Raw genomic sequence first — 222,738 nt, 5'->3', positions numbered from 1 at the left:
GCTTCGGCCAGGCTGTCCCAGGCATTGGACGAGTCCGGGAAGAACACAGTGTTCAGTTCGAACACGCGTAGCGCAGGTTCGACGCCAAGGTTCTCCCGGATGGCGTAGCCGGTCGCGTTGACGGTGCGCTCCAGGTCGGCATCGCTAAGACCGCGATTCGCGCGTATCGATCCAGCCTGCGCCGATGCATCGCCTTTCGCAGGCGCCTGCAACGCGTAGCCAACCAAGGCTTCAAACAATGTTTCCACCGGGAATCGATCGGGCGCCGCCACGGCCATAGCGCTGCCCACCAGCACGCGCGACCAGACGTTCTTGGCGCTGCCGTTGGTCAGGTAGGCGAATACGTAAACATCGCCGTCCAGCGAGCCCTGAAACAGCACGCGCACCCGCACGCGCGTGCCGCCGTCGTGTCCGACCTGTCGATAGGTGCCGCTCTCGCCGTACTCCCACCCGGCCGCGAACCCGCCGAGTCGCCCGTTGGCCAGCGTGCGCGGCTGCCAGAGCCGGCGCAGCGTGGCTTTGCCCACCAGTTCGCCCGAGGTCACCGCTTTCAAGAACCGGCCAAGATCGTCCAACGTGAGGTACAGCCCGGCGTGGCCGTGGGCATAGTCCGGCCAGTCGATATCCTGCTCCGGTACCAGGCGCCCATCCTTGCCGACGTAGCTGCGCACCACGCCTTGCTTGGGCAGCGTAGCCGGGCCCAGCCAGGTATGCCCCAGCTGCAGCTTGCGCACGATGCGCTCATCGGCGATCTGCGCGTACGGCTTACCGTAATGGGCCTCCAGCAGCGCGGTCAGCACCAGAAAGTTGCTCTGCGTGTAGCGCGTGTCGGTGCCGGTGGCGAACTGCAGGGGCGTATCGGCCAGCGACGCGAACACCGCCGGCAAATCTTTGGGAAACGCCATGGCAGTTGAGGCCGCCCCGTCCTGCCGTTGAGCGAAGTACTCCGGTACGCCAGAGGTGTGGTCCAGAAACTCGCGCACGCGAATGGTCTGCCAAGCTTTCGGCAGGCCGGGTACGTAGGCGCTGGCGGGCCTGTCCAAGTCCACCTGGCCCTGCTCGACCAACTGCATGATCAAAATGCTGACGAACAACTTGCTCAGCGAGTAGGCGGCGAACACGTGATCGGCCGTGACCCGCTCATGGCGCGCCGCATCGGCCTCGCCATCCGCTCCGCGGAACAACACTTCCCCATTGTGCGCGACCAGCAGGGCCTGCCCGGCGATGCCGTAGCGCTGTCGATTGACCTCCATCTGCCGGGTCAGCGCGGCGGACAACGCCTCGTCCGCGAAGGCCGCGCCCGGCAACAGCAAGGCCAGCGCGAGCAGCATCGTCAGGGTGCGCCTGAAGGTCATCCTATCTCCCATAGTGGTGAAGCGTCCCGGCGATCGTGGCGGCATCGCTGCGCGCGCCACCTGGACACCATCGCGACCATTAGCTTGCCCGATAGACGAAGAGTTTCCTTGCTTGAAGCCCACCGGTTCAGCGCATTGTCCCCAAGGCGGAGCGGCGGAATCGCTTGCCCGGTCGCGGAGGTAGGTCCGACAATCGTCCGACGGCTATCCAAGGGGGACGGATGCGTATCCACAGCGTCGAGATCTATTTCGGCTGGGCCGACCGCGCGAACATGCGCCGTCCAGACCGCCAGGCCCTGGCATGCCTGTTGTTTCGCGACAGCTTAGGAGATGGCCGATGACCGCAAATCTGACCGCATGCCGACGTCCGTTGCCAGATCCCGGTCGACCCCAGTCATGCAGGGTGGCGATAGCGATACTGGCGATGGGGCTGGCATCGTGCGCTTCCACGCCGCGGCTCAACGACCCCGCGATGTGCGAGCAACTGGACGCCTGGGCAAGCGCCGTCGCCGCGAACAGCGTCAGTACCGTCAGGCTAAGCCGCGGCGGCACCTGGATGGTCGACCATTACAAGACTTGCGAACACAGCGACGACGATGCCGCGCGAAGATTCTGCAGTTGGGCGATGGAGTATGCGTCCACCGAGTTTATGGAGGTAAACATCAATAGGGCCCTAAGTTGCCTGCAGGGCCAACGAATCGCGGGTCCCGTCGGAAACACGGGTGTTGAGTCCTGGTCGGGCAAGACTTCGTTCTACAGTCCCCAGTTGGCAGCCGACAACCTCTCCGTCGATATGGAGTACTTCATGGACAATTCCAAGGATGACCGGGTGGACTTCCTCCAGATCACCCTTAGGGTCAAGTAGCTGGCCCAACCTTGGAGAGCCGATGAAGTACCCGAAAGCTGTGTGGGTGCTGTCGCTGGCGAGCATGTGCAGCATCGCGGCGTTTGCGGCGCGGCCGACGATGCTGAAACAGCTGCTGGCCATGGGCGCCTTCCTTGTGGCCGGTCTTCTGTTCTTGATCTGTCTGGGATGGGCACTGACGCGCGAGAAGGGTCGGCGCCTGAGGGCAGCCATCGTTCCGGCGGCGGTGCTGGCGGTTGTACCGATCGGCATCGAACTCGGGCATGCGATCCGCGACTGGCAATTCCAGCGCGACTTGCCGCGCTACCAGGCTGCGGCCGCCTGGGCCTCGACTTTGGCGGTGCCTGGCGAGACGGTGACCGTGCTGCCTCCCCCAGCAGCGTATGCGGACCTGACCTACGGGGTGCACATTACTCAGAACGAGACCTGCGGCTTAGTGGTGGACTTCTTCTGGGGCGGCGGCTTTCCGGTCAAACACACGGTCCGTCGCTACATTGCCGACCCTACGTCGATGCAGCGTAAGCCGTGCAGGGAAGGGTGGAGGCGGGGTCGGCAGCGGGCGGAAGGGTGGTTCGAGCTTGCGGATTGATCCGATGCCTAGTGCAATCAGTAAATCCGATCCGTCTAACCGGTCATTCGAGTCGATGCAGCTTCGCGCCTCGGTCAATTCATGTTCCAGGAGGCGATAGTGAAGTACGCGATCGGTCTGCTGGCTTTGTGCCTTTCCGGCTGTCTCCACACCGAGAGTGCGTCGATTCTCGTGGAGCCGGCCTCGGCTATGTTGGTGGAGGGCAAGATCCTCCGAGAGTCCGTGGGCGTCGAGACGCTCGGCGGAGTATTTACGCCGTTGCTGACCAAGGGCTGCGAGATTCCCTGCTCGCGATCCGAAACCTTCAGCACGGCGGAGGATGGCCAGAGCCAGATCCTCGTGCGCCTCTATCGTGGCAATACCCGTATGGTCAAAACAGCTCGATCTTTGGGGGAATTTCAGATTACGGGCTTTGCACCAGCGCGACGTGGAGAGCCTGCAATCGCCGTGAAGTTCGAGGTCGATGCCGGCGGGTTCACGCTCTCGGCAACGGATATCAAGGATAGCTCCCGGCTGTCCATTACTCGGATCGAGTAGGGTCAATCAGTCGTCGAACCCCTTGGGCAGCGCCAACCCCGAGGATCCGGCCACCACCTTGCGCAGGCTGGACACGGCCGCCGACGACAACGAGCGTTCCGCCAGCATCGCCGGAACCCTGCCGCCGAAGTCAGTCAGCGACACGTAGGTCAGGCGCGTCCCCGCGCCCGTGGGCGTCATGACCCACTCGCCACGCGAGCGCAGCGCGATGCAGTCGGCCGATGGCTTCTTGCCTACGTAGTCCAGGGATACGAACTTCACCCGGATCTCGCCATTGCCCGGCGCGTGCCGTTCGAAACGCATGGAGTAGCAGCGTTCGCTGGTGACCGGCGTGCTCAGCACGTCCGACCACACGGTCACGTCCCGCCCGCGCTGGACGAAGCTGCGGCGGATGTTCTTGTTCTTCTCGTCCAGGTACTTCCCGAACAGGTAGTCCGCGATGGCCTCCGGCGACGCCTTCAACAAGGTGCTGATACGCAGCTCTTCGAAGCGTGCCCCCGGAATACGCCGGCTCTCTATGCGGATGCCGTCCTTCTCCTTGGTCAGCTGCCATTGCTGTGCCCGCGCCTCGCCGGCCAACCAGCTCACGCCGGGCAGTAAGAGCAGGCACGCAAGGCTCCGGGCCATCCCACGAGGCGCTTTCGGTGCCCGTCGCGCGATTCGAATGCGGAATGAATCCATGGCGGTCTCGCGGCGCTTGAGCGGTTCCGGCGATTCGATGCCAATCCCATGACAGGGGCAAGACAGTCGATGGCTCCCGCCCGGGGCGCGGAGGACAATGACGCCGCCCCCCGTTCCGGCTACCTTTCGCTCATGGGCTTTGGGCAGGCACCCCCTGCCGCCGACCAACCGTCGTGGAGTCAACGCATGAGCAACGACAACCCCGCCTTCTGCGCCATCTACCGTTGGCGCCTGCACCCCGGGACCGAGCAGACCTTCGTCGAGGCCTGGTCGCGGGTGACGCAACTGCTGCGGGCCGAACGCGGCTCGCTCGGTTCGCGCCTGCATCGCGGGCCGGACGATCTTTGGTACAGCTACACGCAGTGGCCGTCGGCGGCGGCGAGGGCCGAAGGGCTGGCGCGTGAATCGGTGGATGTGGAGGCCTGGGCGCGGATGCGCGCGTGCATCGCCGAGAGTCTGCCCGAGGTGATCCTGGAACCGGTGGCGGATTTCCTGGCGCCGCTGCGTAAGGGCGATGCCTAGCGGCACGCGGCCGCGATGGGCAGTCGCCGCTGGGCGTCAGATCCCGTACTCCGGCAATGCAAACTCATCGTGGAAGTAGCGCCCCATCAGGATCTTCGGGAAGACCGGGAGGCGCATCAGCAGCGTGGCGTAGTCGCGAGCGCGCACGCCCAGTGCCGTTCTGGGGACGAACGAGGCTGCCAGGCTTTCCGCGAGCTTCTGCTTGCGCGCGACGACCGCCATCAGGCGCGCCTGGTACTGCGCGATGGCCGCAGCGGTGTCGCCGCTGTGCCGATGCAGGTCGCCCGCCAACACGTAGGCCTGCGCCAGCGCGAAGCCTGCCCCCTCGCCCGCGATCAGGGACGGGCAGGCCGCGGCGTCGCCGATCAAGGCCACCCGGCCTTCGGCCCAGGCGTCCATGCGGATCTGGCTGATGCTGTCGAAGTAGACGTCGTCCGCTCGCTCCAGCGCCGTGACGATGGCATCCGATTCCCAGCCGATGCCGGTGAGCGCACCGGTCAACGCCGCCTTGCGCTCGACAGCGTTGGTCGGAGCACGCCCCGGCAAGTGCTCGTCCCGCAGCAATACGAAGAACAGCATGCGATCGTCGCGCAGCGGGAACCGGGCCACGTACCGGCCGGGCGCGGTGTACGCCACGTAGGTGTTCCCGCTGCGGGGTCGGTAGCCGGCGACCTCGAACGAAGCGACATGGCAGCCCATCGGGTACTCGAACCTGTCGTCAGGCCCGAAGACCAGCTGGCGCACGCGCGAGTGCAGACCGTCCGCGCCTATCACCAGATCGACCTCCCGCGGCGCCGCCTGCTCGAACCCGACACGCACCCGCGCCCCGTCATCGTCGACAGCGGTCACGCTGTCGCCGAACAGCATCTCCACCCGGCCCTCCAGCGCACCATAGATGGTCGCGGCAATGTCGTATCGGGCCAACGTGGCCATGCGCCCCTTGGCGAGCTTCAACAACACGCTGGAGAGATAGCCGCCCCGCGTGCGCCCCGACCGGTCCACCATGCGCAGCTCGTCGGAGTGGTGCTGCAACTCCAGTAACGTCGGCAGCAGGCCCATCTTTTCCAGCGCGTCGTAGCCGATGCCCCACAGGTTGACCACGAACCCGCCGGTGCGCAGCGCAGGCGCCCGCTCGACCAGCAACACCTCGTGGCCCAGCTTACTCAGCCAGTAGGCGAGCGCCGTACCGGCAATGCCGGCGCCGTTGATGGCGATTTTCATCGATGCGGGATCTCTGTGGGCCGGGTGGAAGCGAGCGCAGACGTATAACCGAACCTGGTTGCGAACTAAAGGAGGGGCACGGCGAGTTCTCGCGGAGTGTCCTGGAAAAGTGCACTCTGGCCATTATCTCGGACCCCTGTTTTGGAGAGCCTGCAGTGACCAAGAAGCACATCGCCGCCGAAAAGATTCGCTACGTGAAGCTGGGGAAAGGCGGAGAATGGGAGAGCGATTGTGCGGCGCGTGGCATCCTGCGCATGGGTTTCGAGACGGCAGACCCGTACTCGATGGAGCTGGCGCTCGCAGGCCGGTGGGAGGAGTTTTCCGCTGCATGGGCCAAGGATCGAAAGTCCGGCGTGGCTACCCGCTATGCGGGTGAAGTACGCGAGTACTTTGAGGACGACGGCACGACGTTGTGGGTGACCTTCATCGACGACAGGCTGCATTGGGGATTTCTTGCGCCAGGCAATCCGCAGGTTAATGACCCCGACAACCCAGAAGACTCAAGTACGTTCCGTAAGGTCAGGGGTGGCTGGCGTGACGCAGACATCAACGGCAGGGTGCTGGCCAAGTCGTCCTTGCCAGGCACCATTTCAAGCCTGTCCAGCTATCGAGGCACGTCGTGCTGGGTCCATGACGAGCGCCGACTCCTGGCTCGAATCAACGCAGTGCAGACTCCGGAGGTGACGCGTGCCGAGGCCGCACACAGAGAGCTGATTGCGGCTGCGGTTCCGCTGATTCAGAAGTTGCAGCCAGCTGAATTCGAGACGCTCATCGACATGCTGTTCAATGCTGGAGGCTGGCGAAGGATTGGAGCCATTGGTGGGCAGATCAAGACCAAAGATCTGGATCTTGAGCATCCGATCCATAAGGAGCGCGCCTTCGTCCAAGTGAAGTCCGAAGCAAAGCAGAAGGTCTTCGATGAGTACATGGCCAAGCTGAAGAGCATGACCCACTACGACCGCATGTACTTCGTCTATCACACCAGTGGAAAACCACTGATCTGCGATGATCCCAAGGTGACGTTGCTAGGGGCGGGTGATGTAGCGCAGTTCACCATTGATCAAGGCTTCATGGGTTGGCTGATTGAGATGAATCTGTAGTTTGACCAGCTTAAGGCTATTCCGACTAGAGATGGTCGGGGAAGGCAAGGGCAGGTCAGAGTGAACTTCCGATAAGCGTCTTGGAAAAGTGCACTCTGACCCCTGTTTCAGGTGCGAGTGCGGCCATACGTGGTCATCTGTATCTGGTGAGGCCGCTGCGATGTACAGCCAGAGCGCCATCAAATAGTTCGTGCAGTGAGAGGCGCTTTACGGTCAGTCTGCGTTGAGGGTTTTCGTTCACAATGAAAATTGCTCATGTGATCGAGTTCGTTCGCCTCGAGTCCGAGTCTCTATCTGATATAGAGACCGTGCTGATAGGTTCTGTCTTTCACGTCACAAAGCGAGAGAACTTGGCGGCTATCGAGGCATCTGGGGCTCTCCTCCCAAATTCAGATAATTCATTCTTGACCACCTTTGGATCATCTGAAAACTCGTTCTTTCGCAATCGAGGCTGCATCAGCGTATTCGACTATCGTGCTCCATCTGCTGGCACCTGGGAGCGAAGGACAGACTGCTATCCGTTCCAGCCAGCATCTCCAGGCAATGAAGGTGTCGCGATTTTTGTGCTAAACCGAGTCATCTATGGACGCCTCCAGCCCTGGACGCTTTGGGGTGAGGAAAAGGCTTATAACGAGAAGATTGCTCCATACTTCGAAGCTGGCCACGAAGGTCCAATCTCACTGAGCCTCGTGGATCGGCTGATTCTTCTAAAGATCATGGAAGATCCGTTGTCTCTTGCAGCGATGGTCAGAAAATCCTTCAATCCGCTGCGCGAATAAGTCGACGAAATCTAAGATGTGGCTCTCGCAACCGGGTCACGATATGGGGCATGTTACGCCGGTGACCCTCGCGATCAGCGTGGTTGCAGAAAGTGAGGCATGCTCAAAAGGCCTTCGGAACAATGTTGCATGAAATAAATGCTAGCGAGCTTCCGCTCAGGACTATGGATTCGGCGTAAGCGTGAGCGCCAGCAATTAGTGGGAGACGGAGGTGCAGATGTGCATAGCTCTCATGACCTGGTTGCTCCAAGCTGCCTTGACAATTCGAGAAAGAAGTCATCGGATAACTCGAACAGGTAGTCCGCCGGCTCAGTGCAGCCAGAATGGCGGGTCAGAGTGGGCTTTCACGGTGTGTCCTGGAGAAGGCCACTCTGTCTCTTGTTTTCCGTGAGCGAAATTTCAAGCGTGACGTCTAGCGGCCGTGAACGAAATGGCACAAGCGCTTTTCGTTAGCGGAGATCGTCTCGACTCTGGTTAAAGCGGGAGGGGACTTGTCGAAAGCGTTCTTGTGGCGCTTGTATGCACGGCAGTAAAAGTTTCTAACAATAAAGGACATGAAAGCAGATGGGCCCATTGGGCCTGAGACCGGAATGCGACATCCTTCGTACTGTCCGAGGGTTAGATGGGATGCTGGATGAACTGAGTCGACGCAATCTTCTGGTGCATAGTCAAAGCGTATAGGAAATCGAACAAGTCTTCTGGCAATAATATCTCCATAGAGTTCATCTTCTTCGTATAGACCTGGTGCCTCATCTAGCGTCGGAAGTACTGGGTTTGGAAAGTATGCTAGTCGGTGACGGAGCAGTCTTTCGTCCGCATCAAATCTGTACTGAAAAATTAGAAGCCCTCCGTCAATCAGCTTGACGTCGTAGGCGTCATTTGTATCGATATCTCGATAGACATCTTCATAGCTCACATCACGTAGCGCTATTGCACTACTTGTGGGACGTCCTATCCGTATGGCTCCTCCCGGGCCTGGCTTTACAGTCGTGTGAAATTGTTTGACAGAAAGACTCGTCTTTATCAATCGACTGACCACATCCTCGACCTGGGCGCGGACCGTGCTCGGCGTCATTTTTGCTTCCCTGTCTTCTTCAGCGCCTCCAACTCCAAGATAAGCTGGTCAGCATCGACCTCTCCACGCTGAACCGCCTGCAGTAATTGCTCCCTTTGCTGCTTAACGGTGGTGCGTCGCGTTTTTGCCTTTCCTCCAGCAACTTTGTTGATGATGCGTAGCTCTTTCTTTTCAGCCATTGTCGGATAAGTGAACTTCAACTTGTAGTCGTTCTCATGAAGCGCCCGCCACTCGTTGGTCAGAACATCCATATTTGGGCCAAGTCCAAGTACTCGCACCCATGCTTTCGAACGAGAGATTGCGGTAAAAAGTCGGTTGCGTCCAAGAGCAGTTGCAGTTTTGTCCCAGCCTGAGGCGCAGTCCTGAGCGTTCATGATGTAAACCATGCCAGCCTCATTACCCTTCGCCCGGAATACTCCAGTGAATGTGACCGCGCCAGCCTTGCTGAACACGTCAGCGGCCGTGCTCACGCCGGCTAGCTCGCTATTGATGCCCGAAGAGAAGAGCATCTCTCGTGGAAGCGCCACTTCGCGCTTCGTCGTAATCGGATTGGGATTGATTACCACGATATCCTCGGGCCTCAACTCTTGCTCTAGGATGTCATTCCGAATTGATTGGACGAGCCATTTCGCTTGGTCAGCGGCACTGTCGAACTTTTGGAACAGAATCAAATCCTCTACAGGAGAGTGGTTCTGGAGAAATTCTGGTGATGTTTGGGTGGTGCGCGCAAGGGTGACCGCAGTGGCTGGCTCAAGCGCTCCTTCCTCTACTACGTAGCCGACATCAGTCCATAGGTTGTCGTCATCGAAGATTTGAACCAGCCCCTTCTCACGATAAATGCCAAATCCAAGTGCATGAGCAGTGGCTAGCAATGGCCCAGAATTTCGATAGCACTTTTCGAGAATTATGTCCTGTCTAGGGCCGCCATCCTCCTGATTTAGGCGGACTAATGGCTTTCCATCTGCGGAGGTCCCAAACAGTTCCTCGGCCGGCGGCATCGACGATCCGGTCAGAGATTGAAGTTCATCGTATGCATAAACCAGGCGATGCGGTGGTGGCAAAGATACGAAGCACAATCTCAGGAACTCCACCGGAAGATCTTGAGCTTCATCGATCAAGATCATGTCATAGAGATCTGTTGGCTCCTTGGCTGCTGCCAACGCTTCAGCGCACGCACCTTGAAATTCCTTTCCTTCACCAAACTTGCCTTTAGCCATTCCGAAGTCGAGATATGGAATCTGATTGGCTCGGCAGAACTTGTGATAGATCCCGTCACGTTCCTTGTCACCTGGTCCGCCCCAGGCGTTGATGATGTCGATGCAGTCCCAATCAGGCTCGGCGCCGGTTTGCTCAATAGTGAAGCTATTGATGAGGCGGCGAAATTGCTCCTTTAGTGACCTTGTGTTGAAAGTCACACCAATCCGCCATGTTGGATTTTGTGCGTGGAGATATGCAACCTTTAGCGCAAGAACAATTGTCTTGCCAGATCCCGCGAGCCCTCTGATTCGTTGCACGCCCTCAACGGTCTCGATGACGGCTTGAGATTGGTGCTGGTCGAGATTTGCGATGGAGTCCTCAACTCGCTTCAGCTTTGCACCGCGCGAATCCTCTTTTTTGGGTTCGCGCTTCTGTTTGCCAGCGCGAATTGATGTCACAACTTGGATTGCTCCAACGAGAGTCTTGTATACGGAAGCCGACTCGGTCCAGGTGAACTGGTTGATCAGTCCGAGGAGCTCAGGTCGTGAAGCGATGAAATACGGATCGTTGGACTCGGGATGTGTCGGTTTCGCAGGGCAATAAGTGACGACATGAATGTCAAACTTAAGCTGACGACCATTCTTCAAGCCGGGATGAGGCTTGAGACGCACCTCCAACATGGAGGCGATTTCGTCTTGACGAGATTGAAAGTCACCGATCTCGTTCGCCTCAACCAAATCGAAAGCTATAAGGCCCAACTGAGGGGACGCCAAGAGTCCGTCTAGCTTGAGCGGCCCAGTGGGTGTGCCGATGACTGGGTACCCCAAATAAAGGTATCCGTCGAGCGCGGCGTCCTTTGCAAGGTCTTCGGCGAGCAGCCGCGATGATATCGGCTTCTCTTGCGACGTTCCCCAAATGACCTCAATCATGCGACGTTCCTTCTATTTTTGGACAAAGCGTATAACAGGAATTCCGGTGTATCTGCCTTGAAGAACTGGAGACGCTCATTCGATTTCTGAGCGAGATGGTTAGGCGATGCTATGAGTCCGTGTTCCTGAGTCCGCAGTATCTACTTTTCCGATATCCAAACCATAGCGATATAAGAGTGTCCGGAGTGTGCGTCCGGACCTCGCTGGGATAGCTGCCTGGACGAACGCCTCCGACCCCTTCATAGGCAAGGACCGCAGCCATGACCCTCCCCGAACAGCTCACCCTCCCGCCCGACCTGCTGCTGCAGCTCTGGCCCGCCCAGGACGACCCGACCACCGACGCCGTCGCGCTGGCCGCGCTAGGACCCGAACGGCTGGACCGCTTGTGCCTGCATGCCACCGATCGGACACAACGGGCGATGGAGGACGCGCGCGGTTTGTTGGAAGTCGCGCTTGAAACGTTGGAGTTGCAGTTGTCGGCCGATCATCAGCGCCGTCTGCTGGAGCGGGCGGACGACGAGCTGGCCACGGCCCTGCGCTGGGGCACCTTGGCGGCCAATGCGCGTTTTTGCCGGGAGCAGCCGGAGCTGGCGCGGCAGCTGGGCGGCGCCACGGCGGACGGGGCGCGCTCGGGTCGCACGGGCAAACGCCAGCGGGGCGCGGCATAGGGTGCGGCGCGCCGGGGCGAATCCGCCGCCGCTGTAGCGCAGCGGCGGAGTGTCGCTAACGAAGGCTTGGGGTCAGAGCTCCGGTTCCGGGTCGCCGCCCCAGAACGGACAGCGGATGATCTCGACCGTCACATGGGCCGAGGTCACGCCCCGGTCCAGAAACGGCGGCGATCCGGGCGGGCAGTTTTCGTAAGCCCTGAGGCCCACCACCTCGGTCTTGGCTGCGGTCGAGAAGTAGGTGGCCAACGTGGTGTAGCCATAGGCCGGGTAGGGCAAGGCCCACGCGGCCAGCGAGACCAACATGCCCAACGTCGCTGCGGCGCCGAGCATCCATAGCCGGCGGTGGCCGGTTCGCTTCTGCATCTTCATGCGCTCTCTTCTCCTTGAGATGTACGGCTTGGGGAGCCGGCCGTACTTCGGCCGTGCGTGCCTGCCGGGTTCCGGCGCGATCCGCGCTTGGCCAGTATCGGCCGCTTCCGATCCGCTATTCAATTTGCGGCAATGCCTCAGATGAGTGTTGCCTTGCGACCGAAGATAGATAGCGGCGATATCGTGTGCGAAACGTTAGAGTTGCAGTTGCTGGCCGATGACCTCGGTTGCTGTCACTACTACGGCTGTATCCGCGCACCGCAATGGGCGCTTGACCGGATATTCGTTGCTGGAGTTCAAGGAATGAATGAGCTGATCGCCACGCTAGGGTCGAAGCCGGAGGCACCCGAGACGGCGTTTACCTTGGCGCCCTATTCATTGACGGCGCATACGCAGGCGCCGTTGGAAGCAGGCATGGCGGCGGTTCGCTATCTGAGTGCGATAGCGCACGGCATTCAGTTGCAGCTGGATGCGCGCGGCACGATTCAAACCATCTTTCTGCACGGTGCCGGCAAGGACGATTTCAGTCAGTACGGCGGCGCGCTCGGGCACGGCCTTACGTTCGCGTCGTCGCGTGCTGAAGTGGAAGCGGTGCTGGGTGCGCCGGATCGCGGGGCTTCGCCGGGGCGGACTTTGCTGGGCGCGCACGGCGGTTGGTTGCGCTACGACCACCCGACGCATTCCGTACACTTCAGTTTCGATGCGGCGGGTGGGCTGGCGTTGGTGACGATCCTGACGGCGGAGGCGCGGCCGAAATGACGCCGGAGAAGAAAGTTCATCCGTCCAGACGGGTGCAGATGCAAACGCGGTCGGGCTTGGGTGTTCGGCGCTCATGACGACATCTCGTGAGATCGAGTGCAGAGAGTTCGACTGGTTCGCGTTCGATCGCGACGGAAGTTTCGCGCTGTTCGCCACCGGGGGCTGCGGCGTGGTGCCGGATTCGGTGCGCGCCTCGGTGGGATCGCACGATGCGATCAGCGAGGCCGTGGAGGTGACGGGCTGGGGAAGCTCGGCGGTCTGGCAGAGCTATGCCCGGGTCGGCTTGTACGCCTACGACTGGTCGGATGCGGAGGGGCGCTATGTCCGGGTAGCGGAGCCGACCGCGCCGCTGTCTCCGGCGTTGGCGACGCGCCTGGCGGCCTGCCCGGACTTGCTTGAATTGGATTTGCGTTTTGCGCAAGCAGCCGGGATAGAGTGGGTAGAGGTCGGATCGCCCATTGCTCTGGCCGAACTGCCTGCGCCGCGTGTGGGGGGCGAGGGCCATAAGTCGGTCGCGGGCGCGGAGGCGTCCATGAGTCGCCTTACGATCTGGTTCTCGATTGCCCTGGTGGTGCTGGCCGCTGCGCTGGTATACGTGCAGTCGTGGCCCGTCGATCCGATGGGTCCGGTGGGCGCGGCTGGACCGGGGCGCTGCTGATGGGCAACATCCGGTTCCGGCACGCCATCCTCGGCGTACCGCCTTCTTGGAGCCGTTGCTTGGGTCTGGTTCGTTCTCAACGCCAAGGAAACACGTCCAGGTCTCCGCGAGGCGATCGATGACTCAGCTATCGGCAGCCGCGGTGATGTTCGTGGACAACGTCGACAGGATCTCCGCGTTCTACAGAGGCGTTGCGGCCATGACGGTCGTGCATGCGGACGATGAACACGTGGTCTTGGAGGCGGCGGGTTTCCAGCTGATCGTCCACGCCATTCGGTATTCCGATGCCGGCGAGACGACCACTTATCCGCTCCGCGAAGACGGCTGCATCAAGCTGTGCTTGCCGGTTTCCGACATCGATACCGCACGTTCGATGGCCGTCGGGCTGGGGGGCGAGCTATGGCCGCCAGAACGCGAATGGCAGGCGCGCGGCGTGCGGGTGTGCGACGGGCGGGACCCCGAGGGCAATGTGTTCCAGCTGCGGCAGAGCGTGTCCTAGCGTTTCGCTTAAGCACCATCCCATGCGCGGCTCGGTCGCGCCCGAACTAAGGCCGGTCCCAATGCTGCATCACCTATCCATCGCCGTTTCCGACCTGCGCAAGGCCGGCGCCTTCTACGACGCCGCGCTCGGCGCCTTAGGCTATCGACGCGTGTTCGAGGACGACACCGCCATCGGCTACGGGCTGGTGGATGGCGAGGATCAGCTGTGTCTGAAGCTGCGGCCCGGTTCGGCGGCGCCGGGTCCGGGGTTTCATGTGGCGTTCGCGGCGCCGTCGCGTGCGGCGGTGGATCGGTTTCATGCGCAGGCCTTGGCGGTCGCGGGGACCGATAACGGCAAGCCCGGTCTGCGTCCGGACTATGGGCCTCACTACTACGCGGCGTTTCTGATCGATCCGGATGGGCACGCTATCGAGGCGGTCATCAACCACGCGTAATCGGCACCGATACGCTACCGCGTGAGCCCTGGAAAGCAGCATGAGCGATGCTCATCGCCGCGGAAGACTGGCATGATGGCTGAAACTAGCGCGTGCGCCGTCTAGTGGCGTGCCTCAGCACCTGTGGTCGGTGACATGGTCAATCTCACGACGAACCAGCGCAAGAACTTGGTCATTGCCGCTGCCACTGTGCTGGTTATTGGATTCAGCACCTGGATCAGCTTGGACTCAAAACAGTACTTCTTCTACGACGATGAAGACAGGGCGCAATGGGAGCATCCGACCGGCCATTTCCTGATCTTTTGCGGCTTCTATTTGCTTGAAGCCCTTTTCTTGGCGAAGGTCATAAAGCTTGGGGCCCGCCTGTGGCCTCGTATCTTGCTCGCGGCGGTGCTGTTCTTACCTTGGGCTGCGTTCTCGTCGTTTTTCGCCCTACACGCGCCGGGGTACATGATGGTCCATATCCTGTGGACATGGCTGATTTCGGCAGTGCTGGTGCTCATCTTTGTCGGGTCGGCGGTGCGGCACTTGTTCAATAGCTTTCGAGGCAGCCAGGGCGGCGTTTAGCGAAGATGTCCTAGCTAGGTTCTGGTCGAGACTTCTTCAGTACTACAGGGGATCGCAATGCTTGTCAGAGGCTGCTTGCTCGTGGTGCTAGTGGGGATGAGCGCTTCATCGGCGATCGCTCGCGGGAAGGCTTTCCCTGCCCTCGACCCTGCCAGTTGGGAAGGAGATCTCTCCCGCTTTGTCCAGCCCACGCCGGAGTGCAAGGGCGGTACGGTCGAGCAACTCGGAAAGCGTATGGAAGTCTCTGAGCCGTACCTGGCGGAGGCGTTCGAAAAGGCGCACGCCACGACGATCCCTTTCAAACGCGAACTCGCGCCTATGGATCGGATTCATTCCTTCAGTTTTCGATCCGAACAAGCCGGGGCGCCCTATTGGGGCTTCGACGGCTATCTGGTGGCACGTGGCGGATGTGTTATCCACGCCGAGATCACGAACTACGACAACTAAGGTGGAAGCACCTTGGCGCAAGCGCAGCGAGCCGCATCGCGGCCCGCTGCGCCCTATCGCTTATCGCCCCGACGGCGCCGGATACGCACGCGGCAAACCGTTCTCCGGACGCAGGTAGCGGTCGCGCAGTTCGGTCTGGCGGCTGCGCATTTCGATGGCGCGGCCGTTCATCCATACCTGCAGGGCGACGCTGCTGACTTCCAGCGGGTCGCCGCTCCACAGCACCAGGTCGGCGCGATGGCCGGGGGCGATGCTGCCGAGTTCGGCGGACACGCCCAAGGCTTCGGCCGGTACGCGGGTGAGGCCGGCCAGGCCGTCGGCCCAGGGCAGGCCGGCGGCGACGGCGTTGCCGGCGAGCTGGCGGACCTTGCGCGCGTTGTGCGAGGCGTCGCCGCTTTGGCTGAAGCCGACGGCGACACCCGCGGCGCGCAGGCGCGCGGCGTTTTCCATGCTCGCGCCGATCTGGTCGAAGTCGCCTGGCAGATTGGCCAGCGGGTCGACGAACACCGGCACCTTGGCCGCGGCCAATTGCGGTGCCAGCTTCCACGCCTCGGCGCCGCCGGCGATGGCGATGCGCACGCCGTGGCGCGACGACCAGCGCAGCAGTTGGCGGATGTCGGCGGCGCGGTCCACGCCCACCATCACGCGGCCGCCGCCGTCGAGGTAGCGCGCCAGGGTGGCGCGCCCGGCGGGCGTGAGCAGGGCGGCGTTGGCGTCGGGGCCGATGCGGCCGCGCGCTTCGGCGATCAGCTGATCGAGGATCATCCACTGCGCCGCGCGCGAGTTGCCGCTGAGGCCGGAGGCGTCGCCGCCCAGCTTCACGAACAGCACGCGCGCGCCGGTCGGGTCGGGCCCGCCGTCCAGGCGCATCACGCCGCCCTGGCCGGCCACGATCGAGCCGCCGGTGGCGGTGCCCGCGCCCAGCAGGGTCCAGCCGATGCCTTCGATGCGGGTGACCGGGATCAGCACCGACTCCGGGTTGTAGGCCAGGGTTACGTCGAACTCCGGGCGCACCGTCATCTGCTTGGTGTCGGCGCCCAGGGCCAGGGTTTCGTCGACGGTGGATTTCTCGCCGGAGACTTCCTCCAGGCCGATCTCGGTGATGCCGCCGAACAGCGTGGGCGTGAGCGGGCGGCCCTCGGCCTCGATCACCTGCGCGCCGGCCGGCGCCTTCAGGCCCTTGCCGATCGCGCGCACCTGGCCGTTGCCGATCAGCACGTCGGCGCCCTGCAGGCTGCCCTGCGCGGTGGCGGTGTGGACGGTGGCGTTGCGGATCAATACGTCTTGCGCGAACGCGGCGCCGTGCAGGGCGAAGCCGCAGGCGAGGAACAGCGTGGCGCAGCGGCGCAGCAGGCCACGGCGCGGGGAGGTAGCGCGGCTCACGGCGCACCTCCGGCGGCGCGTGCGCCCTGGCCGAGCAGGAAGTCCGAGGTCGGCTGGCGGTTGCGGTCGTTGCGGTCGTAGATGCGCGCGCCGTCCACGTAGACCTGTTCGGCCTTGGCGTAGACGCTGAAGGGGTTGCCGTTCCACACCACCACGTCGGCCATCTTGCCGGTCTCCAGGGTGCCGGTCTTGTCGAGCACGCCCAGCGACTTGGCGGCGTTCTGGGTCAGCCAGCGGATCGCGCGCTCGGGCGGGATGTCGATGCCGGCCAGCTTGGCGTGCGCCATCACCTTGGCCGCTTCCTGGTTCAAGCGCTGGATGCCTTCCTGCGAATCCGAATGCACGATCGCGCAACTGTTCTGCGGGCGGTCGACCAGGGCGATGTTCTCCTGGATGCCGTCGAAGGCTTCCATCTTGAAGCCCCACCAGTCGGCCCAGAGCGCGCCGCACACGCCTTCGGCGGCCAGGCGGTCGGCGATCTTGTAAGCCTCCACGCCATGGTGGAAGGCGCTGACCTTGAAGCCGAACTCCTTGGCCAGGTCCAGCATGGTCGCCATCTCGTCGGCGCGGTAGCAGTGGATGTGGACCAGGATGTCGCCCTTGATGGCGCCGGCCAGGGTGTCGAGCTTGAGGTCGCGCTTGCCGCCGGCGTCCTTGTCGCTGTCGGCGGCGGCGCCGTTGCCGTTGGACGAGCTCTGCCACCAGCTGCGCTTCTTCTTGGGCTGCTCGGCCTTGGGCGTGTTCTTGCGCACGTACTCGCTGGCGTCGATGAAGGCGGCGCGGTAGCCGGCGACGTTGCCCATGCGCGTGCCCGGCGAGGTGTTGCGGCCGCCGTAGACGCGCTTGGGGTTCTCGCCGCAGGCCATCTTCAGGCCCCAGGGCGCGCCCGGGAATTTCATCGCCTGGTAGGTCGTGGCGGGCACGTTCTTGAGGGTCACGCCGCGGCCGCCGATCAGGTTGGCCGAGCCGGGCAGCACCTGCAGGGTGGTGATGCCGCCGGCCATGGCGGCGGCGAAGCCCGGGTCCTGCGGCCAGACCGAGTGCTCGGCCCAGACGTTGGGGGTGACCGGGCTGGTCATCTCGTTGCCATCGCTATGGGCGCTGACGCCGGGGCTGGAGTACACGCCCAGGTGCGAGTGCACGTCGATCAGGCCGGGGGTGATCCACTTGCCGGTGGCGTCGACGCGGGTGGCATCGGCGGGCGCGTCCAGGCCGGTGCCGACCGCGACCACTTTGCCGTCCCGCATCAGCACGTCGGCGTCGTCCAGGCGCTGGCCGGTGCCGGTCAATACGGTCGCGTGCTGCAGCAGGACCGGGCCGGAGGCGACCGGGCGGTAGGTGCTGGGATACGGGTCCTGGGTGAAGCGCGAGCCGGCGGCGGGCGCGGGCGGGGCCGCGTGCGCGGCGCCGACCAGCAGGGCCAGGCCGCAGCCTGCCAGCAAAGGTCGAAGCATGGTGGTTTCCCCAAAGTGACGGCAAGGTCAGCCCCGAACCGTAGCGGCCGCCTCGGGCGCCGCCAACCCTGACGATAGTCATGGGCGGTGCGACAATGGGGGTACAACAACTAGAAAAAGAGGCGGGCGACCGTGAAAGACAAAGAACAAATCGTCGAAAACTGGCTGCCGCGCTACACCGGCGTGCCCCTGGACCAGTTCGGCCAGCACGTGCTGCTGACCAACTTCGGCGGCTACCTGCACACCTTCGCCCGCCTGACCGGCGCCGAAGTGGTCGGCCTGGACCGGCCGATGCCCAGCGCCACGGCCGACGGCATCACCATGATCAACTTCGGCATGGGCAGCCCGAACGCGGCGACCATGATGGATCTGCTGTCGGCGATCATGCCGCAGGCGGTGTTGTTCCTGGGCAAGTGCGGCGGCCTCAAGCGCAAGAACGAACTCGGCGATCTGGTGCTGCCGATCGCGGCGATCCGCGGCGAAGGCACGTCCAACGACTACCTGCTGCCGGAGGTGCCGGCGCTGCCCGCGTTCGCGCTGCAGCGCGCGGTCTCGACCATGATTCGCGACCTCGGCCACGACTACTGGACCGGCACGGTCTACACGACCAACCGCCGGGTCTGGGAACACGACCAAGCCTTCAAGGAGCGCCTGCGCGCGATGCGCTGCATGGCGATCGATATGGAAACTGCGACCATCTTCGCCGCCGGCTTCGCCAACCGCATCCCCTGCGGCGCGCTGCTGCTGGTGTCGGACCAGCCGATGATTCCGGAAGGCGTGAAGACCGAGGCCTCCGACGCCAAGGTCAGCGCTGAGTATGTGGACAACCACATCAACGTCGGCATCGAAGCCTTGAAGCTGATCCGCCGCCACGGCAAGTCGGTGCGGCATCTGCGCTTCGACGAGTAGTCGCTAAGCCGGCATCTTCGCGACGCCGTAGGGTGCGGTGAGCTGTAGGCGAACCGCACCGTTGCGAGGTAGCGGGCGCTTGCGGGGAAAGCAAATCCCCCTCAATCCCCCTTTTTCAAAGGGGGAGGGCGGAGATGTGCGAATGCGGTGGCGGCTGTAGGGGGCGGTGAGCTGTAGGCGAGCCGCGCCGTTGCGACGTAACGGGCGCTTGCGGGAAAAGCAAATCCCCCTCGGTCCCCCTTTTTCAAAGGGGGAGGTAAGTGTGTTTGGGGCAGAGGCTTGCGGCTGTGCTCCCTCCTTTGACAAAGGAGGGTTGGGGAGGATTTGCTTTGGCTCGCACGCTCCGGCCATGCCTCCACGATCCGCCCGCCCGGCCCCAGGCGTTTCAGCGGCGCCACCGCCACCCCTGAAAAATCAGCGTTCAGCAACCTGATCTGCGACCGCAAGCACGCGACATCGCACCCCCTGAGACCCCTGTCGCGCACACTGGCGTCCAGCATCGGGACACCACCATGGAACAGGTCATTTACCTACTTATCGGCGCCGTACTCACCTGGTCGTTTTATTTCGTCCAACGTCGGGTCGAGCGCCGCAACACCGTCGACGCCATCGAGCGCGGGCAGAAGCTGCTGGCGCTGAAGCAGGGGCTGGACGGTAGCAACACCAGCCTCGACGATCTGCGTCGTTTCGAAACGCGCCTGATCGGCAAGGCCGAGACCGCCGCGCGCCTGGCCGACAACTATTTCAGCAAGGCCGAGGAAGTCGCGCGCCAAAGCGACGACGACGGCGTCAGCCAGGACGACATGAACCGCCAGGCGATCGTCGAGTTCGAGCAGGTCGATGCGCGGCTGCGCGGGCTGGTCGAGCACCTGCGTCGCCAGCTCGATGGCGACGGTCGCGCCACCTTCGAGGAGGCGCATCGCGCCTGGCTGTCGTTTCGCGAGCGCTATGCGCGCTTCATTTCGCAGTCCTACTCGACCGGGCCGATCCGGCCGCTGATCCACGCGGTCACGCTGGAGAGCATCACCACGGCCTGGATCACCGAGTTGGAAACCCAGCTGGGCGACGACAGCCTGTAGGCGCGGAACGCTGCGTTGTGGGGTTTCGTGCGCGGCGTAAGCGGGGGCTGCTAACGTGCGCAGCCTGACCCTAATGCGAGATCTTCCGTGACCGAACCCACCGCTCAGGACGTCGTCGATTTCTGGCGTCAAGCCGGCTACCAGCGCTGGTTCGATCGCAGCGATCATTTCGACGCGCAGTGCCGCGCGGGCTTCCTCGAAGCGCATTTCCGCGCCGCCAGCCGCCAGCACGACGATTGGATGCAGCAGGGCGAAGTCGGCGCGCTGGCGCTACTGATCCTGCTCGACCAGATTCCGCGCAACGTGTTCCGCGACAGCGCGCATGCCTACGCGACCGATCCGCTGGCGCGCATGTACGCGAGCCAGGCGGTGGCGCGCGGCGACGACCGGCGTATCGAGGCCAGGCTGCGCGCGTTCTTCTATCTGCCGTTCGAGCATTCCGAGGCTATGGACGATCAGCGGCGCTCGGTCGATCTGCACCGCGGCCTGCCGGTGACCGAGGACATGCCGGATCCCAGCCAATGGGCGGTGCAGCATCTGCAGATCATCGAGCGCTTCAGCCGCTTCCCGCATCGCAATCAGGCCTTGGGGCGGGAGAGCACGGCGGAAGAGCGGGCCTATCTCGATAACGGCGGGTTCAAGGGCTGAGCGTCGCTGTAGCAGCGATGTCAATCGCCAGCGCTGTCTGTGGCAGCGGCGCAAGCCGCGATTTCGTCCTAGTCGGAGCGATGCGATCGCGGCTCACGCCGCTCCCACAGAGAGCGGATCGCGTCTAGTCGAGCCTGGCTTTGGGGTAGGAGCGGCGTAAGCCGCGACCGCAACCTTCGGCCGCCTGCGCAGGTCGCGGCTCACGCCGCTCCTACCCCAAGGCAGGGCCCCAAGCCTTTTGTGGGAGCGGCGTAAGCCGCGATTGCGTCACTTCGGCCGCCTGCGCAGGTCGCGGCTCACGCCGCTCCTACCCCAAGGCTGGACCTCAAGCCTTCTGTGGGAGCGGCGTAAGCCGCGATTGCGTCGCTTCGGCCGCCTACGTTGGTCGCGGCTTGCGCTGCTCCTGCAAGGCGTCGTGCGCGTTTAGCCTGATCGGGTCGAGCCGCCCAAACGAAAACGGCCGCGGAATCCGCGGCCGTTTTCGTATTCATGCCATACCGATCAGTAACGCGGAATCGTCGCGTCCACGTCGGCCCAGGCCTCGATGCCGCCTTCGACGTTGTAGATCTCGCGGAAACCGCGCTGACGGAAATGCTCCGCCGCCTGCGCGCTGCGGCCGCCGTGGTGGCACAGGAACGCCAGCGGCGCATCCTTGGGCAGGCCTTCCAGCGCTTCCACGCCGGCATCGAAACTGTCGTAGGCCACGTTGACCGAAGCCAGCGCGCGCTCGTCGGCGGGGCGTACGTCGATCAGGCGCAGCGCGCCGTCGCGCACGCGCGCCTGGGCGTCGGCGGGCGAGATTGCGCGCACGGTCGGCGGCGCGTTCGGGTTGGTGATCACCAGGCCGCGGCCGCGTTCGTCGTCGGCCCAGTCGATGCTGACGCCGTCGGCGCGACGGGCGTTTACCCAATCGGTCTGCACGCGCACGCCGTCGGTTTCCACCGCGACCGCGTTGCTGTCGATCGGCGCCAGCTGCAGGCGCACGTTGTGGCGCGCGTCCACTTCCAGCTGCACCGCGTAGCCGTCGCCGGCGTTGGCGACCGCGTCGCGCAGCATCTGCGCGGCGGCCGGGCTGATGCTCAGCTTCGGCGGGCTGCGGTCCGGCGCGGGCAGGCCGAGCACGCCGTGCAGCTCGCCGCTGCCGGCCATCTGCTCGATGATGTCGCTGCCGCCGACCAGCTGGCCGTCGATGTACAGCTGCGGGATCGTCGGCCACTCGCCGTACTGCTTGATGCCTTCGCGGATCTCCGGATCGGACAGCACGTCGACGTGGGTATAGCCCTGCGGCAGCAGCGCGTTGAGCGCGCCGGAGGCCTTGGCCGAGAAGCCGCATTGCGGCGCGTTCGGGGCGCCCTTCATGAACAGCACGACGCGATTGGACTGGAGCAGGGTTTCGATGCGCGTACGCAGCGCGGGGTCGAGGGACATGATGGGACGCCGGACGTGAGGTTCCGGCGACATGGGGGCGGGCGGTCCGCGCCGCAAGGCCCGGGCGGCGCTCCGCTAAGATGCCGCTCATGAGCATGACCGCCCCCCACCGAATCCCGCGCCGGCCCTGGGCCGCGGTCTGGGCGTTCGGCGCGTCGCAGCTGGCGGTGATTGGGGTGTGGTGGGTCTGGGGTTGGCAGGCGGGGTTGGCGGCGATGCTACTCAGCCACGGCCTGATGTTCTGGGCCACGCTGCGCCCGCAGTCGCGCCTGTTCAGCCCGGTGCTGTCGCGGTTGGAGACGGATCGCCGCGAAGTCTGGCTGACCATCGACGACGGCCCTTCGGCCGAGACGCCGGCGATGCTGGATCTGCTGGACGCGCACGGGGCCAAGGCGACGTTTTTCCTGGTCGGACAGCGCGCGCAGGCGCGGCCGGAGCTGGTGGCCGAGATCGCGCGACGCGGGCACGGGATCGGCAATCACAGCCATTCGCATCCGTCTGCCTGGTTCTGGGCGCTGCCGCCACGGCGGATGGCGGCCGAGATCGCCGAGGCGCAGGCCAGTCTGAGCGCGCTGTCGGGGCACCCGCCGCGCTGGTTCCGCGCGGTGGTCGGCATGGCCAATCCCTTCGTCGCTGCGGCCTTGCGCCGTCACGGTCTGGCACGCGTGGCCTGGTCGGCGCGCGGTTTCGATGCGGTGGCCGCTGACCCGCACAGCGTGCTGGCGCGAATCGAACGCGATCTGGCGCCGGGCGCGATCGTGCTGATGCACGAGGGCGCGGGGCACGGGCGCAATGTCGAGACCATGCGTTTGTTGCTGCAGCGGCTGCGCGAGCTTGGCTATCGCTGCACGCTGCCCGAACCGGTCTAAGGCCTTGCGCTAGCCCTTGTAGGAGCGGCGTGAGCCGCGACCGCGCAGGTGGCCGAGAGACGCGGTTGCGATTTGCGTCGCTCCTGCCCAAGGCGGTGCGTTTGCCCCCACTCCAAGACCATGCGCTTGATTTCTGTGGGAGCGGCGTGAGCCGCGATTTCGATGTGGCCGAAGTTGCGCGATCGCGGCTTACGCCGCTCCCACAGGAAACACGGAAAGCACAGGAAGCACGGGGTGGAACATAGCCGCCGCCAAACTACTCCGGCTTCGCCGCCACGATCCGCCAGTTGTTGAACGGTGTCTTGCCGAACAGCGGCGTGAACTCCACCGCCAGGCCGGCCTCGCGCAAGCGCGCGCGCAGCTCGTCGCCGTTGGGGTAATAGCGCGGCATCGCGTTCATCCAGCCGACCACGCGCGAGAACACGTCGGTGATGCGGGTGACGCGGGCGCGGCCGGTGCCGTCGTCCAGGCCGGTGCGGATCACCAGCCGTGCACCCGGGGTCAGCATCGCGATCATGGCGTCGATCGCGCGCGCTTGCGCGGCGGGCGGGATGAACTGCAGCACGTCCAGCATCACCACGCTGCCGCGATGCTCAGGCACTTCGCGCGCCAGGTCGACGGTGTCGAAGCGCGCCTCGTGCAGGCCCGCGCGCGCGGCGGCGCGGGTGGCGCGACGGATCTTGCCGGCGTCGCTGTCGACGCCGCGGTAGGGCAGCTGGATGCCGTCGGCGTACAAGGTGTGGGCGAGCAAGCCGAGCCCACAGCCCAGGTCCAGCAAGGGCGCGCGGCTGCCGCGCAGGGCCGCGCTCACACCGGGGTAGAGCGGGTCGCTGCCGAGCTTGGCGCGGCTGTAGTAGTAGTCCCAACGGTTGCCGAGCGGATGCTCGGGCAGGAAGGCGCGCGCGATCCGCAGCGCCTGTCCGTTGGCCATCGCTTGTGCCGCTTCGTTCATCGCTTCCTGCTGGCTCCGCTGGCGGTGGTTCCGCGGACGCAGTGTGGCATTGCCGTCGGCCGCGATGGAAATCGCGTGTCGCGCAGGCTCAGCGACCGCCGTCCGCCAGCAGGCGCCGCGCCACCGGCAGCGCGCGTTGCGTCCAATGCGTGTACATCGCCGCCGACGGGTGCAGGCCGTCCTCGGCCAGCATCGCCGCCTGCGCGCCGAGCTCGCGCGAGACCGGGGTGATGTCGATCCAGGCCACGCCGTGACGCTCGCAGAGCGCGCGCGCGGCCTCGTTGTAGGCGTCGATCTCGGCGCCGATGGTGGCGCTGCCGCGCGCGTCGCGCTGGCCGAACGCGGTCACGCCCCAGTCCGGGATCGACATCGCCAGCACGCGCTGCGGGCGATCGCCGGCATAGCGGATCGCGCGTTGCAGCAGGGCGCGGTACTCGCCGACGTAGTCGGCCACGCTGCGCGCGCGGTACTGGTTGTTGACGCCGATCAGCAGGCTGACCAGCTCCCAGCGCCCCAGCGGCTCGGCCGCGTCCAGGGCCGTGCTCAGCTCGTCGGTGGTCCAGCCGGTGGTGGCGATGATGCGCGGCCAGGCCAGGGTTGCGCCTTCGTCGCGCAGGGCGCGCGCCAGCTGCACCGGCCAACGCCCCGCTTCCTCGACCGCTTCGCCGATGGTGTAGCTGTCGCCCAGCGCGAGGTAGGGCTGCAAGGGCAGCGGCACGGCCACGGCGCGACTCAGGCCACGGCGGCGCGGCTGGCCTCGGCCGCGCGCTCGGCGTGGCGGTCGAGCACGCGCTCGATGCGGTGGAAGACTTCGCGCAAATCCTCCGGCTGCGGCAGCAGGGTCACGCGGAAGTGATTGCGGTAGGGCACGTTGAAGCTGGAGCCCGGCACCACCAGCACGTCTTCGGTTTCCAGCAGTTCCAAGGCGAACTTGTGGTCGTCGAAGCCCTGCGCGGCCGGACCGACCACGGACGGGAACGCGTACAGCGCGCCGGCCGGCGCGACCAGCTCCAGGTGCTTGCTGGCGTCCACGGCTTCGATCACCGCGCGGCGCGCTTCGTACAGGCGGCCGCCCGGCGCGCACAACGGCGCGATGGTGTCCTCGCCGTGCAATGCGGCTTCGATCGCGAACTGGCCCGGCACGTTGGCGCACAGGCGCAGCGCGCCCAGCAGGTCCATGGCGTGGTGGAAATCGCCGCTGGCGACCGGGTCGCCGGACAGCACCGCCCAGCCCACGCGCCAGCCGCAGGCGCGGTGGACCTTGGACAGGCCGCCGAAGCTCAGGCAGGGCAGGTCGCCGGCGATCGGCGCGACCGGGGTGAACTGGGCGCCGTCGTACAGGATGGAGTCGTAGATCTCGTCGCACATCAGCAGCAGCTTGTGGCGCGCGGCGATGGCGACGATCTTCTCGATCAGCGCGCGCGGATAGGCGGCGCCGGTCGGGTTGTTGGGGTTGATCAGCACGATCGCGCGGGTGCGGCTGGAGATCAGTTGCTCGATCTCGTCCGGGTCGGGCAGGAAGCCGTTCTCGGGCTGGCAGCGGTAATAGACCGGGCGGCCGTCGTTGAGGATGGTCGCGGCCGACCACAGCGGGTAGTCGGGCGAGGGCAGCAGCACTTCGTCGCCGGGATTGAGCAGCGCGCGCAGGCTGAGGTCGATCAGCTCGCTCACGCCGTTGCCGACGAACACGCGCTCGGGCGAGGCATTGGGCGTGCCGCGCTGCTTATGGAAAGCGGCGATGGCTTCGCGCGCGACCGGCAGGCCTTGCTGATGGGTGTAAGGGTCGGTGTCGGCGATGCGTTCGGCGATCGCGCGTTGCAGGTGCTCCGGGGCGCGGAAACCGAAGGCGCCGGGGTTGCCGATGTTGAGCTTGATCTGCTTGCGGCCCTGGGCCTCGAGTTCGCGTGCACGCCGGGCGAGCTCGCCGCGGATTTCGTAACGGACTTCGGACAGGCGTTCGCGGGTCTTCAAAGGGGGCAGGGACATTGCGGGGCGGTGTTTTGAGCGGAATACCCGCCAGACTAGCCGAATCGGCGCGCCGAAACAGCCGTCACCGCGCGCCGCCCGGGGCCGCGTTTGTGCGCGGCGTTGCGGTCCGGACACGCGATCGGGCGACCCGCGGTGCGGCGGGCCGCGCCGGCCTATGTAGAATCCCGCCATGCACAGCCCGCCCACCCCGTTTTGACCCCCGAGCTCGCCGCGCTGCTGGCGATCGGTTGGCCCCTGCCAACCGGCGAGTCCTTGCCGACCGAACCCAGCTGGCGCGAGGCGCTGGCGGCCCATCCCGAGGCCCGTCCGGTGCGGGTGGTCGAACAGCACCGCAGCGGTTATGTGGTCGCCGATGGGCCGGAAACCGGTTTCCCGGTCGAATCCCTGCCCGAATGGCAGCGTCCGCGCTTCCCGCCCGAGCAGCGCCCCGGCGTCGGCGACTGGGTCCTGATCGAGGGCCCCGCCGGCGGTAACCAGAAGATCGTCGCCCTGCTGCCGCGGCGCACCGCGATCAAGCGCGGCGCGGCCGGCGAGCACTACAAGCAGCAACTGATCGCGGCCAACGTCGATACCGTCTTCATCGTCTGCGGCCTGGACGCCGACTTCAATCCGCGCCGGATCGAGCGCTACCTGCTGCTGGTCGGCGGCGGCGCCGAGCCGGTGATCGTGCTGACCAAGTCCGACCTGGCCGATGCCGCCGACCCGGATACCCTGCCCGAGGCGATGGCCACCCTGGTCGAGCTGGCCGCGCAGAACATCGCCGTGCGCCCGGTCAACGCCAAGGATCCGGACTCGGTGGCCGCGCTCAACCCCTGGCTGTTGCCTGGCCGCACCGCGGTGCTGGTGGGCTCCTCCGGGGCCGGCAAGTCCACGCTGACCAACACCCTGCTGGGCGTGGAGCGCATGAAGACCGGCGAGGTGCGTGCCAGCGACGACCGCGGCAGGCACACCACCACCCACCGCGCGCTGATCCCCTTGCCCTCGGGCGCATGCCTGATCGATACCCCCGGCATGCGCGAGCTCAAGCCCACCGGTGAGGAAAACGTCGCCGAGAACTTCGCCGACATCGAAGCCCTGACCGAGCAGTGCAAGTTCCGCGACTGCTCGCACGCGCGCGAGCCTGGCTGCGCGGTGCGCGCGGCGATCGAGGCCGGCAAGCTCGACCCGCAGCGTTTCGCCAATTATCTGAAGCTGCGCGACGAGGTCGCCGGTGCCGCCAACAAGCTGGCCACTCGGCGCGTGCAGAAGTCGCAGGAGAAAGTCCTGGGCAAGGCTTTGAACAAGCGTTTGGACGATAAGTACGGGAAGCATTAGATGGCGTGCGCCGCTCGGCTGTGGAGCAAATCCCCCCAGCCCCCCTTTTCCAAAGGGGGGTATCCGACGCGGGTTGCTCGTGACGTCGTCGACCCGCTTGTCTCCCCCCTTTGGAAAAGGGGGGCTGGGGGGGATTTGCTGTTGCCCTGGCTCCGGCCGACCGCATGAGCGCCCACCCCTTCGAACTGCCGCCCGACATCCAGCACCACGCGCTGCTGGACGCGCGCATGGTGCGCGCCGCGCGCGAGGTCAAGCTGCTGACCCTGGCGAGCTGGCCGGCCGGGCTGGAGACGCAGTTCCTGGCCGACTACGCGCGCGGCACCGCGACCCTGCCGCAGATCGCCTATCCCAAACTCGACTTCAGCGAAGTCCGCCGCGAGCTCGCCGCGGTCGCCGCCGAGGCCGACCCCGACCATCCGCTGGGCCAGTACCTCAGCGAGTCCGCGCACAGCTGGGGCATCGCCGCCGAGCTGCTGGAAGCCTTGGGCAGCCCGCGCGTGACCGCGTTGTCGATCCAACTGTTCGGTAAGCCCGACGAAGCCCTGCCCGGCCACGGTCCCAGCACGCGCGAGGCCGCGCGCCATTTCATCTCCATCGCCGACGAACTCGACCACGAGCTGATGTCGCCGGCCGAGACCGTGAAGATCTCGGCCACCGCCCTGCATCTGCAATTGCAGCGCGATCTGGACGACTACTTCGACGGCCGCGTGATCGAAGTGATGCTGGACCCGGACCTGATCGCCAAGGCCGCCGCCGGCGCCACCCGCATCCGCCTGCGCAGCGGCGCGGCCTTCAGCGATTACGACCGCGACCAGTTGCTGCAGCACGAAGCCTTCGTGCACTCGCTGACCGCGCTCAACGGCCGCGAGCAGCACGTGCTGCCTAGCCTGGCGCTGTCTTCGCCACGCGGCACCGCGACCCAGGAAGGCCTGGCGACCTTCGCCGAGCAGATCACCGGCAGCATCGACATCGGCCGCATGAAGCGGCTGAGCCTGCGCATCGAAGCGGTGGCGATGGCGCTGGACGGCGCCGACTTCATCCAGGTATTCCGCTATTTCCTGGATGCAGGGCAGTCGCAGGAAGACAGCTTCGCCTCGGCCCAGCGCGTGTTCCGTGGCGTGCCCACGAACGGCGGCGCGGCCTTCACCAAGGACACCGTCTACCTGCGCGGCCTGGTCGGCGTGCACACCTTCTTCCGCTGGGCGCTGCGCAGCCGCAAGCTGCATCTGTGCCGCTGGCTGTTCGCCGGCAAGATGACCCTGGCCGACGTGCAACGCTTCGAGCCGCTGTTCCAGGCGGGTGTGATCAAACCGCCGCGCTGGATGCCGCCGTGGATTCAGCGCGCCAACGGCCTGGCCGGCATGCTCGCGTTCTCGCTGTTCGCCAACCGCATCCGTCTGGACAGCATCGCCGATACGGGTGGGGCGCCGGACGTGTAGCGGTGGCCCACGCGTTTTGTGAGAGCGCCGCCGCAGGGAGATTCGTCAAGCCGACGCTCGCTTTCTGTAGCAGCGGCGGTCCGCAGGGATTTCCTCCGCTCACACGCCGCGATTTCGAGGTAGCCGGAGCGACGCGATCGCGGCTCACGCCGCTCCCACAGAAGACGTCGTGCTTACGTCGCGCCTGGCCTTGGGGTAGGAGCGGCGTAAGCCGCGACCACGCAGTTTCGGCTGCCTGCGCGGGTCGCGGCTCGCGCCGCTTCTACAGGCAGTACTCGGGTCATCCGAGTAACAGGTCCAGACGAGAAGAAGCGCTTGCTTCCTGTGGGAGCGGCGTAAGCCGCGATTTCGTCGTAGCCGGAGCGGCGCGATCGCGGCTTACGCCACTCCCACAGAAAGCGTCGCCTGACGTAGCGATCGATCGCTGCGAACGCTCAGCGCAGCGGCTTAAGCGACCCGTCGCGCTGGATCTCGTAATCCGCGGCTTCGTCCGCCGCGACCAGCTTGACCCGGTCGCCGATATCGACGCCGGCGTAGCTGGGAATGTCGTGCGAGAGTCGCTCGTAGATCCACGCCTGCCCGATATCGGCCAGCTTCAGCCGCACGCCCGCGTTCGGCATCTGCGCCACGGCGCGCGCCAAGGCCGGCGAATACACCGACTGGATGCGCCCGACCTCGTGCATGCGCCGCATCACGTTGACGCCGTGCCACACGCTCAACAGCGCCGCGACGATCAGCACCACCCGACCCCAGCGCCGCATGTGCGGCCAAGCCGCTGCGCACACCGCCGCGGTCGCGGCCGCGTAGCCGTAACCGTATTGATTGGCCGACTCGGCCAGGATCATCACCGGCCCCAGCGCCGCGGTGCCGGCCAGCAGCCAACCCATGCACCAGCGCGCACCGACCCGCCACAGCGCGGCCGCGGTCGCCAGCCACACCAGGATCGCCAACCAGACCCGTCCATCGCCCAAGCCGCGCGAAAGTGTGCCGGCGATCGCCATTTTGGTCGCGATCGGCGGATACAGCTGATACTCCACCCAGCGTTCGGGAATGAAGGCCAGGCTCCAACCGTAGTTGGCGGCCTCGCGCGGCGAGAACAGCAGCACGCCGATGCGCAGGGCCAGATAGATCGCCACCGGCAGGCCCGCGACCACGGCCGCGATCAGCCATTCGCGGCGCCGGCCCAGAAACAGCCAGGCCAGTCCCAGCAGGGCCGGGATCACGATGCCGGCTTCCTTGGCCAGCAGCGCCAGCGAGGTGAGCACGAACACCGCGACCCAGCTTACGAAACCGGGCCGTTCGCGTTGCGCCAGCAGGGCCACCAGCAGGGCGCAGCCGACCCAGATCAGATCGGCCAGGGTGCCGACCCAACCGTGGGTCAGGGCCGCGAACGGGCCCAGCGCGAACACCAGCGCGCCGGCGCCGGCCGGACCGGTGGCCACGCCGAAGCGGCGCAGCAGCACCGCCAGCATCGCCGCGTTGAGCCCGCCCAGGCTCACCATCAGGCCGTGGAACAGCATCGGCCGCGCAAACAGGTGCTCGGACAGCCACAGCCATAAGGAGAAGGTCAGCGGCCGGTACTGAAACGACTGCACGTCCGTCCACAGATAGCCGCGGAAGTGCCAACCCGGGTGCTGGCCGGCGAAAGCGGCCCATTGCAGCTCGTCGTGGCTGTAGTAGCCCGGATTGAACACCAGCAACGACTGCGCCAGCAGCACGCCGGCCAACACCAGGATCGGCAAGGTCCAATGCGGCCAGGACCGCGAGGGGGGCGAGTTCATGACGGTTCCGGCCTGGGAGACGCGCATTGTGTGGCCTGCCCGCAGGCAAGGCCATACGCCACCGTCGGCTGCCGCACGCCCGCAGCTCGGGTAGGGGCTAACGCCAAAGTACTAATGAACGGCACCGAAGGCGCGTGCGAATACCGCGTGGCTATCCATTAGACTGCTAGTCCATTCACCTTCCGGCCCCGCCACGGCAGCCCACCCGCGATGTCCGACAACGATCTGAAAAACGCCGCGCTCGACTATCACCGCCTCAGCCCGCCCGGCAAGATCAAGGTCACCGCGACCAAGCCCATGGTCACTCAGCGCGACCTCGCCCTGGCCTACTCGCCGGGTGTGGCCTACGCCTGCGAGGCGATCGTCGAAGACCCCAACGCCGCCAGCGAGCTCACCGCGCGCGGCAACCTGGTCGCCGTGATCAGCAACGGCACCGCCGTGCTCGGCCTGGGCGACATCGGCCCGCTCGCCGGCAAGCCGGTGATGGAAGGCAAGGGCGTGCTGTTCCAGAAGTTCGCCGGCATCGATGTGTTCGACATCGAGATCGACGAACGAGATCCCGACAAGCTGGTCGACATCATCGCGTCCTTGGAGCCGACCTTCGGCGGCATCAACCTCGAAGACATCAAGGCCCCGGAGTGCTTCATCGTCGAGCGCAAGCTGCGCGAGCGCATGAAGATCCCGGTGTTCCACGACGACCAGCACGGCACCGCGATCATCGTCGGCAGCGCCGTGCTCAACGCGCTGGAGATCGTCGGCAAGGACATCGCCGAAGTGAAGCTGGCCACCAGCGGCGCCGGCGCGGCCGGCATCGCCTGCCTGGACATGCTGGTCGCGCTGGGCATGAAGCCGGAGAACATCCTGGCGGTGGACCGCGACGGCGTGCTCTACACCGGCCGCGGCAAGATGGACCCGGACAAGGAGCGCTACGCGCGCGACACCGACAAGCGCACCCTGGCCGACATCGTCGCCGGCGCCGACGTGTTCCTGGGTCTGTCCGCCGGCGGCGTGCTCAAGGCCGAGATGGTCGCCACCATGGCGCCCAAGCCGATCATCCTGGCACTAGCCAACCCGTATCCGGAAATCCTGCCGGAAGACGCCAAGGCCGTGCGTCCGGACTGCATCATCGCCACCGGCCGTTCGGACTACCCGAACCAGGTCAACAACGCGCTGTGCTTCCCCTATATCTTCCGCGGCGCGCTGGATGTCGGCGCCACGGTCATCAACGAAGAAATGAAGCTGGCCTGCGTGCGCGCGATCGCCGCGCTGGCGCGCATGGAATCGTCCGACCTGGGCGGCGCCTACGGCGGCGAAGTGCCGACCTTCGGCTCCGAGTACCTGATCCCGCGTCCGTTCGACCCGCGCCTGCTGGTGATGCTGGCGCCGGCGGTGGCCAAGGCCGCGATGGACTCCGGCGTGGCCGCGCGTCCGATCACGGACATGGGCGCCTACGAGGAAAAGCTCAGCCAGTACATCTACCGCACCGGCCTGCTGATGAAGCCGGTCTACGACCGCGCGCGCGCCGACCGCAAGCGCGTGGTCTACGCCGAGGGTGAGGAAGAGACCGTGCTGCGCGCGGTGCAGACGGTGATCGACGAAGAGCTGGCCACGCCGATCCTGATCGGCCGCCCGGACGTGATCCAGACCCGCATCGAACGCCTGGGCCTGCGCATGCGCGAGGGCGTGGATTTCGAGTTGACCAACATCAACGACGATCCGCGCTTCAACGACTACTGGCAGCAGTACCACGCCCTGACCGAGCGTCGCGGCGTCAGCCCGGCCGCGGCCAAGAACCTGCTGCGCTCGCGCCCCACCCTGATCGCGGCACTGATGGTCGAGCGCGGCGAAGCCGACGCCATGATCTCGGGCCTGGTCGGCCGCTTCCACAAGAAGCTGGGCTACATGCGCAGCATCTTCGACTTCGACCCGGGCGTGCAGGGCACCTCGGCCATGACCGGCGTGATCAACGATCAGGGCGCGTGGTTCTTCCTCGACACCCATGTCCAGGTCGATCCCACCGCCGAGCAGATCGCCGAAGCCACGCTGCAGGCGACCTACCGCCTCAAGCTGTTCGGCATCGAGCCCAAGGTCGCGCTGCTGTCGCACTCCAACTACGGCAGCCACGACAACCCGTCGGCGGCCAAGATGCGCAAGGTCCGCCAGATCATCCGCCAGCGCATGCCCAAGCTGGAGATGGACGGCGAGATGCAGGCCGACACCGCTTGGGACGATCTGCTGCGCAAGCGCATCTTCCCCAACGCCACCTTGCACGGTCGCGCCAACCTGTTCGTGCTGCCCAACCTGGATGCCGCCAACATCACCTACAACATGGTGCGTGTGATGACCGACGGCGTGGCCATCGGCCCGATCCTGATGGGCCTGGACAAGCCGGCGCACATCCTGACTCCGGCCTCGACCCCGCGCCGCGTGGTCAACATGACCGCGATCGCCGCCGTCGACGCGCAGATCCGCGCCGCGCGGACCACCGGTCCATAGCGTCGCCGCCGCATGGGCGAGGGGGGCGCCTGCATCCCAACGCTGACCGCGTCGAGACCCGCGGTCAGCGTGCTGTTGTTGTGCTACCGCGACGCCGCCTACATCCGCGCCGCGCTGGCAGGCGCCTTCGCCCAGACCGTGCCTTGCGAGATCATCGTCTCCAACGATAGTTCGGACGACGGCACTTACGAGATAGCCCGTGAGGTCGTCGCCGCCTATCGCGGCATCCACGACGTCAGCGTGCGCCGCACCCCGCGCAACCTGGGCGTGGCCGCGCATTTCAACGACGCCATGGCGCTGGCGCGCGGCGAGATCGTGGTGATGATGGCCGGCGACGACATCGCCTATCCCGAGCGCGTGGCGACCATCCTGCGCGCGTTCGAGGAAGCGCCCGAGGCGATGGTGCTGGGCAGCGACTTCGACTGCATCGACGCCGACGGCGCGCGCATCGACATCCGCTTCCGTCGCCGTCCCGAGCGTTACCAGATCGATTACTACGTGCGCATCGGCCGCCTGATCGGCCTGCTCGGCGCCACGCTCGCGTTCCGGCGCGAGGTCTACGACCGCTTCGGCCCGTTGCTGGGCCCGATCGAAGACAACGCCCTGAGCCTGCGCGGCGCGCTGCTCGGGCAGTCGCTGTGCCTGCGCCAACCGCTGCTGCAGTACCGCCGCCACCCCGGCAGCGTCAGCGGCTGCGTGTTCGCGCGCGACGAAGCGCCCGAGGTCGCGGTGCGCCGCCGCTACGAGCGCACCGTGCGCTTCTACCGCGGCACCGCCGACGACCTGGAGCATTGCATGGGCCAGATGCCCGAGCTGCGCGGCCGCGCCCTGCGCGACGCCCGCAACGTGCTGGCCATGTACCGCATCGAAGCCGACGCGCGCGAAGCCATCCTGCGAGAAAAGCGTCGCCACTGGCTGGGCCCCGTCCTGCGCGGCCTGCTGCAGCCCGGCCTGCGCCGCAAAAGCGCCGAGCGCGCGCTGAAGCTGCTGATGCCGAGGCGCTGGTTCGGTTTGCATCACGCCTGAAGCGCACTGCTTTGGGGTAGGAGCGGCGTAAGCCGCGACCGAGCCACCGGGGCCCCCGCGCGGGTCGATTCGCGTCGTACCCATCCCAAGACTGTCCACCGCTTTCTGTGGGAGCGGCGTAAGCCGCGATCTCGTCGCAGCCGAAGCAGCGCGATCGCGGCTTACGCCGCTCCCACAGAAAGCAGCGCCTCTGCCGTCGCCATGGCGCGCTGCCTACGCAAATTCCCGCGCCATCCAATCCACCGCGAACTCCCTCAGCAGCCGCACCTTCGCCGAGCGCCGTAAATCCGGATGCGTGGCGAACCACAGTTCCGTGCGCACATCCGGCAGGGCGTCCGACAAGCGCTTCAGGCCCTTGGCCTCGTCGGCGTAGTAGCACGGCAGCAGGGCCCGGCCCAGACCGGCCTGACACGCCGCCAGCGCCGCCGGCAGCGAATTCACCCGCATCGCGATGCGCGCGGCCGGCACCTGCTGCTGCAGCCAGCGCGCCGACGACAGATGCGCCAGCGCCTCGTCGAAACCGACCCAATCGCCGCCCGGGATCGGGCTGCGATCGCCCGCGCCGCGCGCCGCGTAGACAGCGGTCGCGATCGTCGCCAGGCGCTTGGCCGACAAACCTTCCGGCGGCGCCGCGCTCGCGCGCAGGGCCACATCAGCATCGCGCTGCTGCAGAGTGGAAAACGCATTGGCCACGATCAGATCGCAACTCAAGGCCGGATGCGCGCGCCGGAAATCCGCGCACAGCCGGGCCGCGACCGTGGCCAGGGTGTCGGGGATGGTGATGCGGATGCGCCCCTCGGCGCGTTCGTCCTGGCCCGCGAGCTGGCGCGCCAGATGCTCGGCGTCCGACAGCATGCGCTGCGCGGCCACGATCACCAGCTCGCCGGCCTCGGTCGGCGTGTAGCCGCGCCGGCTGCGCCGGAACAGCGCCGCGCCCGCGCGCGCCTCAATCGCGGCCAGGCGCCGGAACGCGCTGGAGTGGTCCACCTCCAGCAGCCGCACCGCGCCGCTGAGGCTGCCGCTGGCGCCGATCGCGCGCACCAGTTCCAGGTCCTCCAGGGACAGCCGATCGTGTCGCATCTGCAAGCAATCCTTGTCGTGGCGCCGGTACTCGCGGCGCGGGTCTGCGCGCAGGGTAACGGCTCCCGTTCCCACTTCGCATCGGACCCCCGCCATGAAGCTCTACTACACCCCCGGCACCTGCTCCTTCGCCGCCCATTTGGTCATCCGCGAGCTCGGCCTGCCGGTTGAACTGCAGCGCGTGCGCATCGGCCCCAACCCGGTCGTGGTTGGCGATGGCCGCGACTATCGCCAGCTCAGCCCGCTGGGCTACGTGCCGCTGCTGGAGCTCGATGACGGTCGGCTGCTGCGCGAGGGCGTCGCCATCCTCAGCCACCTCGGCAGCCTGGACCCGAGCGGCCGGATCGCGCCCGAGGCGCGCCGCATCGAGCTGTTGAGCTGGCTGACCTACATCGCCACCGAGCTGCACAAGACCTACAGCCCCTGGCTGTTCCACCCCGAGTACGGCGATCAGCCCGGCCAGGTCGCGCGCGAACGCCTGGCGCCGCGCCTGGCCCTTGTCGATCGCCACTTGGCCGAGCGCCCGTTCCTGCTGGGCGAGGACTTCAGCATCGCCGACGCTTACCTGTTCACCATCGCCGACTGGTCGCGCGCACTGAAGCTGTCGCTGGACGCCACGCCGCACCTGGCCGCCTACCTGGAACGCATCCGCGCCCGCCCCAGCGTGGCCGAGGCGCTGCAGGCCGAACGCGCGCCGCAGGCGCAGGCCGCCGCGTGAGCGCCCTAGTCGTTCCAGCGGCGCGAGCGCAGGGTCGCGCTCGTCGCGCGTGCGCGCATCGGACCAGCGATGCGAGCGGCGAGCGCGCGCGTTTCGCGCCGGGCCGATTCCACAGCCCGGTCATCCGGGCTGTGGAATCGGAGCGAATCGCATGAAACCCGCCACCGCCTGGCTGCTGTTGATCGCGGCCGGCCTTATCGACGTCGCCTGGGCGGCGTCGATGAAGCTATCGCAGGGCTACACGCGTCCCGGCTGGACGGTGGTGTCGCTGATGGCCCTGGCCGCCTTCGTCTACCTGCTGGGCCGCGCCCTGACCGCGCTGCCGGTAGGCAGCGCTTACGCCGTCTGGACCGGCATCGGCGCCGCCGGCACGGTGTTGCTGGGCGCCGCGGTGTTCGGCGAAAGCCTAAACCCCCTGCGCCTCGGCGGCGTGGCCCTGATCGTCGCCGGCATCGTGTTGCTGCATCGCGCACCGGTGTGAGCGCGCCTGGTGAGGAGCAAATCCCCCTCAATCCCCCTTTTCCAAAGGGGGAGGCCAAACCCACCGCGACTGAGTTCCCCCCTTTGAAAAAGGGGGGCTAGGGGGGATTTGCTTTCCCCGCCACCCGAATACACCCCCACCCTAATCAAAACGTACTATCCCACCCCTTTCACCACCCAAAGCAAGCCGATCCCAGCCCCCCATTTGTTAGACTCGGGACTCTAATCCGCCCCCACTTCCGAGGCGCGGCCACGGGGCCGCGAGATCGATGAACCAGCCGCTTGCCAGCTCCCTGCACGACCTGCTGCAGAACGACCCCGATCCCACCGAAACCCAGGAATGGGTCGAGTCCGTCCAGGCCGTCATCGCCCGCGACGGCGCCGAGCGCGCCCACCAGCTGCTCGAAGGCATGGTCGAAGTCACGCGCCGCGCCGGCGCGCACCTGCCGTTCCAGCCCACCACCGAATACATCAACACCATCCCGCCGCACCTGGAGGCCAAAAGCCCCGGCGACGCCGCGATGGAATGGCGGATCCGCTCGCTGATCCGCTGGAACGCCATGGCCATGGTCGTGCGCGCCAACCGCAAGCCCGGCGACCTCGGCGGCCACATCGCCAGCTTCGCCTCGGCGGCCACCCTGTACGACGTCGGCTTCAACCACTTCTGGCGCGCCCCCTCGGCCGACCACCCCGGCGACGTCATCGGCATCCAGGGCCACAGCTCGCCCGGTATCTACGCGCGCTCCTTCCTGGAAGGCCGCCTGAGCGAATCGCACCTGGACAACTTCCGCATGGAAGTCGACGGCCGCGGCATCAGCTCCTACCCGCACCCGTGGCTGATGCCGGATTACTGGCAGGTCCCGACCGTGTCGATGGGCCTGGGCCCGATCAGCGCCATCTACCAGGCGCGCAACTGGAAGTACCTGGAAGGCCGCGGCCTGATGCCCAAGTCCGACCGCAAGGTCTGGGCCTTCCTGGGCGACGGCGAAACCGACGAACCCGAATCCCTGGGCGCCATCTCCGTCGCCGGCCGCGAAGGCCTCGACAACCTGGTGTTCGTCATCAACTGCAACCTGCAGCGCCTCGACGGCCCGGTGCGCGGCAATGGCAAGATCATCCAGGAACTCGAAGGCCAGTTCCGCGGCGCCGGCTGGAACGTCATCAAGACCGTCTGGGGCAGCTACTGGGATCCGCTGCTCGCGCGCGACACCACCGGCAAGCTGCGTCAGCTGATGATGGAAACCGTCGACGGCGAGTACCAGAACTGCAAGGCCTTCGGCGGCAAGTACACCCGCGACAACTTCTTCGGCAAGTACCCGGAAACCGCCGCCCTGGTCGCCAACCTGTCCGACGACGACATCTGGCGCCTCAACCGCGGCGGCCACGACCCGCACAAGGTCTACGCCGCCTACCACGAGGCCGTGAACACCAAGGGCATGCCCACCGTGATCCTGGCCAAGACGGTCAAGGGCTACGGCATGGGCGCGTCGGGCGAATCGCTCAACCCGACCCACGGCACCAAGAAGATGGACGACGAAGCCGTCCGCCTGTTCCGCGACCGCTTCAACATCCCGGTTACCGACGAACAGCTCAAAGACGGCGCGGTGCCGTTCTACCACCCCGGCGAGAAGTCGCCGGAAATCGAATACATGCTCGAGCGCCGCAAGTCGCTCGGCGGTTTCCTGCCGCAGCGCCGCCGCAAGGCCAGCACCTCGCTGGAAGTGCCCAAGCTGGAAGCCTTCGACCGCCTGCTCAAGACCACCGGCGAGCGTGAAATCAGCACCACCATGTCCTTCGTGCAGGCCCTCAACATCGCCCTGCGCGACAAGCAGGTCGGCCCGCGCCTGGTGCCCATCGTCGCCGACGAGGCGCGCACCTTCGGCATGGAAGGCCTGTTCCGCCAGCTCGGCATCTACGCCCCGCACGGCCAGAAGTACAAGCCGGTCGATCGCGACCAGCTGATGTACTACCGCGAAGACACCACCGGCCAGGTGCTGGAAGAAGGCATCACCGAAGCCGGCGCGTTCTCGTCCTGGCTGGCGGCGGCCACCAGCTACAGCACCAACGACCTGCAGATGCTGCCGCTGTACATCTACTACTCGATGTTCGGCTTCCAGCGCATCGGCGACAGCGCCTGGCAGGCCGCCGACATGCGCGCGCGCGGCTTCCTGCTGGGCGCCACCGCCGGCCGCACCACCCTCAACGGCGAGGGCCTGCAGCACGAAGACGGCCACAGCATGGTCCAGGCCGGCCTGATCCCGAACTGCCGCAGCTACGACCCCACCTTCAGCTACGAAGTCGTGACCCTGCTGCAACACGGCATGCAGCGCATGCTGACCGAGCAGCACGACGAGTACTGGTACCTCACCCTGATGAACGAGAACTACACCCATCCCGACATGCCGGAAGGCAGCGCGGACGGGATCATCAAGGGCATGTACCTGTTGACCGACGCCGGCAAGCCCAAGAAGGGCGAACTGCGCGTGCAGCTGCTGGGCAGCGGCACCATCCTGCGCGAAGCCATCGCCGCGGCCGAACTGCTGGACAAGGACTTCGGCGTCACCGCCGACATCTGGTCCTGCCCCAGCTTCAACGAACTCGCCCGCGACGCTACGGATGTCGAACGCTGGAACCGCCTCAACCCCGAAGCCAAGACCCCGCGCAAGCCGTACATCACGCAGTTGCTGGAAGGCCGCCAGGGCCCGGCCATCGCCGCCACCGACTACATCCGCATGTACCCGGAACAAGTCCGCGCCTTCGTCCCGATGCGCTACACCGTGCTGGGCACCGACGGCTTCGGCCGCAGCGACACCCGCGCCAACCTGCGCCGGCACTTCGAGGTCGACCGCTACTACATCGCGCATGCCGGGGTCGCGGCGCTAGCGGCGGAGGGGAAGATGACGGGTAAGGATGTGGCTCGGGCGATCAAGCAGTACAAGATTGATGTGGAGAAGCCGAACCCCCTGGGGGTTTGAACCTTGCAATGAGCAAGAAGGCGGCCCTTAGGTCGCCTTCTTGCTTTACGGGCAACGAAGAAGCTCTTGCTACGCAGTCATACATGTGGCCATAGGCACTTGAACAGCAGGGCCTCCTTGCCTCAATCGCGCTAACAAATCACCATTGCCGTAGCCAACGGCTGAGCCAAAGCACAGTGTCTCAAAGGGTGAGATTCCAATAACCTAACTTCCGCCCGGCTGACAGGTGTCAATCTCCCATTCGTTAGATGAAGCAATTTACGTGTAGGAAGAGCCAATAGATGTCGCTTCGAAAAATCAACGTCATCGATCTTTTTGCTGGCGCGGGTGGGCTCAGCGTAGGGGCTCACCAGGCTGGTGCTAATGTCGTCGCGAGTCTTGAATACGATTCAACAGCTTGTGACACCCTCAGATCCAATCCGAAGTATCACGGACAGGTGATTGAAGGGGATGTTTGCGATTTCAGCGGCGAGCATCTGCGAAAAATGGCTGGGCTGAAGAAAAGAGAGCCATTGGTTGTTGTTGGTGGCCCCCCCTGCCAGCCGTTTTCCAAGGCCGCTTATTGGACGGAAGACGGAGACGATGCCGCATACCGACGAGCAAGAGCGAAGGGGATGGTGGCTCGCAAGCCTCCAGCCAAAACAGCTATAAAGAAAGATGCGCGCCGTGATCTTGTTCATGAGTTCTGGCGTTTGGTGTCAGATTCTAATGCTGACGGCTTTGTTTTTGAGAACGTTCCAAGTATTAGACACCCAAGGAATAGACCCATTTACGATGCATTAGTAAGTAGGGCCAAAGCTGATGGTTACTATGTAACGGAGATGGTCGCAAACGCCTCCGAGTATGGAGTTGCTCAGGCTCGAGAGCGGGTTATAGTTTTGGGATCGCGCAAACGGCCACCAGTGCAGCCAGAGCGAACAAATTCAAATGATCCCGACTGTAAGCTCCCAATGCCGGTGACCGCTGGAGAAGTACTTAAGAGATTTGGATCTAAGCGGTTCTTTGAGCCAGAAGAAGTTGTGACCGGCAGGTGGGCGAAGCACCTTGAGGAGGTTCCGCCGGGCTGGAATTACAAGGCGCATACGGCATGGGCTGGACATCCCAATCCCACCTTTGTAACGGAAACAAGGTTTTGGAATTTTCTATTGAAGCTTGCGCCAGATCGCCCCTCGTGGACTCTAGCTGCGAGTCCTGGACCATGGACAGGACCTTTTCATTGGCACAATCGTCGCCTGAGAACTCCGGAGCTTGCTGCACTACAAGGCTTTCCGGAGGAATATTTAGTCGTTGGTAGCAGGCGTGAGCGCGTGCGCCAAATGGGTAATGCAGTGCCGGTCCCGTTGGCAACAGCAATGATCAAAAGTGTTCTTGATTCTTTGGAGTAGTGAGTGGGAATGCCTTTAAATAAAGATCCTCGTCCGACATGTATCAGCTTGTTCTCCGGCTGTGGCGGCATGGATCTTGGGGTCGAGTCCGCAGGGTTTCGGGTCGCAGTTGCTACTGATGCAGATGCTGCTTGCGCGCAGACATATCAAACGAATTTTCCAGGTGTTCCTTTCGTCCTGGGGCGCATTGGTGAGGTCACTACAGCGGAACTATTGAAAGCTGCGGGATTGCGTGCAAATCAAGTTGATCTGCTTGTAGGAGGGCCTCCGTGTCCAGCTTTCTCAAAAAGCCGTTTTTACCGTACAGATAAACCAAGGGCTTTAGAAGACCCCGTGGCTGCTGAAACCGTTGGTGGTTATCTGCGTGTCTTGAAAGAAGTCCGGCCCAAGGCCTTCTTGCTCGAGAACGTAAAGGGGCTTGCTTATGGAATTCATCGGCAAGCGTTAGATCACATTCTTACAACCGCGGAAGAGTTGGGTTATGACGTCTCGTGGCAAGTAGTGAATGCTGCGGATTTCGGTGTCCCGCAAATTCGCGAGCGTTGCCTGGTGATGGGATCTCGGCGAGGTGAGATTGAGATGCCTCAACCAACCCATGCAAAAGTGGTTGGGGCAGAAGGGGTTAAGCCTCATCCGTGGGTGTCGGCGGGCGAGGTATTGCATGATTTGGATACGGAAAAGAACGCTTCTGATGAGGGGCATTTCGCTGGAGGGCAGCACCATGAGTTGCTTCGTGGGATCCCTCCGGGAGAGAACTATCTGTATTACACCGCGGAGAGAGGGCACCCGGAACCAAAGTTCAAATGGCGATCACGCTATTGGTCTTTCTTGCTCAAATTAAGCCCGAATCTGCCGTCTTGGACAATTCAAGCAAGGCGTTCAAATAATATGGGGCCATTTCATTGGCGTAATCGAATTCTGAGGATTGACGAGATAAAGAGGTTGCAGACATTCCCTGATAATTTTGATCTAAAGGGAACCATCGAAAAGCAGTGGCGGCAGGTTGGTAATGCAGTGCCTCCGATGTTGGCGAGGCGCTTCGCTGACAATATATTCAACCATATCGCCGGAATGGGGCGGTCTCGCTCCGTAGCTTGAAGCAAACATCCACACTCGAAAATATATTGACTGGGAGATGACGTGAGACTGAATAACTATCAGTTGCTTAGCCTTCTTGTCGAATCCATAGAGAGTGCTGGCTGGAACGTTCTTGTAGTTGACTCCAATAAGCCATTCAGGTTCAGGGTTTATAGGGATGGTCTTCGTGGACTGAATCTCTGTGTTTTTATATGGAACTGCACTCATGGTGGCGGCGCTGCGAGGGCCGCTGATGAGTACAGAATTCAGATCACGGGTGTTGTCCCGCATGAAGACAGAGATGCGACGACGCTCTTGCTTGGTTGGCATGGCGAATATGAGGTTTTCGGAGCTTGGGATATTCGCAGGCACGAAGGACAAGACTCGTCTTCACCTTCTGCACAGATAAGAGAAGACGTGCTGTTGCGTGCTCACAGTCATCGTTTTTCTATTGGGTCACGGGCGACAGGCGAAATGGTTGTGGCATTTCGGCCTGAATTTTTGATTGACTATGCGATTAGCTCGGGCGCACTCCATCGCCAAACCAATCATGAAGACTTTGATCTTCTTAATGATGTCGACGCTATTACAGACACCCAAATTGACAGCATTGAGAGTGAACAGCGTCGAAAAGTTGTTGCAACTATCGTAAGACGCTACAGGGCGGCTGATTTTCGGAGGCGCGTGCTTGGCGCGTACGGTAATAGATGCGCAATGTGTGGTGTGCAACTAAATCTTATTGATGCGGCGCATATCGTCCCGGTGGCTTCCGACGATAGTTCTGATGCGACTTCGAATGGTATTGCATTGTGCAAGCTGCACCACGCGGCGTTTGATAGAAATTTAGTTTCATTTGATGCGGAATATAGAATCGAGGTTAGCAATTCAGAACTCGTAAAATTGGAATCCAAGCGGCGACATGAAGGTTCTGAGAATTTCGTCGCAAATCTTAAAGCTGCGATTTTGTTGCCTAATGATCGAAGGGATTATCCGGGGAAAAGGTTTATTGAATTATCTCGGCAGATCAGAAGTTGGCGCGTGTAGTGCGATAGCTGGCGTCAATTACGATAATCGTAATTGACGTTTCTTCATTTGGTTACGATCCTTCTCGCGCATGAACTTTGTATGCGAGGGAAGGATCCGACATGAATAAGCGGGCGACGCCCCGTGCTTTGGAAGGTAATTTCGAGCGAAGCCAAGTACTTCATAGCGACGAGTCGTTCGACAAGTATTAGTATGCGAAAGCGAGGGGTCTACCGCTCGCCTACTTCTACACCGAGACCCAGGTGATGGCCGAAGCTATCGTGGTATCCTGGCTGTTGAACCAGACCGGCCAGCGTAAAGTGCTGGCGGATTTGAAGACGCGGGTGTTCATCGAGCCGATGAAGCCCGCAACGGGCTAGGTGGCCGCCTGCGGCGCTCGGCGCAGGCATGCGTAGGGGCGTATCGGTCGGATAGCGCAGGGGGGATGGCCTGCGGTTACGGGGCGAGCCACTCGGAAACCCGTTGCCAGCGGTTCAACGCTACAAGCGAGCGGGCCAAAGACGGACGCGATCGGATCGGAACTTGTCCTTCTCGGCTTAAGGCCGCTCGCCGCGGTTTTGAACTGGTCGCTTCCAGCTAATAGGCGGTCGCGTGCGGTTCCGGGCCGCTCGGCTGTGGCTAAAGACTGAACGCATCCGGTTTTGACCTGCTCGTTTACAGCTAAATAGCTGGTCCCGCTCGGTTTGGACCTGGTCGCTTTCAGCTAACAACTGATCGAATGCGGTTGGCAACTGAAACATGGGGTCAGAGTCGACTTTCTAAGCTGGTGATTGCCACCGAAAGTTTCGTGGTCATTCGCGAGATGGAGGTTAGCTTTGCCCCGCGCGGTCGCCCATAGCCGCGGCGGCTCAGATAGGGGGCTCTCTTGTATTGCCCCTGGCCTCGGCACAACATGCTGAAGGGCTAACCCATTGGATCGGGGCCCAGATCCGCAGGCTTCGCCCTGCTCCGCGATCTGTATGCATAAGGACATCGCATGAATCTGAAGCTAGTGCTCTGCGCTTTCGTGGTGGGCGCGCTGCTCCCCATCGCCTCCAGCCACTCGCAACCCACGCCCATCGTGTCCGGCTGGTCGGTGGGGGGGTGGAACTTCCAGACCATCTCCACCGTGGCAACGGACGTGACCAACAATGGCCACAACGCCACCGCGGTCGGCGCCAACACCACCTCCTGGGGCTGGGCCAACCGTGGCGCCAGCTTGGCCGGGGCCAAGTACTACACCGTGCCGTACTCGCCGGCGCTGAGTTTCGCCAGCGGCGACTTCAGCTTCGGCGCCTACGTGCGCGTGGGCGACACCATCACTACCCGCACCATCCTGGACAACCGCGGCGTCAACGGCGGCTACGTGTTCGGCATTTCAACCAGTCGGCGGGTGACGCTGCGGCTGAGCGGCTCGTCGCGCAAGGCGGCTTACGCGTCCTTGACCGAGATGGCGCTGACGCCCAACCGCTGGCACCACGTCGCCGTGGCGGTGGCGCGCAGCACCGGCACGGTGCAGTTCTACATCGACGGCAACGAGGCCGGCGCCTGGCCGCTGCAGACCGAGATCCTCAGCAACACCGACGCGCCGCTGTTGATCGGCGCCGCGGTCGACGGCACTGCGTACTTCAACGATCGCCTGGACGAGGTGCACCTGTACAACCGCGCGCTGTCCTTCGACGAGATCGCCACGGTGATGGCGCCGGGTTACCCGATGTACGAGCCCAGTTCGTGGAACGGCGGCTCCATAACCATGAACAATTGCTACAACTACGCCAACAACAAGCGCACCAACACCTTCGCGCAGCCGGGCCGCGCGTCGGGGCAGACGGCCATAGGCATGAGCTGCGCCGTGGTCCACGCCGCCGCCGTGCGCGACGGCTTGGAGCCCATCGCCGATCCCTACGACCCGAGCTACAAGACCGCCGTGGCCCTGGTGGTCGCGCCCGGCGAGGATTACCACTGGTACCGCCGTGATGCGTACGGCACCTGGAGCCACAAGCCCGGACAGACGGCTGCGACCAACCTGGACAACTCGGGCTCGCCGATCAACGACCCGCAGTACGCCGACCGCGGCCCCTACACAGACTTCTGCGGCTACTTCCGTCTGTGGTCGGACAGTGTGCAGGCCGGCGGCCACGAGGAAATCCGATGAACCGCGTTCACTCCTTCCTATCGAGACGTCCGATGAAAGCCTGGGCCATTTGCGTACTGCTGCTGTCGCTGTTCGGCGGCCCCGCGGCCTGGGCGCAGAACGCCCCCGCCGCCCCCTCCGCGCTGCACGTGACTTACCTGGTCTATTCGGGGCGGCCCAATCCCACGCTGACGATCACCGACGCCAAGACCATTCGCTCGCTGCAGGCGCAGCTGTCCGGCGCCTTGGCTACCGGCGCGGGCGTGGGCTCGACCGAGCTGCAGCCCGTGCTGGGTTACAACGGCATCCGTGTCGAAGTGGTAGGCGCGGATGCCGAGCCCGAGTACACCGTGAAGGGCCGCTTCCTGCGCTCCGAGCATCGATTGGGCGCCGCTAAGGCAGGCACTCCCGCCGTCATCGCCCGTTCCTCGACCTCCGCGTCGCAGATCGAGGCGCAGCTGTTGAAGCTGGCCGAGCAGCAAGGCGTGTTGAGTGCTTCGACGCTGTCGGTTGCGCGTAAGGGGGCGGGGAAGTAAGCGGCGTGCCGGGCAACGGCCTGGGCAGCGTGGGCCGTGTCTCGCCCAGCGGCGCTACCGCGACCCAGGCGCCGGGCATCCGCGTGATCGTGGCGGCGTGACCGATCTCGATCGCACTCGCACTTGCCGATAGACGCGGCCGTTCGCAAGGCGCGGAGTCGCTGCAAAGTCTGCAGCCCGTGGACCGAACGCAGGCGCAGCCGTCAGCGCAAACCTAAGTGGCTCAGCAAGACGCGGCGGTCCCGGTCAGGAACCGCAGCGTCGTGGTCCGTCGGTGTGAAAGCGGCGCGTGGGTCATGGGCGATCGGCGATCGATAGCCCATAGCCCATAGCCACCAGGACGCAATGCCTACCGAGGATCTATCACGCGGTTAGAGGCGGATTCGCCTGGGTCACCCTTCGCACGGCACCTGTACGCAGTACATGCGCCCGTTCTCGGAGACGCAGAGCCAGCAGGTGGGTTCGGCGCTGAGCTGAGAGGCGCTCAGGGTGAGGGCCGCGAAAACACACAGGATCGCAATACGCTTGATACGCATAACACTCCTCCTTAAGTGATTGACGCGGCTCGCGTTTATGCCTGGTTGTCGGCGGTGTCAAGGTTCATCGCAGCAAACCCGGGTTGGCGCCCGCTATGGCGGCAAAAACCGGCGGAGTCTCATCGATGGGGTGGAGGTTTTGCGCCGCATGCGCGAAGGAAAAGTGCTCAATTTTGATGCCTTCCTGATGTCCAGTGTTTGACGCTGAGGGATGGGGCTGAACGGGCGTGATGTTCAGGGCGACGCGCCCAGACTCGCAAACAACCACGCCCGCCTTTACCCTAGCCCTGCCTATCGCAAAGGACGCGGCATGGAACCGAAACTGAGCTACGCGGCAGCAGCCGTGGTCGCAGGGATGTTGTGCATGGCCTGCACCGCCTCGCCCGCCAAGGGCAAGCCGCCCGCCGTCGCCTACCCGGCGGTACTGCAAGGCGTGTGGATCGGCGACAGCCCGGACGCCTGCAAGCAACCCAACGCCACCGACAACGATTCGCGCATGCAGATCGCCGCGCGCAAGCTCACCGCTTACGAGGATTGGCGCGAGCCGGTCAGCGTGACGCAGATCTCCAAGACGCCGCAGGCCTGGAAGATCGTTTCGCAGTTGCATATCAATGAAGACACGATCCGGTTGGAGGAAGTCCTGCTGCTCAGCGGCGAGGACCACGGCGAGCTGACCGTGGTCAACTATCGCCAATCCAACACCTATTACCGCTGCCGCTGAGCGCGGCCGGCCGCACACGAAAGGAATCGCCGCCATGGCCAACGAGAACGAGCAAGACCCGCAAGCCGCCGCTCCGGCCGACCCCAGGCCTTATCGCGTGATCCAGAAGGGCCGCAGCGCCAATATTCCGGTCACCGATTACGAAAGCCTGGTCACCCATCACCCGGGCGGTAACGCGGATGCGCGCGTGGTCAATGGCGTGGTCACCGGCGGACAGGCCGGGCGCCGGCACGGCGTGATCGACGGCGAGATCCAGGAGATCGAGGTGCGCACCGCGCGCCGCGATTACGGCCTGACCGAGAACCAGGTGCTGGAGAAGCGCGACTTCATTCTGGAAGATCCGCGTCTGGCCACGGGGCCGGGCTCGCGCAGCGTCGATGTGCCTTCGCCGCTGGTCGGCTACGTGGGCCGCGTCAGTCCGAAGGAAGGTCTGGTCGACATCTACGACCGCGAAGGCGGCGAGGTGATCGCGCGCGTGCGCCACATGAGCAATATCGCGGTGACCGAGGGCGACACCATCCAGTACGGCCAGGCGCTGGGCACGCAGAGCAATGTCGACACGGTGCCGATCCACGTGCATATGGAAGTGGACACGCGCTACCACCAGCAATTCGACAACTACGTCGACGACCTCGGCAGCGGACGCTTGGCGCTGGATCCGCCGCGGCGCGGGCATGGCATCGAGGCGCGTCCGGTGGTGGACGACGGCATCATCCGCATCGGCGAGTCCGACGATCGCGTGCGCGCCGCTGCGCGCAACCTCAACGCGGCGGGCATTCGCGGCGCCGATGGCCAGCCGTTGGCCGAGGACGGCGTGTACCGGCTGTCCATGCAGGCCGCGGTGATCAACTACCAGAACGCGCAGGGCCTGCCGCCCACCGGCAATCTCGACCCGGCCACGCTGCAGCGGCTGGTGCCGCCCACTCAGAATCAGGATGCCCCCGCGCCGAACGCGCCCGCGCCCGGCACGCAACCCGCCGCGCCGCAGGGCGCGCAGCCCGCGCCGCCGCCCGGCAACCGCGGTCCTGCGTCCGGTCCATTGGGCAGCAACGATCCGCTACTGCCGCAGGCCGAGGCCGCCACCCGCCGCCTCGACGCCAGCCTGGGTCGCGAGTACGACGGCAACAGCGCCTGCATGGCCGCCAGCGCGGCGTGCCTGGCGCGCAAGCAGGGCCTGACCGAGATCAATCACATCGTGCTCAGCGCCGCCAACGCAAACGGCGTGGCCGCCGGTCAGAACATGATCGTGGTGCAGGGCGACTTGCAGAACCCCGGCCGTCAATTGGCCAGCATGCGCACCGACGATGCGGTGCGTACGCCGGTGGCCGATTCGATCGCCCAGCTCAACCGTCTCAACGAGGCCAACCCGTCCGCGCCATCGCCCGATGCGCAGGCGCAGTCGCGTGGGCGCAGCGCGTAGGGGGCTAGTGCGCGACGCGGCCCGCAACGGCCGCATCGCGCATCAATTGCGAAGGGCTGGTTCCCAGTAGGCGTTGCAGGCAGCGGGCCATATGGCTGGCGTGCGAGAAGCCCGTCGCCAACGCGATATCGCCGATGCGTTGCTCACCTTGCAGCAACAACAGGCGCGCGCGTTCGACCCGGCGCTGCAGCACGTAACGGTGCACCGGCACGCCCGTGGCCTGTTTGAACAGCGCCTTGAAATGCGAGGCGCTGTAGCCCGCCACCGCGGCCAGTTCCAGCAGCGACAAAGGTTCGTCCAGGTGCGCTTCCACGTACTCCTGTACGCGACGCAGGCGCCAGCCCGGTAGCGCGCGGCCTTTGGTGTCGGCGACCGGCGAGCGGCGCGATTGCAACGTCAGCAACCGCGTCGCCAGCGCCGAGGCCAGGCTATCGGCGAACAAGCGACCGCCCGGATACGCGTCGTGATCTTCGGCCTGCATCATCCAGCCGATGCGCTCGACCTGCGGATCGCGCACGTGGATCGCCGGCGCCAGCAGCGCGCCGTCGCTGCCCAGACCCATCGCTTGCGAGGTGTCGCCCAGCAGCGAGGGCGTGAGGCGCAGCAGCAGCGAGCGTGCGGGCCGCGACACCACCCAGCGCGTGCTCGCGCCCGCCGGCACCACGCAGTACTGCCCATGCAGGCGCACGCCTTGGCGTTGGTGGCCGTCCATGCGGTAGGACACCGGCACCGGCTCGCCCAGGTGCAGGCACAGCACGTGGCGCCCATCCACCGGCGAGTCGAATACGCCCTGCGGCACCGGCGAAGTCAGCACGTCCAGCAGCGGCGCGCGATCAGCAGCGGTGCCCAGTGTCGACCTCGACGGCGGCGGGGGATAGCAGGCGGGGCGGTCGCTCATGGCCCGATCCTCGGCCCGCGCGGCGGCGGCCGACAGTGCCGAAAATCATCCCTGCGTGTCCGTCGTCGTCCGTTTGTGCGCGCCCGCACGCCGCGCGTTCGCCAGCATGGGCCGGTCTCCCCGCACAGGACCGCCTTCATGCATCGCCGCCAATTCATTACCTTCGCCGCCGCCAGCCTGGCTGCCGGTGTCGCCGGCAGTTACCTGCCGCTGGCCTCGGCCCGCCGCCGCGCTGCCCACGCCGGCGCCGAGGCGCCCCTGGACGCCGCCGCCTATCGCGCCACCCGTCGCTACGCCGCCTTGCCGTTCGGCAGGATCGCCTATATCGAACGCGGGCACGGTCGCGCCGCCTTGTTCCTGCATGGCGCTCCGCTCAACGGCTACCAATGGCGAGGCGCGATCGATCGCTTGTCGCCGTACCGGCGCTGCATCGCGCCGGACTTCATGGGGCTGGGTTACTCGGAGGTGCCGGCCGCTCAATCGCTGGCCGCCGGCGATCAGGCCGCCATGCTGGCCGCGCTGTTGGACTCGTTGCGCGTGGATCAGGTCGACATCGTCGCCAGCGACAGCGGCGGTGCGGTGGCCCAGCTGTTTCTGCTGCGCCATCCCAAGCGCGTGCGCAGCCTGCTGCTGACCAACTGCGACGTGGAACCCGACAGCCCGCCCCCGAAGATCCAGCCCGTGCTCGACATGGCTCGCAACGGCACTCTGGCCGACGCGACCGCCGAATGGCTGACCGACAAGCCCAAGGCCCGCGCCACGTTCGGTGCCGCCGTGTTCGCCGACCCCAGCGGTTTCGCCGACGAGACCATCGAGTACTACGTCACCCCGCTGGTCAGCACGCCGCTGCGGCGCGCGCAGTACCACGCCTTCCATCTGGCCCTGACGCCGAATCCGTTGGCGGGCATCGAAGCGCAGCTCAAGCGCAGCCAGGTTCCCGTGCGCATCGTGTGGGGCGCGGCGGACGACATCTTCGATCAGGGCGACGCGGAGTATCTGGACCGCACCTTCCCGAACTCCCAAGGCATCCGCCGCGTTCCGCGCGCGAAGCTGTTCTTTCAGGAGGAGTTTCCGGAGGTGATCGCGGAGGAGGCGCGGAGGTTGTGGGGCGTGTGACGGCTTTCGTAGCATCGCTCCTGGCGCAAATCTCGATCGCCAGACGATAGCTCTCTATGGGAGCGGCGTAAGCCGCGATAGCGAAACTACGGAGCGTTGCGCAACTGGCCCACGATCGCGGTTCGCGCCGCGCATGCATGCGGCATGCAGGAACGCTGCATCACCTTAGGATGGCAGCGACGCGAGTCGCGACCGTGTCGCTTCCGAAGTTGCGCTATCGCGGCTTACGCCGCTCCCACAGGAAGCGTCGCCAACGGGATGACGCGGCTAGCGCGACGCCGAGCAGCGCTCCAGCAGCGGGGCGATCGCGTTCATGGCCTGTATGGAGCCCAGGCTCTGGAAGGAGGTCGCATCGAACAACTTGGTCTGTACCGGAGACCTGATGATAGGCAGAACTTCCTCCAGCTCGGCATCGCTGGCCGGATTTCTCTTGTCGCCCCAGCGACGGTAGATCGCGAGCAGGCGCAAGCCTTCGGGGCTAGCGTAGAAGCGCTCCATCTCGGCCTGCTCGTCTGCGCTTAAGGACTGCGCGATGACTTCCTGCATCGCGTCGGCCACCGCGGTGGCGGGAATGCGCTCGATGCACGCGACTTCGTCGGGATTGGCGTCGGGCGTGCTGCGCACCATGTCCTTGAAGTCGTCCACATAGGCCGTGGCCATGGCCTTGGCGGTCGCGGAGACGGGTGGCGGGCTCGCCGCCCATGCGGTGGTGCTTAGCGCGATCGAGAGCAGCAGCGGGACCATGCGTGACATGAATTTTCCTATCAGCGTGCGTATGGTGTGAGGGCGTCATTGCGGGCGCTAGGTTGGCGCTGTCGGGCGGGGTTTGCGCGCCCGCCGCGACGCCCGGTTGATGCGCTTGATCCAGGCAACGCCTACTCGAACCGCCACCGTGAGCGTTTCCATGCGAATTAGGCAAGAAAAGGCGACCCAGGCTGCGATGGCAGTGAAGAATCCGTAGATCCATCCAAACGCTGTGCTGGGGCCGTAGTGGGCTGTTGCGTAAGCGGTAACCACCGCAGTCAAAGCAAAGCTGAAGTAGCCTATGACTACCAGGGCCAGCGCAAGCTTTCGCCTCCTCAGTGTCGCATGATGTCGATGAAACCAGCGCACCGTTTGCGTATCGCTGTCGTAGTGAAACAGATCCCACAATTCCGACAAGTCAACCAGTGCTTGGCTGCTGTCGGGCCGCGTCAGGCCCAAGCGGATCACTGGGGCAGGCAAATGTGTTCCATACGCGTGGCGTACGGCCACTTGCAGCCATAACGCATCGCGTGGGCGGCCATCCGCCCAAAGCTCCAGAAACTCCCGCCGGTGCTGGCCTCTGCGGCCTTGCAAGCCGTGCAGGCCGCGCACCGCATACAGCCCAATAGCGAACACCACGCCAAAGATGAGAAATGATGTTCCGCCCGCTTTGATGATGTCTTGAAGCATGTGACCTCCTGTCTCGCTCTAGAGCATCTTTTACCGTCATGCGGCCTCAGGCAAGAGCGGTACACGGTGGCGAAATCAATGTGCCGGCGAGGCCAAAGGTTTTGACCTGGTGTCAGCAATAGCAAGGCCAGCAGTTGCAGCAAGGAGGCTGCGGCCTAGTCCCCAGAGGTCGAACCACTCTTGGATCGAATCCCCGAAGATGAGCACCGAAACCCCGATGTCTATCAACTGCACCAGCAGGAAGACAGCGGCAACGTGAAGCGCGCGCCGACCGGAAATGGCTGCAGCGAACCGCCAATAGAGGAAAGCGCCCACCAAGCCGTAGGCGATGCGACGAACAAGGCGCGCACGCTCAATGGCTTCCTCAATGGTCGCGCCGTAGAGATCCCACCGCCCCATGGTCAATCCACTCAGGAAGCCCACGACCATCGCTGCTGCATAGATCAGAAGAGCCCAGGCGATCGTGCGCCGCCACCTGAATGCGTCTCCAACTGGCGGAGGCGGGGTATGCGCGGGAGGTTGGTATGGATTCGTCATTCGTGCCTACTGCGTTTGGGCTGCGAGCTCACGTTATATGGAGTGGGGATGGGAAGCCGGCTTGACCGGCTTCATAGATGGGCCAAAGTCGCGCTCAAAACACCTTGTCCGGGTCTTTGATATACGTCCCCGAAAACTCCAACCGAATATTCGCGATCGCCGTCTTCAGCTTGCCCAGGTCCAGCGTCTCGGTGTCGCCCGCTTCCACCTTCGGCGAGGACAGGATCCAATCGGTGTATAGCGTCGGTTCGGGATACGAGGTGCGGAATTCCTCGGCGATGGCGGCGCGTACGCGGATGCAGTCGAGGGCGGGATCGGTGGGGACGTTGGCCAGGTCGTAACGGAAGGTCAGGTTGACCGGCGCGCCGTGGAAGTGGAAGTCCTGGACCTGGCCGGCGACCAGCTTGCGGTCGTCGTAGGCGCCGCTGGTGCGCACGGTGAATTCGATCTCGCCCTTGCTGGGGCGTTGTCCTTCGACCCATTCCACCCAGACGAAGATTTCACCGACGCGCACGCGGCTGACGCGGCCCCAGGTCGACAGCGGACCGCGGCTGGGGGTGAAGCGCAGTTCCACGCGCTGACCGCCAAGCAAGGCCTCGCGCGCGCTGGCGGGCAAGGCGTACTTGTTGCGGGTGTAGGGCTGCGGCATAGGGCGGAAGCTGTCCAAGGCGCGCGCCTGCATCTTTTTCAGATCGGCGATGGCGACCAGATCGCCGGCCAGGTCGGCGATGCCGCGGTGGTTGTCGCGCGGTGGCAGGGGATCGCTCAGCGCCCAGTAGCGGTAGGCCGCATCGAACTGGCCCAAGGCGACCAGCATCGAGCGCTGTACGGCGCGGTAGTTGCCCCACAGCACGATCATGGCCTGGCCGGACAGCACCTCTTCCTTCTTCAGGCCTTCGATCTCGCGGGCGACGGCGTCGTACTGGCGACGCGCGATCTCCGACTGCAGCTTGGCGCGCGCGATTTCCTGCACCAGCGGCGGCAGCGCGGCCTGCGCGGTGGTCAGGGCGCGGCCGTAGATCACCAGGATCTTGAGTTCCTTCAGGTATTCCTCGGCGCCGCCGATGCCTTCCTTGATCGCCGGGGCCAGTTGGGTCTCGACTTCCAGCCACAGCTGGTCCCAATAGGCGCCCGCGGACGGCGCGCCCTTGGCGTCGTCGGACAGGGATTCGCGGGTCAGCGCCGACAGGTCGTCGGCGAATTTCTTGGCGTTGTCGATCTTGTCGACCGCGGCGACGATGGCCAGGCACATGGTGACGACCTTCTCGATCGCCTTACCGACCTTGACCAGGGTCTTCATGATCTCGGCCAGCTTGGCGGCGGTGCTGGCCACGTCGGCGGCCGCCTTGGCGGCGCCGGCCGCGCCGGCGGCGTTGCCGCCGAACATCGAGGCCACGCCGGACACGAACGAGAACACCGCGCCGACGATCGCGAACGCGGCTTCGCGTTCCTTGGCGGCCTTCCAGTCGTCCATGCCGCGCTTGAACTCGGCTTCGGCGCGACGCACGTTGGCGCTTTGCGGTTCGATCGAGTCCTGCGCGCGTTTGACGTTGGCGGTGGCCAGGCGCAGGTTCTCGGCCAGCTGCTGGCTCACCAGCTTCTGGAACGAACCGGCATCGTCCTTTTCGCCCAACACCAGTTTGGCGGCCTTCTTGCGCGCGTCCAGGTCGTAGCTGCGGTCGCTGAGGCGGGCGAAGGTGCCGGCGTAGGCCTGCAAAGCGGGCACGTGATCCTTGGCGATCTCGCCGTAGAACGAGGCGCTCAGATACGGCACCTGTTCGGGATCGAAACGCACCGGGCGCAGCAGCTCCTGGGTGGAGCGACAGCCCAGCGACACGGTGTCCCAGCCGCTCTGGTTCGGCACCAGCGCCATCAGCCCCTCCATCCGCGACAGCAGCTCCAGCGCGAGCTCGCCCTTGCCTTCCATGCCCAGCGCCTGCGCGGCGAACAGCATGCGGTCCAGCATCGCGCTGCAGGCCGGCAGCGGCAGCGCGGTCAGGTTGATCGCTTCTTCGGTGAACGGCAGCGGTTTGGTTTCGTCCAGGGGATAGGTACTGACCACGACCTGGCGGGGCGTGAGCGGACTGGGCAGGTCGCGCTTGCCGCGGACCTCGTGCTGGCCCCAGCTGGAGTCGTTCCACTTCATCCAGCGCTCCACGCTGATCTTCTGAGTCGCCGGGCTCAGGCTGCCCACGTAGAAGCCCAGACGGAAGGTGATCTCCCAGCCGCGTTTCTCCAGCAGCAGCTGCGCGCCGGCTTCCAGGCGCCGTGCCATCACCACGATGTGCTCGAACTCGCGACACAGGATCGGCGCGTCGGCCGCGTGCTGCGCGGTGATGGTGTCGGCGAAGATCAGCAGTCGGTCTTCGTTGTCGCGCTCGCTCTTGACCGCGGCCACGCGATGCAGCGCGTCGTCCAGGCCCAGCCGCATGCCCACCACCAGCCACCAGTTGCCGGCGCGGCTGACCCGCACCAGCGGACCGGCGTGGTAGGGGTTGTCGATGATCGCGTCCCAATCGGGTTCGTCCGCACCCACGGCGGGGTCGGCTAGTAGCGTAGACATGCAGCCTCCAGTGATATCCGCAAGAAACATCCGTGTTGCGGCGGGGGAGGCCAGGCCACGAAGTTCCGAGACGTGGGCCGCAAGTGGGGCGAGTATAAGCGTCGGCGCGGCCGGCGCCAGGGCGGCACCATCCGCACCGGGGACGATTCGAAGGTGTGTTGAGCGTCCGCTTGCCGCGATGGCGCCATGCACCGCGTACGAAAAAGCGCGATAAGCCTAGCGCGTCAGAAACCCCAGCACCGCCGCCACGAACTCGTCGTGAAACTCCACGTTCGACAGATGCACGGCCGGGAGCGTCAGCAGCTTCGCGCCCGGCACCGTCGCGGCGATCAGTTCGCCATGGCTGGCTGCGGTGACCGGGTCGTACTGGCCGGCGATCACCAGGGTGGGGTTGGGGATCACGGCGATCGGGCGGCGCAGGTCGGCGTCGCGCACGGCGGCGTAGGCGCCGGCCAGGCCTTGGCGGTCGGTGTTCAACAGCATGGTGCGGAACCGGTCGACGACGGGATCGTTCGCATCGAGCAGGTGGCGCGGGAACCAGTTGGCCAGGAAGGTCTCGGCGGTGTCGCGCATGTCCGGTGCCTCCAGCACGGCGGCGATGCGCTGGTCCCATTGCGGGGCCGGTCCCAGGTAAGACGAGGTGTTGGCCAGGATCAGCCGGTCGATGCGCTCCGGTGCGTGCACGCCCAGCCATTGGCCGACGTAGCCGCCCAGCGACAAGCCGAGGAAATGCGCGCGTTCGATTGCCAGCGCATCCATCAGCTCCAGCACGTCGCGGCCCAGGCGATCCAGCGAGTAGGCGCCGACCGGAACGCCGGAACCGCCGTGGCCGCGCAGGTCGTAGCGCAGCACGCGGAAGCACTGGGATAACGCTGGCACTTCGGCGTCCCACATGTGCAGGGTCGTGCCGATGGAGTTCGACAGCACCAGCACGGGCAGGGCGGGATCGCCGTCATAGCGGTAGGCGATGCGGGCGCCGTCGCCGGCGTCGAGGTATTCGGTGTGGCTCATGGTCTTGCTCTCCGGGTGGTGGCGAGGGCGCGGCTGCGAACCTGACGGTTTGCGTTGGGAGCGACGCTGGCCTTGGAGAGCAGGCTAGTTGCGTGGGCTTCGTCTTGATATTACAAAGTAAGCACAGTCTTTGTAAGAAAATCAAACATGGCCGAATTCACCCTGCACGACCTGCAATGCTTCGACGCGGTGGTTCGCGCGGGTGGTTTCCAGGCCGCGGCGGCAGAGCTGCATCGCTCGCATCCGGCCGTGTTCGCGGCGGTCGCCAAGCTGGAGCGCCAGTTGGGCCTGAGCCTGCTGGACCGCAGCGGTTATCGCGTGCGCCCGACCGAGGCCGGGCTGTCTTTCCATCGGCGCGCGCAGGCGCTGCTGGGCGAGCTAGACGTCCTGCGCACGCACGCGGCGCAGTTGGCCATGGGCGAGGAGAGCGAGCTGCACGTGGTGATCGGCGACCTGTGCCCGCGCCCGCAGGCCTTGGGTCTGCTGGGGCGTTTCTTCGCGCAGTGCCCGGCCACGCGCCTGCATCTGCATTTCGAGGCGGTCACCGGCCCTTGGGAACGCCTGTTCGATGGCGAGGCCGACCTGATCCTGCACCGCGTCGACAAGAGCGACCCGCGTCTGGAATGGCTGGATCTGGGCAAGGTGCCGATGGTGCCGGTGGTCGGCGCCGGGCTGCTGCCCGCGCCGCCCACGCGTGCGCTCACGCCCGAGCGCATGCGCGAGTACACCCAGTGCGTGATGCGCGACACCGCGCGTCATTCACCCTCGCGCGATTACTTCGTGATCGAGGGCGCGCCGCAGTGCACGGTCGGCGATCAGTTGATGAAGAAGGAGATCATCCTGCAGAACCTGGGCTGGGGGCATATGCCGCGCTTCCTGGTCGAGGAAGAACTGCGCGACGGCCGTCTGCTGTCGATCGCCGGCCGGCATTTCCCGGGCCGGGTCGAGGAGTTGGTGGCGGCACGGCGGCGCGATCGTCCGCAGGGACCGGTTGCGCAGCGGCTGTGGGCGTACTTGCAGGCGCAGGCGTCGGCGCTGCGCGGTGCGCTCGACGTGGGTGCGTCCAAAACCTCCGCCAAGCGGACGGTGAGGCGGCGTGGTGCCTAATCGCTGGGAGGGCGGCGTGTACACATTCTTTACGCCGATAGACACAGCTCCACCCATCCGCACTACCGTCCGGCGGAGATCGTTCCACATTTGGCGCTCGTGAATTTCAGCGGTGATCGCTAAATTCACGCGCAATGCGTTGACGCTCGTTCGAAAGCCCGGAAGACTGCGCACACACTAGCGACTATCCGGAGCGTGTGCGATGGATTGGCAGACGGTGGTAATCGGTGTTCTGGTGCTGATCAATCTGATCGCCACCTTGGCTGCGATGCGCAGCGGGACACTGTCGGGCGGGCAGCGGTTGGTCCAAGTGGCTTTGATATGGCTGCTGCCCTTGATCGGTGCGGTGATCTGCCTGGCTTTCGTATCGACCGAAACGCGCGCAGTGCGCGATTCGATGTCGTCGCACCAGGCGGACCTGCATGCCGCGGATGGCGGGGCGACGATAGCGGGGAGTTACTCGAGCGATTGCTTCGGCGGCGGCGATGCCTGCGGCGGTGGCGACGGAGGAGGCGGCGGAGGAGGCGGCGGAGGCGGCGATTGAGGTTCGGTCGGACGCTGCGCCGGCCTTCCGGCGGGCGATCGTTCCCGTAAGCTTCGCGCATGCCTACCTACATCGCCCTGCTCCGCGCCGTGAACGTCGGCGGCACCGGAAAACTGCCCATGGCCGAGCTGCGCGAGATGTGCGCCGCAGCCGGATTTCAGGACGTGCGCACCTATATCGCCAGCGGCAATGTGGTGTTCCGCGCCGCCAAGCAAGCGGCCCAGGTCAAGCAGGCCTTGGAGACGCGGTTGGCCGAGTACGCGGGCAAGCCGGTCGGGGTGGTGGTGCGTACCGGCGCGGACCTGGCGCGGGTGCTGGCCGGCAATCCGTACGCGCACGCGGCACCCAACCGGGTGGTGGCGATCTTCCTCGATGATCCGCCACCGGCCGACGCGCTGGACGCGGTGCGGCACCGTCGCGACGAGCAAATCGCCTTGGGCGAGCGCGAGATCTATGTGCACTACGGCGACGGCATGGCCGATTCCAAGCTGGTGATCCCGGCCGCGCGCATAGGCACGGCGCGCAACATGAACACCGTCGCCAAGTTGATCGACATGGCAGGCGCGGACTGACGCTGGAATGCGGCGTGCCGATTGCGAATTCGTGCACTTGACCTCAAGCAGGGTTGAGGTCGTAGGGTGATCGCCTGACGAGAATCAGGTCCTGCCCATGTCGCAAGCATTGCAATATCTAGACCTGTACCTGCAACGCCTCGGCTACGACGCCCCGCCCGCACCCACGCTGGATACGCTGCGGGAATTGCAGCGTCGCCACACCGCCACGTTCGCGTTCGAGACGCTGGCGACGTTCCTGGGCGAGCCGGTGCCGATCGATCTGGCGTCACTCCAGCGCAAGGTCCTGCACGAGGGCCGCGGCGGCTACTGCTACGAACTCAATCGCCTGTTCCTGGCCCTGTTGCAAGACCTGGGTTTTGTGGCACGCGGCCTGACCGCACGGGTGGTGATGGGCGGGCCGGAGGAGGCGCCGACGGCGCGCACCCATATGTTCGTGCTGGCGACGCTGGACGGCTTGGAGTACCTGGCCGACGTGGGCTTCGGCGGCATGGTGCCGACGGCGCCGCTGCGCCTGGATACGCAGGCGCCGCAGTCGACCCCGCACGAGGACTACCGCCTGGCGCGGATCGACGGCGGCTACGCGCTGCGAGCGAAGGTGGGCGAGGAGTGGCGCCCGATGTACGTCTTCGACCTGACACCCGCGCAGGAGGTCGACTACGTGGTGGGCAATTGGTACGTGTCCACGCATCCGGAGTCGCCGTTCCAAGGGCGCATGTTCGCCGCGCGCACCGGCGACGGCATCCGCAAGACCTTGAGCGACGGTAGCTACGCGGTCCATCGCCTGGGCCAACCCAGCCAGCGCCGCGAACTGGCGGACGCCGATGAGGTGATGGCGGTGCTGCGAGATGAGTTGGGAATCCGTATCGCCGACGCAGCGACCTTGCGCGCGGCGATCGTGAAGCGCCTGGCGGAGCGGGAGACATCCTGACCTGGAGTAGCGCGTCGTAGCTGAGGCGTCGCGGTCGCGACTTGCGGCGCTCCTACAGGAAGCGCTTGGCTGCACGGTGGGGAGCGGATCCCGCCGCGAGATCGCAAACCATGTACATCGAGCGCGACGCGCCTGACATGGGGCTACCGTTCGTCGGCGTTGGCGCGTGCGGTGTCGATCGCCGGCGCGCGAGTTCGACGCTCGGGTAACACCCCAACGGAGTTCGCATCATGCGCAAGATCATCGCGGCCCTGCAGATGTCGCTGGATGGACGCATCGAAGGCCCACAGGGCGAACTGGATTGGGTGGACGCCTGGGACGACCGCTACGGCCTCACCGACCGCATCGACGCCTGTCTGCTTGGCGGCGGCATGTATCCGGGCTACGAAGGCTATTGGAGCGCGGTCCAGAACGACCCCGCCGGCGTGCTCGCCTTCAGCGGGCGCGCGCCGACACCGAACGAGGTGGAGTACGCTCGCTTCGCCGCGTCGACCGAACACATCGTGCTGTCGCGCACGTTGAGGCAGGCGACGTGGCCGCATACCCGCATCGTTCGCGATATCGCCGATATCCGCGCGCTCAAATCCCGGCCCGGCCGCGATCTTAATGCGGTCGGTGGCGCCAGCTTCGTTTCCAGCCTGATGAACGCCGACCTGGTCGATGAGCTGTGCCTGGTCGTAAGCCCGATCGTGCTGGGCCCGGGCAAGCCGCTGTTCGGTGGGGTGAGCGGCCGCCATCGTTTGCGGCTGCTGGAAGCCCAGCCGATCGGCGACGACCTGCTGCGCCTGAGTTATGCGGTGACGTCGTAGCGTCGGCCATCCGATGGCGGCGCCGTCATCCCCCACGGGCGGACAGATGGCGCAGTTGTAGTCGCTGTCCGCTCCGTCGCGATCCGGCGCCCGGGCGATGGTTCTGCGGATGTAAGCCTGGCGTTCGCGCATCAAGGCATCGCGCGGCGCGCCGTATTCCACGGCCAGTTCGTACAGGGCGCTCGCGTTCTCCAAGGGGCCGCCGGCGAGGTTCAGGGTTGCCCAGTCGGACAGCAGGTTGGCGACCACGGCATCCGGTGCGGGCACGAACTGGGTGCGTTCGTGTAGCTGGTAGTTCAGCGCGGTTTCGAGCTCCCAGGGTTTGATCGGCTTGCCGTCGTTGCCGGCGGGCAGGGCGGTCGGAAGCGCAGGCACGGTCTTGGCTTCGAATCGGACACCGGCGATGGAGCGACGGTTGAGGTAGCCCGGCTCGCGCGCCGCGGCGATCTTGGCCTCGAGGATGCGCGCGTGCAGCCATTCGGTGCGCAGGTGCTCGTCGGCGTTGCGCTGGATGCCCAGGCGAATCCAGCGCAACGCGACGCGGTCCTGTCCCGCCAGTTCGAGCGCGGTGCCCAGGTTGGCGGCGGTTTCATGGTGGCCCGGGTAAAGGCGCTCGACGGCGATGAAGTGGCGAATCGCCAAGGGATACTGCCCCTGGTAGATCAACAGCACGCCCAGGTTGGTCAGCGACTGGAAGCTGGGCTGCTTGCGCGCCTCGGCGATGGTCCGCTTCGCACGCTCCAGCGCGTGCTCGCGAACGGAACGCTCGCGCATCGACTGGGTCATGTCGTCGCCCAGGTACCACAGGGCCGCGAAGCGCCGGCCGTCGCGGTCGGTGCCGACTTCGTTGATGCAGGCGTGCGCGCTCGAAGCGAGCAGCAGCAGGGCGGTCGCGAGCAGGACTTTCATCGGCGAGATTCCCCAGGAGCGACGCGCAGGGCCGCGTGTCGGGAGCATAAGGCGGCCAAGCGATCGCAGGTGCCACGGCTATTTTCGTCGCTGGCCCAAACGCACGCCTGCGTCGTCATACGCCGATTCGCGAGGGCATCGACGGGCCAGGGTCGCCATAGCCTGCGCGGGAACTCGAATGCATCGCTTACATCGCCTTGAGCTTGTCCGTACTCGCCAATGCGTCGTCGATCATCTTGCGTTGGCGGCGGCTGATCTCCTCTTCCTGCGCGGCTTCGCGGTCGAAGTCGGCCAGCAGGCGGCGGTAGGTATCCAGGTCGCTCTGGCTGCGGAACAGCAGTTCCTTGCCGTCCAGCGAGATGCGGCCGAGGCGCGCATGTGCGAAAGCGAGCAGGGCCTGGGTCGCGGCGACCGCGCGGCGCTGGTTGGCGATCTGTTCGTTATCCAGGGTCACGCGTTGGCGCTTGGACTGCTCGTAGCCGGCGATGAACTGGGCGTTCCTTGCGACGCCGCCCGCCAGGGCGTAGACGCGGCGGTCGAGTTCGGCGGTGTCGGCCCGGGCGATGGCGTTGGAGGCCTCGACCAGAGTCAGGTAGCGACGCATGGTGGATTGGCCGCTCGCGATGCCTCGAGCGTCGACCAGGTTTTGCGGCGCCAGCACGGCGTCCAATTTCAGGGTGGCGACTTCGGCCTGCAATTGCGCCCGCGTATGCGCGCTGCGCTGCCCCATATCGCTAACGATCCGGTTCATGCCGCGCAGCAGCTCGGCGGTGTTGGTGGCGGGCGCCGGAAGAGCGGTGTCGCTGTTGGCGGCCGGCTGGGGTTGGGAACCGACGCGTGTGCGGCCGGCCTCGATGTCGTCGAGGCGCGCTTTTTCCGCCAGCAGCAGCTCGCGGCCGGTCTTGGCCAAGGCGTCGGCCTCCTGGCGTACGTCCGCGCGCCGGTCGATTTCGCTCAGCAGCGAGCTGCAGCGCCCCAACAGAGTCAGACAGCCCAATACGATCACCGCGCTGATCGCCACATTGCGCCAGGTGTGGTCGCCGGAATTGCGCGCGCGCGCGGCCGCCCGGCGTGGGTCCGGCATGAAGTTGGCGAGCATCGGCGCGCCGCAGGCCGGGCAGTTGCGCGCGCCGGCGGCGGTTTCGGTCTTGCAGTTCTCACAGGCGTTGACGGTCATCGTGCCTCCCCCTAAGGCGTGATGAGCGATGCGCGCGTCGGCGCGCCCCTGCGAGGTTAGTAGCATCCGAGCGGATGCGCGTCCATATCCGGTCGAGGCCGGCGGCGGAGACTCGGGTCGAAGGATGGGGGCCAAAAACGAAGAATCCCGCCGCAGCGGGATTCCTCGTGGGGCTGGCGAGCGGCGCGAGGCGCCGGTCGGGCCTCAATGATGCAGCAGGACGTCGGCGATGATGCCGGTGGCGACCGCGATCAGGATCATGCGGCCGTCGTCCATGCGCACCCAGCGGTGGCCGCGCGGCGGCGGTGCCAGGTGGTAACGCGGGTAGTCGTCGATGTAGTAGCGCGGCTGCATGTAGACCACGTCGATGCGCTGACCGCGGCGGTAATCCTTGTGCCAACCGTTGTGGCGGCCCGGCGGATGGTTGCGGCCGTCGTAGCTGTAGTAATAGCGGCTGTCGTAACGGTCGTAGCCGCGGCCACCGCGGTCGCGACGGTCGTAGCGATCGTCGTCGTCGCGGTCGTGCCTATCGTGACGGTCGTCGCGATCCTGGTGCTTGTCGTGACCGCGGCCATGGCCGTTGCCCTTGCCGCGGCCGTCGGCCATCGCCGGCGATGCGAGGACGGCCAGAGTGATCGCGGTGGCCAGCAATATGCGTTTCATGCGGATTCTCCCGGTGTTCGGATGGCGTTCGTTGCCATGCGTTGTAATCGCATTGGGGCGTCGATGCAGCTGCATCATGTGCCAAACGCGACCGGCGTCGAGAGTTGCGCGCATTCGTGTTTAAGGTTCCTTTAACCCTGTCCGGTACGTCGGCGCCTCCTGCGTCGACGTAACCGGTTACAGGGGCGGGATGGCTTAACCGCTCCCTACTTAAAGAAACATGCCGCCGGAGGCTTCGATGCGCTGCGCATTGATCCAGCGGTTGTCCGGCGACAGCAAGGAAGCGAACACGCCGCCGATGTCGTCCGGCTGACCGACCCGGCCCAGCGCGGTCTGCGCGGCGATGTAGGCGTTGATATCGGCGTTGTCGCGCACGGTGCCGCCGCCGAAGTCGGTTTCGATCGCGCCGGGCGCGATCACGTTGACGGCGATGCCGCGCGGACCGAGTTCCTTGGCCAGGTATTTGGTCAGCACTTCGATCGCTCCCTTCATCGATGCGTAGGCGCCGTAGCCGGGCAGGGCGAAGCGGGTCAGGCCGGTGGAGACGTTGACGATGCGGCCGCCGTCGGCGATCAGCGGCAGCAGCGTCTGGGTGAGGAAGAACACGCCCTTGAAATGGATGTTCATCAGTTCGTCGAACTGCGCCTCGGTGGTTTCGGCCAGCGCGGCATACGTGCCGATGCCGGCGTTGTTGATGAGGTAATCGAAACGTTCGCGCTGCCAATGCGTGGCCAGGGCATCGCGGACCTGGGCGGCGAAGGCTTCGAAGCTGCGGCTGTCGCCGACGTCGAGTTGCAGGGCGAGGGCGCGGCGGCCTTCGGCGCGGATCGCGGCGACGATGGCGTCGGCTTCGGCGCGGTTGCTGCGGTAGGTCAGGATCACGTCGCTGCCCTGGGAGGCGAGCTTGAGGGCGGCGTTGCGGCCGAGGCCGCGGCTGCCGCCGGTGATCAGGGCGATGCTGGAGGGGGTCATGGCAGGACTCCTGAGGGTGGGATGTGGACGCCACTCTATTGGCGCGACTTATGGCGATAAATCTGCATAATTCGATTTATCTGTTCGTAAATTACGAACAATTGCGCCGCCCGGAGCCCCGATGAACCAGCTCGACGCCATGCAGGTCTTCGTCCGGGTCGCCGAGCTGGCCAGCTTCACCCGCGCCGCCGACAGCCTGGGCCTGCCCAAGGCCAGCGCCTCCACCGCGGTGCAGCAGCTGGAAAACCTGCTGGGCACGCGCCTGCTGCACCGGACCACGCGCAAGGTCCAGACCACCCAGGACGGGCAGGCTTTCTACGAACGCTGCAAGGACCTGTTGGCCGATGTGGACGAACTGCGCGGCATGTTCCAGCAGGCGCCGCAGGCGCTACGCGGCCGCCTGCGCGTGGACATGCCCAGCGGCATGGCGCACGCGCTGGTGATCCCGCGGTTGCCGGAGTTCCTGGCCCTGCACCCGCAGTTGGAGCTGGAACTGAGCAGCGCCGACCGCCGCGTCGACCTGGTGCGCGAAGGCTTCGACTGCGTGGTCCGGATCGGCACCCTGGCCGACAGCAGTCTGATCGCGCGCCCCCTGGGCCAGTTCCGCGTGGCCAACTGCGCCAGCCCCGCCTACCTGCAGCGCTACGGCACGCCGCGACGCCTGCAGGATCTGGCCGGCCATCGCCTGGTCCACTACGCGGCCAGCCTGGGCGGACGACCCGACGGCTGGGAGTACTGGGACGGCGTGGCCTACCGCAGCCTGCCCATGGCCGGCGTGCTCACCGTCAACAACGTCGAGGCCTACCGCACCGCCTGCCTGGTCGGCCTAGGCCTGATCCAGGCCCCGTTGATCGGGCTGGAGCCCTACCTGGCGCGCGGCGAACTGGTCGAAGTGCTGCCGGAACTGAGCGCCGAGCCCATGCCGGTGTCGCTGCTGTACGCCCACCGGCGCAATCTGCCCCAGCGCGCGCAGGTCTTCATGCAATGGATGGCCGAGCTGCTGCAGCCTTATCTGGACCCGCCGGGCTGACGCCGGGCCAGGCGAAAAATATTTCGCGGGCCGTGTCGATCACGCGCCCCTTGGTTCGTCGTCAAGTAGAGCAGGCCGGATCGATCCCGTACTGGGCCCGCCAACTACCCTCCACCCTCAAGGATTCGTCATGGCTACCAAGATCTTCGTCAACCTCCCCGTCCAGGACCTGGACCGTTCGGTCGCCTTCTACACCCAGCTGGGCTATTCGTTCAACGCCAAGTTCACCGACGAGAACGCCACCTGCATGATCGTCTCCGACGACATCTACGTGATGCTGCTGGTCAAGCCGTTCTTCCAGAGTTTCGTGAGCAAGCCGGTCGGCGACGCCAGCCAGAATGTGCTGGCCATCCTCAGCATCAATGCCGAAGACCGCGCCGGCGTCGACGCGCTGGTCGAAAAGGCGATCGCGGCCGGCGCCAAGTCGCCCGAGGCCAAGGATTACGGCTTCATGTACCAGCGCGGTTACGAAGATCCGGACGGCCACCAGTGGGAAGTGTTCTACATGGATCCGGACGCCGATCCGAGCGCCGCGCAGGCGGGCTGATTCGATCGCTGACTCGTTCGCGAACCTTCCCCGTGCGAGCGGGGGAGGTTCGTGCTCGCGTACTTATTTGGAAATGGCCGCGGCGCGCCCGGGGCCGAAGTCCACTCGGCGGCGTTCTTGGATGCGGTCCGCATCGACGCGGCCTTCGACCAGTTCGTAGCCGAGCAGGGCGAACACGCGATCGCCGACGAAGATGGGGCGCGCGTTGCCGTACCAGTCCACGCAGCTGACCTGGCAACCGTCGTCGGTGGCGGGCGAGGTGCGCGCGTCGAGTTGGCCCATGCGGCTCAGGTGCAGGGCGCGGTTGCGCAGGTAGACGACGCTGGCTTGGCCGGGGGCTGCATAGTCGTCGGCGGCCGCCCGCAGGATGGGCAGGCCGGCGATGCCTTGCTGGTCCGCGGTCGGACGATAGAAGAAGCCGTGGGTGCGTTGATCGCCCTCCGCCACGCCGGGGTAGACGAAACGTCCCGCGTGCGCGGCGTTGTCGCCCAGGCGAATCCCGCTGAAATGCAGATCGTTGCCGCTGGATCCGACCAGCAAGGCGTCGCGTCCCAGTGCTTCGATGCGGCTCACCGCGTGCGGCAGGGCCAAGGCCTGCACCGGCCTCTGGCTGGCGTAGCGCAGGGCGAGAACGGTGCTCGCCGCACCGCGGTCGTCGTGCTGGTACGGCGCTGCGCCCACCAGCAACCAATCGCCGACATAGCGATTCTGCATGGCGCCGTAGCCGGCGATCAGGGCGGGGAGCGGACGGTAGTGCTCGGCTCGGGTGCTGGCGCTGGCGTCGCCGAATTCGTCCAGCTTGACGCGCAGCAGGGCCAGTTCGCCGGTTTTGGCGTCGTCGCGCCACATCGCATGGCCGTCGTAGTCGCTGCCGACCAGCACGTTGAGATAGCCGTCGCGTTGCAGGAACGACATCTGGTCGATGGGGCTGCCGCTGGTGCGCAGTGCCGAGGGCGCGCCGCCATCCAGCGGCATGCGGAACACCGACGAAGACGGCACCCCGGCCTTGCCCGTTTCCGAACTGATCCAGACATAGACCGCGTCCTGCGCGACATAGAACTCGCGCGAGCGGTCGCCGAGCACGGCGGTGGCGCGGCACTCCAGTTCGGCCCTGCCCAGGTCGCACACGCTCACCGTGTGCAGCACGACGGAGTAGTTGTCGCTGGTCGGGTCCAGCGCGTCGTAGATGCGGCTGGCGGGCAGGATGCGTTTGAAGTCGGCGACCTGGGCGCCGGATCGCCAGTGGCGCAATGCCGGCAGATGCGACTCGGGCTCGTTCAAGTACACCGGCACGGGCGCGTAGAAGATCAGCTGACGTCCGATCAGGCGGCTGGCGTAGTTGCGTTGCGAATAGTAGTCGCTGCTGCGCAGTTGGTAGGTATCGCGATGACGCAGGCCGCCGTCGTCGCCCAGCGCGAACAGGCCGATCTCGGTGCCGCCGCGTTCGTAGCTGTAGCCGATCACGATCACGTCCCGGCCCGACACCAGCATCTCGTCGTACCAGGTGCCGTTGGGGCTGGAGCCCGGCGCGTAGGCGTCGATGGTGGCGACCGGTTGCAGACCGTCGCCGCCGACGCGGATGGAGAACAGGCGGCCGCGGCGCAGCACGATCAGGTAGTCGCCGGCGTTCTTGACGATGTCGCCTTCGTCCACGCCCAGGGTCTGGACGTTGGTGATCGATTCGGGTGCGGCGGCAGCGGCGTCGGCGCTGGCCTGGGCCGGCGCATCTACCGCCGAGGACTCGGCGAAGCTCATGGGGGCGGGGGGCGGTGAGGGCGGAGGGGGAGGGGCCATCGCGTACTCCTTGGCGGCCTCCTGTCGCCGCCGCTTCATGGTCTGCTGCAAGTTCGTCAGCGCACGCTGGAATGCGGCTTCGTCCTCGAACGATTGCAGTGTGCTCGACGGCTTGGACACCGGCGGCGTGGCGGGCTTGGCGCAGGCCGCCAGCAGCACGGCGCCCAGCGCGATGGACACGACGATCTTCCTGTTCATGCGGTTCCCCAGGGCGGAGGCGGCCGCTCCCGGCGAGCGGCCGACCAGGGCCGCCGCGGCGACCCCGAGACTTCCAACGCATGGGATCCGAAACGGGGTCGAACCCTCACTACCGGCACAGTCCTACCCCGGCCCGCGCTGCGATGATCGCCGCTAGCTCTTTCCTCTCTCTTGCGAGTCCGGCGCCATGAAGACGAATTCCAGTCCCCGACGCTGCGTGCGTACGCTGATATTGACTGGCTCGCTCCTGCTGTTCGGTGCACTGGCGAACGGTCCGGTCGCCGCCGCAGGCTACGTCGCCGGCTCGGTGCCGGCTGCCGACGGCACACGCATTCACTACGTCGACAACGGCCGGACCGGCGCGGCGCCGGTGCTGGTGTTCGTGCCTGGCTGGGGCATGGATCACACGATCTGGGACGCGCAGCTGGCGGCGTTCGGCGAGGGGCATCGGGTGGTGGCGATGGACCCGCGTTCGCAGGGTGCTTCGCAGCTTAGCGGCGGCGGCAATACGCCGGAGGTGCGCGCCAGCGATATCGAGGCCCTGCTGACGGCGCGCAAACTCGATCGGGTGGTGCTGATTGGTTGGTCGCAGGGCGTCCAGGATGTCGCCGCCTATGTGCAGCGTTACGGGACCGGGCGTATCGCCGGCTTGGTGTTGGTGGATGCGGCGGTGTCGCGCGGCGCTGGCGGGGTGGCCGCGGATCCGCAGGCGGCGCAGCGCTTCCTCGAGATGATGGCTGTCTACGCCGCGCATCCGCGCGAGTACCTGCGCGGCATGATGGGCGCGATCTTCGCCCGGCCGTTGGCGCCGGAGCAGGTGGATCGGCGCGTCGAGATCGCCTTGCGTACGCCGGTGAGCACGGGCGTGGCGATGCTGGTGGCCGATATGTACGGCGTCGACCGCAGCGGTGCGCTGAAGAAGTTCGACCGGCCGACGTTGATCGTGGCGGCGGCGGGTTCGGATGAGCTTGCGGCGCAGAAGGCAGCCGCGCAGCAGGTGCCGGGGGCACGGCTGGAGGTCGTTGCCGATGCGGGGCATGGGGTATTCGTCGATCAGCCCGAGCCGTTCAATACGGCGCTGCGGGAGTTCTTGGAGACGCTGCGGCGCTAGGGTGGGATCGCTGTTTTGAGGTGAGTGGCATCGTGGGCGTGGTGGCGCGATCGCGGCTTACGCCGCTCCCACAGAGAGCAGAAAGCAGAGTCGGGATGGCCGGGTAGGAGCGGCGTAAGCCGCGACTCGGTATTCGGTGTGCGTCGTTGGTTTCGTCGTGGGTGCGGCTTCGCGGTCGCGGCTTGCGCCGCTCCTACAGGTGGCGGTCGGAGGCGGCGCGGGTAGGGGCGAGCGACGATCGGGGCGCGTTGCGCTGGCGCTGTGGGAGCGGCGTAAGCCGCGATTGGACTGCGGCGATGACGCGAGTTGCGCGACGAGTGCGGAGCCTTCATCGCGGCTTACGCCGCTCCCACAGAAAGCAGAAAGCAGAGTCGGCAGGGCCGGGTAGGAGCGGCGTGAGCCGCGACTCGGAATGCGGCGTGCGTCGTTGGTTTCGTCGTGGGTGCGGCTTCGCGGTCGCGGCTTGCGCCGCTCCTACAGGGGCGGATGCGGCTGGTGCCGCTCCCATGGCGGCCGCGGAGCGGCGGGCGGCGGTGCGGCTCAGACGCCGGGGCGCTTGAGTTCGCGGTCCAGCCAGCGGTTGATCAGCGCCTTTTCGTAGCGCAGCGGGTCGCTGTTGCTCAGGGCGTTGGCGTTGCTGAGGAAGCCCATGTCGCTGAGCTTGCGCTCGCCCTCGGCGATGACCTGGCCGTCGGCGTCGATGCGGCGGAAGTTGAGGGTGATGCGCGGCGGGTAGATGTCGCGGATGAAGCGGGTGTCGTTGAAGGCGACGCCGCGCCAGGGTTCGTAGTTGCCGGCGCGGCGGATGTCGAGGATGTCGACTTCCAGGCGCTCGCCCGCGGGCAGGCGCTTCTGCGCGCGCTGGCGCAGGTGTTGGGCCAGATCTTCGACCCAGTTGCCGCGCTTGGCTTCGCTGGAATTGCCGCTGTAGCGGATCTCGGTGAACTGGGCGGGGTTTTGCCAACGCACTTCGACCGGCCCCTGTTCGGGTAGCGCGCGCGGCGCATCGGGGTCGGTGACGTTGCGGCTCTTGGCGACGGCGCCTCCGGCCAGGGTCAGGGCGAGGACGGCGGCGATCAAGGCGGGACGGAGAATCATGGGTGACTCCGTGGATAGCGCGCTGAGGCGACACCCTGATTGTCCGCCCGCGTGCTGGGCACCGCAAATGCCGACGCCGCGGCGCTTTAGCCCGCGCTCAGCGCCGCGATCAGGGCGCGCGCGGCGGCGGACAGCTGCCGGTGCGGCGCGTAGATCAGCGAGAACGCGCGGCTGCGGCCGCGGGTGTGCGTCAACACCTCGACCAGGCGCCCGGCGCGCACGCGTTCGCCGACGATGAAGTCATAACTCTGGCAGATACCCGCGCCCTGTTCGGCCAGGGACACCATGCCCAAGGGGTCGTCCGATACCCGCAGCGCTCCGCCCGGCGTCCAGTCGCGGTCGCGGCCGTCCTCGCGCAGGATCCACGGGAACACGCGTCCGCTGCTGGGCATCACGAACGACAGGCAACTGTGCTGGGCCAGGTCGTCGATGGTCCGCGGCAGGCCCGCGCGCCGCAGATAATCGGGCGAGGCGACCAGGCAGACCGGCGCGTCCTCGAGCTTGCGCGCGACCAGGCCGCTGTCGGGCAACTCGCCCAGGCGGATCGCCAGGTCGTAGCCTTCGGCGATCAGGTCGACATTGCGATTGGCGATGCTCAACTCGATCCGCACCTGCGGGTGCTGCTGCGCGAACGCCTGCAGCCGCGCCGGCAGTCGGTAGTGGCCGTAGGTGGTCGGCACGCTCAGACGCACGCTGCCGGAGAGCGTGCCGCCCTGGCCCTGGAGGCTGCGTTCGGCCTCGTCGATCAGGGCGAAGGCGGTGCGGGTCTGCTCGAGGTAGCTGCGCCCGGCTTCGGTCAGGCCCAGGCGCCGGGTCGTGCGCCGCAACAGTTGCACACCCAGGCGGGTTTCCAGCCGCGCGATCGCGCGGCTGATCGCCGAGGGCGTGGTCGCCAGCGCGGTCGCGGCGGCGGTCAGCGAGCCGCGCTCGACCGCGGCGGCGAAGGCCTCGACGTCGGCCAGGTGGTCGTAATGACGGCTCATTCTTGCGCTCCACGCACGAGTAATTTGCCCGTAAGCCAGTTTATCGCCATAAAACGCAAGAATAGAGTGCCAGCACCCGGTCGGCTCCCGACCCTTTCCCAGGATTCCCGCCATGAGCGCTTTATTCGCCGCCGCCCTGTTCGGCCTGTCCGCCGCCGCCACCGGCGCCACCCCGCCCGCGCCCAAGCCGGTGCTGATGGTGTTGACCAGCCACGGCACCAAGGGCAGCACCGGTCAGCCCACCGGCTTCTACCTGGGCGAAGTCACCCACCCCCTGGCGGTGTTCGACGCCGCCGGCATTGCGGTCGAGTTCGCTTCGATCCAGGGCGGCGAGCCGCCGGTGGACGGCATCGAACTGGACGACGCCACCAACGCGCGCTACTGGAACGACGCCGGCTTCCGCGCCGCGATCCGCAACACCGCGCGCCTGGATACCGTCGACAGCGGCAAGTACGCGGCGGTGTTCTACGCCGGTGGCCATGGCGCGGTCTGGGATTTTCCCGACAGTCCGGCGGTGCAGCGGGTGACGCGCGAGGTGTACGAATCCGGCAACGTGATCGCCGCGGTCTGTCACGGCCCGGCCGCGCTGGTGAACGTGAAGCTCAGCGACGGCAGCTACCTGGTGGCTGGCAAGCGCGTCAGCGCGTTCACCGACGACGAAGAGCGCGCGGTGAAGCTGGAGAGCGTGGTGCCGTTCCTGCTCGCCAGCACGCTGAGCCAGCGCGGCGCGCAGCACCAGGCCGGGCCGAACTGGACCGCGCAGGTCAGCGTCGACGGGCGCCTGGTCACCGGCCAGAACCCGCAGTCGGCGACCGCCACCGCCGAGGCGGTGCGGGATTTGCTGCGCAAGTCGACGGCCGCCAACTAGTACTCGGCGCCGCGAAGACGATGCGGTTCACCTTTGGCTCACCGCATCCTACGCATCGCGATGCCCTGGCGGCGTCCTCTTCGGGTCATGGCGAGGACGGCCGGAGAATTTCGCGCACGATCGGGTGCGGGGCGCGCGCGGAAACTGAGGCGCCGGTCATCCGAAGGTCCCATATCCCGCGTCGCAGCAAGCCCTACACTCGCTCTCACCATATCGCTCCGGGGAGAGTCCGTATGAAGTTGCGCAACGCCGTCCTGTCCGCTGCCTTGTCCTTGGGTCTGAGTCTGGCGCTGAGCGCGCAGGCGCAGAACGGCGTACCGACGATCGCGCTCAAGGCCGCGCACCTGTTCGACGGACGCAGCGGGCAGCTGGTGTCGCCCGGCGTGGTGGTGGTGCGCGGCGATCGCATCGTCGCGGTCGGTCGCGATGCCGCTATTCCGGCCGACGCGCAAGTGATCGACCTGGGCGAGGCGACCCTGCTGCCCGGCTTCATCGACGCGCATACCCACCTGGCTTCCGATCACAGCGAGGATTGGGCCCAGGGCTTCTACGAGAACATGCTGCGCTTCCCGACCGAGCAGGCCTTCCACGCGCAGCGCAACGCGCAGTCGGCGCTGAAGGCCGGCGTGACCACCGCGCGCGAGCTGGGCGCACCGGATTTCGTCGACATCGGCCTGCGCAACGCGATCAACGCCGGCCTGGTCCAGGGCCCGCGCCTGATCGTGGCCGGCCACGCCATCGGCTCCACCGGCGGTCACTGCGACAGCGTCAACGCGCCGCCGGATCGGATCCGGCCCGCCGGTCCGCTGGAAGGGGTGTGCAACGGCGCCGAGGAATGCCGCCTGGCGGTGCGTCAGCAGATGAAGTTCGGCGCCGACGTGATCAAGATCTGCGCCTCCGGCGGCGTGCTTTCCGAGTCCGACCCGGTCGACGTGCCGCAGCTCACGCCGGCCGAGCTCGGCGCGATCATCGGCGAGGCCCACAACTGGGGCCGCAAGGTGGCCGCGCACAGCCACGGCGATGTCGCCGCGCGGCTGGCGGTGGAGGCCGGCATCGATTCGATCGAGCACGGCAGCTTCCTCACCCCGGCCACGCTACAGCTGATGAAGAACAAGGGCGTCTACCTGGTGCCCACGCGCATGACCCAGCTGTGGGTGGATGAGAAGGCGAACACCTATCCGCCCAAGATCGGCGAGAAGGCGCGCGCCGCCGCCGCCGCGCATACCCAGATGTTCAAGCAGGCGTTGAAGATCGGCGTGCCGATCGCCTACGGCACCGACTCGGCGGTGTTCCCGCACGGCCTCAACGCACGCGAGTTCGGCGATTACGTCGACATGGGCATGAGCCCGGCGCAGGCGCTGATGACCAGCAGCCAGGGCTCGGCGAAATTGCTCGGCATCGACCAGGACACCGGCACCCTGGAAGTCGGCAAGGCCGCCGACATCGTGGCGGTGCCCGGCGACGTGATCCAGAACGTGCGCGCGACCGAGAAGCCGGTGCTGGTGATGCGCGCGGGCGTGGTGGTCAAGGGCGCGCCCTGAGCGGAGGCGTTTCCGCGCTTTAGGAAAATCTCAAAGAAAACCGGAGCGACGCGCGGTCCCAGTCCGCGCGCCGCTCCGGGGATCTCCCTGACGAGGAGAGCTGCAGCTTGCCTGCGGGCCGTCGCAGCAGCCGAGACTGCAGCGCAATGTCGTCTCCGCACGATGCCGGTGCGCGCGCAGCCGGCATCGCGGCTGCGCGGATACCGACGCCCCCGCACCACCGCCGTTGTCCCGACCCCACCCTCCACCGACTCCGGGAGCAAGACCATGAGCACGATCGCCACCAAAGACGGCACCCAGATCTATTACAAGGACTGGGGCAGCGGCCCCGTCGTCGTCCTCAGCCACGGCTGGCCGCTCAACGCCGACAGCTGGGAAGCGCAGATGCTGTTTTTGGCCGACAACGGCTATCGCGTGATCGCGCACGACCGCCGCGGTCACGGCCGCTCCAGTCAGCCCTGGCAGGGCAACGACATGGACCACTACGCCGACGACCTGGCCGAGCTGCTTGAGCATCTGGACGTCAAGGACGCTTCGCTGTTCGGCTTCTCCACCGGCGGCGGCGAAGTCGCGCGTTATGTGGGCCGTCACGGCACCGCGCGCGTCGCCAGGCTCGGCCTGATCTCGGCGGTGCCGCCGCTGATGCTCAAGACCGAAGCCAACCCCGGCGGCCTGCCGGTCGAAGTCTTCGACGGCATCCGCAAGGCCTCGCTGGCCGATCGTTCGCAGCTGTATCAGGACCTCGCCAGCGGCCCGTTCTTCGGCTACAACCGGCCCGGCGCGAAGAAGTCGCAGGGCGCGATCGACGCGTTCTGGATGCAGGGCATGATGGCCGGGCACAAGAACGCCTACGACTGCATCGCCGCGTTCTCGGCCACCGACTTCACCCAGGACCTGAAGAAGTTCGACAAGCCGACCCTGATAGTGCACGGCGACGACGATCAGGTCGTGCCGGTGGACGCCGCCGCGCGCGCCTCGGCCAAGCTGATCCCGCACGCCAAGCTGGTGATCTACCCCGGCGCGCCGCACGGCATCACCGACACCCACAAGGAAAAGCTCGGCGCCGACATGTTGGCGTTCCTCAAGTCCTGATCCGCGCGCGACGCCGGCCGCGCGCCGGCGTCGCGCCATCGTCCGCAACCGCCCAGCCATCGCGAGGTGAACCATGTTCGGCATCACGCCCTTCGGCATGTTCCATACCGTCGTCAGCCTCATCGCCCTGTTCGCCGGCCTCATCGCCCTGATCCGTTACCGCGAGATCGGCTACGAGCGCCTGATCGGCAAGGTCTATGTGTGGTTCACCATCGGCAGCTGCGTGACCGGCTTCTTCATCTTCCGCCACGGCGGCTTCGGCAAGCCGCACGCGTTGGGCGTGATCACGCTGATCGTGTTGTTCTCGGCGCTGGCCGCCGACCGCAAGGCGATCTTCGGCGGGCTGTCGCGCTACGTCGCGGTGATCGGCTACACGCTGACGGTGTTCTTCCACCTGATCCCGGGCTTCACCGAAACCGCCACCCGTATCCCGGAGGGCCGGCCGCTGGTGTCGGGGCCGGACGCGCCGGAACTGCAGGCCGCGGTGGGCGCGGCCTTCCTGGTGTTCCTGGCGGTGGCGCTGCTGCAGGCCTTGCGGATCCGTCGCCAGCGCGCGCCGCTGCCGCAAGCTGCCTGATCCCGCCACACCCAGGCGCGCTCGCGGTGGAAGCCTGGGTTGTCGTTGAGCCGCCCGGCGGCGCCTGAGGCGACGCCGGCGGCGTAGCCGTGCGCCCGCGACGGCGGCCGAGAGGCAAGCTCAGGCGCCGACGTCGCGCCGCACGTCGTTGAGGTCGCGCACCGGGCGCACTTCGATGCAGCCGGAATTGGCCCACGGGAACTGCGCGGCGATGCGCAGTGCTTCGTCCATGTTCTCGGCTTCGATCAGGTTGAAGCCGCCCAGGTATTCCTTGGTCTCGGCGAAGGGGCCGTCGGTGATCGTGGCACGGCCGTTGCGCACGCGCAGCGACTTGGCGGTGGTCGGGGCCTCGAGCTGTTGCGAGTCCAGCAGGTAACCCTGGTCGCGCAGCTCGTCGGCGTGGATCAGGCAGTCGCGCATCATGCTCTTGGCCTCGTCGGCGGGTACGCCGCCGAGCAGGCTGTCGTCGTTGTAGATCATCACCAGAAATTTCATTCGCGGTCTCGGATCGAGGGGTGGGCCCGGCAATGTGCGGCCAGCGGTCGCGGGCCGCAAGAGACCCGCCGTTCTTTCGCGCGTTCGTGCACAAGGCAGCGGCCGAAGGTCTTCACAACCAGCCGCGCACGCGGCGAAATCTAAGTGCCGGCCCGGCCAGTCGCGTGGCGGGTCGATCGCGGCAGGGCGGCTCTGGATCACCGACGGCCCGCCGGCGACGCGATCCGGGCGGTCGGGCGCTGGCGCGTACCATCGCCGTCGGCTTGCAGGTCTCAGGCGATCGGGGCCCGCGCGAGCAGGCCACCCGCGCTTTGGATGCGTTCGACCGGGACGATGCGGCGGCCGTCGGCGTTCATGCGGGGCGGCGTCTGCGTGAGGCGGGTTTGGCGGGCTGCGGCTCGGGGTGGGCGGCGAGATGGGCGCCCAGGCGGTCGAGCTGGCGTGCGCCGGCGTCGCGGCGCTGGCCGATCCAGCGTTCGGCCGCGGCCAGGCCGTCGCGATCGAGTTCGCAGCTGCGGACCCGGCCGGTCTTGCGCGAGCGCACCAGGCCGCTGGCCTCCAGCACCTGCAGGTGCTGCACCACCGCCGCCAACGACATCGCCAACGGCCGGGCGAGTTCGCTGACCGTGGCCGTGCCGCCGTCCAGACGCTCGATCATCGAACGCCGGCTGGGGTCGGCGAGGGCGTGGAAGACGCGGTCCAGATTCGCGGGATGGTTAGGCATGCGCTCGAGTGTGGGCGGGGCCACCCCACTGTCAAGTGATCGCTTAAGTATGGGTGCGCACTGCCGGTGCCGCCGATGCCCCTGCGCGCGGCTGTGCCGATCGCGGACAGTGGCGTAGCCGGCCCGGGCGGTGTCGATTCCGCGCAGCCCCACTCGGAATCTCTACGGGGCCTCTGCTAACGTCCTTCGTTCCGAACCTGGGAGGGGATGCCCATCCGTCGTCTGCGTAGCCCTGCCCGACTTGCCCTGCTGGTACTGCTGCTGGGACTGGCCGGCGCGGTGATGGTGGGGTTGCGCCAGCAGTCCGGCAACGAGGCGCGCACCCAGCAGCTGCTGGACAGCATGGCCGCGCGCGCCACGGCCGATTTGAAGTCGCGTTTCCAGACCTACGAATACGGGCTGCGCGGCGCGCGCGGGGCGGTGCTGGGCGCCGGCGGCGCGATCAACCGCGAACGCTTCCGTCGCTACATGCAGTCGCGCGAGCTCGCGCGCGAGTTCCCCGGCGCGCACGGCTTCGGTTACATCGCGCGCGTGCCCGCCGGCCGCGAGGGCGCCTTCCTGAGCGGCCTGCGCGCGGAAGGCCTGCGCGAGGTCAAGGTCCGCCAGCTCGCCCCGCACAAGGGCGAGAAATACCTGATCAAGTACGTCGAGCCCGAGGCGCCCAATCGCGCCGCGCTGGGTCTGGACATCGCCTCCGAGCGCAAGCGCCGCGAGGCCGCGCTGGTCGCGCTAAAGAGCGGGCAGCCGACCCTGACCGGGCCGATCACCCTGGTCCAGGTCGAGGGCAAGCCCAATCGCAGCATGCTGTTCCTGCTGCCGGTGTACCCGAACGGACAGCCCTCGGACCCGGCTCAGGCCGCGGCGGCGGCGGTGGGCTGGGTGTACGCGCCGCTGGTCACCGACGACATCCTGGCCGACTTCGGACAAACCCACGCCGACTACGGCTTCATCCTGAGCGACGTCACCGACCCGGCGCACGGCGAGCGCATCTACGCCTCCGCCAGCATCGGCGAAGGCGTCGACCAGGAGCGCTCGCGCCAGCGCGTGTTCGCCCTGTACGGCCGCCAGTGGCGCATGGATATCGAGGCCCAGCCTGCCACCATCGCCGCCCTGGACCTGCCGCAGCCCTGGCGCGCGGCGGGTTCGATCGCCGCGTTGGGTTCGCTGCTGGCGGTGCTGCTGTATCTGTTCATGAGCTCCAACGAACGCAAGCAGCGTTCGATCGCGCAGAGCGCGCGCCTGGCCGCGATCGTCGAGAGTTCGCACGACGCCATTGTCGGCACCTCGTCCGACGGCCGCGTGACCGAATGGAACCGCGCCGCCCAGCAGATGTTCGGCTATCCGCCCGAGGAGGCCATCGGCCGCTCGCTGGTCGAGTTGGTGGTGCCGTTCGAGCGCATCCGCGAGGACGGCCAGATCCTGCAGCGCGCGCTGGCCGGCGAAGAGGCGGTGGCGGTCGAGACCATCCGCCGCCATCGCAACGGCTCGCCGTTGTACGTGGAGATTTCGGCCGCGCCGATCCGCAGCGGCAGCGGGCGCGTGGTCGGCGTGGCCTCGACCCTGCGCGACATCGCCGAACGCAAGGAAGCCCAGGCCGAGATCCTGCAGCTCAACGCCACCCTGGAGCATCAGGTCGAGGAGCGCACCGCCGAACTGCAGGCGTTCTCGGCGCTGCAGCGCGCGATCCTGGCCAACGCCGGCTACGCCATCATCGCCTCCGACCCGGAAGGCAAGATCACCCTGTTCAATCCGGCCGCCGAGGCGATCCTGGGCTACTCGGCCGAGGAACTGGTCGGCCGCGAGACCCCGGCGCTGTTCCACGAGCCCATCGAGATGGCCGAGCGCGCCCATGCGCTGCAGATGGAGCTGGGCCGACGCATCGATCCTGGCTTCGAAGTGTTCGTGGCCAAGGCCCGCATCGAGCCCGATTCCAACGAGTGGACCTACATCACCAAGAGCGGCGACCGCATCCCGGTGCTGCTCAACGTCAGCGCGCTGCGCAAGAGCGACGGCGAGATCGTGGGTTACCTGGGCATCGCCGTCGACCTGCGCGAGCGCAAGCGCCGCGAGGCCGCGCTGGAGACCAACGAACGCAAGCTGCGCGGGCTGTTCGAGCTGTCGCCGTTGGGCATCGCGCTGACCGACGAGAGCGGGCGCTTCGTCGAGTTCAACGAGGAGTTCCGCGCCCTGACCGGCTACAGCGAGCAGGAACTGCGCGCGCTGGATCAGAGCAAGCTCACGCCCAAGGAGTACGAGCTGCAGGAGAAGGCGGTCCAGCGCACCCTGCACAGCAGCGGCCGTTACGGCCCCTACGAGAAACAGTTCGTGCGCAAGGACGGCGCGCGCGTGCCGGTGCGCTTGAACGGCGTGGCCCTGCGCATCGACGGCAAGCTCCATACCTGGTCGATCGCCGAGGACATCACCGTCCAGCGCACCGCCGAGGCGGCGATGGTGGACGCGGTCGCCGCGGCGGAGGCGGCCAGCAAGGCCAAGAGCGATTTCCTGGCCAACATGAGCCACGAGATCCGCACGCCCATGAACGCGATCCTGGGCATGCTGCAGCTGCTGCAGAAGACCAGCCTGGACCTGCGCCAGCTCGACTACGCCAACAAGACCGAGACCGCGGCCAAGACCCTGCTGGGCATCCTCAACGACATCCTCGACTTCTCCAAGATCGAGGCCGGCCGCCAGACCCTGGAATCGCACGAGTTCGAACTCGAGCAGGTGCTGCGCGACATCTCGGTGATCCTCAGCGCCAACGTCGGCGACAAGGACATCGAGATCGTGTTCGATATCGACGAGCACGTGCCAAAACGCGTGATCGGCGATTCCCTGCGCCTGCAGCAGGTACTGATCAATCTGGTCGGCAACGCGATCAAGTTCACCCACTACGGCGAGGTGGTGTTGGTGGTGCGCGTCGCCAACGCCGATCAGGGCCGGGTGTCGCTGGCGTTCGACGTGCGCGACAGCGGCATCGGCATCGACGAAGACAAGTTGGTGGCGATCTTCGAGGGTTTCTCGCAGGCCGAAGCCTCGACCACCCGCCGCTTCGGCGGCACCGGCCTGGGCCTGGCGATCAGCCAGCGACTGGTGCGCCTGATGGGCGGCGAGCTGGGCGTGGAAAGCGAACGCGGCCGCGGCAGCCGCTTCTTCTTCAGCATCGGGCTGGGCGTGCCCAGCCAGCCCTCCGAGGCCCCGGCCGGTCCGCCGGAGCGCCTGCGCGAACTGCGCGCGTTGGTGGTGGACGACAACGACAGCGCGCGCAACGCGATCCTGGCGATGGTGCAGTCGATCGGCTGGAAGGCCGATGCCGCGCGCAGCGGCGAGGAAGCGTTGGAGTTCGTCGAGCGCGCCGCCGGCGAGGGCCCGCCCTACGAAGTGATCTTCCTGGACTGGCGCATGCCGGGCCTGGACGGCTGGGAGACCGGCCGGCGCATCCGCGAGCTGATCGGCGGCAGCCAGGCGCCGTTGATCGTGATGGTCACCGCGCACGGCCGCGAGATGCTGGTCGAGCGGCTGGGCCGCGAACAGGCGGTGCTGGACGGTTTCCTGATGAAGCCGGTGACGGTGGCGATGCTGATCGACGCGGTCGCCGATGCGCGCTCCGGCCAGGGCCTGCCGCTGCCCTTGCCCGATCCGGCGCCGCTGCAAGCCTCGCGCAATCGCCTGGCCGGAATGTCGCTGCTGGTGGTCGAGGACAATCCGACCAACCAGCAGGTGGTGAACGACCTGCTCGAAAGCGAGGGCGCGCGCGTGGCCGTGGCCGGCGGCGGGGCCAAGGCCTTGCAGATGCTGGTCGGCCAGGCCGGCCAGTACCACGTGGTGCTGATGGACATCCAGATGCCCGACATGGACGGCTACACCGCGACCCGGCGCATCCGCGGCAATCTGGGTTTGACCAGGCTGCCGATCATCGCGATGACCGCGAACGTGCTGCCTTCCGACCGCGAGGCCTGCCTGGCCGCAGGCATGAACGATCACCTCGGCAAGCCCTTCGATCTGGATACCCTGGTCGAGCGCCTGCTGCATTGGACCGCACGCGGCGCCACCACCGCGGGCGCTGCGGCGGCCGCGAACGGCGCGGGCGTAGTCGCGCCTGCGACCACGCCCGCACCCACGCCCGCACCTGCGCCACCCGTGGAACCCGCCGCCGAGCCCGCGCCGCCGCTGCCCGCGCTGGAGGCCGAAGCCGCATTGCAGGCCGAGGCGGCGCAAGCGCTGGCCGCGCGCGCCGTCGCCACCCAGGCCGCTACGGCGCAGGCGGTGACGACCCAAGCCGCCGCCGCGCAGATCGCTACCACCCTGCCGGCCGCGGCGCACACCGCGGTGGCGCCGGCCGAAGCCGCGTCGGCCGCGAACGGCGAGCCGGCCTTGCTGGATTGGGAGGCCGCGCTGGCCCGTTTCGGCGGCAAACGGCGCGTCTACAGCGACGTGCTGCGCGGCTTCCCCGACGGCGGCACCCAGATCATGGGCGAGCTTGCGACCGCCTTGCGCTCCAAACAGCGCGAGGGCGCGGCGCGTCAGTTGCACACGCTCAAAGGCGTCGCCGCCACGGTCGGCGCGATGCGCCTGGCGCAGTTGGCCGAGCTGCAGGAGAAGGCGATCGCCGCGGCCGGCGAAGACTGGTTGCGCGCGCTGCAGTTGGGTGCGTTGCGCAACGGCCTGGGCGAAGCGGCGGCCGCCACGCGCGAGCGCCTACAGATATTGAGCGCCGACGAACCGCCGCCGCCGGGCGACGACGCGCCGGTGCCGCAGCGCTCGCTGCAGCGCCTGCGCGAACTGCTGAGCGCCTCCAACCTGGGCGCGCTGGACGTATTCCACTCGCTGGAGGCGGGCCTGGCCCGCCACCACCCGGGCGAGCATCGGCAGCTGGCCGATGCGCTGACCCGGTTCGACTTCGCCGCGGCGGCCGATGTGTGCGGCCGTCTGCTGGCCCGATCGGAATGACAAGGAGATGAACGTGATCTTGTTCGACGTGGAGGCGTTGCCCGGGACGGCGGCCGCTTCGCGACGCGCGCGCTTGCTGGTCGTGGACGATCAGCCGATCAACATACGCGCACTGCACGAAGTGTTTTCCGCCGATCACGACGTGTTCATGGCCACCAACGGCGCGCAGGCGCTGGCGTTCTGTCGCCAGACCCCGCCCGACCTGGTGCTGCTGGACGTGGTCATGCCGGACCTGAGCGGGCTGGAGGTGTGCCGCGCGCTCAAGGCCGATCCGGAAACCCAGAGCATCCCGGTGATCTTCGTCACCAGCCTGGACGATCCGGCCGAGGAGGCCGCGTGCTGGGACGCCGGCGGCGTCGACTTCATCACCAAGCCGATCAACGCCTTGACCGTGCGCAACCGCGTGCGCGCGCACCTGACCTTGAAGCAGCAATCGGATCTGCTGCGGCGCATGGCCTGGGTCGACGGCCTGACCGGCGTGGCCAACCGGCGCCAGTTCGACGAGCGCCTGGCGCGCGAGTGGCAGCGCTGCCGCCGCGGCGGCCAACCGCTGTCGGCGGGCATCATCGATATCGACCACTTCAAGGCCTACAACGACACTTACGGCCACCTCGCCGGCGACGACTGCCTGCGCCAGGTCGCGGCCGCGATCGAAAGCAGCCTGGCGCGCCCGGGCGACCTGGTCGCGCGCACCGGCGGCGAGGAGTTCACCTGCCTGCTGCCCGAAATCGATCTGGCCGGCGCGCGCGTGGTGGTGGAGAACGTGGAGCGCGCGGTGCGCGCACTGGGCATTTCGCATGCGGCCAGCGAGCACGGAACCGTTACCGTCAGCATCGGTATCGCGACCGCGCAACCGGCGGAGGAAGAGAACGCCGAGAGCTTGCTCAATCGCGCCGACAGCGGCCTGTATCGGGCCAAGCGCGGCGGGCGCGCGCGCGTGCGCAGCGACGAGGACACGCCCACGGCGGGCGCATGAGCGCCGCGTACGACGATGGCGCCCGCGCGCCATGACGAAACCCGCATGAGCGCCGCCGAACGCATCCCGGAACGTTTGAGCTGGATGTCGGGCCTGCTGGATCCGCGCCCGAGCGATGCGGTGTTGGAACTGGGCTGCGGCAACGGCGTGCTGGCCGCGCTGCTGCTGCCGCGGCTGACGCGCGGCCACTACCTGGGGTTGGATCGCTCCACCGCGGCGGTCGCCGCGGCGGTGTGGCGCAATTCCGATGCCGTCGCCTCGGGCGCGGCGAGTTTCCGCGTGGTCGAGGTCGCCAAGGCCGAGCCCGAGCGGCGCTACGAGCGCATCGTCGCGGTCAATCTCAATGGGTTCTGGACCGGCGTCGCGCCGGAACTGGCGCGCGTGCGCGACTGGCTGGCGCCGCGCGGTCGTCTGTATCTGGCCTATCAGCCGCCGAACGCGACCGAGCTGGCGCGGATCGAAGCCGGCTTGCGCGAAAACCTGCAGCGCCACGGCTACATGATCGCCGCGGTGGAGCGCGCGCCGCTACGCCCGGTGCCGGCGCTGTGCGCGATCGCCGGGGCCGACTGAAGCGCCTTCAGGCCTTGGCCGACAACCAGCGCTGGATCAGCGAGGCCAATGTCGCCGCCGCGGTCGCCTCGTCGATGCGGCCGCGCTGCCACTGCTGGGCGATCGCGTCGCCGGCGCCGATGATGCCGACGCAGCGCAGCTGCAGTTCCGACGCGGGCAGCGAGGAGTAGGGCGCCAGCGCGTCGCGATAGCGGGCGACGTAATCGTCGATCAGGCGCTGCTGCTCGCGTTCCATGGATTCGTCGCCCTTGAGCGCCGCGACGATCGCCGGGTACTCGGGGCCGGCGGTGGTGTAGCAGCGCAGATACGCCTCGGCCAGCACGCGCGCGGCGTCGCCGAGGCGGCGCGGCAGGCGCTCGAAGCTGCGCTCCAAGGCGGCGGCCTGGCGCTGGTCCAGGTGCCGGTACATCGCGATCAGCAGACCGGCGCGGGTCTGGAAGTGCTCGTAGGCGATCGGCTTGCTCACCCCCGCGCGTTCGGCCAGGTAGCCCAGGGTGAGGGCGTCGCTGCCTTGTTCGCGCACGATCGCGAAGGCGGTCTCGAGCAGCTGCTCGCGCCGTTCGGGTTTGCGCAGTCGTCGGGCTGCCGTCTCGCTCATGGAACGCTGTACCGCCGGGTTTCGTGGTGTCGCCGCCTCGTGCGCAGCGTACATTACCATTCGTAACTTACCAATCGTAGCTTGTCGCCCAGGGCGACGGCACCCGAACCCAGGAGCAAGCCCATGACCTCACACACCCTCGCCCCCGTCCTCATCGTCGGCGGTTCCGGCGTCGTCGGTGCCCAGGCCGCGCACGCGCTGCGCCGGCTGCATCCGCGGCTGCCGATCGCGATCGGCGGCCGCGACCTGGCCAAGGCCGAAACCGTGGCCGCCGCGGTCGGCGGCGCCAGCGCGGTGCGCGTCGATCTGCAGCGCGGCGATCTCGGCCTGGACGCGGACGCGCGTTACAGCGCGGTGATCGTGTTCGTGAAGGACGCGGGCTTGAACACCTTGAAGTACGCGCAGGCGCATGGCTTGCCGTACCTGAGCACCTCCAGCGGCTCGTTCGAGATCGCGCCCGAGGTCGCGCTGCACCTGCGCAAGCCGGGCGCTGCGCCGATCCTGCTCGCCAGCCATTGGCTGGCCGGCGCCGCGACCCTGCCGGCGCTGCACTACGCACGCGAGTTCGCGCAGATCGAGCGCATCGATCTGTCGGCGCTGCTCGACGAGGAGGACATGGGCGGCCCCGCCGCCGCCGCCGACTACGAGCGCCTGATCGGCGCCGCCGGCGCGCAGGTGCTGGAAGACGGGCAATGGCGTTGGCTGCGTGGCGACGAGGCCGGGCGCAGCATTCGCAGCGTGGACGGCGTGGAAGTGGCGGCCGCGGCTTATTCGCCGCTGGACGTGGTCACTCTGGCGGCCGCGACCGACGCGCGTTGGATCCGGCTCGACATGGCCCTGGGCGTCAGCGCCAGCCGCCGTCGCGGCGAGGCCTATTCGACCGAGATCGCGATCGAGATCGAAGGCCAGGGCCACGACGGCCAGCCGCTGCGCGTGCGCCACGAACTGGTGCATCCGGCCGGGCAGGCACCGCTGACCGCACTGTGCATCGCCCTGGGCGTCGAGCGCCTGCTCGGCCTGGCCGGCGGGTCGGCGGTGGCGCCCGGCCTGTACTTCCCGGACGGCCTGATCGATCCGGCCTACCTGCTGCTGCGCCTGCAGGAAGCCGGCGTGCGCCAGCGCCGGATCTGAGCCGGTAGGAGCGCTCCGCGGCCGGCGGTAGGACGCGCGGGTATCGGTGACAGCCACCACGCGATAAGTGGATACTCCGTCACGCTCGGGTCGCGGGGAAGGCGGCCCGATTCCGCGCCAGACCGCCCGGACCCGCAGGCCCGGGCGCACTCCTATCTGACTCCAAGGAAAGGTCGTCATGAGCAAGATCGCGATACCCGATCTGGTCGAAAAGCTGGCCGGCACCGCCGCCAAACCGCTCAAGGATTCCTCACTCAAGACCGAGCTGCTGAGCTACGAGAAGGGTGCGGAAACCAGCGCCCAGAGCGGCAGCATCAAGGCCGTGTTCGGCGCCACCGCGGCGGCCGCGATCCATCTGTACAACAGCGCCGACGATGTCGACGAAGACGGCGTGATCGGCAGCCGTGCCGAGGCCGTCGATCCGGCCAAGGCCAGCACCGACTGGCGACCGCAGCTTGCGTTCCAGGCCGACAGCGCATGGCTCAAGTACTCGCTGAGCGCGGCGGCCACCGCCAAGGCCACCGCCAAGATCGGCACCGCCGGCGGCAGCATCAGCGGCGATCGCTCGCTGCGCCTGCTTTGCTACAAACGCCACGACGCCGCGACGCGGATCGGCGAGGCGGTGCTGGCCGATGTCGACGAAATCGCCAGCGTGCTGGCGGCGTCCGACATCGCCGGGCTCGGCGTCGGCGAGGCGGTCGCGCTGAAGTCGCGCGGCAAGCTCACCGCCAGCCTCAGCGTCAGTTGGTCGGACATCTTCTCCAGTTCCCTACACGGCCTGACCGAGGTGCTCGGCGCCGAACGCGCCGGCGCGTTCCTGATCAACATCGGCGCCAGCGCCAGTGCCAGCTTCACCGCCACCGTCGACGACGATTTCAGCCTCAGCTTCGTGCGCGAGCGCGCCTCCGGCGATCGCGCGATCCGCGTCGCCCTGCGCAAGAGCACGGTCCACGACGCCCGCTTCGATGCCAAGGCCGGCGTGCAGATCAAATTCGCCGATCCGGCCGCGGTGGAGAAGGTGCTGGGCGGGGTCGTGGCTGGCGTGCTCGACGCGCCCACCGCGGCGTTGAAAGCGATCGAAGAGGCGACCTCGTTGGATCGGGTGCCGGAGCGCTATCGTCCGATCGCCGAAGCTCTGGCCGAGCGCTTCGGCCTGGACGAGGTCAACCCGCTGCCCAAGCTGAAGAAGAAGTTGCAGGAGCTCACCGAACTGCTGAACGAGCACGTGACCCAGATCGCCGAGACCAAGGTCACCCTGGGCTTCAGCTACGAGTACATGCGCCTGGCCAGCGAAGCCTCGCTGCTCGAGGCCACGCTGTCGGAAGACGCCCTGTCGCGCCTGCACGGCGCCCTGCTGAGCTTCGACTTCCAGCGCGTGCTGGCCTACACCGGTTCGGGCTATGCGCTGGAGTTCTTCCTCCATCAGAAGACCGTGGAGCGCGTGCGCGCCTGGGGCTTCACCTTGGGCGTCGGCACCTGGTTCAACCTCAAGAGCAAGCAGGAGCGCAAGGACCGTTTCGTCAGCCGCCGCTACGTCTCGCCGGCCGGCGAAGCGCTGACCCGCGCCTATCTGGGCAGCACCCAGTACACCGCCAACGCCAACACCTGGACCACCGAGTACGGTGCCCTGCTCAAGGCCGATCTGGAAGAAGCGCGCGCGCCGCAGCAGACCGCCGCGCGCGATTTCAAGTGCGGCCTGCAACTGTGGTGGGAGGAAAGCCGGATCAAGACCGCGAGCGAACTGTCGCGCGTGGTCGACGATGCGGTGCTGTGGGGCGTGATCGACGCCGATGCGGCGCCGGCATTGCAGGCGCAGCTGCAGGGCGCGCTGGGCTCGGCGAGCGAGTGCAAGCCTCGCCTGAGCGTGATGCTCAGCGACCACGGCCTGCGCCAGGCCATGCGCGCCTACGCGGGCGCCGACGATGCGACCTGGGCGCGGCATGCGGCGCGCGCCTTGCCCTGGTACGCCAAGCAGTCCGCGCGCGCGAGCTGCGCCAGCCGCGAGGCGGTCTACGCGCCGCTGTTCGAGGCCTATCGGCGTCGTCCCGACGCCAGCGGCAGCTCGCTCAAGCAACTGATCGCCAAGAGCCTGCGCGACTACGGCGGCGGTCTGGCCGGGCAGGAGTCGATAGGCGAGACGCCGTGGACCGTCTATCAGGTGCTGCTGCGTTCGGATATCGACCAGCGGCGTTTCTGGAACCGCTGGGAGCGCCTGCGCAGCGGCGCGGCGCGCATGATCGATCTGCTGGAGGTGCGCGGCGACTGGAACGACTTCGACGACCACTTCGCGATGCTGCGCGGCGTGTTCGAGCAGACCTTCCTGATCCGCGCGGCTGCCAGCCTGCTCGCCGAAGCCCTGCCGGCCTCGCTGCGCGACGGCAAGGCCTATGCGACCACGCTGACCATCGCCTATCGCGACGGCAATCAGGACAAGAGCCTGATCGTGGGAGGCAAGGGCTAAGCTCAGACCGCGGCGATTCCTTAGGGAGGAGGAAACGAGCATGAACCTGTTGTTCGAGATCGGCGGCGACCTGCTGGGGTGGGCCGCCTCGGGCGCGGCCTTGCTGCTGTCGTGGTGGCTCTTGCGCGCGCTGATGTGCTGGCTGGTACGTCCACGGGACACGCGCCTGAGCCTGGAGCCGGCGCCCTCGGGACAGGCCCGCACCCTGGTGGTGCTGGTCCATGGCATGCCGGGCCTGCGCCGCTTCCGCGGCGCCTTGGACCTGGTCGCGCGCGCGTTGCCGGACGCCGACCGCCTGATCGTCGATTACCAAGGCGGTTGGATGCGCGGCTACACCAGCAACGCCAACGCCCTGGAGATCGCCGACGCGATCGAGCGGGGCATCCACAGCGAGTTCAAGCGCGGGCAGTACGATCGGGTGATTCTGCTGGGCTATAGCGCCGGCGCGGCGCTGCTGCGCAAGGCCCTGGTTTGGGCCTACGGCCAGGAAGAGGATCGCGCCGCGTTCGGCCGCCGTGGCAAGCGCGCCTGGGTCGATCGCACCGAGCGCCTGGTGCTGTTGGCCGGCATGAATCGCGGTTGGACCGTAAGCCCCAAGCCCAGCGCGATGGGGTGGCCGACCTGCGTATTCATCCGCGCCTGCCAGGTGCTGGCGCGCGTGCTCGGTATCGGCCGCCTGATCCTGGCCATGCACAGCGGCTCGCCCTTCGTCGCCGATACCCGCGTGCAATGGATCCGCATCGCGCGTTCGGACGCGGTGGTGCAGGGCCGGCAACCGTTCCCGCAGGTGATCCAGTTGATCGGCAATCGCGACGACCTGGTCACCAAGGAGGACGGCCAGGACCTGGATACCGCCGCCGGCACGGTGTTCCGCACCATCGCCCAGACCGGACACAAGGAGATCGGCAGCGCCCTGGACGATGCCAGCACGGCGGCGGCTTTGGAGCGCCGGCGCCTGATCGAGCTGGCCGTGCTGGGTCGCATCGACGAACTCGAGCCGGACGTGGTCGAGCTCAAAGAGGATCGCGAGGTCACGCGCCTGGTCTACGTGATGCACGGCATCCGCGACCACGGCGATTGGACCGACAAGATCCGCGGCGAGATCGAGCATCGCTGCGACGCGGGCGGCGAGAAGGTCGCGGTGTTCAACGCCAAGTACGGCTATTTCCCGATGGCGCGCTTCCTGCTGTACGCCGATCGCCAACGCAATGTGCGCGACTTCATGGATCGCTACACCGAGCATCTGGCTCACTATCCCAACGTGCGCGCGGTGGATTTCGTCGGCCATAGCAACGGCACCTACATTCTGGCCAGCGCGCTGCAGCGCTATTCGACCATGCGCGTGCGCCGGGTTTTTTTCGCCGGCAGCGTGGTGCGCAGCGACTACCCGTGGGCGCAGCTGGTCGAAGAAGGCCGTGTCGAACGGGTGATCAACGTGGTCGCCACGGCCGACTGGGTGGTGGCCTACTTTCCCAAGCTGTTCGAGCAGATCGCCGGCCTGTTTCGGGTCGGCACGCGCGGCGGCTGGCTGGATCTGGGCGGCGCGGGCTTCAATGGCTTCCGCGATTCCGGCGTCGCCGCGGCGGTGGACGACCTGAAGTTCGCGGTCGGCGCGCACGGCACCGGCGTGGCGGTCGCGGAACCGGCCAAGTTGAACGCGATCGCGGCCTATGTCGTCGCCGCCGACGACAGCGGCTTACGAGCCTTCGAGGGCGCGCAGACGCAGAACGCACGGATCGGATTCTCGTCGAATCTCAGCATTCTGGTCTGGCTGGCCCTGATCACCCTGCTGTTTCAGATCGGCCTGTTGCTGTACATGGGTTGCGTCTTGATGGGCTGGTTCGGCGCCGCCGACGCCGTCAAGCTGGTGTATCCGGCCTTGGTCTTGTTGCTGCTGTACTTCGTCTGATCCCGGCGGCAGGGTCAGACGATCAAGCCCGGCATCGCGCGCACCGCGCGGCTGTCCGGAAACACCTGATCCTCCAGCGCGCTTTCCGGCAGCCGCAGGTGCTCGACCAGCAGGCCCTTGAACAGGCCGCGCAGGTCGCTGGTCGCGCGCAGGTCGCGGCCTTCGTTGAGCGCGGCCGGCGCCAGGCCGGGCCAATCGCCGGCGATGCGGCCGCCGTGCACCGCGCCGCCGGCCAGCAGGGCCAGGCCGCCGGTGCCGTGGTCGGTGCCGGCGGTGCCGTTGACCGCGGCGGTGCGGCCGAACTCGCTGACGATCGCGATCGCGGTGCGTTCCCAGATCGGCGCCGCCCCGTCCTGGAACGCGCGCAGGCCCGCATCCAGTTCGCCCAGCTTGCGCGCGAGCACGGCGGCCTGATTGCTGTGGGTGTCCCAGCCGGAGTCTTCGACGAAGCCCAGGCGCGGGCCATCGGCGGCGGCCATGAAGCGCGCGGCCGCGCTCATCGCCTGCGGCAGGCGTGCGCCGCGCGCCGTGCCGACCTGCATGCCGGCGCCCTGGCTGTCGAGCGCGCGCGCGAACGCGCCCGACAGCTGCGGATCGGCGGCGTACAAGGACTGCAGGCGCTGCAGCAGGATCGGATCGACGTCCTCGGGCAGCGGCGGCGACCAGGTGGTGGCCGCGCCGGGGCCGCGCATGATCAGCGGCATCACCGCGCTCACCGCCAGCGCTTCGCCGCCGCGCATCGCGGCGACGCAGCGGTTGAGCCAGCCGCTGGCGGCGCCGTTGGCGCTGGCGGTGCCGTTCTCCAGGCAGTCCTGCGCCTCGAAGTGCGAGCGCTGGCGATACGGCGGCGCGATCGCGACCACGGGCAGCAACTGCCCGCGCGCGTACAGCGAGTGGGCGAACTCCAACGCGGGATGCAGGGCGAAGTCGGCGTTCAAGGCGCGCGCGTTCTGCGGCGCCAGCGCGCCGCGCAGGCGCGCGTAGGCGGCATCGTCGCGTGGCGGCAGCAGGTGCAGGCCATCGACGCCGCCGCGCAGCAGCACCACCAGCAGACGCTGGTCGTTGGTCGATGCCAGCGCGCTCAGGTTCGGCCATAGAGTCAAAGTGGCGGCGGCGCCCGCCGCCGCGATGAAATGTCGTCGGCTCAGTCGCATCTCAGCTTCTCCATTGAAAGGCCGGGCTGGCGAACAACAGGGCCAGGCCGCCGCGCGGGGATTCGGCGCGGCGCAAGGCGCCGAGGGTGTCGGCGTCCAGGCGATCGGCGAACACCGCCCGCGCGATCGCTTGCGGGTCCACGCGCGCGTCGGGCGCCGACTCCGACAGGCTTTGCGCGGCCTGCACGCGTTTCCACAAGGCATCCGGCCCGCTCCATTCGGCGGCCTCGTCGGCGTAACCCGCGGGCGAGCGCGGCGTGAACGGCGGTTGGCCCATGCGCGCGAGCAGGGCGATCAGGCCGCGCGGCTGTTCGCCCGGCGTCGCGCCGCTGGCGCGCAGCGCCGAGATCACGAAGTCGTCCGGGGTCTTGAACTTGCGCGCGTCCTCGCCCCAGGCTTCGGGCGCATCGATCAGGGCCGCGTAGACCGTGGGCAGGTCGCCGCCGCTGCGCAGCCAGGCCGCGCTCAGGCGCGCGACCAGGGCCGGCGGTGGCGTATCGCCGACGAAATGGCGCGCGAGCTTGTACGAGAGGTGGCGCGCGGTGGACGGATGCACGGCCAGGTCGGTCAGGATCGCGCGTCCCTGTTCGAGGCCGCCGTCGGCATAGCGGCGTCCGGCCACGTTGCGCGCGCCGGCTTCGTGCGCGGCGGCGCGGAATACGAAGGCCGAGGATGCGTTGCCGGCCGCGAGCTCGCGCGGCAGCGGCGCGCCCCAACCGGTGATCGCGCGCGCCAGTTCGGTCACGTCGGCCTGCGTGTAACCGCCGTCGACGCCGAGGGTGTGCAGCTCCAGGATCTCGCGGGCGAGATTCTCGTTCAGGCCGACCTCGCGCTTGGGCGCTTGCGCGTTCGCGCGCGCCATGCGCCGACGCGCGCGCTGGGCGAGCATGGAGTCGGCGCCGACCGAGCGCACGTTGTCCAGGTAGCGCAGCATGCCCGGATGCGATTCCACCGCGATCAGCAGGTCGGCGTAGCGCGACAGCAGGTGCGGGCGGATCGCTTCGCGTTCCATCGGCGCGGCGTACAGCGCGGCGGCGCGTTTGTCGATCGAGATCGCGAAGTGGTTGGACCAGAACCGTACCAGACGCTCGACGAAGCCCTGCTCGCTGGCCACCGCGACCCGGTAGCGCCGCCCGAACTCGCGTAACTGATCCGCGCGGAAACGCTGGCCGAAGTTGGCGACTTGCTCGGACTGCTCGCCTTGCCGGCGCGCGGCCGCGCGTTCGCGGTAGTAGTCGGCCTCGCGGCGCAGGTAGTCCAGGCTGGCGGGCAGATCGGCGAAGCGCGCCTGGGCGCCGTCGCCGCGCAGCTGCGCGTGCAGCCAGCCGCGCGGATCGTCGATGCGGGTCAACTGGCCGGGCGCCGCGCCCAGGCCGAAACGATTGACCGCGCTCACGCTTTCGCCTGTCGTCATGCCCGCTCTCCATCGTCTACCGGTCTGGCAACGGCTGCGCGTGGCGGCGGTTGACAGGCGCCGCGCGCAGGCCGCCACCGGAGCCCCTACACGCGCGGGCCCGCATGGCGTAGGGTTGCGGGCAATCGGCGCGCCGCGCCGCGCAACCGCAGGCCCGCGCCCGACGCGTGGCCAGGAGACCGTGGCAATGCAGAGCGAACCGCAAGAGCTCCATCGTGGCCTGGGCGAACGCCATATCCGCCTGATGGCACTGGGCGCCGCGATCGGCGTCGGTCTGTTTCTGGGTTCGGCCAACGCGATCAAGCTGGCCGGCCCCGGCATCCTGCTGGCCTACCTGCTCGGTGGCGCGGCGATCTTCATCATCATGCGCGCGCTGGGCGAGATGGCTGTGCACAACCCGGTCGCGGGTTCGTTCAGCCGCTACGCGCAGGACTATCTGGGCCCGCTGTCGGGTTACCTGACCGGCTGGAACTACTGGTTCCTGTGGCTGGTGACCTGCGTGGCCGAGATCACCGCGGTCGGCATCTACATGCAGGTCTGGTTTCCGGGCACGCCGCAATGGGCCTGGGCGCTGGCCGCGCTGGCGGCGATGGGGTCGGTCAACCTGATCGCGGTGCGCGCCTACGGCGAGTTCGAGTTCTGGTTCGCGATGATCAAGGTCGTGACCATCGTGCTGATGATCGTCGGCGGCCTGGGCATGATCGTGTTCGGCTTCGGCAACAACGGCGTGGCCACCGGCATCTCGCACCTGTGGTCGCACGGCGGCTTCTTCCCCAACGGCGCCAAGGGCGTGCTGATGTCGCTGCAGATGGTGATGTTCGCCTATCTGGGCGTGGAGATGATCGGCCTGACCGCCGGCGAGGCCGCGAATCCGAAGAAGTCGATTCCCGACGCGATCAACTCGGTGTTCTGGCGCATCCTGATCTTCTACGTCGGCGCGCTGTTCGTGATTCTGTCGATCTATCCCTGGAACGAGCTGGGCACCACCGGCAGCCCGTTCGTGATGACCTTCGAGCGCCTGGGCATCCGCGAGGCCGCCGGCATCATCAACTTCGTGGTCCTGACCGCCGCGCTGTCCTCGTGCAACAGCGGCATCTTCAGCACCGCGCGCATGCTCTACAACCTGGGCCAGCAGGGCCAGGCGCCGCGCACCTTCGCGATCACCTCCGCCAGCGGCGTGCCGCGCAAGGCGGTGCTGGTGTCGGTGGTGGTGCTGCTGTTCGGCGTCCTGCTGAACTACCTGGTGCCGGAGAAGGTGTTCATCTGGGTGACCTCGATCTCGACCTTCGGCGCGATCTGGACCTGGGCGGTGATCCTGCTGTCGCACCGCAAGTTCCGCGCCGGGCTGAGCGCGGAGCAGCGTGCGGGCCTGGAGTTCAAGATGCCGCTGTATCCGATCGGTTCGTGGATCGCGCTGGCGTTCCTGGTGCTGGTGGTCGGCCTGATGGCCTACTTCCCCGACACCCGCATCGCGCTGTTCGTCGGCCCGGCCTTCCTGATCCTGCTGGTGGTGCTGTACTACGCGCTGGGCCTGGGCAAGCGCGCGCCCGCGAACTGAGGCGGCGCCGCGCCCGAGGTGACTCGAAAACGCTCGGGCGCTGACGGCCCGAGCGGTCAAGGAGCGACGCGATGACGAGTCGGCGGCGTTTTCTGCAAACCGCGGGGCTGGCCGCCGGCCTGGCCGCGCTGGCCCGTAGCGGCGCGGCCGCGCCCACGAGTAGGCCTTATTCCTTGGCCGGAGTGAGGAAGTAAGCCTCGACTTCGCCCTTGACCTTGACCGTCATCGGATTGCCGCGGCGGTCCAGGGCCTTGCCCACCGGCACCCGCACCCAGCCTTCGCTGATGCAGTATTCCTCGACGTTGTGGCGCTCCTGGCCGTTGAAGCGGATGCCGATGCCGCGTTCGAGCAGGGCGTCGTCGTGGAAGGGGCTGCGCGGGTCGTTGGACAGGCGGTCGGGCGGGGTATCGGTCATCGTCGGTATCGCTGTGGCTGGTGGCGCCCAGAGTGGGCGCGGGCTACGGTCGCGGCGCGCGCGGGGCGGCGCCGGTTGCACAGGATACGCGTCGCGCCGGCCGCGGTCGCCTCAGTGGGGCCGGTGCAGCTCGAACGCGGTCAGCGGCCGGATCGCGTCGATCTGGTCCAGCCACAGGTTGTGCACGCGGCTGCCGCCGTCGTCGAGCGGTTCCTCCAGCCGCAGCATGCCGTTCAGCCCTTCCACGTCGCCGGGCCCGTAGAAGGTCTGCAGGCCGGGCAGGGCGGCGACCACGCCGCGCAGCACGCGGCCGTCGTGCATGCTCAGCTGCACGCGCGCGTCGTCGCGCAGATGGGCGATATGCGACTCCAGGCGGGCGATGTCGGCGGGCGCGGAATAGACATGGTCGGCGTTGCGTGACATCGCGGCGGCCTCGATCGGGGTGATCCGACTCTAGCCCCGCGCCGCGCAAGCGCGGGTGAAGCCGCGTTCAGTGGGCGCGCGGCTGCAGGCGCAGCTGCGCGGCGGCGAGGCGGAAGGGGTCGATGCCGACTTCGTAGTAGCGATGCCCGCGCAGGCTTGCCGACTGCGCGGCCTGCGGATCCGACCAATCGGCGAAATCGCGCAGGGCGGCGGCATGGCCGCGGTCGGCCTGCAGCAGGGCCTTGCGCACGTTGTCGTCGACCAGCAGCACGTCGCGATCGCGCGGCGCGTGCGCGATCAGCTTGGCGGCGCGGTTCACGCAGGGCCCCATCACCGTCGGCACCTGGAACTGGCGTGGCCCGATGTTGGTCGAGATCAGCGGGCCCAGGGTGATCGAGACGCGCAGGCGCACCGCGTCGGCGGCTTCGGCGGCCAGGCTTTTCCAGTGCAGGCGCTTGAAGTCGCGGAAGTCGGCCAGCAGTTCGGCGGCCGCGCAGACCGCGCGCAGCGCCGGGCTGGCCACGGCCGAGTCGTGATTGCCGCCGTAGTGGAAGCGCGCCAGGGTGCCGTCGCCGCTGAAGCGTTCGATCACCGCCGAGTACGGTCCGATGCGCTGGTAGACGTGCTCGGTGAAGCGCCCGATCAGGCGGGTGGCGTCGACCAGCGGCAGCTCGTCGAACAGCGACGAGGAACGGGTGAGGTCGACGTACAGCACCGCCGCGTTCTCCAGGTCGATCTCGCCCTGCAGGCCCAACGCCCGCGCGCAGTCGCGATGGGAGAGGAAAGCATCGGCCTTGGCGGCCAGGCCGCCGTCGCCGTCTTCCAGCAGTTCGCTCAGGCGCCGTCGGTCCTCGGCGTCGAAGCCCTCTGGGTCGATCACGTCCTGGCTGCCGGCGACGGTCTTGTTGAACAGCTGGATCACGCCGACCTGGCGGTGGCGCGCATGCAGCGGCGCGACCAGGGTGTGCACCGGGGTGAAGCCGGATTGCTGATCGTAGGAGGCGACATGGCGGGCGTTGGCTTGCAGGCGGTTGTCGCCGATCGCCACGCCTTTGCTCCAGCATTCGCCGACGATGGTCCAGGCCTCGACCAGCTTCATGCGCAGGATCGCGGCGGCCGCCGCGGCGTCGGCGTTGTACACCGCGACGAAGGCGAAGCCGCGCGGAAACTCGCCTTCGTCCTCGCGCGCCGGGTAGATCGGCACGTACAGCGACGCGGCCTGCGCGTCCATCGCGCGCGCCACGCGTTCGACCCGTTCGGTGAGCTGCTCGCGCAGGCGCGCGAGGTCGCGCGCTTCCGGCGACGCGTCCTGGTCGGCGTGGCGCAGACGTTGCTCGCTCTTGGCCAGATCGGCGCGCACGCGCGCGAGCTCGGCCTCCTTGATGCGCAGCTCGGTGTCCTTTCCGGCCAGGATGCGCTGGTGATAAAGCTTGGCCAGGGTGGCCACGAAACCGGCGCCGAGCACTCCCGCGCCGAGCTTGGCCCATTCGATCCACTCGCTCATGTCCGCTCCTGGACGCGCGCCGGGCCGCCCGCCGGGCCCCATCAGCTGTGACGCGAAAGCCGCGCAAAAGCGGCCCCGGCGCGTGCGCCGGCTTTCCATCGCCGCCCCCAGGCGGCATCCTGCCCGCCTCCCCCTGCGGCGAAACCGCCATGCACGCACCCGACGACGACTACGAAAGCGACGATTACGACGGCTACGACGGCGACCTCGACGAGGCCACGCCCGAGGCCCTGGTCTGGCAGTTGCTGCTGATGATCAACCCCGGCGACGAGGAATCGGCGCTGCAGCAGTTCGCCGACTACCGCGAGGCGCTGGCCGAGGCCGGCGGGGAGACCGACGAGCCGGTCTGGCTGATCAAGGATGCGATCGACTGGAAGGCCGGCTACTACGTCGACTGGAAGGACAGCGAGTCCTTCATCGACAGCATCAACGAGCTGGCCGCGCGCTGGAACCTGCGCATCGACTGGGGCACCGACGACACCGCCGACCCGGATTTCCTCGACGGTACCGACGTGCCCGCGCTGATGGCGACCGCGCACGACCGCCTGCGCGAGCACGGCTACACCCTGTGGACCTGGAACACCGGCAGCGACAGCCACGCCGGCTGGATCGCCCTGCGTCGCGACGACGAGGCCATGCAGGTGCTCTCGACCGCGCTCGGGATCGAGTCGCGGCCGGGCAGCGACGCGTTCTGAGGGCGGGCCGGGCCGGCCTAGCCGGCCGGGTCGGCTTCGGCGCCGCCGCGCCCCAGCGGGTCGGGCAGGGCCTCGCCCTGGCGGCTGAAGGCCAGCGAGACCGAATTCAGGCAATGGCGCTCGCCGGTCGGCGGCGGGCCGTCCGGGAACACGTGGCCGAGGTGGCTGCCGCAGCGCGCGCACACGATTTCGTCGCGGATCATGCCGTAGCTGGTGTCGCGCACGACGCGCACGTGGGCCGGGTCGTAGGGGGCGAAGAAGCTGGGCCAGCCGGTGCCGGAGTCGAACTTGGTGCTGGAGCGGAACAGCGGCAGGCCGCAGTAGCGGCAGGTGTAGACCCCGTCCAGCTTGTTGTCCAGGAACACCCCGCAGAACGGCGCCTCGGTGCCGTGCTGGAGCAGCACCTTGGCCTCCTCGGGGCTCAGGCCCGCGCTGAGTTCGCGCCGTTGGGCGTCGCTGGGCGGGCTGAGATCGAAGGCGGTCATGGCGGGCTCCGGGTGTCGGCGGGGTGCCCCAGATGGTACGCAAGCCCGTCCCCACTGGCGCGCAGGGCCGGAGAACGGTGCTTCCCAGCCCTGTTCAGCTGAACGGGGAGGCCGGGCCCCGCACATAGTGTTTGCATTTCTCGCAGAAGCGGACTAGCGTATCGAGTGCTGTGTTCGTCAAGGGTCACCATGAACCGTGGCCCGATGCCGTAGATCCCAGATCCGCCCATCGTTGCACCAGGCTTCCTCCTTGCAACCAGCATCAAGGCCGCGTAGGCGGCATTCCCATTACGTTTCAAGGAGCAAGCAAAATGTCGAACCGTGAATTCGGTACGGTCAAGTGGTTCAACGACGCCAAGGGCTTCGGCTTCATCAGCCGTGAGAATGGCGAAGACGTGTTCGTGCACTTCCGCGCGATCGAGTCGCAGGGCTTCAAGAGCCTGCAGGAAGGCCAGAAGGTCTCCTTCACCGTCACCCAGGGCCAGAAGGGCCTGCAGGCTGAATCGGTGCAGGCGGTCTGAACCGCTTAAGGACCGCGCCCTCGGGCGCGATCCGACACGAAAAGCCCGGCTTCGGCCGGGCTTTTTGTTTGTGCGCGATCCGCTACGCCGCGGCCGACCTGCGCGCTCAAGCCGGGGCGGCGGCCATGCGGGTATCGGCCTGGCGCAGCGCACGCAACAGCAGCACCACGCTCAGGATCGCCTGCAGGGTCACCGAGGCCACCGACAGCAGCCACAGCTGACGCAGCTCGAAGTCCGGCCGGGTCGACAGCCATACCGCCGGCAGGGCGAATGTCAGCATGCGGCTGGCGCTGCTGGCGAACGCGGGTAGGGTGTTGCCCAGGGCCTGGAACATGCCGGAACAGGTGAAGATCAGCCCCGAGGCGACGAAGTTCAGCGAGATGATGCTCAGGAACTGCGCCGCCACCGCGATCACCGCGGTCTCCTGGGTGAACACGCCGACCAGCCAGTCCGGCCGCCATTGGCATAGCGCGGTCAGCGCCAGCATCAGCACCACGCCGATCGCGACCGCGGCATGGAAGGTCGCGCGCACCCGCTCCGGCCGGCCCGCGCCGACGTTCTGCCCGGCCACCGGCGCGGTCGCGAAGGCCACCGCCATCGCCGGCAGGAAGATCGCCTGCATCACCCGCTGGCCGATGCCGAAACCGGCCTGGGCCTCGGCGCCGAAGCCGCGGATCACCCAGTAGATCACCGCCATGTAGACGAACATCAGCGCGAACTCGCCGCCCGGCGGCAGGCCGATGCGCAGGATCCGCTTCCACACCGCAAGCCGGGCGTGGAACTGGCTGGGATCGAAACCCACGTACTTTTCCAGGCGCGCGAAGTACAGCGCCATCATCACCACGCCCGCGGCCACCGAGATCGAGGTGGCCAGGCCGGCGCCGGCCACGCCCATCGGTTTGCCGGTCAGCCAGCCGGCGATCAGCACCGGCGCCAGGATCGCGTTGAGGATCACCGTCAGCATCTGCACCACCATGGTCGGCTTGGCGATGCCGGTGCCGCGCAGGGCCGAGCCCATCGCGATCTGGGCGAACTGCAGCGCCAGCCCGGGCAGGAACCAATACAGATAGTCGATGCCGTGCTGGGTGGTGGCGGCGTCGGCGCCCAGCGTGCGCATGTAGGCGCCGCCCAGGGCGTAGCCGAGCACCAGGGTGATCGCCGCGCAGGTCAGGGCCAGCAGCAGGCTCTGGTTGAACACCAGGTTGGCATCGTCGCGGTCCTTGCGTCCGACCGCGTGCGAGATCAGCGCCATCGTGCCCACGCCGAGGATCTGGGTCAGGGCCATCACGATGAACTGCACGTTGCCGGCCGCGCCGACGCCGGCGATCGCCGCATCGCCCAGACGCGCGACGAAGTACAGATCGATCAGGAAGTACAGGGTCTGGAACAGCATGCCGATCATGATCGGCGCGGCCATCCGCAGCACGTGTTTGGGAATCGAGCCCTGGGTCAGGTCCTGCATGGCGGTGCCGACGTCTGCGATGCGCGGACGTTAGCGCGCGTTTGGCGCGCGCGCCATGGCCGTAAGCCACGGTTCGGCGCAGGCGGCTCCTAGGCGGCGCTGCCCGGGCGTCGGAACACGATCAGCTTGCCGGTGAAGGCCTGCACCACCTCGCCGCGCTGGTTGCGCGTTTCGTTGCGGACCACCACCAGGCCGCGGTCCGGACGCGAGCGCGAGGGCGAAATCTCGACGATCTCGCCGTGCACCTGCAGGGTGTCGCCCGGCCGGGTCGGGCGCGGCCAGGCGATCTCGGCGCCGGCGCCGATCAGGCCGCCAGCGGGAATGCCGCGTTCGACCAGCAGGCGCATGGTGATCGCCGCGGTATGCCAGCCGCTCGCGGCCAGGCCCTCGAACAGGCTGGCGCGCGCGGCCTCCTCGTCCAGATGGAAGGGCTGCGGATCGAACTCGCGCGCGTAGGCTTTGATCTGCTCGGCGCTGACGGTGTAGGTCGCGGTCTCGAAGCGCTGGCCGACCGCCAGATCGTCGAGGTAGAGGCCATCTTCGGAATGTTCGGCGTGCATCTGCGCTTCTCCTTCACTGCTTGCGTTCGAACACCAGCAGGGTCGAGGTGGCCGAGGCGTACAAACGGCCCTGGGCGTCGGTGAGGCGACCCTCGGCGAAGGCTACGCGCTTGCCGATCGACAGCAGCTTGGCCTCGGCGCGCACCGGCCCGGTGTCGGAGCTCATCGCGCGGTGATAGGCGACCTTGAGCTCCAGCGTGGTGTAGGCCTGCTCGGCGCTGAGCGCGCTATGCGCGGCGCAGCCGCAGGCCGAGTCCAGCAGGGTCGCGGCATAGCCGCCGTGGATCACGCCCAAGGGGTTGTAGGCGTGCGGGCCGGGCGTGCCGGCGAACACAGCGCGGCCTTCGTCGACCTCGGTCAGGATGAAGCCCAGGGTCTCGCCGATCGGCGGCGGGCGGCCCGCGGCGAGCAGGGCGCGCAGGGTTTCCAGGCCGTTGAGGCCGCGCAGGGATTCGAGCTCGAACACATTCACGGTCATCGCGGGGGCTCCGAGGGCAGGTCGGCGAGAGGGGTCAGCGAGATAAAACGGCGGCGGCGACCGCGTGCAGCACTTCGTCCGACAAGGCCGGATCGTCGACGGCGCGCGCCAGCACCAGCGCGCCGACCATGCTGGACAGCGTCGCCAGCGCACGCGCGCGACGCGCGGCGCGGCTGCGGCCGGGCAGCAGCGGGGTCAGCAGTTCGATATAGGAACGCAGCGCCTGGCCGAGGCTGCGCCGCACCGGCGGATCCAGGCGCGCGGCGTCGGCGCCGAGCGCTGCGAAGGTGCAGCCGCGGCCGGGCTGGTCGCGGTGCGCGCTCGACAGATAGGCCGCGGCGATGTGCTGCAGCCCCTGTTCGGGATCGCGTTCGATCAGCCGCGACCAATAGGCCAGCGAGCCGGCGACCGCGTGTTCGCAGGCCTCCGCCATCAGGTCCTGCTTGGATGCGAAGTGGCCGTAGAAGCCGCCGTGGGTGAGGCCGGCGTCGCGCATCAGGTCGGCGATGCCGACGCCGTCGTAGCCGCGTTCGCGGAACAGGCGCGCGGCCGCGCCGACGATGCGTTCGCGGTTCTCGGCGGTCTGTTCGCGGCTGACTTTCATGCATGCGCTCCCCGGGACCCCGGTTCGGCCCGGTCCGGCGATCCTAGCAGTATTGATGACGATCATCATTTATACGCGGACGTCGATCCGACCGGCGGTCGCGCTAGCCCGGCGCGGCCGCCTGAAAGCCGGGCAACGCGCGGTCAGGCGCGCTGGCGCCGGTCGCCGGACTTCGCGTCTAATCCGAGGGCCGGCGAAGCGCGCCGGCGTCCCGCACGGAATCGCGATGCGCCTGTACGCCGCTGTAGTCCTCACCGCTGTCTGCGCCATGGCCTCGGCCGCCGAGCCCGCGCGCGGTCCCGCGCCCAAGCCGAACTGCCTGGACGCGCGCAGCATGAGCGAGGCGCGTCAGGCGTCGGATCGCAGCCTGGCGGTGATGCAGGCCGACGGCCGCCGCTTCCGTCTCGAGCTGGGCGAGGATTGTCCGGCCGCCGTCGCCGACGAGCAGGCCAGCGTGCTCGCGCGCGAGGGCTGGGTCTGCGGCACGGGCAACGAATACCTGCGCAGCGGGCAGCGTCTGTGCGCGGTGTCGGCGGTGACCGAGATCGACGCCAAGGCCTATGCCGAACTCGCGCTGGCCAGCCATCGCCGCCACGGCGAGGTCGCCACCCTGGACGCGGTCGAGGTGCGCGCCGAGAAGCGCCGCGGCTTCGGCGGCTCGGTGCAGTACTGCCTCAACCCGCGCTACATGCGCGGCTGGAACGAAGACGGCAAGGGCCTGGTGGTGGAAGTGTCGCCGCAACGCTCCGGCGGCAATCGCTACTACCGCGTCGAACTCGCGCACAGCTGTCCGGAGCTGTTCGACGCCACCACCATCGAGCTGCGTTCGGGCCTGGGCATCAGCGCGGTCTGCGGCAATCCCGGCGACGTGGTGGTGGCGGTGCCGGAGATGCGCGCGGGCGAGGGCATCGCGCGCAGCGGCGGCGCGCTGTCGCGGATCCAGTGTCCCATCGCGACCGTGTATCCGATCGACAAGTAAGCACTGACGCCACGCGCGCAACGCATTCGTTAGCGTCGCGTGCAAGGCGCATGAACGCGCGCGGATGAATGCGCGATGTTCACCGAAGGTTGCCGCATGCGTGGCGAGACTCGAAGCACCTTCCCCCAAGGAGGCTGCCATGAGCCGCACCGTCGTACTCCGCAATACCGTGCTCGCGATCGCGCTGGCCGTATCGGGCACCGCGCTGGCCGAGCAGGCCTTGACCGAGGCCAAGGTCCGCGCCCAGCTTACTGAGCAGGGCTATACCCACATCAACGACATCAAGTTCCGCGATGGCGTCTGGAAAGCCGACGCGCGCAGCGCCGAAGGCAATCGCGTCGACGTGCGCCTGGATCCCAAGACCGGCCGCGTCTATCCGGACGAACAAGTGGCCAACCTCAGCGAAGCCGACGTGCGCGCGCGCCTGGCGGTGGCCGGATACACCAACGTGCACGACGTCGATTACGAGGACGGCATCTGGAACGCCGAGGCCGACGATCCGGCCGGCCGCGATGTCGAACTCAAGATCGATCCCAGGAACGGGCGCGTGATCGGCGCCGACAAGGACTGAGCGATCGCCTCGTCGCGGATCGCGTCGCTCACGCGGCGCGATCCGCGCGGGTCTTACCAGGTGTCTTCCAGCATGCGCGGCCGGCAGGCCAGATAGCCGCTTATCGTCAGCACCACCAGGCACAGGCTGAGAAAGCCGAACGGCAGCACCCAGCCGTGGGTGGTTTCGTGCAGCCAGCCGAACAGCAGCGGACCGACGCAGCTGATGGTGTAGCCCACGCCCTGCATGAAGCCCGACAGCGAGGCCGAGCCGGCTTGCGTGCGCGTGCGCAGATTGATCAGGGTCAGCGACAGCGGGAAGGTGCTCGGGCCCAGGCCCAGCAGCGCCACCCACAGCAGGGTCGCCGACATCGGCGCCCACAGCAGCCCGGCGAAACCGCACAGGTACATCACCACGCAGGCCAGCACCACCGGAAACGGGTTGGCGATACGCACCGCGAGCGCGGGCAGGGCCAGCGCCGCGACCAGGCCCAGGGTCGAGAACAGCGCGACCATGCTGCCGCCCAAGGCCGCACTGCCGCCGGCTTCGACGAGCAGTTTGGGCAGCCAGGTGAACATGGAATAGGTGATCAGCGAGGTCATGCCGAACATCAGCGCCATGCCCCAGGCCACCGACGAACGCCAGACTTTGCCGCGCGGCGCGGGCGCGACCAGTTCGGGCGCCTCGTCCGCGGCGTGACCGCGCGATCGTGCGCGGCGGCCAGCGCGCGCGCCTGCGCGGAACGGCCGTAGCGCTCCATCCACAGCGCCGCGATCCACGGCAGCGCTGCGGCCACCGCCACCAGCGACCACGAGCCCAGCGACACGCGCCAGCCCGCGGCTTGGGCCAGCGGCACCGCGGCCAGGGCCGGCAGGATCGTGCCCAACTGCAGCACGGTGATGTAGAGCGAACTCACCGCACCGACGCGATCGGCGAAGTAGCGCTTCACCAGCGGCGGCAGCACCACGTTGCCGATACCCATGCCCGACAAGGCCACCACCGAGGCCACCAGCAACTGCCAGGTGTCGCCGGCGAAGGAGCGCGCGAGCAGGCCCAGCGCGGCCAGCACCATCGCCGTCAGCGCCGCGCGTTCCAGACCGAGGCGGTGCGCGATCGCCGGCGTGAGCACGCCGAACGCCGCGAACGCCGCGGTCGGCACCATGCCGAACACGCCGGTCATGGTGGGGCCGAAACCGAATTCGCTGCCCAGGCTGTCGAGCAGCGGCGTCAGCGAGGTCACCGCGGTGCGCAGGGTGAACGCCGACAGCACGATACCGGCCAGGACCAGGGCGCGGCCCTGCCACAGCGAACGCGGGCGCAGCGTCGGCGCGGCGGACGCGCTCATCGCGCGCACCGGGTCGCGGGGGAGGGAAAACTGCTACGGAAAGCGGAACTCATTGCGGTGCTGCCATGGGGGGATGCGCGGGCCGGCAGCGGTGGCTGCCACGGGCTGCAGCGAGCGTGGTGGCTCGCGTGGCGGTCGGCGGGCGCGTCGGGTGGGGGAAGGTCAGTGCGGCGTCGCGGTGGCGACCGCATCGCCGGAGGCGACAGTGTGCCGCACAAGATGAATGCGCGGCAGGCCCGTCAGGGCAACGCACAGTTCCAGCCCCAATGTGCCGAAAGAGCAGATTCCGCAAACTCCGCGCCTCCGCCCCTGACTTCCGCCGCTGGACCGGCCGATCCGCGCTCCACTAGTATCGGCCGCACTTTGGCCTAAGGCGTTGCGCCCATGAAATTGCTGGTTGCGTCCCTGCTGTCCCTGTCGGTGTCCGCGGCCCTGGCGGCCGAAGCCCCGAAGTTCGATCCCAAGCGCCTGTCCGACGAGGTCAAGACGCTGTCCTCGGACGAGTTCGAAGGTCGCGGCCCGGCCACCGCCGGCGAGACCAAGACCATCGACTACGTGGTCGCGCAGATGAAGGCCGCGGGCTTGCAGCCTGGCGGCGATCTCAAGGACGGCCAGCGCGCCTGGACCCAGGCGGTGCCGCTCAAGCGCGCGCAGATCGAAGGCACGCCGACCCTGTCGGTGGCGGTGGACGGCAAGTCGCAGGCGCTGAGCCAGGGCAACGAGATCGCCGTGCGCGCCGCGCTCGACGGTTCCACCGCGGTCAAGATCGCGAACGCGCCGCTGGTGTTCGCCGGTTACGGCGTGAAGGCGCCGGAACGCAACTGGGACGACTTCAAGGGCGTCGACCTCAAGGGCAAGATCGCGGTCGTGCTGATCAACGACCCCGACTTCGAGAGCGGCCAGGGCGACTTCGGCGGCAAGGCCATGACCTACTACGGCCGCTGGACCTACAAGTACGAAGAAGCCGCGCGTCAGGGCGCGCTCGGCCTGCTGATCGTGCACGAGACCGATCCGGCGTCCTACGGTTGGGCCACGGTCAAGAACTCCAATACCAACACCATGTTCGACGTGGTGCGCGACCGTCCGGGCGCGACCCATCCGAGCATGGAAGGCTGGATCCAGCGCGATTTCGCGGTCGATCTGTTCAAGCGCGCCGGCCTGGATTTCGAAGCGCTCAAGCGCCAGGCGCAGACGCGCGACTTCAAGCCGGTCGAACTCAAGGGCGCGACCCTGTCGGCCAACTACCAGGTCAAGAGCGAAGTCATCACCTCGCAGAACATCGTCGGCCGCGTCGACGGCGCCCAGCGCCCCGACGAGACCGTGATCTACAGCGCGCACTGGGATCACCTCGGCGTGGGCGCGCCCGACGCCAAGGGCGACAAGATCTATAACGGCGCGGTCGACAACGCCACCGGCACCGCCGCCCTGATCGAAATGGGCCGCGCCTTCGCCCACGGTCCCAAGCCGCAGCGTTCGGTGGTGTTCCTGGCGGTAACCGCCGAGGAAAAGGGCCTGCTGGGTTCGGAGTACTACTCGTCCAAGCCGCTGTACCCGCTGGCCAAGACGGTGGCGGTGATCAACACCGACGCGCTGGATCCGACCGGCCCCTCGCGCGACTTCACCACCTCCGGCAGCGCCAAGCAGGAGTTGCTGGACGAGCTGATCGACCTGGCCAAGGGCTGGAACCTCAGCTACGTCACCGATCCCAAGCCCGAGGCCGGCCACTTCTTCCGTTCCGATCACTTCCCGTTCGCCAAGCGCGGCGTGCCGGCGATCTCGTTCGGTTCCGGCGACGACAAGGTCGAGGGCGGCCACGCCGCCGGCGAGGCCGCGCAGCAGGCCTACACCGCCGATCGCTATCACCAGCCGGCCGATCAGTGGGAAGCCAGTTGGAGCTTCACCGGCATGGCGCGCGATCTGGAGCTGCTGTACACCCTGGGCAACGGCCTGGCCAACTCCAAGCGCTGGCCGAACTGGAGCCAGGACTCGGAGTTCCGCGCCGCCCGCGACGCCACTTCGGCGCAGCGCAAGTAAGCCTCACGCGCCGCCCGCTCCGTCGATGGAGCGGGTGCTGCCGCGTATCCGATCGTACGCATGAGCCATATCCTCCGACTCCGACCCTGCGTCGCCGGCGACGAAGCCGCGCTGGCGCTGGTGGGCCAAAGCAGTTTTCTGGAAACCTTCGCCGGCATCCTCGGCGGCGGCGACATCGTCCAGCATTGCCAACGCGCGCATGCCGCGTCGGCCTATCGCGCCTGGCTGGAGGATCCGGCCTGCGCGTTGTGGCTGGCCGAGGTCGCGCCCGGCGACGCGCCCGTGGGTTACGCGGTGGTCGCGCCGGCGCAACTGCCGCTGGACGATCCGGACGCGCGCGATCTCGAGCTCAAGCGCCTCTATCTGCTCAGCCGTTTCCACGGCGGCGGCTGGGGCAAGCGCCTGCTCGAGGCCGCGGTGGCGCATGCGCGCGCGGCCGGCGCGCCGCGCCTGCTGCTGGGCGTGTACGCCGGCAACGCCGCCGCGATCGGCTTCTACGAACGTTGCGGCTTTCGCGCCCTGCGCATGCGCCGCTTCAACGTGGGTGGCCGCGACTACGACGACTGCATAATGGGCCTGGCGCTGGACTGAAGCGCGCCAAGCCTGGAACGCTACGACCCATCCATGCACGCCTGACGCGGTTGAAGCGGCGCGCGCGACGCCGCATCTTGTAGCGATCGGGCCGCTACGGCCGCATACGCACGGTGTCGCCATGTCCAAGTCCCTCAAGATCGATTTCGTCTCCGACGTGTCCTGCCCCTGGTGCGCGGTCGGCTTGAAGTCGCTGGAACAGGCGATCGCGCGGGTCGGCGACGAGGTCGCGGTGGAACTGCACTTCCAGCCCTTCGAGCTCAATCCGCAGATGGGGCCGCAGGGCCAGGACATCGACGAGCATCTGTACGAGAAGTACGGCTCCACCCCGGCCCAGCTCGCCCAGAACCGCGAAGCGCTGCGCCAGCGCGGCGCCGCGCTGGGCTTCGAGTTCAACCTGCGCAACCGCATCTACAACACTTTCGACGCCCACCGCCTGCTGCATTGGGCGGCGCTGGAAGGCGGCGAGCACGAGCGCGCGCTCAAGCACGCCCTGTTGCGCGCGTATTTCACCGAAGGCCGCGACGTGTCCGCGCACGAGGTCCTGGCCGAGGTCGCGGCCTCGGTCGGGCTGGACGCGACGCGTGCGCGCGAGATCCTGGCCTCGCAGGAATACGCCGAGGACGTGCGCGCGCAGGAGCGCCACTACCAGAGCCAGGGCATCAGCGCGGTGCCCTCGGTGATCATCAACGACCGCCATCTGATCCAGGGCGGTCAGCCGGTGGAGCTGTTCGAAAGCGCGCTGCGCCAGATCGCGGGCCTGGAGCCGTCGCCGGCGCCTTGATCGCGCCGGCGCGCTGCCGCCGGCGTTGCCAATCTCAGCGGCCCAGGATCTGCAGGATCTCCAGGGCCATGCGCCGCCGGCTGCCCGACAGCCGACGAAAATGCGCCAGCGCCTCGCTCTCGTGTTCGTCGCGCGCGTAATCGTCGACCAGCACGGCCGGCGCCAGGTCGACGCCCTCGCAACGGCTGGGCCCGCGTCCGGTCGCCAGCCATTCGAAGCTCAGCCCGGTCTCCTGCGCGATCTGGATCAGGTGCTCGACGCTGGGCGTGGTCCCGGCCGGATGCTCCCACTGGGTGACCGCGCTGCGCTTGACGCCGATGCGGCGCGCCAGCTCGGCCTGGGACAAGGTGGTCAAGGCCCTGGCCTTGCGGATTCTCAACGACAAGCCACTCACGCAGTGCTCCTAGTGTCGACGTCCTGGTCGCGCATTCCGGTCCTTGGCCCGCCGCGGCTTACCGGCAAGGGATTCTTGCCGCATGTTGTGCGGTATCGCTTTCCTTGCGGCGGGTAGGCCATCACGGCTTACGGCTACAGCAAACGGCTAGTGCGGCTGTCCGAGGACAGCCGGTGCGCGCACTTTTCAGGCGGGGCGCGGATATGCGAAACAGGTCACGCGCCGCGGCCCTGGGTCCGCGGCGTTGCCGTCGATGCCGCCGCCACGGCGTCGGGTACAGGGGGCGGTCCGGATCCATCCTCGCCGTGCGCGCCGCGCCGGCCCAGCACGGAGCATCGGGATGTTCAGGATCTGCCTGTTCGGTTCGCTGTCGATCGCCAGCGAAGGCGCGCCGTCGGAGGCCGTCGCCATCGCCGGCCGCTGCGCCAGCCTGCTGGCTTATCTCGCGCTGGGGCGCGGCCGCTATTTCAGCCGCTCCGAGCTGCTGGCCAGCCTGTGGCCCGAACGCTCGTCCTCGTCCACCGCCGGCTCGTTCAACACCGCCCTGTGGCGGCTGCGCAGATTGGTCGAACAGCCGCCGCTCAAACACGGCGACCTGATCGTCTGCGACCGTCGCGGCGCGATCGGTCTGAACGGGCCGGCCGCGGTCTGGCTGGACGTGGACGAGTTCGAACGCCTGGTCACGCCCGGGCTGAGCCACGCGCCCGAACGCCTCAGCGACGCCGACATCGAGGGGCTGCGGCGCGGCGTGGCGATGTACACCTCCGACATCCTGCTCGACGTCACCGACGACTGGGCCCTGCGCGAACGCGAGAAGCACCGCCGCAGCTATCTCAATGCGCTCGGTCGGCTGGTCCAGCTGGCCACGATCCGGCGCGACTACGCCGAAGGCATCCGTCACGCCCAGGCCATCCTGGACAGCGACGCGCTGCGCGAGGACGTGCACCGCGATCTGATGCAGCTGTTCGTGCTCAGCGGTCAGCGCGCGCAGGCGCTGCGCCAGTTCGAGCATTGCCGCGAACTGCTGCGGCGCGAGCTGGCGATCCAGCCGATGCGCGAAACCATGACGCTTTACCAGAGCATCGCCCAGAGCGCGATCGGCAACGAGCCGGCCGCCGCGCCGTGGACGGCGCCGAACGTGAGCGCGTATGCGGTGCCGTTGCCGACCCAGCCGGTGTATCCGAGCATGACGGCCGACGAGGGCATGCGCGCCTACGGGCTGATCGATGCGGCGCGCCGGCATCTGGCGACCGCGGATTCGCAACTGCAGTTGAGTCTGCAGTTCTTGGAGCGCTGAAAGCGGGCGTGCTGCGTTGCAAGGCCTGCGCCCACCCAGGTCATCACCTGTCCCGATCGCGGCTCGCGCCGCTCCCACAGAAAGCAGCGCAGGGGAATCGTAGGCGACGAGGCCGCGGCCCGCGCCCACCTTGCCCTGTGGGAGCGGCGTGAGCCGCGATCGCCTGCCCGCGCTCCTGCCCATCCAGTACGAGCCCTCATCGCGCCGACCCGGCGCCAGCCCGTCCTGCGGCTCTCAGCCGTATCACCGCGACATCACACGCCCGCATGAAGGCGTGATCCACCGGTGATCCGCCCGTGATGCGGCGGTGACGGCGCCGGCGCAGCCTCGGCCACTAGCGCTGGCATAGGGGCTCGTCGCAATGGCACTGCTCGAAGACCGTACCGCCGTCTTCATCGTTCGCGTCTGGTGCGAGCGCGGCGATGCCGAGGCCGCCGTCGCCGAATGGCGCGGTTCGGTCGAGCACGTCCAATCCGGCCAGCGCGCGTTCTTCCGCCACCTCGAATCGGTGGTCGAGTTCATGAAGCCGCACCTGGAAGGCATCGGCATCGATGCCCAGCAGCGCTTCTGGGAACGCATTTCCTCGGTCATCAACGACGTCGGCGGCACGCCGATCGAACTGGCGCTGGATGCCCGCGCGCCGGCGATCGATGCGCGCGCCGATGCGGCTTCTTCCATCACTGCAAGCAAGCGCCGATAGGAGTCAGTCATGGCACTCATCCGAGCCAACCGCGAATCGATCGACGATCGCTTCAGCGTGCTGGGATTCACGGTCCGCAGCGAAAGCCCGCTGTTCGAGATCGGCCTGGCCACCGACCCGGAGCTGCTCAAGGCCGAAAACCGCGCGCGGCGCACGGCCAGCAACTTCTATTCCAGCCGCGTGCTGGGCAGCGGCGCGCGCCGCGGCGACGCGGTCTACCTGGTGCCGCCCAGCGTGGTCGCGCGCTTTGTCGGCCAGCCGCGGCTGTACTTCGGCCTGGCCACTTACAACGAAGGCGACCGCAGCCGTCCGGTGTCGGTGAAGATCCCCGATGCCGGCAACATGTACGTCAATCTCAGCGGCCTCACCGAACGCGGCCTGCGCCGCACGGCGCGCCTGGACACGGTGTCCGGCTACGGCGGCGCGGCCAACGGCGGCCTGGCCTGGGGCGGCGACGCGCTCGACAGCGGCGCCGCGCGCGCGAACGGCAACGGCCGCGGCAACGGCGCGGCCGCCGCGCCGGCCGCACCGGCGCCTTACAGCGACGGTTACTCCGACGATCTGTGGCAACAGGGCGCGAGCGCGCCGCCCGCGCCGGCCAGCAACGGCCACGACAGCACCGCGCCGGCCGCCGCCGCGCCTGCGCCAGCCGCCACACCGGCACCCGTCGCCGACGCGGCGCCCGCGACCGCGCAGTCCTACGGCCGCTACCAGCAGCGTTACGACGCGCCCGCGCCGCGCACCTCGGCGCCGAACTCGCGCTCGTTGCTGGTCTCGTCCTATTACCGGCCGAGCAACTGGTTCGACGCCCTGACCACCCAGATCGGCTTCTTCGTGAGCAGCGCGATCTGGTTCCTGGGCGTGACCGACACCACCGTGCCGCCGCATTCGGCGATCTGCCAGGTGCGCCGGCCCGACGGCAGCGAGGAAGGCGCCCTGCACGGCAGCGCGTTCTTCATCGGCCCCTGCCTGTTGCTGACCGCGGCCCACGTGGTCGACGGCCAGAGCGAACTGATCATCGTGCCCGGCAAGAACGGCGCCGGCGTGAGCGGCGCCACCGAGCCCTTCGGCCGCTTCCACGTGACCGCGGCCGATTGCCGCAAGCACCCGTCCTACAGCGCCGGCAACAGCGATTTCGACATGGCGGTGATCCGGGTGCCGGCCGCCAACGCGGTGCCGGCCGACCGCACCTTCGACCTGGTCGAGGAGCTGACCCAGTCGCGTCCCGAGGGCGTGGTGGTGTGCGGCTACTCCGCGCGTTGGTACGCCAACGACGCGATCGAGCAGTGGGTCAACGACAACATCGATCCCAACAAGCAGCACATGCACGGCGGCTACATCCGCAGCCTGCCCAGCGAGGAAACCTTCGACTACGACCTGCAGACCCTGGGCGGCGCGAGCGGCTCGCCGGTGTACTGGATCGAGGGCGGCACTTTCCCGCGCGCGCACATGGTCGGCGTGCACGTGGCCGCGCATTCGGCCACCACCAACCTGGGTTGCCGGATCACCGCGGCCAAGCGCCAGTGGATCGCCCAGGAGGCCGCGGGCTTCGGCATCGCGTTCTCGCTCGCCCAGCGCGCCGCGCCGCGGGCGCAGGCCTTGGGCGGCGGCAAGGTCTATGCGCGCGCGCAGGAGATCATCACCCCGTTCTACGATCCCGCCGATCCCTCCACCGCGCTGAGCTGCCAGGCCGACGCCTTCAGCCTGGCGCGCGAGGAATGGTTCGCGGGCGTGCCCAACACCTCGCTGTATCCGCATTCGGCGATCTGCCAACTGCTGATGACCGCGCCGGACGGCTCCGGCTACCAGGGCACCGGTTTCTACATCGGCCGCAACCGCATCCTGACCTGCGCGCACAATCTGCACGGCATGAGCAGCGTGCAGATCATCCCCGGCCGCAACGGCGCCGGCGGCCGGCCCTACGGGCAATGCACGGTGCAGTCCTCTTCCTGGCGGGTCGCGCCGCGCTACAGCGGCGACGGCGACTGGAACAACGACCTGGCGGTGATCGACAACGTGCCGATCGCGGCCCCGAACGGGCAGTACTTCGAGTTCCTGCAGGCCACGCCTTCCGACCGCCTGCCGGTCGTGGTCTGCGGCTACTCGGCCGCCTCGCGCGCGGTACCGGAGCTGGACGCGATCATCGACGGCGACAAGCAACACCTGCACGGCGGTTACGTGCGCGAACAGCCCAATCCCGAAACCCTCGACTACCCGATCCTGTCGCTGATGGGCGCCAGCGGTTCGCCGGTCTACACCCTGGCCGACCGCGGCGGGCTCAAGGCCCTGATCTGCGCGGTCCACGTCAGCGGCGAGCCGGCCGCACAGGGCCTCAACCGCGGCTGCTTCATCACCCCCAGCAAGATCGACTGGATCGAGGGCCGCGCCACGACGTTCGCGCTTGGCATGCCGGCCAGCCCGCGTGCGAACGGCCGCACGAACACACGCGCCTTCGCGCTCGAGGACGAAGAACAGGACAACAAGGGCATCTCCGAGGCGATCCCGGACGAGACCGTCGCGGCCGAGCAGTCGTATCGGCACGCGCGCGCGTTCGACGCGCCCACCGCCGAGTATCCGGGCGCCAGCCGCTTCGCGCCGGCCTACTCGGGCAACTACCGCGCCATGCGCACCCCGCGCACGGTCGACCGCATCGTGATCCACATCACCGACGGCGGCTCGCGCATCACCGGCACCATCGGCTGGTTCCAGAATCCGGACCAGCGCAACTCGCGCAACGAGCACATCACCGTCAGCGCCCACTACGTGATCGGCCGCGACGGCGAGGTCGTGCAGATGGTGCGCAACAACGACGTGGCCTGGCATGCCAGCAGCGCCAACACCCACGGCATCGGCATCGAGCACGTCGCCAACAAGCGCGGCCTGGACCCGACCGAGGCGCAATACCAGGCTTCGGCGGCGCTGGTCGCCTGGCTGTGCGCGCAGTACAACCTGCCGATCGACCGCGAACACATCGTCGGTCACCAGGAAGCCTCGCCGCGCGACAACCACGACTGCCCGAGCCGGCTGTGGAACTGGGATCACTACATGGACTGCGTGCGCGCCGCGGCCGCGCCGGCCACCGCACCGGCGACCTCGCAAGGCCTGCGCGGACGCGGGCGTGCGAACGCGCTGGCGCTGCCCGGGCGCCCCTACGCGACCGCGCAGGAAATCATCACGCCGTTCTACGACCCCTCCAACCCGATGAGCGCGCTGACCTGCCAGGACGACGCCTTCAGCCTGGCGCGCGAGGAATGGTTCGTCGGCGTCGAGGACACCCGCGCGTTTCCACATTCGGCGATCTGCCAGTTGCTGATGACCGACAGCGCCGGCAACGGCTGGGGCGGCACCGGCTTCTACATCGGGCCCAACCGCATCCTGACCTGCGCCCACAATCTGCATAACAAAGTCAACGTGACCGTGGTGCCGGGCCAGAACGGCGCCGGCGTCAAGCCGTTCGGCCAGTGCACGCTGCCCAGCTCGTCGTGGCGGATCGCGCCGCGCTACAGCGGCAGCGGCAATTGGGAGAACGACCTGGCGGTGATCGACAACGTGCCGATCGCGGCGCCGAACGGGCAGTACTTCGAGTTCCTCAACGCCACCCCGTCCGACCGCCTGCCGATCGTGGTCTGCGGCTACTCCGGCGCCTCCGACGCGGTGCCCGAACTCACCGCCGCGATCGACGGCGACAAGCAACACCTGCACGGCGGCTACGCGGCCTCGCAGAGCAACGGCGAGGTCATCGAGTACCCGATCCTGACCCTGCACGGCGCCAGCGGTTCGCCGGTCTATCACCTCGACCGCAGCAGCGGCCAGCTCAAGGCCCAGGTCTGCGCGGTCCACGTGACCGGCCAGCCGGCCGCGCAGGGCCTCAACCGCGGCTGCTTCATCACCCCGACCAAGATCGACTGGATCGAAGGCCGCGCGACCACGTTCGCGCTGGGCGCGGGACGTCCGGTGCGCGCGCTGTCCGAAAGCGGCAGCGACTATCCGGTGACGCTGGTGCCGCAGCCGAACAAGGACGCCTGTTGGGCCGCGTCGATGGCGATGCTGCTGTCGTGGCGGCACAACCAGTCCTACTCGCCCGAGACCCTGGCCAACCAGGTCGGCGGTTCCCTGGCCAGCTCCTACGGCTGGGACCTGCTCAACGCCGTGCGCGACCGCTACGGCTTCAGCGTGATTCCGCAGCCGTCCAACACCAGCCTGTATCACACGCCCACGCAATGGGCGCAGTGGCTGCGCGAGCGCGGCGCCTTGTGGGTGGTGATCGTCGGCGCGCCGCACGCGGTGGTGATCGCCGGCATCAAGGGCAACCTGGAGGATCCGGCCTCGGTGCAGGTCAAGGTGCTCAATCCCTGGGACACCCGCGTCGCTTTCGATTCCGATGCCGTCGATTTCCATCCGGCCAACCACGGCTACGAAGACTGGCTGCCGTTCGCCGACTTCGCCGCCGACTTCGGCAACATGGCCGAGCCCGATTACGGCAACTGGCGGGTGCTGTATCTGCCGCCGGAAGCGCCGCGTCCCAGCGCGCAATCGCTGGGCAGCGGCGGCGGCCTGCGCCTCGCGCGTCCGCCGTCCGCGGTGCGCGCCTTCGACGTCGGCAGCGACGCCAGCGCCTCGGGCGAAACCCGCGAACCGATCGAACCCAGCCGCGTCGCCGGCACGCGCATGAGCGTGCTGCGCGGCAGTGCCGGCGCCTGCCGCTGGGCCCTGGACCAGCTCGAGGGCCTGAAGTCGCCCGCGGTGCTGTCGCCCAGCGTGAGTTCGACCGCCGCCGCCGACGTGCGCATCGAGCTGGGCGAATGGCCGGCCATCGAAGGTCAGTCCTCTCCCTTGCCGATCACGGTCGATTTCCGTGCCTCGCAGGGTTCGGTGGGCGAGGTGCGCGTGATCGCGGGCCTGCCGGCCAACCTGGCCTACGGCGTGGAGGCGAGCGCGCGCATCGAGGACGCTCCCGATGTCGGCGGCGTCGCGGCCTTGAAGTTGAGCATCGACTACCGGTTCAGCGGACTCGCACAGGGCAGTCCGGCGGCGCGCATCGAGCTGCGCCTGCTCGGCGACGGCCGCTACGAGCGCGAGAACCGTTGGGTGACGACGGCCTGAGGATCGCATCGTGTCCGAGCACAACGGCACCCGCGGCAGGATCTTCCCCCCGAGGAACGGGGCGCCCGCGCCCGCGCGCGGGCTTGCCAACGCGCCCGCTGCCGACGCGCCCGCCACGGGCGCTCCGGCGCCGGCGCCGGCAACCGCGCCCAAGCCGCAGGCCACCGAGACCATCGCCCGCCGCGCCGGTGCGATGGTCAACGAGATCGACTTCCCTGGTTTCGTCGCCCAACTCGTGCACGGCACCTTCGACGCCATCGTCGACGCCTCGATCCGGCAGATGGAGAGCTACTCCGGCCTGGTCGCGGCGGTGGCCAAGACCCTGGACCAGTTCACCGAAGAGAACGTCAGCCCCAACCAGGCGCGCGACTGGCTGGCCACCCGTTACCCCGGCGAAGTGCAGCTGCTGCTGCCCGACGGCGGCGAGCGCACCGAGGCCCAGCTGGTGCCGCGCGCCGAAGGCCTGATGCCGGCGTGGCTGGGCGAGTACGGCATCGACGGCGAGGAGTTGAGCACCGAGGTGCTGGAGCAGCGCGTGCTGCCGCAGGTCCGGCTCAAGGTCGGCGGCGAACGCCAGCAACTGCTCGCGACCATGGTCATGCTGGGCATGAACCGGGTGGTGGTACGCGACGGCAGCATCACCAGCAAGGTGATGTTCCGCGCCGCCGCCCAGGACTCGGCCAAGGTCGGTTACGCGGTCGGCGCCGATCCGCAGTCGGTCAACAACTGGGGCGAGCGCGGCGCGCTCAGCTACAGCGGCCAGAGCTCGACCATGGTGTCGACGGTCGCGGTCAACGCCCAAAACGAGTCCAACGTCCGCGCCGACCTGTTCGGCGAGGTCAAGCTCAACTTCGTCAGCGAGACCCTGCCGCTGGAGCGATTGGCCGATGCGGCCAAGATCGCCTTGGTGCAGCGCCACTCGCCGGCGATGCGCGCGGCCGCGCCCGCCGCCGCGGCGCCCGCCGTCGCCGCGCCCGCGCCGACGCCGGAAGGAGGCGCGTGATGTTGCGCGAACTCTCGCAGCTGCTGGACGAACTGCATGACGGCCTGATCGCTACCGAGGCGCGCGGCCTGCCGGTGCAGGTGCAACTGGCGAACGTCGAGATGACGCTGCCGCTGGAACTGCGCCCGATCCTGCGCGACGGCGGCTGCGTGCTGCTGGCCGACCTGCCGCGCAGCCGCGAGGTCAATACCTGGAACGCGATGCCTTCGCGTCTGACCGTCAGCTGGAGCTGCGGCGGGGGCGAGCCATGAGCGCGCAGATGCCGGCCCTGTTGCGCGACAGCGGCGTGCCCTTCGACCTGTTCATCCAGGCCCTGACCGAGCAGTTGGACAAGGCCCAGGCGGCGATGGCGATCAAGGCCCGGGTCGGCAAGCTGCCGCTGACCTTCGCGGTCAAGGAAGTGTCGATGGACCTGCGCGCGTTCGTGCAGATGATCGACGACGACGTCTATCTGCGCCCGGCCGGCCCCGGCGAGTCCGAGGCCAGCACGATCAAACTGGCGCTGACCACGATCACCAAGCCGATGATCGAGGAGAACGCGGTCGACTTCAAAGCCGAGGATCCGAAGTTCAACCTGCGCGAGGCGCTGGGCGATTCGATCAGCGAAGACGACCAGCGCCGGCTCGAGCGCATCGGCGTGCGCACCATCACCCAGCTCAACGAACTCAAGCAAAGCGCCGGCACCGACGTGATCGCGCGCCTGTCGCGGATGCCGGTCAACCGCCTACAGCAGGCCCTGATGAACGCGGCCGCGCCGCGCGTGACCCGGGTCGAGCGCGGCGACGAGCGCGACGCGCGCGCCTCCCAGCGCGTGCACGTGAGCGCGCCGGCCCTGCGCGCCGGGCGCCTGCCGCTGGTGCGCGCCGCCGGCGAAGCGGTGCCGGTGATCGAAAGCGAAGAGGGCCGGCTAGTGCTGGCGCCGTTGGCCAGCCAGCTGGGCTGCGACGCCGAGCTGGATTTCGGCGGCGGCGAAGTCGCGCACGTGCGCCTCAGCGAGGGCCATCTCGGCCGCTGGAGCGACGACGCCCACGGAGGCCGGCCATGAACGTCGCCGTCGCCGCGCCGCGCGTGCCCGGTCGCCTGCTGGTCACCCTGCGCCTGGGCGAAGTGCCCGAGCACCTGCCCGGCTTGCGCGCCTGTACCCAGTACGGCACGCCGATCGCCGAACACATCGACGGCGGCGTGATCGATCGCCTGTTGCGCCATCACGCCGGCGCGTTCCGGGCCGCGCGCCTGCACAGCGCGCGCACCCCGCGCAGCGCGCGCGCGGTGACCGGCGCGCGCCGCTTCGACGACGTCGAGCAGCTCAGCGGCGTGGCCCGCGTGCTGCGCATCGAACTGCGCGATCCCAGCGGCGCCTACAAGCTGCTGCAGGCGCTGGCGGAACTGCCGATGGTCGAGCGCGTGGGTGCCGACCACTTGTGCAGCGCGCCGTTCGCGACGCCGGCGTCCGGCGGCGCGCACGAGAGCCAGCGCGCCTGGGCGCGCGAACTGATCCGCCTGCCGCAGGCGCTGGCCTACGAGCCCGGCGATCCGGCCACCGTGATCGGCCTGGCCGACACCGGCGTCGCGGTTGAGCACGAAGAGCTGTCGACGCGGCTGCGCGCCGGCTTCGACAGCGTCGACCTGGACCCGGCCACGGTCGGCGGCCTGACCCTGGTGGGGGACTACCGCCATCGCGGCGAGCGTCCGCAGGACGAAGTCGGCCATGGCACCGGCTGCGCCGGAATCCTGGTCGCGCGCGGCCGCGACATTCCGCCCGGTGGCGCCGGCGCCTGCGGCTTGACCCCGGTGCGGGTGCTGGGCGCGGCGGTGGGCGCGGACGATCGCCGTTTCGGCGTCGGCGCGCTGGACAACATCGACGCCGGCATGAAGCGGCTGATCGATCTGGGCGTGAAGGTGATCAACATGAGCTTCGGCACCCCCGAATCGGCGCTGGGCGCGGATGCGCCCAAGCCGCACGAGGAGATCGTGCGTTACGCCCTCGCGCGTGGCGTGATCCTGGTCGCGGCCAGCGGCAATTCCGGACTCACCGAGAAGTATTACCCGGCCGCGCACGAGGGCGTGATCGCGGTCGGCGCGATCGACAGCCAGCGCCGCCCGGCCAGCTTCAGCACGCGCGGCGAGCACGTGGCGATCTGCGCGCCCGGCCGCGACATCCTCACCTGCGGCCTGGCGGGATACCAGACCGCCAGCGGCACCAGCTTCGCCTCGCCCTTCGTGGCCGCGATCTGCGGCTTGCTGGCCTCGCGTTCGCAGCGCCGCGCCTGGCCGCTGGACAGCGTCGAGGCGCGCGAGGTCCTGATCGAGAGCGCGCGCCCGTTCGCCAGCGCCGGCATCGAAGGCTGCGGCCACGGCGTGGTCGATGCGATGGCCGCGCTGCAGGCGCTGGACGCGCGCATCGACCGCGCGATCCGCGACGAAGGCGACGAACCGGTCGATATACCACCCGCGCTGGCCGCGGCTTGAACCCTTTACCCCGCAACACCACGCACCGTCACGACCCGCACCACGCAACGCTGCCGAGGAGAGCCCCATGGCGAGCAAACGACACAACAGCAAGTCCCGCAAGCACGCGGGCGCCGCGGCAGACCAGCGTAACGCCGTGCGCTCCACCCAATCGTGCTCCACCCAATCCGTTACCAACGCGAGAGAACCGTCATGAAACGTATCCTGCTGGTTGACCTGGGCGAGCGCGAGCTGAAGAAGCGCCAGGAGCTGCGTGCCCGCCAGCAAGTTCTGGAGACCATCCAGAAAACCGCCGACACCAGCGGCGGATTGAGCAGCCGCCAGCTCGACGAGCTGATGCGGATCAAGAAGCAGCTGGGCAGTGACGTGGTCATCGACCCGTTCTACCGCCTGGTCGCCGCGACTCACCAGCAGGAAGCCTGGGAGGAGTTGGAGCGCAAGAAGCAGTTCGTGCACAAGTACGGCCTGCTCGGCTCGCAGCGCATGACCGGCAGCCTGATCGAGCCCTTGGACAAGTACGAGCGCGAGATCGCCTCGATCTGCGGCCTGCTCCAGGTCGACGGCTATACCGATGCCGGGCGCCCGGACTTCGTGCAGCGCATCAGCACCGCGCAGGGCGAGTACCGCAAGAACCGCGAGTTGTTCGACGCGGCCTACGCTCAGCTCGGCCAGCGCTATTCGGTGGTGCTGAAGTCGCAGATCGATTCGGGTCTGATCGATCCGTCCATTGTCGGTTGCATCGATCCCAACGAGGATCCGCGCACCCGCTACGACGCCCTCGACGGCTCCGCCGCCAAGCGCAACGCGGTCGCCGCGGCCCAGGCCGCGCTGGCGCGCTCGCGCGAGGCCGACCAGGCCGCCGCGAGCGCGCGCGAGAGCGCGCGCGCCGCCGCCAAGACCGCCAAGGACAAGCAGGCCGAACTCGAGGCCCTGGCCGACGAGAAGCCGAGCAAAGCCGAACTGGCCGCCGCGCGCCGCGCCGTCGCCAGCGCCAACAAGGCCGCCGAAGCCGCGACCGCGCAAGCGCGCCGCGCCGCCGACGCCGCGACCGCCGCGCGCGCCGCCGCCGAGGAGGCGCAGGAGGAGGCCAGCGATGCCGCGGTCGCCGAGGACATGCGCGACACCGGCGACGCCTTCGTGCCCGCCGCCAGCGACACCGTCTGCGCGCTCAGCGGCCGCAACGTCGCCGCGGTCGTGCGCCGCCTGGCCACCGACGGCGTCAGCGCCAACGATGCCTGGCTCGCCAGCCGCATCCAAAACGTCTACGACATGCAGACCGGCGTGGTCTCCGGCGCGCCTCCGTCGGCGATGGAAATCATGCTGCCGGACCTGGAAGCGGCCACCGACGTCGAGATCATCCGCGAGAACCTGCATGCGGTGCAGGCGATCTACTTCGCTTACATGCTGGAAGAAATGCGCCTGCCGCAGGTGGTCGAACGCATTGTCGAGCTGTTCCGCGCCGGGCTGCTGCCGTTGGGCCGCGGCAAGGCCGGCGACTATCTGTTCAACTACTACAAGAAATCCGGCGAGCGCATCACCGAAGGCGAACGCCGCGACCTGTACATGCGCGTGTTCGGCGCCCCGGGCGGCGATCCCAACGCCAACCAGCCCAATCGCGATTTCAACGAGCTGTGGCTGCGCTTCGTCTCGGCGGTGTCCTCGTTCGGCCGCCAGGTCAGCGTCGACCGGCTCCTGCGCAGCAACATCCCGGTGGCGGTCTCGCAGGAACAGGTGCGCAAGGCCGGCTACGACCTGGGCGCCAATCTGTCGCTCAACGGCTACGGCATCGCCTACTTCGCCGCGACCGAGCTGCAGCAGATGATCCTGGAGTTCCGCGATCAGCTCAGCGATCCGGAGATCCGCGGCGCATTCGGCGCGCGCGACATGTGGCAGGTGATCGACCAGGTCAACGCCAACTATCTGGGCGGCACCCGCAACACCCATCGCTATCGCACCCAGGCCCGCGCCGGCGCGGTGATCATCCGCTGGATCGCCAACAACCACCAGCGTCTGAGCGGCCGGTACGGCGAGGTGATCTCGCTGGCCGCGCTGACCAATCCGCAACTGCGCGGCAGCGACCAGCCGACCGTGGATCCGAACGACTGGGATCTGCTGCAGGCCTGCGAGCAATGGCTGGCCGTCGGCGGCGTGCAGGACGACAGCGTCGAGCACTACTCGCAGTCGGCCGAATCGCCGGTCATCACCAGCAAACCGATCGAGATGCCCGCGTTCGCGCGCGAGACGATCGAATCGCTGACCGGCGGCCTCAACGGCTCGATGCCGTTGATGTGATCGCGACCCCAGCCGCCTGAAGTCCCAACCGGAGTACCGCAATGAACCAGCCCTCTGGCAACCACGGCAAGCAACCCATGGCGACGCACGTCAAGCGCTCGCTCGCCACCGCCGCGCGCGCCCTGGGCACGCGCGATCCGCTGCCTTATCTGGATTCGCTGATCGACCGCACGTTCCGTCTGCCCGACGACGACGTCTCCTACGCCCGCAACGCGCTCACGCCCGGCGCGGTGCCGTACGAGCCGTCGTTCTCGGAGACCGAGCCGGACATCCTGCGTTTCACCATCGAACCGCTGGGCCCCGGCGCCGCGCCGATGGCCCGGCGCGACGAGGCCACGCGCGAAATGCGCCGGCTGGTGCAGCCGGTGTTCGGGCGCGACGCGCTGCGTTGGTTCGACTCGCGCAGCGAGGAATGGCGCGGCTTCGGCGGCCTGGGCTGGATGAACTACGGGGCATGGTTCGGCAGCGCCTTCGACGAGGACGGCCTGTACGCGGCCAAGATCTACTACGAGCTGCTGCCGACCCAGATCGAAGCGCTGTCGCCGGGCCTGGCGATGCTGACCCGGCAGGCGATGGCGGAGATGCCCAGTCTGATGCCGATCTTCACCTCGATCGGCTGCAAGCGCGAAGCCGGCAGCCAGCGCGTGACCTTCCTGCATCGCGGTCGCCTGCAGGTGTCGGCGCTGGGTCCGATGATGAATCGGCTCGGCATCGGCCATCAGTTGCCCAGTCTGATGCGCATCGTCGGCGTGGCCCTGGGCGGGCGCTTCGAGCTGCCTGACGGCGGCGTGCTGGTGGGTGTGCGCGAAACCCCGGATGGCGCCGAGCTCAAGCTCGAGATCCTGCTCGCGGCGATCCCCGATCTGCCCGCGCGCTTCCTGGATCTGCTCAAACTCGGCCTGGCCGAACGCCCGCGCCAACTCGCGGCGCTGTCGCGCTGGCTGGAGGCGTTCGGCATGGAGGAAGCGCGCGAGCAAGGCCACTTCTCGGTGCTCAGCATTCGCGTCAATCCGAATTCGCCGGCGCGCATCAGCCTGTATGTGCGGCCGATCGAGTTCGAGATGCGCGACAGCATCGCGGATGCGCGCGCCCTGCAGTAGCGCCGATCGGCGCGGCGGCGAGGGCGCGCCGCCAGGCGGACGCGCCCTCGGTGTAGTTCGGCGTGCCGGACCGACTTCGGTGCCGGACTTTGCAAAGACGTATTGAGACGGAGCCATAGCCATGTCAGCCGCGAGCGTCAGATCCGCGATCTTTCCGCCCAGCGCGCGTCCCGCCGGCTCGGCGAGCGCGCCGGTGGCCAGCCGCGAAACCCACGAATCCGCGCGCCTGGCCGTGCGCGAGCTGCTGCAGAGCAGTCAGGCCTTCCACGAACTGCCCCCCGACAAGCGCGAGGCGCTGGCTCAGGGCCTGGTGCGGATCGGCAGCTATCTGGCCGAACCCGGGATCAAGCTCAAGCCCGGCGAGCAAAGCCCGCAGGTGCGCGCATTGGCCAACGAGGGCCTGTCGCGGGTCAGCCAGCGCGGCAGCAACACCGACCAGGACGGCAAGTTCACCGCGCAGAGCGCGCGCGAGGGCGCGGCGGTGGCCGGCGCGCTGTTGCGCGAGGTCAATTTTCCGGAGTTCTGCGCCGGCCTCATCAACGGCGTGTTCCACTCGATCGTGCAAAGTTCGATCGAGCAGATGGAGGCCTACGCCAAACTGGTCGCCGACGTCTCCAAAAGCCTCAATCAGTTCCGCGACGACAACACCACCCAGAACCAGGGCCGCGATCATCTGGTCGAGCAGTTTCCGGACATGTTCCAGCTGAGCATGGACACCGGCAGTTTCGGCGACATGGGCGGTTTCGGCGACGAGAGCGCGGCGCCGCCCGGGCCGCGCGTGACCCTGCGCGAGGGCGTCGACGAGCGCGCCGCGGTCGCGCGGCTCAACAGCTCGCTGCCGCTGGACAAGCCGATCGAACGCCTCGATGACGAACTGATCGAGGCGGTGCTGGTGCCGGCCGCGCGCACCCAGGTCGCGACGGGCCGGCAGCAGCTGCTGGCGACGATGGTGATGCTGGGCATCAATCGGATCGTGGTCACCGACGGCAAGATTTCGGCCAAAGTCATGTACGACTTCCAGGCCCGCGACAACATGTCGTTCCGCAAGAGCGCGCAACAGTTCGACTACGGCGACCAGTACGCGACCACGTCCAGCGGCGACTACGAGGGCAGTTCCGAGGGCGGCGAGCGCAGCAGCTCCTACAGCAAGGACGCCGGCTACCAAAGCAGCAACCGCGACGCCAGCTATTACTCCAAGGGTACCTACAAGACCACCGCGCAGCCGGTGCTGAAGATGGCGTCCGCCTCGCAGACCACGATCGACGCCAGCCTGCAGACCAAGGCCAGCCTGGCCGGCACGATGGAGGTCAACTTCAAGAGCGACTACCTGCCGCTGGAGAAGCTGGCCAATCCCGAATCGATCGCGGCGATCCAGATGAACGCCCAGCCGGGCATGGTCAAGACCTTGGCCGGGCGTCCGCCGGCACAGGGCGGTCAGGCCGCGACGCCGGCGACCACACCGCCGGCAACGCGTTGAGGCGGCGACCTACGGAGCGATGGCCATGAGCGACTCAGTGCGCAGCGCAGCCGCCCCGCCGTCGTGGCTGGATGACGACACCTTGTCGGCAGTGCGGCCGCAGGTGCGGCGCCTGCTCGAATCCTCGCCCGGCTTCCGCGAACTGCCGGTGGCCGAACAGCAGGAGCTGGCCCGCAACATGGTGCGCGTGGCCTCGTACATGACCAATCCCGATGGCCTGGCCAAGCAGGAACTCACGCCAGGGCAGGGCATATTGGCCAAGAGCCAGGGCAGCGAGGATGGCCTGACGCGCGCGCTCGCCGGCGAAGTCGATCAGGCCAAGGGCAAGGCCTCCGACAAGATCGGTACCTTCGCCGGCAGCGACTTCAAGGCCGGCTCGGTGGAGCAGGGCGCGGACAACTTCAAGAAGTACATCGGCTCGGTGGACTTTCCCGCCTTCGTCGGCGGCCTGATCCAGAATGTGTTTCAGGCCATCGTCAACGCCTCGATCCAGCAGATGAACGCCTATGGCGAGCTGTTGAAGTCGGTCGCGCAGACGGTGGACCAGTTCGCCGCCGACAACATCAGCCTCAACAATGCGCGCGACTGGCTGGTCGACCGCTTCCCCGGCGATCTGGGCATCGACGCCAGCGACAGCGAAGGCGGCGGTCCGCGGCTGACCAACATCAATCAGGAAGACGACCAGGCCGCGCTCGCCCGGATCAACGCCGAACTGCAGATCGCGCAGCCGATCACCGACATTTCCGACGCCGATCAGGAAGCGCGTCTGACCCAGGCCGCGCGTCTGCAGATGGCGCGCAGCCGCCAGCAGTTGCTGTCGTCGATGGTGATCCTGGGCATCAACCGCATCGTGGTCACCGACGGCGCGATCAACGCCAAGGTGGTGTTCGACTTCCGCGCCAGCGACGAAGCCTCGCGCTCGGCCGGCGCCTCGCTGTACGACAGCCAGTCCAGCATGAACCGCAACCGCAGCGCGGCCGGCGTGCATTTCGGCTGGGGCGCGGCGGGCTCGGTCAACGAGAACGTGCAGCGCCACATGACCACGGTCTCGTCCTCGGTCAGCGAGGACTCCGAATCCAAGCAGGACATGAAAGCCAAGCTCACCGGCGAGGTGCGGGTGAACTTCAAGTCGGACTACTTCCCAATGGAGAAGCTGGCCTCGCCGGCGATGATCGCCGCGATCCAGGGCAACTCGACCCCGGTGGATCCGAACTACGTGCCCGGTGCGCGCGGCGCGGGCGGCGGCGCCGCCGGCGGCGCGCAGGGCAGCGGCAATCGCTGAGGGCCCGCGCATGCGCCTGGCCCCGCCGCCGCCGGACCTCCTGATCGCGCCGCGCCACGAGCACGAACCGCTGCTGCGCGCGTTGGCGTTGTCGCTGTCCGCGCTGGAGCGGCAATCGGCGCTGGTGATCGCCCTGTCGGCCGATCCGCTGGAAGGCGCGATCGACCTGCCGCCGGGCGCGCCCAATGCGATGGACCGCGCCCAGTTGCAGGCCGCCGCGCCCTTGTACTTCGCCGCCGAACTCGAAGGCGCCGGCCTGCTGCCCACCGCCGAGCAAATCGCCGGCCTGTTCGCCAGCGGCGCGATCGTCCAGCCCTTGGGCCCGGGCGCGCAGCTGATCAATAGCTTCTGGCGCGCGCGCCGCGAACGCCTGGACGCCAGCGAGCGCCAGGCGATCTTCGCGCGCGTGATCGAGACGCCCTACTTCGAACGCCTGATGGCGGGGCTGTGCGAGGCCATCGTCGCCCAGGCCGATGGCGGCGACCTGCGCGAGCGGGTGGCGCTGGAGACCGCCTGCGGCGCGCTGGGCGAATTCCTGGCCCTGCGCATGGACCCGATGGCGACCCTGGCCGCGCGCGACATCGTCGCCAACATCAACCTGGCCCTGGGCTTTCTGCGCGACCGCATGCTGCAGGCCGCATTCGCGGTGAACTCGCTGTGGCAGCTGGTCGCGGTGGCGGGCACCCAACAGGGGCTGAGCGCGAGCGGCGTGCAGCGCCGCGTCGACCAGGGTCGCGCCGGACAGACCGTGCTGCTGTGGCTGGCCGAACACTACGCCGATGCCGCGCCGCGGATCGCGGCCGACGATTACGAACTGATCGGCGCCGCCCAGCGCTGGCTGTCGGGCCGCGACGCCGCGCCGGCACCCGCCGCGGCGCCCGCGCTGTCCGCGGCGGCCTGAGATGAGTGCCGCCGTCGCCCGCGCCGCCGTGCCCGCGCCGGCCGCCGCCGCGCCGCCGCCTCCGTGGATCCGCAGCGCCGTGCGCGAAGTGCTGGAGCGCTCGCCCAACTATCAACTCCTCTCCGATGGCGACCGCCAATCGCTCGCGCGTTCGATGGTAAGGGTGTCCGCGTTGGCGGCGGACCTGATCGCCGAGGAAGGCCAGGCCGAGGACGAGATCGCGCAACGCGCGCCGCCGCTGGCGCGCGCGCAGGACCAGCCGGGCTTCGCCGCGGCCGCCGACCGCGTCGCCGACACCACCCGCAACGTCCTCAACGCGGTGTCGTTCCCGCGCTTCGTGACCGACCTGATCAACGGCGTGTTCCGGGCCATGCTCGATTCCAGCTCGCAGCAGATGCAGATGTATGTGCAACTGCTCAACAGCGTCTCGGCCTCGGCGGAGGGATTCGAGCGCAGCCAGTTCAGCATCATCCAGGTCCGCCAGTGGGTGGCCGAGCACTTCCCGCAGCAGATCGAATACGAACAGCCCGAGGAGGGCGAGGAAGTCGATCCGGAGGAGGCCGCGGAGATCCGCCTGCGCCTGCGCGGCGGCGCCTCGATGCCGACCGCGGAGGAGATCCGCGCCCAGCTGGGCATGGAGCCGGAGGAGTCGGTGGACGCCAGCAATCCCGAGCAGTTGGTGCCGCTGGCGCGGCGCTACATCGCGCGCCAGCGCCAGCAGATGCTCGCGACCATGGTCATGCTGGGCATGCAGCGGATCGTGATCGACAGCGGCCGCATCAACGCCTCGATGCGCTTCCACGTCGACACCCGCAGCGCCGCCAGCGAGGATCGCGGCAGCCAGTTCAACATGAACAACCGCGTGCGCGCCTCGGGCAGCTTCGGTGTCGGGCCCTGGGGCGCCAGCGCCGAGATCGAGAACAACATCGGCTACGTCTCCACCCAGCGTTCGCAGAGTTCGGAAGAAATGAACACCGATCTGGAGCTCAACTCCTCGGTCGAGCTGAACTTCCGCAGCGACTATCTGCCGCTGAACCAGATGGCCGCGCAAGCGCAGGCCGACCGCATCCGCAACGCCTCGATCAATCCCACCGCCGAACCCGATCCCAACGTCGCCCGCAACGCGCGTCTGGCCTCGCAGCAGCAAGGCGACCGCGAGCGCCGCACGGCGATGGACACCGCGATCGCCGACGCCGCGCGCCCACCGGCGCCGCGGCCGGCGACGGCACCCGCAACCGCGCCTGCGACTGCGCCCGCAACGGCACCTGCCACCGCACCAGCCACCGCGGCACGACCTGCGACCGCTCCAGCGACGGCCCCCGCGACTGCGCCTGCCACCGCACCCGCAACGGAGCCCGCAACGGCACCCGCAACGGCACCCGCAACGGCACCCGCAACGGCACCCGCAACGGCACCCGCAACGGCACCCGCAACGGCACCCGCAACGGCACCCGCAACGGCACCCGCAACGGCACCCGCAACGGCACCCGCAACGGCACCCGCAACGGCACCCGCGACAGCACCCGCAACGGCACCCGCAACAGCACCCGCCACTGCGGCTCGCCCCGCAACCGTACCCGCCTCGCCACCGCGAGGCGTTTAGGCGCCCGCGAAGCCGGCGATCGCCTCGCCGACCTCGGCGCCGACCCGATCGTAGTGACGCGGGTTCCGCGCGAACTCGCGCAGTAAGGCACCGGGATTGCCGGTGGCGCGCGTTCGATCAGGAAGCGCGCAGAGGCATCGCCGCGCGTCGGCGGCGTGCGGCCGTGCCATGCCCTCACGATCATGGTCGGGCTCCCCATGGACTGCGGCGATCCTGTCCGCCGGCACGCATGGCGGCGTCGGCCGCGATAGGGGAGAATGCGCGGCACGGGACGCCGTCGCGTCCCGCGCCCTCGGAACGCCCCGCATGAAGATCCTGGTCACCGGCAGCGCCGGCCACCTCGGCGAAGCGCTGATGCGCCGCCTGCGCCACGACGGTCACGAAGCGCACGGACTGGACGTGATCGCCTCCGCCTACACCGACACGGTGGGCTCCATCGTCGACCGCGCCCTGGTCGCGCGCTGCATGCGCGGGGTCGACGCGGTGTTGCACACCGCTACCCTGCACAAGCCGCATGTGGCCACCCACAGCCGCCAGGACTTCGTCGACACCAATATCTCCGGCACCCTCAACCTGCTCGAGGAGGCGGTGTCGGCCGGCGTCGGCGCGTTCGCCTTCACCAGCACCACCAGCGCGTTCGGCCGCGCCCTGACCCCGCCGCCGGGCGCGCCCGCGGCCTGGGTCACCGAGGACGTGACGCCGGTGCCGCGCAACATCTACGGCGTCACCAAGGTCGCGGCCGAAAGCCTGTGCGAGCTGTTCCAGCACAAGCAGGGCCTGCCGGTGCTGGTGCTGCGCACCTCGCGCTTCTTTCCCGAGGAGGACGACCTCAAGGCCTCGCGCGACGCCTACGAGGATGCCAACATCAAGGCCAACGAGCTGCTGTACCGGCGCGTGGACATCGAGGATGTGGTCGACGCCCACCTGCTCGCGATCGCGCGCGCGCCGGCGATCGGTTTCGGCCGCTACATCATCAGCGCGACCACGCCGTTCACCCGCGACGATCTGCGGCAGCTGCGCGAGGACGCGCCGGCGGTGGTCGCGCGCTATGTGCCGGACTATGCCGACGAGTACGCGCGCCGCGGCTGGCGCATGTTCCCCGGCATCGAGCGCGTCTACGTCAATCAGCGCGCCCGCGACGAGCTCGGTTGGCGCCCGCGCTACGACTTCGCCTACGCCCTGCAGCGCCTGCGTGCCGGCCAGGACCTGCGCAGCGACCTCGCGCGCGCGATCGGTCGCAAGGGCTATCACGCCGAAACCTTCGCCGAAGGCCCCTACCCGGTGGATTGAGCGCTGTCCGCCGTTTTAGTCGGGCAGGGACGGCGGTGGGCGGAAATGGCGGTACAAGGCGTAGAACACGCCGGTGACGCCGGTCAACGACGCCGGCAGGTACAGCGCGTCGTAGCCGAAACGCCGGAACGAGAGCGCGCCGATCAGGCCGCCGGCGAAGAAGCCCGCGACGATCAGGGCGCTCAGCGACAGCCGCTGCCGCGATAGCGGCCGTCGGCGTAGCGCATGGCCCAGGCCGATGCCCAGGTCGGTGATCATGCCGCTGAGATGGGTGGTGCGCACCACCGAGCCGCTGTAGGTGCTGGCCATCGCGTTCTGCAGGCCACAGGCGACCGCGGCGAGCAGAGCGCCGAGAATCTGTTGGCGGTGGAACAACGGCACCGCCGCGAACAGCAGGGCCGATTCGATCGCTAACGCGACGCCGTAGCGGCGGCCCAAACGCAGGGTGCTGTCCTGCACGATCATGCCGCTGAGCGCGGCGCCGGCGAAGAAGGCCAGGATCATGCCCAGCAGATGCGTCGCGGCACGCAGGTCGGCGCCGACCAGCGCCGCGGCGAGCAGCGAGGTGGTACCGGTGAGGTGGGTGATCGCCTGGTGCTCGAAACCCAGATAGCCGATCACATTGACCATGCCGGCGACGCAGGCCAGGGACCCGGCGCCCAGCCAGACCCAGCGCGGCAGGTGCTGCAGCCCCACTCAAGCCTCCGTAGCGCGGGCGGCGCGCGCGTTAGCCACGCAGGCCGCGGTCATGGCTCGGTTGGCAGGGTGTAGTCGAAGTCGTAGTAATGCTTGCCGTCGGCAATCTCGATGGTCATGGTGCCGCTGAGACCGCTCAGCTCGTCGTCGCCGGAATCGGGCACCACCCGCAGCACCAGCGCGGGAGTGCCGCGGTCCATGATCGCGCTGTGCTGCAGCACGAAGCTGCCGCTACGGCCTGCCAGGTGGCCTTCGACGCGCTCCATCGCGACATAGCCCGCCGAGCCGGCGACGCCGCTGCGGAAGGCCAGCATCTGGCCCTGGCCGCCGGCGTCGAGTTCGCCGTGGTAGCGCTTGTCCAGCCGCATGCGGCCGATGTGGCGGCCGGCCGCGGCGTCGTCGGCGGGTTGCGGAATCATTTCGACGTCGAAGACGCCGCGAATGCGCGTGCTCATGGGGTCGTCCTTGCCTGGGGCGCGTGGGCCGCGCATAGCGTCCGATGCTCGCTCCGGTCGCGGCGCAGGTCAATCGCCGCCTGCGCGGCTCGGCCGTGCAGCGGTTGAGGGCCGATGAGCGGCCGTGCGCGTGGGCCAGGGGCGGCGAACTTGGATCGCCGGCACCGACCGTCGTTTCCGTTTGTGCGAACGCATCGCTGCCCCATCGCCCCCCCCAGATGGAAGCCGTTGCTTCCTGTGGGAGCGGCGTAAGCCGCGAGCGCGTCGCCAAGAGCGGTCGCGCAGTCGCGGCTTACGCCGCTCCGACAAGAAGCGTCAGCACCAGCGTAATCCGGTGGCGGCGCAGTCGACAGAGCTGGGCGGCGTCGCGGCCGCAGACGCAGGATGAAGAAGACTCCTCAGCCTAACGCCTGATTGCAACAAAGCTGCGACAGCATAGCCGGCGCGATCGTACACCGACGCAGGATCGGCGCATCGCGTTGTGATGCCCGCCACAGTCGCGCGGCCGCAACGCAACGATGATCCGCTGCGTTGTCGTCGGACCCCACAAGCGGCGCAGTCCGCTAGGGGCGCGAACACGCAGCGCAAGCGCGGGGGGCGCGTGCGCGGCGATTGCACCGACGGTCCGTGAGGGCCGTGCCGTCGGTGGACTGCAGTCCGTTACGCCGGCGCGCAGCGTCCGGCGGCGATCGGAGTCGCGTACCCGGTGGGGCCATTGCCCGCCGCGCGCAACGCCCTGAGCGCAGCGAACCGGCGCAAGCCGCACAGCCACGATGGAACCAACCAGGAAGATTCCAGTGAACAAGACCCACAAGGAACGGCTGCGCCTCGGCGCGACCGCGACGCTAGCGCTGGCAGGCGCGCTCGTACTCGCGCCGAACGCGGGCGCCGCGCAACGCACCCTGCAATTGTCGGAAGACGACGCGGTCACGCAAAGGATCGCGCCCGCGCGCGGCGCCTCGATGCTGGCCACGCCCGGCAACCGCGTCTGCCAGGCCGGCGCCAAATGGATACGCCTGGGCTTCAAGGCGCTGGAGCTCAAGCCGTACGACTCCCTGGTCATCCGCAGCTCCGGCGGCGATGTCTACCACTTCGAAGGCGCGCACTGGAACGGCCGCTCCTTCCACGCGCGCGCCTTGCGCGGCGATTGCGTCGAGATCCAGTCCTACTTCGGCAATCCCGACAGCCGTTACGAACTGGACAGCTACGACTACGGCACGCGCGCGCTGGCCGCCAGCCCGGTGATCGTGGCCGGCGCCGGCGACATCTGCGACAGCAGCGGCAACGCCTGCGCGGGCACCTCGGACCTGATCGTGGCGATCAATCCCACCGCGGTGTTCACCGCAGGCGACAACGCCTACAGCAGCGGCACGCTCAGCGAATACAACAACCGCTACGCGCCGACCTGGGGCCGCTTCAAGGCCCTGACCAGCCCCACGCCCGGCAATCACGAGTACAACACCAGCGGCGCCAGCGGTTACTTCGACTACTTCAACGGCGTCGGCGCGCAGACCGGTCCGGCCGGCGATCGCAGCAAGGGCTATTACAGCTGGGACGTGGGCGAATGGCATTTCATCGCCCTCAACACCATGTCCGGCGGCACCGTCGCCAGCGCCCAGATCACCTGGCTGCAGAACGATCTGGCCGCGAACACCAAGCCCTGCACCGCGGCCTACTTCCACCATCCGCTGGTGAGTCGCGGCAACTACACCGGCTACAGCCAGGTGAAGCCGTTCTGGGATGCGCTGTACGCGGCCAAGGCCGACCTGGTGCTGGTCGGCCACGACCATAACTACCAGCGCTACGGCAAGATGAATCCCAGTCAGGCCGCGGCCAGCGACGGCATCCGTCAGGTCCTGGTCGGCACCGGCGGACGCGCGTTCTACGGCCTCAACGGCAGCCATCCCCTGCTCGAGGCCAGCAACGCCAGCACCCACGGCGTGCTCAAGCTCAGCCTCACCGCCACGGGCTACACCGGCGAGTTCGTGCCCAAGGCCGGCAGCAGCTACACCGACAGTTTCAGCGGCACCTGCAACAAGGGCGCGCCGCCGGCCAACAGCATGACCCTGGACGCGGTGCGCGACGTCACCGTGAAGTCCAACGGCAGCCGCGACAACGGCGCGGTGCTGTACGCCGACGGCGACGACGCCGGCGTGCAGCTGCGCGGCCTGATGGGCTGGAACCTGGGCGCCGCGGCCGGGTTGGACATCACCTCGGCGACGGTCTCGCTCAACGTCAGCAACCTGTCCAACGGGGCCTACGATCTGTACCAGGTCACCGGCGCCTGGACCGAGGCCGATGCGACTTATGCCGGCGCGACCCTGGGCACCAAGCTGGGCACGGTCACGCCCAGCGCCACCGGCACCCAGACCATCGCGCTCAACGCCGCCGGCGTGCAGCTGGTCGAGAACTGGGCTTCGGGCGCGGTCGCCAATCACGGCGTGGTGCTGGTCAATGCCTCCGGCGTGATCGACGGCGTGGACTGGAGTTCGCGCGAAGGCGCCTCGGCGCCCAAGCTGACCCTGAGCTACACCGGCAGCGGCGGAAACGCGCCGCCGACGGCGAACTTCGCCTCGTCGGCCAGCGGCCTCAGCGTGGCCTTCACCGACAGCTCCAGCGACAGCGACGGCAGCATCGTCTCGCGCAGCTGGACCTTCGGCGACGGCACCACGTCGACCGCGACCAACCCCAGCAAGACCTATGCGGCGGCGGGCACCTACACGGTGGCCCTGACCGTGACCGACAACGGCGGCGCCAGCAACACCAAGACCGCCTCGGTCACGGTGACCGCCAGCGGGGTGCAGACCTACAGCAACACCGCCGACTACACCATCAGCGACAACGCCACGGTCGACAGCCCGATCACGGTCTCCGGTCGCAGCGGCAATGCCCCCAGCAACGCTTCGGTGACGGTGGCGATCGTGCACACCTATCAGGGCGACTTGAAGGTGGACCTGGTGGCGCCGGACGGTTCGCTTTACAACCTCCACAACCGCACCGGCGGCAGCGCGGACAACGTCAACAAGACGGTTACCTTGAACTTGTCCAGCGAGACGCTGAATGGGACGTGGAAGCTGCGCGTGAACGACAACGCCGGCGGCGACGTAGGCAAGATCGATAGTTGGAGCGTGACGTTCTGAGGCCTGGATCGATGCGGTACCGCTGAGGGCGCCGCAAGCGCCCTCAGCTCGGCCTCGTACCCCGGCCCGAGCGCACAGTGGTCGGGGGTGCGCGGAGTTTCTGCCGTAGCGGACTCAACCAGCGCGAGGTCGCGCTACCCGGCATCCGCTATTTGCAGGAAGATTCACCGGACGAGATCGGCCGCGCGCTGCGCGACTTCGTCGCCGAGGTCCGCGGCGACGAGGCGTACGATCCCGCCCATCCCCACGTCGGAGCGCGCTCATGATCGACCTGTATTTCTGGCCCACGCCCAACGGCCTCAAGCTCAAGCTGTTCATGCTCGAATCCGGGCTCGTGCATCGCCTGCTGCCGGTCAACATCGGCAAGGGCGAACAGTTCGATGCCGAGTTCCTGAAGATATCGCCCAACAACAAGATTCCGGCCCTGGTCGATCACGCCCCCGCCGACGGCGGCGCGCCGCTGGCGCTGTTCGAATCCGGCGCGATGCTGCAGTACCTGGCCGACAAGACCGGCCGCTTCCTGCCCAGCGACGCGCGCGCCCGCGCGCAGACGCTGCAATGGCTGTACTGGCAGGTCGGCGGACTCGGCCCGATGGCCGGGCAGATCGGCCACTTCAACATCTACGCGCCGGAGAAGGTGCCCTACGCGATCGACCGCTACACCCGCGAGACCCATCGCCTGTACGGCGTGCTCGATCGCAGGCTGGCCGGACGCGACTACATCGCCGACGCGTATTCGATCGCCGACATGGCCTGCTACCCCTGGATCGTGCCGCACGCCTCGCACGGGCAGTCCTTGCAGGATTTCCCGGAACTGCGGCGCTGGTTCGAGCGCATGCGCGAGCGCCCGGCGGTGCAGGCCACCTACGCCGACACGCCCGATGCCTATGCGCCCAACACCAGCATCAGCGACGAGCAGCGCCGGATCCTGTTCGGGCAGGGCGCGCCCACGCGTTGAGGCGCGCGCTCAGCGCACCCGTTGCGCGTCCTCGCGCAGGTTGACGGGCCGGTAAGTCGGGTCCAGCTCGCGGCGCAGGTACACGCTCTCGTGCACCAGCGCGCCCGCGCGCAGCGTGCGGGCGCGCTCGCGATGCGGTTGCCAGCGCCGCTGCCAGCGGCCATCGGCGGCTTGGGACCAACGCGGGATCGGCAGGCGTTCGGACAACTGCCACAGCCAGCGCCGGATTTCGTCGTGGCGCGGCGCCAGCGCGAATCGCCGCAGGGCCTCGTCGTCGTCGAGATCGGGCAAGCCGGCGTCGGCGCGCGCGCTGGGATCGCTGAGCAGGCCCGCGGCTTCCGCCTCGCGCAGCATCCAGGCCAGCGGGATACGCGCCAGCTCCAGCTCGCGCCCGCCCGTGGGGTAACCGCCGCCGACATCGCCGTGGCCGCCGGCGAACCAGATTTCGCGCACGTCCTGGCCCGGCGGCGGCGTGCGCGTCCACAGGTTCTGCACGAAGTTGCCGCGGCGCTCGTCCAGCGCCATGGCCTGGCGCACGGTGGCGACGCTGGGATTGGACGCGGTGTGGCTGTACACGCGCGGCAACCAGGGCAGACCGACCGAGCTGACCGTGTCCCACAAGCCGAGGAAATGCACCGGCACGCGCCGCGAATAGCTTTTGCGGAAACTGCGGATGCGGCGGAAGTAATCGCGCAGCGCCTGCTGCTGGCGCGGCGGCGGCGCCGCGGTCCGGCGCGGTGGCGTGGGCATGCTCGCATAGGCTTGCCAGGCGAACGCGACCATCTCGTGCATGCCCGGTTGCAGCAGACCCACCGTGTTGAGCATGCCGGCCAGCACGCGCACCGAATAGGCGCCGCGGCTGAAGCCGAACAGGTACAGGCGGTCGCCTTCGCGGTAGGCGTCGGACAGGAATTCGTAGGCCGCGCAGACGTGCCGCTGCAGCATCCAGCCGCTGGCCGAGTCCAACCCCATCAGCACCCGGCGCCGCATCGGGCCGAGCACGCCGATCGGCTCCAGCGTGCCCACGCCGGGCTGGTAGTAGGTGAGCTGCGACTGGGACTTTTCGATCAGCCGGTACAGGCGCTGCACATGGGTGCGCGCGTCGGCGGGGGAATTGTTGGTGCCGTCCAGGCAGACGACGATATTGCGTGCTGCGCTCATGCATGGCCTCGCATGGGTCGATCAGTATGGACCGGGCTCATCGCACAGCCTGAGACCACGCGCCTAGCGTTGCCGGCGCAGTTCGGCCAGGCGCGCGCGCACGCCGGCGATCAGCGCGTCCAGCGATTCGTAGCGCGGCACGCCGTAGCGGTCGGCGGTGATATCGACGTTGCCTTTGCGCCAATAGCCTTCCGGACAGGCCAGCAACACTTTGCCGGAGGGCGCGTGCAGGCCCAGTTCGAGCAGGGTGATCGGGCTCTGCGAGGCCGGCGCGAAATACATCAGGATCACGTCGGCGCGGTTGAGCGCGCTCAGTTCCCACTCGACTTGTTTGCGGAATTCCGGCTCCGCGGCGGAGGGCTTCCAGGCCGGGTTCCAGTCTGCGCGGCGCGGATTCAGCAGCACCACGCCTTCGTCGGCCAGGGCCTGCTCGACCCGGGCCTGCCAGTTCTCGCTGCCGCCCATGTCGATGGTGCCGGCCAGAAACACCTTGATGCGGTCGTCGGTGGGCAGCGGCTGCGGCGAGGTGACCGTGACCGACGCGGGCGCCGGCGGGGGCGGAGCCTCGGCGGCCAAGGCGGGAGCGGAGCTCAGCAGCAGCGACCACAGCAACAGGGTTTTCATCGCGACCTCGGGCGGGACAGTGGGGCGCGCCGCACGGCGCGCCCGCAGTCTAGCCCAGGGTCGGCTTACTCCAGTACGCCGGTCAGGGCGGGTTTCCAGCATTTCCTGGCGATCGCCTCGAAGCCGCTGGCGACCGGGTGGATCTCGTTCTCCCACTGCGACGCGGTCTTGAGCGTGCCGCGCGAATCGACCAGGCGCATGTTGGCGTTCTGCGACACGAACGCGCGCAGCGCGCGCGCGAACTGATCGACCAGCCAGCTCGTGACCACGCGCTGGCCCTTGGGATCGGTGAGCCCCACATTGTCCAGGAACGGCTTGACCCAGGGCCCCATGGTGAACGGCCCGAGCTTGAACGCCTTACCGCTGGGGAAGATGTAGTCGTAGGTGTGCACGTAGATGATGGTGTCGCGCGAGAGCAGGTCGCGCATCTGCACCACTTCCTTCATGTCCTTGATCGCGTAGCGCAGCGCGTGCTCGAAGGTTTCCAGGCGGATGTGGTCGAACACCTCCGGCGGGATCTCGCCCCAGGGCCCCGCGCCGGTGGATTGCGGTTGCGCGGCGGTCTTGACGAACTCGCGCAGTTCCTCGCCGACGATGTCGTTGCCGCCGTTGGACAGCAGGATCGCGTCGAAGCCGAAGGTGCCGATCTCGCGCTGGATGCGCGGCAGCGCCGCCTTCCACATCGCGCTGTCGCGGCCGGCCACGCCCTCGCGCAGGAACAGGGTCCGCTTGAACAGCCGCGCGATCTGCTTGTTGAGGTCGGTCGGATGCGGCACGTACTGGAACCAGGAGTCGCCGAAACACAGGGCGCGCCTGGCGTCGGGATGCTTCTCGATCGCCGCCGGATATTTGCTCAGGACCAGATTGTTGTTGCCGATGTTCATGCTGCACTCCCTGTGCGGTGGTTCCCTCATGCTCCAACGCCGGCCGTCGCGATGGGCGGACAGCGGTCGCGGTTTCGCCCTCAGTCGGCCAGCGCGGCGGCCAGTCCGCCGACCGTGCGCAGCGCGGTTTCGACCTGCTCGCTCCAGGGCTGGCCGCAGCTCAGGCGCAGGTGGCGGTCGTAATCGCCGCGGTTGGAGAACAGGTGCCCGGGCAGGGTGCCGATGCCGCGCGCGAGCGCAGCTTCGAACACCGCCTGGCCCTGGACCTGCGGCGGCAGCTCCAGCCACAGCGCCATGCCGCCGGCCGGCGCGCTCACGCAGGTGCCGGCCGGCCAATGCAGCGCGATCGCCTCGCGGTAGCGCTGAGCGTTGATAGCTAATTCGCGACGCAAGCGGCGCAGGCCGCGGTCGAAGTCGTGGCGTTCCAGGTACTCGACGATGGTGAGCTGCGACAGCGTCGAGGTGGCCACGGTCGAGAAGCACTTCGCGCGCAGCAACGCGGTCGCCCAGCGACCGCCCAGCACCCAGCCCACGCGCAGGCCCGGTGCCAGCATCTTGGAATAGGAGCCGCAGGTGATCACGCCGCCGCCCTCGTCGTAGCGGCGCAGCGGGCTGGGGCGTTCGCCGGAATAGGCGAGCTCGCCGTACAGATCGTCCTCGATCAGCACCGTGCCGTGCGCGGCGCAGGCGGCGACGATGCGGCGCTTGTCCGCATCGCCGGTGAGGCTGCCGACCGGATTGTTGAAGTTGGGCACCAGCACCGCCGCGCGCACCGCATGCCGCTCCAGCAGTTCGGACAAGCGGCTGGGATCGATGCCCTGACCGGGGCGGTTGGGGATCTCGATCACGCGCAGGCCGAGTTCGGCCACCGCCTGCAGCAGGCCGTAATAGGTCGGGGTTTCGACCAGGACCACGTCGCCCGCGCGCGCGACCGTGCGCAGGGACAGGCTGATCGCCTCCATCGCGCCGGCGGTGATCACGATCTCGTCGGGGTCCACGTCGACGCCGCACTGCGCGTAGCGCTGGGCGATGCGCGCACGCAGCGGCGCCAGGCCCTGCGGCACCGCATAGCTGAGCGCGGCTTGGGCATTGCGGCGCATCACCCGCGAGGCCGCCGCGGCCAGCGCGGCGGTGGGCAGCAGCGAGGGCGCGGGCGTGGCCGCGTGCAACGAGATCAGGTCGCAGCGGCCGAGCACGTCGAGCACGCCGAGCAGGGCCGGGTTGCGGATCGGCTGCGGCGCGCGCGGACGCCGATGGCTGCTCGCGCGCGGCGCCGGCGCCGCCGGCGCGCGCACGTAATAGCCCGAACGCGGACGCGCCTCGATCAGGCCCTCGCGCTCCAGTTGCAGATAGGCCTCGACCGCGGTGGCCAGGCTGATGCGCTGGTCGCGCCCGAGCCGGCGCAGCGAGGGCAGGCGTTCGCCCGCGCGCAGCGCGCCGCGCTGGATCTGGCCGCGCAGGCGCTCGGCCAGGCGTTCGTAAAGCAGCTCGTTGGCCATGGTGGGCCTCCCGACAGGCCCGGCGCCTGCCCATCTGTACCGGTCGAAACCGAGTCTAACTGAATCTGTACCGGTCGCGCGCGCGGCCCTAGCCTGCTCGCATGAACCCGACCGCCGCCCCCGCCGTCACCCCCGCCGAATCGCGCACCGCGCTGATCCAGCTGTTCGTCGCCGAGATCCTGATCGGTTCGGTCGGCGTGTTCGCCCACGAGGGCGGCCAGGACGCGATCACCACGGTGTTCTTCCGCTGCGTGTTCGGCAGCGTCTTCCTGATCGCCTGGGGCCTGGCACGCGGCCACCTGCGCGGGCTCGGCGGCGAGCCCGCGCTGATCCGCGCCGCGATCGTCAGCGGCGTGTTGCTGGTGTTGAACTGGGTCGCGCTGTTCGCCGGCATGGCGCGCTCGTCGATCGGCGTGGCCACCATGGTCTACCACTTCTTCCCGTTCGCGATGCTGGCGATGGCGGCGTTGTTCTTCGGCGAGCGCACGCGTCCGGCCGACTGGGCCTGGACCGCGCTGGCCTTCGTCGGCGTGGCCTGTTCGGCCGATCCGATCAAGCTGTGGCGCAGCGCCGATGCCGGCTATCTGCTCGGTATCGGTCTGACTTTCGTGGCCGCGCTGTTGTGCGGCGCCTCGCTGATTCTGTCGCGCCGGATCAGCCGCGAGCGCCCGTTCGCGGTGGTGCTGATCCAATGCCTGGTCGGCGTGTGCATGCTGGCGCCGTTCGCCGACTACGCCGCCGTGGCCGATATCGGTCCGCACTGGTATTGGCTGGCCGGCCTGGGCCTGATCCACAGCGGCGTGTGCTACGTGTTGTTCTACTCGGCCTATCCGCGCCTGCCGGTGGTGACGATCGCGGTGCTCGCCTTCGTCTATCCGGTGATCGCCCTGCTGCTGGATTACCTGCTCTACGGCAGCGTCCTGAGCGGCGTGCAACTGCTGGGCGTGGCCTTGATCGTGTTGGGCACGCTGGGCGTCAACCTGAAGTGGCAATGGCCGCGGCGGTCGCAGCCGGTCGAGGCCTGAGCGCGGCCGTTCGCCGCGCGCGCCGCGCTACAACCGGATCGCCCCGTGCCAGGCGGCCTCGACGTGGTCGACCACGTCCGGCCATTGCGCACGCCGATAACCGCGCATGCGCGCCCAACCGGCGGCGAGTTCGTGTTGTATGTCGGTCCAGGCGCGTTCGGCGTGGTGCCGACGCGCTTCGATGCCGTAGGTAACGGCCAATTCGCGGTCCTCATGCGACAGGGTCGCGTGAGACGACGCGGCATCCAATGCCAGATCGTTCATGGCTCCACCTCTCCTTGAGCGGGCCCCTGCCAGGACGACGATACGCCCGGCCGGTTAACTATCCGTTACCCGCGCGGCGCTGACGAGGGGGAGAATCGCGCACCGTGTCGCAATCCGGCGGTTACGTTTTGTTGCGTTCGCAAAATTGCGACGGACGGCGGTCTTGGACCGCCGATTCGGGCTGGTCGCGCGGCGGGCGCCAGGCAAAGGAATCCCCGCTTAGGCGGGGATTCTCTAGAGAGCTAGTTATAGGCCCTTCGCTACTCTCTCGGCGGGCGCCGTCTGGTGATGGCGATGATAACGGCGATCACGCCGCCAATAGTGAGCAGGATCGACCAGTGCCAAAGGCTTAATCCAAACATGCTCACTCCTCCAGAAAGTTCGGCGCTATGTGATAGTTACTCAGTAATGAGAACAGTCGAGCGTTTGGCCGTCTCACGTACAGTTAACCCGATTTGAGCCGCTCCCGGCTCCAGTGATTGGGATGCCTCCCCACTTCCACAGACTGTCAGCATCATCGTGCCTCAAGTAGGCCCGGGATAGTACTGTGGACCTCGCCCGACTAGCACTACGGACTACTTGGGCGTGGTGTTATGTGGTTATTTTGCACGCGCTTGGTGTGGGCCTAAGGGCATCGCAAAAAAAGGCGCCGCCCCTCGCGGAGCGGAGCCCGCTCATGGTGACCGGCCTTACCCCTTGATGCAGATCACCTGGCGCAAGGTATGCAGCACTTCGACCAGATCGGTTTGCGCGGCCATGACCGCGTCGATCGATTTGTAGGCCGCCGGCGATTCGTCGATCACCGCCGCGTCCTTGCGGCATTCGACGTGCGCGGTGGCCTCGCGGTGCTGCTTGAGGGTGATGCTCGCGCGCGCCTGGGTGCGGCTCATCACCCGGCCGGCGCCGTGGCTGCAGCTGTGGAAGCTGTCCGCATTGCCCTTGCCGCGCACGATATAGCTGCGCGTGCCCATGCTGCCCGGGATGATTCCCAGCTCGCCCGCGCGCGCGCTGACCGCGCCCTTGCGGGTGACAAGCAGGGACTCGCCGTGATGCTGCTCGCGCTGCACATAGTTGTGGTGGCAGTTGACCGCCATCTTCTCCAGTTGGAACTTCGGCAGGCGCTGGCGCAGCTCGTGCAGCACGCGCGCCATCATCGCCTCGCGGTTGTGGCGCGCGTAGTCCTGCGCCCACGACACCGCCTCGACGTAGTGCTCGAACAGGGGCTCGCCCTCCAGGAAGAAGGCCAGGTCCTTGTCGGGCAGGTGGAAGCCGAGCACGCGCCGCTCCAGCTCGCGCCGGGCCAGCTCGATGAAGTAGGTGCCGATCAGGTTGCCGGTGCCGCGCGAACCCGAGTGCAGCATCACCCACACCGCATCGGCCTCGTCCAGACAGATCTCGATGAAGTGGTTGCCGCCGCCGAGCGTGCCCAGCTGCTTGTCCACCTTGTCGTAGCGGATCTTCGGATGGCGCGCGCGTACGGTCTCCAGCCGCGCCATCAGCCCGGACTGCGCGAGCCGGGTGTCGATGCTGTCGGGTCGCTTGCGGTGATCGCCGCCCGGGCCGTTGCCGACCGGCACGCTGCGTTCGATCGACGAGCGCAGCAGGGCCAGGCTGTCGGGCAAGTCCTTGGCGCGCAGGGTGGTGCGCACCGCGGCCATGCCGCAGCCGATGTCGACGCCGACCGCGGCCGGGACGATCGCGCCACGCGTGGGCACCACCGATCCCACGGTCGCGCCCTTACCCAGATGGACGTCGGGCATCACCGCCACCCAGGGCCCGACGAAGGGCAGGGCGGCGATGTTCTGCAACTGGCGGTGGGCCTGCTCGTCCAGCGGCACGCCGCGCACCCAGCCCTTGATCGGCGTGGCGTCCGGCGCGTGCAGCAGTTCGTATTGAGGACTCATGATGTTTCTCCTGTGCGGTGGCGCCGCGACTTGCGCGGCGCCACCGATTGCTTCTCTAGTGCAGGCGTTCGCCATCGTGGTTGCGCAAGCCATAACGCTGCAGCTCGTGCCGATTCAGCTGGCGCTTGCTGCGCGCGTACAGGCCACTGCGGCCGTAGGGCTTGCAGGCCTCGCAAGCGCGATGCCCGCAGGGCTTGCCGATCCGGCGGGCCGGACGCTTGGCGATCACATCGAACGGCATCGTGAACTGGGCCGGCCCGCCGCGCACGCTCGTCAGCGCGGCCGTTTCGGGCAACGCGGCCAGTTCGACCTCGTACCAGATGCCGTCGATGCGGCGCAGCTGATGCAGTTCGTCGACGCGACGCAGATCCGGCGACGCCTGCGCCGCGCGTTCGACCGCGCGCCGACGCCGCAGCGCACGCCTGGCCGCGATCGCCTCGCGGTTGTCCAGCAGCAGGCCGCTGTCAGGATCCACGTACAACTTCGGCGCCCAGGGATCGCTCAGCGATTTCAGGCCGCCCCAGCCATGATCGAGGTGGAGCCTGCCGTCGAACACGACCACCCGCAGCGCGACGAACTGGTCGAGGTGCTGGTGGATGTGCTGCTGCACGGTGTTGCGGCGGTCGATGCGCGCGCATAGCTCCGAGTAGACCTGGTCCCAGCGCCGGCCTACCTGCGTCTCGAGGTAGCGCCGCAGCGGGTTGAGGTTCTCGTTGAGCCACTTGTGCGAGCGATGGCGGAACTTGAGGCTTTCGTGTTGGATTTGGTCCTCCGGATCGGTCGAGGGGCGGCGTTCGCTGCTGTAGCGACCTCCGCGCCGCGGCCGTTCCACGATGACCTTGTACATGTCCTTACGCATAAGGGTTTCCAATGGAATGGGATGCGATGGCCGCTCCCTGGGGAGCGGCGTTCTCGGTGTGGGGCGGCGGCCGAGTCGTCATCCGGGATTCCACGGATCACCCCTTCAGCCGCCGCTCTTGAGGCTGACCAGCTGCTTGAGCACGCCGTCCAGGCCGCCGAAGACGGTGAGCTTGTCGATCTTCTCGGTGACCTTCTCCAGCGCCTCCAGCTCCTTCAGGCGCATCAGCGTCGGGCTGTCCTCGATCAGCTTGGCGGTGTTGAGCAGGCTGCGCGTGGCGTTGGCCTCCTCGCGGCGGCGGATCACGTTGGCCTGGGCCGTCTTCTCCGCTTGCACCACGCCGTTGAGGATCTCCTTCATCTCGCCCGGCAGGATCACGTCCTTGACACCCACGCCCAGCACCTCCAGGCCGAGGCCATCGAGCTGATCGCGCACGTAGCCGTAGATGTCGGCATCCAGCGAGGCCTTGTCGCCGAGCAGCTCGTCCAGGGTCTTGGCCGAGACCGCCTTGCGCAGGCCGTACTGCAGCTCGCGGTACAGGTAGTCGTTGACCTTGGCGACCTTGCTGCGCGTGGCGACCGCATCGGTCACGCGCATGCTCGCGGCCAGGTTCACGCGCAGCGATACCTTGTCGCGCGTCAACAGTTCCTGGCCCGAGACCTCGACCGACTGCACGCGCAGCTCGACCAGCTCGACGGCGACGTTCTTCTGGAAGTTCCAGTAGGCGTAGCTGCCGGCGTCCAGCGTGCGCACCAGCTTGCCGTCGACGTAGAGCAGACCGGCCGATTCGTTGGGCACGGTCACCGCCAGGGCGACGCGATCGAGCAGGCCGATCTGGCGCAGACGCTGAGCGATGTCGCTGCGCAGCTCCAGTCCCGCCGACAGGGTCGTGGCGACCACCTCGATCGGGACCAGGCCCTTCCAGTACAGCTTGCGCGAGCCCGGCGCGAGCAGGTCCTCGAGCTTGCCGTTCTTCATCACCAGGCCAACCTGGTCGACGCCGATGTCGGCCAGGGCGAAGTGCTCGTCCAGGCGCGCACCCAGCGCGGCCACCAACGCGTCGGTGTCCTTGCCGGCGTATTCCGGCTTGGCGATGTCGTGCAGCACCACCTCGGTGCGGCCGCGCCAGTCGCCGATGCGATAGACGCCCGGTCCGAGCACGCGCTCGAAACGGCGGTTGCGGTAGATCAGGGCGCGCTCGGCGTCGCCGACCACGACCCGCTTGTTCCAGAACATGACGATTTCTCCTTGGGTGTTCTGCGGGTTTCGATCCGGTCGTGTGGACGGCGCGCGACCGGATCGTTCGTCGCGCGCTGGGTGGAGGCCGCGGTCGCACGCGCACGCGGCGACCGCAAAGTGGAAAGGGGTGGAAGCGCCCCCGACGGCGTCGGCGCGGAACCCGCGCGCGCTCGGCGCGGTCCGTGGCGGAGCCGGTGCGCGACGCTGTTCCGTCGCGTCCGGCCGTCCGCCGCGGTCCGTCGCCTCGTGGGCGCGGGTCCGGCGTCGTCGCCGCTGCCTTGTTCCGTCCATCGCCGCGCCGAAGCGCGGCGGCGGTCGAAACGCCGCAAGGGGCGTTTCCGGGTGGGGACTTTCGTCCCCGGTATCACCGACTGCTTAAGAGGCAGTTTTGGAGCGGGATTTGAACCCGCGACACTCGGAGTTTTGATCCGATGCTCTACCCATCTGAGCTATCCAGTGGCGACGTGCCGGATTCGAACCGACGACCCGCGGACGCTATGTCCGCTGCTCTACCTAGCTGAGCTAACGTCGCTGTTCGAAACACCGCTGGCGCACCACGGCATACGCCACGGCAGGGCCGCGCGCACCGGACGGGATGCGAACCCGTGCCGCTGTGGAACGTTCGATCGATGTTTCGCATTGGCGTCTGTCACCAGACGCCAATTCGTGCGGGCGCATGCGCCCTATGCCTTGCGATCTCCCACCGCACCGCCCGTGCCGAAGCATCCGGACACAGCGCCTCGCGGCGCCTCGACGGCATTGCCCCTGCGGCGCGCAAACGCGCGCGGATGCTTCGGGGCCGGCTGGAAACCGCTGAATTTAGGGGGTGTGATCCTTGGCGAGCGCGAAAAACAAAACGCCCCCGGGTTTCGAATCCGAGGGCGTTCGCGTTCCTCGGGAGGTCGGGGTCACCGACCTCCCGCATAGGCAAGGTCAGTGTGGAGTGCGCAGCTGCGCTTCGATGCGATCGCCGACGTTCATCGGCGCGCACGCGTCCTTACCGTGGCGCAAGGGCCGCGGCTGGAGCGATTTGGCGATGTCGATGAAGAGGTTCATGGCGGAAGATTCGAAGTCTGCGTGTGGCCGCGCTGGGCCGAGGTGGCGCACATTACGCCCGTTAAAATTTAGTTGCAAGACCGTTCGTCGCCTCATCAACGGTCGTTGCGATGCATGCGTCGCGATCACGCCGCGTGCGACCGCGCATGCAGCGACGCGATCACGTCCTGGCTATCGACGACTTCGGCGAACTCGGCGCGCAACGTGGCCAGGTGCGCGCGCGCGATATCGTCGGCGGCGATGACGCGGCCGTGTTCGTCGCGCAGATCGAAACAGGCGCAGGCGTCGGCGACCACGAGCACGCGATAGCCCAGGTTGGCGGCCACGCGCGCGGTGGTCGATACGCACATGTCGGTGCTGATGCCGAACAGCACCACGCAGTCGATGCCGAGCCGGCGCAGGCGCAGATCCAGATCGGTGCCGATGAAGGCGGCGTTGACCGACTTGCTCACCAGCGCTTCGTCGGGCAAGGGCTCGAACCCGGGCCGGAATGCGTTGCCCGGATGTGAGGGCTGCAAGGACGAGCCCTCGATCACCGAGTCGTGACGGACGTGGATCGGCGTCAGGCCGGCTTCGCGCCAGGCGGCGAGCAGGCGCAGGCCGTTGGCCTCCATGGCCGGATTGTTGCGCGGGCCCCAGGGCGGATAGTCGAAGCCCTGCTGTACGTCGATCGGAATCAGGGCAGTGCTGCGCGGGTCCAGCTTCATGGCGTGGTCTCGTCGGGTTGGGTGGGAGTGGGGCGTGGGCCGCCGTAGGCGCGCTCGACGCGGGCCACGCGTTGTTCGAAGCGTTGGTACCAGAGGCGATGGCCGCGCTCACGCGCGAGTGTGTGTTCGGCGTGCATGCGCCAGGCCGCGATCGCGGCCTCGCTGTCGAAGTAGGCCACGGTGATGCCGAAGCCGCTGCCGTCGCGCGTGGATTCGTAGCCGAGGAAGCCGGGCTGTTCGACCACCAACTCGACCATGCGCTCGGCGGTGGCCGCATAGCCGGCCTCGTCGCGGCCGTTGCGCTGCGAGGAGAAGATCACCGCGTAGTAGGGCGGCGGGGGCAGCGCGGCAAAGCGCTGGCTGCGGTCGGTGTCGGACATGGCGTGCACGCGGCAGGGGGGTGACGGCTACTGTGCGCACTCGCCGGCGCCGGTCTCAACCCGGCACAATGCCGGTCGCACCGACATATCGCCGGATCCGACCATGAAAGCGCTGGACGCCACCGATCGCCAGTTGATCGCCCTGCTGCAGGACAATGCGCGGCTGTCCACCGTCGCCTTGGCCAAGGCGGTGGGCCTGTCGCGCAGCACCGTGCAGGAGCGCCTGCAGCGGCTAGAGGCGGGCGGGGTGATCGCGCAGTACACCGTGCGCCTGGGCAAGGACGGCGACCCGCTGCAGGCCTGGCTGTTGGTGCGTTATGCGGACGGCTTCAGCTGCGACGACGTGATGCCCTTGCTGGCGCAACTGCCGCAGCTGCGGTTCTGCCACAGCGTCGCCGGCGAAATCGATCTGATGGCGCTGGTGCAGGTGGAGTCGCCGGGCGCACTGGCCGATCTGCGTGAGGTGGTGATGGCGATGAAGGGCGTGGACGATGTCACCACGATCCCGGTGCTGCGCACCATGCTGGATCGCATGAGCGGCTAGCGCGAGGCGCGCACGCGCCGCCAGGGCGCGTGCGTGCTGGCCCGGGCGCATCCGATCGCGCGGATGCGCCGGCCCGCATTCACGAAAGGCGGCGCGAAAGCGCGTAGTAAGCCAGGTTGCCCAGGCCGGTCGCAGCCAGCAGCAGGGCGATCACGCCAGGGGTCACCTCGCGCCAGCCGAAGGCCTCGATCAGGCCGAAGGCGACGGCCAGGGTGAGGGCCAGCACGCCCCAGCGCAGCGAGGCGTGGCGGCGGCGCTGATCGTCGCCCTGGACCAGCGAGCGGATCAGTTCTTCCGAGCCGCTGCCTTGCTGGATCAGCTTGCTGCGGAAACGGGCGTCGACCACGAACTTGATCGCGTAGGTGATGCAGAGGAACAGGGTGATGGGGATGAGGGAGTCTAGATCCATGGCACGGTCTCGGGTTTGGGGCTCGGGGCAATGGATACGGCCACAGTCGGAACGGTTGCAGACCCCAGCATGGCCGGCCGGCGGCCACCGGTCCAGGCGGGGGCGGGCGGCAGTTCTCAAAAATTGTGCTCCGGCATTGCAACCATTCGCCCCCGGGACGTATCCACTGCCCTAGATGACCGCCCCGCCGCCCGCCGCCAACGACGATCGCGCGCTCGTGGACGCCGTACTGGCGCGCGCGCCGGGCGCGTTCGAGCGTCTGGTGCGCGAGTACCAAGGCCTGTGCTGGCACATCATCCAGCGCATGGTCCGCCAACCGGACGACACCCGCGAGCTCTGCCAGGAAGCGTTCCTGCGCGTGCACCAGTGCCTGCACCAGTACCGCTACGAGAGCGCGCTGAAGTCCTGGATCGGCCAGGTCGCCTACTCGGTGGCGAAGCGCCATCTGGAGCGCAAGCGCATCCCCATCCTCGAGGTCGCCGACGACGAGGACGCGCTGTCGCCGCTGGACCAGGTCAGCGACGGCTTCGACCTGGAGGCGGCCTGCGCCGACGCCGAGGTCGCCGCCGCCCTGCACGCCCAGATCGAGGCGCTGCCGCCGCTGCAGCGGACCTTGCTGACCCTGTATCACTTGGACGAGGTGCCGATCGTCGAGATCGCGCGCATCACCGGCCTCGCCGAGGGTACGATCAAGAGCCATCTGTTCCGGACCCGGGCCTTGCTGCGCGAGCGCCTGCAGTCCAGCATGGGAGTCACCGCATGAACATGTCCCACACTCCGCCACCGCCCGACGATCGCGAGCAGCGCGAAGCCCAGGAATGGCTGGCGCAGGAGCGCGCGCTGCGCGACGAGCGCGCCGGCCTGCCGATGGACGCCGGCGATGCGCGCGTGGCCCAGTACCGTTTGCTGGTGCGCGCGCTGCGCGCGCCGGCGATGGAGCCGCTGCCGGCCGATTTCGCGGCCCAGGTGGCGCGTCGGGTCGAGGCCAGCGCCACGCTCGGCGACCGCCTCGAACAATGGCTGCTCAACGGCTTGATCCTGGTCATGGCCGCGGTTGCGCTGTACGTGGTCGCCAGCTACGGCGGCGCGTGGTGGGACGCGATCGCCGCGCCGCTGGCGCGGATGCCGTCCGGCCTGGGCGCCTGGCTGCCGGTACTGGGGCTGTGCGCGGGCGGCACCTGGCTATGGGACCGCATGTCCGATTTCGGCGGTCGCGACCGCCACGCGCGCACCGCCTAAGCGTAGGCCGACGCGCGATAGCGCTGGAACGCCGGCCGCGCCGCGATCCGCGTCAGGTACGCCTTGAACGCCGGCCGCTCCGGGATCGTCCCGAGCAGTCGCATGCCCCGATCCAGGCCTTCGGCCCATTGCGTGTCGGCCGCGCTGTAGCGCGCGCCGGCGGCGTAGGCGTGCGCGCTTAAGCGCCGTTCCAGATAGGCCAGCATGTCTTCGTAAGCGCCGAACGGGAATGCGCGCGACGCGTATTGCCAGCCCAGCGCGTGCGCGGTCAGGCAAGGATCGAACACGGCGTCGGCGTACACCAAGGCGCTCAGATACGCTGCGCGCATGGGGTCGTCGATCGCCGGCGCGAGGCCGGCCTGCGGAAACGCATCGGCCAGATAGACGCAGATCGCCGCGCGTTCGATCACCACCACGCCGTCGTGCACGATCGCCGGCACCTTCTTGTGCGGATGGATCGCGCGGTAGCTTTCCGGCGCGCCGTCGTCGGCGTGGATGTCGATCTCGAGGATGTCGTAGGCGACGCCCAGTTCCTCGAGCAGATAAAGAATGCTGGAAGAGCGCGATCGCGGCGCGTGATAGAAGGTCAGCATGATCGGCCTCGGACATGGCGCGGGAACCCGGCGGACCGGGCGCCGGAAGCGCGCCCGCCACGGGGCTTTTGTAAGCGAGGGGGCTGACAGGTTTTGTCAGTAGTGGAAAATCGCCCCGCTGTGTCACCCAGGTAACAGCCTTTCCGTGAGCGTCTCACCAGACTCGCCTGTGTGTACTCAACACAGGAGGTGTTGGTGATGAACAAGCCGGGCGATGGATCGCAAGAACTGGGCCTAGCCGACGAAATGTTCGTGAAAGCCTGGCGAGCGACCAAGCCGGAGCTCGACCGGCGCGCCCGCCGGCTCTCGGACGGCCACCGCGACCGCGCCGACGACTTGCTCGCCAACACCGCCATCAAGGCCCTGTTGTTCATGCGCCGCTCGCCGGACGCGATGAGCGACCCCGAGGGTTTCCTGTTCGTGGTGCTGCGCCACGTGTTCCTGGACAGCGTGCGCCGCAACGGCCGCGACGGCGAGGTCTTCGACCGCGGCGTCGACATCGAGGCCGAGGGCGTGGCCCAGGGCCTGGACCTGTCCGCACTGCAGCGCATGGAGCTGGAGGAGCAACTGGGCCGGGTGATCGCCGCGGTCGCCTCGCTCAGCCGCGACCAGAAGCGCTTGTTCGTCTACCGCTTCATCGACGACCTGCCGTACCCGGCGATCGCCGAGCGCCTGGCGATCAACCAGCCGCTGGCGCGCAAGCGGGTCCAGCTGCTGCGCGAGCGGATCAAGGTCGCGGTGGATCGCGATTGAAGGCGCGGCCGCGTTCACAGAATCGGACGCGGCGCGTTTAACCCATAGCTATCGCATCAAACGCCGCACGCCGACGCCGCCTCCGCGCCGTCGTACGGCCACAGGACGCCGCGCGTGCCGGGTTTCGGGCACGCGCGGCGGAACGCCTCGGCGCGGCGCTGGTCGGGGACTCCATCAAACACGCGACTCCCAAGGACAGGTCCATGGCCGACACCACGCCCGTGAATTCGCAAATTACCGATGCCGTCACCCAGACCAACGTCAAGGTCGTGGCCGAGGCCCCCGCGCAGGCGATCGCCGCGCTCTACCAGGTCGCCAGCCACTCGGCCGGCCTGTCGTTGCAGAACGCCGTTCACAGCCAGCAAGTGCTCAACCAGATCTCGACCGCGGTGGTGTCCAAGGCGGTCGGTCTGATCATGGCCATAGGCGAGAAGTCGTCATGACGGCCCCCGCGACAACGGACGTTGATTAGGGGAGTAGCGCCATGCCTTTCTGGAACAGGAACAAACCGCCTACCGCATCCGCGACGACGCCGGCGACGCCCGGCTCGCCGACCACGCCCGCAACATCCGCAACACCCGCTGCTCCGGCGGCCGCGGCCATGCCTGCCGATCCTGCGACGCCCGCGACGGCGACCACCGCGGACACGGCTGCGACGCCCGCGATCACGCCTGCCGCGGAGGCCGATGCAGGCGCCACGCCGAGTGCGACCACCGCCGCGGCGGGGGATGCCGCGAGCGGTTCCGGCACGACGGGCTCCGCTGCGACAGGTTCCGGCACGACCGACGCGGGTACGACCGGCGGCGGTACCACGGGATCGGCTACGACCGGCAGCGGCAGCACCGGGGCCGGGACCACCGGTTCCGGTTCCGGCACGACCGACGCGGGTACGACCGGCGGCGGTACCACGGGATCGGGTACGACCGGCAGCGGCAGCACCGGGGCCGGGGCCACCGGTTCCGGCGGTGGCGGATCGGGCGGTGGCGGCTCCGGCACGACCGGCTCTGGCACCGCATCGGATCCGCCGACGCCACCGGTCACCCCGCCCGCGCCGCCCGCGCCGCCGCCGCCCAGCGTGCTGGCGACGATGAACACCCAGATGCTGGCCCAGTCCGCCGCGGCCAACCCGCCGACCGACGCGCTCAATCAGAAGATCGTGCAGGCCGTGCAGCTGAGCAACGCCGAGACCGCGCAGTACGCGCCGTCGCAGATCGCGATCCCGCCCAACATGATGATCACCCAGGCGGCCGGCCTGGTCGCGCAGTCGGCGGCGGCCTACTTCGACGGCGTCAGCAAGCTCGCATTGGCCAGCCAAGGCATCTTGCTCAAGGAGATGACCCAGAACCTGGTCGAGAACCAGTTGGAGAAGGCCGCCGAGGACGCGCTAGGCGTGCTCGCCACCGACATCCTGATGGGCGCCGCGGCCGCGGTCGCCGCCGCCGCCGGTGCGATGGAGGCCGAGGCCGCCAGCTTCGCCATCGATCGCATCGACCAGAGCATCTCCAAGTACGCCAGCGTGCTGCAGAACCACAAGAGCGCGTCGTCCTGACCTGACGCCCCCCGCGAGAGCGCGTCGCCGCGATGCGCTCCGGACCCGAATGCCGCCTTGCGGCGCAGACCTTAGGAGCCCCGTCCATGGCCTTTTTCTCTCTGACCAAGCCGGTCGCGATGCAGCAGTATCCGTTCGACTATCACAGCCACTTCGGCGGCATCCTGCCGGTGGAGGGCGTGCTGGACGCATCCACCGACTATCAGATCAGCTACCGCACCGCGAAACTGCAGCGGCCGGTCGAAGTCAGCCTGCCCAAGGGCCAGCGCCTGTCGCTGGTCGGGATCATGGGCGGTACCGGCAAGTACGCGATCGAAGAGGGCACGGTGGTGCTGTTCGATCTGGCGCTGCAGATGATGATCGAGGGCAATCCGCTCACCATCGTGGCGACCAAGGCCAACAAGGCCCAGTACGAGCGCGGCGAATGCGCTGCCGAGTCGATCTACGTCGCCTGCGTGGTGCTGGCCAGGCGTTGGGCCCTGTCGTCGGCGATGTTGAACGCCTCGGCCACCAGCCCGGAGCTGTACGAGGAGATTCGCGGCCTGCTGCGCGCACGCGTGCAGCCGGACCCCAGCGGCCCCTACAACCCCGAGCTCATCGCGATCCTGCGTTACTTCAACAACAAGATCTACAGCGCCAACAAGTACACGCCCTTCGACGACTGCTACAAGACCCGTTCCAGCCTGATGAAAGCGGTGATGCGCGATCCCAAATACGCGGGCCGCTACGACCAGTGGATGCTGGCGACCTACGCTTATCTGTATCAGAGCGGCGTGCGCTGCAACCAGGCCGCGATGGGTTTCGACGAGATCGAGATCGCCGACCAGATCGCGCAGTCCTTCAACGCCCTGTACCCGAAGGACCCCAGCAACTACCGCCTGCTGGTGCATACCTCGGCCGGCTACATGCCGGGCGAGCGCCTGAGCGCCGAGCTCACCGAAAAAATCCTGCCGCTGCTGGTCGAGCCCGGCCCCAGCACGGTGATCGGCATCGACTTGTTGGGCACCGAGACCAAGGTCGCCGACTACAAACAGTTATTCAAATTCCTGTTCGAGAACCAGGCCGCGCTAGGCAAGTGCTTCGGCACGGGCAAGGGCGCGCGTTCGGCGCAGCTGATCTGCCACGTGCATTGCGGCGAGGGCGCGGCCTCGACCGCGGACAACCGTTCGATGATCGGCTACTACTACGCCAACGCCGCCGAAGCGCCGAACGAGACCTTCTATCCCGCCTATTCCGCCTACATCGCGCGCGGCCTGGCCACCGCCCAGGGCCGGCGCGACGACGAACCGCGCGGCAGCCGCGGCGCCACGCCGCGCAAGAAGAGCGACGTCGCCGGCCTGTTCGACGAGCTGTTCCGCAGCGATTCCCTGACCCACGGCGGCTGCACCCTGCGCCGCTTCGACATCAACAGCCCGGCCAGCATCGCGATCGTCGCCTACAACGGCAAGCGCAGCGAAATGGCGATGAGCGAATCGCTGGACACCGTGCCGGCGACCCAGTCGCAGAGCTGGTACAGCTTCTTCTCCGGCAGCCAGCAGTTCGCGATCCGACTCGGACACGCGTTCTATTACCGCAACTACATGGCGCAGCGCTATCCGCTGATCGCTTTCGACACCAACCTGGGCAGCAACGCGATCACCGGCGCCTCCGGCCTGTTCGACTCGGTCGAGGGCTATCGCATCAATCGCGGTTTCCGCCATCTGGACGGCTACATCGACACCGACGTGCTGCATCAGGCCGGAAACGCCGTGGCCTACCTGGGCGCGAACGCGCTGGAGCAGGCCCAGGTGGCGCAGTTCATCGCCATGGTGCGCGCGCAGACCAGCGTGGCCGATGTGCTGAACGATCAGGCCAACAAGACCTGGCTGTACGGCGAGCTGACCGCGGGCATGGCGCCGATCTGCAACCAGAGCAACATCGCGGGCTACTACCAGCTGTATTGCGAGCTGGTGCTGCAATTGGCGGGTCAGACCACGATCAAGTCCTACTGGTTCGACGCCTTGACCCGCGTGCTGACTTTGTTCAACAACTGGCGCTCCTACCTGCTGGGCGCCGACGGTCAGGGCGTGGAGCACACCGACATCCAGGACGAGTTCCTGCGCATGGTGATCCTGCTGGCCTACCAACTGTTGCCCGCCGGTCAGACCCGCGTACTCGACCAGACCATGGTGTCGCTGCAGCAACTGGTGCTGAACATCGCCACCGACTACTGGAAGACCACGGTCGATCCCAACGTCACCCTGGTCCTGTCGGACGGCCTGGGCCTGGAGGCGATGGACGGCTTCAAGTCGCCTGCCTCGGTGGTCACGCTGCGCCGCCCCAAGCCGAAGAAGTGAACGCCATGCGTCCGGCTGCGGCGCGGACGCCTCTCAGCCCGGCCGCGCGGCGCGCGCGGCGGGCACCGCCAGGAGCTTGCGATGAACGACCTCGTCGAACACCTGCTGCACGAAGAGATAGACGGTCCCGACGCGCCGACCGCGCCGGGGAAATCGCCGGATTCCTCGGCGCCCGCATCGCCGCCGGTATCGCCACCCGCGACCGCCGTGGCCGACAAGGCGCTCGACCCCGAGCTGGTGAAAGTGCTCGAGCGCCTGATGCAGCCCGATGTGCTGCGCGCGCTCACCCAACTGCTGCGTGCGCGCTGAGCGCCCGTGCCCCTGACAGCCGCGAGTAGTGCCATGACCGTAAGCCGGAACGAGTTGACCGAGCAGGTGCATGAGTTCGCGCGCCAGTGGCTGGGTCACGACCTGGACGAGGACGAGCGCAAGCAACTGGCCGAGTTCCTCACCACCCTGAGCGCGAACGAGGCGGTGCTGGGCGGCTATACCGACCAGGCCCGGCGCCATGCCGCCGATATCGTCGATCAGGGCCGGCAGCGCGTGGAGGCGGCGATGAAGACCGTGCTCGGCGCCGCCAACGCCCCGCCCGCCGACGCCGCCGCGCCCGCCAAGGGCGCGGCAAAGGCGGCCCCGCTGACCCGCGAGGAGCAGGCGATCCTGCGCTTGCTGGAGTCGTCGCGCACGCTCGGCGACCTGCGGCCCTCGCAGCTGAAGGGCGCCGGCGAGGGCGAAACCGCGGCCGCGCAGCTGGCGATCGCGCAGATCGCCGACCGCCTCGCGATCCTGATCAAGGCCGAAGTCGAGGCCTGTTTCGAGCGCCAGTACGGCCCGCTCACGCGCCAGATCGAGGCCGTGCTCGAAGCCGGGCGCGCCGAGGCCGGCGCCCGCAAGTCCCCGTCCGCCGCGTCGTCCGCCTGATTCACAAGGCGGGTTCCGCAGCGTTCATTGAAACGTACGGCATGGGCCGTACACGACCCCGAGGAGTTAAACCATGGCTTTCCCGACCGCCGTCAACGATCAGATCACCGATGCCGTCACCCAATCCAACGTCAAGGTCATCGGCGAAGCGCCAGCCTTCGCGATGGGCTCGATCTACCAGAGCCTGGCGCACTCGACCGGCATCCTGTTCCAGAACGCGATCGCCGCGCAGCAGCAGCAGAACACGCTGGCGCAGGCCGCCGCCAACCAGGGCGTGATGCAGATCTACAGCCTCGACACCACCGCTGCCGCGGGTGCGACCGAGAAGGTCGCCCAGACCGGCGTTTCCGACAACCTGACCAGCCTGCTCACCGTGCTCAACGCCTTCAAGTAAGGGATCCCCGGCCGATGGCCACCGCGCCATCTGCCGGATCTCCCAGGCGCGCATGTTCCTGACGACCGCATAACGAGGATGACCTCATGGCATTTCCCACCGCCGTCAACGACCAGATCACCGATGCCGTAACCCAGTCCAACGTCAAGGTGATCGGCGAAGCGCCGGCCTTCGCGATGGGCTCGATCTACCAGAGCCTGGCGCACTCGACCGGCATCTTGTTCGAGAACGCCGTAGCCGCGCAGCAGCAGCAGAATACGCTGGCGCTGGCCGCCGCCAACCAGGGCGTGATGCAGATCTACACGCTCGACACCACGGCCGCCGCGGGCGCGACCGAGAAGGTCGCTCAGACCGGCGTGTCCGACAACCTGAGCAGCCTGATGACCGTGCTCAAGGCCTTCACCGGTACCAAGCCGGTCAAGGGTTTGAACAGCGGTTCTCCGTAACGCGGAAGGCGTCGGGCGCGACACCCGACGCCGGACGCAAGGGATGCGGCGGCCCCCGATGCCGCGTCCGCGAGGCAGTCCGCCGGCGCCCGCGCCGGCAGTCGGCCCCGCACCAGCCCGGATGCGTCGCCGCCCACGCGGCCTCGCTCCGGACCCAGGGAACGACCGCGAACGAACCGCAGGCGGCCCAATGGATGGGCGCCCGCCGATCGCGGCAGAGGCCGGCGCAGCTACGGTTGGCGGCGGCAGGGGATCGAATATGGATCGTTCGTCACGCAGCGGCGGCCTACGGCACCGGCGTCGCGTAGGCTGCATGCTTGCCCATCGCCGATCGTCCGGCAGCGACGGCCATACGGCGGTCGCTTTCGCGTTTTCGGCCTCTCGTGCCGGCGCGCGCCCCCCTTCGCGCGTGTGGTCGTGCGCATGTGCATGACGCTGGACCGTTCCGCCAACGCACGCGCAAGGCAGTTGATTCTGGAGCAATCCCCGCTGTTTCAGGGCTTGCCCGACACCTTGCTCGAGCACGTCGCCCGCAACGCCACCGAACGCACGCTGCGCGACGGCCAGGCCTTGTTCCTCAAGAACGATCCCAGCGATTTCCTGGCCCTGGTCGCGCGCGGTCGGATCTACAAGATCCTGTACGGCCCCGACGGCCAGGAACTGATCGTCGACACCATCGAGGCCGGCGAGACCGTCGACGAAACCGCCTTGCTAGACGCCAAGGACCGCAACTTCACCGCCATCGCCTACGGCCCGGCGCGCGTGCTGCTGCTGTCGCGGCGGCATTTTCCGGCGCTGACCTCCGAGCCGGTGCTGCTGGAACGCGCGCACGCGACCTTGTGCCTGCGACTGCGCAAGGCGGTCGACAGCCTGGAGACCATGTGCCTGCATCGCCTGGAGTCGCGCCTGGCGCGCTATCTGCTGTCGATCATGCACGACGGCGGTCGCGCCGCGGTCGACGGCTTCGAGGTCGCGCTGCCGCCGACCCAGAGCATCCTGGCCGCGATGGTCAACGCCAGCCGGCCGAAGTTGAACGCGCAGCTGCAGACCTGGCATCGCAGCGGCCTGGTGAGCCGACGCCGCAACATCCTGCGCATCAACGACATCGACCAGTTCCGCTGCAAGGCCTATCTGGGTCGCGATTTCGTGCGCGCGGAGCCGCGTGCGCGCGCCAAGCCGAACTAGCGTTCGTCGGCGGGCAGGTGGGGCGCGTACAACTGCGCGACCATCTCCTTGAGCAGCGCGCCGCGCCGCCGCGGCAGCGGCTCGGGCAGCACGTCCAGGGAGGCGATGCGGTCGAGGCGGAAATGGCGGTAGTCGCCGCGCAACTCGCACCAGGCGCCGACCACGCGCGCGTGGTCGAAGAAGGCCAGCGCCAGCGGCCAGATCGTGCGCTCGCTTTGCTGGCCGTCGCCGCCGCCGTAGCGGATGCGCAGCTTGCGTTCGTCGCGCATGGCGTCGCGCACGCGCTGCATGGTGGTGGGCGCGCCGCGCTGGGCGTTGCTGGGCGACACCCACAGGCCGATTTCGCCGATCGCGTCGCGCAGGTCGCGCGGCGCGGCCGCGGCGATCTTGGCCAGCGCATTACTGGCCGCCAGCGACAAGGCGCGATCGTCCTGGCGTTGCACCCAGCGCGCGCCCAGCACCAGCGCCTCGATCTCGTCCTGGGCGAAGTTCATCGGCGGCAGGAAGAAACCGGGCCGCAGCAGATAGCCGACGCCGGCCTCGCCGTCGATGGGCGCGCCCAGGCTGACCAGGGTCTGCACGTCGCGGTAGATCGTGCGCAGCGATACGCCCAGCTCCTGCGCCAGGCTGGCCGCCGCGATCGGCTGGCGGTGCCGGCGCAGGGCCTCGATCAGGTCGAACAGGCGTTCGGTACGGCTCATGCGGTCGTGGCGGCGGGGTCGGCTGCGCACGATAGCAAGCGCGTGGACGCGGCGCGCATGTGCGTGGCGTCGGACGCGCGGCGACCTCCGCCGACGCGGTCGCGCGATCGCGGCTTACGCGGCTGCCAAGGGGTGCGCGTCGCCGCGCTCAGCGCAGCAACGGCCCCAGCTGGGTCCACACGTGGTCGCGCAGCTTGGGTTGCGCGCTTGCCACCGGATGCAGGTTGTCGTCCTGGAACGCCTGGCGGTCCAGCGCGATCGGTTCCAGCAGGAACGGCAGCAGCGCCGCGCCGTGGCGCTGGGCGAGTTCGGCGTAGTTGCGTTCGAAGCCCTGGGTGTATTCGCGGCCCAGGTTCGGCGGCATGCGCATGCCGATCAGCAGCACCCGCGCCTTGCCTGCCTGGGCAGCGGCGATCATGCGCTCCAGATTGGCCCGGCTCTGCGCCAGCGGCAGGCCGCGCAGGCCGTCGTTGGCGCCCAGCTCGATCACCACCACCGCGGGTTTGTGGCGCGCGAGTTCGCCGGCGATGCGCGCGGCGCCGCCGGCGGTGGTTTCGCCGCTGATGCTGGCGTTGACCACGCGCCAACCCGGACGGGTCTGGGCCACGCGTTGCGCGGTCAATGCGACCCAGCCCTGCGAGGCCGCCAGGCCGTAACCGGCCGACAGCGAATCGCCCATCACCAGCACGGTGCGCGCGGCCTTGGCCGCGGGCGCCGGCGCCGCGGCGGCCGGCTGCGCGCGCGCGGGCTGGGCCTGCAGCGGCGTCGCGATCAGGGCGCACGCCAGCACCAGGGCCAGGGAGCCGGTACCGATGGCCCATTGAAGCCGGCGCCGCGATGCCGCATATCCTTGTTTATTAAGCGTCATTAATAAGGCCTCCGGATGATGTCGCTGGAGCAAGCATAAGGACGATCATGGCCGATTCCATTCAAGTGCACGCCGTACGCGTCGATTCCGTTCAGCGTGATGCGGGCCGCCGCGGCGGCGCCCGCCGCGATGCCGGGGCCGCGTCCGCCGATGCCGCGCCCGCGCTGCGGGTCGAGGGCTTGGGCAAGCGCGTCGCCCTGCCCGACGAAGAACTGACCATCCTCGACGGAGTCGGTTTCGAGATCGCGCGCGGCGATACCGTCGCCATCGTCGGCGCGTCCGGCTCGGGCAAGAGCACCCTGCTGTCGCTGATGGCCGGCCTGGACACGCCCAGCAGCGGCAGCGTCGCCCTCGACGGCGAGCCCCTGTCGGCGCTGGACGAGGACGGTCGCGCCCGCGTGCGCGGCGCCAAGGTCGGCTTCGTGTTCCAAAGCTTCCAACTGCTGCCTTCGCTGACCGCGCTGGAGAACGTGATGCTGCCGCTGGAGCTGCGCGGCGATCGCGAAGTCGAAGGCCCGGCTAAGGCGATCCTGGACAAGGTCGGCCTGGGCCAGCGCCTGGGCCACTACCCGCGCCAGTTGTCCGGCGGCGAGCAACAGCGCGTGGCGCTGGCGCGCGCGTTCGTGACCCGGCCCTCGCTGCTGTTCGCCGACGAGCCCACCGGCAATCTCGACACCCACACCGGCCAGGCCATCATCGAGTTGCTGTTCGAACTCAACGCCGATGCCGGCACCACCCTGGTCCTGGTCACCCACGACGAGCACCTGGCCCAGCGCTGCGGCCGTATGTTGCGCCTGGACAGCGGCAGGCTGGTGCCGTGAGGACGCTGGGGCTGGCCTGGCGCCAGCTGCGTCGCGATTTCAAGGCCGGCGACGTGCGCATCCTGTTCGCCGCGCTGGTGCTGGCCGTGCTGGCGGTGACCTCGGTGGGCTTCGTCACCGATCGCGCCGAGCGCGCGCTGGCGATCGAGGCCAACCGTCTGCTCGGCGGCGACGCCGTGGTCCGCGCCGACGCGCCCAGCGCGGGCGCCTTGCGCGCCGCCGCGCAGCGCGACGGCTTGCGCCGCACCGAGACCATGGAGCTGCAGACCATGATTCGGGTCGGCGAGCGCCTGCAACTGGGCGAGCTGCGCGCACTGGGCGCAGGCTTTCCGCTGCGCGGCGCGTTCCGCGTCGCCGACCGCGGCGGCGAACGCGACGCCGACGGCGTGCCCGCGCGCGGCACGATCTGGATGAGCCGCGCCGGCGCCGACACCCTGGGCGCCGCGCTGGGCGACAGCATCGCGATCGGCGATGCGCGTTTCACCCTCGCCGCGCTGGTGGTGCAGGAGCCCGACGCCGCACTGGATTACTTCAACATCGCGCCCAAGGTCTTCCTCAACCTCGGCGACGTCGGCGCCACCGGCCTGATCCAGGAAGGCAGCCGCATCCGCTATCGCCTGGTGATCGCCGGCGACGCCGCCGCGGTCGAGCGTTTCGTCGCCGCCGCGCGTCCCGCGCTGGGCCGTGGCCAGCGCCTGGAAACCATCAGCGACGCGCGCCCGGAAATCCGCTCCGCGCTGGACCGCGCCGGCCGCTTCCTCGGCCTGGCCGCGCTGGTGTCGGTGGTGCTGGCGGCGGTCGCGGTGGCGATGGCCGCGCGACGCCACAGCGAGCGCCATCTGTCCGGCACCGCGGTGATGCGTTGCCTCGGCGCCAGCCAGCGCACCCTGGTCGGCGTGCACGTGGGCGAGCTGCTGATGCTGGGCCTGGTCGCCTGCACGGTCGGCGTGCTGCTCGCGTTCGGATTGCAATGGCTGGTCGGCAGTTGGTTGGCGCAGGCCTTGAAGCTGTCGATACCGCCGGCCGGGCTGTTGCCGGCACTGCAGGGTTACGGCGTCGGCCTGGTCGTGCTGCTCGCGTTCGGCGCGCCGCCGGTGCTGGCGCTGCGTCGGGTGCCGGCCTTGCGGGTGCTGCGCCGCGACCTCGATACCACCGAGCCCAGCGCCTGGCTGGTCGCGCTGGCCGGTTTCGCCGGCCTGGGCGCGCTGCTGTGGTGGAAGGCCGGTTCGGCGGCCTTGGGCACGGCGATGCTGCTCGGCATCGCCGGCACCCTGGCGGTACTGGCGCTGCTGGCCTGGCTGCTGATCGTGGCGGTGCGCCGCCTGCGTTCGCGCCTGCGCGGCAGCCTGCGTTACGGCCTGGCCAACGTCAGCCGCCGCGCCGGCACCAGCATCGCCCAGGTCTCGGCCTTGGGCCTGGGTCTGATGGCCTTGCTGCTGCTGACCTTCGTGCGCACCGATCTGCTCGATCGCTGGCAGCTCGCGCTGGCCGCCGATGCGCCCAATCGCTTCATCATCAACGTGCAGGACGATCAGCTCGCGCCGGTGCGCAGCTTCATGAGCGAGCAGGGCATCGCCGCGCCGACCTTGTATCCGATGATTCGCGGCCGCCTGATCTCGCGCAACGGCAAGCCGGTCACCGGCGCCGACTACGCCGACCAGGGTGAGCGCGCGCAGCGGTTGGCCGAACGCGAATTCAATCTGTCGGTGGCGGCGAAACTGCGCGACGACAACCGCGTCACCGCCGGCCGTTTCTGGGGAGAGGCCAAGCCCGCGCGGCCCGAGGTCTCGGTCGAAGAAGGCTTCGCCGAGCAACTGGGCTGGAAGCTGGGCGACCGGGTCGCGTTCGACATCGCCGGGCAGCCGTTCCAGGCCACCATCACCAGCCTGCGCAGCGTCGATTGGGAAAGCTTCCGTCCCAACTTCTTCGTGATCGCCTCGCCGGGGTCGATGGACGGCTATCCGGCCAGCTACATCACCGCGGTCAGCGTGCCGCCGCAGCGCACGCGCTTCACCGCCGACCTGGTCGCGCGCTTCCCCAACCTGTCGGTGATCGACGTCGACGCCGTGCTCAAGCAGGTGCGCGGCACCGCCGACCAGGTCTCGACCGTGGTCGAAGTGGTGTTCTATTTCTCGCTGGTGGCCGGCGTGCTGGTCCTGATGGCCGCGGTCAGCGCCAGCCAGGATGAGCGGTTGCTGGAAGGCGGCGTCATGCGCGTGCTCGGCGGCAGCCGCCGCCAGCTGCGTCTGGCCCAGGCTTCCGAGTTCGCGGCGATCGGCCTGCTCGCGGGCCTGGTCGCGGCGACGGCGGCCTCGGTGCTGGCCGGCGTGATCGCGACCCAGGTATTCGACCTGCCTTGGCGCGTGGACTGGCTTATGGGCGCGGTCGGCGCCGCCTTGGGCCTGGTCGCGGCCCTGCTCGCGGGCTTGTACGCGACCCGGCGCGTGCTCGATGCGCCGCCGTCGGTGACCTTGCGCGAGCTGCAGAACTAGCCGCCCGTCGCGGCGCCTGCGTTCGCCGTTGCGAGCGCAGGCGCGAGGCGCTCAGGCCTCCGAGTGCGGCTCGGCCTGGAAGCGGCGCGCGTAGCCGCGCTCTTCGGCCACCCGTTCGACTTCCTCGTCGGCCAGCTCGGGCGCGGCATACACCGCGTACGCGACCGCGCCGTCGCGGCGGCCGGTGTGGTGCAGGCGGTAACGCGGGCGCCCGCCGCCGGTGTTCTCGGGGTAGTGGCGCGGCGGCTGTTCGCCGTCCAGGTCGAGTTCGCTGTTGTCGACCATACCGCCGATGAAAAGAGCTCGCATGCGCTGGGTTCCTTCGTTTTGCATGCAGCATGGCGCGACCGATGTTGCGGCGGCATGAAGCCGACGTTCGCCTCACCCCGCGCGCGCGGGCGCGGTCGCGCGCCGACGCAGCCACAGGCTCTGCGCGGCCAACACGGCGGCGATCGCGAGCGCGACCCAGGCCGCGACCGTCGCGCCGGGCAGGGGCGAACGCGATTGCTGCACATAGACGCCGACCAGGCCCCACAGCGCGGCCAGCGTGTACGCCCAGTTGCCGCGCATGCGCGCGTTGAGGGTCAGCAGCAACGCGGCGGCGACCGCGTACAGACCCAGGCTCCAGGCCAGCATGTCGTCGCCGGGAAACAGGCGGTAGGCGACGATGGTCTGCGCCGTATCCAGCAGCGCGGCCAGCGACAACCAACCGGCGTGCAGCGACAGCGGCAGCCATGCCAGCCAACGTTGACCGGGGAGGGGGGCGGGATCGCGCGACAGCACCAGCGCGCACCAGCCGATGCAAGCCAGCGCGGCCCAGATCACCAGCAGCGCCAGTCCGAACCGTTGCTGCGAGAACACCGGCATCCACAGCGCCGTCAACGCGAAGCCCGCGGTCGCGGCCGGACGGATGCGCGCCAGGGTCGCGTCGCGCTCGCGCGGCCGCCGCGACTGCCAGAACGCGAACAGGGCGTCGCAGAGAAAGATCGGGCCCCAGATCGCGAAGGCATAACCGGCGGCGACCAGCAGGGTCGGATAGCGGTCGGAGAGGGTGGCGTTGTCGGGGCCGAACGCGCCGCGTTGCGACCACCACGCCACCAGCGGCATGGACAGGGCGGACAGCAGGACTAGCAGGCGCATGACGTCGCTCCTCGGGGCCGGCCCGCACCCTAGCGCAGGCCGCCGTGAAGGCCGCGCAGTCGCGACACGGGCGTGCGCGCGCGGCGACGGGTAAAATGCGTCCGATGATCCGCATTCGACCCTGCCGTGCGCGCTGACGCACCCGATAACGCCCTCGAAACCCTGTTCCTGCCGTTCGCCGAAGGCCGGCTGAGCTGGCCCGCGCAGGGGGGAGCATTGTTCCTGCGCGCGCGCGACGGTTGGCCGCTGCATGCGCAGCCGCGCCCCGGCCTGGTCTGCGAGCAAAGCTTCAAGCCGCAGGCCGAGGCCTTGCAGCGTTCGGGTCTGAGCCTGGACGAGGACGACGGCTCGCGGCGTTACCCGCTGGTGCTGATGCTGCCGCCGCGTCAGCGCGACGAGGCGCGGGCGCTGATGGCTCGGGCGCTCGCGCGCACCGCGCCGGGTGGGCGCGTGGTCGCCTGCATGAGCAACGACGAAGGCGCGCGTTCGGGCGAGGCCGACCTGGGCAAACTGGTCGGCCCGGTCGGGCAGTTGTCCAAGAACAAATGCCGGGTGTTCTGGAGCGCGCCGCTGGACGGCCCCGCCGATGCCGCGCTGGCCGCGCAATGGCAGGGCCTGGACGCGATCCGGCCGATCCTGGGCGGGCGGTTCCAGAGCCGGCCGGGCGTGTTCGCCTGGGACCGCATCGATCCGGCCTCGGCCCTGCTGGCCGCGCAGCTGCCGGCGGATCTGGCTGGGCGCGCGGCCGATTTCGGCGCGGGCTACGGCTATCTCGCCGCCGAGCTGCTGGCGCGCTGTCCGCGCATCGTCGCGGTGGATCTGTACGAAGCCGAAGCGCGCGCGCTGGCGCTGGCGCGGGTGAACCTGGCCGCCGACCGCCTGCCGGCCGCGGCGCGCGAGGTCGCGCTGGACTACCGCTGGCAGGACGTGACCGCCGGCGTCGACGCGCGCTACGACGTGATCGTCAGCAATCCGCCGTTCCATGCCCAGGGCCGCGCCGAACGCCCCGACATCGGCCGCCGCTTCATCGAGGTCGCGGCGCAGGCGCTGAATCCCGGCGGCCGGCTGTGGCTGGTCGCCAATCGCCATTTGCCCTACGAGGGCGCGCTGGAGACCGGATTCGCGCAGGTGCGCACGGTCGCCCAGCAAGGCGGCTTCAAGATCGTCGAGGCGATCAAGGAGGCCGCGCCCGCGCGCGGTCGTGCGGGGCGCGCATGAAGCTGGTCAAGTTGATCGGCAACCTGGGTTACGGCAGCCGCAAGGAAGTCGCGGCGATGTTCCGCGAAGGCCGCATCACCGATGCGGAAGGCGAAGTGCTGTATGCCGACGATCAGATCGGCCACGAGCGCATCCGCATCGACGGCGCGCCGCTGGATCCGCCCGCGGGTCTGGTTCTGATGCTGCACAAGCCGGTCGGGTACACCTGTTCGACCAAGGACCCCGGCCGCATCGTCTACGACCTGCTGCCGCCGCGCTTCCGTCTACGCTCGCCGCTGCTGTCCACGGTCGGGCGCCTGGACCGCGACACCAGCGGGCTGTTGCTGCTCACCGACGACGGCGGCCTGCTGCATCGCATCGTCTCGCCCAAGGCCAACTTGGCCAAAGTCTACGAGGCCAGCCTCGCTTCCGATCTGCGCGGCGACGAAGCGGCGACCTTCGCCAGCGGCACGCTGATGCTGGAGTCGGAAAAGACGCCGCTGGCGCCGGCGACGCTGGAAACGCTGGCGCCGCGCCAGGCCCGGTTGGTGCTGACCGAAGGCCGTTATCACCAGGTGCGGCGCATGTTCGCCGCGGTCGGCAATCACGTCGAAGCGCTGCATCGCAGCCGCATCGGCGGCCTGGGCCTGGACGAACTGCCGTCCGGGCAATGGCGCGCGCTGGACGCGGCCGATCTGGAGCGTTTGTTTGGCGGTTGAAGCGGCCGCCGCCGTTCACCGCCCGCGGCTGGCGTCGCGGGCCGACATCCTGCAGGACCCAAGATGCTGACCGACACCGCGCGCGCCGCCGCGCTCGAGTTCCTTCCCGCCGCGGTGCTGTTCGACATGGACGGCACCATGATCGAAAGCGAAGCGGCATTGCTGGAGTGCTGGCGCCAGGCCGCGCAGGATTTGGGCTACGACCTGGAAGATGGCTTGTGGCTGTCGATGGTCGGTTTGCACGACAGCGCCTGCCACGACCTGTTGCGCACGCGCCTGGACGAGGCGCAGGTGCAGGCGCTGCTGCACGCGATGCAGGCCTTGTACGACGTGCGCGTCGATGCGGGCCTGCCCTTGAAGCCGGGGCTGATCGCCTTGCTCGAGCATCTGGCCGCGCAGGACATGGCGACCGCGGTGGTGACCTCCACGCGCCGGCCGCGCGCGCTGTACAAGCTGGAGCGCGCCGGCCTGCTCGCGCATTTCGCGCTGGTGGTCGGCGGCGACGAGGTCGCGCATCCCAAGCCCGCGCCGGACATTTATCTGCTGGCGGCGCAACGCCTGAGCGTGGCGCCGGAACGCTGCCTGGTGCTGGAGGATTCGCCAGCCGGCGTGCGCGCGGCGCTGGCCGCCGGCATGACCCCGATCCACATTCCGGACCTGGTCGCACCCAGCGCCGAGGTACGCGCGCTGGGCCACCGCATCGTCGCGAACATGGACGAAGCCCACGCCCTGCTGGCGCCATGGCTGCGCGATGAGGCGCTGGCGGGGCAGTAGGCGCGCAACGCCTCTGCTTCCCCCCTTTGAAAAAGGGGGGCTAGGGGGGATTTGCTTCTGCTCGAATAGCAACAGCGAACAGCAAATCTCCCCTAACCCCTCTTTTCCAAAGAGGGGGACCAGGCTCGAGAACGGCCTGGGCTCGGGGCACGCCAACAACCTGCGCTGACGCTCCATGTCGAATTCCCCCCCCCAACCGTACATGTCGAATCCCCCCCTTTGAAAAAGGGGGGCTAGGGGGGGATTTGCTTCTGCTCGAATAGCACCAGCGAACAGCAAATCTCCCCTAACACCTCTTTTCCAAAGAGGGGGACCAGGCGCAAAACAGCCTGGGCTCGGGGCACGCCAACAACTTGCGCCGACGCTCCATGTCGAATTCCCCCACCCAACCGTCCATGTCGAATCCCCCCCTTTGAAAAAGGGGGGCTAGGGGGGATTTGCTTCTGGCTCGAATAGCACCAGCGAACAGCAACCCCCTAACCACTCTTTTTCAATAAAGAGAGACCGAAGGCAAGAGTGATTTGGACCTTACGGCGTCAGCAACTTGCGCCAGCCCTCGATGCCGAGCTTCTCCAAGGTCTCCAGATTGCGCTCCACGATCACGTCCGGATCCGGGAACGCCGCCACCGCGCGTTCGACGCTGGCCTCGCGCAGCAGGTGCAGCATCGGATAAGGCGAGCGGTTGCTGCAGTTGCCGACCTCGTCGTAGGCGGTGTCGGCGAACTGGTAATCCGGGTGGAAGCTGGCGACCTGGATCTCGCCCTGCAGTTCCAGCGCCTCGACCGCGGCGTCGGCGGTGTCGAGGAAATCGTTGTAATCCAGGAAATCCGTGAGCACCCGCGGATGGATCAGCAGGGTGGTGTCGACCTGATCGGGTTCGGTCTGCTGCAGCCGGACCAGCTCGTAGGCCAGTTCCTCCAGCAAAGCCTCGGGTGTGGTCGCCTCGCTGAGCACGTAACGGACCTGGTCCTTGGCCACCACTGCCTTGGCGAACGGGCACAGATTGAGCCCGATCACCGCCCGTTCCAGCCAGCGGCGGGTGGCGACGATGGGCTCGGCTTCGGCGTCCATGGTCGCCGGCTCAGTCGCGGAAGTTTTCGAACTGCAGCGGGCGCTCGAACTCGCTGGCCTTGAGTAAGGCGATCGCGGTCTGCAGATCGTCGCGCTTCTTGCCGTTGACGCGCAGCTTGTCGCCGTTGATCTGGGCCTCGACCTTGAGCTTGGCGTCCTTGATCGCGGCCACGATCTTCTTGGCCAGCTTCTGCTCGATGCCCTGCTGCACGGTGATCTTCTGGCGCGCGCCGGCCAGATTGGTTTCGATATCGCCGAACTCCAGGCAGCGGCCGTCGATGCCGCGCGCGATCAGGCGCGCGCGCAGGATGTCCTGCATCTGCTTGAGTTGGAACTCGCTGGGCGCGGACTGGTTGATGAACTTGTCGTCGAGCTCGAACTTAGCCTCCACGCCCTTGAAATCGAAACGCGTGGACAGCTCGCGATTGGCCTGGTCGACGGCATTGGTGAGCTCGTGGGTGTCGACTTCGGAGACGACGTCGAAGGAAGGCATGGCGGTATCCGGATCGGTGCTGCGGCTGGGGAGGTAAAGGGTAGCGCAGGCGCGCGGCCGCGGCACGTAGCGTTGCGCGCGCATTGACGTCGGGGCAACGCCGGCTTGGCTAGACTGGCGCTCTCGCCCAGTCCCCGGACCCGTACATGCTCAAGACCGCCGCCTATGCCGCCGCCAGCGCCCAGTCGCCGCTGGCCCCGCACTCGATCGAACGCCGCCAGCCCGGTCCGAACGAGGTCCTGATCGACATCCTGTATTGCGGCGTCTGCCATTCCGACATCCACCAGGCACGCGACGAGTGGGGCGGGTCGATCTTCCCGATGGTCCCGGGCCACGAAATCGTCGGCCGGGTCGCCCAGGTCGGTGCCGGGGTCGACAAGTTCCAGGTCGGCGATGCGGTCGGCGTGGGCTGCTTCGTCGATTCCTGCCGCGAGTGCCCGCAGTGCCGTGACGGCCTGGAGCAGTACTGCGACCAGGGCATGACCGGCACCTACAACTCGCACGAACGCGTCGGCGGCGCGCCCACCTACGGCGGCTACTCGACCCGGATCACGGTCGATCAGGACTACGTGTTGCGGATTCCCGCCTCGATCCCGCTGGACCGTGCCGCGCCGCTGCTGTGCGCGGGCATCACCACCTATTCGCCGCTCAAGCACTACGGCGTCAAGGCCGGCGACCGCGTGGCGGTGGTCGGCCTGGGCGGCCTGGGCCACATGGCGGTCAAGCTGGCGGCGGCGATGGGCGCGCAGGTCACCGTGCTGAGCACCTCCGAGTCCAAGCGCGAAGCCGCGCTGGCCCTGGGCGCGCAGGATTTCGCCGCCACCCGCGATCCGGCGGTGTTCAAGCGCCTGGCGCGCAGCTTCGACTTCATCATCGACTCGGTGTCGGGCGAGCACGACTACAACGCCTACCTGTCGCTGCTGAAGGTCGACGGCACCATGGTGCTGCTGGGCATCCCCGAAACCCCGGCGCCGGTCGCGGCCGGCGTGCTGATCACCAAGCGCCGCCGCCTGGCCGGCTCGATGATCGGCGGTATCGCCGAGACCCAGGAGATGCTGGATTTCTGCGCCGAACACGGCGTGGCCTCGGATATCGAGCTGATCGACATCGCCCAGATCAACGAGGCTTACGAGCGCATGATCAAGGGCGATGTGCGCTACCGCTTCGTGATCGACATCGCCAGCCTCGAAAACACAGCCTGATCGCAGACGCGCCCGGGTCGTTTCGCTTTCCATGGAAGCGGCGGTCGAGCCACGTCGGTCGATGCAAGCCTGATCGCGGCTCACGCCGCTCCCACAGCGGGGCGGCGGCGCTTCGGCTGGCGGCCCGACCGCGCCTCATCGTCTAAGCTGGCCCGCATGCAATTGTTGCTGATCCCCTTGCTCGTCCTGCTCATGGTCCTGCTCGGCGCCCTGCTGCTGCCGGTGGCGCTGATCCAGCGCTATCGCTACGGCAAATCGCGCCGGCGCGCGATCGGCTGGACGATCTCCTTGAACCTGGGGGCGACCTTCGTCTCGCTGCTGCTGTTCTTCTTCAGCGCCTGGATCGTCGGCCACTGGATCGCCGACGCCAGCGTCTACGCCGCGGCCGGCGTGGCGCTGGGACTGCTGCTGGGCGTGGCCGGGCTGGCCCTGACCCGCTTCGAGTCCGAGCCCGGCGCCTTGTACTACACGCCCAACCGTTGGCTGGTGCTGGCCCTGACCCTGATCGTCGCCGCGCGTTTGGGTTTCGGCCTGGTGCAGGCGCTGCACCTGTGGGGACAGCAGGACGCGCGCGACGCCTGGCTGTCGCGGCAGGGCAGCCTGCTCGCGGTCGGCGGCATGATGCTGGGTTATTACCTGAGCTACGCCTTCGGATTGCGTCGACGCTGCCGGCGCCTGGCCTGATCGGCCCATGACGGCGGCCGCGATTGCCGGCAAGATGCGGCTTCGCCTCCCCCAGCTGTGGACATGACTCGCGATTTCCTTTTCACCGCCGCGCGCGGCGGCACGGCCGCATGAGCGCCGATCGCAAACGCCAGACGCGCGCGGCCTTGAGCATGCTGGCCGCGGTCGGTTTGTTCGCGATGATGGACGCCGGCCTCAAGCTGCTCAGCGCGCGCTACCCGCCGTTCCAGGTCGCCTCCTTGCGCGGCGCGGCTTCGCTGCCGTTCGTGCTGGCCTGGGCCCTGGCCACGGTGGGCCCGGCGGCGCTGCTGCGCGTGCGTTGGTCCCTGCATCTGCTGCGCGGCGTGCTCGGCATCGGCATGATGGCGGCGTTCGTGTACGCGCTGCGCAGCCTGCCCTTGTCGACCGCGTACTCGGTCTTCTTCGTCGCGCCGCTGCTGATCACCGCGATGTCGGTGCCGCTGCTGGGCGAACGCGTCGGTCCGCGCCGCTGGATCGCCATCGCGGTCGGTCTGATCGGCGTGCTGGTGCTGCTGCGTCCCACCGGCGAGGGCATGCTGAGCCTGGCCTCGCTGGCGGTGCTGGGCGCGGCCCTGGCCTACGCGGTCAGCGCGATCACCGTGCGCCTGCTCGCGCGCACCGACAGCACCCAGTCGATGATGGTCTGGCTGATGGCGATGCTCGCGATCGGCGCCGGCGCGCTGGCCTGGCCGGATTGGGTCGCGATCCGCAGCGCGGACCTGTGGCTGATCCTCGGCGTCGGCGTCGCCGGCGGTCTGGGTCAGTATGCGATCACCGAGGCCTTCCGCCTCGGCGAGGCCTCGCTGATCGCGCCGCTGGAATACACCGCCCTGGTCTGGGGCGTGCTGCTCGACCTCAGTCTGTGGGGCGTGCTGCCGGATGCGATCACCTGGCTAGGCGCGGCGATCATCGTCGCCAGCGGCCTGTATCTGCTGCGTCGCGAGCGCGCGCACGCCGAATCCGAACATCCCTGAACCGGGCTCTGGCCGGGCCCAGCCTCGCATCGCGTTTGCCTGTCTGTCTCCACACACAGGCAGGCTTCATGAAAACGTTCAGGACGAACTCCGTCACCGGCAAGCGCGCAGCGGTCGCGCTGCTGCTCCTCAGCGCGGTGGCGGCCGCGACGGTCTGGGCCTACAAGGGCCCGGCCGATCAGGTGGTATTGGAACCGGTGAAGCAGGGCGCGGACATTCCCGCCAGCAGCCGTCAGCGCAAGCTCTCGCTCAGCGCCGCCAAGGCCGCCGCGCCGATCTCGCTGGCCGCCGCCGCGGTCACCGACGAGGACGTCGGCGACAGCGACTCCTTCGGCCGCAACCTGCGTTGGCTGGGTTTGGCCGACATGGCGGTCGAGCTCACCGACACTTGCCCCAGCGCCGACCCGGAGGCGGGCTGCAAGGTGCTCAATCCGGCGCCGGCATTCACCTCGTTCGCGTTCGAGGACCTGGGCCGCATCACGCTGCCCGGCAAATCCACCCAGTCCTTGCTGTGCTACTGGTTGTCGCCGGTGCTGACCGTGCGCTACGCCAATCCGACCGCGAGCCCGGTGGTGGCCCGGTTCCGCTATTCGCCGACGTTGACGGTCGAAAATCCGGTCCTGGCCACGCCGGGCCTGATCGACCCGACCACCGGTCTGCCGTTCAACGGCAAGCTGCTGACCGGCCTGACCTCGTCGGAAATGTTCGAGGTGCCCCTGGCGCCGGGCGTGGCGTTCACCGAACGCACGCGCGATTCGGCGGTGTGCATCGCCGGCTTCATCAGCCGCAAGTCGCTGGCCGATAACTACGGGCTCAGCGACGCCCAGATCAAGGAGTTCTTCAAGAAGCCGACCACCGTGCGCATGAACATCAGCGGCAACGCGCAGTACGTGGAATCGGCCTCGCTCTACTTCGGCCTGCGCATCATCGGCGACTGAGGCCGCGAGGGTTCAATGGCGGCGGGCGCGGAGATGGGGGGCGCGCCTGCCGCCAGCTTTCGCCGCACCGCGCCATGACGGCGTGGCGCGATCGGCGTAGCGTCCGCCGTATCTCGTCGCCGAACGCCGCCGTCATGCGCCTGGATCTCGTTTCGCTCCGTGAGGCGCCGCCTTCAAGTCCGCGGCACGCGGGCATGCGTACGCGCCCGGGGCGTGCGAGCTGATGGCCGGCAGCGCCGCCAAGACGGTCGCGGCTTACCTGGCCGACCTCGCGCCCGAACGGCGCGCGGTGGTCGCGGCGGTACGCGATCTGGTCAATGCGCAGCTGCCGGCCGGCTACGTCGAGGAAATGGCCTACGGCATGATCGCCTGGAACATCCCGCTCGCGCGCTATCCCAAGACCTACAACGGACAGCCGCTGTGCTACGTCGCGCTGGCGGCGCAGAAGAACGCCTACTCCCTCTACCTCAATGGCGTTTACGCCGACTCCGAACGCGAGCAGCGCCTGCGCGAGGCCTATGCGCGTGCCGGCCTCAAGCTCGACCTGGGCAAGAGTTGTCTGCGCTTCAAATCGCTGGACGGCCTGCTGCAGGACGAGATCGGCGCGATCGTGGCATCGACTTCGGTGGAGGCGTACATCGCCCTGTACGAGGCGAGCCGTCACAAGGCTTGAGGGGCCAGCAGACGGGATCGTTCATGGCCGCCTGTCGGCGGGCGACGATCGAAGCGGGTCGGCGTGTCAGGTGAGCAGTTTGATCTTGTCCCGATAACTGCGTGACAGCTTCAGCTCATGCCCCGAGTCGAGCCTGAGAAAATACTCGCCGTTGACGTGTGGGCGCATCTCTTGGACCCTCGCCAGATTGACGATGGTGGAGCGATGGATGCGCGCGAATTTCCGCGGGTCCAGGCGTTGCTCGAGTTCTTGCATCGTGCCGCGCAGTACGTGGGTCTGCTCGCCCGTATGCAGGCACATGTAGTCGCCGGCCGCGTCGACCCAGCGTATCGAGTCGAGTTCGATGCGCAACAGCCGGCCGCCGTCCCGGATCGTCAAGGTGCGGCCAGCGGGAACGGCTTCATCCCCGAGCAAGCCCTCGATCTTCGCGCGTTGCGCGCCGGGCAGGGTCGCGATGAACTTGAGTAAGCGTTCGTAGTGGTCCCCGATATCGCGCGCGGCCAGGCGCTCGCGCGCCCGCTCGACCGATTCGTCCAGGCGCGCGTCGTCGACCGGCTTGAGCAGGTAGTCCAGCGCGCTCGCGGCGAACGCGGCAGAGGCGTAGTGATCGTAAGCCGTGACGAACACCGTCAACGGAATCTGAGTGGCGGGCACCATGCGCAGCAGATCGAAGCCGTCGATGCCGGGCATCTGGACGTCGAGAAACATCAGCTGCGGGCGCAAACTGGAGATAGCGTAGAAGGCCTGGCGGCCGTTGCCGGCTTCGCCGACGATCTCGATGTCGCTGTGACGGCCCAGGCGCAGTTCCAATCCCCGGCGGGCCAGGGGTTCGTCGTCGACGATCAGCGTGCGGATCCTCTTCATGGCCGCTCGCTCTGATCGATGACGAACGGCAGGCGCACATGCACGTCCACACCCTCGGGATCGCGGTTGCGAATGCTCAGATGCTGGCGCTCGCCATACAGCACGCGCAGCCGTTCGCGCGTGTTGGCCAGGCCGACGCGCGCGTGGCCGTTGGTAGCCGAGTCGGATTCGACGAAGCCCGGGCCGTTATCGCAAAGATGCAAGTCGAGCATGTCGCCGTCGAGCCGTGCACTGAGCTCGATGCACCCGCCCTCTTCGCGTTTGGTGACCGCGTGCTTGATCGCGTTCTCGATCAGCGGCTGCAGGATCAGGCTCGGCACCAGCGCGTCGCGTACGCCGGGCTCGATATCCACCGTCATGTTCAGGCGATCGCCAAAGCGCACCTGTTCGATGCCGAGATAGAGATTTAGCGCCTCAATCTCCTGCGTGAGCGTCACCTGCTGCTCGGGATCGGAGTCGAGGGAATGGCGCAGGAACGACGATAGGCTCGCGACCATGCGGTAGGCGGTATCCCGCTGGTCGTCCAGCACGAGGGTGGAGATCGCGTTGAGGGTATTGAACAGAAAGTGCGGGTTGAGCTGGTAACGGAGCATCTTGATCTGCGCCGCGTGCGCGGCGTTACGCGCGCGCAATGCGGCTTCCTTCTGCTGTTGCAGCTGCAGCGCGAACTTGATTCCGAAATACAGCGCGCTCCACGACAACAGGAGGTAGAGCGTTGAGGCGAAGTACCACAGGTAGCCGAACACACTGCGCAGTTGACAGTCGCCGCAGTAGCTGAAAGCGATCGCGACGTAGAGCTTCATCTGCACAAGTGTGGCAAGCACGAGCAAGCCGATCGCCGCTGCCGCCATCTTCGCTACGGGCAGCCCCCACAATCGTCGATAACCCAGGCGCAGCAGGCTGGTGATCGCGAAGCCGCAGGCGGTCACGGATAGCGAGGCGTACACGTAGTGCAACGGCTTGCCGTCGCCCATGGCAGCGGTGAAATGGAGGACGAAGTAACCCATCCATCCCAGGACCTGCAAGGGCCAGAACAGGCGCTTCGAGGTCGCCGCGGTCGAATCGGGCAAGACGATGGAACTCATCGGGGCGTTCTTCATGAGCGGCGCCCACTATGAACTAGTCCCTGCGCAGTTTGAAGGCGCCAGGGAGCCGCGTCGGGCGCTCAAACGTTTCGGCGTGCCTTCACAACGCTTCGTCGCGTCGGCTGGAGACTTTCTCTCGTCGTACCTGCCTAATCGGTGGATCGGTATCCCTGGGCGAAAGAGATTCTATGTCGGCATTTTCCTTGGTTATTGCGGCCGCTGCCGCGGTGGTTCCCGGCCCGACGAACATCGATCCGGCGACTCGCGCCGCGATCGAGGCGACTTGCTTCGATTATGCGGACGGTCAGCTCGCGGGCGATCCGGATCGGGTCGCCCGCGCTTTGCATCCAGACCTCGCCAAGCGCGCGGTCATAGGCGATACCCCGTACGAACGGCTAGGCCTGCGGCGCATGTCGAAGGAAGAGCTGGTGGGGCTGACCCGAAACGGCGCCCTGAAGACGCCGAAGGAACGTTGGGATCGCAGTTGCCGCGTGCTCGATGTAACCGGCAACGCAGCGTCGGTGAGGCTGGAGACGCCATGGTTCGTCGACTACTTCCATATGGGAAAGTTCGAGGAGCGCTGGATCATCGTGAATGCGCTTTGGTACCCCAAGCCCAAGTGATCCCGGCGTCGTTCGTGGCGTTTCCGGTTGCCCTATCCATGCGGAGTGTGCAGTGAGAATTAGCGGTCTGATGATGGTTTGCCTGTTGGCGTCTGCCTGTGCGCCGATGGATCGCGCACCGCCTTCGATGGCTGCGAGCGAGCCGGCTGCGCCTACACAGGGGCAGGGGGCCCCTGTCGTGGAGCGGGTCTTGCCATCGCCGCAGGCCGATGTCGCCCGCCTGGCGGGCGCCGGGTGGCTGTCTAGTACGCGTAACGACTACAACCTCAGCACCGATGCCGCGCAGACGCTGATGGTGTTCGCGCGCTCGGAGGCGAACTTCAAGGAGAGCCGAGTGTGGTTCGCGGCGCGGGAGGGCAGCGGTTGGGGCGATGCGGCGGTAGCGCCGTTTACCCATCCGCGTTACCGCGATTCCGATCCCTGGCTGACGCCCGATGGCCGGGTGCTCTATTTCGTCTCCAACCGCCCTGTCAGTGGTGAGGCACCGAATACCAGCCTGGATATCTGGCGCGTCGTGCGGGAGGATGGGCGTTTCGGCGTACCGGAGCATCTGGCTGCGTTGGCCAGCGAGGGCGAGGAGCTAGGCCCCGAGCTGCACGATGGCTGGCTCTACTTCAATAGCTCGCGCAAGGGTGGGCCTGCGAAGTTGGCGATCTATCGGGCGCGCATGGACGGTGACGGCTTCGCTGCGCCGCAGGCGCTGGGCGCGCCGTTCAACAACGGTACGATCCAAGGCGACTTCACCCTGTCGCCGAATGGCGCTCTGGCGGTGTTCTGGAGTCAACGCGGCGAATCCCCGGATGCGGACCTGTTCGCCACTTGCCGTACCCGCGATGGTTGGTCCGCCGCGGTGCGCCTGCCGTCGCCGATCAACGCGCCAGGCATGGACTTCACTCCGTCCTTGACCGCCGACGGCATGGAACTGCGCTTCGCGAGCATGCGCACGTCGGCGCAGGCGGACGCCGGCGGCCGGCTGTTGAACGGACAAGCCAACATTTATGTGGTGCCAGCGGAACTGGTGATTCAGGCCACCCAACAAGTACTGCCATCGGTCCGCTGCCGCGGTTAGCGGTAGAGACGTCGGCGACTTTCGCAAGAGGCCTCATGCCCATCGACGCTAATCAATTGGGCGGAAGGACACGGCCATTTCCAAAGTGATTTCGACATGGTTGATGGAGCTATCTCTTGCTGGCCGCTTTAGCTCGTCCAGGGCATGCACCACTTCAACCCAACTACCTTCACGGAACAGCGCAATATCTTGCTCGTCGTTAGTGAAAATTCCGACCCGGATAACCCGGTCATCGGATGTGACCAAATCCACGGTGTTGTTGATCTCCGAACGGTCCTGTCCGCCGCAGTATGCTCTTGAAATTTTCCCCGCCTCATAACGCAACGGAGTTCGGCGCTCCTCGATGCCGCGCCACCATGCCTCTGAACCGAAAAAGCCATAGGTGCCCTTTAGCCCCATAAGCGGCTTTGAAGCATCCATCGTCAGCGCTTGAGCGATAGCAACCCTTTCGGGATTTCGCCTCAATTCCTCGGCGAGAGTGAAAACGGTCTTCATCGGGAATGCTAAGCGGTCAAGTTTCAATAGCATTGTCATTGGTCCTTTAGGTGCCACGGCTCAAAGTGAAGAAGGTTAGCGTTGAAAATATACGAAGCCCTTCCTCGGCAAAGAGGTTGCGCCTGCAGGCCGACACCATAAGAAGCATCTTCAGTGGTGCCCATCTGTCGAACCTCCGCTTGTTGCCATCTGCAACGTTGGTACTAGAGGGCTTCGTCGATTTGCGCCAGGTGAATGAGCTTGGTGCAGGATTAGATCGAGGCCATCGTGGTCTCGACCTCGGTAGAACCGTGCATCTGCCTTATACGAGGCCAGCCGCAAGGGCTAGTTGGCGGTGAGAGCAAATCCCCCTCAATCCCCCTTTTTCAAAGGGGGAGGGCAAGCATGCCCTTGATCGGTTGTCGTTTCCCTTTGAAAAGGGGGCTAGGGGGGACTTGCTCTTGGCGCTCCAGCCTTACGGCGCCACCGCCTTCGCATCCCGCACCACCACCTCGCCGCCCTTCATCACGAACACGGGCTGCGCGTCCAGGGCGTGGATGTCGGCGAGCGGATCTCCGCTCACCGCGACCAGGTCGGCGTAGCGGCCGGCTTCGACCGCGCCGACCTTGTCCGACCAGCCCAGCAGTTCGGCGGCATCCGAGGTCGCCGCGCGCAGCGCCTGCATCGGCGTCATGCCCCATTCGACCATCTTGGGGAACTGCTTGCGGTTGTCGCCGTGCGGATATACGCCGGCATCGGTGCCGAAGCCCATGCGCGCGCCCGCGCGCACGGCTTTGCGGAAGTTCTCGCGCTGGGTGCGGCCGACCAGCTTTTCCTTGTCGATCATCTGCTGCGGAAAGCCCAGGCGCCCGTACTCGGCGAGGATGTAGTCGTCGTTGTAGACGTCCATGACCAGCCAGGTGCCTTTCTGCTTGGCCAGGCGCAGGCCCTCGTCGTCGATGAAACTGGCGTGCTCGACCGAGTCGACGCCGGCCAGGATCGCCATGCGGATCGCCTCGGCGCCGTGGGCGTGCGCGGCCACGCGCTTGCCCCAGCGATGCGACTCGTCGACGATCGCGTTCATCTCTTCCTGGGTGTACTGCGGCGCGCCCACCGACGCCTCCGCGCTGAGCACGCCGGCGCCGGCCATGAACTTGATCACCTCGGCGCCGTGCTTGACGTTGTCGCGGACCTTGGCGCGCACCGCCTCGACGCCGTCGGCGACGCCGCTGGCGTTGTGGAATTCCAGATACGGCGAGAAGCCGGTGTTGCCGTCGATGTGGCCGCCGGTGGCGCCGATCGCCAGGCCCGAGGGCAGGATGCGCGGGCCCTGCAGCTTGCCGTGCTCGATCGCGCGCGCCAGGGCGACGTCGATGTACTCGCCCGAGCCGACGTTGCGCACGGTGGTGAAGCCCGCATGCAGGGTGCGTTCGGCGTAGAGATGCGCGGTCACCGCATCGTCGATCGGGCTGCGCTTGAGGATGTCCTCGAAATAGTTGCCGGTGCCGCTGGTGGAGTCGCCGGTGATGTGCACGTGCAGGTCGATGAAGCCCGGCAACAGGGTGGCCGAGCCCAGGTCGATCAGCTCCATCCCCGCTGGGGCCTCGCCGCCGCCGGACACGCCGACGATCTTTTCGCCCTCGATCAGCACCAGCGGCCGCTCGATCACGCGCTGGTGGGCGGTGTCGATCAGGCGCGCGGCGCGCAGCGCGATGCGCTTGGGTGCGGCGGATGCGTCGTTCGCGTACGCATCGGCGCCGGGCAGCGCGAGCAGCAGTAGGGCAAGCAGGGCGGGTAGACGCATGGCGGCACTCGGCTGGGAGGGAAGCTGCGAGTGTAGCCACGCCCGCGCGGGCGCAGCAGTGCGCCAAGACCGGTTTCGACGCGGATGTGCGGCCGATGTGGATGGGGAGCAACGGCGGCCCACGAAAAAGGCGGGCCCCGTCGCCGGGGCCCGCCTGCGTTGCTGTTTGCGGCGGTGCGGGCCTTAGAAGCGCGCACCCAGGCCGACGCCCAGGATCACCGGGTTCAACTCGGCCTCGCCGACCTTGACGCCGTTGACGCGCGCGTCGGACTTGCCCTGCAGGTAGCGCACATCGGCGCGCGCGAACCAGGTCGGGTTGATGTTGAGGTCGACGCCGGCGGTGGCCATCGCGCCCTTGGCGGTTTCCACGCCGATGCGCTGGCCGGCCAGTGCGCCGGTCGGCTCGGCCTTTTCGCCGCTGTAGTTGGACTCGTAGTAGCCCAGGCCCACGAACGGACGCACGACCTTGTCCGGCGCGCCGAAGTGGTACTGGCCGCTCACGGCATAGGGCTGCGCCTCGACGCTACCGGCCTTGGCGCCGTTGAGGTTGACGCGGTGACCGAACTTGTCGGCCGCGCCCCAGGCTTCGACCGCGATGTTGTCGGTGATGTAGTAGCTGGCGCTGAGGGTGGCGGCGCCATCGCCGTCGGCCTGGGCGCGTGCGCCGGCGATCGACGGGTTCTTGGTCGGTTCGGACAGGGCATAGCCGCCGACGACGGCGAAACGCTTGCCGGCCGCGGTGCCGGTATCGGCGTCCTGAGCGAAGGCGGCCGGGGCAACGGCCAGAGTGCCCAGCAGGGCGAGGGTCAAATGACGAAAACGCATCATGGCGTGGACTCCTGAAGTTTCTTTTGTGAGCCTTGGGGGAGGCGTGCGCAGGCTAGGACTTCGCGCATGAACCGTGCTTGTTTCGCGATCGCGCGGCTCGGAACTTTTGCGCGCGCTGCGTCGCGATCGCCGTCGCGCGGCGGTGCACGCAGTGATGAACCGAACTTGAAAGGGCCGCCGAGCGCGGCGCTTCCTGGCTGAACGAGCACGCCGCGAACGCTGTGCTGGTCATGGCGCGGCTGTGCGCAAAGCGCATCGCAGCGGGCTGCGTATGGAAAGGAGCCGCGACGCGCGGCGATGCTGAATATCGGCCGAAGCGCGAACCGTATGGAGGCCGTCGCTCACGCGCATACCGATGATCGTCTTGAAATCGCGGCGCGCGGCTCTTTGCAACCGACCATGAACGCTGCCGTATGTCGGGGCGCCGTTCCGCCGCGCCATGACGAAGGTCACGCTCCCCACCGGCAGGGGACGCGCCGCCGCGCGCACGGCATGATGGCCGCATCCCGACATGGAGTTCGACGATGCGCCGCCCTGCCCAGATCCGTCCCGCCCGTTCCCTCGCGCCGCGTCTGCTGGCGCTGACCCTGCTGGCCTTGTCCTGCGGCGGCGCCTGGGCCGCGGAGATCGAGTGCAACGTCGAGAGCGATTACGAGCTGACCCTCAACGAGCGCAGCGTGATCTTCACCCGCGACACCGGCTCCCCCAAGGCGATCGTGATGCGCCAGGGCCGGCTGTTCGTGGACGACAAGTGGCTGAGCCTGAGCGCGGCCGACAGCCGCCGCATCGCCGATTTCGAGCAGCAGACCCGCGCCGCCATGCCCGAGGCCCAGCAGATCGGGCGCGAGGCCGCCGAGATCGCCTTCACCGCCCTGGGCGAGGTCGCGGCCAGCTTCAGCAGCGATCCCAAGGCCGCGCGCGCCAAGATGGACAAGGCGCGCGCCCAGATCGACGCGCGCCTGGCGCGCTCGGTCACGCCGACCCACTTCAACGGCAAGGACTTGGGCGAGGGCATCGGCGACGCCGTGGCCGAGGTGATCCCCAGCCTGATCGGCGACATCGTCGGCGGCGCGATCGGCGCGGCCTTCAGCGGCGACGAGACCCGGCTCAAGCGCCTGGAGAACCTGGACGCCCAGGTCGAGGCCAAGGTCAAACCGCGCGCCGATGCGCTGGAAGTGCGTGCCGAGGGCCTGTGCCGGCGCATGGTCGAGCTGGACCGGATCGACGATTCGCTGGAAGTCCGCCTCGACGGCAAGCCCTTGAACCTGATGACCGCGAAGGCCGAGCGGAGCAAGGTCACGACCAGGAAGTAAGCGCGGCGGGCCTCGACGCGCCTGCGGCGCTGCCTTTCGGCACGAATGCCGCGGTCGCGCCCGCCCGGTCCCGACCGGGCCGCGTGCCCGCGCGGCCCCAGTACCCGCCCGTACGCGCAAGCCGCCAAAGGCCGCGGTTGGCGTGGCTGGCTCCAGCAGCCACAATAGGGTTTTCGCGCATTTGCGGAGCCCCACGATCATGGCTGAGCTGAAGGAAGCACGCGTCCCCGACATCGGCGACTACGACGGCGTCCCCGTCATCGAATTGCTGGTCGCGGTCGGCGACACGGTCCAGCAGGACCAGGGGCTGGTCACCCTGGAATCCGACAAGGCCACCATGGAAGTCCCGGCGCCGTTCGCCGGCATCGTGCGCGAGCTCAAGGTCAAGATCGGCGACAACCTGGCCGAAGGCAGCGTGGTCGCCCTGATCGAGCCCAGCGAGGGCGCCGCCGCCGCGGCTCCGGCCGCCGCCGAAGCGCCGAAGGCCGAGGCGCCCGCCGCTCCGACTCCGGCCGCGCCTGCGCCGGCTGCCGCGCCCGCTCCGGCACCTGCCGCTGCTGCGCCCGCCGCGCCGGCCGCCCTGGCCGGTGCCGGTGCCGGCACCGATCCCGAAGCCATGCCGCCGCGTACTCCGCCGGTGGCCTTCACCGCCGACGAACTGCTGCCGGACAAGGTGCCCTACGCCAGCCCGGCGGTGCGCCTGTTCGCGCGCGAGCTCGGCGTCGATCTGGCGCGCGTCGCCGGCAGCGCGCGCGGCGGCCGTATTTCCAAGGAGGACGTGCAGTCCTTCGTCAAGGGCGTGATGCAGGGCGGCGGTGGCGCGCCGGCCAGCGCGGGCGCCGCGCCCGCGCTCGGCGGCGGCCTCAACCTGCTGCCCTGGCCCAAGGTCGACTTCAGCAAGTTCGGCGAGACCGAAACCAAGCCGCTGTCGCGCATCCAGAAGCTGTCCGGCGCCAACCTGGCGCGCAACTGGGCGATGATCCCGCACGTCACCCAGCACGACGACGCCGACATCACCGACCTGGAAGCGCTGCGGGTGGCGCTGAACAAGGAGAACGAGAAGGCCGGCCTCAAGCTGACCATGCTCGCGTTCCTGATGAAGGCCAGCGTGGCCGCGCTGCAGAAGTACCCGACCTTCAACGCCTCGCTCGACGCCTCGGGCGAGAACCTGACCTTGAAGAAGTACTTCCACATCGGCTTCGCCGCCGACACTCCGAACGGCCTGGTCGTGCCGGTGGTGCGCGACTGCGACAAGAAGGGCGTGCTGCAGATCGCCAAGGAAACCGGCGAACTCGCGGCCAAGGCGCGCGAAGGCAAGCTCGGCCCGGCCGACATGAGCGGCGGCTGCTTCTCGATCAGCTCGCTGGGCGGCATCGGCGGCACCGCGTTCACCCCGATCGTCAACGCGCCGGAAGTCGCGATCCTGGGCGTGTCGAAGTCGGCGACCAAGCCGGTCTGGGACGGCAAGCAGTTCGCGCCGCGCCTGATCCTGCCGCTGTCGCTGTCCTACGACCACCGCGTCATTGACGGCGCCGCCGCCGCGCGCTTCACCGCATACCTCGGCCAGCTGCTGGGCGATATGCGGCGCGTGCTGCTGTAAGCGGCCGCGCGGCGCCGGGCGCGATCATGCCGATCCGACTTCGCCACTGCGCGATCGGGCTGCTGCTCGCCGTCGGCCTGTGGTCGACGGCGGTCGCCGCCGCCGAGCCGGCAGCGCCCAAGTCGCTGTCGGCGACGCTGGACGCGCACCTGACCGCGATCAACGCGCGCGACCTCGACGGCTTGCTGGCGACGGTCACCCGCGGCGACAAGCTCACCCTGATCCTGCCCAACGGTCAGGTGCTCGAGACCCGCGAGCAGTTCCGCCAGCTGCACGTCGACTGGTTCGCCGAACAGGACTGGCGCATGCGTTTCCAGACCCATTCGGTGCGCGAACTCGGCGATGTCGGGGTCGCGTTGGTGAAGTACGAATCGCAGACCCGGCAGCCCGACGGCGCCTACCTGACCCGACGCGAGGCCTGGCTCAGCCTGGTATTCGCGAAGGAGTCCGATGGCTGGCGCCTGGTGTACGACCAGAACACCGTGATTCCCCCGACCACGCCCTGAACCCAGGATCCCGACAGGCCTCATGAGCGACTCCCGCGCCTTCTGTGTTTCCGCTTTCGCGTTAGCGATCACCGCGCTGTTGCTGGCCGCGCCGCTGGCGCGCGCCGCCGACGAGTGCAAACCCGAGCTCGGCCGAGGCTGGCCGCCGGCGACCGAGAACCACGGCAGCGCGGTCGAACGCCTGTTCGCGGCCGGCGCCGCGCCCACGCTCAGCCTGACCACCCTGCCGCGCTACAGCACCGAGAGCGGTCTGCTGCTGATCCCGGGCCAGGGCGACGCCGATTGGCGCCTGCGCTACGCCGAAGCCGACGACCGCGTCGCCTCCTGGAGCGGCGGCGCCCTGCGCATGCGCGTGGACCAGGAGCCGGAAGTCGCCGAAGTGCCGATGCCGGCCGCGCTGGCCAAGCGCATGGTCGCCGACTGGCGGCGCGCGCTGAGCGCGACCGTGCCTGAGGACCGCGCCGCGGGCTTCCACGACGAGGACACCCTGCTGTTCATGGTCGACGGCATGCGCGTGAGCGGCCTGCTGCCCGAGTGCGGCGCCGGCGAACTGCTGATGCGGCAAAGCGAACTGTTGATCAAGGCGACCGACGACGGCAACGAGCGGCGCGCGCGCCGCTGGACCGAACTGTCGGCGCAACTGGACGAACTGGACCAATGGCTGGCCGGCAATGCCGCCGCCGGCGCGGGAGTAGCGAATGGCAACGATTGAAGTCAAAGTCCCGGATATCGGCGGTTACGACGACGTACCGGTCATCGAGTTGCTGGTCGCCGTCGGCGATACGGTGAAAAAGGACCAGGGGCTGGTCACGCTGGAGTCGGACAAGGCGACGATGGAAGTGCCCTCGTCGGCCGACGGCGTGATCAAGTCGATCAGCGTCAAGCTCGGCGACAAGGTCGCCGAGGGCACCGTGATCGCGATACTGGAAGCCGCTGGCGAGAGTGAGGCCAAGGCTGCGCCCGCCGCGGCCGCGCCTGCACCGGCGAAGGCCGCCGAAGCCGCGCCCGCGCCGAGCGCGCCGGCTGTGGCTGCCGCGCCCGCGACGCCAGCGCCTAGCGCCGCCGCGTCCAGCGGCCGCAAGGCCGACGTCGAATGCCGCATGCTGGTGCTCGGTTCCGGCCCCGGCGGCTACACCGCCGCCTTCCGCGCCGCCGACCTGGGCCTGGATACGGTGCTGGTCGAGCGCTACGCCACCCTCGGCGGCGTCTGCCTCAACGTCGGCTGCATTCCGTCCAAGGCCCTGCTGCACGCGGCCGCGCTGATCGACGAGACCTCGCATTCGGCCGACATCGGCCTGGATTTCGGCACGCCCAAGATCGACCTGGGCAAGCTGCGCGATTTCAAGCAGAACAAGGTGGTCGGCCAGTTCACCAAGGGCCTGGCCGGCATGGCCAAGCAGCGCAAGGTGCGCGTGGTCACCGGCACCGGCCGTTTCGTCTCGCCCAACGAATTGGAAGTGCAGGGCGAGAGCGGCACTCAGCTGATCCGTTTCGAGCAATGCATCATCGCCGCCGGTTCGCAGGCGGTGAAGCTGCCGGGCTTCCCCTGGGACGACCCGCGCGTGATGGATTCCACCGACGCGCTGGAACTGGCGGAGGTGCCGAAGAAGCTGCTGGTCGTCGGCGGCGGCATCATCGGCCTGGAAATGGCCACGGTCTATCGCGCCCTGGGCAGCGAAGTCACCGTGGTCGAGTTCATGGACCAGCTGATGCCGGGCGCGGATCCGGACCTGGTCAAGCCGCTGGCCGATCGCATCAAGAAGCAGGGCGTGGCCGTGCATCTCAAGGTCAAGGCCGCCGGCACCGAGGCGAGCAAGCAGGGCCTCAAGGTGTCGTTCGAACCCGCGGTCGCGGGCGGTAGCGCGCCCGAGGCGCAGCTGTTCGATCGCGTGCTGGTCGCGGTGGGCCGCGCACCCAACGGCGGCAAGCTGGACGCCGACAAGGCCGGCGTGCAGGTCACCGAGCGCGGCTTCATTCCGGTCGATCGGCAGATGCGCACCAACGTGCCGCACATCTTCGCGATCGGCGACCTGGTCGGTAATCCGATGCTCGCGCACAAGGCCACCCACGAGGGCAAGCTCGCGGCCGAAGTCGCCGCCGGCGAGAAGAAGGAATGGGTGGCGCGGGCGATTCCGTCGGTGGCCTACACCGATCCGGAAATCGCCTGGGTCGGTGTCACCGAGACCGAAGCCAAGGCCAAGGGGCTCAAGATCGGCGTCGGCAAGTTCCCGTGGGCCGCGAGCGCGCGCGCGTTGGGCCTGGGCCGCAGCGAGGGTTTCACCAAGTTGATCTTCGACGAGGCCACCCACCGGGTGATCGGCGCCGGCATCGTCGGCGTGCACGCGGGCGATCTGATCTCGGAGTTGGCCTTGGCCATCGAGATGGGGTGCGAGGCGTCCGACATCGGGCACACCATCCATCCGCATCCGACGCTTAGCGAGTCGGTGGCGATGGCGGCGGAGGTGTACGAGGGCACGATCACGGATCTCTACATTCCGAAGAAGAAGGCGTAATCGCGCCCATCCGTTCCCTCTTCCGCTTGCGGGAGAGGGCTAGGGTGAGGGCGGCGGCACCGCAAGCGCAACGGCTCTCGCTCTTCGCGTCGTTCGTCGTGCCGCGAAGGTTGGCGGCTGTGCCTTTGCGTTCTACCGCAAGCGCTCAGGTGTAGGGGCCTTGTTCTGGCTCGTCATACCCCGAAAGCGGGCTCCGCTTTAGTTTGGCGGAGTCGAACATCCAGTGTCTTTAGCGTGCACTCGCACGCAAGTCCGCCTTCGCCTTTGATTCCCTCCTTCATCAAAGGGTAAAGCCGTGCGGCTTGCGAACCGCAGGGTCGTACACGACCGAACGCCGACCACTTGCTCCTAAGCTCTTAGCTCTTAGCTCTTAGCTCTTAGCTCTTAGCTCCTAGTTCCTAGCTCTTTAGCTCCCTCCTTTATCAAAGGAGGGTTGGGGAGGATTTGCTTTGGCTTTGCTTTGCGTGTGCTCTTCACGAAGGTCAAAGGCTTCCGCCTGCTGCGCATGCGGGTCACTTTCTCTTGCTAGCCCAAGAGTCCGTCTGGATTCCCTTCGGTCAAAAGTAACCAAAGATTTTCGAATGGACATCCCTGTCCATTCGAAAAACGGCGCGCGTCCTGCGCGCCGCCCTTCGGGTCTACGGTTGGTCGTGTGAGTGCGGGGCTTTGGGGCTTCAATGCCGCGGCAACGGCAACGGCAACGGCAACGGCAACGGCAACCGCAACCGCAACCGCAACCGCAACCGTTAGGCCGATTCGCCGATCAGAACGCGAACGTCACGCCCGCCATCGGGCCTTTGAAGCGCTGGTCCAGGCCTAGCACGCCGTCGCTGCCGCGCTGGTCCACGTCCAGCTTGAACCAGTCGTAGCCGACGAATACGCCGACGTTGGGCGTGAAGCGGTATTCGACCAGGGCGTTGGCGCGGCTGAGGTCGCCTTCGTAGTCGTCGAAGTTGCCCCAGCTCGCGTCCAGGTACTGGCCCTGGGCGACGAAGCGCCAGTGCTCGTTCGGCGCCACGGTCAGGCGCGCGCCGACCACCGGCGCGTAGCCGTCGTCGCTGGAGCGCGATTCGTAGGTGTTGACGCCGGACTCGGCGTACAGCTTGCCTTCGAGCTTGGCGTACTCGACGCCCAGCTGCAGGCCGAGGCTGACGGTGTCGGTTTCGACCACCGCGTAGTCGTAGACCACGCTGGCCAGTTCGAACTTGGCCTTGGCCTTGGCGAAGCTGCCGGCGGGGATGGTCACGTTGTCGAACGACAGGTCCTGGCCCAGCGTCGCGCGGCGGTCCTTGTCGTAGCCGAAATAGTTGAACAGCAGACGATTGCGCTCGCTGAAGCGGAACTGGCCTTCCAGGCGCGGCACCACTTCGTCGCCGCCGAAATCGAAGTCCTCGCTGAACTCGAACGGCTGGCCGGCGAACACGGTGCTGCCGCGCAGTTCGCTTTGCGCGTCCACTTGCATCGCGCCCAGGCGCAGGGTGAAACGGTCGTCTTCGATGGCATGCGCTGGCAGCGCGAATACGACGCCGGTCGCGGCCAGCGCGAGCGTCAGGGGCAGGGTCTTGGGATTCACTAGTCGCACTCCGGATCGGGGGATGGGCCGTGCGGCACAACAAAAGTGCACGACAACCACATCAATGCCGAACGGCGGGTGCAACGACCGTGAAAGCGCGCGTTTGAATCGCGCGATTCAAAGTGGCGAAGGCCGGAAACGCGATGAGCGTCACAAAAGGCGAAGCCCCGGCCGGGGCCGGGGCTTCGGGGGGCCCACCGCTGCTTTTGCCATTGACGAGGAGAGAGTGGCGGGGGGCGTTCTATAAGACTGACCGGGGTCGGGCGGAAAGGTTCCGCGACTTTTCAGGTCGCCAGCGCGGCGGCCTCGGCCTCGGCCCGGCGGCGCTCGATCCGCTTCCAGACCTTCTCGTGGAGGTGGAAAGCCACGGTATTGCAGGCCGGTTCGACCAGGGCCAGGGCGCCGCCGACCCAAACGCTGCCGGTCATCAGATAGCCGACCAGGAAGGCGACGGTGAAATGCACGCAGGCGAAGCTTACGGTCTTGCCCATGATGGCGGTCACTAAATGAGAATTATTCTCAATTGTGCACGCCCGAATTGCGAAGTCAAATCGATAGACGCGCTCGCTTCGATAGTCGTCGGCTATCACGTTTTCACGCCCAAGGGTCCGCGCCGCGGACTTGACCTCCCAGGTAATTCAATGACCTACGCCGCGCGCGCACAGTGTTGCGCATGGACCGAAGACGCATCGAAGCCGTCCTCACCCCGGGCACCGCGCCGCACGCGGCCGTGACGCCCGGCGGTTGCCCGAAACGCTTACGCGTTCTATACTTTTGCGGCTCTACCGGGCGCTTTGCGCCTACCCCAGACCGACGAGACCCGCGTGCACGATCCATTGTCCACGGGCCGCCGGCTGGCGTCGCGCGCGATTGCCTGGCAAGCCGGCGCGACGGCGCTGACCGCGCTGGCCTTCCTCCCCCTCGGTGCGCGACATGCGCTAGCGGGCGCGGTCGGCGGAGGCGCGGTCTTCGCGGGTGCAGTGGTGGCGGCCTGGATGGCGCTAGGGGGCGGCGTGCAGCCGGCCGGCGCGGCCATAGGCCGCTTGCTGGCTGGAGTCATGCTGAAGTGGGTGGTGGTGTTCTTGATGCTCGGGCTGGGTCTGGCCGTGCTTCGGTTGCCGCCGCTGCCAATGCTGGTCGGGGTGCTCGCGGCGACGCTGGCCTTCGTACTGGCCAATCTTTTGAAACGATAGGTGTCTTTTCGTGAGTGAACAGACCGGTTCGGGCGGCCTGAACGAATACATCAAGCACCACCTGACCCACAACACCACGGAGGTGTTCGGGGGGCAGTTCCATTTCGACTCGTGGATCGTCGCTCTGGTGCTGGGCTTGGTGTTCGTGCTGTGGTTCGGTCTGGCGGCTCGCAAGGCCACCGCCGGCGTTCCCAGCAAGGGCCAGGCCTTCGTCGAGATGATCGTCGAGTTCATCGACGGCCAGGTGAAGGACACCTTCCACGGCGACCGCCGTTCGGTCACGCCGCTGGCGCTGACCATCTTCATGTGGGTCGTGTTCATGAACACGATGGACCTGCTGCCGCTGGATCTGTTCGGCTGGCTGGTCCACACCACCGCCGGCGCCGAAGCCGCGCACCACACTTATTTCCGCGCCGTTCCCACCGCCGACCTCAACACCACGTTCGCGCTGTCGGCCTCGGTGTTCTTCATCCTGATCGGTCATGCGGTCTCGGCCAAGGGCGCGCTGGGCTTCGGCAAGGAGCTGCTGACCGCGCCGTTCCACGCCCACGGCTTCATGAAGATCGTGCTGGTCCCGGTCAACCTGGTGATGAACGTCATCGAGTGGCTGGTCAAGCCGGTTTCGTTGGCGATGCGACTGTTCGGCAACATGTACGGCGGCGAGTTGGTGTTCATGCTGATCGCCGGCCTGATGGGAAGCATCTACACCATCGTCCCCGGCATCATCGCCAACGCGGCCTGGGCGATCTTCCACATCCTGATCATCCTGCTGCAGGCCTTCATCTTCATGATCCTCACGGTCGTCTACATCGCAGGCGCCCGCGAAAGCCATTGATTCAAGCCGCGTCACCCAGCTGCACCCCCAATTCGTTTTCCCTTCACCGTTTAGCACTACCTCTACCAGGAGAAGCACCATGGAGTTCATCGCCAACGTTCAGGGTCTGACCGCGATCGCGATCGGCATCATCATCGGTCTCGGCGCTCTGGGCGCTTGCCTCGGCATCGCGATCATGGGTTCGAAGTTCCTCGAATCCGCCGCTCGCCAGCCGGAGCTGGTCCCGATGCTGCAGGGCCGTATGTTCCTGCTCGCCGGTCTGATCGACGCCGCGTTCATCATCGGTCTCGCCGTGGCGCTGTTCTTCGCGTTCGCCAACCCGCTGATCAGCGTCCTCCAGGCCTGATCCGGGCCGGTTCGCGCGCCAACGCGCGAATCGGGCACACGGGCCGGCCACTCGGCCGGCTCCAGTACGACTACGTCGAGGACCCGTCATGAATCCCAACATGACTTTCTTCGGCCAGATGCTCTCCTTCGCGATCCTCGTCTGGTTCACGATGAAGTTCATTTGGCCGCCGCTGAACGCGGCCATCGAAGAACGCCAAAAGAAGATCGCCGAAGGCCTGGCCGCGGCGGAGCGTAGCCAGAAGGATCTCATCCAGGCGCAAGAGCGCGCGGATGCGGAACTTCGCGAGGCTCGCACCAAGGCCAACGAGATCATCGATCAGGCGCATCAGCGCGCCAATCAGATCATCGACCAGGCCAAGACCGATGCCGTCGTCGAAGCCACGCGCCAGAAGGCGTTGGCGGATGCCGAAATCGTCGCCGCCGCCACGCGTGCCCGCGAGGACCTGCGCAAGCAGGTGTCGACGCTGGCCGTCAGCGGTGCCGAGAAGCTGCTCAAGCGCGAGATCGACGCCAACGCCCACAAGGCGCTGCTCGACGATCTGGCCGCGCAGCTCTGAACGGCGCGCGACGCGAACGCACTGATCGGATAGCCCAAAGCTGATGAGCCAGAACCTCACACTCGCCCGCCCGTACGCCCGCGCCGCGTTCGCGTTGTCGCGCGACGGCGGTCGCTCCGCCGCCTGGTCGCAGGGCCTCGCCCTGGCCGCGCGCATCGCCGCCGACCCGCAGGTGCACGAACTGCTCGCGCACCCGCGCCTGTCGTCGGCCGACGCCGTCGGCCTGATCGCGATCGATGGCGCCGACGAAGCCTACCTGCGCTTCCTCGGCCTGCTCGCGGACAACCGCCGGCTGAGCTTGCTGCCGGAGATCGCGGGCATGTTCGAGGAACTGCGCGCGGAAGCCGAACGCATCGTCAAGGCGCGCGTCACCGCCGCCAGCGAACTGCCGGCCGCCGAGCTCGAGTCGATCAAGGCCGCGCTGACCAAGCGCTTCGGCCGCGAAGTCGAGATCGAGACCGCGGTCGACGCGTCGCTGATCGGCGGCGCGGTGATCGACGCGGGCGATGTGGTCATCGATGGCTCGCTCAAGGGCAAGCTCGCGCGCCTGCAGACCGCTCTCGCGGGCTGACCGGCGACCAGAACGAACTTAATTGCAAATCCGGCGGTATCGCCGGGCACAAGGGAACCACCCATGGCAAGCACGCAGCTCAACCCGTCCGAAATCAGCGAACTGATCAAGACCCGCATCGAGAAGGTCAAGCTGGCCGCCGAGGCGCGCAACGAAGGCACGGTCACCTCCGTGTCCGACGGCATCGTGCGCATCCACGGCCTGGCCGACGTGATGCAGGGCGAAATGATCGAGCTGCCGAACAACACCTTCGCACTCGCCCTGAACCTGGAGCGCGACTCGGTCGGCGCCGTGGTCCTGGGCGACTACGAGCACCTGCGCGAAGGCGACGTGGCCAAGACCACCGCGCGCATCCTCGAAGTGCCGGTCGGCAACGAGCTGCTCGGCCGCGTGGTCAACGCCCTGGGCGAGCCGATCGACGGCAAGGGTCCGATCGACGCCAAGCTGACCGCGCCGGTGGAGCGCGTCGCGCCGGGCGTGATCTGGCGTAAGTCGGTCGACCAGCCGGTGCAGACCGGCTACAAGACCGTCGACGCGATGATCCCGATCGGCCGCGGCCAGCGCGAGCTGATCATCGGCGACCGCCAGACCGGCAAGACCGCGATGGCGATCGACGCGATCATCAACCAGAAGGGCACCGGCATTAAGTGCGTGTACGTCGCGATCGGTCAGAAGGCCAGCTCGGTCGCCAACGTCGTGCGCAAGCTGGAAGAGAACGGCGCGCTCGCCCACACCATCGTGGTCGCCGCCACCGCGTCCGAGTCGGCCGCGATGCAGTACATCAGCCCCTACTCCGGCTGCACCATGGGCGAGTACTTCCTCGACCGCGGCGAAGACGCCCTGATCGTGTACGACGATCTGTCCAAGCAGGCCGTGGCCTACCGCCAGATCTCGCTGCTGCTGAAGCGTCCGCCGGGCCGCGAAGCCTACCCGGGCGACGTGTTCTACCTGCACTCCCGTCTGCTCGAGCGCGCCGCGCGCGTGTCCGAGGAGTACGTCGAGAAGTTCACCAACGGTGCGGTGAAGGGCAAGACCGGTTCGCTGACCGCGCTGCCGATCATCGAAACCCAGGCCGGCGACGTCTCGGCGTTCGTGCCGACCAACGTGATCTCGATCACCGACGGCCAGATCTTCCTGGAAACCGACCTGTTCAACGCCGGTATCCGTCCGGCCGTGAACGCCGGTATCTCGGTGTCCCGCGTCGGCGGCGCCGCCCAGACCAAGATCGTGAAGAAGCTGTCGGGCGGCATCCGTATCGCCCTGGCCCAGTACCGCGAGTTGGCTGCGTTCGCGCAGTTCGCCTCGGACCTGGACGAAGCCACCCGCAAGCAGCTCGAGCGCGGCCAGCGCGTCACCGAGCTGATGAAGCAGAAGCAGTACGCGCCGATGTCGATCGCGCTGCAGTCGCTGTCGATCTACGCGGTGGACAAGGGTTACATGGACGAAGTGCCGGTCGCCAAGATCGGCGCGTTCGAGGAAGCCCTGCACGCCCACTTCACCAACACCGCAGGCGAACTGATCAACAAGATTAACGCCACCGGCGCGTGGGACGACGAGATCGAAGGCGCCTTCAAGAAGGGCATCGAAGAGTTCAAGCAGACCGGGACCTGGTGAGTAAGGCCGGGATTCGAGATACGGGATTCGGGATTCGGCGAGGCCGAACCCGACCCTCTGGTACGAATCCCCAATCCCTAATCCCTAATCCCACGAGCGGAGCGAGTTAATGGCAGGCGGACGCGAAATCAAGACGAAGATCAAGAGCGTGCAGAACACCCGCAAGGTGACGCGCGCGCTCGAGATGGTCTCGGCCTCCAAGATCCGCAAGGCGCAGGAGCGCATGAAGACCTCGCGTCCGTACGCGCGGGTGATGAAGCAGGTGATCGGTCACCTGGCCCAGGCCAATTCCGATTACCAGCATCCGTACATGATCGAGCGTAAGGAAACCAAGCGCGTCGGTTACATCATCGTCTCCTCCGACCGCGGCCTGGCCGGCGGCCTCAACAACAACCTGTTCCGCAAGCTGCTGGGCGAAATGCGCAAGTGGCAGGAGCAGGGCGTCGAGGTCGACGTGGTCACCATCGGCCAGAAGGCCTCGGTGTTCTTCCGCCGGATCAAGGTCAACATGCTGGCCTCGGTGACTCACCTGGGCGACAAGCCGCATCTGGAGCAGCTGGTCGGCGTGATCAAGGTCATGCTGGACGCGTACAGCGCCGGCAGCATCGACCGTGTGTTCCTGTCCTACAACGACTTCGTCAACACCATGACGCAGCGCGCGGCGTTCGATCAGCTGCTGCCGCTGCCGGAGCCGGAAACGCAGGTCGCCCACCACGACTGGGACTACATCTACGAGCCCGATGCGAAGACCGTGCTGGAGCACGTGCTGACGCGCTACATCGAGTCGCTGGTGTACCAGGCGGTGCTGGAGAACGTCGCGTCCGAGCACGCCGCCCGCATGGTGGCGATGAAGGCGGCCAGCGATAACGCCGGCAAGCTGATCGACACCCTGAAGCTGGTCTACAACAAGGCGCGCCAGGCTGCGATCACGCAGGAAATCTCCGAAATCGTCGGCGGCGCCGCGGCGGTCTAAACCATACACGCGGACGCCTGTCGCGGCCGCCATGCAGCATTAAGTTACTGAGGAAAGAACCATGAGCCAGGGCAAGATCGTTCAGATCATCGGTGCGGTCGTCGACGTCGAGTTCGCGCGCGCGGAAGTGCCGAAGGTGTACGACGCGTTGAAGGTCGCCAACACCGAAATCACGCTGGAAGTGCAGCAGCAGCTCGGCGACGGCATCGTGCGTACCATCGCGCTGGGTTCGACCGACGGCCTCAAGCGCAACCTGATCGCGACCAACACCGGTCACGCGATCTCGGTGCCGGTGGGCGCGGGCACCCTGGGCCGCATCATGGACGTGCTGGGCAACCCGATCGACGAAGCCGGCCCGGTGCAGGCGACCGATCATTGGGAAATCCACCGTTCGGCTCCGTCCTACGAGGACCAGTCCTCGGCCAACGACCTGCTCGAAACCGGCATCAAGGTCATCGACCTGATGTGCCCGTTCGCGAAGGGCGGCAAGGTCGGCCTGTTCGGCGGCGCCGGCGTGGGCAAGACCGTCAACATGATGGAACTCATCAACAACATCGCCAAGGCGCACAGCGGTCTGTCCGTGTTCGCCGGCGTGGGCGAGCGTACCCGCGAGGGCAACGACTTCTACCACGAGATGAAGGACTCCAACGTCCTCGACAAGGTGGCGATGGTGTACGGCCAGATGAACGAGCCGCCGGGCAACCGTCTGCGCGTGGCCCTGACCGGCCTGACCATGGCCGAGTACTTCCGCGACGAGAAGGACGCGTCCGGCAAGGGTAAGGACGTGCTGCTGTTCGTCGACAACATCTACCGCTACACCCTGGCCGGTACCGAAGTGTCGGCGCTGCTGGGCCGTATGCCGTCGGCCGTGGGTTACCAGCCGACCCTGGCCGAGGAAATGGGCGTCCTGCAGGAGCGCATCACCTCGACCAAGACCGGTTCGATCACCTCGATCCAGGCCGTGTACGTGCCCGCGGACGACCTGACCGACCCGTCGCCGGCGACCACCTTCGCCCACCTCGACGCCACCGTCGTGTTGAGCCGTAACATCGCGTCGCTGGGCATCTATCCGGCCGTGGATCCGCTGGACTCGACCTCGCGTCAGCTCGACCCGAACGTGATCGGTGCCGAGCACTACGACACCGCGCGTCGCGTGCAGTCGACCCTGCAGAAGTACAAGGAACTGAAGGACATCATCGCGATCCTGGGCATGGACGAGCTGTCGGAAGAAGACAAGCAGGCCGTGTCGCGCGCGCGCAAGATCGAGCGTTTCTTCTCGCAGCCGTTCCACGTGGCCGAAGTCTTCACCGGCGCGCCGGGCAAGTACGTGTCGCTGAAGGACACGATCCGCGGCTTCAAGGGCATCGTCGACGGCGAGTACGACCACCTGCCGGAGCAGGCGTTCTACATGGTCGGCGCGATCGAGGAAGCGGTCGAGAAGGCCAAGAAGATGGGCGTGGGCTGAGACGCCTGACGGCGTCTCGGAAATTGGGAGTCAAGAATCGGGAATCGTAAGAGCGGAACGTCAGCCCTCGCGGCTTTAGACGAATCCTCATTCCCCATTCCCGATTCCCGTCGAGCGAGCAAAGCGAGAGAAACATGGCCACTACGTTCCGTTGCGACATCGTCAGCGCCGAGGAAGAAATCTTCCACGGCGAAGCGACGCTGCTGGTCGCCACCGGCGAAATCGGCGAGCTCGGCATCGCGCCGCGCCACGCGCCGCTGATCACGCGTCTCAAGCCCGGCAAGGTCGTGGTGACCCTGCCCAACGGCGAGCACCTGGACTTCGCCGTGTCCGGCGGCATCCTGGAAGTGCAGCCGCAGGTCGTGACCGTGCTGGCCGACACCGCGATCCGCGCTCAGGACATCGACGAGGCCGCCGTGCGCGCCGCCAAGGAAGAAGCCGAGCGCATCCTGTCGAAGAAGGATCCGAAGATGAGCGCGGAAGAGGCTCAGGCGCAGCTGGCGATGAGCGTTGCCCAGCTGAGCGCTCTGGAGCGTCTGCGCAAGAACATGAAGCACTGATCGCGCGCCACCGCGTCGCGAACGAAACGCCGGCCTCGCGCCGGCGTTTTTGTTTTGGGCAGTCCTGGGGGATGAGCGGCGTGAGCCGCGACCACGAAACCTCGGTCGCCGAAGAGCCCGCGAATGCGAGGCAGGGTCGCGGCTTATGACCGAAGGAAATCCCTGTGGGATGCCGCTGCTGCCCCGAAGCCCGGTCAGCGGCGATAGATCCAGTACCGCGACAGCAGGAAGCCGATCGCGCCCAGCACCAGCTCCACCGCGGGCTTGGCCAGCCAGGTCCAGGTCAGGCCGACCGCGTCGTCGATCGCGCCCATGGCCCAGGTGCTGGCCAGGGTGGTCGCGATCCACATGCCCAGGAAACGGCCGAACTGACGGCGGCCGACGCGGGTGTCGTCGCCGGCGAAGGTGATGCGGCCGTTGAGCCAGAAGCCGAGCAGGGCGCCGCTGACGCGGCCGGCGATGTTGGCCGGTTCCACCGCCATGCCGGCGTGGCTGAGCGCGACCATCACCCCCCAATCCAGCAGCCATTGGATCAGGCCGATGATGAGGTAGTGGCGGCCCTGACGACCCAGGCTCATCCGGCGCGGCTCCGCGGACGGCGGCGCGCCGATGGGCGGTGGCGTGAATGGCGCGGGGTCGGATTCGGCACCGCCGCATCCTAGCAGGGCCGGCGCGGCTAGAATCACTGTTCACTGAACGCGTAATCGCCTCCCGGAGTCCGCATGGCCGCACCCCTGCATGTCGTCATTCTCGCCGCCGGCGAGGGCAAGCGCATGAAGTCCGACACCGCCAAGGTGCTGCAGAAAATCGGCGGACGGCCGATGCTCGCGCACGTGATCGCGACCGCGCGCGCTCTGGATTCGGCCGGCATCCACGTGGTCTACGGGCATGGCGGCGAGCAGGTGCGCGCGGCCTTCGCCGATCAGCCGGACCTGCACTGGGCCGAACAGGCGCAGCGCCTGGGCACCGGCCACGCGGTGCAGCAGGCGATGCCGGGCGTGCCACAGGATGCGCGCGTGCTGGTGCTGTACGGCGACGTGCCGCTGACCACGCCCGCGACCTTGCAGCGCCTGCTGGACGCACCGGGCCGGCTGGCGGTGCTGGTCGCCGACCTGATCGATCCCACCGGCTATGGCCGCATCGTGCGCGACGCCGAAGGCCGGGTCGGCCAGATCGTCGAGCACAAGGACGCCGACGAGGCGCAACGCGAGATCCGCACCGTCAACACTGGCATCCTGGTCTGCGACGGCGAGCCCTTGCGGCGCTGGCTGCAGAGCCTGGGCAACGACAACGCCCAGGGCGAGTACTACCTCACCGACGTCTTCGCCGCCGCCGCCGCAGAATTCAGCGCCGCCGAGATGGTGCACGTGAGCGATCCGCTGGAGGTCGAGGGCGTCAACGACCCCTGGCAGCTGGCGCAGATGGAGCGCGCGTTCCAGCGCCGCGCCGCGCGCGCGCTGTGCGAGCAGGGCGCGCGCCTGGCCGATCCGACCCGTTTCGATCAGCGCGGCGTAGTCAGCGTCGGCCGCGACGTCGAGATCGATGTCGACGTGATCCTGGAGGGCCGCGTGGAGCTCGCCGACGGCGTGCGCATCGGCCCGTTCTGCCGGCTCAAGGACGTGACGCTGGGGCCGGGCACCGAAGTACGCGCGCATTGCGACCTGGACGGCGTGGTGGTCGAGGGCGCGGCCCAGATCGGCCCGTACTCGCGCCTGCGTCCGGGCACCGTGCTCGCCGACGGCGTGCACGTCGGCAACTTCGTGGAAACCAAGAACGCGCGCCTGGGCGTGAGCAGCAAAGCCAATCATCTGGCTTACCTCGGCGACGCGACCATCGGCAGCGGCGTGAACGTCGGCGCGGGCACCATCACCTGCAACTACGACGGCGTCAACAAATCGGTCACCGTGATCGAGGATGGCGCCTTCATCGGTTCCAACTCGGCCTTGGTGGCGCCGGTGACCATCGGCGCGGGCGCGACCATCGGCGCCGGCTCGGTGATCGGCAAGAACGCGCCGGAAGGCAAGCTCACCGTCGCGCGCGCGCGCCAAGTCACGATCGACGGCTGGCAGCGGCCGGTGAAGAAGCCTAAGGCTTGAGGGCCGGCATCCTGCAGCCGCCCGCGTGGGTAGTTGGAGGTTAGCCTCCAATCACTCGAAGTACCTCCCCCCTCCGCGAACAGTCCCCCCCTTTAAAAAAGGGGGGGCTAGGGGGGATTTGCTGTTGCTGTTGCTGTTGCTGGTTCGTACAAGGCAAAAGCAAATCCCCCCTGGCCCCCCTTTTTCAAAGGGGGGAACTCAAAACAGGGGGATGGGGGCGTAGGCGACGAAACCACGCTCAATCCGGAATCAACATCGACACGCACAAGCCGCCGCCTTCGCGGTTGAGCAGGGCGATGCGGCCGCCGTGGGCTTCGGCGATTTCGCGCGCCAGGGCCAGGCCCAGGCCGGTGCCGTTGCGCTTGGTCGAGTAGAACGGCAACAGCGCGTTCGCGAGCACCGCCTCGTTCATGCCGGTGCCGCGGTCGAGCACGTCGATACGCCAGGCGTCGGGCGTGCGCCGCAGCACCAGGCGCACTTCCTCGGGCTTGGAGCCGGACTCGTGCGCGTTCTTGAGCAGGTTGAGCAGGCTCTGCTCCATCTGCGCGGCGTCGAAATGGACGATGCCTTCCTGACCGCGCGCGCGGCCGTCGTAGACGAAGTCGACCTGGCTGCGCAGCTGGGCCAGAAAACGCGACCACTCCACCGCCTCCAGGCGCGGCGCCGGCAGCTTGGCGAAGCGCGCGTAATCGCGGATGAAACCTTCCAGATGGCGCGCGCGTTCCTCGATGGTGGTCAGCGCGGTCGGCAGCTTGTCGTATTGGCCGCGCCGCACCAGCTCGGCGCCGGAGTGGGCGAGCGAGGCGATCGGCGCCAGCGAGTTGTTGAGCTCGTGGCTGATCACCCGGATCACCTTCTTCCAGGTCTGCACTTCCTGGCGGCGCAGCTCGGCGGTGAGCTGGCGCAGCAGCACCAGCTCGTGGTGGCGGCCGTTGAGGCGGAACATGCGCCGGGCGAGGTGATAGATGTCCTCGTTGTCCTCGTCGCCGACGGTGAACATGCCGTCGCCGCCGCGATCGAAGGCTTCGCGCACGGGCTCGGGCGCGCGCGCGAGCAGGTCCTCGAAGGACTGGCCTTCCAGCCGGCGGCCTTCGCCCAGCATTTTGCGGGCGGCCAGATTGGCGTGGACCACGCGCCGGCTCGGATCGACCAGCAGCATCGCCACCGGCGTGTTCTGGACCATCGTGTCCAGCAGCAGTTCGCGCTGCACCAGCGACAGCCGCTGTTCGCGCAGGGCCTCGCCGAGCAGGTTATGGCTGTCGACCAGCTCGCCGAGTTCGCCGCGGCCCGCCCACGACAGGCCGAAGCTGTAGTCGCCGTCGCGGTAGCTGGCGACGCTGCCGGCGAGCGCGCGGAACAGCGAGTTCATCGGCGCGAACGCGCGGCGCACGTGGTAGACCAACAGCGGCAGCAACAGCGCCACCGCCAGCGCCGGCGCCATCCAGCGCTGCGACAGCAGGGTGCCCAGCCAGGTGGTCAGGGCGGTGCCTACGATCAGGTAAGCCAGCGCGATCGCGCTGAAGCTCAGGCTCAAGGGCAGATGGCGCAACCAGCGCATCGCGTTCTCCTCAGTCCCGTTTTATGCCGAGCCGGTCGAGCCGGCGATACAAGGCCTGACGCGACAGGCCCAGTTCGCTCGCCGCCTGCGCGAGTACGCCACCGGCGCGTTCCAGCGCCGCCTCGATGCTGGCGCGGTCGGGCTCGTCGCCGCCGGAGGCCGCGACGCTCGCATTGGCCGCCGGCAGGCCCAGATCGGCGGCGCCGATGTCGTCGCCGCGCGCCAGCAGGACCGCGCGCTGCAGGGTGTTGCGCAGCTCGCGCACGTTACCCGGCCAGGCGTGCGCGACCAGAGCGTGCTCGGCGTCCTCGCTCAGGCGCTTGCGGCCGTCGGCTGCGAGTTCGCGCAGGAACTTGCGCGCCAGCGGCAGCACGTCGTCCGAGCGCTCGCCCAGCGGGGGCAGGTGGATTTCGATGGTGTTGAGGCGGTAATAGAGGTCTTCGCGGAAGCGGCCGTCGCGGATCATCGCCGGCAGGTCGGCGTTGGTGGCGCTGATCACGCGCACCTTGACCTGGCGCTCGCGGTTGGAGCCCAGGCGTTCGAAGCGCCCGGTCTCGAGCACGCGCAGCAGCTTCATCTGGCCGGCCAGCGGCAGGTTGCCGATCTCGTCCAGGAACAGGGTGCCGCCATCGGCGGCTTCGAACTTGCCTTCGCGCGCCTTGCTGGCGCCGGTGTAGGCGCCGGCGTCGGCGCCGAACAATTCGGCCTCGATCAGTTCCGACGGCAGCGCGCCGCAGTTGAGCGTCACGAAGGGGCCGGACTTGACCGAGGAATTGGCCTGCACGATCTCGGCGATCTTTTCCTTGCCGGCGCCGTTGGGGCCGGTGATCAGCACCGGCACGTCGGCGCGCGCGACATGTCCGGCCAGCTCGACCACGCGCGCCAGCGCCTCGGAGGCGAACACCAGGCCGCGCAGGTCGTAGCGCGATTCGAGTTCGCGGTGCGCGCGCTTGCGCTGGTCGTGCAGGCGCGCGACTTCGCGCGTGCTCGCCGACAGCTCCAGCAGGTTCTCGACGCTGGCCAGCAGCTTCTGGTCGTCCCAGGGCTTGGCCAGGTAATCGGCGGCGCCGGCCTTGGCCAGATCGACCGCGATGTCCAGGTGGGTCCAGGCGGTGAGCAGGATGATCGGCAGGTCGGGGTGGCGCGCGCGGATGGCGCGGAACAGCGCCACACCTTCCTCGCCCGAGGTGGTGTCGGCGCTGAAGTTCATGTCCTGGATCACCAGGCCGATCTGCTCGCGTTCCAGCGCCTGCAGGCCGTCCTCCGGCGATTGCGCGGTGAGCACGCGGATCTCGCGCAGGCCGAACAGCAGGTCCAGCGCGGTGCCGACCGCGGGGTTGTCGTCGATCACCAGGACGGTGCGCATAAGGCTCCGGAACGTTGAGGGTGCGGCGGCGTGCGCGACGTCGCCGCGGGTCCGGCGGAAGTATAGCCAGCGCCGCCGCGCGGCAGCGGCGCGCGGGCGCCGATACCGCGCGGCGGCGCGTCGATCATGGCGCGGCCGCGGCCGCGGCCGCGCCGCTGGCGCGAGTGCGTGCGATCCAGCCGTCGATACGCTGCTCCAGCGCGTCCAGCGGCAGGGCGCCGCCGCCCAGGACCTGATCGTGGAAGGCGCGGATGTCGAAGCGATCGCCGAGCGCGGTTTGCGCGCGCTCGCGCAGCTCGACGATCTTCAGCTCGCCGATCTTGTAGGCCAGCGCCTGGCCGGGGTTGGCGATGTAGCGATCGACCTCGGCCTGGATGTTGGGCTCGTCCGAATCCGAATGCTCGCGGTACCAGGCCACCATCTGTTCGCGCGTCCAACGCTTGTGGTGCACGCCGGTGTCCAGCACCAGGCGGTTGGCGCGCACCAGTTCCTGGGCGAGTCGGCCGAAGTCGCTGTACGGGTCCTGATAGAAACCCAGTTCCTTGCCCAGGCGCTCGGAGTACAGGCCCCAGCCTTCGATGTAGGCGGTCTCGCCGATCAGGCGCCGGAACGGCGGCAGCTCGGGCAGGGCGCGGGTGATCGAATTCTGCAGGTGATGGCCGGGAATGCCTTCGTGGTAGGCGATCGCCTCGATCGGCAGCAGCAGGCGTTCGGTCGGCGCGCTGGTATTGATCATGATCATGCCCGGCCGGGAACCGTCGGGCGTGCCGGGCATGTAGCCGGCCGCGGACGCGGACTTCTCGCGGTAGGGTTCGATCGCGCGCACTTCCACGCCGGTCTTGGGCAGTAGGCCGAATAGCTCGGGCAGGCGCGGCTCCATCTGGGTCACGTACTTGCGGTACAGCTCCAGGATCTGCTCGCGCGACTGCGCGTGTTGCTTGGGATCCTGGCGCACCGCGGCGCGCATCGCCTTGAGGTCGGCATAGCCGAGCTTGCGCGCGATCTCGGCCTGGGTCTTCTCGATTCGCGCGACTTCGGCCAGGCCGAGCTGGTGGATCTGCTCGGCGCTCATGTCGGTCGAGGCCTGCTGGCGGATCTGGTAGGCGTACAGCGCCTCGCCCTTGGGCAGCGACCACAGGCCCGGCGTTTCGCGGCCCTGCGGCGCGTATTCCTTGGCGACGAATTCGGACAGCTTGCGATAGGCCGGCCGCACCTGTTCGTCGACCGCGGCGAGCAGGGCCTTGCGGATGCGCTCGCGCTCGGCGGCCGGCACGCTGTCGGGGAATTTCTGCAGCGGCTGGGCGAACACGTTGTCGGCGCCGGCCGGGTCGGCGATGCCGTCGCATTGCGCGACCACTTTCTCCAACAGGTAGCGCGGCGGCATCAGGCCGTCCTTGGCGCCCTGACGCGCGCGCTCGGTGACCTGGTCCAGCAGCTTGGGCATCGCGCGCAGGCGCACGATGTATTCGTCGTACTGCTTGACGTCGTTGAACGGAAACGCGCTGGCGATGATCGGCAGCAGCAGGTGGATGCCGTTCATCTGGTCCAGCGGCATCTCGTGCAGCTTGAGCCGGTAGAACTCGCGGTCGCTTTCCAGGCGCCGGATCATCAGCTGCAGGTTGAGTCGGTCGGCGTCGGCCAGGCCTTCGGGGTCGATCGCGCGGAAGCGCTTGAGCAGCGCTTCGAGATCGCGGGTCTGGCTGTCGACGGCGGAGAGCGAGAAATCGCTCCAGCCGGCGTTGTAGCGATAGTCGCCGAAGAAGCTGGCCTGCTCCGGCGCTTCGCGCAGGAAGGTCTGCCACTGCTCGTCCAGCAGGGCGTTGAGCGCGCCGGTGCGGGCGGCGACGTCGGCGCTGGTCGCGCTGGACGCCGGCGCCGCGGGGGCGGCGGCTGCGGTGTGGACGCCGCCGATGGCCAGGGTCAGGGCGAGCGCGAGGGCGTGCAAGGGGGTGCTGCGTGGGAACATGAGTGCGGGCTCCGTACCGGATTTCGAGACGACCCGGTCCGGGCCCGTCCAGCGCGGAGGCTGGACGGGCTTGCGGACCGACTCGGAGAGACTAGCGGGCGCGTTGCGCGCGCGCCCGGAACTGCGCCACGCGTTGCGAATCGAACGCGTCAGATCGAGCGGGTCGCGACCGCCGGCGGCACCGCCGCGGCGCGGCGCGCCGGACCGAACACCGCGATCTGGCCCAGCGCCCACAGCGCGACCGCGCCCAGCGGCAGGTAGATCGCCGGCAGTCGCGGCAGTTCGTAGGCGCTCATCAGCACCATGTTGATGCCGTAGGCCAGCGCCATGCCGATCATGATGCCGAGCGTGGCAAGCAGGAAGTTTTCGGTCTGGAAGTAGCGCAGCACCTGGCCGCGGGTCGCGCCCAATGCGCGGCGCACGCCGATCTGCTTGGTCCGCTGCTGCACCCAGAAGCTGGCCAGGCCGACGATGCCCAGCGCGGTCACCACCAGCAGGGCGATGCACACCGCGACCAGCAGCCAGGCCATGGAACGGTCCTGCTGATAGAACTCACGGCGCATCGTTTCCAGGGTCTTGCTCTGGTCCTCCAGGATGATGCGGGTCGGCCCGCTTTTCTCCAGCGCCGCCATCGCCGCTTTCATGGTCTCGTCGCGGCGGCTGGGATCCACGCGCAGCAGGTAGTTGCCACCGACCTCGTAGGTCACCCGGATCGGGAAGATCATCGAGTACTCGTACTCGCCGGCGCCGCCGCGGTTGTTCGGACGCGCGAGGTGGTCGACCACGCCGACGATGCGGATCGGCTTCGGGCCCCAGCTGTAGAACACCTTGCCGACCGCGTTCTCGCCCGGGAACAGCTTCTCGGCGACGACCTTGGTGACGATCGCCGCCGGCACGCCGGCATCGGCGGGCAGTTTGTCGAAGTCCTCGTAGTTGATGTACTCGTCGTTGGTGAAGCGACGGCCGGCGATCAGGTTCAGGCCCAGGGTATCGAGCAACTGCTCGTCGCCGAAGTAGGTGGTCGCGCTGAGGTTCGGGAACGGCTGATCCTGCTTCACGCTCACGCCGCTGTTCCAGGAGGAATTGCCGAACGTGACCTGGTTGCTGACGGTGGCGGCCTTGACCCCGGGCAGTGCGCGCAGCGCGGCCAGATCGGCCTGGGTGACGGAGCGGGCGTCCTCGTTGTTGTTGATGCCGGTCAGCTGCACCCGCACGATTTCGTTTTCGGCCAGGCCGCTGGTGCGGTTCATCAGCTCCAGACGGTTGCTGATCAGGAACACCGCGTTGCAGATGATGGCGCAGCTCAACGCGATCTCGAACACGATCAGCGCGGCGGCGGTCTTGTGGCGACGCAGGGTCGTCAGGATGGGGCGGATGTCCATGGTGGGCCTCACTGGCTCTTGAGCTGGATGGCCGGGGTCACCTGGCAGGCATGCCAGGCCGGCAACAGGCCGGCCAGCACGCTGGCGACGACCGCGATCACAAAGGTGGCGACCAGCATGGTCGGGTCCAGATGGGCGAGTTCGGCGTAGCTGGCCGGTTGCTGACGCACCGCCCACAGGCCCAGCATCGCCAGGCCCAGGCCGATCACGCCGCCGACCAGGCCGACGGTGCCGGCTTCGACCAGACATTGGGCGAAGATCGCGCGCCGCGAGGCGCCGAGCGCGCGGCGCACGCCGATCTCGTTGGCGCGACGCAGGAACTTGGCCAGCAGCAGGCCGACGGTGTTGAGCAGGCAGACCAGCAGGAAGCCGAATGCCAGCCAGGTCTGCAGGCGCACGTCGGAGGGCACGACCTTGTTGTGGTCCAGCCAATCCATCACGTTGTACAGGCGCACGTTGGTCGGACGCTCGAAGCGGCCGGCGCTGCGCTGCTCGTCGGAGTAGTTGCCCAGATAGGCCAGGTAGTCCTTGGCCTTGTCGGCCGAGTCCAGTTCCACCCAATACTGCAGCCAGGCGCAGGGCGCGTTGAGCGCGTGCGAGCCCTCGGGGTCGTCGTTACGGTTCTCTCCCCAGCAGTTCATATCGCCGTTGTTGCCCATGCGCAGGGCCAGCGAGGTCGAGAACGGAATGAACACCTGCTCGCCGCGGCCGAACTTTTCGTTGCTCAAGTCGTAGAAGCGCGGCGTCGGACGCCAGTTGTCGATCACGCCGACCACGCGGAACTCCGACTCGTTGATCCGGATCGGCTTGCCGACGCTGGGGCCGGCGCCGAACAGCTTCTCGCTGAGTTCCTTGCTGATCACCGCCACGCGCGCGCGGTTCTCGTCGTCGCTGGCCTTCCAGGCGCCGCCCTGCAGGAAGGGCACGTCGAACATGGCGAACAGGTCGGCGGAGGTGAAACGCGCGTCGGACATGAAGGGCGTCAGGCCCTGGCGGTCGGGCTCGATGTTGGCCGAGCCGGCGGTCATCACTGCCTGGCGCTGGGCGCGCTTGGCGCGCAGCAGGGCTTCGGAATCGAAGCGGGTCATCTGGAACGAAGGATCCTCGCCTGGGGTGTAGCCATCCTTGGTGCGCGGATCCATCTGCACGTAGAACAGACGATCGCTCTTGCTCGGGATGGGGTCGCCGGAGAGCACGTAGAACACCGTCAGCGTGGTCATGCTAGCGCCGATGCCGAGCGCGATGGCGAGCACCATCAGCGCGGTCAGCATCTTGTTGCGGCGGAAGCTTCGGAACGCCAGGTCGAGGTAGTAGCCGAACATGGAGTTGGCGGTCATCGCGACGTCCTCAGGCGGTGGTGGCGGCGGCGTCGTCGCTGGCCAGCGAGCGCACCAGGCTGGGCACGGCCGCGAAGTCGGTGGCCATGCCGTCGACGATGTGCACGTTGCGCTGCGCGCGCGCGGCCAGTTCGGGATCGTGGGTGACCATGACGATGGTGGTGCCCTGGCCGTTGATCTCCTCCAGCAGCTCCATCACGCCGCGCGCCATCTGCGAGTCGAGGTTGCCGGTGGGCTCGTCGGCCAGCAGCAGGCGCGGGCTGCCGGCCAGCGCGCGCGCGATCGCGGCGCGCTGCTGCTGGCCGCCCGACAGCTCGGCCGGGTAGTGCTTCATGCGCGAGCCCAAGCCGACCCGGCTGAGCGCGTCTTCGATGCGCTGGCGGCGTTCGGCGCCGGGCATGCCGCGGTAGCGCAGCGGCACGTCGACGTTGTCGAACAGGTTGAGGTCGGGGATCAGGTTGAAGCCCTGGAAGATGAAGCCGATCTTGCGGTTGCGCAGGCGCGAACGCGCGTCGTCGGACATGCCGCTGACGTCCTCGCCGTCGAGCCGGAACTCGCCGCCGGTGAAGGTTTCCAGCAGGCCGGCGATGTTGAGGAAGGTGGTCTTGCCCGAGCCCGACGGGCCGGTGACCGCGACGAACTCGCCTTCGCGCACATGCAGGTCCAGCGAGCGCAGCGCGTGGGTTTCGACGAGTTCGGTGCGGTAAACCTTGGTGACCTGGCGCATGTCGAGCATGACGGTATGTCCTGAGTGAAAAGGTGGAGAGGAATCAGCGAACGCGGAACGAGGTCGGCGCGGCGTTGCGCAGGTAGCCGTTGCGGCGCCAGGCCTGGACCGGGGCTTCGACGTTGGCGCTGGGCTGGGCCTGGGCGCGCGCGGCGTCGAAGTCGAACAGCTCGCTCAGGCGCAGCGGCATCGCGCCGGCCAGGTCGTCGGAGGTCCAATGCAGGTCGAAGGGGAACACTGGGGTGCGGTTGGAAGCTTTCATGATCATTCTCCTGAGAGGCGGATGCTTTCTGCGTTGTCGAACTGGTCGCTACCGGATACCACCACGCGCTCGCCCGGTTGCACGCCGGAAACGATCTCGACCGCGCTGAGGCTGCTGGCGCCGGCCTGGATCGGGCGTCGCACCGCGCGACTGCCGTCGACCACGTAGGCGAAGCGGCCGCCGGACTGTTCGAGGAAGGGGCCGCGCTCGACCATCAGCACGTTGCGGCGGGTGTCGAGCACGATGCGGGCGGACAGGCGCTGGTTCTGGCGCAGGCCCGGGGGCTGCTTGCCGGTGAAGCGCAGGCGGCTGGTGACTTCGCCGTTCACCACTTCCGGCGACACCGCCGAAACCTGCGCGGCGTAAGGTTCGCCGGCGCCGCTGGTGATCTGCGCCGGCATGCCGATGCCCAGATCGCGGGCGAAGCTTTCCGGCACCTTGATCTCGACTTCGAACACGGCCAGATCGACCACGCTGAGCACCGGCGCGTTGGCGGCGACGTTGGCGCGCTGCGCGATCTGGACCTGACCGACCTGGCCGTCGAAGGGCGCGCGCAGAGTCAGCGCGTCGACCTGGCGCTGGGTCTCGATCACGATCGCGCGCTGGCGGTCGGCGAGCAGGCGCTTGTTGCGCGTGTCCAGGCCGGCGCCCTGGCCTTGCAGGCCGGCGTCCTGGCGCGCATGCGCCAGACCGATGTCGGCCTTCTTGAGTTCGTCCTGCGCGCGCGCCACGTCGACCTGCGCCACCGCGCCGCCTTCGAAGCCGCGCTGCTGGCGTTCCAGGTCGCGGATCGCGGCGGTGCGTTCGATCTGCGCCTGGTCGTAGGCCTTGCGCGCATTCGAGCGCGCCAGCTGGGCGTCGAGCTCGGAGCGGCCGGCCTCGGCTTCCAGGCTGGCCAGGGTCGCCTGTTCCTGCGCCAGCTTGCTGCGCAGTTCGGGGCTGTCGATTTCGGCCAGCGCCTGGCCTTGCTTGACCACGTCGCCGGCGACCACCTTCAACACCACCGTGCCCGCGGCGATCGCGTACAGGGTGGGGCTGTTGGCGGCGATCACGCGGCCGTCGGCGGAGATGTCGCGCACCAGGTCGCCGCGCTTGACCTCGGAGATGCGCACCCGCGATGCGTCGACCGAACGGCCGCTGGCGCTCCAGCCCGACAGCAGCCAGGCCGCCAGCGCGATGGTGCCGACGCCGGCGGCGCCGGCCAGCAGCCAGGGGCGACGGCGCTTGCTCGCGACGGAGGAGGTGGCGGCGACGGGGCGGTCCTGGGCGGCGGTATCGCGGATGCTCATGCGGTGTTCGGCTCGGCGGGTGGGCGAAAGGTCTTTGCTGTTATGCAATGCACGAGTCGTGCCAACCGCAAGTTGTTGATTTTATTGGCTGGCGCGCAGTGTCCGGGTGTCCGTCCGGACGGACACCGCGTCCGCCGGACAGACCGGACATGCCGGTTGTGCCGCCGCGCGCCGTTAAACTAGGCGGACACCAGCAGGAGCATTCGCAGCATGTGTGGAATCGTCGGCGCGATCGCGGATCGCGATGTGGTACCGGTCCTGATCGAAGGTCTTAAGCGGCTGGAGTACCGCGGTTACGATTCCGCCGGCATCGCGGTGATCGACGGCGCCGATGTGCGCCGCGTGCGCCGCACCGGACGCGTCGCCGAAATGGAGGGCGCGGCACAGTCCGAGGGCTTCCACGCCACGCTCGGCATCGGCCACACCCGTTGGGCCACCCATGGCGGCGTCACCGAAGCCAATGCGCATCCGCACATCAGCTTCGGCGAACTGGCGGTGGTGCATAACGGCATCATCGAAAACCACGAAGAGCAACGCGAGCGCCTGCGCGCGGCCGGCTACGTGTTCGAGTCGCAGACCGACACCGAAGTCATCGCCCATCTGATCCATCACCATCAGTCGCAGGGCAAGGATTTGCTGCTCGCGGTGCAGAGCGCGGTGCGCGAACTGATCGGCGCCTACGCGATCGCCGTGGTCAGCAAGCGCGAACCCGGCCGTCTGGTCGCCGCGCGCATGGGCTGTCCGCTGCTGGTCGGCCTGGGCGAGGGCGAGAACTTCGTCGCCAGCGACGTTTCGGCGATCATCCAGGCCACGCGCAAGGTGATCTTCCTGGAAGAGGGCGATACCGCCGACGTGCGTCGCGACGGCGTCGACGTGTACGACGAGCATGGCAAGCTGGCCGCGCGCGATGTCCATCTGTCGGACGTGTCGCTGGCCTCGCTGGAACTGGGCCCCTACCGCCACTTCATGCAGAAGGAGATCCACGAGCAGCCGCGTGCGATCGCCGACACCATCGAAGCGGTCATGAACGACGGCGCGTTCCTGCCGGCGCTGTTCGGCCGCGACGCCGAAGCCGTGTTGCGCGATATCGAAGGCGTGCAGATCCTGGCCTGCGGCACCAGTTATTACGCCGGTCTGACCGCGCGTTACTGGATCGAAGCCATCGCCGGCCTGCCCTGTCAGGTCGAGGTCGCCAGCGAGTACCGTTACCGCAAGGCGGTTGCCAACCCGAAGCAGTTGATCGTGACGATCTCGCAGTCGGGCGAAACCCTGGACACGATGGAGGCCCTGAAGTACGCCAAGTCGCTGGGCCACGAGCGCACCCTGTCGATCTGCAACGTGCCAGAGAGCGCGATTCCGCGCGCCAGCAAACTGGTCTACTACACCCGCGCCGGCGCCGAGATCGGCGTGGCCTCGACCAAGGCCTTCACCACTCAGTTGGTGGCGCTGTTCATCCTGACCGCAACCGTGGCCAAGCTGCAGGGCCGTCTGGACGCCGCGCAGGAAGCCGAGTTCATCGACGCACTGCGCTACCTGCCCGGCAGTGTGCAGCACGCCCTGAATCTGGAACCGCAGATCACCGCTTGGGCCGAGCGCTTCGCGCCCAAGCAGCACGCGCTGTTCCTGGGGCGCGGCGTGCACTACCCGATCGCGCTGGAAGGCGCGCTCAAGCTCAAGGAAATCTCCTACATCCACGCCGAAGCCTACCCGGCCGGCGAGCTCAAGCACGGCCCGCTGGCGCTGGTCGACGCGGCCATGCCGGTGGTGGTGATCGCGCCCAAGGACGGCCTGCTGGAGAAGGTGAAGTCGAACATGCAGGAAGTGCGCGCGCGCGGCGGCGAGCTGTTCGTGTTCACCGACGAGGACAGCCAGTTCGGCCCCTCCGAGGGCGTGCACGTGATCCGCGCCCCGCGCAACGTCGGCGTGCTGTCGCCGGTGGTGCACGCGATTCCGGTGCAGCTGCTGGCCTACCACGCCGCCCTGGCGCGCGGCACCGACGTCGACAAGCCGCGCAATCTGGCCAAGTCGGTGACGGTGGAATGAGCCGCGACCGCGCCAGTCGGGGCGGTCCGGGTAGATGAGGCTTGCGAGGATGAGCGTGCGGCTGCGCTAGACGCTCTTAAGGGCGTAGCCAGTTAACTAGCGCTTTTCTGCCTATTTAGCGATATCTCCGCCTTATTCGGCGGAATAGTGCTATTTGATTGATATGTATTTAACTAGCGGATTTCCGCCTTGTGATAGGCTTCGAGCTATCCGTTTGGCGAGAAAGCGCTAGTTATGTCTGCCGCATTCAATACGCCGCAAGAACTCCTCTCAGAGCTCGGGGGGCGGATCAGCCGGCTGCGCATCGGTAAAGCGCTCACCCAGGCGGAGCTGGCCAGCCGGGCCGGCGTATCGCCACGGGCGCTGGGCGACCTCGAGCGTGGCAAAGGCTCGTCGCTGATTACCTACGTCAGCGTTCTGAAGGCATTGGATGCCTTGTCGTCCCTGGACGCGCTGGCGCCGGCACCGACGATCAGCCCCATGGCTTTGCTGCGCACTCGCCAGGCCCAGCCCAAGCGAGCGCCGAGGCGGCGCTCATGAACGCCGCACCGCTGGTCGTCGTCGAAGTGCGCGTATGGGGTAAGCGCGTCGGCGCGGTCGCGGCGGATCCGACGTATGCGTCCTACGCCTTCGAATACGACCCGGCCTGGGCGCGCCGCGGGATCCAGTTGGCGCCGCTGACGATGCCCACCCCTGGACCCGGCATCCATACATTCCCCAGTCTGGATCGCGAGGCCTACAAGGGCTTGCCGGGCCTGCTCGCCGATGCCCTGCCCGACGACTTCGGCAACCAGTTGATCGACGCGTGGATGGCCAGCCACGGCGTCGCCAAGCAGGACGTGACCACCCTGGATCGCCTTGCGTACATGGGCAAACGCGGCATGGGCGCGATCGAGTTCCGGCCGGCGCGCGGTTCGGCCAGGGAGTCCAAGAAACCGCTGGCGATGAAGAGCCTGGTGGAAGAGGCGCGCCGTGCCATTCATGCGGATCTGAGCGACGACGAAGCCGCGCAGGCGGCGCTTGCCAACATCATCCGCGTGGGCACCTCGGCCGGCGGCGCGCGCGCCAAGGCGGTGATCGCCTGGCATCCGCAAACCAACGAAATCCGTAGCGGCCAGTTCGACGTGGATCCGGGTTGGGAGCATTGGCTGCTGAAGTTCGATGGGGTCGGCAAGGATCTGGAGCTGGGATCCAGCCAGGACTACGGACGAATCGAGTACGCCTACTACCTCATGGCGACGCACGCCGGCATCGTCATGAGCCCCTGCCGCCTGCTGCAGGAGAACGGCCGACGGCACTTCATGACCAAGCGCTTCGACCGCGAGGGCAACGACAAGGTGCACGTGCAGACGCTGTGCGCCTTGCAACACCTCAACTACAAACAGCGCGGCACGCATGCTTACGAGCAATTGTTCATGGTGGCCACGCAACTGGGGCTGGCCCCCGAGGCGCTGACCCAGCTGTTCGCCAGGATGACGTTCAACGTGGTGGCGAAGAACCACGACGACCACACGAAGAATCACGCCTTCATGCTGCGCGAAGGCGGGGCCTGGGAGCCGACCCCGGCCTACGATGTGACATTCGCCTACAACCCGAGCGGCGAGTGGACCCAGCAGCACCTGATGAGCATCAACGGTAAATTCGACGCCATCACCAAAGACGACCTGCTGAACGTGGCGGCCCGGTTCTCGATCCCGGATGCGGAAAAAGCGATAAGCCGCGTATGCGAGGCGGTGCGCGAATGGTCCGGCTTCGCGGCGGAAGCGGGGGTGCAGGACGCGGAAATCGCCCGGATCGGGCAGCTCCACATCGCGCGGCTGTAACCGACACCAGCGAGCGACCGCGACAAGCGCGCGGACGCCGGTTTCGGGGGGGGCGCCCCTGCCGTCGACGACATGAAACGCCGGGCGCATTCTGCCCCGACGTGACGACCGCGCTTACGCCTTGGCCGAAATCGCGCTCAGCTCTTCCAGATCCAGATCCCGTTCCAGCTCGCGCAAGGTCGCGTCGTCGATATCGCCGGCGCGGTGCAGGCGGATCAGTTCGCGGCGGCCGCTGGCCACGGCTTCCAGGACGACGTCGAAGTGGGCGTGCAGCAGCGGCGTGTAGTGCTCGGTGCGAGCGGCGTAGTCGACGATCGCCACCGACTTGCGTTCGTATTGCGCCAGCAGCTTGGGGTGGATGAGTTCGCCGGCGCTGTCGTAGGCCAGGGCGCGCACGGTCGCGAACTGCGCCTGCGCCATCGCGGCTTCGGCCTGGCTCATGGTCAGGCGCGGCTTCTCGGTTTCCGGCTCGGTCAGGCGCGCCCATGCGATCACGCGGCCCAGGGTCATGCCCTGCAACAGGACGGTGCCCAGGATGACGGCGAACGAGGTGACCAGGATGAAGTCGCGGCCCGGGAAGCCTTCCGGCACGCTCAGCGCCAGGGCCAGGGTGACCACGCCGCGGACGCCGGCCCAGCTCAGTACCGTCGAGCCGCGCGCGCCGATGGGCTGGTAACGCTTGAGCCCCAGCGCGTTGCAAAGCTTGATGATCAGATCGGAGCCGAACACCCAGACGAAGCGCGCGACGGTAAGCGCGGCGATCACCCCGAGGATGTGCCATCCCATCGTCGCGGCCACCACACCGAAACCGCCGCCGCGTTCGACCACGCCGCGCAGCGACAGCCCGATCAGGATGAAGACCGAGGCCTCCATCAGGAACACCAGCACGGTCCAGAACGAAGTGCCGCGCATGCGCGTCGAGGCCGAGAGGATGATGCTGGAGTTCCAACTCGCGATCAGTCCCGCGGTCACCGTGGCGATGACGCCGGACACGTGCAGCATTTCGCCGAGCAGGTAGGCGATCCATCCCAGCAGCGCGGTGGTCGCGATGATCAGGTATTCGTCGCCCAGGCGGCGCACCAGCTTGACCCAGAGCAGGCCGACCAGGATGCCGACCGCCACGCCTCCCAGCGCCAGCAGAAAGAAGCTGCCGACCGCCTCGCTCGCACTGAAGGCGCCGGTGACGCCGGCCGCGATCGCGAAGCGGAACAGCACCAGGCCGCTGGCGTCGTTGAGCAGGCTTTCGCCCTCCAGCAGGATCTGCAGGCGCCGCGGCAGCTTCACCCGTTGCAGCACCGAGCGCGCGGACACGGCGTCGGGCGGCGACACGATCGCCCCCAGCGCCGCGCAGGCGGCCCAGGGCAGCGACGGAATCAGCCAATGAGTCACCACGGCCACGACCACGCAGGTGAACAGCACCGCGCCCACCGCCATCGAGCCGATGCCGATCAGATGGCGGCGCAGCCGGGTCAGGGCGATGGACCAGGCGCCGTCCATCAGCAGCGGCGGCAGGAAAATGACCAGCACCAATTCGGGATCGACGCTGATGGCGGGCAGACCGGGCAGGAAGGCCAGCGCCGCGCCGCCGGCGAGCAGACCCACCGACGGCGGCAGGCCCAGCCTGTCGGCCACGTAGTGCAGCGCGATGATCGCCAGGAACATCACGATCACCAGCTCGAACAAATGGGTTGAATCCATGCGGCTCTCCGACGGCCAGATGCCTGCTGCGCCTGGCCCCTATTTCCCGCCAGGATCGGCCGAAACGCAATCGCTGCGGGCGGCCGCCGCGTCGGCGAATCTACGTGCGGTCGATAGGGTCGCTGCGCGGGCGGCGCCCCAACCGTAATCGTGGCGGGCCCATTGTCGCGCTTCCTGGCGGAGGCGGAACAAGAGGCGGCTGCTGGCCCGCTCGCCGGCGTCGCCGTTCCAACCAAACCTCGCGGTCGCGCATCCGATCCCGGAACCCCGACGATGGCGAACTCCCGATGAAGCATTCCCGCTGGCTGTGCTGCGCCGCACTCGCGCTATCGAGCCTGTGCGCGCAGGCGCAAACCGCGCCGGCGCCGACGGCCGCTGCGGCCGCAGCGGCGCTGCAGGCGCGGATCGCCAGAGTCGAGCAGGGGTTGTCGACGCGCATCGTGGTCAAGGGGGCGCCGGGCCGGCGGCGCGGCCTGAGCGAGCGCATGGCCTTCCACCGTGTGCCGTCGGTCAGCATCGCCTTGGTCAACGAGGGGCGGGTGGAGTGGGCGCGCGCCTACGGTGTGGCCGATGCCGTCAGCGGGCGGCCGGTGGATACCGACACCTTGTTTCAGGCCGCTTCGATCAGCAAGTCGCTCAGCGCCATCGGCGCGCTGCGTCTGGTCGAGCGGGGCCGGCTCGCCTTGGACGGCGATGCCAATCGTCAACTCGCGTCCTGGCAGATCCCGCAGAACTCTTACACCCGCGCGCATGCGGTCAGCTTGCGCATGCTGCTCAATCACAGCGCCGGTACCAACGTGCACGGTTACGACGGCTATGCGCCGGGGCAGACGCTGCCGAGCTTGCTGCAGGTGCTGGAGGGCGCGGCGCCGGCCAACTCGGCGCCGGTCCGGGTAGAGCTCGCACCCGCCAGCGTCTGGCGCTATTCGGGCGGCGGCTACAGCATCGTCCAGTTGATGATGAGCGAGGCCAGCGGGCAGCCCTTCGAGCGCTACATGCGGGAGGCGGTGCTGGATCCGCTGGAGATGCGTCGCAGCACGTTTGCGGCGCCCTTGCCGGAGGCCTGGCGCGATCGCGCGGCCAGCGCCCACGATGGCAGCGGCAAGGGCATCGCGGGCGGGGGGCATGTGTATCCGGAATCGGCCGCGGCCGGCCTGTGGACCACCCCCAGCGATCTGGCACGCGTGCTGATCGAGGTGCAGCGCGCCGAGGCGGGCCAGTCCGCGCGGCTGCTGTCGCGCGACATGGCCGCGACCATGCTCACGCGCGGCCTGGGCGAGTACGGCCTGGGGTTCTTCGTCGAAAACCTGGGCGACCGCAGCAGCTTCAGCCACAGCGGCGGCAGCGCCGGCTTTCGCGCGCAACTGTACGGCTACACGCGCTCGGGCCAGGGCGTGGTGGTGATGACCAACAGCGACAACGGCGCCGCGCTGATCGAGGAGATCCTGTGCAGCATCGCCGCCGAGTACGGCTGGCCGGAGTTCCGGGTGATCGAGAAGGCCGCGATCGCGGGCGATGCCGAGGCGAATCGGGCACTGGCCGGCGGTTACCGGTTGCTGGACCTGCCCGCTCAGGTCATCGCCGACGGCGAACGCCTGTATTTCCAAAGCGAACTGTTCGGTGCGCAGCGCATGGAGCTGTACGCGGAAGGCAAGGATTCATTCTTCATGACCGCTCAGGACATGTCGCTACGCTTCCAGCGCAACCACGACGGCGCCGTGGCGGGATTCGAGCTGTTGCGCGGCGCGAATACCTATGCGGCGACCAGAACCCGCTAGCGCCGCTACAACTGCGATTCGATCGGCAGCCAGCCCAGTACGCGCGCCGTGGCGCGGCGCATGAGGCCGGCGTCCGGCTCGCGGTCGAGCAAGCGCGGCGGGCGGCTGGTCTCGTCCAGCCAGCACAGGCGGCCGTCGTCCAGGGTCACCCGATAGCTCAGCGCCGGCGCGGCCAGGCGTTCGTACTCGCGGCGCAAGGACGCGGCCAGCGTCGCGTCCTCGAACAGCACACCCATCTCGGTGTTGAGCTCGGCCGAACGCGGGTCGAGGTTGAACGAGCCGACGAAGCCGCGCGCGCCGTCGACCACGAAGGCCTTGGTATGCAGGCTGGCGCCGCTGCTGCCGAACAGGCCGGCGGCGGCGCTGGGGCCGCTGCGGCGGATCTCGTACAGGCGCACGCCGCCCGCCAGCAGGCGCTCGCGGTAGCGCGCATAGCCGCTGTGCACGGCCGGGACATCGTTCGCGGCCAGGGAGTTGGTCACCACGCCGACCTGGGCGCCCTTGCGCACCAGGCCGACCAGGCCCTCGCTGCCTTCCTCGCCGGGCACGAAGTAGGGCGAGATCAGCAAGGCCTCGCGCTGGGTGGTGGCGAGCTTGGCGATCAGTTGGGTCACCAGCCAGTCGTCGCCGCCGTCGCCGCGCTTCTGTGCGGGATCCGACACTACCCGCACGCCTTCGCTCCAGTGCATGCCGGTGTCCCAGGGCAGGTTTTGGTCCAGCGAATCGGAGACGCGTTGCAGATAGCGCTTGGCCTCGTCGCCCTTGGCATCGTCGTCGATCCGGGCAATGTAAGCCTTCAGCTCAGCCGGCTTCTTGTCGCTGAGTGCGGCGATCGGCACCACCGCGGGGCTGTTCCAGTAGCGATCGAAGATGGCGCTGGCGTCGGCGACCGCCGGGCCCGCCAGCAGCAGGTCGAGGTCGCGGAAATTCACTTCCTGGTGGGCGTCGAAGTATTCGTCGCCGACGTTGCGGCCGCCGACCACGGCGACCCGGCCGTCGGCGATCCAGGCCTTGTTGTGCATGCGGTGATTGATGCTGAAAACGCGCTGCACCATTTCCAGCAAACGCCACAATCCCTCGCGGTTGCGGAAGGGGTTGTAGAGGCGAATCTCGATATTGCGGTGCGCGTCCAGCACCATCAGCGCCGGGTCCAGGCCCTTGGCGTTGATGTCGTCCAGCAGCAGACGCACGCGCACGCCGCGCTCGGCCGCCGCGTAGAGTTCGCGGCCCAGCAAGCCGCCGACCAGGTCGTCGTGCCACATGTAGTACTGCAGATCCAGGCTGCGGCCGCTGGCGCGCGCGCTGGTCGCGCGCGCGGCGAAAGCCTCCAGGCCGCCCGGGATCATCAGCACGCCGGTCTTGCCCGGATGCGCGGCCAGACGCGGCGCGAGTTCGCGGTCGATCGTGGTCTGCGCCGCGCGCAAGGGCAGGTGGGCGCTGGGCGCGCCCGTCGCGGGCGGGGTCAGACGGTCGGCAAGCAGTACACCGCTGACGACCAGCGCCAGCAAGGCCAGCAGGCCCCAGGCGAACCAACGCCAGCTTATGCGGATGCGCATCGAGGCTCCTTAGCGACGGTCGGAGTATGCGATGCGGCCCTCCGGCGCGCCAAGCCGACTCGCCGCCCCGCTAGCCGGGCGCGGCGCGCTGCAGCAAGGCCAGCACGAATAGCGCGCTGGCGAGCGTGCACGCCAGTGTGCGCACGTGATTCCCGCGCGTCCAATCGCGCAGGTAACGCTGCCAGACCGGCAGCGCGGCTTCGCCGCCCTGGTCGACCGCGGCTAGGGCGTTGTTGAGCGGCACGTTGAACGCGACCGTGCATACGAACATGCCCAGCACGTGGACGACGCCGCCGACGAGCATGGCCAAGGCGCCGGGCGCGCTCGCATGCACGATCCCGATGCCAGCCAGCGCCAGGCCGGCGAACGTGGTGAGCCAGAACACCGGCATGAACAGCGAACGCAGGATGACGCGGTTGATCGCGTTCATCGCGGCGATGCCGGCGTCGGGGGCGATGCTGCCCAGCGCGCTCATGATGAACACCGAGAAGGCGAAGAACAGGCCGCCGAGCAGGCCGCAGCCGATCGCGCCGATCCAGAGCAAGACGCAGATGACGGTGTCCATCCTGGCGAAAACTCCTGTATGCGCGGCGATGGCAGCCGTTGCGTTCGAGCTACGGGCTGGGGTCGTCGCCCGCCGCGTGTTTGCGCGCCGCATCGGCGTCCCATGCAGGCAGCCGATAGCGAACCAGATGCAGCTCCATGCTCTGCGCGCCGTCGCGTTGGGCCGAGTAGAGCAGACGATCGCGCTGCGACCAGTCCAGCATCGGGCCGTAGCTATCGGTCTCGCGGCTGTTCACGCTTAGCGGCAGCAACTGGCCCGCATCGTAGCCCTTGCCGTGGGGCCTCGCCAGATAGAGGTCGACCCGATCGGTGCGGAAGTCCTGCGCGCGCGAGTAGACGATGCTGGCATCGTCGGCGAGATAGCTGGCGTCGAAATCGTGGGCCGAGGTGTTGATGCCTCCGCTCAGGCGTTGTGCGTCGTCGAAGCCGTCGCCGCGCCGCCGCGCGACGTAGAGGTCGAGTCCGCCGGCGCCGCCGGGGCGGTCGCTGGCAAACAGCAGGCGCCGGCCGTCGGCCGAGAGCATGGGTGCGTACTCCTTGCCCGGGCTGTTCACCGCCGCGCCCAGAGGCTCGGGCTCGCCGAAGCCGGTGGCGACGACCGCGACCCGCCACAAATCGTCCGCGCCCAGGCCGCCGGGGCGGTCCGAACAGAAATAGACGCTGCGGCCGTCGGCGGAGAACGCGGGGTCGAAATCGCGACCCGGCGAGTTGAACGGCACCGGCGTCGCCTCGCTCCAGCCCTGTTCGCCGCGGCGCGAGATCCAGATGTCGTAACCGCCCGCGCCGCCGGGCCGGTCGCGGCTGAACCACAGCGCGGTGCGGCCGTCGGGGCTGAGGGTGAGGCGGATTTCCGCGTAGCGCGTGGAGGCGATGCCGGGCGCGAACACGGCCGGCGTATCGAGGATCTCGATCGAGGGCTTCGATGCTTCGCCCGCCACAGCAGGCGAACTCGCATCGCTTGCGCCGGCCGCCAGCATCAGCCAGCAGATCGCGGCCGGGCGAAGCAGGTGTTTCGCGGCGATGTCCAAGCCCATCGATCGCACCCCTAGATCTTGCGCACGAAATCGCTGATCCAATTGGTTTCCCAATTGGCGCCACCGTCGTTGGAGCATGCCTGCTCCCAGCGCGCAGAGCGCGCGGTGATGCGCGACCACAACACGCGGGTACGGATCGGCTTGCCATCGAGACTATCGTCGCCGATGAAAGTGCCCAGGCCCTGCGCGTCGAAGCCGCCGCGCACGGGCGGCGCGATCGCGGTCGGCGTGCGGCCGTCCAGCCACCAGCTCAGCCATTGCTTGTTTTTCGCATCGTAGGAACGCAGGCCGACGCCGCGCACCGTGCCGGTCGGGAACTCGAAGACGTTGTCGCCGACGTTGCCGTAGCCGCCCAGCACCGGCCAATTGCGCAGGGTGCCGCCGAACTCGTCCCAGTCCTGGCTGCCGACCAGGCGCTGGCGCAGGCGGCGGTGGCTGACTTGCCAATCGCCGACCAGGAAATCGAAATCGCGCGGCGCGTCGGCCAGCTTGTCCAGCGGCGAGGGCCGCGCGGCGGTGCGGGTGAAATAGTTGCGCCAATTGGTTTCCCAACTGGCGCCGCCGTCGGGCGAGAACGCCTGCTCCCACCACGGCTGTCGGCCGTGGATGTCGTGCCAGCGGAAGCGCATCACGATCGGCTTGCCGCGCAGCGTGTCGTGGCCGACGAACTCGCCGCCGTCGCCCATGAAGCCGCCGCGCACCGGCGGATCGATGTGGGTCGGGTTGCGCGCGTCCAGCCACCAGATCGACCACCGGCCCGAGTCGCGGTCGTAGGCGCGGATGCCGAGGCCGCGGTAGGGATCGCCGGGCAACTCGACGAGGTTGTCGTCGATGGTGCCCAGGCCGTCCAAGGTCGCCCAGCACGCGCTCTTGCCGGCGAAGTCCTGCCAGTCCTGGCTGCCCGCCAAGCGCTCCTTCAAACGCCGATGGCGCACGTCCCAGTTGCCCTGCAGCCAGGCCCAGTCCCGCGCATGCGCGCCGGGTGTGGCGGGCGCTTTCGCGAAGCTCCAGGCGGGCAGGGCCAAGGCCGCGGCACCGGCCAGGGCCGTGCGGGTCACGAAGCCGCGCCGACCCGGCGAGGCCGGGGAATCGGTGGCGTCCGCATCGACCCGCGACGATGCGGATCCGGGCTGGATGGGGAAGGAGGTCATGCGCAGTCCCTGTGGCGGTGGCGGAGGTTGCGGCGCCCAGGATGCGTGCCGCCGCCGCGGTTGACGACACGAATTCCGGGCCGCAGGCTAAGTCACACTTATGGTCCAGTCGCCGCGATTCCCCTCCTTGTCCGCGATCCGGGCCTTCGAATCGGCGGCCCGATTGGGCAGTTTCGCCAAGGCCGCGCAGGAGCTGGACACCACGGCGGCCTCGGTCAGCTACCACGTACGCCGGCTCGAGGAGCAGATCGGCGTGGCCCTGTTCCGGCGCCACCCGCACCGGGTCGAGCTGACCGAGTCGGGCGAGCTGGTCGCGCGCGAGGCCATCGCCGCCTTTGCCGCATTGCGCGCGAGCTTCGTGCGCGCGGTCGACATCGACGAATCGCGTTTGTCGCTGACCACCTTGCCGACGCTGGGCACCAGTTGGCTCACGCCCAAGCTGGGACGCTTCCGCGCGCGGCATCCGCAGATCGCATTGGAACTGGATCTGTCGGTCGAGGCCCAGGACCTGGGCGTGGGCCGCTACGATCTCGCCATCCGCAACGGCCACGGCGTGTGGCCCGGGATGCAGGCGATGGAACTGTTTCCGGCGATCTTCATGCCCTTGTGCGCGCCAGCCCTGCGCGCGGCCGCGGCCGAACTCGGCGATCCGCGACGGCCCTTGAGCGTGCCCTTGCTGGGCCGGCCGGACTGGTGGGCGCTGTGGTATCGCGCCCAGGGCCACGCCGACGCCGCGCCGCCGGGCGGCTTCGGTACCCATCTGTCGGCCGAGCACCTGGACGTCGCCGCCGCGGTCGCCGGCCACGGCATCGCGATCGGCTCGCCCATCCTGTTCCGCGGCGAACTCGAATCCGGACGCCTGGCGCCCGCGCACGATTTCGTCGCCGGCGACGGGCGCGCGTTCTGGCTCACCTACCCGAGCGCGCGCCAGCGCAGCGGCAAGATCGCCAGGTTCCGCGAGTGGCTGAGCGAGGAAGTCGCGCGCGACCGCGAGGCGGCCCAGGCCTATTTGCGGCGGGCGGTGATCGTCGCGGCTTGAGGGCCGGGCCTAGCCGGCGAAGTGGAACCGCACCAAGGCCAGGCACAGCGCGAACAGGTAGGCGTAGGAGAAGCGCTCGATGCTCACCTGCACGTGCCCGCGCTTGACCCGCCAAACGCCCAATGCGGCCATCGCGAACCCGGCCAGTATCGGCGTCGCGATCAGGTTGACCACTCGCCAGCTTTCGTCCCGCACCAGCAGTTCCGGCAGCAGCCACAGGCTGACGCCACCGGCCAGCGCGCCCAGGCAGGCGTAAGCGATCGCGGTGAACCAGGGGTTGTAAGGCGGCGACTTGCGCTTCCGGCGGAACGGTTCCAGGCCCAGGTCCACCAGCAGTTCCAGCACCCCTTGCAGGACCACTTCGCCGATCAGTTGGAACAGGAATTCGAGCACGATCGACTCCGAGACAGGGGGCAGGCGGCGATCAGGTGACCAGGTAGTACAGCGGCCACAGCGACAGCAGCACCGCCAGGAGCAGGTGCACCAGATTGGCGGTGGAGCTGCCGGGCACCAGCACCGCGCGCTGCGGGCGTTGCGGATCGTAGCTGACCTCGACTTCGCGGCCCTGGACGATGCCGTCTAGCAGTTCGGCGGCATCGGAAAAACCCAGGTAACGCGTGGGCCGATAGCTCAGTCGGGTCGAGGTGTAGTGATGCCGGCCCACCTGATAGCGGTAGCGCACATGCGCCGAATGGGTGACGTCGCCATCCTCGTCCGGCTGGGTTTCGTCGAGATAGGCGCTCAGCACCCGGCCGCGCGTACGCGGCCAGCCGGCCGAGGCCTTCGCCAGCAGCAGCGCGCGCGCCTGCCACGCGACCAGGCCCAGCACGATCAGCAGCAGCAAGGCCGGCCCCAGGTCGGATCCGCTCATCGCGACGGCGTCCGCGCGCGCAGGCCGTACGCTAATGCGGACAGGCCGAGCGCCTGCAACAGCGCCAACCGCGGCGCAATGGGCAACTGCAGGAATACGAACCGGCCCTTGGGATCGCCGTTGCCGCCGAAAGCGAAGCCGAGGCAGATCGCGATGAGGGCGAGATAGAGTGCGGCCAGGGCCAATCCGGTCTTGCTCATGCGCGATCTGCGTGAGAGTTGAGCGGATCATCTTGGCCGATCGGCCCGCCGTCAATATCGGTTAAATTCGAGCGAGCATGGGAACGCAACGTGACGCGGTTTCCAACCGGAAATGGCTGCGTTGGTTCGCGATCACCGACCAGCTCGAGCGGCGAATATGCCGGCAGCCACTGGGTGCGAGATCATCGCTTTACCCCTTGTTGCAGGCACGCGCACGCCGATTCACGGCTTCGGTCTCCGACTTCGATAGCCACAAAGCGTTCGTCGTATCCAGCATCAACCCCTGGTCTCGCAGGCTATCGCGGTAACCGCGAACCGTCAGTGTGATGGGATCGTCGCGATCCAGTACGCGCTCGTCAAAACGCAAGGCACGATCCAAATGTGCCGCGGCATCTATTCTTCGGCAGGTTTCATGCGCGTGTAGCGCCCGAAAGACCAAGGCTCGATTAAGAAAGTGGGCGCGCAAGTAATCCTCACTGGTGCGTTCGAGGAGTTTCCTGTCCAGGAAGGCGCGGTTGTCTTCGATGCGCTGCGCGAAACGACGATCCGCTTGCTCGCGCTCTCCGCGCACGTATAGCAGTTGGTCCCCCAGTTGGCTCAAGTCCTGCAATAGGAGATCGTGAGGCCCGCCGTAGTAGCGCTCAGCCTCGCGCAGGCTTTCGTCGACCTGACGCTGGGCCTCGGCCAGGCGCGAAATATCGCCGTCGGCCAGAATGGTGGAAACCAGCAGGCTCCGCTCGTACGGCGCGGCAATGCCCGACCGACGCTTCTCCTCAATGGTCTGTCGCAAAAGCTCGATACCTTCGGCGACGTCGCGCGGAGTGCGCTGGACGCCGGACAGACTGATCAGGGCCGCGCCAAGGTTTCCTTTGAGCGCGATAGTCTGCTCGGCCTGCGGGCCCGCGGTGCGTTGCAGAGTGCTTAGTGCTTCGCGCAGCAGGCGCACGTTGTCTTTATCGTCGCGTGCGATCGCCCAAGATATACCACCCAAAGCCATGGCGAAGGTCGGACTATCTCGCCCGTGGCTTGCTTCCAGTTGCGTCAACGCACCCTCGATATCTTCCTGCACCTGGTGAGGGTATTGCGCCCAGGCCAAGCCGAGCACGGCCTCCGCCGTCTTGGGATGACTCGGGCCCAGGTTGCGGCGACGGTTCGCGGCCAATTCTTGCGCTCGCTTCAGTACATCGGGCTTGCCTCGGCGGCCGAGAATGGTTACCAGCAGATCCAGCGCATCGTCGGCGAGTATCGGATTGCGCGGCCGCGCCAGCGCCTCGGCTTTGATGGCGTCTGCCTCGGCGTCTTCGAAACGCAGCATGCGGTGCAGAAAGTTCGCACGCACAAGCAGAAGCTCTGCGCGGACTTCTTCATGGTCGCGAGATAGTCTTTGCGCCTGGTCCACCAGCTCGTCCATGGTCCGGACCGCGCCGAGGGTGTCCGCCTGTCCCCATTGCGCCTTCGCCAGCTCGGCGCCGAAGCTCAGCCGCATCGACTGCGCGTTCGCATCGTCGCTGTCGCCGATCCTCTCCAATTGGGCGCGGGCCAATTTCTCGGCCTCGGCGTAGCGGCCACGGCTGTTGAGCATCGCCAGTCGCGTGGCCCCGATGGAGCCCTCGTCGTCGCGCGCGTCGCCCAGCGCCACCTGGGCCTGGTCGGCCAGGCGCTGGGCGTGGCGATAGTCGCCGAGCACGGCGTAGCTGCGCGCCAAGGTCGCGAGGCTGCGCGCATGCAGCAACGGATGTTCGTCCAAGGGCAGCCCACGCAGCTCGCGCTCGGTCTTGTCCAGCAGCGCTTTCGACGAGAACGGCGCACTGCCCAGCCCCGACAGCGTGGCCATGCCCAGGGTGGACGCGAACAGGCGACTCACGGCGGCGGTGGCCTGGGTTTCGCGTACCGCGATGCGGTGTTGGCGCAGGGCCAGGCCGGCGCCCACCGCGCCTGCGACCGCCACGGCGGCGGCTACGCCGACGGCCAGACGGTGGCGGCGCGCGAACTTACGGGCCCGGTACAGCAGATCGTCGCCGCGTATCGCCAAGGGCCGGTGCTCGCGCCAACGCCGCAGGTCCTCGGCGTATTCGTTGATGCTGGCGTAGCGGTCCTGCGGGCGCAGGGCCACGGCCTTGCGCACCAGCGCCGACAGGTCGCCCGCGAGCAGGCGCTTGAGCGCGGTCAGGTTCGCGACGCCGCGTTGCTCGGCGACGGCGGGCGCGGCGTCATCGAGCAGTCGATCCATCGGCAGCGCCTCGCCGGGACCGGCATCGTCCATCAGATCGCGCAGCGCGTGCAGCGGTGTCGGCCATTGCCCGCACAGCAAGCGGTAGCTCAGCACGCCCAATGCGTACAGGTCGGTGGCCGGGGCGGTGGCGCCGTGGTCGCGCGCCTCGGGGGCGGCGTATTCGCGCGACAGCGCGAGCTGCTCGCGGTCCGCGCCGGCAAACGCGACGAAGGTGGAGGCGATGCCGAAGTCGACCAGCTGCACGCGCCCGTCGGCGTCGACCAGCAGATTGGATGGCTTGATGTCGCGGTGCAGTACGCCCTGGGCGTGGGCATAGCCCAGCGCTTCGCAGGCCTGGATCAACAGGTCGACGCGCTGCCGCACGCTGGCGCGATGGCGGTCGCACCAGGTGTCGATGGCGATGCCTTCGACGTAACGCATCGCGAACCAGGGATGACCGGTGTCGTCCACGCCGGCGTCGATCAGCGCGGCGATGCCCGGGTGGTCGAGGCGCGCCAGCACATTGCGTTCGTCGCGGAAGGCCGCGATCAGCGCCGGCGTCGCCAGCTCGGCGAGGATGCATTTGAGCGCGACCCGCTGCCGATATTGGCCGTCGTCGCGCTGAGCTTCGTACACGCTGCCCATGCCGCCGCGCGCGATCAGGCGCTCGATGCGCCAGGGCCCCAGGCGAGTGCCGAGGCGAGGATCGGGTCCGGCATCGGCTTGATCGCGACTTTCGCGGGCGCGCCGCTGCTCCACCAGCGCCGCCGGCGAACGGTCCAGCAGGCTGCTGTCGGCATTCGCATCGGAATCCAGCAGGGCCTGCAGCGCGCGATACAGCTCGGGGTCGCGCGTGGACAGCTCCGCGAGCGCGCGTTCGCGCTGCGCCGGAGGCATCTCGATATAGTCGTCGAACAAGTCCAGGGCGCGTGCGCTGACGTCGCTCATGAGGCTGTCTGCCGCTGCGGTGAGTGGGCGGAGCTGGGTGCGCCGATGCGTGGCATGGCGCCGGTCCGCTGCGGCTATCGTACGCCCTCCGACCGGGGATCCGATTGGACCTTCGCAGGGGGCGCGCCCGATCCGCACCCGATCGGAGCGCTCAGTAATGTCACTTAATTAGTGGATCCGTGAGGGTTTGGGCACGGTACGGCGCGCCGGGTCGGACGGTCCGTAGCCTCGCAGCGCCGCGGCAGACGCGAGCCCGTCCACCGCCCGGCTCGCTGCAAAAGAAAGCCCGGCGGAACCGGGCTTTCGAGGGCTTGGACGCGCGTCCGGCTCAGCGGGCCGGCGCGTAACGCAAGGTCAGGAACCACTCGCGACCGGGCTGGTTGTAGAACGAGATGGTCTCGTAGTCGCGGTCGAAGACATTGGCCACGCGCGCCTGCAGCGACCAGGCCGGGGTGAGCGCGTATTCGGCGCGCAGGTCCAGGGTGCCGTAGCCGCCGACCCGGCGGGTATTGGCGACGTCGTCGTAACGCGCGCTGGAACCGACTGCGGTGACGCCGAAGCGGAAGTCGCCGAAGGCGCGGTCGATGTCGACGCGCGCGCTGCGCTTGGCGCGACGCGGCAGATCGTTGCCGGCGTAGAAGCCGACCCGGTTCTCGCTGTCGAGGAAGCTGGCGCTGGCGGCCACGGTCCAATCGGCGAAGGTAGTGTCGATGCCGATCTCGGCGCCGCGCACACGCGCGCGTTCGATGTTGTTGGGCAGGAAGATCGCGGCGTCGTAGGCGATCAGGTCGTCGACCTGGGTGCTGAAACCGTCGATGCGCGCGTTGAAGCGCTCGCCGCGATAGGCCAAGCCCAGTTCCCAGGTCTTGGATTCTTCCGGGCGCAGCGCCGGGTTGCCGAAGAACGGGTAGTAGAGCTCGTTGAAGGTCGGGGCTTTGAACGCGGTGCCGTAGCCCGCGGTCAGACGCCAGTGTTCGGCGAAGCCCAGGCCCCAGGCGATGCTGCCGGTGGTGTGGCCGCCGAACTGGTCGTTGTCGTCGCGGCGCAGGCTGGCCTCGATCGACTGGGCGCCGAAGCGGCCCTGGTACTGGACGAAGCCGGCGCGGTTATCGCGCTCGTTCTTGTCGTAGGCGGTGTCGCTGTCGGCATGGTCGCGCAGCCAGTCGAAGCCCACGCTCAGCAGCTGGCCTTCGCCGACGCCGTAGTCGGTCTGCACGGTGAAGCTGTCGCGGTTGGTGGCGAAGTAACCGTTGGGCACGTTGCCGAGGAAGTTGTCGGACTCGTCGCGGTTGCGGCCGGCGCTGACCTGCAGGCGCAGGTTCTCGGAAGGACGCCAGGTGCCCTTGGCGCCGACCACCTGCTGCACGATCTCGGAGTAGTTGACGAAGCTGCCGTCGTACTCGTTCTCGCCTTCGGCGCGCAGCACATGGCCTTCGAAGCTCAGGGTGTCGGTGGCATCGAAGCCACCGCGCAGCGACAGCGAGCGGTTGCGGTAGCCGTCGCGGTCGGGCTCTTCGGTGAAGCAGCCGGCGAACAGGGTGCTGGAGCCGTCGCAGGCATTGATGCCGTCGGTGCGCTGGTAGGCGGCGTCGGCGCCGAACCAGCCGCGGCCGACGCGGCCGCCGATGCCGGCGCTGGCTTCGCGGCCGCCGTGGCTGCCAACGGTGACGCTGGCGCGCGGGGCGACGGCGTCGCGGTCGCGGCGGGTGAAGATCTGGATCACGCCGCCGATCGCGTCGGCGCCGTACAGGCTGGAGCGCGGGCCGCGCACGATTTCGATGCGGTCGATCAGGGCGACCGGCAGGTCCTGGAACGAAGCCAGGCCGGAGGTCGCCGAGCCGATGCGGATGCCGTCGACCAGGACCAGCACGTGGTCGGTCTCGCTGCCGCGCAGCGACAGCGTGGTCAGCTTGCCCCGGCCGCCCTGGTTGCCGATCGAGAGGCCGGCACGGCCGCGCAGCAGGTCGGGCAGCGAGCGCGCCTGGCTGCGCGCGATGTCGTCGTGGGTGATCACTTCGACCGGCGACAGCGCGTCGTTGGCGCTGATCGCGGTGCGGGTCGCGGTGACGACGACATCGTCCAGATCGGTGGCGTCGTCGTTCGGCTGCGCCTGCGCGAGAGCGGGCAGGGCGAGGGCGGCGGCGATGGCCAGGGACAGCTTGGGAACACGCATGAGCAAACTCCAGGGGCGCGGCGGTGGAGCCGCGCCGTCGATCGAGGGAGTCGCGAGGAGAGAGGGGCCGCGAATGCGGGCGCTGAACGCGCCGACGGTCGCCGCCGCGACGCCCTCCGCATCGCAACCAGTCGCGCGTCGGGGCCGGTCTCCGGACTCGCGAGCCGGGACCGGGGTCCCGTGCGCGGTGCCTTCCCGTGCTGAGCACAGTGGCGGTTGCCGCGGTCGACTCGCTTACCGTTGCGGGGGCAGTGCCGGGCTGGCCCGATCGCGCTGTCGTAGCGCTGGGGCGTCACCGGCTTCCCGTTTCAACCCTGACGGCGGATGCCGGGGGTCACCTCGAAGCGCGCGCAGTCTACGCGATCGGGGCCGCTGGGGCCAAAAGAGCGGGGGTTTAAGGGGGACCGTGGCCATTAGCCCCTCTCCCGCCCGCGGGAGAGGGGTTGGGGTGAGGGCCCGGCGCGAGTGCGTTGCTTGAACCCCGCCGCGCGCCCTCATCCGCCCTGCGGGCACCTTCTCCCGCAAGCGGGAGAAGGGAAGATCAAGAACGTCTCCCGCAAGCRGGMAGGGGAAGATCAARARCYAGCGTTGCGAGCCCCTCTCCCGCYCGCGGGAGAGGGGTTGGGGTGAGGGGTCGGCGCGAGTGCGTTGCTTGAACCTCGTCGCGCGCCCTCATCCGCCCTGCGGGCACCTTCTCCCGCAAGCGGGAGAAGGGAAGATCAAGAACCTCTCCCGCAAGCGGGAAGGGGGAGATCAAGAACCAGCGCTGTGAGCCCCTCTCCCGCCTGCGGGAGAGGGGTTGGGGTGAGGGCCCGGCGCGAGTGCGTTGCTTGAACCCCGCCGC

At 67.9% G+C, this 222,738-nt stretch carries 207 protein-coding genes, 2 tRNA genes, 1 pseudogene and 1 riboswitch (1 of these 211 only partly in view); of the genes and pseudogenes, 118 read left to right on the top strand and 92 right to left on the bottom strand.

The genetic code is table 11. From position 1 onward, the window contains the following. Positions 1-1,355, bottom strand: partial view of a serine hydrolase domain-containing protein gene (locus tag ASE35_RS14360; RefSeq protein WP_057164272.1) — the 5' portion only. The gene continues 94 nt to the left of window position 1, outside the view; the window shows 1,355 of its 1,449 coding nt (coding positions 1-1,355); the start codon lies at positions 1,353-1,355; its stop codon lies off the left edge, out of view. 337 nt (positions 1,356-1,692) lie between these two features. On the opposite strand from ASE35_RS14360, the gene ASE35_RS14355 reads away from it, so the two are divergent. The 3 genes from ASE35_RS14355 to ASE35_RS14345 all read left to right on the top strand — a co-directional run bounded on the left by ASE35_RS14355 (position 1,693) and on the right by ASE35_RS14345 (position 3,346). Further along, positions 1,693-2,220, top strand: a complete 528-nt coding sequence (locus ASE35_RS14355; RefSeq protein WP_157489482.1) for a hypothetical protein — start codon at positions 1,693-1,695, stop codon at positions 2,218-2,220. Positions 2,221-2,242: 22 nt separating this feature from the next. Further along, positions 2,243-2,809: a hypothetical protein gene (locus ASE35_RS14350; RefSeq protein ID WP_057164270.1), complete on the top strand. Its 567-nt coding sequence runs from the start codon at positions 2,243-2,245 to the stop codon at positions 2,807-2,809. Between the two features lie 99 nt (positions 2,810-2,908). Continuing rightward, positions 2,909-3,346 (top strand): Hsp70 family protein, encoded by a 438-nt coding sequence (locus ASE35_RS14345; RefSeq protein ID WP_162259062.1) that lies wholly within the window; start codon positions 2,909-2,911, stop codon positions 3,344-3,346. A gap of 6 nt (positions 3,347-3,352) precedes the next feature. Here the strand turns inward: ASE35_RS14345 and ASE35_RS14340 are convergent, their stop codons facing one another. Next, the gene (locus ASE35_RS14340; RefSeq protein WP_235570077.1) at positions 3,353-4,027 is read right to left on the bottom strand and encodes a hypothetical protein; all 675 of its coding nucleotides are present in this window, start codon (positions 4,025-4,027) and stop codon (positions 3,353-3,355) included. A gap of 186 nt (positions 4,028-4,213) precedes the next feature. On the opposite strand from ASE35_RS14340, the gene ASE35_RS14335 reads away from it, so the two are divergent. Continuing rightward, positions 4,214-4,549, top strand: a complete 336-nt coding sequence (locus tag ASE35_RS14335; protein WP_057164267.1) for an antibiotic biosynthesis monooxygenase family protein — start codon at positions 4,214-4,216, stop codon at positions 4,547-4,549. Between the two features lie 36 nt (positions 4,550-4,585). Here the strand turns inward: ASE35_RS14335 and ASE35_RS14330 are convergent, their stop codons facing one another. Beyond that, entirely contained in the window at positions 4,586-5,770 is a 1,185-nt protein-coding gene (locus ASE35_RS14330) for an FAD-binding domain (protein ID WP_057164266.1), read from the bottom strand. 155 nt (positions 5,771-5,925) lie between these two features. Between ASE35_RS14330 and ASE35_RS14325 the strand changes: the two genes are divergently transcribed. Both ASE35_RS14325 and ASE35_RS21760 read left to right on the top strand, forming a co-directional pair. Continuing rightward, on the top strand, positions 5,926-6,870 hold the full coding sequence (locus ASE35_RS14325) for a restriction endonuclease (RefSeq protein ID WP_057164265.1): 945 nt from the start codon (positions 5,926-5,928) through the stop codon (positions 6,868-6,870). A gap of 404 nt (positions 6,871-7,274) precedes the next feature. After that, positions 7,275-7,649, top strand: a complete 375-nt coding sequence (locus tag ASE35_RS21760) for a hypothetical protein (RefSeq protein WP_200957033.1) — start codon at positions 7,275-7,277, stop codon at positions 7,647-7,649. Between the two features lie 1,071 nt (positions 7,650-8,720). On the opposite strand, the gene ASE35_RS20790 is transcribed toward ASE35_RS21760, so the two are convergent. After that, the gene (locus ASE35_RS20790) at positions 8,721-10,850 is read right to left on the bottom strand and encodes an ATP-binding domain-containing protein (protein ID WP_082611285.1); all 2,130 of its coding nucleotides are present in this window, start codon (positions 10,848-10,850) and stop codon (positions 8,721-8,723) included. 260 nt (positions 10,851-11,110) lie between these two features. Here ASE35_RS20790 and ASE35_RS14310 point away from each other — a divergent pair, with 260 nt between their 5' ends. Then, on the top strand, positions 11,111-11,518 hold the full coding sequence (locus tag ASE35_RS14310; protein WP_057164262.1) for a hypothetical protein: 408 nt from the start codon (positions 11,111-11,113) through the stop codon (positions 11,516-11,518). 72 nt (positions 11,519-11,590) lie between these two features. Here the strand turns inward: ASE35_RS14310 and ASE35_RS14305 are convergent, their stop codons facing one another. Then, positions 11,591-11,887, bottom strand: coding sequence for a hypothetical protein (locus ASE35_RS14305; RefSeq protein WP_057164261.1), 297 nt, complete (start codon positions 11,885-11,887; stop codon positions 11,591-11,593). Between the two features lie 87 nt (positions 11,888-11,974). On the opposite strand from ASE35_RS14305, the gene ASE35_RS14300 reads away from it, so the two are divergent. From ASE35_RS14300 to ASE35_RS14275, 6 genes are all read left to right on the top strand, one after another. Continuing rightward, positions 11,975-12,646: a hypothetical protein gene (locus ASE35_RS14300; RefSeq protein ID WP_157489481.1), complete on the top strand. Its 672-nt coding sequence runs from the start codon at positions 11,975-11,977 to the stop codon at positions 12,644-12,646. Positions 12,647-12,719: 73 nt separating this feature from the next. Continuing rightward, positions 12,720-13,304: a hypothetical protein gene (locus ASE35_RS14295; protein ID WP_057164259.1), complete on the top strand. Its 585-nt coding sequence runs from the start codon at positions 12,720-12,722 to the stop codon at positions 13,302-13,304. A gap of 118 nt (positions 13,305-13,422) precedes the next feature. Further along, positions 13,423-13,803, top strand: coding sequence for a VOC family protein (locus ASE35_RS14290; RefSeq protein WP_057161058.1), 381 nt, complete (start codon positions 13,423-13,425; stop codon positions 13,801-13,803). A 61-nt stretch (positions 13,804-13,864) separates the two neighbouring features. Beyond that, the gene (locus ASE35_RS14285) at positions 13,865-14,239 is read left to right on the top strand and encodes a VOC family protein (RefSeq protein WP_057164257.1); all 375 of its coding nucleotides are present in this window, start codon (positions 13,865-13,867) and stop codon (positions 14,237-14,239) included. Between the two features lie 135 nt (positions 14,240-14,374). Then, a complete protein-coding gene (locus ASE35_RS14280; protein ID WP_157489480.1) occupies positions 14,375-14,806 on the top strand; it encodes a hypothetical protein in 432 nt (143 codons plus the stop codon). A 96-nt stretch (positions 14,807-14,902) separates the two neighbouring features. Next, the gene (locus ASE35_RS14275; protein ID WP_157489479.1) at positions 14,903-15,253 is read left to right on the top strand and encodes a hypothetical protein; all 351 of its coding nucleotides are present in this window, start codon (positions 14,903-14,905) and stop codon (positions 15,251-15,253) included. Between the two features lie 60 nt (positions 15,254-15,313). Here the strand turns inward: ASE35_RS14275 and ASE35_RS14270 are convergent, their stop codons facing one another. Next, positions 15,314-16,603: an amidohydrolase family protein gene (locus ASE35_RS14270; RefSeq protein WP_235567257.1), complete on the bottom strand. Its 1,290-nt coding sequence runs from the start codon at positions 16,601-16,603 to the stop codon at positions 15,314-15,316. A gap of 29 nt (positions 16,604-16,632) precedes the next feature. Continuing rightward, positions 16,633-18,090: an amidohydrolase gene (locus ASE35_RS14265; protein WP_056180955.1), complete on the bottom strand. Its 1,458-nt coding sequence runs from the start codon at positions 18,088-18,090 to the stop codon at positions 16,633-16,635. A gap of 132 nt (positions 18,091-18,222) precedes the next feature. On the opposite strand from ASE35_RS14265, the gene ASE35_RS14260 reads away from it, so the two are divergent. The 3 genes from ASE35_RS14260 to ASE35_RS14250 all read left to right on the top strand — a co-directional run bounded on the left by ASE35_RS14260 (position 18,223) and on the right by ASE35_RS14250 (position 20,726). Then, positions 18,223-18,999, top strand: a complete 777-nt coding sequence (locus ASE35_RS14260) for an AMP nucleosidase (protein ID WP_056180952.1) — start codon at positions 18,223-18,225, stop codon at positions 18,997-18,999. A 512-nt stretch (positions 19,000-19,511) separates the two neighbouring features. Then, the gene (locus tag ASE35_RS14255; protein WP_056180948.1) at positions 19,512-20,078 is read left to right on the top strand and encodes a lysozyme inhibitor LprI family protein; all 567 of its coding nucleotides are present in this window, start codon (positions 19,512-19,514) and stop codon (positions 20,076-20,078) included. An 87-nt stretch (positions 20,079-20,165) separates the two neighbouring features. Next, positions 20,166-20,726, top strand: a complete 561-nt coding sequence (locus ASE35_RS14250; protein ID WP_057164254.1) for a DUF924 family protein — start codon at positions 20,166-20,168, stop codon at positions 20,724-20,726. Between the two features lie 501 nt (positions 20,727-21,227). On the opposite strand, the gene grxD is transcribed toward ASE35_RS14250, so the two are convergent. Further along, on the bottom strand, positions 21,228-22,154 hold the full coding sequence (gene grxD, locus ASE35_RS14245; protein ID WP_056180943.1) for a Grx4 family monothiol glutaredoxin: 927 nt from the start codon (positions 22,152-22,154) through the stop codon (positions 21,228-21,230). Positions 22,155-22,249: 95 nt separating this feature from the next. Between grxD and ASE35_RS14240 the strand changes: the two genes are divergently transcribed. Further along, a complete protein-coding gene (locus ASE35_RS14240) occupies positions 22,250-23,023 on the top strand; it encodes a polysaccharide deacetylase family protein (RefSeq protein WP_057164334.1) in 774 nt (257 codons plus the stop codon). A gap of 256 nt (positions 23,024-23,279) precedes the next feature. Here the strand turns inward: ASE35_RS14240 and ASE35_RS14235 are convergent, their stop codons facing one another. From ASE35_RS14235 to ASE35_RS14225, 3 genes are all read right to left on the bottom strand, one after another. Beyond that, positions 23,280-23,954 (bottom strand): methyltransferase domain-containing protein, encoded by a 675-nt coding sequence (locus tag ASE35_RS14235; protein WP_057164333.1) that lies wholly within the window; start codon positions 23,952-23,954, stop codon positions 23,280-23,282. A gap of 109 nt (positions 23,955-24,063) precedes the next feature. After that, entirely contained in the window at positions 24,064-24,699 is a 636-nt protein-coding gene (locus tag ASE35_RS14230) for an SGNH/GDSL hydrolase family protein (protein WP_235570076.1), read from the bottom strand. Positions 24,700-24,707: 8 nt separating this feature from the next. After that, the gene (locus ASE35_RS14225; RefSeq protein ID WP_056180937.1) at positions 24,708-25,961 is read right to left on the bottom strand and encodes an aminotransferase class I/II-fold pyridoxal phosphate-dependent enzyme; all 1,254 of its coding nucleotides are present in this window, start codon (positions 25,959-25,961) and stop codon (positions 24,708-24,710) included. 195 nt (positions 25,962-26,156) lie between these two features. On the opposite strand from ASE35_RS14225, the gene rsgA reads away from it, so the two are divergent. Further along, complete coding sequence (gene rsgA, locus ASE35_RS14220; RefSeq protein ID WP_057164253.1) at positions 26,157-27,278, top strand: ribosome small subunit-dependent GTPase A; 1,122 nt, start codon at positions 26,157-26,159, stop codon at positions 27,276-27,278. Positions 27,279-27,442: 164 nt separating this feature from the next. After that, positions 27,443-28,717 (top strand): flavohemoglobin expression-modulating QEGLA motif protein, encoded by a 1,275-nt coding sequence (locus ASE35_RS14215; protein WP_056180930.1) that lies wholly within the window; start codon positions 27,443-27,445, stop codon positions 28,715-28,717. A gap of 434 nt (positions 28,718-29,151) precedes the next feature. Here ASE35_RS14215 and ASE35_RS14210 read toward each other — a convergent pair whose 3' ends face one another. Beyond that, the gene (locus ASE35_RS14210) at positions 29,152-30,498 is read right to left on the bottom strand and encodes a hypothetical protein (protein WP_057164252.1); all 1,347 of its coding nucleotides are present in this window, start codon (positions 30,496-30,498) and stop codon (positions 29,152-29,154) included. A 210-nt stretch (positions 30,499-30,708) separates the two neighbouring features. Here ASE35_RS14210 and ASE35_RS14205 point away from each other — a divergent pair, with 210 nt between their 5' ends. After that, positions 30,709-32,994, top strand: a complete 2,286-nt coding sequence (locus ASE35_RS14205) for an NADP-dependent malic enzyme (RefSeq protein WP_057161050.1) — start codon at positions 30,709-30,711, stop codon at positions 32,992-32,994. Between the two features lie 69 nt (positions 32,995-33,063). After that, positions 33,064-34,020 (top strand): glycosyltransferase, encoded by a 957-nt coding sequence (locus ASE35_RS14200; protein ID WP_056180922.1) that lies wholly within the window; start codon positions 33,064-33,066, stop codon positions 34,018-34,020. Positions 34,021-34,233: 213 nt separating this feature from the next. Here ASE35_RS14200 and ASE35_RS14195 read toward each other — a convergent pair whose 3' ends face one another. Continuing rightward, entirely contained in the window at positions 34,234-35,100 is an 867-nt protein-coding gene (locus ASE35_RS14195; RefSeq protein WP_057164251.1) for a LysR family transcriptional regulator, read from the bottom strand. A 94-nt stretch (positions 35,101-35,194) separates the two neighbouring features. Here ASE35_RS14195 and ASE35_RS14190 point away from each other — a divergent pair, with 94 nt between their 5' ends. From ASE35_RS14190 to ASE35_RS22075, 10 genes are all read left to right on the top strand, one after another. Beyond that, positions 35,195-35,818 (top strand): glutathione binding-like protein, encoded by a 624-nt coding sequence (locus ASE35_RS14190; protein WP_057164250.1) that lies wholly within the window; start codon positions 35,195-35,197, stop codon positions 35,816-35,818. A 151-nt stretch (positions 35,819-35,969) separates the two neighbouring features. Further along, positions 35,970-36,299: a multidrug efflux SMR transporter gene (locus ASE35_RS14185; protein ID WP_057164249.1), complete on the top strand. Its 330-nt coding sequence runs from the start codon at positions 35,970-35,972 to the stop codon at positions 36,297-36,299. Between the two features lie 268 nt (positions 36,300-36,567). Continuing rightward, positions 36,568-39,273, top strand: coding sequence for a pyruvate dehydrogenase (acetyl-transferring), homodimeric type (gene aceE, locus ASE35_RS14180; RefSeq protein WP_057164248.1), 2,706 nt, complete (start codon positions 36,568-36,570; stop codon positions 39,271-39,273). Positions 39,274-39,554: 281 nt separating this feature from the next. Next, positions 39,555-40,658 (top strand): DNA cytosine methyltransferase, encoded by a 1,104-nt coding sequence (locus ASE35_RS20785; RefSeq protein ID WP_082611283.1) that lies wholly within the window; start codon positions 39,555-39,557, stop codon positions 40,656-40,658. Positions 40,659-40,667: 9 nt separating this feature from the next. Continuing rightward, positions 40,668-41,756 carry a DNA cytosine methyltransferase gene (locus ASE35_RS20780; protein WP_082611282.1) on the top strand — a complete coding sequence of 363 codons (1,089 nt, stop codon included), beginning with the start codon at positions 40,668-40,670 and terminating at the stop codon, positions 41,754-41,756. Between the two features lie 42 nt (positions 41,757-41,798). Beyond that, the gene (locus ASE35_RS20775) at positions 41,799-42,779 is read left to right on the top strand and encodes an HNH endonuclease (RefSeq protein WP_235570075.1); all 981 of its coding nucleotides are present in this window, start codon (positions 41,799-41,801) and stop codon (positions 42,777-42,779) included. A gap of 976 nt (positions 42,780-43,755) precedes the next feature. Then, on the top strand, positions 43,756-44,913 hold the full coding sequence (locus ASE35_RS14170) for a LamG domain-containing protein (RefSeq protein ID WP_057164246.1): 1,158 nt from the start codon (positions 43,756-43,758) through the stop codon (positions 44,911-44,913). Between the two features lie 32 nt (positions 44,914-44,945). Further along, positions 44,946-45,428 carry a hypothetical protein gene (locus ASE35_RS14165; RefSeq protein ID WP_057164245.1) on the top strand — a complete coding sequence of 161 codons (483 nt, stop codon included), beginning with the start codon at positions 44,946-44,948 and terminating at the stop codon, positions 45,426-45,428. Between the two features lie 846 nt (positions 45,429-46,274). Continuing rightward, a complete protein-coding gene (locus ASE35_RS14160) occupies positions 46,275-46,685 on the top strand; it encodes a hypothetical protein (RefSeq protein ID WP_157489477.1) in 411 nt (136 codons plus the stop codon). 34 nt (positions 46,686-46,719) lie between these two features. Beyond that, complete coding sequence (locus ASE35_RS22075) at positions 46,720-48,105, top strand: XVIPCD domain-containing protein (protein ID WP_057164243.1); 1,386 nt, start codon at positions 46,720-46,722, stop codon at positions 48,103-48,105. 4 nt (positions 48,106-48,109) lie between these two features. Here the strand turns inward: ASE35_RS22075 and ASE35_RS14150 are convergent, their stop codons facing one another. Continuing rightward, on the bottom strand, positions 48,110-49,003 hold the full coding sequence (locus tag ASE35_RS14150; protein WP_057161036.1) for an AraC family transcriptional regulator: 894 nt from the start codon (positions 49,001-49,003) through the stop codon (positions 48,110-48,112). A 138-nt stretch (positions 49,004-49,141) separates the two neighbouring features. Here ASE35_RS14150 and ASE35_RS14145 point away from each other — a divergent pair, with 138 nt between their 5' ends. Then, entirely contained in the window at positions 49,142-50,119 is a 978-nt protein-coding gene (locus ASE35_RS14145) for an alpha/beta hydrolase (protein ID WP_057164242.1), read from the top strand. A gap of 267 nt (positions 50,120-50,386) precedes the next feature. Here ASE35_RS14145 and ASE35_RS14140 read toward each other — a convergent pair whose 3' ends face one another. The 5 genes from ASE35_RS14140 to ASE35_RS14125 form a co-directional block, all read right to left on the bottom strand. Continuing rightward, positions 50,387-50,872, bottom strand: coding sequence for a hypothetical protein (locus ASE35_RS14140; RefSeq protein ID WP_157489476.1), 486 nt, complete (start codon positions 50,870-50,872; stop codon positions 50,387-50,389). Between the two features lie 48 nt (positions 50,873-50,920). Then, on the bottom strand, positions 50,921-51,553 hold the full coding sequence (locus ASE35_RS21245) for a hypothetical protein (protein WP_157489475.1): 633 nt from the start codon (positions 51,551-51,553) through the stop codon (positions 50,921-50,923). Between the two features lie 75 nt (positions 51,554-51,628). Next, the gene (locus tag ASE35_RS14135; protein ID WP_157489474.1) at positions 51,629-52,090 is read right to left on the bottom strand and encodes a hypothetical protein; all 462 of its coding nucleotides are present in this window, start codon (positions 52,088-52,090) and stop codon (positions 51,629-51,631) included. A 94-nt stretch (positions 52,091-52,184) separates the two neighbouring features. Beyond that, on the bottom strand, positions 52,185-54,653 hold the full coding sequence (locus tag ASE35_RS14130) for a hypothetical protein (protein ID WP_157489473.1): 2,469 nt from the start codon (positions 54,651-54,653) through the stop codon (positions 52,185-52,187). A 216-nt stretch (positions 54,654-54,869) separates the two neighbouring features. Beyond that, entirely contained in the window at positions 54,870-55,664 is a 795-nt protein-coding gene (locus tag ASE35_RS14125; RefSeq protein ID WP_057164238.1) for an alpha/beta fold hydrolase, read from the bottom strand. 147 nt (positions 55,665-55,811) lie between these two features. On the opposite strand from ASE35_RS14125, the gene ASE35_RS14120 reads away from it, so the two are divergent. From ASE35_RS14120 to ASE35_RS14105, 4 genes are all read left to right on the top strand, one after another. Further along, a complete protein-coding gene (locus ASE35_RS14120) occupies positions 55,812-56,771 on the top strand; it encodes a LysR family transcriptional regulator (protein WP_057164237.1) in 960 nt (319 codons plus the stop codon). 202 nt (positions 56,772-56,973) lie between these two features. Next, positions 56,974-57,315, top strand: a complete 342-nt coding sequence (locus ASE35_RS14115) for a hypothetical protein (RefSeq protein ID WP_057164236.1) — start codon at positions 56,974-56,976, stop codon at positions 57,313-57,315. Positions 57,316-57,374: 59 nt separating this feature from the next. Beyond that, on the top strand, positions 57,375-57,887 hold the full coding sequence (locus ASE35_RS14110; protein ID WP_057164235.1) for a DUF1697 domain-containing protein: 513 nt from the start codon (positions 57,375-57,377) through the stop codon (positions 57,885-57,887). Between the two features lie 97 nt (positions 57,888-57,984). Further along, entirely contained in the window at positions 57,985-58,818 is an 834-nt protein-coding gene (locus tag ASE35_RS14105; RefSeq protein WP_057161027.1) for an arylamine N-acetyltransferase, read from the top strand. A 143-nt stretch (positions 58,819-58,961) separates the two neighbouring features. Here ASE35_RS14105 and ASE35_RS22070 read toward each other — a convergent pair whose 3' ends face one another. From ASE35_RS22070 to ASE35_RS14085, 4 genes are all read right to left on the bottom strand, one after another. After that, the gene (locus ASE35_RS22070; protein ID WP_057164234.1) at positions 58,962-60,536 is read right to left on the bottom strand and encodes a hypothetical protein; all 1,575 of its coding nucleotides are present in this window, start codon (positions 60,534-60,536) and stop codon (positions 58,962-58,964) included. Positions 60,537-60,723: 187 nt separating this feature from the next. Beyond that, positions 60,724-61,713, bottom strand: a complete 990-nt coding sequence (locus tag ASE35_RS14095; RefSeq protein WP_057164233.1) for a zinc ribbon domain-containing protein — start codon at positions 61,711-61,713, stop codon at positions 60,724-60,726. A 204-nt stretch (positions 61,714-61,917) separates the two neighbouring features. After that, a complete protein-coding gene (locus ASE35_RS14090) occupies positions 61,918-62,376 on the bottom strand; it encodes an RcnB family protein (protein ID WP_056180851.1) in 459 nt (152 codons plus the stop codon). A gap of 210 nt (positions 62,377-62,586) precedes the next feature. Continuing rightward, positions 62,587-63,348 (bottom strand): SDR family oxidoreductase, encoded by a 762-nt coding sequence (locus ASE35_RS14085; protein WP_057164232.1) that lies wholly within the window; start codon positions 63,346-63,348, stop codon positions 62,587-62,589. A 121-nt stretch (positions 63,349-63,469) separates the two neighbouring features. On the opposite strand from ASE35_RS14085, the gene ASE35_RS14080 reads away from it, so the two are divergent. Next, positions 63,470-64,378, top strand: coding sequence for a LysR family transcriptional regulator (locus ASE35_RS14080; protein WP_057164231.1), 909 nt, complete (start codon positions 63,470-63,472; stop codon positions 64,376-64,378). Positions 64,379-64,508: 130 nt separating this feature from the next. Further along, the gene (locus ASE35_RS14075) at positions 64,509-64,925 is read left to right on the top strand and encodes a VOC family protein (RefSeq protein ID WP_056180839.1); all 417 of its coding nucleotides are present in this window, start codon (positions 64,509-64,511) and stop codon (positions 64,923-64,925) included. A 63-nt stretch (positions 64,926-64,988) separates the two neighbouring features. Here the strand turns inward: ASE35_RS14075 and ASE35_RS14070 are convergent, their stop codons facing one another. Further along, entirely contained in the window at positions 64,989-66,917 is a 1,929-nt protein-coding gene (locus tag ASE35_RS14070) for a beta-propeller domain-containing protein (RefSeq protein WP_057164230.1), read from the bottom strand. Between the two features lie 187 nt (positions 66,918-67,104). On the opposite strand from ASE35_RS14070, the gene ASE35_RS14065 reads away from it, so the two are divergent. Beyond that, a complete protein-coding gene (locus tag ASE35_RS14065) occupies positions 67,105-68,028 on the top strand; it encodes an alpha/beta hydrolase (protein ID WP_082611280.1) in 924 nt (307 codons plus the stop codon). A gap of 540 nt (positions 68,029-68,568) precedes the next feature. Here ASE35_RS14065 and ASE35_RS14060 read toward each other — a convergent pair. Then, positions 68,569-69,126: a DUF3016 domain-containing protein gene (locus tag ASE35_RS14060; RefSeq protein ID WP_057164228.1), complete on the bottom strand. Its 558-nt coding sequence runs from the start codon at positions 69,124-69,126 to the stop codon at positions 68,569-68,571. Between the two features lie 86 nt (positions 69,127-69,212). After that, a complete protein-coding gene (locus ASE35_RS14055) occupies positions 69,213-70,109 on the bottom strand; it encodes a LysR family transcriptional regulator (RefSeq protein WP_056180821.1) in 897 nt (298 codons plus the stop codon). Between the two features lie 112 nt (positions 70,110-70,221). Here ASE35_RS14055 and ASE35_RS14050 point away from each other — a divergent pair, with 112 nt between their 5' ends. The 4 genes from ASE35_RS14050 (at position 70,222) to ASE35_RS14035 (ending at position 74,187) form a co-directional block, all read left to right on the top strand. After that, a complete protein-coding gene (locus tag ASE35_RS14050) occupies positions 70,222-70,977 on the top strand; it encodes a type 1 glutamine amidotransferase domain-containing protein (RefSeq protein WP_082611279.1) in 756 nt (251 codons plus the stop codon). Between the two features lie 233 nt (positions 70,978-71,210). Continuing rightward, complete coding sequence (locus ASE35_RS14045) at positions 71,211-72,518, top strand: amidohydrolase family protein (RefSeq protein ID WP_057164227.1); 1,308 nt, start codon at positions 71,211-71,213, stop codon at positions 72,516-72,518. A 267-nt stretch (positions 72,519-72,785) separates the two neighbouring features. Continuing rightward, positions 72,786-73,610 carry an alpha/beta hydrolase gene (locus ASE35_RS14040; protein ID WP_056180815.1) on the top strand — a complete coding sequence of 275 codons (825 nt, stop codon included), beginning with the start codon at positions 72,786-72,788 and terminating at the stop codon, positions 73,608-73,610. Positions 73,611-73,683: 73 nt separating this feature from the next. Continuing rightward, positions 73,684-74,187, top strand: a complete 504-nt coding sequence (locus ASE35_RS14035) for a hypothetical protein (RefSeq protein WP_057164226.1) — start codon at positions 73,684-73,686, stop codon at positions 74,185-74,187. A gap of 120 nt (positions 74,188-74,307) precedes the next feature. Here ASE35_RS14035 and ASE35_RS14030 read toward each other — a convergent pair whose 3' ends face one another. Together ASE35_RS14030 and ASE35_RS14025 are read right to left on the bottom strand one after the other, a co-directional pair. Further along, positions 74,308-74,682, bottom strand: coding sequence for a YciI family protein (locus tag ASE35_RS14030; protein WP_056180808.1), 375 nt, complete (start codon positions 74,680-74,682; stop codon positions 74,308-74,310). Between the two features lie 352 nt (positions 74,683-75,034). Next, positions 75,035-75,406 carry a metalloregulator ArsR/SmtB family transcription factor gene (locus ASE35_RS14025; RefSeq protein WP_056181287.1) on the bottom strand — a complete coding sequence of 124 codons (372 nt, stop codon included), beginning with the start codon at positions 75,404-75,406 and terminating at the stop codon, positions 75,035-75,037. A 207-nt stretch (positions 75,407-75,613) separates the two neighbouring features. On the opposite strand from ASE35_RS14025, the gene ASE35_RS14020 reads away from it, so the two are divergent. Genes ASE35_RS14020 through ASE35_RS14010 form a run of 3 tightly spaced genes read left to right on the top strand, consistent with a single transcriptional unit; the run spans position 75,614 to position 81,899 of the window. Then, positions 75,614-80,353: a PAS domain S-box protein gene (locus tag ASE35_RS14020; RefSeq protein ID WP_057164225.1), complete on the top strand. Its 4,740-nt coding sequence runs from the start codon at positions 75,614-75,616 to the stop codon at positions 80,351-80,353. 7 nt (positions 80,354-80,360) lie between these two features. After that, positions 80,361-81,329 (top strand): diguanylate cyclase, encoded by a 969-nt coding sequence (locus ASE35_RS14015; RefSeq protein WP_056180801.1) that lies wholly within the window; start codon positions 80,361-80,363, stop codon positions 81,327-81,329. A 45-nt stretch (positions 81,330-81,374) separates the two neighbouring features. After that, a complete protein-coding gene (locus tag ASE35_RS14010) occupies positions 81,375-81,899 on the top strand; it encodes a class I SAM-dependent methyltransferase (RefSeq protein ID WP_162259061.1) in 525 nt (174 codons plus the stop codon). Between the two features lie 7 nt (positions 81,900-81,906). Here the strand turns inward: ASE35_RS14010 and ASE35_RS14005 are convergent, their stop codons facing one another. Next, the gene (locus ASE35_RS14005) at positions 81,907-82,497 is read right to left on the bottom strand and encodes a TetR/AcrR family transcriptional regulator (protein ID WP_056180794.1); all 591 of its coding nucleotides are present in this window, start codon (positions 82,495-82,497) and stop codon (positions 81,907-81,909) included. 123 nt (positions 82,498-82,620) lie between these two features. Between ASE35_RS14005 and ASE35_RS14000 the strand changes: the two genes are divergently transcribed. The 3 genes from ASE35_RS14000 (at position 82,621) to ASE35_RS13990 (ending at position 87,998) form a co-directional block, all read left to right on the top strand. Beyond that, entirely contained in the window at positions 82,621-83,628 is a 1,008-nt protein-coding gene (locus ASE35_RS14000) for a hypothetical protein (RefSeq protein WP_057164223.1), read from the top strand. 178 nt (positions 83,629-83,806) lie between these two features. Further along, entirely contained in the window at positions 83,807-86,089 is a 2,283-nt protein-coding gene (locus ASE35_RS13995) for a hypothetical protein (RefSeq protein ID WP_057164222.1), read from the top strand. A gap of 40 nt (positions 86,090-86,129) precedes the next feature. Then, positions 86,130-87,998, top strand: coding sequence for a hypothetical protein (locus ASE35_RS13990; RefSeq protein ID WP_057164221.1), 1,869 nt, complete (start codon positions 86,130-86,132; stop codon positions 87,996-87,998). Positions 87,999-88,012: 14 nt separating this feature from the next. On the opposite strand, the gene ASE35_RS13985 is transcribed toward ASE35_RS13990, so the two are convergent. Together ASE35_RS13985 and ASE35_RS13980 are read right to left on the bottom strand one after the other, a co-directional pair. Continuing rightward, a complete protein-coding gene (locus ASE35_RS13985; protein ID WP_057164220.1) occupies positions 88,013-89,152 on the bottom strand; it encodes a DUF1501 domain-containing protein in 1,140 nt (379 codons plus the stop codon). A 1-nt stretch (position 89,153) separates the two neighbouring features. Next, positions 89,154-90,566: a DUF1800 domain-containing protein gene (locus tag ASE35_RS13980; RefSeq protein ID WP_057164219.1), complete on the bottom strand. Its 1,413-nt coding sequence runs from the start codon at positions 90,564-90,566 to the stop codon at positions 89,154-89,156. A gap of 187 nt (positions 90,567-90,753) precedes the next feature. On the opposite strand from ASE35_RS13980, the gene ASE35_RS13975 reads away from it, so the two are divergent. Then, complete coding sequence (locus ASE35_RS13975) at positions 90,754-92,124, top strand: amino acid permease (RefSeq protein ID WP_057164218.1); 1,371 nt, start codon at positions 90,754-90,756, stop codon at positions 92,122-92,124. 166 nt (positions 92,125-92,290) lie between these two features. Here ASE35_RS13975 and ASE35_RS13970 read toward each other — a convergent pair whose 3' ends face one another. The 3 genes from ASE35_RS13970 to ASE35_RS13960 all read right to left on the bottom strand — a co-directional run bounded on the left by ASE35_RS13970 (position 92,291) and on the right by ASE35_RS13960 (position 94,466). Continuing rightward, complete coding sequence (locus tag ASE35_RS13970) at positions 92,291-92,539, bottom strand: DUF3297 family protein (RefSeq protein ID WP_056180774.1); 249 nt, start codon at positions 92,537-92,539, stop codon at positions 92,291-92,293. A gap of 111 nt (positions 92,540-92,650) precedes the next feature. After that, positions 92,651-92,962 carry a DUF3247 family protein gene (locus ASE35_RS13965; RefSeq protein ID WP_057161006.1) on the bottom strand — a complete coding sequence of 104 codons (312 nt, stop codon included), beginning with the start codon at positions 92,960-92,962 and terminating at the stop codon, positions 92,651-92,653. A gap of 67 nt (positions 92,963-93,029) precedes the next feature. Further along, positions 93,030-94,466 (bottom strand): adenylate/guanylate cyclase domain-containing protein, encoded by a 1,437-nt coding sequence (locus ASE35_RS13960; protein WP_057164217.1) that lies wholly within the window; start codon positions 94,464-94,466, stop codon positions 93,030-93,032. Between the two features lie 149 nt (positions 94,467-94,615). On the opposite strand from ASE35_RS13960, the gene ASE35_RS13955 reads away from it, so the two are divergent. Continuing rightward, positions 94,616-95,161, top strand: a complete 546-nt coding sequence (locus ASE35_RS13955; protein WP_056180766.1) for a hypothetical protein — start codon at positions 94,616-94,618, stop codon at positions 95,159-95,161. Positions 95,162-95,178: 17 nt separating this feature from the next. On the opposite strand, the gene msrB is transcribed toward ASE35_RS13955, so the two are convergent. Then, the gene (msrB, locus tag ASE35_RS13950; RefSeq protein WP_057164216.1) at positions 95,179-95,646 is read right to left on the bottom strand and encodes a peptide-methionine (R)-S-oxide reductase MsrB; all 468 of its coding nucleotides are present in this window, start codon (positions 95,644-95,646) and stop codon (positions 95,179-95,181) included. Positions 95,647-95,957: 311 nt separating this feature from the next. Here msrB and ASE35_RS13945 point away from each other — a divergent pair, with 311 nt between their 5' ends. Next, on the top strand, positions 95,958-96,167 hold the full coding sequence (locus tag ASE35_RS13945) for a cold-shock protein (protein WP_055904688.1): 210 nt from the start codon (positions 95,958-95,960) through the stop codon (positions 96,165-96,167). Positions 96,168-96,273: 106 nt separating this feature from the next. Here the strand turns inward: ASE35_RS13945 and ASE35_RS13940 are convergent, their stop codons facing one another. The 4 genes from ASE35_RS13940 to ASE35_RS13925 all read right to left on the bottom strand — a co-directional run bounded on the left by ASE35_RS13940 (position 96,274) and on the right by ASE35_RS13925 (position 99,271). Next, positions 96,274-97,629, bottom strand: coding sequence for an MATE family efflux transporter (locus ASE35_RS13940; RefSeq protein ID WP_057164215.1), 1,356 nt, complete (start codon positions 97,627-97,629; stop codon positions 96,274-96,276). An 89-nt stretch (positions 97,630-97,718) separates the two neighbouring features. Then, on the bottom strand, positions 97,719-98,189 hold the full coding sequence (locus tag ASE35_RS13935; protein WP_057164214.1) for a MaoC family dehydratase: 471 nt from the start codon (positions 98,187-98,189) through the stop codon (positions 97,719-97,721). A gap of 13 nt (positions 98,190-98,202) precedes the next feature. Then, complete coding sequence (locus tag ASE35_RS13930; protein ID WP_056180755.1) at positions 98,203-98,667, bottom strand: PaaI family thioesterase; 465 nt, start codon at positions 98,665-98,667, stop codon at positions 98,203-98,205. A 34-nt stretch (positions 98,668-98,701) separates the two neighbouring features. After that, entirely contained in the window at positions 98,702-99,271 is a 570-nt protein-coding gene (locus tag ASE35_RS13925; protein ID WP_057164213.1) for a TetR/AcrR family transcriptional regulator, read from the bottom strand. Between the two features lie 226 nt (positions 99,272-99,497). On the opposite strand from ASE35_RS13925, the gene ASE35_RS13920 reads away from it, so the two are divergent. Beyond that, positions 99,498-100,250, top strand: a complete 753-nt coding sequence (locus ASE35_RS13920; RefSeq protein ID WP_057164212.1) for a hypothetical protein — start codon at positions 99,498-99,500, stop codon at positions 100,248-100,250. Between the two features lie 139 nt (positions 100,251-100,389). Continuing rightward, positions 100,390-100,821 carry a PepSY domain-containing protein gene (locus tag ASE35_RS13915; protein WP_057164211.1) on the top strand — a complete coding sequence of 144 codons (432 nt, stop codon included), beginning with the start codon at positions 100,390-100,392 and terminating at the stop codon, positions 100,819-100,821. 53 nt (positions 100,822-100,874) lie between these two features. Here ASE35_RS13915 and ASE35_RS21755 read toward each other — a convergent pair. Further along, positions 100,875-102,145, bottom strand: a pseudogene (locus ASE35_RS21755) (MFS transporter). 384 nt (positions 102,146-102,529) lie between these two features. Here ASE35_RS21755 and ASE35_RS13900 point away from each other — a divergent pair. From ASE35_RS13900 to ASE35_RS13890, 3 genes are all read left to right on the top strand, one after another. Beyond that, the gene (locus ASE35_RS13900; protein ID WP_057164209.1) at positions 102,530-104,179 is read left to right on the top strand and encodes a M28 family metallopeptidase; all 1,650 of its coding nucleotides are present in this window, start codon (positions 102,530-102,532) and stop codon (positions 104,177-104,179) included. Between the two features lie 60 nt (positions 104,180-104,239). Further along, complete coding sequence (locus ASE35_RS13895; RefSeq protein ID WP_057160998.1) at positions 104,240-104,770, top strand: GNAT family N-acetyltransferase; 531 nt, start codon at positions 104,240-104,242, stop codon at positions 104,768-104,770. A 121-nt stretch (positions 104,771-104,891) separates the two neighbouring features. Then, positions 104,892-105,554 (top strand): DsbA family oxidoreductase, encoded by a 663-nt coding sequence (locus ASE35_RS13890; protein WP_057164208.1) that lies wholly within the window; start codon positions 104,892-104,894, stop codon positions 105,552-105,554. Between the two features lie 34 nt (positions 105,555-105,588). On the opposite strand, the gene ASE35_RS13885 is transcribed toward ASE35_RS13890, so the two are convergent. Further along, a complete protein-coding gene (locus ASE35_RS13885; RefSeq protein WP_056180726.1) occupies positions 105,589-105,948 on the bottom strand; it encodes a helix-turn-helix transcriptional regulator in 360 nt (119 codons plus the stop codon). A 340-nt stretch (positions 105,949-106,288) separates the two neighbouring features. Between ASE35_RS13885 and ASE35_RS13880 the strand changes: the two genes are divergently transcribed. The 13 genes from ASE35_RS13880 (at position 106,289) to ASE35_RS13820 (ending at position 125,175) form a co-directional block, all read left to right on the top strand. Further along, positions 106,289-107,245, top strand: a complete 957-nt coding sequence (locus ASE35_RS13880; RefSeq protein WP_057164207.1) for a BTAD domain-containing putative transcriptional regulator — start codon at positions 106,289-106,291, stop codon at positions 107,243-107,245. 361 nt (positions 107,246-107,606) lie between these two features. Continuing rightward, a complete protein-coding gene (locus ASE35_RS13875; protein WP_056180720.1) occupies positions 107,607-107,945 on the top strand; it encodes a hypothetical protein in 339 nt (112 codons plus the stop codon). A 9-nt stretch (positions 107,946-107,954) separates the two neighbouring features. Continuing rightward, entirely contained in the window at positions 107,955-113,048 is a 5,094-nt protein-coding gene (locus ASE35_RS13870; RefSeq protein WP_057164206.1) for an N-acetylmuramoyl-L-alanine amidase, read from the top strand. 10 nt (positions 113,049-113,058) lie between these two features. Next, entirely contained in the window at positions 113,059-114,051 is a 993-nt protein-coding gene (locus ASE35_RS13865; RefSeq protein WP_200957032.1) for a hypothetical protein, read from the top strand. After that, complete coding sequence (locus ASE35_RS13860) at positions 114,051-114,302, top strand: hypothetical protein (RefSeq protein ID WP_057164205.1); 252 nt, start codon at positions 114,051-114,053, stop codon at positions 114,300-114,302. Before ASE35_RS13865 ends, ASE35_RS13860 begins: the two co-directional genes overlap by 1 nt. Continuing rightward, positions 114,299-115,096 carry a hypothetical protein gene (locus ASE35_RS13855; protein ID WP_056180711.1) on the top strand — a complete coding sequence of 266 codons (798 nt, stop codon included), beginning with the start codon at positions 114,299-114,301 and terminating at the stop codon, positions 115,094-115,096. Before ASE35_RS13860 ends, ASE35_RS13855 begins: the two co-directional genes overlap by 4 nt. After that, a complete protein-coding gene (locus ASE35_RS13850; protein WP_057164204.1) occupies positions 115,093-116,520 on the top strand; it encodes a S8 family serine peptidase in 1,428 nt (475 codons plus the stop codon). Before ASE35_RS13855 ends, ASE35_RS13850 begins: the two co-directional genes overlap by 4 nt. Positions 116,521-116,712: 192 nt before the next feature. Beyond that, positions 116,713-118,812, top strand: a complete 2,100-nt coding sequence (locus tag ASE35_RS13845) for a hypothetical protein (protein WP_057164203.1) — start codon at positions 116,713-116,715, stop codon at positions 118,810-118,812. A gap of 41 nt (positions 118,813-118,853) precedes the next feature. Then, complete coding sequence (locus ASE35_RS13840; RefSeq protein WP_056180703.1) at positions 118,854-119,912, top strand: hypothetical protein; 1,059 nt, start codon at positions 118,854-118,856, stop codon at positions 119,910-119,912. A gap of 121 nt (positions 119,913-120,033) precedes the next feature. Then, entirely contained in the window at positions 120,034-121,389 is a 1,356-nt protein-coding gene (locus ASE35_RS13835) for a hypothetical protein (RefSeq protein ID WP_200957031.1), read from the top strand. Positions 121,390-121,414: 25 nt separating this feature from the next. Continuing rightward, a complete protein-coding gene (locus tag ASE35_RS13830; RefSeq protein WP_056181276.1) occupies positions 121,415-122,671 on the top strand; it encodes a hypothetical protein in 1,257 nt (418 codons plus the stop codon). A gap of 10 nt (positions 122,672-122,681) precedes the next feature. Beyond that, positions 122,682-123,572, top strand: coding sequence for a hypothetical protein (locus ASE35_RS13825; protein WP_057164202.1), 891 nt, complete (start codon positions 122,682-122,684; stop codon positions 123,570-123,572). A gap of 1 nt (position 123,573) precedes the next feature. Next, positions 123,574-125,175: a hypothetical protein gene (locus ASE35_RS13820; RefSeq protein ID WP_200957030.1), complete on the top strand. Its 1,602-nt coding sequence runs from the start codon at positions 123,574-123,576 to the stop codon at positions 125,173-125,175. Here ASE35_RS13820 and ASE35_RS21230 read toward each other — a convergent pair. Further along, complete coding sequence (locus ASE35_RS21230) at positions 125,172-125,345, bottom strand: hypothetical protein (RefSeq protein WP_157489469.1); 174 nt, start codon at positions 125,343-125,345, stop codon at positions 125,172-125,174. The two genes, ASE35_RS13820 and ASE35_RS21230, sit on opposite strands and share 4 nt — an antisense overlap. A gap of 136 nt (positions 125,346-125,481) precedes the next feature. On the opposite strand from ASE35_RS21230, the gene ASE35_RS13815 reads away from it, so the two are divergent. Continuing rightward, a complete protein-coding gene (locus ASE35_RS13815; protein ID WP_056180691.1) occupies positions 125,482-126,465 on the top strand; it encodes an NAD(P)-dependent oxidoreductase in 984 nt (327 codons plus the stop codon). Between the two features lie 15 nt (positions 126,466-126,480). On the opposite strand, the gene ASE35_RS13810 is transcribed toward ASE35_RS13815, so the two are convergent. Together ASE35_RS13810 and ASE35_RS13805 are read right to left on the bottom strand one after the other, a co-directional pair. After that, a complete protein-coding gene (locus ASE35_RS13810; protein ID WP_056180687.1) occupies positions 126,481-127,161 on the bottom strand; it encodes a YoaK family protein in 681 nt (226 codons plus the stop codon). 50 nt (positions 127,162-127,211) lie between these two features. Continuing rightward, the gene (locus ASE35_RS13805) at positions 127,212-127,616 is read right to left on the bottom strand and encodes a DUF3224 domain-containing protein (RefSeq protein WP_057164201.1); all 405 of its coding nucleotides are present in this window, start codon (positions 127,614-127,616) and stop codon (positions 127,212-127,214) included. A gap of 797 nt (positions 127,617-128,413) precedes the next feature. On the opposite strand from ASE35_RS13805, the gene ASE35_RS13800 reads away from it, so the two are divergent. Together ASE35_RS13800 and ASE35_RS13795 are read left to right on the top strand one after the other, a co-directional pair. Beyond that, entirely contained in the window at positions 128,414-130,756 is a 2,343-nt protein-coding gene (locus tag ASE35_RS13800; RefSeq protein ID WP_057164200.1) for a proprotein convertase P-domain-containing protein, read from the top strand. Between the two features lie 262 nt (positions 130,757-131,018). Beyond that, positions 131,019-131,714: a glutathione binding-like protein gene (locus tag ASE35_RS13795; RefSeq protein ID WP_057164199.1), complete on the top strand. Its 696-nt coding sequence runs from the start codon at positions 131,019-131,021 to the stop codon at positions 131,712-131,714. A gap of 9 nt (positions 131,715-131,723) precedes the next feature. Here ASE35_RS13795 and ASE35_RS13790 read toward each other — a convergent pair whose 3' ends face one another. The 4 genes from ASE35_RS13790 to ASE35_RS13775 form a co-directional block, all read right to left on the bottom strand. Continuing rightward, positions 131,724-132,875: a DUF2235 domain-containing protein gene (locus ASE35_RS13790; RefSeq protein ID WP_057164198.1), complete on the bottom strand. Its 1,152-nt coding sequence runs from the start codon at positions 132,873-132,875 to the stop codon at positions 131,724-131,726. Between the two features lie 63 nt (positions 132,876-132,938). Beyond that, the gene (locus ASE35_RS13785; protein WP_057164197.1) at positions 132,939-133,499 is read right to left on the bottom strand and encodes a nucleoside 2-deoxyribosyltransferase domain-containing protein; all 561 of its coding nucleotides are present in this window, start codon (positions 133,497-133,499) and stop codon (positions 132,939-132,941) included. Between the two features lie 65 nt (positions 133,500-133,564). Beyond that, the gene (locus ASE35_RS13780) at positions 133,565-134,383 is read right to left on the bottom strand and encodes a hypothetical protein (protein WP_056180670.1); all 819 of its coding nucleotides are present in this window, start codon (positions 134,381-134,383) and stop codon (positions 133,565-133,567) included. A gap of 80 nt (positions 134,384-134,463) precedes the next feature. Further along, a complete protein-coding gene (locus ASE35_RS13775; protein ID WP_057160982.1) occupies positions 134,464-135,882 on the bottom strand; it encodes a PLP-dependent aminotransferase family protein in 1,419 nt (472 codons plus the stop codon). Positions 135,883-135,983: 101 nt separating this feature from the next. On the opposite strand from ASE35_RS13775, the gene ASE35_RS13770 reads away from it, so the two are divergent. Further along, positions 135,984-136,907: a DMT family transporter gene (locus ASE35_RS13770; protein ID WP_057164196.1), complete on the top strand. Its 924-nt coding sequence runs from the start codon at positions 135,984-135,986 to the stop codon at positions 136,905-136,907. A 27-nt stretch (positions 136,908-136,934) separates the two neighbouring features. On the opposite strand, the gene ASE35_RS13765 is transcribed toward ASE35_RS13770, so the two are convergent. From ASE35_RS13765 to ASE35_RS13730, 9 genes are all read right to left on the bottom strand, one after another. Then, positions 136,935-137,171: a hypothetical protein gene (locus ASE35_RS13765; RefSeq protein ID WP_056180663.1), complete on the bottom strand. Its 237-nt coding sequence runs from the start codon at positions 137,169-137,171 to the stop codon at positions 136,935-136,937. Between the two features lie 689 nt (positions 137,172-137,860). Then, positions 137,861-139,075: an RtcB family protein gene (locus ASE35_RS13760; protein ID WP_057164195.1), complete on the bottom strand. Its 1,215-nt coding sequence runs from the start codon at positions 139,073-139,075 to the stop codon at positions 137,861-137,863. A 55-nt stretch (positions 139,076-139,130) separates the two neighbouring features. Next, positions 139,131-139,934: a hypothetical protein gene (locus tag ASE35_RS13755; protein ID WP_057164194.1), complete on the bottom strand. Its 804-nt coding sequence runs from the start codon at positions 139,932-139,934 to the stop codon at positions 139,131-139,133. Positions 139,935-140,039: 105 nt separating this feature from the next. After that, positions 140,040-141,170, bottom strand: coding sequence for a slipin family protein (locus ASE35_RS13750; RefSeq protein ID WP_057164193.1), 1,131 nt, complete (start codon positions 141,168-141,170; stop codon positions 140,040-140,042). Positions 141,171-141,562: 392 nt separating this feature from the next. Next, positions 141,563-141,628 (bottom strand) — tRNA-Phe (locus tag ASE35_RS13745). A gap of 3 nt (positions 141,629-141,631) precedes the next feature. Next, positions 141,632-141,705 (bottom strand) — tRNA-Leu (locus tag ASE35_RS13740). Between the two features lie 401 nt (positions 141,706-142,106). Then, the gene (locus ASE35_RS22205) at positions 142,107-142,229 is read right to left on the bottom strand and encodes a hypothetical protein (protein ID WP_255356391.1); all 123 of its coding nucleotides are present in this window, start codon (positions 142,227-142,229) and stop codon (positions 142,107-142,109) included. A gap of 125 nt (positions 142,230-142,354) precedes the next feature. Further along, positions 142,355-142,936: a cysteine hydrolase family protein gene (locus tag ASE35_RS13735; RefSeq protein WP_057164192.1), complete on the bottom strand. Its 582-nt coding sequence runs from the start codon at positions 142,934-142,936 to the stop codon at positions 142,355-142,357. Then, positions 142,933-143,316 (bottom strand): antibiotic biosynthesis monooxygenase, encoded by a 384-nt coding sequence (locus tag ASE35_RS13730; RefSeq protein WP_057164191.1) that lies wholly within the window; start codon positions 143,314-143,316, stop codon positions 142,933-142,935. The genes ASE35_RS13735 and ASE35_RS13730 overlap by 4 nt, the downstream gene beginning before the upstream one ends. 103 nt (positions 143,317-143,419) lie before the next feature. On the opposite strand from ASE35_RS13730, the gene ASE35_RS13725 reads away from it, so the two are divergent. Continuing rightward, positions 143,420-143,860, top strand: coding sequence for an Lrp/AsnC family transcriptional regulator (locus ASE35_RS13725; protein WP_056180646.1), 441 nt, complete (start codon positions 143,420-143,422; stop codon positions 143,858-143,860). Positions 143,861-143,939: 79 nt separating this feature from the next. Here the strand turns inward: ASE35_RS13725 and ASE35_RS13720 are convergent, their stop codons facing one another. After that, positions 143,940-144,269, bottom strand: a complete 330-nt coding sequence (locus tag ASE35_RS13720) for a DUF6249 domain-containing protein (RefSeq protein WP_056180643.1) — start codon at positions 144,267-144,269, stop codon at positions 143,940-143,942. 175 nt (positions 144,270-144,444) lie between these two features. Here ASE35_RS13720 and ASE35_RS13715 point away from each other — a divergent pair, with 175 nt between their 5' ends. Together ASE35_RS13715 and ASE35_RS13710 are read left to right on the top strand one after the other, a co-directional pair. Beyond that, positions 144,445-145,032, top strand: coding sequence for a sigma-70 family RNA polymerase sigma factor (locus ASE35_RS13715; protein ID WP_057160975.1), 588 nt, complete (start codon positions 144,445-144,447; stop codon positions 145,030-145,032). Continuing rightward, positions 145,029-145,508, top strand: coding sequence for a hypothetical protein (locus ASE35_RS13710; RefSeq protein WP_056180630.1), 480 nt, complete (start codon positions 145,029-145,031; stop codon positions 145,506-145,508). Before ASE35_RS13715 ends, ASE35_RS13710 begins: the two co-directional genes overlap by 4 nt. On the opposite strand, the gene ASE35_RS13705 is transcribed toward ASE35_RS13710, so the two are convergent. Next, positions 145,505-146,101, bottom strand: coding sequence for a glutathione S-transferase family protein (locus ASE35_RS13705; RefSeq protein WP_057164190.1), 597 nt, complete (start codon positions 146,099-146,101; stop codon positions 145,505-145,507). The genes ASE35_RS13710 and ASE35_RS13705 overlap by 4 nt on opposite strands. Positions 146,102-146,299: 198 nt before the next feature. Between ASE35_RS13705 and ASE35_RS13700 the strand changes: the two genes are divergently transcribed. Next, entirely contained in the window at positions 146,300-146,854 is a 555-nt protein-coding gene (locus ASE35_RS13700; protein WP_056180625.1) for a sigma-70 family RNA polymerase sigma factor, read from the top strand. Positions 146,855-147,057: 203 nt separating this feature from the next. Beyond that, positions 147,058-147,297, top strand: coding sequence for a RebB family R body protein (locus ASE35_RS13695; protein ID WP_055904532.1), 240 nt, complete (start codon positions 147,058-147,060; stop codon positions 147,295-147,297). A 25-nt stretch (positions 147,298-147,322) separates the two neighbouring features. On the opposite strand, the gene ASE35_RS13690 is transcribed toward ASE35_RS13695, so the two are convergent. Then, entirely contained in the window at positions 147,323-147,949 is a 627-nt protein-coding gene (locus ASE35_RS13690; RefSeq protein WP_157489468.1) for a hypothetical protein, read from the bottom strand. Between ASE35_RS13690 and ASE35_RS13685 the strand changes: the two genes are divergently transcribed. The 7 genes from ASE35_RS13685 to ASE35_RS13655 all read left to right on the top strand — a co-directional run bounded on the left by ASE35_RS13685 (position 147,942) and on the right by ASE35_RS13655 (position 153,685). Beyond that, positions 147,942-148,403, top strand: a complete 462-nt coding sequence (locus ASE35_RS13685; protein WP_056180621.1) for a hypothetical protein — start codon at positions 147,942-147,944, stop codon at positions 148,401-148,403. The two genes, ASE35_RS13690 and ASE35_RS13685, sit on opposite strands and share 8 nt — an antisense overlap. 86 nt (positions 148,404-148,489) lie before the next feature. Continuing rightward, a complete protein-coding gene (locus ASE35_RS13680) occupies positions 148,490-150,739 on the top strand; it encodes a hypothetical protein (RefSeq protein WP_057164188.1) in 2,250 nt (749 codons plus the stop codon). An 81-nt stretch (positions 150,740-150,820) separates the two neighbouring features. Further along, positions 150,821-151,048, top strand: a complete 228-nt coding sequence (locus ASE35_RS13675) for a hypothetical protein (protein WP_057164187.1) — start codon at positions 150,821-150,823, stop codon at positions 151,046-151,048. Between the two features lie 33 nt (positions 151,049-151,081). Continuing rightward, positions 151,082-151,660, top strand: coding sequence for a hypothetical protein (locus ASE35_RS13670; protein WP_157489467.1), 579 nt, complete (start codon positions 151,082-151,084; stop codon positions 151,658-151,660). A gap of 73 nt (positions 151,661-151,733) precedes the next feature. After that, positions 151,734-152,054: a RebB family R body protein gene (locus tag ASE35_RS13665; RefSeq protein ID WP_055904514.1), complete on the top strand. Its 321-nt coding sequence runs from the start codon at positions 151,734-151,736 to the stop codon at positions 152,052-152,054. Positions 152,055-152,140: 86 nt separating this feature from the next. Further along, the gene (locus ASE35_RS13660; RefSeq protein WP_055904510.1) at positions 152,141-152,500 is read left to right on the top strand and encodes a RebB family R body protein; all 360 of its coding nucleotides are present in this window, start codon (positions 152,141-152,143) and stop codon (positions 152,498-152,500) included. 429 nt (positions 152,501-152,929) lie between these two features. After that, positions 152,930-153,685: a Crp/Fnr family transcriptional regulator gene (locus ASE35_RS13655; RefSeq protein ID WP_056180607.1), complete on the top strand. Its 756-nt coding sequence runs from the start codon at positions 152,930-152,932 to the stop codon at positions 153,683-153,685. Here ASE35_RS13655 and ASE35_RS13650 read toward each other — a convergent pair. Together ASE35_RS13650 and ASE35_RS13645 are read right to left on the bottom strand one after the other, a co-directional pair. Beyond that, positions 153,682-154,386 carry a YafY family protein gene (locus ASE35_RS13650; protein WP_056180605.1) on the bottom strand — a complete coding sequence of 235 codons (705 nt, stop codon included), beginning with the start codon at positions 154,384-154,386 and terminating at the stop codon, positions 153,682-153,684. The genes ASE35_RS13655 and ASE35_RS13650 overlap by 4 nt on opposite strands. 148 nt (positions 154,387-154,534) lie before the next feature. Then, a complete protein-coding gene (locus tag ASE35_RS13645) occupies positions 154,535-155,254 on the bottom strand; it encodes an arylesterase (RefSeq protein WP_082576562.1) in 720 nt (239 codons plus the stop codon). A gap of 47 nt (positions 155,255-155,301) precedes the next feature. Between ASE35_RS13645 and ASE35_RS13640 the strand changes: the two genes are divergently transcribed. Beyond that, complete coding sequence (locus tag ASE35_RS13640) at positions 155,302-156,075, top strand: ABC transporter ATP-binding protein (RefSeq protein WP_082611274.1); 774 nt, start codon at positions 155,302-155,304, stop codon at positions 156,073-156,075. Then, positions 156,072-158,567 carry an FtsX-like permease family protein gene (locus tag ASE35_RS13635; protein ID WP_057164186.1) on the top strand — a complete coding sequence of 832 codons (2,496 nt, stop codon included), beginning with the start codon at positions 156,072-156,074 and terminating at the stop codon, positions 158,565-158,567. Before ASE35_RS13640 ends, ASE35_RS13635 begins: the two co-directional genes overlap by 4 nt. Positions 158,568-158,618: 51 nt before the next feature. Here the strand turns inward: ASE35_RS13635 and ASE35_RS13630 are convergent, their stop codons facing one another. Then, entirely contained in the window at positions 158,619-158,876 is a 258-nt protein-coding gene (locus ASE35_RS13630) for a hypothetical protein (protein ID WP_056181269.1), read from the bottom strand. Positions 158,877-158,948: 72 nt separating this feature from the next. Next, the gene (locus tag ASE35_RS13625) at positions 158,949-159,707 is read right to left on the bottom strand and encodes a hypothetical protein (protein WP_057164185.1); all 759 of its coding nucleotides are present in this window, start codon (positions 159,705-159,707) and stop codon (positions 158,949-158,951) included. Positions 159,708-159,833: 126 nt separating this feature from the next. Between ASE35_RS13625 and ASE35_RS13620 the strand changes: the two genes are divergently transcribed. From ASE35_RS13620 to ASE35_RS13610, 3 genes are all read left to right on the top strand, one after another. Further along, positions 159,834-160,925, top strand: coding sequence for a methyltransferase (locus ASE35_RS13620; RefSeq protein WP_057164184.1), 1,092 nt, complete (start codon positions 159,834-159,836; stop codon positions 160,923-160,925). Further along, positions 160,922-161,623: a pseudouridine synthase gene (locus ASE35_RS13615; RefSeq protein ID WP_057160964.1), complete on the top strand. Its 702-nt coding sequence runs from the start codon at positions 160,922-160,924 to the stop codon at positions 161,621-161,623. Before ASE35_RS13620 ends, ASE35_RS13615 begins: the two co-directional genes overlap by 4 nt. A 63-nt stretch (positions 161,624-161,686) precedes the next feature. Then, entirely contained in the window at positions 161,687-162,397 is a 711-nt protein-coding gene (locus ASE35_RS13610) for an HAD family phosphatase (protein WP_057164183.1), read from the top strand. A 528-nt stretch (positions 162,398-162,925) separates the two neighbouring features. Here the strand turns inward: ASE35_RS13610 and ASE35_RS13605 are convergent. Together ASE35_RS13605 and ASE35_RS13600 are read right to left on the bottom strand one after the other, a co-directional pair. Continuing rightward, positions 162,926-163,468 (bottom strand): DUF1415 domain-containing protein, encoded by a 543-nt coding sequence (locus tag ASE35_RS13605; RefSeq protein WP_056180588.1) that lies wholly within the window; start codon positions 163,466-163,468, stop codon positions 162,926-162,928. A gap of 10 nt (positions 163,469-163,478) precedes the next feature. Beyond that, a complete protein-coding gene (locus ASE35_RS13600; RefSeq protein WP_056181266.1) occupies positions 163,479-163,961 on the bottom strand; it encodes a YajQ family cyclic di-GMP-binding protein in 483 nt (160 codons plus the stop codon). A 146-nt stretch (positions 163,962-164,107) separates the two neighbouring features. Between ASE35_RS13600 and ASE35_RS13595 the strand changes: the two genes are divergently transcribed. The 5 genes from ASE35_RS13595 (at position 164,108) to ASE35_RS13575 (ending at position 168,453) form a co-directional block, all read left to right on the top strand. Continuing rightward, positions 164,108-165,163: an NAD(P)-dependent alcohol dehydrogenase gene (locus ASE35_RS13595; protein ID WP_057164182.1), complete on the top strand. Its 1,056-nt coding sequence runs from the start codon at positions 164,108-164,110 to the stop codon at positions 165,161-165,163. Between the two features lie 156 nt (positions 165,164-165,319). After that, complete coding sequence (locus ASE35_RS13590; RefSeq protein ID WP_057164181.1) at positions 165,320-165,847, top strand: hypothetical protein; 528 nt, start codon at positions 165,320-165,322, stop codon at positions 165,845-165,847. 110 nt (positions 165,848-165,957) lie between these two features. Continuing rightward, positions 165,958-166,842: a DMT family transporter gene (locus tag ASE35_RS13585; RefSeq protein WP_057160961.1), complete on the top strand. Its 885-nt coding sequence runs from the start codon at positions 165,958-165,960 to the stop codon at positions 166,840-166,842. A 68-nt stretch (positions 166,843-166,910) separates the two neighbouring features. After that, a complete protein-coding gene (locus ASE35_RS13580; protein WP_056180574.1) occupies positions 166,911-167,780 on the top strand; it encodes a hypothetical protein in 870 nt (289 codons plus the stop codon). A gap of 223 nt (positions 167,781-168,003) precedes the next feature. Next, positions 168,004-168,453, top strand: a complete 450-nt coding sequence (locus tag ASE35_RS13575) for a DUF1801 domain-containing protein (protein ID WP_057164180.1) — start codon at positions 168,004-168,006, stop codon at positions 168,451-168,453. Between the two features lie 66 nt (positions 168,454-168,519). Here ASE35_RS13575 and ASE35_RS13570 read toward each other — a convergent pair whose 3' ends face one another. Further along, a complete protein-coding gene (locus ASE35_RS13570; RefSeq protein ID WP_057160959.1) occupies positions 168,520-169,317 on the bottom strand; it encodes a LytTR family DNA-binding domain-containing protein in 798 nt (265 codons plus the stop codon). Beyond that, on the bottom strand, positions 169,314-170,417 hold the full coding sequence (locus ASE35_RS13565) for a histidine kinase (protein WP_082611273.1): 1,104 nt from the start codon (positions 170,415-170,417) through the stop codon (positions 169,314-169,316). The genes ASE35_RS13570 and ASE35_RS13565 overlap by 4 nt, the downstream gene beginning before the upstream one ends. A gap of 173 nt (positions 170,418-170,590) precedes the next feature. Between ASE35_RS13565 and ASE35_RS13560 the strand changes: the two genes are divergently transcribed. Both ASE35_RS13560 and ASE35_RS13555 read left to right on the top strand, forming a co-directional pair. Next, positions 170,591-171,025, top strand: coding sequence for a nuclear transport factor 2 family protein (locus ASE35_RS13560; protein ID WP_057160957.1), 435 nt, complete (start codon positions 170,591-170,593; stop codon positions 171,023-171,025). Between the two features lie 190 nt (positions 171,026-171,215). Further along, the gene (locus ASE35_RS13555) at positions 171,216-172,094 is read left to right on the top strand and encodes a PD40 domain-containing protein (protein WP_057164178.1); all 879 of its coding nucleotides are present in this window, start codon (positions 171,216-171,218) and stop codon (positions 172,092-172,094) included. 48 nt (positions 172,095-172,142) lie between these two features. Here ASE35_RS13555 and ASE35_RS13550 read toward each other — a convergent pair whose 3' ends face one another. The 3 genes from ASE35_RS13550 to ASE35_RS13540 form a co-directional block, all read right to left on the bottom strand. Further along, positions 172,143-172,589, bottom strand: a complete 447-nt coding sequence (locus tag ASE35_RS13550) for a hypothetical protein (RefSeq protein ID WP_200957029.1) — start codon at positions 172,587-172,589, stop codon at positions 172,143-172,145. A gap of 454 nt (positions 172,590-173,043) precedes the next feature. Next, positions 173,044-174,372 carry an amidohydrolase family protein gene (locus ASE35_RS13545; protein WP_057164177.1) on the bottom strand — a complete coding sequence of 443 codons (1,329 nt, stop codon included), beginning with the start codon at positions 174,370-174,372 and terminating at the stop codon, positions 173,044-173,046. 183 nt (positions 174,373-174,555) lie between these two features. Then, entirely contained in the window at positions 174,556-175,200 is a 645-nt protein-coding gene (locus tag ASE35_RS13540) for an OmpW family outer membrane protein (protein WP_057160954.1), read from the bottom strand. A gap of 524 nt (positions 175,201-175,724) precedes the next feature. On the opposite strand from ASE35_RS13540, the gene ASE35_RS13535 reads away from it, so the two are divergent. From ASE35_RS13535 to lpdA, 5 genes are all read left to right on the top strand, one after another. After that, positions 175,725-176,513 carry a DUF2884 family protein gene (locus ASE35_RS13535; protein WP_057164176.1) on the top strand — a complete coding sequence of 263 codons (789 nt, stop codon included), beginning with the start codon at positions 175,725-175,727 and terminating at the stop codon, positions 176,511-176,513. Between the two features lie 199 nt (positions 176,514-176,712). After that, positions 176,713-178,113, top strand: coding sequence for a dihydrolipoyllysine-residue acetyltransferase (aceF, locus tag ASE35_RS13530; RefSeq protein ID WP_082611271.1), 1,401 nt, complete (start codon positions 176,713-176,715; stop codon positions 178,111-178,113). Positions 178,114-178,139: 26 nt separating this feature from the next. Beyond that, a complete protein-coding gene (locus ASE35_RS13525) occupies positions 178,140-178,619 on the top strand; it encodes an SgcJ/EcaC family oxidoreductase (RefSeq protein WP_056180549.1) in 480 nt (159 codons plus the stop codon). A 22-nt stretch (positions 178,620-178,641) separates the two neighbouring features. Further along, positions 178,642-179,331, top strand: a complete 690-nt coding sequence (locus ASE35_RS13520) for a hypothetical protein (RefSeq protein ID WP_057164175.1) — start codon at positions 178,642-178,644, stop codon at positions 179,329-179,331. Further along, positions 179,318-181,132 carry a dihydrolipoyl dehydrogenase gene (gene lpdA, locus ASE35_RS13515; protein ID WP_057164174.1) on the top strand — a complete coding sequence of 605 codons (1,815 nt, stop codon included), beginning with the start codon at positions 179,318-179,320 and terminating at the stop codon, positions 181,130-181,132. Before ASE35_RS13520 ends, lpdA begins: the two co-directional genes overlap by 14 nt. Before the next feature lie 763 nt (positions 181,133-181,895). Here lpdA and ASE35_RS13510 read toward each other — a convergent pair. Beyond that, positions 181,896-182,705: a YfaZ family protein gene (locus ASE35_RS13510; protein ID WP_235567247.1), complete on the bottom strand. Its 810-nt coding sequence runs from the start codon at positions 182,703-182,705 to the stop codon at positions 181,896-181,898. A gap of 284 nt (positions 182,706-182,989) precedes the next feature. After that, positions 182,990-183,208 (bottom strand): DUF2061 domain-containing protein, encoded by a 219-nt coding sequence (locus tag ASE35_RS13505; RefSeq protein WP_200957028.1) that lies wholly within the window; start codon positions 183,206-183,208, stop codon positions 182,990-182,992. Between the two features lie 321 nt (positions 183,209-183,529). Between ASE35_RS13505 and ASE35_RS13500 the strand changes: the two genes are divergently transcribed. The 9 genes from ASE35_RS13500 to ASE35_RS13460 all read left to right on the top strand — a co-directional run bounded on the left by ASE35_RS13500 (position 183,530) and on the right by ASE35_RS13460 (position 190,821). Then, a complete protein-coding gene (locus ASE35_RS13500) occupies positions 183,530-183,898 on the top strand; it encodes a hypothetical protein (protein ID WP_082576590.1) in 369 nt (122 codons plus the stop codon). 10 nt (positions 183,899-183,908) lie between these two features. Then, positions 183,909-184,733, top strand: coding sequence for a F0F1 ATP synthase subunit A (gene atpB, locus ASE35_RS13495; protein ID WP_056180534.1), 825 nt, complete (start codon positions 183,909-183,911; stop codon positions 184,731-184,733). Positions 184,734-184,812: 79 nt separating this feature from the next. Then, positions 184,813-185,079 carry a F0F1 ATP synthase subunit C gene (gene atpE, locus ASE35_RS13490; RefSeq protein ID WP_056180531.1) on the top strand — a complete coding sequence of 89 codons (267 nt, stop codon included), beginning with the start codon at positions 184,813-184,815 and terminating at the stop codon, positions 185,077-185,079. Positions 185,080-185,167: 88 nt separating this feature from the next. Continuing rightward, positions 185,168-185,638 (top strand): F0F1 ATP synthase subunit B, encoded by a 471-nt coding sequence (locus tag ASE35_RS13485; RefSeq protein WP_056180526.1) that lies wholly within the window; start codon positions 185,168-185,170, stop codon positions 185,636-185,638. A gap of 43 nt (positions 185,639-185,681) precedes the next feature. Continuing rightward, entirely contained in the window at positions 185,682-186,209 is a 528-nt protein-coding gene (locus ASE35_RS13480) for a F0F1 ATP synthase subunit delta (RefSeq protein WP_056180522.1), read from the top strand. A 63-nt stretch (positions 186,210-186,272) separates the two neighbouring features. Further along, the gene (atpA, locus tag ASE35_RS13475) at positions 186,273-187,823 is read left to right on the top strand and encodes a F0F1 ATP synthase subunit alpha (protein WP_056180519.1); all 1,551 of its coding nucleotides are present in this window, start codon (positions 186,273-186,275) and stop codon (positions 187,821-187,823) included. Positions 187,824-187,932: 109 nt separating this feature from the next. Beyond that, positions 187,933-188,796, top strand: coding sequence for a F0F1 ATP synthase subunit gamma (gene atpG, locus ASE35_RS13470; RefSeq protein ID WP_057160949.1), 864 nt, complete (start codon positions 187,933-187,935; stop codon positions 188,794-188,796). A 61-nt stretch (positions 188,797-188,857) separates the two neighbouring features. After that, positions 188,858-190,261 carry a F0F1 ATP synthase subunit beta gene (gene atpD / locus ASE35_RS13465; RefSeq protein WP_056180511.1) on the top strand — a complete coding sequence of 468 codons (1,404 nt, stop codon included), beginning with the start codon at positions 188,858-188,860 and terminating at the stop codon, positions 190,259-190,261. Positions 190,262-190,395: 134 nt separating this feature from the next. After that, positions 190,396-190,821 (top strand): F0F1 ATP synthase subunit epsilon, encoded by a 426-nt coding sequence (locus ASE35_RS13460; RefSeq protein ID WP_056180509.1) that lies wholly within the window; start codon positions 190,396-190,398, stop codon positions 190,819-190,821. A 194-nt stretch (positions 190,822-191,015) separates the two neighbouring features. Here the strand turns inward: ASE35_RS13460 and ASE35_RS13455 are convergent, their stop codons facing one another. Then, positions 191,016-191,399, bottom strand: coding sequence for a GtrA family protein (locus tag ASE35_RS13455; protein ID WP_056180506.1), 384 nt, complete (start codon positions 191,397-191,399; stop codon positions 191,016-191,018). A 144-nt stretch (positions 191,400-191,543) separates the two neighbouring features. On the opposite strand from ASE35_RS13455, the gene glmU reads away from it, so the two are divergent. After that, on the top strand, positions 191,544-192,917 hold the full coding sequence (gene glmU, locus ASE35_RS13450; RefSeq protein WP_057164173.1) for a bifunctional UDP-N-acetylglucosamine diphosphorylase/glucosamine-1-phosphate N-acetyltransferase GlmU: 1,374 nt from the start codon (positions 191,544-191,546) through the stop codon (positions 192,915-192,917). Between the two features lie 238 nt (positions 192,918-193,155). On the opposite strand, the gene ASE35_RS13445 is transcribed toward glmU, so the two are convergent. The 8 genes from ASE35_RS13445 to ASE35_RS13410 form a co-directional block, all read right to left on the bottom strand. Further along, on the bottom strand, positions 193,156-194,475 hold the full coding sequence (locus ASE35_RS13445) for an ATP-binding protein (protein WP_057164172.1): 1,320 nt from the start codon (positions 194,473-194,475) through the stop codon (positions 193,156-193,158). 10 nt (positions 194,476-194,485) lie between these two features. Beyond that, on the bottom strand, positions 194,486-195,841 hold the full coding sequence (locus ASE35_RS13440; protein WP_057164171.1) for a sigma-54 dependent transcriptional regulator: 1,356 nt from the start codon (positions 195,839-195,841) through the stop codon (positions 194,486-194,488). Between the two features lie 124 nt (positions 195,842-195,965). Further along, the gene (locus ASE35_RS13435; RefSeq protein WP_200957027.1) at positions 195,966-197,807 is read right to left on the bottom strand and encodes a DUF885 family protein; all 1,842 of its coding nucleotides are present in this window, start codon (positions 197,805-197,807) and stop codon (positions 195,966-195,968) included. Positions 197,808-197,956: 149 nt separating this feature from the next. Beyond that, positions 197,957-199,189, bottom strand: a complete 1,233-nt coding sequence (locus ASE35_RS13430; RefSeq protein ID WP_056180494.1) for an FtsX-like permease family protein — start codon at positions 199,187-199,189, stop codon at positions 197,957-197,959. An 8-nt stretch (positions 199,190-199,197) separates the two neighbouring features. Continuing rightward, positions 199,198-200,511, bottom strand: a complete 1,314-nt coding sequence (locus tag ASE35_RS13425; protein ID WP_056181257.1) for an ABC transporter permease — start codon at positions 200,509-200,511, stop codon at positions 199,198-199,200. Positions 200,512-200,536: 25 nt separating this feature from the next. Beyond that, on the bottom strand, positions 200,537-201,262 hold the full coding sequence (locus tag ASE35_RS13420) for an ABC transporter ATP-binding protein (protein WP_056180491.1): 726 nt from the start codon (positions 201,260-201,262) through the stop codon (positions 200,537-200,539). A 34-nt stretch (positions 201,263-201,296) separates the two neighbouring features. Beyond that, entirely contained in the window at positions 201,297-201,515 is a 219-nt protein-coding gene (locus ASE35_RS13415) for a hypothetical protein (protein ID WP_157489464.1), read from the bottom strand. 2 nt (positions 201,516-201,517) lie between these two features. Beyond that, on the bottom strand, positions 201,518-202,804 hold the full coding sequence (locus ASE35_RS13410; RefSeq protein ID WP_057164170.1) for an HlyD family efflux transporter periplasmic adaptor subunit: 1,287 nt from the start codon (positions 202,802-202,804) through the stop codon (positions 201,518-201,520). A 210-nt stretch (positions 202,805-203,014) separates the two neighbouring features. Between ASE35_RS13410 and glmS the strand changes: the two genes are divergently transcribed. The 3 genes from glmS (at position 203,015) to ASE35_RS13395 (ending at position 206,670) form a co-directional block, all read left to right on the top strand. Continuing rightward, a complete protein-coding gene (gene glmS, locus ASE35_RS13405) occupies positions 203,015-204,847 on the top strand; it encodes a glutamine--fructose-6-phosphate transaminase (isomerizing) (protein ID WP_057164169.1) in 1,833 nt (610 codons plus the stop codon). A 234-nt stretch (positions 204,848-205,081) separates the two neighbouring features. Next, positions 205,082-205,387, top strand: coding sequence for a helix-turn-helix transcriptional regulator (locus ASE35_RS13400; RefSeq protein WP_057164168.1), 306 nt, complete (start codon positions 205,082-205,084; stop codon positions 205,385-205,387). Continuing rightward, the gene (locus ASE35_RS13395) at positions 205,384-206,670 is read left to right on the top strand and encodes a type II toxin-antitoxin system HipA family toxin (protein WP_057164167.1); all 1,287 of its coding nucleotides are present in this window, start codon (positions 205,384-205,386) and stop codon (positions 206,668-206,670) included. The genes ASE35_RS13400 and ASE35_RS13395 overlap by 4 nt, the downstream gene beginning before the upstream one ends. A 114-nt stretch (positions 206,671-206,784) precedes the next feature. On the opposite strand, the gene ASE35_RS13390 is transcribed toward ASE35_RS13395, so the two are convergent. Continuing rightward, on the bottom strand, positions 206,785-208,368 hold the full coding sequence (locus ASE35_RS13390) for a Na+/H+ antiporter (RefSeq protein ID WP_057164166.1): 1,584 nt from the start codon (positions 208,366-208,368) through the stop codon (positions 206,785-206,787). 287 nt (positions 208,369-208,655) lie between these two features. On the opposite strand from ASE35_RS13390, the gene ASE35_RS13385 reads away from it, so the two are divergent. Continuing rightward, positions 208,656-210,146 (top strand): serine hydrolase domain-containing protein, encoded by a 1,491-nt coding sequence (locus tag ASE35_RS13385; RefSeq protein ID WP_082611270.1) that lies wholly within the window; start codon positions 208,656-208,658, stop codon positions 210,144-210,146. A gap of 5 nt (positions 210,147-210,151) precedes the next feature. Here ASE35_RS13385 and ASE35_RS13380 read toward each other — a convergent pair whose 3' ends face one another. From ASE35_RS13380 to ASE35_RS13365, 4 genes are all read right to left on the bottom strand, one after another. Then, a complete protein-coding gene (locus ASE35_RS13380; protein ID WP_057164165.1) occupies positions 210,152-211,702 on the bottom strand; it encodes a phospholipase D family protein in 1,551 nt (516 codons plus the stop codon). 70 nt (positions 211,703-211,772) lie between these two features. Continuing rightward, on the bottom strand, positions 211,773-212,267 hold the full coding sequence (locus tag ASE35_RS13375; protein WP_057164164.1) for an anthrone oxygenase family protein: 495 nt from the start codon (positions 212,265-212,267) through the stop codon (positions 211,773-211,775). Positions 212,268-212,316: 49 nt separating this feature from the next. Further along, positions 212,317-213,300 (bottom strand): PD40 domain-containing protein, encoded by a 984-nt coding sequence (locus tag ASE35_RS13370; RefSeq protein ID WP_057164163.1) that lies wholly within the window; start codon positions 213,298-213,300, stop codon positions 212,317-212,319. 11 nt (positions 213,301-213,311) lie between these two features. Further along, complete coding sequence (locus ASE35_RS13365) at positions 213,312-214,451, bottom strand: hypothetical protein (protein WP_235570074.1); 1,140 nt, start codon at positions 214,449-214,451, stop codon at positions 213,312-213,314. Positions 214,452-214,551: 100 nt separating this feature from the next. On the opposite strand from ASE35_RS13365, the gene ASE35_RS13360 reads away from it, so the two are divergent. Beyond that, on the top strand, positions 214,552-215,490 hold the full coding sequence (locus ASE35_RS13360) for a LysR substrate-binding domain-containing protein (RefSeq protein WP_057164162.1): 939 nt from the start codon (positions 214,552-214,554) through the stop codon (positions 215,488-215,490). Positions 215,491-215,499: 9 nt separating this feature from the next. Here the strand turns inward: ASE35_RS13360 and ASE35_RS13355 are convergent, their stop codons facing one another. The 5 genes from ASE35_RS13355 to btuB all read right to left on the bottom strand — a co-directional run bounded on the left by ASE35_RS13355 (position 215,500) and on the right by btuB (position 221,894). Next, positions 215,500-215,883, bottom strand: coding sequence for a hypothetical protein (locus tag ASE35_RS13355; protein ID WP_057164161.1), 384 nt, complete (start codon positions 215,881-215,883; stop codon positions 215,500-215,502). 31 nt (positions 215,884-215,914) lie between these two features. Continuing rightward, positions 215,915-216,361, bottom strand: a complete 447-nt coding sequence (locus ASE35_RS13350) for a DUF3592 domain-containing protein (RefSeq protein WP_056180458.1) — start codon at positions 216,359-216,361, stop codon at positions 215,915-215,917. After that, a complete protein-coding gene (locus tag ASE35_RS13345; protein ID WP_057164160.1) occupies positions 216,358-216,561 on the bottom strand; it encodes a hypothetical protein in 204 nt (67 codons plus the stop codon). The genes ASE35_RS13350 and ASE35_RS13345 overlap by 4 nt, the downstream gene beginning before the upstream one ends. 190 nt (positions 216,562-216,751) lie before the next feature. Then, positions 216,752-219,859, bottom strand: coding sequence for a serine/threonine-protein kinase (locus tag ASE35_RS13340; protein ID WP_157489463.1), 3,108 nt, complete (start codon positions 219,857-219,859; stop codon positions 216,752-216,754). 190 nt (positions 219,860-220,049) lie between these two features. Then, entirely contained in the window at positions 220,050-221,894 is a 1,845-nt protein-coding gene (gene btuB, locus ASE35_RS13335; protein ID WP_057164158.1) for a TonB-dependent vitamin B12 receptor, read from the bottom strand. Positions 221,895-222,018: 124 nt separating this feature from the next. Further along, positions 222,019-222,251: riboswitch (cobalamin riboswitch) on the bottom strand. Positions 222,252-222,738 lie beyond the last annotated feature (487 nt).

Origin of the sequence: Lysobacter sp. Root916, assembly GCF_001429785.1 — a bacterium.
In the GTDB taxonomy this organism is placed as follows: domain Bacteria; phylum Pseudomonadota; class Gammaproteobacteria; order Xanthomonadales; family Xanthomonadaceae; genus Lysobacter.
The sequence above is the reverse complement of the archived record's forward strand: the minus strand, read 5'-3'. Positions and strand labels throughout refer to the sequence as shown.

Excerpts from the sequence above, each read along its gene's own strand:
- ASE35_RS20785 (WP_082611283.1), top strand. The coding sequence starts at position 39,555 with ATGTCGCTTCGAAAAATCAACGTCATCGATCTTTTTGCTGGCGCGGGT.
- ASE35_RS13845 (WP_057164203.1), top strand. The coding sequence starts at position 116,713 with ATGAAACGTATCCTGCTGGTTGACCTGGGCGAGCGCGAGCTGAAGAAG.
- ASE35_RS13570 (WP_057160959.1), bottom strand. The coding sequence starts at position 169,317 with ATGAAGAGGATCCGCACGCTGATCGTCGACGACGAACCCCTGGCCCGC.
- ASE35_RS13520 (WP_057164175.1), top strand. The coding sequence starts at position 178,642 with ATGAGCGACTCCCGCGCCTTCTGTGTTTCCGCTTTCGCGTTAGCGATC.
- ASE35_RS14120 (WP_057164237.1), top strand. The coding sequence starts at position 55,812 with ATGGCCGAATTCACCCTGCACGACCTGCAATGCTTCGACGCGGTGGTT.
- grxD (WP_056180943.1), bottom strand. The coding sequence starts at position 22,154 with ATGTCCCTCGACCCCGCGCTGCGTACGCGCATCGAAACCCTGCTCCAG.
- ASE35_RS14275 (WP_157489479.1), top strand. The coding sequence starts at position 14,903 with ATGAGCGCTTCATCGGCGATCGCTCGCGGGAAGGCTTTCCCTGCCCTC.
- ASE35_RS13390 (WP_057164166.1), bottom strand. The coding sequence starts at position 208,368 with ATGGATTCAACCCATTTGTTCGAGCTGGTGATCGTGATGTTCCTGGCG.
- ASE35_RS13550 (WP_200957029.1), bottom strand. The coding sequence starts at position 172,589 with ATGAAGACCGTTTTCACTCTCGCCGAGGAATTGAGGCGAAATCCCGAA.
- ASE35_RS13375 (WP_057164164.1), bottom strand. The coding sequence starts at position 212,267 with ATGGACACCGTCATCTGCGTCTTGCTCTGGATCGGCGCGATCGGCTGC.
- ASE35_RS14140 (WP_157489476.1), bottom strand. The coding sequence starts at position 50,872 with ATGTCACGCATGGTCCCGCTGCTGCTCTCGATCGCGCTAAGCACCACC.
- ASE35_RS13760 (WP_057164195.1), bottom strand. The coding sequence starts at position 139,075 with ATGAGTCCTCAATACGAACTGCTGCACGCGCCGGACGCCACGCCGATC.
- ASE35_RS13400 (WP_057164168.1), top strand. The coding sequence starts at position 205,082 with ATGTCTGCCGCATTCAATACGCCGCAAGAACTCCTCTCAGAGCTCGGG.
- ASE35_RS14035 (WP_057164226.1), top strand. The coding sequence starts at position 73,684 with ATGTTCGGCATCACGCCCTTCGGCATGTTCCATACCGTCGTCAGCCTC.
- msrB (WP_057164216.1), bottom strand. The coding sequence starts at position 95,646 with ATGACCGCCTTCGATCTCAGCCCGCCCAGCGACGCCCAACGGCGCGAA.
- ASE35_RS13795 (WP_057164199.1), top strand. The coding sequence starts at position 131,019 with ATGATCGACCTGTATTTCTGGCCCACGCCCAACGGCCTCAAGCTCAAG.
- ASE35_RS13625 (WP_057164185.1), bottom strand. The coding sequence starts at position 159,707 with ATGCGCCTGCTAGTCCTGCTGTCCGCCCTGTCCATGCCGCTGGTGGCG.
- ASE35_RS13985 (WP_057164220.1), bottom strand. The coding sequence starts at position 89,152 with ATGCGACTGAGCCGACGACATTTCATCGCGGCGGCGGGCGCCGCCGCC.
- ASE35_RS13735 (WP_057164192.1), bottom strand. The coding sequence starts at position 142,936 with ATGAAGCTGGACCCGCGCAGCACTGCCCTGATTCCGATCGACGTACAG.
- ASE35_RS13840 (WP_056180703.1), top strand. The coding sequence starts at position 118,854 with ATGAACCAGCCCTCTGGCAACCACGGCAAGCAACCCATGGCGACGCAC.
- ASE35_RS14110 (WP_057164235.1), top strand. The coding sequence starts at position 57,375 with ATGCCTACCTACATCGCCCTGCTCCGCGCCGTGAACGTCGGCGGCACC.
- glmS (WP_057164169.1), top strand. The coding sequence starts at position 203,015 with ATGTGTGGAATCGTCGGCGCGATCGCGGATCGCGATGTGGTACCGGTC.
- ASE35_RS14255 (WP_056180948.1), top strand. The coding sequence starts at position 19,512 with ATGGAACAGGTCATTTACCTACTTATCGGCGCCGTACTCACCTGGTCG.
- ASE35_RS14055 (WP_056180821.1), bottom strand. The coding sequence starts at position 70,109 with ATGAGCCGTCATTACGACCACCTGGCCGACGTCGAGGCCTTCGCCGCC.
- ASE35_RS13955 (WP_056180766.1), top strand. The coding sequence starts at position 94,616 with ATGCACGCACCCGACGACGACTACGAAAGCGACGATTACGACGGCTAC.
- ASE35_RS14080 (WP_057164231.1), top strand. The coding sequence starts at position 63,470 with ATGAACCAGCTCGACGCCATGCAGGTCTTCGTCCGGGTCGCCGAGCTG.
- atpG (WP_057160949.1), top strand. The coding sequence starts at position 187,933 with ATGGCAGGCGGACGCGAAATCAAGACGAAGATCAAGAGCGTGCAGAAC.
- ASE35_RS14030 (WP_056180808.1), bottom strand. The coding sequence starts at position 74,682 with ATGAAATTTCTGGTGATGATCTACAACGACGACAGCCTGCTCGGCGGC.
- ASE35_RS14005 (WP_056180794.1), bottom strand. The coding sequence starts at position 82,497 with ATGAGCGAGACGGCAGCCCGACGACTGCGCAAACCCGAACGGCGCGAG.
- ASE35_RS13630 (WP_056181269.1), bottom strand. The coding sequence starts at position 158,876 with ATGCGAGCTCTTTTCATCGGCGGTATGGTCGACAACAGCGAACTCGAC.
- ASE35_RS14000 (WP_057164223.1), top strand. The coding sequence starts at position 82,621 with ATGACCTCACACACCCTCGCCCCCGTCCTCATCGTCGGCGGTTCCGGC.
- ASE35_RS13920 (WP_057164212.1), top strand. The coding sequence starts at position 99,498 with ATGCGCCTGTACGCCGCTGTAGTCCTCACCGCTGTCTGCGCCATGGCC.
- ASE35_RS13975 (WP_057164218.1), top strand. The coding sequence starts at position 90,754 with ATGCAGAGCGAACCGCAAGAGCTCCATCGTGGCCTGGGCGAACGCCAT.
- ASE35_RS13720 (WP_056180643.1), bottom strand. The coding sequence starts at position 144,269 with ATGGATCTAGACTCCCTCATCCCCATCACCCTGTTCCTCTGCATCACC.
- ASE35_RS13755 (WP_057164194.1), bottom strand. The coding sequence starts at position 139,934 with ATGCGTAAGGACATGTACAAGGTCATCGTGGAACGGCCGCGGCGCGGA.
- ASE35_RS13995 (WP_057164222.1), top strand. The coding sequence starts at position 83,807 with ATGAGCAAGATCGCGATACCCGATCTGGTCGAAAAGCTGGCCGGCACC.
- ASE35_RS13540 (WP_057160954.1), bottom strand. The coding sequence starts at position 175,200 with ATGATGCGTTTTCGTCATTTGACCCTCGCCCTGCTGGGCACTCTGGCC.
- glmU (WP_057164173.1), top strand. The coding sequence starts at position 191,544 with ATGGCCGCACCCCTGCATGTCGTCATTCTCGCCGCCGGCGAGGGCAAG.
- ASE35_RS13830 (WP_056181276.1), top strand. The coding sequence starts at position 121,415 with ATGAGCGACTCAGTGCGCAGCGCAGCCGCCCCGCCGTCGTGGCTGGAT.
- ASE35_RS14105 (WP_057161027.1), top strand. The coding sequence starts at position 57,985 with ATGTCGCAAGCATTGCAATATCTAGACCTGTACCTGCAACGCCTCGGC.
- ASE35_RS13360 (WP_057164162.1), top strand. The coding sequence starts at position 214,552 with ATGGTCCAGTCGCCGCGATTCCCCTCCTTGTCCGCGATCCGGGCCTTC.
- ASE35_RS14190 (WP_057164250.1), top strand. The coding sequence starts at position 35,195 with ATGAAGCTCTACTACACCCCCGGCACCTGCTCCTTCGCCGCCCATTTG.
- ASE35_RS14165 (WP_057164245.1), top strand. The coding sequence starts at position 44,946 with ATGAAAGCCTGGGCCATTTGCGTACTGCTGCTGTCGCTGTTCGGCGGC.
- ASE35_RS13775 (WP_057160982.1), bottom strand. The coding sequence starts at position 135,882 with ATGGCCAACGAGCTGCTTTACGAACGCCTGGCCGAGCGCCTGCGCGGC.
- ASE35_RS13770 (WP_057164196.1), top strand. The coding sequence starts at position 135,984 with ATGAACCCGACCGCCGCCCCCGCCGTCACCCCCGCCGAATCGCGCACC.
- ASE35_RS13460 (WP_056180509.1), top strand. The coding sequence starts at position 190,396 with ATGGCCACTACGTTCCGTTGCGACATCGTCAGCGCCGAGGAAGAAATC.
- ASE35_RS13575 (WP_057164180.1), top strand. The coding sequence starts at position 168,004 with ATGGCCGGCAGCGCCGCCAAGACGGTCGCGGCTTACCTGGCCGACCTC.
- ASE35_RS13895 (WP_057160998.1), top strand. The coding sequence starts at position 104,240 with ATGAGCCATATCCTCCGACTCCGACCCTGCGTCGCCGGCGACGAAGCC.
- ASE35_RS14150 (WP_057161036.1), bottom strand. The coding sequence starts at position 49,003 with ATGAGCGACCGCCCCGCCTGCTATCCCCCGCCGCCGTCGAGGTCGACA.
- ASE35_RS13765 (WP_056180663.1), bottom strand. The coding sequence starts at position 137,171 with ATGAACGATCTGGCATTGGATGCCGCGTCGTCTCACGCGACCCTGTCG.
- atpA (WP_056180519.1), top strand. The coding sequence starts at position 186,273 with ATGGCAAGCACGCAGCTCAACCCGTCCGAAATCAGCGAACTGATCAAG.
- ASE35_RS13930 (WP_056180755.1), bottom strand. The coding sequence starts at position 98,667 with ATGACCGTGAATGTGTTCGAGCTCGAATCCCTGCGCGGCCTCAACGGC.
- ASE35_RS14205 (WP_057161050.1), top strand. The coding sequence starts at position 30,709 with ATGTCCGACAACGATCTGAAAAACGCCGCGCTCGACTATCACCGCCTC.
- ASE35_RS14340 (WP_235570077.1), bottom strand. The coding sequence starts at position 4,027 with ATGGATTCATTCCGCATTCGAATCGCGCGACGGGCACCGAAAGCGCCT.
- ASE35_RS13385 (WP_082611270.1), top strand. The coding sequence starts at position 208,656 with ATGAAGCATTCCCGCTGGCTGTGCTGCGCCGCACTCGCGCTATCGAGC.
- ASE35_RS14075 (WP_056180839.1), top strand. The coding sequence starts at position 64,509 with ATGGCTACCAAGATCTTCGTCAACCTCCCCGTCCAGGACCTGGACCGT.
- ASE35_RS13430 (WP_056180494.1), bottom strand. The coding sequence starts at position 199,189 with ATGGACATCCGCCCCATCCTGACGACCCTGCGTCGCCACAAGACCGCC.
- ASE35_RS13815 (WP_056180691.1), top strand. The coding sequence starts at position 125,482 with ATGAAGATCCTGGTCACCGGCAGCGCCGGCCACCTCGGCGAAGCGCTG.
- ASE35_RS13585 (WP_057160961.1), top strand. The coding sequence starts at position 165,958 with ATGAGCGCCGATCGCAAACGCCAGACGCGCGCGGCCTTGAGCATGCTG.
- ASE35_RS13365 (WP_235570074.1), bottom strand. The coding sequence starts at position 214,451 with ATGACCTCCTTCCCCATCCAGCCCGGATCCGCATCGTCGCGGGTCGAT.
- ASE35_RS14115 (WP_057164236.1), top strand. The coding sequence starts at position 56,974 with ATGGATTGGCAGACGGTGGTAATCGGTGTTCTGGTGCTGATCAATCTG.
- ASE35_RS13700 (WP_056180625.1), top strand. The coding sequence starts at position 146,300 with ATGAACAAGCCGGGCGATGGATCGCAAGAACTGGGCCTAGCCGACGAA.
- ASE35_RS13940 (WP_057164215.1), bottom strand. The coding sequence starts at position 97,629 with ATGCAGGACCTGACCCAGGGCTCGATTCCCAAACACGTGCTGCGGATG.
- ASE35_RS13410 (WP_057164170.1), bottom strand. The coding sequence starts at position 202,804 with ATGAGCATCCGCGATACCGCCGCCCAGGACCGCCCCGTCGCCGCCACC.
- ASE35_RS13370 (WP_057164163.1), bottom strand. The coding sequence starts at position 213,300 with ATGGGCTTGGACATCGCCGCGAAACACCTGCTTCGCCCGGCCGCGATC.
- ASE35_RS21245 (WP_157489475.1), bottom strand. The coding sequence starts at position 51,553 with ATGCTTCAAGACATCATCAAAGCGGGCGGAACATCATTTCTCATCTTT.
- ASE35_RS13670 (WP_157489467.1), top strand. The coding sequence starts at position 151,082 with ATGACCGTAAGCCGGAACGAGTTGACCGAGCAGGTGCATGAGTTCGCG.
- ASE35_RS13415 (WP_157489464.1), bottom strand. The coding sequence starts at position 201,515 with ATGAAAGCTTCCAACCGCACCCCAGTGTTCCCCTTCGACCTGCATTGG.
- ASE35_RS13680 (WP_057164188.1), top strand. The coding sequence starts at position 148,490 with ATGGCCTTTTTCTCTCTGACCAAGCCGGTCGCGATGCAGCAGTATCCG.
- ASE35_RS14040 (WP_056180815.1), top strand. The coding sequence starts at position 72,786 with ATGAGCACGATCGCCACCAAAGACGGCACCCAGATCTATTACAAGGAC.
- ASE35_RS13640 (WP_082611274.1), top strand. The coding sequence starts at position 155,302 with ATGGCCGATTCCATTCAAGTGCACGCCGTACGCGTCGATTCCGTTCAG.
- ASE35_RS13790 (WP_057164198.1), bottom strand. The coding sequence starts at position 132,875 with ATGAGCGCAGCACGCAATATCGTCGTCTGCCTGGACGGCACCAACAAT.
- ASE35_RS13710 (WP_056180630.1), top strand. The coding sequence starts at position 145,029 with ATGAACATGTCCCACACTCCGCCACCGCCCGACGATCGCGAGCAGCGC.
- ASE35_RS13880 (WP_057164207.1), top strand. The coding sequence starts at position 106,289 with ATGTTCAGGATCTGCCTGTTCGGTTCGCTGTCGATCGCCAGCGAAGGC.
- ASE35_RS20790 (WP_082611285.1), bottom strand. The coding sequence starts at position 10,850 with ATGATTGAGGTCATTTGGGGAACGTCGCAAGAGAAGCCGATATCATCG.
- ASE35_RS13395 (WP_057164167.1), top strand. The coding sequence starts at position 205,384 with ATGAACGCCGCACCGCTGGTCGTCGTCGAAGTGCGCGTATGGGGTAAG.
- lpdA (WP_057164174.1), top strand. The coding sequence starts at position 179,318 with ATGGCAACGATTGAAGTCAAAGTCCCGGATATCGGCGGTTACGACGAC.
- ASE35_RS13590 (WP_057164181.1), top strand. The coding sequence starts at position 165,320 with ATGCAATTGTTGCTGATCCCCTTGCTCGTCCTGCTCATGGTCCTGCTC.
- aceF (WP_082611271.1), top strand. The coding sequence starts at position 176,713 with ATGGCTGAGCTGAAGGAAGCACGCGTCCCCGACATCGGCGACTACGAC.
- ASE35_RS22205 (WP_255356391.1), bottom strand. The coding sequence starts at position 142,229 with ATGAACCTCTTCATCGACATCGCCAAATCGCTCCAGCCGCGGCCCTTG.
- ASE35_RS14305 (WP_057164261.1), bottom strand. The coding sequence starts at position 11,887 with ATGAAGATGCAGAAGCGAACCGGCCACCGCCGGCTATGGATGCTCGGC.
- atpD (WP_056180511.1), top strand. The coding sequence starts at position 188,858 with ATGAGCCAGGGCAAGATCGTTCAGATCATCGGTGCGGTCGTCGACGTC.
- ASE35_RS14330 (WP_057164266.1), bottom strand. The coding sequence starts at position 5,770 with ATGAAAATCGCCATCAACGGCGCCGGCATTGCCGGTACGGCGCTCGCC.
- ASE35_RS13565 (WP_082611273.1), bottom strand. The coding sequence starts at position 170,417 with ATGAAGAACGCCCCGATGAGTTCCATCGTCTTGCCCGATTCGACCGCG.
- ASE35_RS20780 (WP_082611282.1), top strand. The coding sequence starts at position 40,668 with ATGCCTTTAAATAAAGATCCTCGTCCGACATGTATCAGCTTGTTCTCC.
- ASE35_RS14195 (WP_057164251.1), bottom strand. The coding sequence starts at position 35,100 with ATGCGACACGATCGGCTGTCCCTGGAGGACCTGGAACTGGTGCGCGCG.
- ASE35_RS13525 (WP_056180549.1), top strand. The coding sequence starts at position 178,140 with ATGCCGATCCGACTTCGCCACTGCGCGATCGGGCTGCTGCTCGCCGTC.
- ASE35_RS13600 (WP_056181266.1), bottom strand. The coding sequence starts at position 163,961 with ATGCCTTCCTTCGACGTCGTCTCCGAAGTCGACACCCACGAGCTCACC.
- ASE35_RS13730 (WP_057164191.1), bottom strand. The coding sequence starts at position 143,316 with ATGTCCGACACCGACCGCAGCCAGCGCTTTGCCGCGCTGCCCCCGCCG.
- ASE35_RS14045 (WP_057164227.1), top strand. The coding sequence starts at position 71,211 with ATGAAGTTGCGCAACGCCGTCCTGTCCGCTGCCTTGTCCTTGGGTCTG.
- ASE35_RS13935 (WP_057164214.1), bottom strand. The coding sequence starts at position 98,189 with ATGCACGCCGAACATTCCGAAGATGGCCTCTACCTCGACGATCTGGCG.
- ASE35_RS14240 (WP_057164334.1), top strand. The coding sequence starts at position 22,250 with ATGACCGCCCCCCACCGAATCCCGCGCCGGCCCTGGGCCGCGGTCTGG.
- ASE35_RS22075 (WP_057164243.1), top strand. The coding sequence starts at position 46,720 with ATGGCCAACGAGAACGAGCAAGACCCGCAAGCCGCCGCTCCGGCCGAC.
- ASE35_RS14350 (WP_057164270.1), top strand. The coding sequence starts at position 2,243 with ATGAAGTACCCGAAAGCTGTGTGGGTGCTGTCGCTGGCGAGCATGTGC.
- ASE35_RS14025 (WP_056181287.1), bottom strand. The coding sequence starts at position 75,406 with ATGCCTAACCATCCCGCGAATCTGGACCGCGTCTTCCACGCCCTCGCC.
- ASE35_RS13875 (WP_056180720.1), top strand. The coding sequence starts at position 107,607 with ATGGCACTGCTCGAAGACCGTACCGCCGTCTTCATCGTTCGCGTCTGG.
- ASE35_RS13750 (WP_057164193.1), bottom strand. The coding sequence starts at position 141,170 with ATGTTCTGGAACAAGCGGGTCGTGGTCGGCGACGCCGAGCGCGCCCTG.
- ASE35_RS13860 (WP_057164205.1), top strand. The coding sequence starts at position 114,051 with ATGTTGCGCGAACTCTCGCAGCTGCTGGACGAACTGCATGACGGCCTG.
- ASE35_RS14060 (WP_057164228.1), bottom strand. The coding sequence starts at position 69,126 with ATGATTCTCCGTCCCGCCTTGATCGCCGCCGTCCTCGCCCTGACCCTG.
- ASE35_RS13425 (WP_056181257.1), bottom strand. The coding sequence starts at position 200,511 with ATGTTCGGCTACTACCTCGACCTGGCGTTCCGAAGCTTCCGCCGCAAC.
- ASE35_RS14210 (WP_057164252.1), bottom strand. The coding sequence starts at position 30,498 with ATGAACTCGCCCCCCTCGCGGTCCTGGCCGCATTGGACCTTGCCGATC.
- ASE35_RS14070 (WP_057164230.1), bottom strand. The coding sequence starts at position 66,917 with ATGAACAGGAAGATCGTCGTGTCCATCGCGCTGGGCGCCGTGCTGCTG.
- ASE35_RS13825 (WP_057164202.1), top strand. The coding sequence starts at position 122,682 with ATGCGCCTGGCCCCGCCGCCGCCGGACCTCCTGATCGCGCCGCGCCAC.
- ASE35_RS13665 (WP_055904514.1), top strand. The coding sequence starts at position 151,734 with ATGGCTTTCCCGACCGCCGTCAACGATCAGATCACCGATGCCGTCACC.
- ASE35_RS13440 (WP_057164171.1), bottom strand. The coding sequence starts at position 195,841 with ATGCGCACCGTCCTGGTGATCGACGACAACCCCGCGGTCGGCACCGCG.
- ASE35_RS13695 (WP_055904532.1), top strand. The coding sequence starts at position 147,058 with ATGGCCGACACCACGCCCGTGAATTCGCAAATTACCGATGCCGTCACC.
- ASE35_RS13675 (WP_057164187.1), top strand. The coding sequence starts at position 150,821 with ATGAACGACCTCGTCGAACACCTGCTGCACGAAGAGATAGACGGTCCC.
- ASE35_RS13890 (WP_057164208.1), top strand. The coding sequence starts at position 104,892 with ATGTCCAAGTCCCTCAAGATCGATTTCGTCTCCGACGTGTCCTGCCCC.
- ASE35_RS13715 (WP_057160975.1), top strand. The coding sequence starts at position 144,445 with ATGACCGCCCCGCCGCCCGCCGCCAACGACGATCGCGCGCTCGTGGAC.
- ASE35_RS14310 (WP_057164262.1), top strand. The coding sequence starts at position 11,111 with ATGACCCTCCCCGAACAGCTCACCCTCCCGCCCGACCTGCTGCTGCAG.
- ASE35_RS14015 (WP_056180801.1), top strand. The coding sequence starts at position 80,361 with ATGAACGTGATCTTGTTCGACGTGGAGGCGTTGCCCGGGACGGCGGCC.
- ASE35_RS13900 (WP_057164209.1), top strand. The coding sequence starts at position 102,530 with ATGAAATTGCTGGTTGCGTCCCTGCTGTCCCTGTCGGTGTCCGCGGCC.
- ASE35_RS13445 (WP_057164172.1), bottom strand. The coding sequence starts at position 194,475 with ATGCGCTGGTTGCGCCATCTGCCCTTGAGCCTGAGCTTCAGCGCGATC.
- ASE35_RS14225 (WP_056180937.1), bottom strand. The coding sequence starts at position 25,961 with ATGTCCCTGCCCCCTTTGAAGACCCGCGAACGCCTGTCCGAAGTCCGT.
- ASE35_RS13805 (WP_057164201.1), bottom strand. The coding sequence starts at position 127,616 with ATGAGCACGCGCATTCGCGGCGTCTTCGACGTCGAAATGATTCCGCAA.
- ASE35_RS13925 (WP_057164213.1), bottom strand. The coding sequence starts at position 99,271 with ATGAAAGTCAGCCGCGAACAGACCGCCGAGAACCGCGAACGCATCGTC.
- ASE35_RS13945 (WP_055904688.1), top strand. The coding sequence starts at position 95,958 with ATGTCGAACCGTGAATTCGGTACGGTCAAGTGGTTCAACGACGCCAAG.
- ASE35_RS13645 (WP_082576562.1), bottom strand. The coding sequence starts at position 155,254 with ATGACGCTTAATAAACAAGGATATGCGGCATCGCGGCGCCGGCTTCAA.
- ASE35_RS13380 (WP_057164165.1), bottom strand. The coding sequence starts at position 211,702 with ATGCGCATCCGCATAAGCTGGCGTTGGTTCGCCTGGGGCCTGCTGGCC.
- ASE35_RS13655 (WP_056180607.1), top strand. The coding sequence starts at position 152,930 with ATGACGCTGGACCGTTCCGCCAACGCACGCGCAAGGCAGTTGATTCTG.
- ASE35_RS14090 (WP_056180851.1), bottom strand. The coding sequence starts at position 62,376 with ATGAAACGCATATTGCTGGCCACCGCGATCACTCTGGCCGTCCTCGCA.
- ASE35_RS14235 (WP_057164333.1), bottom strand. The coding sequence starts at position 23,954 with ATGGCCAACGGACAGGCGCTGCGGATCGCGCGCGCCTTCCTGCCCGAG.
- ASE35_RS13780 (WP_056180670.1), bottom strand. The coding sequence starts at position 134,383 with ATGAACATCGGCAACAACAATCTGGTCCTGAGCAAATATCCGGCGGCG.
- ASE35_RS14125 (WP_057164238.1), bottom strand. The coding sequence starts at position 55,664 with ATGAGCCACACCGAATACCTCGACGCCGGCGACGGCGCCCGCATCGCC.
- ASE35_RS14265 (WP_056180955.1), bottom strand. The coding sequence starts at position 18,090 with ATGCTTCGACCTTTGCTGGCAGGCTGCGGCCTGGCCCTGCTGGTCGGC.
- ASE35_RS14295 (WP_057164259.1), top strand. The coding sequence starts at position 12,720 with ATGACGACATCTCGTGAGATCGAGTGCAGAGAGTTCGACTGGTTCGCG.
- ASE35_RS13835 (WP_200957031.1), top strand. The coding sequence starts at position 120,034 with ATGTCAGCCGCGAGCGTCAGATCCGCGATCTTTCCGCCCAGCGCGCGT.
- ASE35_RS13785 (WP_057164197.1), bottom strand. The coding sequence starts at position 133,499 with ATGAAAACCCTGTTGCTGTGGTCGCTGCTGCTGAGCTCCGCTCCCGCC.
- ASE35_RS14050 (WP_082611279.1), top strand. The coding sequence starts at position 70,222 with ATGAGCGCTTTATTCGCCGCCGCCCTGTTCGGCCTGTCCGCCGCCGCC.
- ASE35_RS13455 (WP_056180506.1), bottom strand. The coding sequence starts at position 191,399 with ATGAGCCTGGGTCGTCAGGGCCGCCACTACCTCATCATCGGCCTGATC.
- ASE35_RS13870 (WP_057164206.1), top strand. The coding sequence starts at position 107,955 with ATGGCACTCATCCGAGCCAACCGCGAATCGATCGACGATCGCTTCAGC.
- ASE35_RS13420 (WP_056180491.1), bottom strand. The coding sequence starts at position 201,262 with ATGCTCGACATGCGCCAGGTCACCAAGGTTTACCGCACCGAACTCGTC.
- ASE35_RS13725 (WP_056180646.1), top strand. The coding sequence starts at position 143,420 with ATGAAAGCGCTGGACGCCACCGATCGCCAGTTGATCGCCCTGCTGCAG.
- ASE35_RS13605 (WP_056180588.1), bottom strand. The coding sequence starts at position 163,468 with ATGGACGCCGAAGCCGAGCCCATCGTCGCCACCCGCCGCTGGCTGGAA.
- ASE35_RS14085 (WP_057164232.1), bottom strand. The coding sequence starts at position 63,348 with ATGACCCCCTCCAGCATCGCCCTGATCACCGGCGGCAGCCGCGGCCTC.
- ASE35_RS14160 (WP_157489477.1), top strand. The coding sequence starts at position 46,275 with ATGGAACCGAAACTGAGCTACGCGGCAGCAGCCGTGGTCGCAGGGATG.
- ASE35_RS13850 (WP_057164204.1), top strand. The coding sequence starts at position 115,093 with ATGAACGTCGCCGTCGCCGCGCCGCGCGTGCCCGGTCGCCTGCTGGTC.
- ASE35_RS14185 (WP_057164249.1), top strand. The coding sequence starts at position 35,970 with ATGAAACCCGCCACCGCCTGGCTGCTGTTGATCGCGGCCGGCCTTATC.
- ASE35_RS13980 (WP_057164219.1), bottom strand. The coding sequence starts at position 90,566 with ATGACGACAGGCGAAAGCGTGAGCGCGGTCAATCGTTTCGGCCTGGGC.
- ASE35_RS13545 (WP_057164177.1), bottom strand. The coding sequence starts at position 174,372 with ATGCGTCTACCCGCCCTGCTTGCCCTACTGCTGCTCGCGCTGCCCGGC.
- ASE35_RS14020 (WP_057164225.1), top strand. The coding sequence starts at position 75,614 with ATGCCCATCCGTCGTCTGCGTAGCCCTGCCCGACTTGCCCTGCTGGTA.
- ASE35_RS14335 (WP_057164267.1), top strand. The coding sequence starts at position 4,214 with ATGAGCAACGACAACCCCGCCTTCTGCGCCATCTACCGTTGGCGCCTG.
- ASE35_RS14010 (WP_162259061.1), top strand. The coding sequence starts at position 81,375 with ATGAGCGCCGCCGAACGCATCCCGGAACGTTTGAGCTGGATGTCGGGC.
- ASE35_RS21230 (WP_157489469.1), bottom strand. The coding sequence starts at position 125,345 with ATGGCACGGCCGCACGCCGCCGACGCGCGGCGATGCCTCTGCGCGCTT.
- ASE35_RS14170 (WP_057164246.1), top strand. The coding sequence starts at position 43,756 with ATGAATCTGAAGCTAGTGCTCTGCGCTTTCGTGGTGGGCGCGCTGCTC.
- ASE35_RS14355 (WP_157489482.1), top strand. The coding sequence starts at position 1,693 with ATGACCGCAAATCTGACCGCATGCCGACGTCCGTTGCCAGATCCCGGT.
- ASE35_RS13350 (WP_056180458.1), bottom strand. The coding sequence starts at position 216,361 with ATGAGCGGATCCGACCTGGGGCCGGCCTTGCTGCTGCTGATCGTGCTG.
- ASE35_RS13960 (WP_057164217.1), bottom strand. The coding sequence starts at position 94,466 with ATGAGCGAGTGGATCGAATGGGCCAAGCTCGGCGCGGGAGTGCTCGGC.
- ASE35_RS13535 (WP_057164176.1), top strand. The coding sequence starts at position 175,725 with ATGCGCCGCCCTGCCCAGATCCGTCCCGCCCGTTCCCTCGCGCCGCGT.
- ASE35_RS13610 (WP_057164183.1), top strand. The coding sequence starts at position 161,687 with ATGCTGACCGACACCGCGCGCGCCGCCGCGCTCGAGTTCCTTCCCGCC.
- btuB (WP_057164158.1), bottom strand. The coding sequence starts at position 221,894 with ATGCGTGTTCCCAAGCTGTCCCTGGCCATCGCCGCCGCCCTCGCCCTG.
- ASE35_RS13855 (WP_056180711.1), top strand. The coding sequence starts at position 114,299 with ATGAGCGCGCAGATGCCGGCCCTGTTGCGCGACAGCGGCGTGCCCTTC.
- ASE35_RS13965 (WP_057161006.1), bottom strand. The coding sequence starts at position 92,962 with ATGTCACGCAACGCCGACCATGTCTATTCCGCGCCCGCCGACATCGCC.
- ASE35_RS13705 (WP_057164190.1), bottom strand. The coding sequence starts at position 146,101 with ATGCTGACCTTCTATCACGCGCCGCGATCGCGCTCTTCCAGCATTCTT.
- ASE35_RS13580 (WP_056180574.1), top strand. The coding sequence starts at position 166,911 with ATGAAAACGTTCAGGACGAACTCCGTCACCGGCAAGCGCGCAGCGGTC.
- ASE35_RS13820 (WP_200957030.1), top strand. The coding sequence starts at position 123,574 with ATGAGTGCCGCCGTCGCCCGCGCCGCCGTGCCCGCGCCGGCCGCCGCC.
- ASE35_RS14130 (WP_157489473.1), bottom strand. The coding sequence starts at position 54,653 with ATGTCTACGCTACTAGCCGACCCCGCCGTGGGTGCGGACGAACCCGAT.
- ASE35_RS14065 (WP_082611280.1), top strand. The coding sequence starts at position 67,105 with ATGAAGACGAATTCCAGTCCCCGACGCTGCGTGCGTACGCTGATATTG.
- ASE35_RS14280 (WP_157489480.1), top strand. The coding sequence starts at position 14,375 with ATGGTCAATCTCACGACGAACCAGCGCAAGAACTTGGTCATTGCCGCT.
- ASE35_RS14215 (WP_056180930.1), top strand. The coding sequence starts at position 27,443 with ATGAGCGCCCACCCCTTCGAACTGCCGCCCGACATCCAGCACCACGCG.
- ASE35_RS14135 (WP_157489474.1), bottom strand. The coding sequence starts at position 52,090 with ATGACGAATCCATACCAACCTCCCGCGCATACCCCGCCTCCGCCAGTT.
- ASE35_RS13650 (WP_056180605.1), bottom strand. The coding sequence starts at position 154,386 with ATGAGCCGTACCGAACGCCTGTTCGACCTGATCGAGGCCCTGCGCCGG.
- ASE35_RS13435 (WP_200957027.1), bottom strand. The coding sequence starts at position 197,807 with ATGTTCCCACGCAGCACCCCCTTGCACGCCCTCGCGCTCGCCCTGACC.
- ASE35_RS22070 (WP_057164234.1), bottom strand. The coding sequence starts at position 60,536 with ATGAAAGTCCTGCTCGCGACCGCCCTGCTGCTGCTCGCTTCGAGCGCG.
- ASE35_RS14145 (WP_057164242.1), top strand. The coding sequence starts at position 49,142 with ATGCATCGCCGCCAATTCATTACCTTCGCCGCCGCCAGCCTGGCTGCC.
- ASE35_RS14095 (WP_057164233.1), bottom strand. The coding sequence starts at position 61,713 with ATGACCGTCAACGCCTGTGAGAACTGCAAGACCGAAACCGCCGCCGGC.
- ASE35_RS13485 (WP_056180526.1), top strand. The coding sequence starts at position 185,168 with ATGAATCCCAACATGACTTTCTTCGGCCAGATGCTCTCCTTCGCGATC.
- ASE35_RS13660 (WP_055904510.1), top strand. The coding sequence starts at position 152,141 with ATGGCATTTCCCACCGCCGTCAACGACCAGATCACCGATGCCGTAACC.
- ASE35_RS13615 (WP_057160964.1), top strand. The coding sequence starts at position 160,922 with ATGAAGCTGGTCAAGTTGATCGGCAACCTGGGTTACGGCAGCCGCAAG.
- ASE35_RS13480 (WP_056180522.1), top strand. The coding sequence starts at position 185,682 with ATGAGCCAGAACCTCACACTCGCCCGCCCGTACGCCCGCGCCGCGTTC.
- ASE35_RS13685 (WP_056180621.1), top strand. The coding sequence starts at position 147,942 with ATGAACACCCAGATGCTGGCCCAGTCCGCCGCGGCCAACCCGCCGACC.
- ASE35_RS13560 (WP_057160957.1), top strand. The coding sequence starts at position 170,591 with ATGTCGGCATTTTCCTTGGTTATTGCGGCCGCTGCCGCGGTGGTTCCC.
- ASE35_RS13970 (WP_056180774.1), bottom strand. The coding sequence starts at position 92,539 with ATGACCGATACCCCGCCCGACCGCCTGTCCAACGACCCGCGCAGCCCC.
- atpE (WP_056180531.1), top strand. The coding sequence starts at position 184,813 with ATGGAGTTCATCGCCAACGTTCAGGGTCTGACCGCGATCGCGATCGGC.
- ASE35_RS14290 (WP_057161058.1), top strand. The coding sequence starts at position 13,423 with ATGACTCAGCTATCGGCAGCCGCGGTGATGTTCGTGGACAACGTCGAC.
- ASE35_RS13915 (WP_057164211.1), top strand. The coding sequence starts at position 100,390 with ATGAGCCGCACCGTCGTACTCCGCAATACCGTGCTCGCGATCGCGCTG.
- aceE (WP_057164248.1), top strand. The coding sequence starts at position 36,568 with ATGAACCAGCCGCTTGCCAGCTCCCTGCACGACCTGCTGCAGAACGAC.
- ASE35_RS14285 (WP_057164257.1), top strand. The coding sequence starts at position 13,865 with ATGCTGCATCACCTATCCATCGCCGTTTCCGACCTGCGCAAGGCCGGC.
- ASE35_RS13595 (WP_057164182.1), top strand. The coding sequence starts at position 164,108 with ATGCTCAAGACCGCCGCCTATGCCGCCGCCAGCGCCCAGTCGCCGCTG.
- ASE35_RS13345 (WP_057164160.1), bottom strand. The coding sequence starts at position 216,561 with ATGAGCAAGACCGGATTGGCCCTGGCCGCACTCTATCTCGCCCTCATC.
- ASE35_RS13990 (WP_057164221.1), top strand. The coding sequence starts at position 86,130 with ATGAACCTGTTGTTCGAGATCGGCGGCGACCTGCTGGGGTGGGCCGCC.